Below are 225,342 nucleotides of genomic sequence, written 5' to 3' on the forward strand. Positions count from 1 at the left end.
CGTAGCAGAGCATCACGGCGAGCACGTCATATCGGCCGAAAGTCAGCGCCGACGTGCGGATGCCGATCTTGATGTCGTCGTCGCGATCGACCATCGCGTATTCGGTGTCGTAGGCGACCGACCAGAACACGTTCGCGGCCAACATGATCCACGCGAGCATTGGCACGTGGTCCTGCACGGCGGCGAACGCCATCGGGATGCCGAAGCCGAACGCAATCCCGAGATACGCCTGCGGAATCGCGAAAAAGCGCTTCGTGAACGGATACGTGCCCGCGACGAAGAGCGCGAACACCGAGAGTTCCTTCGTCAGCGTATTGAGCGGCAGGATCAGCAGGAACGCGATGAGCGAGAGCGCCGCTGCCAGCGCGATCGCCTCCCATGCCTGGATCTTGCCTGAGGTCAACGGACGGTTTTCGGTGCGCTTCACGTGACGGTCGAAATCGCGGTCGGCGTAATCGTTGATCGCGCAGCCGGCGGAGCGCATCAGGATCGTGCCGATCACGAAGATGACGAGCAGCATCGGCGACGGACGGCCGTTCGATGCGATCCACAGCGCGTTGAGCGTCGGCCAGAGCAGCAGCAGGCTGCCGATGGGCTTGTCGAGGCGCACGAGGCGCAGGTAGAGCGGAAGGCGGGCGAGCATGGACTGGGATCGATAGGGGCGATGGGGTATTTTAGTGCAGCGCGGCGACAGTCCCGTTGCACGACCGTCCGGGTTTCTTCAACACCATTTGAATGACATCGACTGCGCCCGCTTCCGATGCTTGCGGGGATAGTCAAACGTTCCCTCGACGCGATGGTCGCCGACGGCATGGCCTCCTGTTTCAGACACAAGTCGGAGTTTTTGCAACTTCAATCCCAAACAAAAACCCCCGCACTTTTCAAGCACGGGGGTTTCTCAAATCAATCCGCAAATCCATCAAGCCAGCATCGCCCGCAGCATCCACGCGGTTTTCTCATGCGTCTGCATGCGTTGCGTGAGCAAATCGGCGGTCGGTTCGTCGTTCGCGGCTTCGGTCGCCGGGAAGATTTCGCGGGCCGTGCGCACCACCGCTTCCTGCCCTTCCACCAACTGGCGAATCATCTCTTCCGCGGCCGGCACGCCATCGGCTTCAGGAATCGACGACAGCTTCGAAAACTCGCGATAGCTGCCCGGCGCATGCACGCCGAGCGCGCGAATGCGTTCCGCGATCGAATCGACGGCCAGCGCCAGTTCGTTGTATTGCGTCTCGAACATCAGGTGCAGGGTGTTGAACAACGGCCCCGTGACGTTCCAGTGGAAATTGTGCGTCTTCAGATACAGCGTGTAAGTGTCCGCGAGCAGTCGCGAAAGACCGTCGGCGATCTTCTTGCGGTCCTTGTCGCTGATACCGATGTTGACAGCCGGTGCAGTGCCTTTCTTCGCCATGATGCCCCCTTGAGAGAGTGATACGAACGGAGCGAACGCGCCGCGCTTTCGGGCAACATGCCCCACGCGGCCGTTCGAGCGTTCGACAGTTTATCTTAGAAACGTTGCGCGCTTCGTTGCCTGGCAAGGCCGCGCGGCCTGTCGCGGTGCGCCTTTCGGACGCACCCGCGTCAAGCAAATACGCCCACGCCGCCCGCACGCAATGCCTCGACGACGATCGCCCCATAACCCGCCGCGACCATCCCGAACGCGATCGCGATGCGCACGCCGCGCGACGCCGTGCGGCTCTTCATGTCGATGCTGTTGATGGCCCGTTCGATCGTCGTCATCGTGTTTCTCCCTGGCTTACGCCGTTGCCGCTTCGAGCTGCTGTCCGAGCGCAGCCAAAGCCTTCACGACACCTTCCGCATAAGCCGGATCGGCGCGACGGAAATGCTCGATCTGACGCGCGACGATATCGTCCGGCACGCCATAAATGTGCCGCGCGATGTTGCCGAAAAACCGCTGACGCTGCGCATCGTCGAACAGGCGGAACAGCGCGCCCGGCTGGCTGTAATAGTCGCCGTCTTCACGGTGGTCGTAGCGCGCGATCGCGCCCGCCGCGAGCGGCGGCTCGTTGACGCTCGCGTCCTGCGCGTAGTCGCCGAAACGGTTCGGCTCGTAGTTCACGCGGCCGCCGTGATTGCCGTCGGTACGCATCGCGCCGTCGCGATGAAACGCGTGGCTCACCGGCACGCGCGGCGCGTTCACCGGAATCTGATGGTGATTGATGCCAAGACGATAGCGCTGCGTGTCGCCGTAGGAAAACAACCGCCCCTGCAACAGCCGGTCTGGCGAGAAGCCGATCCCCGGCACCACGTTCGCCGGCGAAAACGCCGCCTGCTCGACATCCGCGAAATAGTTCGCCGCGTTGCGATTCAGTTCGATGGTGCCGACATCGATCAGCGGGTAATCCTTGTGCGGCCACACTTTGGTGATGTCGAACGGGTTGAGGTGATAAGTCGCGGCATCGGCTTCGGACATCACCTGGATGCGGAAATTCCACTTCGGAAAATTCCCACGATCGATGTTATCGACCAGATCGCGCTGCGCGCTTTCGCGATCGCGCGCAACGACGGCGGCGGCTTCCGCGTCGGTGTAGTTTTCGAGCGGCTGCTGGGACTTGAAGTGGAACTTCACGTAGAAGCGCTCGTTGTCCGCGTTGATGAACGAGAACGTGTGCGATCCGAAGCCGTGCATCTGCCGATAACTCTTCGGAATGCCGCGATCGCTCATCAGAATCGTCACCTGATGCAACGACTCCGGGTGACGCGACCAGAAATCCCACGCCGCTACATTGCTGCGCAGGTTCGTATACGGATCGCGCTTTTGCGTGTGGATGAAGTCGGGGAATTTGAGCGGATCGCGGATGAAGAAGATCGGCGTGTTGTTGCCGACCACGTCCCAGTTGCCTTCCTCGGTGTAAAACTTGATCGAGAAGCCGCGCACGTCGCGCTCGGCGTCGGCGGCGCCGCGTTCGCCCGCAACCGTCGAGAAGCGCATGAAGAGCGGCGTTTCCTTGCCGACCTGCGCGAAGACCTTCGCTTTCGTATAGCGCGAGATGTCGTGCGTGACCTTCAGCGTGCCGAACGCGCCCGAGCCCTTCGCGTGAACGCGCCGCTCGGGAATCACTTCGCGATCGAAGTGCGCGAGCTTTTCGATCAGCCAGAAGTCCTGCAGCGTGACGGGCCCGCGCGAGCCAGCGGTTTGCGAGTTCTGATTGTCGCCGACGGGTGCGCCGGCGGCCGTGGTGAGAGTACGTGTGGTCATCGTGGGCTCCAGGTTTTTATCGAAGGAATCGGAACGGAGAGCGCTTCAGCAAACGCCGGCGAAATCCGCCAGCACGCGGGCGAAGACGCAGCGCGTCTCGCACAGAGATCGAGCAGCGATACGGGCGATGTGCGTCACGAGGTCTCTCCGGTTTTGTCCCGGAACCAAGCTTAACAAAACCTATTCGCAATTCTAATTCGATAATTCTTATCTATTCGATAGCGGGAAGAGCAGCGTTGATGGACCGACAAGAAAAAAGGAAGGGACGAGGAACCGCGCCCGGACCGGACGCGGCGTACTGCTTTAGTTAACAGCGACCGGCATGTCGAGCTTGTTGACGCCCGGCAGATCGCAGGCGGCGATGGCGTCGGAGATGGCGTCGATCGCGGGCATCCGCGTGAAGCTCTTGCGCCACGCCAGCACGACGCGGCGATCCGGCACCGGTTCGTCGAAGGGCACATAGCTGAGCAGGCCCGCATCGATGCCGCCAGCGTGCGGCTTCACTTCATGCACCGACATGCGCGGCAGCACCGTAATTCCGACGCCGCTCGCGACCATATGCCGGATCGTCTCCAGCGATGAGCCCTCGAACGTCTTCTGAATGCCGTCGGCGTTCTGCGAAAAGCGCATCAGTTCGGGACACACGCCGAGCACGTGATCGCGGAAACAATGCCCGCTGCCGAGCAACAACATCGTTTCCAGCTTGAGATCCTCGGGATCGATCTTGCTGCGGTTTTCCCACGCATGCCCCGACGGCATCGCGACGACGAACGGCTCGTCGTACAGTGCGCGCACCATCAGCCCGGTTTCGGGAAACGGCAACGCCATGATCGCGACGTCGATTTCGCCCTGCTTCAGCAACTCGATCAGCTTCAGCGTGTAGTTTTCCTGCAGCATCAGCGGCATCTGCGGAACGGCCTTGATCATCTGCTTGACGAGCGTCGGCAGCAGATAGGGCCCGATCGTATAGATCACACCGAGGCGCAGCGGCCCGATCAGCGGGTCCTTGCCCTGCTTGGCGATTTCCTTGATGGCGAGCGTCTGTTCGAGCACGCGCTGCGCCTGCGTGACGATCTGCTCGCCGATCGGCGTGACGCTGACTTCGCTCGTGCCGCGCTCGAAAATCTGCACATTGAGCTCGTCTTCGAGCTTCTTGATTGCAACCGACAGCGTCGGCTGGCTCACGAAACAGGCCTCGGCAGCGCGGCCAAAGTGCCGTTCGCGCGCCACCGCGACGATGTACTTCAGTTCAGTAAGCGTCATTGGGGCCAATGAAAGACGTGAATTCGATAGGTTCGACTTATACACCCGCGACGGAAATTCGCCAACTGAATGCCCGCGCGCGCCGCGTCGCTGAATTAGGGACCGAGGCGCGCGTCCCAAGTTCAAAACCCTTAGGCCTTCAGGTATTGTTCGCGCGCGCCTAGCCAGCGCAACAGATGACGCGTCACGGCGTCCGGAAATTCCCTGAGCATGTGATCGGCGGCCGCGCGCGCGGGCTCGATCAGCCAGGCATCGTTTTCGAGACTCGCGAAGCGCAGCATTGCCTCGCCCGACTGGCGTGCGCCCAGAAACTCGCCGGGACCACGGATTTCGAGATCGCGCCGCGCGATTTCGAAGCCGTCGGTGGTTTCGCGCATCGTTTGCAGGCGCGCGCGCGCCGTCTGCGAGAGCGGCCCCGCGTACATCAGCACGCACACCGACGCCGCGCTCCCCCGCCCGACGCGCCCGCGCAACTGGTGCAACTGCGCGAGCCCGAAGCGCTCGGCATGCTCGATCACCATCAGCGACGCGTTCGGCACGTCCACGCCGACTTCGATCACCGTCGTCGCGACGAGCAGTTGCACTTCGTTGCGCGTGAAAGCGTCCATGACGGCGGCTTTTTCCGCTGGCGGAAGCCGCCCGTGAACCAGTCCGACGCGCAATTCCGGCAGTGTCGTGGCAAGCGTTTCGTAGGTTTCGACGGCCGTTTGCAATTGCAGCGTCTCGCTTTCCTCGATCAGTGGACAGACCCAGTACACCTGCCGCCCGGTCAGCGCCGCTTCGCGCACGCGGCCGATCACCTCCTCGCGGCGGGCGTCGGAGACGAGCTTCGTCAGGATCGGCGTGCGGCCAGGAGGCAGTTCGTCGATGGTGGAGACGTCCAGGTCGGCGTAGTAGGTCATCGCGAGCGTGCGCGGGATCGGCGTCGCGGACATCATCAACTGGTGCGGCTGGAAATCGCGCGCGCCGTCGGCGGCGTTCTGCGCCTTCGCCCGCAGCGCGAGCCGCTGCGCGACGCCGAAGCGATGCTGTTCATCGACGATCACGAGCCCGAGCCGCGCGAATTCCACCGCGTCCTGGATGATCGCGTGCGTGCCGATCACGAGCTGCGCGACGCCCGATGCCGCCGCCTCAAGCGCGGCGCGCTTCTCCCTCGTCTTCAGACTGCCGGCGAGCCACGCGACCGTCACGCCGAGCGGCTCCAGCCAGCCGCGCAACTTGCGGGCGTGCTGCTCGGCGAGAATTTCGGTCGGCGCCATCAGCGCGGCCTGATAGCCGGCGTCGATGGCCTGCGCCGCTGCGAGCGCCGCGACGACCGTCTTGCCGCTGCCGACATCGCCCTGCAAGAGGCGCTGCATCGGATGCGGCAGCGTCAGTTCGGCCGCGATTTCCGCGCAGACGCGCTCCTGCGCGCCCGTCAACCGAAACGGCAGCGTCCCCAAAAACCGCACGACGAGCGAGTCCGGTTCATGCAGAGAGCGGCGCGGCATGACCGGCGCGGCGCGTGTGCGGCGCTCCTCGTGCGCGCGCTTGAGCGACAACTGCTGCGCGAGCAATTCCTCGAACTTGATGCGCGTCCACGCCGGATGCGTACCGTCGACGAGGGCGGGTTCATCGGAATCGGCGCGTGGGTGGTGGAGCGTCTTCACCGCGTCGAGCAGGCCTGGCACGTTGAGCGGCTGCAAATACGTCCGCGCGATCTTCTCCGGCAACAGTTCCGGCAGCGAAACGCGTCCGACCGCGTTGTCGATCGCCTTGCGCAAATACGCCTGCGACACGCCCGCCGTGCTCGGATAAACCGGCGTCAGCGCTTGCGGCAACGGCGTGTCGTCATCGACGGGGCGCAGCGCCGGATGCACCATCTCCAGCCCGAAAAAGCCGCCGCGCACGTCGCCGCGCACGCGCAGCCGCACGCCGACCGCCATCTGCTTGACCTGCGAGCCGTAGAAATTGAGGAATCGCAGCGTGAGTTCGTCGCCGGCGTCGTCACGGATTTTCACGAGCAACTGACGGCGCGGCCGGTACGCGATCTCGTTCTCGAACACGATGCCTTCGGTCTGCGCGTTGTCGCCGGGAATCAGCTCGCCGATTGGCATGAGTGTGGTTTCGTCCTCGTAGCGCATCGGCAGGTGCAGCGCGAGATCAATATCACTTTTCAGGCCGAGTTTCGCGAGTTTGTCGGCGGTTTTCGGCAGCGCGGCGGGCTTTTTTGGCACTTCCGCCGGTTCGACGCCGCCGGTTTTTGTCCGCTTGGCGGGCTTCGGTGCGGGCGTGACGGCGTCGTCCGCCGCGCCGGGAGCGTCGGGAGCATCGGGACTCAAGGCCAGGCGGCGGTCGGACAAGGGCATCTAATCTCTTCGCAAGTACAATATCGGGCTAGTTTGTCGGCTATTCGGCGCACCGGGCGCCGGCTGCGACGCCCGACCCACCGCGCATCGATCCACGCTTCCCATGTTCACGCTTTCCGATTTCGATTTTAATCTGCCGCCCGAGCTGATCGCGCAAACAGCGCTTGCCGAGCGCAGCGCGAGCCGCCTGCTCGAGGTCGACAACCGCACGTCGCCCGCCACGCTCACCGATCGCCAGTTCGCCGAATTGCCGAATCTGATCGACTCGGGCGATCTCCTCGTCTTCAACGATACCAAAGTCCTGAAGGCGCGCTTTCTCGGCCAGAAGGCCAGCGGCGGGCGCATCGAGGTGCTGGTCGAGCGCCTGACCGGCCCGACGACCGCGCTCGCGCAGATCCGCGCGAGCAAAAGCCCGGCGCCGGGCACGGTCCTGAAACTCGCTGACGCGTTCGACGTGACGGTCGGCGAGCGCGTCGAGCCGTTCTACACGCTGCATTTCCCCGCCGATTGCCTCACGCTGATCGAACAGTACGGCCGCCTGCCGCTGCCGCCGTACATCGAGCACGATCCCGACGTCTACGACGAAACGCGCTACCAGACGGTGTACGCGGCCAATCCGGGCGCGGTCGCCGCGCCGACGGCGGGCCTGCATTTCGACGACGCGCTCTTCGCGAAGCTCGACGCGCGCGGTATCGAGCGGGCGACGCTCACGCTGCACGTCGGCGCGGGCACGTTCCAGCCGGTGCGCGTCGAGAAGATCGACGAGCACAAGATGCACAGCGAGTGGTACGCGCTGCCGCAATCGCTTGTCGACAAGATCGCCGCGACGAAAGCGCGGGGAAATCGGGTGATCGCGGTCGGCACGACGTCGATGCGCGCGCTCGAAGCCGCCGCGCGCGACGCTGCGAACGCCGGCCGGCCGCTCGCCGCGGCCAGCGCCGAAACCGACATCTTCATCACGCCGGGTTATGAATTCCGCGTCGTCGACCGGCTGGTGACGAACTTCCACCTGCCGAAATCGACGCTTCTGATGCTCGTGTCCGCGTTCGCGGGCATGGAGACGATCCGCGAGGCGTATCGCCACGCGATCGACCAGCGCTACCGCTTCTTCAGCTACGGCGACGCCATGTTGCTCACGCGGCAAGCGCGCTGACCTTTTATCACCCATTTGCGCCGGACTGTTTTCCGGTGGCACAGGAGCACACTCAATGACCGATGGTCATAATCCGCCCACGAACGGCCTCAAGTTCGACCTTCTCACGACCGACGGCCAGGCGCGTCGCGGACGGCTCACGCTGAATCACGGCGTGGTCGAAACGCCGATCTTCATGCCGGTCGGCACGTACGGCACGGTGAAGGCGATCCAGCCCCGCGAACTCGAGGAAATCAGGGCGCAGATCATCCTCGGCAACACGTTTCATTTGTGGCTGCGTCCCGGTCTGGAGACAATCGGCGCGCACGGCGGGCTGCATCAGTTCATGAACTGGAAGCGTCCGATCCTCACTGATTCCGGCGGTTTTCAGGTCTTTTCGCTGGGCGATCTCCGCAAGATCACCGAAGATGGCGTCACGTTCGCGTCGCCGATCAACGGCGACAAGCTGTTCCTGTCGCCCGAAATCTCGATGCAGATCCAGAAAGTGCTGAACTCCGACATCGTCATGCAGTTCGACGAATGCACGCCCTACGCGACCAACGGCGTGCCGACGTCGCACAAGGACGCCGCCGATTCCATGCGCATGTCGATGCGCTGGGCGAAGCGCTCCGTCGACGAATTCGCGCGCCTCGGCAATCCGAACGCGCTTTTTGGCATCGTGCAGGGCGGCATGTTCGAGGATTTGCGCGACGAATCGCTTGCGGGTTTGGCTGACATCGGCTTCCACGGCCTGGCGATCGGCGGTTTGTCGGTCGGCGAGCCGAAGGAAGACATGATGCGCGTCCTGAACCACATCGGCCCGAAGCTTCCCGCCGACAAGCCGCACTACCTGATGGGCGTCGGCACGCCGGAAGACCTCGTGGCGGGCGTGGCGGCGGGCGTCGACATGTTCGACTGCGTGATGCCGACGCGCAACGCCCGCAACGGCTGGCTGTTTACCCGCTTCGGCGACGTGAAAATCCGGAACGCGACGCACAAGAATTCGCTCAAGCCGCTCGACGAAAGCTGCGGCTGCTACACCTGCGCCAATTTCACGCGCGGCTATCTGCATCATTTGCATCGCGTCGGCGAGATTCTCGGCGCGCAACTGAACACGATCCACAACCTGCACTACTACCTGGAATTGATGAGCGAAGTGCGCGAATCGATCGAAAATCACACGTTCGACACGTTCCGCAAGCAGTTTCACGAGAACCGGGCGCGCGGCATCGACTAGCGAAACCTACAAACGCATTACAATCAGCCGGCACCGCAACGCTGGACCCATTCGCGAAATGGCGTTAACAGCTTGATCGCAAAGCGCTTCCGGCGCTGTCGCGGCCTGGCCCGGTGTAGAATATCGGGCTAATTTTCTGAATCAGTCGTCAATACGGAGAGACCAACGTGTCGTTTATTTCAAATGCCTTTGCACAGGGCACAACAACGGGTGGCATCGAATCCAGCGTCATGCAGTTCCTGCCGCTGATCCTCATGTTCGCGGTGCTGTACTTCATCATGATTCGCCCACAAATGAAGCGCCAGAAGGAACATCGCAACATGCTCGCCGCGATGGCCAAGGGCGATGAAGTGGTGACGAACGGCGGCATCGTCGGCAAGGTGACGAAGGTGACGGACGCATATGTCGGCGTCGAAATCGCCGAAGGCACCGAAATTACCGTGCAAAAGGCATCCGTCACGACGATTCTCCCGAAGGGCACGATCAAGTCGCTGTAAGGCCAGTTTCTTTCGCGTCCGGCGCGGCCTCGCCCCTCCCGAGCCGCCGTCAGCACAGTCAGACGGCTCGTCGCGTTCAACCGCCGGACGCCCCCCGCTCCTCCAAGCCAACTTTCCCGTTCGGCCATCCCCATGAATCGTTACCCCCTCTGGAAATATGTCGTGATGCTGGTGGCGCTCGTCATCGGCCTCGTGTACACGCTGCCCAATTTTTTCGGCGAAGCGCCGGCGGTGCAGGTGTCGAGCGGCAAGGCAACGGTCAAGCTCGATTCGTCCACGCTCGATAAGGTCGAGAGCACGCTCGCCGCCAATCAGGTGAAGCCGGACGAAGTGACGTTCGACAACACGTCGACCAACGCGAACATCCGCGTGCGCCTGAAGGACACCGACACGCAATTGCGCGTGAAAGACCTCCTGCAGAAATCGCTCAACAGCGATCCGACCGACCCCGTCTATATCGTCGCGCTGAACCTGCAGGCCGCGTCGCCGCGCTGGCTCACCGCGCTGCACGCGCTGCCGATGTACCTCGGCCTCGACTTGCGCGGCGGCGTCCACTTCCTCCTGCAAGTGGACATGGCCGGCGCGCTGAACAAGAAGCTCGACTCCGACGCCGCCGACGCCCGCGCCCTCCTGCGCGACAAGAACATCCGCGATGGCGGCGTGAATCGCACGGGGCAATCTGTCGTCGTCAATTTCTCCGATCAGGCTGTCGCGGACAACGCGCGCGGCGTGCTCACGATTGGCGTGAGCGAACTGCAATGGGCGACGCGTCAGGGCGGCGACGGCTATCAGGTGGTCGGCACCTTCACGCCGGCGGCGCAAAAGCTCGTCGAAGACGGCGCGCTCAAGCAGAACATCACCACGCTGCATAACCGCGTGAACGAACTCGGCGTCGCGGAACCGGTGATCCAGCAGCAGGGCAGCGACCGCATCGTCGTGGAACTGCCGGGCGTGCAGGACACGGCGAAGGCGAAGGACATCATCGGCCGCACAGCCACGCTCGAAGCGCGTCTCGCCGACCCGACCAATACGCATCCGAGTCCGAACGACCCAGTGCCGCCGGGCGACGAACTCTTCACGCAAGGCAATTCGACGCCGGTTCTGCTGCGCAAGCAGGTGATCTTCACTGGCGACCGCATCATCGACGCCTCGGCGAGCTTCGACGAGCATCAGCGTCCGTCGGTGAGCATTCGTCTCGACGCGGCGGGCGGGCGGGCGGTCAGCAGCGTCTCGCGCGACAACATCGGCAAGCCGATGGCGATGGTGCTGTTCGAAAAGGGCAAGGGCGAAGTACTGACGGTCGCGACCATCCAGTCGGAACTCGGCGACCGCTTCCAGATCACCGGCCAGCCGACACCGCAAGCCGCCACCGATCTCGCGCTGCTCCTGCGCGCCGGCTCGCTCGCGGCACCGATGGACATCATCGAGGAACGCACGATCGGCCCGAGCCTCGGCGCGGACAATATCCGCAAGGGCTTCGATTCGGTCGTGTACGGTTTCGCCGCGATCGCCGTCTTCATGATCGCGTACTACATGCTGTTCGGCCTGATCTCGATGCTCTCGCTGTCGGTGAACCTGCTCTTGCTCGTCGCGATCCTGTCGATGCTGCAGGCCACGTTGACGCTGCCGGGCATCGCGGCTATCGCGCTCGCGCTCGGTATGGCGATCGACGCGAACGTGCTGATCAACGAACGGATCCGCGAGGAACTGCGCAACGGCGCGCCGCCGCAGCTCGCGATCCAGAACGGCTTCTCGCACGCCTGGGCGACGATTCTCGACTCGAACGTGACCACGCTGATCGCCGGCCTCGCGCTGCTCGCATTCGGCTCCGGGCCGGTGCGCGGTTTCGCGGTCGTGCACTGTATCGGCATCATGACGTCGATGTTCTCGGCCGTGTTCTTCTCGCGCGGTCTCGTGAATCTTTGGTACGGCGGCAAGAAGAAGCTGCAGTCGCTCGCGATCGGTCAGGTGTGGCGTCCGGACGGCGGCGACACCGCTGCCGCAACCGCGAACTACCTCGCGATGCAGCGTGGCGACGATTCCCCCGTCGACGAAATCGTCCAGCCGGCCAGGGCGAAAGCCAAGGCGCCGGTTCCCGCACGTTCGGCGAATCAGGCCGCCGCGCCCGCGCGCACCGGCAAGCCGGTGGCGCGCCGCCGCTCGGGTCCGGGCGTCGACCAAAAGAAACCGGGCTCGTCCCACTGAGCCCCGGAGAATAAATCATGGAATTTTTTCGTATTCGTCGTGATCTGCCGCTGATGCAGCGCGCGTTGATCTTCAACGCGATTTCGCTCATCACCTTTCTCGCGGCCGTGTTCTTCCTCGTGCATCGCGGGCTGCATCTGTCGGTGGAATTCACGGGCGGGACGGTCGTCGAGGTGCAGTATCCGCAAGCCGTACCGCTCGAACCCGTGCGCGCCACGATGGCGAAGCTCGGCTATCCCGACGCGCAAGTGCAGAACTTCGGCACGTCGCGCGATGTGCTGATCCGCCTGCCGCTCAAGCAAGGGCTCACGTCGGCGCAGCAAAGCGAGCAGGTCATCACCGCGCTCAAGGGCGAGGACGCGCAGGCGAAGCTGCAGCGCGTCGAGTTCGTCGGGCCGCAGGTCGGCAAGGAACTCGTGACAAACGGCCTGCTCGCGCTGGCGTGCGTGGTGATCGGTATCGTGATCTACCTGTCGTTCCGCTTCGAGTGGAAGTACGCGGTGGCCGGCGTGATCGCCAACCTGCACGACGTGGTGATCATCCTCGGCTTCTTCGCGTTCTTTCAATGGGAGTTCTCGCTCTCCGTGCTCGCGGCGATTCTCGCGGTGCTCGGCTACTCGGTGAACGAATCGGTCGTTATCTTCGACCGGATTCGCGAGACGTTCCGCAAGCAGCGCAAGATGACGGTCATCGAAGTCATCAACCACGCGATCACGAGCACGATGTCGCGAACCATCATCACCCACGGCTGTACGGAAATGATGGTGCTGTCGATGTTCTTCTTCGGCGGCCCGACGCTGCACTACTTCGCGCTGGCTCTGACGGTCGGTATTCTGTTCGGTATCTATTCGTCGGTGTTCGTGGCCGCCGCGCTCGCGATGTGGCTCGGCGTGAAGCGCGAAGACCTCGTGAAGGACAAGAAGGCGAAGTACGATCCGAACGATCCGAACGCAGGCGCGGAAGTCTGAGCGTCGCAGGTTAGAAACCAAAAGGCCGGTTCGTTCTGAACCGGCCTTTTGCGTAGGTGGGACGACGTGCTCGTGAAAACGAGCCTCAGAACGCCTTCTTGAAAGTCAGATTGCCTTCCAGCCCTTCTGCGCCCGCGGCGCCGAGATTGCCGCGGTAACCGCCGTCGACGGAAAGCGTCGTCGACTTGCCGAAACGCGCGTCGATACCCATGCCTGCGATCCAGCTATTACCCACGCCCGATCCGTTGAAACGGTAGCCCGACAGCATCACCGCCGTGTTGCCGCCCGACACGCCTTCGAGGCCGGCGCGCACATACGGGCGCACGCGCTTTTCGCCGGCACCGAATTCGCGGCCGACACGTGCGTCCGCTCGTCCGATCGCGCTCGTTTGCGAACCGAACTGGACGTCGATGCCATCGGCGTCGGTGGTGTCGGCGAGGCTCACGTTGACCATGCCAAGCGCCAGCCTGCCGTCGACGAACCAGTTGTTCGCCAGCGTGCGCGCATAGCCGGTTTCCGCTGCAAACGTGTAGCCCATACCCCGGGTCGATGCGACGTCGCGGCCGTTCGTGCTGAACGAATCGCTGAGGCGGTCGATTTTCGCGACGCCGTCCAGGTAGGCGCCGTTGCTGAACCGATACGTCGCCGTTACGCCGCCGCCGATGCTGTCGAAGCTGCTGCGGCTCTCGCCGTCCACGGCATTGCTCGACGTGCGGCCCGAGCCGTACGATCCGAACACGCCGAACTGAACCGAGGCGCCATTCCCGAGCTTGCGTTTGTAAACATCGGCACCCACCTGCGCGCCGCCGGATTGCATGTCGAAATCGCTGCCGTATTGCATGAACGAACGGTCTGTGTGCTGCGTATAGTTGCTTCCGAAAGTGCGGGCGTACACGCCGCGCGAAGCTGCCGCATCCGCATCCGACTCTATCGACGGCACGCCGTTGCGCGCATGAAGCATCGGTAACGCGTCGATCAGGTGATGCGTGAGAGACGTCTTGGCGGCGAGATACGACGGTGCCTGCGGCACGAGCAGTGCACGTGTGTCGGGCCTGACGGCCCTATCGATCGGCGCGGGCGTTGCTGCGGCGGCAGCGGCATCGCCGTTGTTCGCGACTGCGTCGCCACTGTTCGCCGTGCCGCCTGTGGCGCCAATCCCAGCCGTGTCCGTACCGTCGCCGCCCGTACCGGCCGAGGCAACCGTGTCCGTACCATTGCCAACCGTACCGGCCGAGGCGACCGTGTTCGTACCGTTGTCGCCCGCGCCGCCGCCGTTTGCATGCACGTCGCCGTCCGGAGGCGCAACGTTGCCCGGCGTTTCCGAGCCATTACCTTCGGGAGCAAGGCCGCCTTCGCTCACCTGCACGGAATTCAGACGATAGTCCCAAAACGCGTCGCCGGAACCCGCGACCAGCCGCTGCTCCGCGCTGGAAGCGCCGGGCGCAAAAGCGCTCAGATGATACTGATAGGGGCCCACCGCCACATACCCGTTCTGCAACTCGAAGCTCTGCGCCGACGCGTTGCCGCCGACCTGCACGAGCGAAATCCCTTCGTTCGAGCCAGGCGTGACTGACGTGCTCGTGAAGGCGCCCGCGCCCTGCGCGCGCACGTTCAGCGTGGTCGAGCCCTTTGCATCGCCCGCAATCAGCAGGCGGTCGGTTTTCTGGTTCGACATTGCGCCGCCTTCGTTCAGCGTCGTGTTCAGCGTGACCGTCGGGTTCCGTCCATTGGATGCGCTCGCGTTCCAGCCGCCAGCAACATTGAGCGTCCTGAACGAGCCGTCGCTCGACGGCGTGAAGTTCACCGAGCCGCCCGCCAGCGACGCGCTCGCCACGTTCGAATCGGCATTCAGGTTCCAGACGGCATCGTCGGAAACCGACAGCGCGCCGACATTGCGCGCCGCGCCCGTCCAGGCCGCGGTGCGATCGAGCGCTACGTCCACCGAGCTTTGCGCGTCGGAGACGATGTCGCCGGTCAGCATAACGGTGTCAGTCGCGCTGAACGACACAGCAACCGCGTCGCCCGCCGCGCCCGTCCTGACGTCGAGCACGTTCGCGCCGCTCAGTTGCGCGTCGCCCTTCGCCTGAACCGCGAGCGATGCGCCTTCGACGCGGATCGCGCTGCCCTGCGTGCTGCGGACAGCGCCGCCCGTCAGCGAGACGGACTCGGGCGTGCCCGGCCCTTGCTGGTCTTCGACGGAAATGCCGTGGGCGTTGTCGCCCGTGGCTGTAAGGGTCGTGCTGGTCATGGTGAGCCCGCCCGAGCGCGACAGCACCGCGCCGTGGCTCGCCGCGCCGGACGTCGTCACGATAGTGTCGTTGAGTGCGAGCGTCCCAGCCGATTTCGCGACGACGCCCGCGCTTTGCGCACCGCTCGTCGCGATGCTGCCGCCGTTCACGCTTGCCGTAGCATTCTGATCCACCGATATGCCGTGCGACTGAGCGCCCGATGTGGCAAGCGTCGTGCCTTGCGTGGCGAGCGTCGTACCTGCGTCGATCGCAGTCATTGCGCTGGCGTTATCGCCAGTCGTCGCGATACTGCCGCCGGTTGTCTCGATGCGGCTGGTGGACGCGGCAGACGCCCCGGTGGCCGACACACCGCTCGTTTGAACCCGCGTATTGTCGAGCACGATGCGCCCCGAGCCCATCGCCGTCGCGCCGATGGCGTTGTCGCCGCTCGTCGTCACCGTGCCGTCGGTCATGGAAATCAGCGAGCCGGGTACGAAGAAGCTGCTGTTTCGCCCATCCGACATCAATCCGTGGCTACCCGTGCCGGATGTCGTGACCGAGCTATCGCCGGTGAGGGCAATCACGCCGCCAGCCTTTGGCGTGGTTGCCGTTCGCACGCCCATTGCGTTGGCACCGCTCGTTTCCGCCCGGACCGCCGTACCATTGATCACTCCGCCCGCGGCCAGCAACGCACTCGCGTCCTCTCCGCTCGTCGTGACCGAGGAGCGGTTGACGTTCATGGACGCGGCTGTCGGGTCCGTCGAGCTCGCGTAGCCCAGCGCCGAGATGGCGCCGCCGCCCGGGCGTGAGCCGGGCGCGAATGCTAGCCCCGTTCCAGTGGTCATCACGACGCTGTCGCTTACTGTCAGGCTCGAGCGGGCATTTTTTGACGCACTCACGCTGGCACCGGTGCCATTCGCGCCGCTGGCCTCGATGCGGCTGTTCGAGATCGAAAGCGAGGTGCTGTTGGTTGCCGCCACCGTCGCGGCGTTTTGCACGCTGGACGTCGCTGTCACGTTGTCCACCGCAAGCGACGTATTCGTGCCCGATGTGCTGATGGCATTGGCCCCTTGGTACGTCGCTGGCCCGGATACCGTGTGCGCCTTGCCGTCGCTGAAATTCAGCGTGGCAGCCGCGGAAGCCGCCGGATATAACGATGCGAGAAACAGTAAGCTCGCGGCTACCACGAGCGGCCGGAGAACCCACGAATCGACGTCGCCGCAAGTTGCCGCCTGTTCCCGCGCACAGGCCGATACCGGCGATGACACTTGCGATGCAATGTTCATGATGCTCCTTGAGTCGAGTCGAACCGGTTCGGCAACTGCCGTTTCCGTGCTATTTCGAGATGACTCAAGGATAAAAATCGGGCGTTTTTTGAGATATAGGATTTATCTCAATCAATCTTGTAGATATTGAAATGTCTTGATCACCAAAAACCCGCCTCGGCGATTCTGAACCGGCCTTTTGCTTCGTTTCGTTTCCGCAGGCGCTCAGCGGAACCCGAGCTTGCCGCGCGCCGCGAGGAGCGCGACGAGACTCACGAGCGCCGCGAAGATCAGATAAAAGCTTGGCGCCGCCTTCGATCCCGTCGCGCCGATCAGCCACGCGATGATGAATGGCCCGAAGCCGCCGAAGATCGTCACCGCGACGTTATAGGCAAGCGACATGCCGGTCGTGCGCGTCGCGACCGGGAACATCTCCGACAAAAGACCGGGCAGCGCCGCGAAATAGCCGGTCATCAAGAGCCCGAACCCTGCCTGAATCACGAGCAGCGTGCCAAAGGTCGGATGACCGACGAGAAACGTGAACGCCGGATAGATCAGCACGAGCAACAAGACCGCCGACACCATCATGATCCGCGTGCGCCCGTGCTGGTCGGAGAGATGCCCGACGATCGGCGAGCACACCATCTGGATGGCGCCCGTCAGCAGGATCGCGGTGAACGCCACCGAGGGCGCGAGGCCCAGTTGCTTGATCGCGTAGGTCGGCATGTACAGCACGAGATACGTCGCGACCGTGCCGAGCACCACCACGCCGATCGCAATCACGAGCCGCAGCTTATGCGTGGCGAAGGTGTCGCGCAGGGGCGTCGTCGTGGTTTCGGCGGCGAGGAACTCGGGCGTCTCGTCGAGCCGCGTGCGGATGTAATACGCCACCGGTCCGATCAGCAAGCCGAAGAAGAACGGCACGCGCCAGCCCCACGCATTCATCTGATCGGGCGAGAGCTTCGTTGTCAGCAAGACGCCGAAGATCGCGGCGAGCAGCGTCGTGAGTCCCTGGCTCGCCACCTGCCAGCTTGCAAAGAACCCGCGTCGCCCCGGCACGTGCTCCGCGAGAAACGCGGTAGCGCTGCCGAACTCGCCGCCTGCCGAGAACCCTTGCATCAGCCGCGCGACGACCAGGATCAGCGGCGCAGCGATGCCGATAGAGTGATACGTCGGCAGCACGGCGATGATGAACGTGCCCACCATCATGAGCAGGATGGAGAGCGTGAGCGCGGCCTTGCGCCCTGCCCGGTCGGCGTAGGCGCCGAGCACAATGGCGCCCAGCGGCCGCATGAAGAACGACACGCCGAAGGTGCCGAGCGTGAGCAGCATCGAGACGGTGTCGTTGCCCGCGGGGAAAAACAGCTTCGAAATGACGACGGCGAAAAAGCCGTAGACGACGAGATCGAACCATTCGAGTGCGTTGCCGATCGATGCCGCGATCACGGCGCGCCATGCCGCCGGGCGGGGTATCGGCCGGGTGGCGGGGATACTGCTCATGCTGTCGTCTCCTTTGTCGACCAGAGTTGGCGCTGTCGGCGAGAGTTAGCGCTTTAGCGCTTACTCTCGTCCCATGCGCTTACTCTGGTCCCACACACAGTAAGTCGACCAGAGTTGGCGCTGTCGGCGAGAGTTAGCGCTTTAGCGCTTACTCTCGCCCCATGCGCCTTACTCTGGTGCCATGTCATCTAGTGGTCGAATCAGCGCGCAAAGTGCGTGCCGACTGTGCCACACCGGGATCGACAAAGACAATCCTTTGCAAAAATACAAACGCAAAAAAACCGCTTCGGCGCCGAGGCGCGCGAAGCGGTTCCTGATACTGCGTGCCAGAAAGGCGGCGCTTACTGCTTGATCCCTTCCGCCTGGATATGCAGCGTCGTCTTCAGGCTGAAGCCATACGCCTTGCCGTAATCCATGCCGTAATCGCCGCGATCGAATGTCGCCGACGCTTCGGTGCCGCACACTTCCTTCTTCAGCATCGGGTTCTGGAAGCACTTGAACGATTCGATCTTCAGGTTCAGCGGCTTCGTCACGCCGTGCAGCGTCAGCGTACCGACCACTTCCGTCGGCGTATCGCCGTCGAACTTGATCGACGTGCCCTTGTAGACGGCCGTCGGGAACTTGGCGACGTCGAAGAATTCTGCCTTCTGCAGATGCTCGTTGAGCTTGTCGTTACCCGTATCGATCGAGGTTGCGTCGATGGTCACGTTCACCGTGCCCGTCTTCGCCGCGCGATCGAGCGTCACCGCGCCGCTCGACTTGTTGAACTTGCCGCGCCACGTCGACACGCCGCCGAAGTGGTCAGCCTCGAAGCTCGGATAGGTGTGGTTCGGGTCGAGCTGGTAAGTATCGGCGGCCATCGCGCCGAACGACATGCTGGCGGCCAAAGCGCCCGCTGCGATCAAAAGTTGCTTCTTCAAGTTCTTCTCCAGGATGAGTGTGCCGCTCACTTCTTCGCGGCGACGATGTGAAATTTGATGACGACGTCGTCCGTCACCACCGAGGTGTCCTTCCATTCGCCCGTGCCGACGTCGAATTGCGTGCGCTTGACCGGCAGCGCGCCGTCGAAGGTTTCGGTTGCGCCCTGCTGCGTGACGGTGACGGGTACCGTGACGGTCTGCGATTTGCCCTTGATGGTCAGCTTGCCCGTGACCTTGTACTGGTTCGTGCCGGCCGGCGCGATCGCCGTGGACGCGAACGTGGCGCTCGGGAAGGTGGCGCTGTCGAACCATTCCTTGCCGCGCACCTGCTTGTTGTATTCGTCGTCGCCTAGGTCGTAGCTGCCGGTGTCGATCGAGATGTTGGCTGTCCCCGCCGCCGGTTTTGCCGGGTCGAAGCTGATCTGCGCGGTGAACTTCTTGAACTTGCCGTCGACGGGCACGTTCATCTGCTTCGACGTCGCAATCACCGTGCTCTTGGCGGCATCGACCTGCGCGTAGGCGGCAACGGCCGCCGCGAGCGACGTAGCGGCGACGCCCGCCAGGACCCAACGATAGAGATTCACTTTCATGTCAGCCTTGTCAAAGATGAGGCAAAAAAATACAACCTGTATTGGATAGCAAAATGCGCCTGGAACAATCCGCCGGCGGGAAATGCGCCGCCAACGCACAGGAAACAGTCGGCGCCGACGACTATTTGACGAACGGAATCATGCGTCCGAGCAAGCCGTCGCGATCGACGAAATGATGCTTCAGCGCCGCCAGCACGTGCATGACGACGAGCACGAGCAGCGTGTAATTGAGCCAGACGTGCACGAGGCGCAGCGTGCCTTTGAGCGCCTGGTCCGGTCCGATGAGGGTCGGCAGCGGCAGAATGCCGAGGTACACCACCTGAATACCCGCCGCCGAGCTGTAGAAATAGCCCGAGATCGGGATCACCAGCATCAGCAGATAGAGCACGAAATGCGTGACGTGCGCTGCGGCTTTCTGCCAGGGCGCGACGCCTTCGGGCATCTCCGGCGCGCGATGCGTGGTGCGCCAGAGCACGCGGATCGCCGCGAGCATGAACACCGTGACGCCGATCCATTTGTGCCACGAGAAGTACTTGAGCTTCGTCGGCGTGAAACCGGGGATGTCGGTCATGATCCAGCCGAGCCAGAAGCCGCCGACGATCAACAACGCGATCAGCCAGTGAAGGCCGATTGCCGTGGCGCTGTAGCGTGTCGTCGGCGCGAGTTGTGCGCTGCTTGCCATAAATGACCCACCGAAAGGATTGCGAAAGAGCCGGTTCGTCGCAACGACCGGCATTCAAGGCCGCCATCGTACCCCAACGGCCGCGTTCAGGCTTGGCGCCGAAAAATCATCGGCCGCGAGCCGTCAAGGCCCGTCGCTATTGAGCTTCAGCGATTCTAGCCGTTCAATTCGCCCGCCGCGTTCTACTGCCGCAACGAACTATCCTAGCGATGCAACAGTCCGATGACACCGTGCGCGCGCGACGGTCCAATCCAGTTAAACGTTCGAACGCGCCGTTTCATTCCAGCGGCGAAGGAGACGCACGGGCGCGCGCTGCGTCGCGGCCACGTCATTTGATACCATGCGCACTGGCCCGCCACTTGCTAGAACCGCCCGCTGCCGTTCATTCGGCGCCCCCGCCACGCACGATCGAGGACCTCGGCATTCCAACCCATGAAAGACGTTGACGAGAAACATTCAGTCGATCTGATCGCATGCCACGAATGCGACGCGCTTCTCGCCAAGCGATATCTGCCCAAACGCACGAGCGCGTCCTGTCCGCGCTGCGGGGCGCTGCTGTATCGCGCCGTGTCGTCAAATGTCGACCGGGTTTGCGCGATGACGCTCGCCGCGCTGATCACGTTTCTCATCGCGCAGGCGTTTCCGATCGTCGAACTGGACGCGAACGGCATCGTCTCGGAGACGACGCTGATCGGCGCGATCGTGGCGCTCTGGAGCGAGAACATGCAGGTCGTCGCGATCCTCGTCTTCTGCTCCACGATTCTGTTCCCGCTCACCGAACTACTCGCGCTCCTCTACGTGCTCGTTCCGCTGCGCGCGGGGTACGTGCCGGCCGGCTTCAATCTCGTGCTGCGCGCGATCCAGCTCGTGCGGCCGTGGGGAATGATCGAAGTGTTCATGCTAGGCATCCTCGTCACGCTCGTGAAGATGGTGAGCCTCGCGCGCGTGATTCCCGAAGCCGCGCTGTTCGCGTTCGGCGCGCTCACGCTGATGATCGCGGTGGTCGTAAGTTTTGATCCCGGCGCGCTGTGGGACATCTCCGAACGCCTGCCGAGGCAGCGCGCCCTGCGCATCCGGGCCATCCGTCAGCGTCGCGGTGAGAGTAGCAGCACCGCTTCCGTCAAGAGACACGAGCCATGAACGAACCCGTAAGCAGCAGCCAGCCGGACGCGCCCGATCTGTATTTCACGACCGCGTCGCGCGAAGGACTCGTTTCGTGCCATTCGTGCGGCCGCGTGCAGCCGCGCGCGTACACGGTCGAGCGGCAACGATGCGCGCGCTGCGACGCCTCGCTGCACCGGCGCTATCCCGACAGCATCGCGCGCACGTGGGCGCTGCTCATCACCGCCGCGATCCTTTACATCCCGGCGAACCTGTATCCGGTGATGCATACGGCGTCGATCGTCGGTTCCGAGGACGACACCATCATGAGCGGCGTCGCGCTTTTCTGGAACGACGGCGACTATCCGCTCGCGATGGTGATCTTCATCGCGAGCATCCTCGTGCCGATGCTCAAACTCGGCACGCTCGCGTTTCTCACGTGGTCCGTGCAGACGCGCTCGGTCTGGCGGCCGCGCCAGCGCACGACGCTCTTTCGCGCGGTCGAGCGCATCGGCCGCTGGTCGATGCTCGATATCTTCGTGATCACGCTCACGGTGGCGCTCGTGCGCTTCCGGTCGCTCGCGGTCATCACGGCAGGACCCGGCGCGCTCGCGTTCGCGTCGGTCGTCGTGCTGACGATGATCGCCTCCATGCAATTCGATCCGCGACTCATGTGGGACAACATCGAACCCTCAGGAAAGAAATATGACTAGTCCACAAGGGCCGAACGAGCCTCGCAACGATTCGCCGAACGGCGGCGCGAAAGGCGCCGGCGGCGGCTTACCGCCCAATCTTCCTGAACCGGTGATCGAGCCGAGAAGCCGCTGGCTGCCGTCGCTCGTCTGGGTCATTCCGCTCGTGGCGGCGCTGGTGGGCGTGCTGCTCGTCGTCAAGACGGTGGCCGGGCGCGGCCCGACCATCACGATCAGTTTCGTCAGCGCCGAAGGGCTGGAGCCGGGCAAGACGCGCCTCAAGTTCAAGGACGTCGATGTCGGCACGGTCAAGACGATCACGCTCTCGAAGGACCATTCGCGCGTGCTCGTCGATGTGCAGCTCACGAAGGAAGCCTCCGATTTCGCCGTGAAAGACACGCGCTTCTGGGTCGTGCGCCCGCGCGTCGCGGCAAGCGGCGTGAGCGGATTGTCGACGCTGCTGTCGGGTGCGTATATCGGCGTCGACGCGGGCAAAGCGGAGGAGGAGCAGACGCACTTCGTCGGGCTGGAGACGCCGCCGGCCGTCACCGGCGACCAGAAAGGCCACAAGTTCACGCTGCGCGGCGACTCGCTCGGCTCCATCGACATCGGCTCGCCGATCTACTACCGGCGCGTGCAGGTGGGGCAAGTGGTGGGCTTCAAGCTCGACAAGGACGGCACCGGCGTCACGATGGACGTGTTCGTCAACGCGCCATACGACCAGTACGTCGGCACGAATTCGCGCTGGTGGCACGCGAGCGGCGTCGATCTGCGGCTCGATTCGAGCGGCCTCAAGCTCAACACGCAGTCGCTGGCGACGATCGTGCTCGGCGGCATCGCGTTCCAGACGCCGCCGAACCAGCAGCCCGGCGCGCAGGCGCAGAACAACATGACATTCCGCCTGGGCTCCGACGAAACCGACGCGATGCGCGACCCGGACGGCACGCCGCTGCGCGTGGTGATGAACTTCAACCAGTCGCTGCGGGGCTTGTCGGTAGGCGCGCCGGTCGATTTCCGGGGCATCGTGCTCGGCAACGTGACGAATATCGGCATCGAATACGATCCGAAGTCGCGCAGTTTCCGGATGCCCGTCACGCTCAACATCTACCCGGACCGCCTCGGCACACGCGCACGCGAGACGCTGCCCGAGCCGCGCAGCCGCGAGAGCGAGGACTTGCTGCACCGCCTCGTCGATCACGGCCTGCGCGCGCAGTTACGCACCGGCAACCTGCTGACCAGCCAGTTGTACATCGCGCTCGATTTCTTCCCGAAAGCAGCGCCGGCGAAGGTCAATGCATCCGCCGATCCGATCGAGTTGCCGACCGTGCCGAACACGCTCGACGAACTGCAGCTACAGGTGGCGAGCATCGCGAGAAAGCTCGACAAGATCCCGTTCGACGAGATCGGCACGAACCTGAACAGTTCGCTCAAGAACGCGAACAGTCTCTTCAAGCAGCTCGACACGCAGGTCGCGCCCGAGGCGCGCGACACGCTGACGGCCGCGCGCAAGACGTTCGCCGATGCGCAGTCGACGCTGCAGCAAGATTCGCCGCTGCAATCGGACGTTCATCAGGCGCTGCAGGAACTCACGCGGACGCTGCAATCGCTCAATGCGCTCTCCGATTACCTGGAACGCCATCCGGAATCGTTGCTGCGCGGCAAATCTGGAGATAAACCATGAGGTCAGGCGCGTTTCTGATGACGGCGGCCGCGCTGTCGATCCTGGCGGGCTGCGCTTCCTCACCGTCGAGCCGCTTCTACACGCTCGGCGGCGAGGCGCCGTCGGTCTCGACGATGCCGGCGTCGTTCTATATCGAAGTGCCGCCCGTCGACATGCCGCAGCAGGTCGCGAAGAACCAGCTCGTCGTGCAGACAAGCGCCGCGCAGGTGCAGGTGCTCGAGGAGGAGCGCTGGGCATCGCTTCCGGCCGACGAGGTGCGGCGCGCGCTGTCGTCGGATTTGACGCGACAGCTCGGCGCCATCGACGTGTACGGCACGCCACGCCCCGATTCGGTCGCGGTGTATCGCGTGAAGGTGAACGTGCAGCGCTTCGAGTCGTGGCCGGGCGCGCGGGCCGTGATCGACGCCGTATGGAGCGTGCGCGCCGCCGGATCGCAGACCGTGCTGACATGTCGCACGGTCGCGCAGCAGCCGGTCGGCGCGGGCTACGACGCGCTCGTCGCGGGGCATCGGAAGGCAGTCGATCAGCTCGCGGCCGAAATTTCGGCGGGCGTGCGCGCCGTCAGTTCGGTGCCGGTGGCGGCTGTTTCGGCATCGAAAACGGCGGATGGCGCGAAGGCAAGGCCGGCCGCCGTGCTGCCGTGTCCGGTCGGGAAGGCTGCGGCGAGTTGAGGATCGGCGCGGTGCGCGAGCGCGCTGAAACTGTTGTCGTCCAACCACAACGGCGCCACCTCCAAATCACCTTGGCGCCTTGGCGGCCGGTTAAGATCGATCTCCATGACCAATCTTGCTGAAAACCCGCAAAGAAGATGATGAAACTGATCGGTTCGCTAAGCAGCCCGTTCGTCCGCAAGGCGCGGATCGTGATGGCGGAGAAGAAAATCGACTGCGAACTGGTGCTCGAAAACGTCTGGGCGCCCGATTCGAAGATTCACAATTACAACCCGATCGGCAAGGTGCCGTGCCTGGTTCTCGACGACGGCGAAGCCGTGTTCGATTCGCGCGTGATCTGCGAATACGTCGATACGCTGACGCCCGTCGGCAAGCTGTTGCCGCAAGAGCGGCGCGAGCGCACGGAAGTGCGCTGCTGGGAGGCGCTCGCGGACGGCATGCTCGACGCGGCGGTGCTGATCCGGCTCGAAACCGTGCTGCGCGAGGAAGAGCATCGCAGTGCGGCGTGGGTTGCGCGCCAGCAACGCAAGGTCGACGACGGCCTGAAGGCGATGGCGAAAGGGCTCGGCTCGAAGCCGTGGTGCTCGGCGAATCATTTCACCCTCGCCGATATCGCTTGCGGATGCGCGCTCGGATATCTCGACTTCCGCATGCCGGAGAGGAACTGGCGCGAGGACTATCCGAATCTGGAGAAGCATTTCCAGCGACTCTCGCAACGGCAGTCGTTCATCGATACGATGCCGAGCTGATTCAGCTCCGTAATCAAAGAGAGCCACCCGACCGGTGGCTTTTTTTTCGCCGCTACAATCGACTTCATCTACTGATAGATAGATTGGCGGATAAAACTGGCGAAAACGCCGGTACGGTGGCGTACAAATACTGAATTTCACCGGCGACCGCGTGGAAGGCGACCTATATTCGTCCACTCGGCAAAATCCGCCAAAATCTATCTATCTAAAGATAGACAAATGAGCCTGAATGGAACCGAGTTATCCACATTTTTCAACGCTTTGCGACCTGCATAATTTCATCCAGCCGCGCGGGCGTCTGGAAAAGCCGCGCCGCGAGCAGGCTTCCCTGAAACGCTGCAAATAACGCGCGGGCAGCGGCTTCGGGCTGATTGTTTGCGTGCAGCGTCTCCTGGATTTCGCCTTCGGCCAGCACCTTTGCGAGCCAGTTCTCATTGGCCCTGAAAAACGCCTGTACTGCTTGCCGCACATTGTCGGGCAAGGAAGCGATGTCCGCCGCGAGCATGCCGCACAGACAAACGCGATCGCCCTCCTCGCCGATCACTCTCACCAGCACCTTCACATACCGGTCGAGTTTTTTATCGGCGGGGGCGGAGCTGTCGATCGCGTAGATCGACGACATGACGTCCGCGCTATAAGCATTGACCGCTTCGAAGGCCAGATCTTCCTTCGACGGAAAGTAGTAATGGATGCTCGACGTCTTCACCCCGACCCGTTCCGACAGATCGCGATAACTAAATGCGTTGTAGCCGCGCGTCATCAAAAGAGTGCGGGCGTGGTCGAGCACTTGGTCGCGTACGGTATTTTTGTCCATTCGCCGATGATTATCTACTACTAGGTAGACAGTCAAGCGCTTGTATCAAAAAAGGTTTCGCGCGCAGACGGGCAAAAATCTGCGCGAAGAAACGGTCAGCGCGCGCTCAGTAGCGCCGCCTCATTCGCCGGCACTGGCGACGACTCCGTCACAGCCTGCTCGATGATGCCGCCGCCCAGACACACGTCGCCCTGGTAAAGCACCGCCGATTGCCCCGGGGTCACGGCCCATTGCGCCTCGTCGAAACTTAGCTCGAAACGCCCATCCGACGCCGCACCGAAGCTGCACGCAGCATCCGCCTGCCGATAGCGCGTCTTCGCGCCACATGACGCGCCTTCCTCGGGCGCCGATCCGGCGACCCAGCTCGTATTCCCCGCGACGAGCGTGCGCGCGAGCAGCCACGGATGATCGTGCCCCTGCACGACGTAGAGCGTATTGCTCGCCATGTCCTTGCCCGCGACGAACCACGGCTCACCGCTGCCGTCCTTCGCCCCGCCGATGCCGATGCCCTTGCGCTGCCCGAACGTGTAGAACGCGAGCCCGATATGCTCGCCGATGGTCTTGCCATCGGGCGTCTTCATCGGGCCGGGTTGGGTGGGCAGGTAGCGATTCAGGAATTCGCGGAACGGCCGTTCGCCGATGAAGCAGATGCCGGTCGAATCCTTCTTCTTCGCGTTCGGCAGGCCGATCTGCGCGGCGATCTCGCGCACGCGCGTCTTCGGCATCTCGCCGAGCGGAAACAGCGTCTTCGACAACTGCTGCTGATTCAGCCGATGCAAAAAGTACGACTGATCTTTGGTCCAATCCGTGGCCTTGAGCAACTGGAACAGGCCGTCGTGCTCGCGAACGCGGGCATAGTGGCCCGTCGCGATGGTCTCGGCGCCGAGCGACATCGCGTGGTCGAGGAACGCCTTGAACTTGATCTCGGCGTTGCAGAGCACGTCCGGGTTCGGCGTGCGGCCCGCCGAATATTCGCGCAGGAACTCGGCGAACACGCGGTCCTTGTACTCGGCGGCGAAGTTGACGGCTTCCACGTCGATGCCTATCAGATCCGCAACCGACACCACGTCGATCCAGTCCTGGCGCGTCGAGCAGTATTCGCCGTCGTCGTCGTCTTCCCAGTTCTTCATGAAGAGACCGACGACGTCGTAGCCCTGCTCTTTCAGCAGCCACGCCGTCACCGACGAATCGACACCGCCCGACATCCCCACCACCACCTTTTGCTTGCTCATGTTGCTACCGATTTGCTGAAGCGGCGCCGTGGCGGGCATCGAAGGGCTCAGGCCCGCACCACTGGCGCTACCGAATGCGTATGAATGAAGTCGAGCGGCACGCGCCGCCCGGCAAGATAATCGTCGACGCAACGCATGACGAGCGGCGTCCGGTGCCGCGCCGTGCAGGCGCGCAGTTCGTCGGCGGTGAGCCACATCGCGCGGACGATGCCATCATCGAGCTTGCGCCCCACTTCCTCGCCCGCCGATGTGCCACAAAACGTGAAGCGCAGGTAAGTGACGTCACGCCCCGGCCGCGCGAAGTGCGTCATGTAGGCGCCGACTAACGCCTCCGGCACGAAGCGATGCGCGGTTTCCTCCAGCGTCTCGCGGACCACCGCTTCAGCGAGCGTCTCGCCCGCCTCCAGATGACCGGCCGGTTGGTTTATCCGAAGTCCCGCCGACGTGTGTTCCTCGATCACGAGAAAACGTCCGTCCCGCTCGACGATGGCCGCCACCGTCACATGCGGTGCCCAATGGTCTGGTTTCATGGGTCGCTATTTTACCGTTTCGCACACTTTCACGCCCGTAGGTCCAAAACGGCCGCGGGCGCAAGCCTGAAAAACCCGTTGCACAAATGCGCCATTCAAGTGCCGGATCACATTTTTACAATGGCGTTCTTCGGTTACAGTTGCGGTAGCCGTTTGCCCCAGCATTTGAATTTCATAACTCAGCCTAAGTCCCGCGCTTCCTGACCGAACGCGCGCGTAGAACCATGGAGGATTCAAAGATGCACATCGGAGTGCCTGCTGAAACGCGGGCGAACGAGGCGCGCGTCGCCGCGACGCCCGAGACGGTCAAGAAACTCGTATCGCAAGGTCACCGGGTCACGGTGCAAAGCGGTGCGGGCTTGCCGGCGAGCTATATCGACGATGCTTACGCCGTTGCGGGCGCCGAGCTGGTCGATGTGAACACTGCTTTTGCCGCTGAGATCGTTCTCAAAGTCCAGTCCCCGAGCGAAGCCGAATTGCCGTTGCTGAAGTCAGGCAGCGTGCTGGCCGGCATGCTCGATCCCTTCAATACCGACAACACCGCCCGCTTGGCTGCGGCAGGCGTCACCGCGTTCGCGCTCGAAGCCGCGCCACGCACGACGCGCGCGCAAAGCCTCGACGTGCTGTCTTCGCAAGCGAACATCGCGGGCTACAAGGCGGTGCTGGTCGCGTGCAATCTGTATCAGCGATTCATGCCGATGCTGATGACCGCCGCGGGCACGGTGAAAGCCGCGCGCGTGCTAATTCTCGGCGCGGGCGTCGCGGGCTTGCAGGCGATCGCGACGGCCAAGCGCTTAGGCGCCGTGGTCGAAGCGTCCGATGTGCGGCCGGCCGTCAAGGAGCAGATCGAGTCGCTGGGTGCGAAGTTCGTCGATGTGCCCTTCGAAACCGATGAGGAACGCGAAGCGGCAGTGGGTGTCGGCGGGTACGCGCGCCCGATGCCGCCAAGCTGGCTCGCGCGGCAAGCGGCTCAGGTGCACGAGCGTGCGAAGCTCGCCGATATCGTGATCTCCACCGCGCTGATTCCGGGCCGCCCCGCGCCGACGTTGCTGTCCGTCGAAACGGTCAAGCACATGAAGCCGGGCTCCGTGATCATCGATCTCGCTGCGGGCCGTGGTCCCGAGTACGAGGGCAAGAAGGGCGGCAATTGTCCGCTGACCGAAGTCGATCAGGCGGTGATGAAGCATGGTGTGCATATCGTCGGTTATACCAATCTCGCATCAATGGTCGCCGCCGATGCCTCCGCGCTCTACGCACGCAACCTGCTCGACTTCCTCAAGCTGATCATCTCGAAGGAAGGCACGCTCAACATCGATCTCGCGGACGATATCGTCGCGGCCACGCTCCAGTGCCGCGACGGACAAGTCACGCGGCCGGCATCGGCGTAAGGGGACATAGACATGGAAGTGGACATCATCAATCACACGGTGATCAACCTGATCATCTTCGTGCTGGCGATCTACGTCGGCTATCACGTGGTGTGGAACGTCACGCCCGCGCTGCACACGCCGCTGATGGCGGTGACGAATGCGATCTCCGCGATCGTGATCGTCGGCGCGATGCTCGCGACCGGCCTCACGGTCAGCGGCACGAGCAAGTTCTTTGGCACGTTGGCTGTCGTGCTGGCAGCCGTGAACGTGTTCGGCGGCTTTCTCGTGACGAGACGCATGCTCGAAATGTTCAAGAAGAAAGAGCCTAAGAAGCTCGCTTCGGGCAAGGAGGGCGCGCGATGAGCCTCAACGTCGTCACGCTGCTTTATCTCGTCGCCTCGGTGTGTTTCATCCAGGCATTGAAGGGCTTGTCCAATCCGAAGACCGCGCGGCTCGGCAACACGTTCGGCATGACCGGCATGGCGATCGCCATCCTCACGACGCTCGCGCTGATCGTGAAGCAGGCGGCGCTGCTCGGGTCCAATCTTGGCTTCGGCCTCGGGCTCTTGTTTGCTGCGCTGATCATCGGCGGTGCGGCGGGCTCGTACATCGCGGCGAAAGTCGAGATGACGAAGATGCCCGAACTCGTCGCCGCGATGCACTCGCTGATCGGTCTCGCTGCGGTCGCGATTGCGTACGCGGTGGTTGCCGAACCGTCGGCGTTCGGGCTCGCGCCTCCCGGCTATCTGATCCCTTACGGCAATCGCGTCGAGTTGTTCATCGGCACGTTCGTCGGGGCGATCACGTTCTCCGGGTCGGTCATCGCGTTCGGCAAGCTCTCGGGCAAATACAAGTTCCGCTTGTTCAAGGGCGCGCCGGTCGTGTATCCGGGCCAGCACATGATCAACCTGCTGCTCGCGATCGCAATGCTCGGCTTCGGCATCATCTTCATGCTGACGCAATCGTGGCTGCCGTTCGTCGTGATGACGCTGATCGCGTTCGGGCTCGGCGTGCTGATCATCATCCCGATCGGCGGCGCGGATATGCCGGTGGTCGTGTCGATGCTCAACTCGTATTCGGGGTGGGCGGCGGCGGGTATCGGCTTCTCGCTGAACAATCCGATGCTGATCATCGCGGGGTCGCTCGTGGGGTCGTCGGGTGCGATTCTGTCGTACATCATGTGCAAGGCGATGAACCGGTCGTTCTTCAACGTGCTGCTCGGCGGGTTCGGTAATGAAGGCGGTGCGGCGGCTACCGGCGGTTCGACGGAGCAACGCCCGGTCAAATCCGGTTCGGCCGATGATGCCGCGTTCATGCTCGGTAACGCGGAAAGCGTGGTGATCGTGCCGGGGTATGGGCTGGCGGTCGCTCGCGCCCAGCACGCGCTGAAGGAGCTGACCGACAAGCTTGTCGAGAAAGGCATCGACGTGCGTTACGCGATTCACCCGGTCGCCGGACGGATGCCGGGGCATATGAACGTGCTGCTGGCGGAGGCGGAAGTGCCGTACGAACTGGTCCACGAGATGGAGGACATCAACAGCGAGTTCGGTCAGACCGACGTGGTGCTCGTGCTCGGCGCCAACGACGTGGTGAACCCGGCGGCGAAAACCGATCCGACTTCTCCGATCGCAGGGATGCCGATTCTGGAAGCGTACAAGGCGAGGACGATCATCGTGAACAAGCGGTCGATGGCGGCGGGTTATGCCGGTCTCGACAACGAGCTGTTCTATATGGACAAGACGATGATGGTTTTTGGCGATGCGAAGAAGGTCGTGGAGGATATGATGAAGGCAGTGGATTAACCTTCTTCCCACGCCGTCGTATTGAAGCCGAGGCCCCGCAAGTTTAGTTTGCGGGGCCTCGGCGTTTCTGTGTCAGGCCACGACCTCGATAATCGCCCCCGCGTACAATGTCACCTCCCAAGACATCAACGACGCACCTCCCGCCATGCCCCCTGCCCTGTTCGACTGGTTTGTCCCCTGCCCGCGCGGCCTCGAAGTGCCACTCGCGGCCGAGCTTGCCGAAATCGGGCAGCGCCATCTTGGCGGCGCATCCTTCAAGGCAGGCGCGCAAGTCCCGGGCGGCGTGCATTTCAAAGGCGGCTGGACAGCCGGCATGGCGGCGAACCTGCATTCGCGCATCGCGAGCCGCGTGCTCCTGAAAATCGCCCACGGCCCGTATCGCAGCGAAAACGACATCTACGAACTCGCCTACCAGCAGCAATGGGAGCAGTGGTTCACACCGAACCAGACGATGCGCGTCGACATCACCGCGATCAAATCGCCGCTGCGCAGCCTCGAATTCGCGACGCTGCGGGTGAAGGACGCCGTCTGCGACCGTCTGCGCGAACTGAGCGGCTCACGTCCGAGCGTCGATACGCAGCAACCCGACGTGCGCGTCTTCGCGTTCCTCACGATCAACGAATGCACGCTCTACCTCGACACCTCCGGCGACCCGCTCTTCAAGCGCGGCTGGCGGCTCGACAAGGGCGCGGCGCCCCTGCGCGAAAATCTCGCGGCCGGCATCCTGCGCCTGACCGGCTGGACGCCCGGCACGCCGCTCTACGATCCGATGTGCGGCAGCGGTACGTTCCTCGCCGAAGCCGCGCAAGTGGCGCTGAACATCGCGCCGGGCGTCGAGCGCCGGTTCGGCTTCGAGAAGCTGAAGCAATACGACGTCAACGCGTGGCAGAAGCTGAAAGTCGCCGCCGTCGATGCCAAGCGCGCCGCGCGCACCTCGCGCGCCGATCTGCAAATCTTCGGCAGCGACATCTCCGGCGACATGCTCGACAAGGCGCGCGCCAACCTGGACCGCGCGGGGTTGCCGGATTTGTCGCTGAAACAGGTCGACGCCCGCAACATGACGCCGCCCACCGATGCCCCCGGCATCCTGGTCGCGAACCCGCCGTATGGCGAGCGGATCGAAGTGCGAGGCCGCGGCCCGCGCGGCGAAATCCGCGACACGGGACGCGGCCGCCGTGATCGCGACGAAGACGACGAAGCCTTCACCCGCGCCCAGCCCGATCCCGCCGATACCGAGTTCTTCATCTCGTTCGGCAATGCGCTCAAGCAGCGCTTTCCCGGCTGGCGCGCTTACGTGCTCACATCCGACCGCAAGCTGCCGGGCCTCATGCGCCTGCGCGAATCGACGAAAACGCCGCTTTTCAACGGCGCGCTCGAATGCCGCCTGTTCCGCTTCGACCTGATCGCGGGCAGCGTGCGCAATCGTCCGGCGAGCCAGGACGCGCCTCGCGAAGAATGACGCGGCGGCGCCCGCCATTTATACGCGGGCGCTACAATCTGTGGATGAACTCACAGACCGAATCCGCCATCGACGTCTACCGCGCCCGCCGCGAACGCGTGCTCGCGGCGCTCAAGCTTGCGGGCGGCGGCGTCGCCATCGTGCCGACCGCGCCGGAAGTCATGCGCAATCGCGACACCGACTATCCGTATCGCCACGACAGCTACTTCTATTACCTGACGGGCTTCGCCGAACCCGAAGCGACGCTCGTGCTCGACGCGAGCGCCGAGGAAGGCGAACCGTCGTCGATCCTCTTCTGCCGCGAGAAAAACGCCGAACGCGAGACGTGGGAAGGCATCCGCTTCGGCCCGGAAGGCACACGCGACGCGTTCGGTCTCGACGCGGCCTTCGCCATCGATTCGATCGACGAACACATGCCGCGCCTCATCGCCGATTCGCCCGCGCTGCACTATGCGCTCGGCACATCGGCGGAACTCGACGCGAAGGTGCGCGGCTGGCTGTCCACTGTGCGCGCGCAGAGCCGCAGTGGAATCGAAGCCCCGTCGAAGGCGCAGAACCTGCTGCCGCTTCTCGACGAAATGCGTTTGGTCAAGGACGCCCACGAGATCGCGATCATGCGCCGCGCCGGATCGATTTCGGCCGAAGCGCATCGACGCGCGATGCAGGCGTGCCGTCCCGGCCTGCATGAATACGAGCTCGAAGCGGAGTTGCTCTACACGTTCCGCCGCCACGGCGCCCAGGCGCCTGCGTACGGTTCGATCGTCGCGACGGGCGCGAACGCCTGCGTGCTGCACTACCCGGCGGGCAACGCGATCATCCAGGAAAACGACCTGATCCTGATCGACGCCGCGTGCGAGCTCGACGGCTACGCCTCCGACATCACCCGCACCTTCCCCGCGAGCGGCCGATTCACGTCCGCGCAGCGCGAGCTGTACGACATCGTCCTGGCCGCGCAATCGGCTGCGGTCGATGCGACGCGCGCCGGGGTCAGCTTCGACGCCCCGCATCAGGCGGCATTGCGCGTGTTGTCGCAAGGGCTGCTGGATACCGGCATCGTCGATAAAACCAAATTCGCCACCGCCGAGGACGTGATCGCCCAGCGCGCCTATTCGCGTTTTTACATGCATCGGACGGGCCACTGGATCGGCATGGACGTGCACGACGCGGGCGATTACCGCGACCATGAAGGTCCGCTCGACGACCAGGGCGCGCGTCCGTGGCGCACGCTCAAGCCGGGCATGGCGCTGACGATCGAGCCTGGCCTGTACGTGCGCCCCGCCGACGACGTGCCCGAACGCTTCTGGAACACCGGCATCCGCATCGAGGACGACGCCATCGTCACGGCCACCGGCTGCGAGCTGATCACGCGCGAAATTCCCGTCGATGCCGCCGAAATCGAAGCGTTGATGCGCGCGTCGAGGTGAATCCGTAATGACCGAAGCCATTCCCTTCGACTTCGATATCGCGATCGTCGGCGCGGGGCCGGTCGGGCTCGCGCTCGCCGGCTGGCTCGCGCGGCGCAGCGCGACTTCGCGCCTGTCGGTCGCGTTGATCGACGCGCGCACGCCCGAGGCGGCATCTGCCGATCCGCGTTCGCTCGCGCTCTCGCACGGCAGCCGCGTGATGCTGGAGACGCTCGGCTTTCCCGCCGACGCCACGCCGATCCGCCGCATCCACGTCTCGCAGCGCGGGCACTTCGGCCGCACGCTGATCGAGCACGACGAGCACGAACTGCCCGCGCTCGGCTACGTCGCGCGTTACGGGTCGCTCGTGAGCGCGCTCGCGAAGGCGGTGCGCGAGAGCGGCGTCCACTGGCTCACCGAAACGCACGCCCTCCCGCCGATGCAGGACCACGACGGCGTCACGCTGCCGGTGCAATCCGCGAGCGGCGAGCGCACGATCCGCGCGCGCGTTCTCGTAAATGCGGAAGGCGGCTTGTACGAGGATTCGCGCGAACACGCCCGCGATTACGGGCAGACGGCGATCGTCGGGACGGTGAGCGTTGCAGCGCCGCAGCCGAACGTCGCGTGGGAGCGCTTCACGCGCGAGGGCCCGATCGCGCTCCTGCCATGCGGAGGCGCGCGTCACGCCGATTATTCGCTCGTCTGGTGCTGCACGCCTGACGAAGCCGCGCGCCGCGCCGAGCTTCCCGACGAGGCGTTCCTCGCCGAACTCGGCGCCGCGTTCGGCGAGCGCATGGGCCGCTTCACGCAGATCAAGGGCCGCGCCACCTTTCCGCTCGGGCTGAACGCGCTGCATGCGCTCGTCGAGCGGCGCACGGTCGCGATCGGCAACGCGGCGCAGACGCTGCATCCGGTCGCCGGGCAGGGCCTGAACCTCGGCCTGCGCGACGCCCACGCACTCTGCGACGCGCTCTCCATCGACGGCGCTACGCCGCTTGCGCTTGCGCACTTCGCGCAGCGCCGGGCGCTCGACCGGCGCCTGACGATCGGCGCGACCGATACGCTCGCGCGCGTGTTCACCATCGATTTTCCGCCGCTCGCCGCGCTGCGCGGGCTCGCGTTGACGGCGCTGGAATTCCTGCCGCCGGTGAAGACGGCGCTCGCCAGGCAGATGATGTTCGGGCAGCGGCGCTGAACGGCAACGCCGAATCTGCGAATCATCGAAAGGCTCGGCCAGCGGGGCGCCGAGCGCTCGCCGGTGTGCACCGCCCCACGCCATCCACCCCGACTTATCCCCCTCCCGACCCCCGACTTTCATAGAAGATTTAAAGACTTGCATGCGATTGCACTTAAATTCAGCAACGCGTTCGCGTTAAAATAGCTGTTTTCCTAACGCATTATCGTGTCCGCCGTGTCATGCGGACGCCGCCCGCCTTCATGCCCAGCATCGGTTCACACGTTCTTCGCAACAATCTTTTCGTCGCGCCGATGGCGGGCGTCACCGACCGCCCGTTCCGGCAGTTGTGCAAGCGCATGGGCGCGGGATACGCAGTGTCGGAGATGGTCGCGTCGAACGCGCAGCTCTGGAAAAGCGAGAAGACGATGCGCCGCGCGAACCACGCCGGCGAAGTCGAGCCGATCTCCGTGCAGATCGCCGGCGCCGATCCGCAGATGCTGGCTGAAGCCGCGCGTCACAACGTCGCGAACGGCGCGCAGATCATCGACATCAACATGGGCTGTCCCGCGAAGAAGGTCTGCAATGTCGCGGCGGGTTCCGCGCTCTTGCAAAACGAGGCGCTCGTCGCGCGGATCGTCGAGGCGGTGGTGCAGGCGGTCGGCGTCGGGCCGGATGCCGTGCCCGTCACGCTGAAAATCCGCACCGGCTGGAATCGCGAGAACAAGAACGCGCTGAACATCGCGCGGATCGCCGAGAACGCGGGCATCGCTATGCTCACCGTCCACGGCCGCACCCGCGCCGACCTCTACAAGGGCGACGCGGAATACGAAACCATCGCGGCGGTGAAGGCGTCGGTGAAAATTCCCGTGGTCGCGAACGGCGACATCGCCACGCCGGAAAAAGCGCGCGACGTGCTCGCCGCCACCGGCGCCGACGCCATCATGATCGGCCGCGCGGCGCAGGGCCGGCCGTGGCTGTTCCGCGAGATCGAGCACTTCCTTTTGACCGGCGAGCGCATGCTGCCGCCGCGCATCGACGAGATCCAGCAGGTGATGAACGAGCACCTCGAAGACCACTACGCCTTCTACGGGGAATTCACGGGCGTACGCACTGCGCGCAAGCACATCGGCTGGTACACTCGCGGCCTTTCTGGCGCCAATACGTTCAGGCATCGCATGAACACGCTGGATACCACACGAGAACAATTGCTCGCCGTCAACGAATTCTTCGACGCTCAAAAAGCGTTGTCCGACCGTCTCGTCTATGTTGACGAAGCGCTCGGGCCGGAGGAAGCCGGGGATGAAGAATCGTGCGACGGGCAGAACACCACAGACCGAATTGCCGCATGAGCAGACATAACATCGAACAATGCGTCCGCCAGAGCCTGGACAACTATTTTCAGGATCTCGACGGCTCCAATCCGCACGACGTCTACGACATGGTGATTTCGTGCGTCGAAAAACCGTTGCTCGAGGTGGTCCTCGAGCAGGCGGGCGGCAACCAGTCGCTCGCGGCTGAATATCTCGGCATCAACCGCAACACGCTGCGCAAGAAGCTGCAACAGCACGGACTGATTTGATCCGCAGGGCCACGGCTCAAGGCCCGTTCCGCATCCCTACTTCGGTTTCAGCCTTCATCATGATCAAGCAAGCGCTCATTTCCGTTTCCGACAAGTCCGGCATCGTCGATTTTGCGAAATCGCTGTCGGACCTCGGCGTCAAGCTCCTGTCGACCGGCGGCACGGCGAAACTGCTCGCCGACTCGGGTCTGCCCGTCACCGAAGTCGCCGATTACACCGGCTTCCCGGAAATGCTCGATGGCCGCGTGAAGACGCTGCATCCGAAAGTGCACGGCGGCATCCTCGCGCGCCGCGACCTGCCGGAACACATGGCCGCGCTCGAACAACACGAGATCCCGACGATCGACCTGCTCGTCGTGAACCTGTATCCGTTCGTGCAGACGGTGGCGAAGGAAGAGTGCTCGCTGGAAGACGCGATCGAGAACATCGACATCGGCGGTCCGACGATGCTGCGCTCGGCGGCGAAGAATCATCGCGACGTGACGGTCGTCGTCGACCCGGCGGACTACAAGACCGTCCTCGACGAAATGCGCACGAACGGCAATTCGGTCGGTTACGCGACGAATTTCAAGCTCGCGACGAAGGTTTTCGCGCACACCGCGCAGTACGACGGCGCGATCACGAATTACCTGACGAGCCTTACCGACGAACTGCGCCACGCCGACCGCAACACGTATCCGTCGACGTTCAACCTCGCGTTCGAGAAGGTGCAGGACCTGCGCTACGGCGAAAATCCGCATCAAAGCGCGGCGTTTTACCGCGATTTGACGACGCCCGCTGGCGCGCTGGCGAACTACAAGCAGTTGCAGGGCAAGGAACTGTCCTACAACAACATCGCCGACTCCGACGCCGCGTGGGAATGCGTGAAAACCTTCGACACGCCCGCCTGCGTCATCATCAAGCACGCGAATCCGTGCGGCGTGGCGATCGGCGCGAACGCTCACGATGCGTACGCGAAGGCTTTCCAGACCGATCCGACGTCGGCGTTCGGCGGGATCATCGCGTTCAATCGCGAAGTCGACGAAGCGGCGGCGCAGGCGGTCGCGAAGCAGTTCGTCGAAGTGCTGATCGCGCCCTCGTTCAGCGACGCCGCGAAGCAGGTGTTCGCCGCGAAGCAGAACGTGCGCTTGCTGCAAATCGCGCTCGGCGACGGCCACAACGCGTTCGACCTGAAGCGCGTCGGCGGCGGGCTGCTCGTACAGTCGCTCGACTCGAAGAACGTGCAGCCGCATGAGCTGCGCGTCGTAACGAAGCGCCATCCGACGCCGAAAGAAATGGACGACCTGATGTTCGCGTGGCGCGTGGCGAAGTATGTGAAATCGAACGCGATCGTGTTCTGCGGTGGCGGCATGACGCTCGGCGTCGGCGCGGGGCAAATGAGCCGCGTGGATTCGGCGCGCATCGCGAGTATCAAGGCGCAGAACGCGGGGCTCACGCTGACGGGCTCGGCGGTGGCTTCGGATGCGTTCTTCCCGTTCCGCGACGGCCTCGACGTCGTCGTGAACGCGGGCGCGACCTGCGTGATCCAGCCCGGCGGCTCGATGCGCGACGACGAAGTCGTCGCCGCCGCCGACGAGCACAACGTCGCGATGATCCTCACCGGCACGCGCCACTTCCGGCACTGACCGTCGCGCACGCCGGCCGCCTCGCGCGCGCCGGCGTTGCCGCAATCGCGCGCGGCGCCGACAATAGGGCCTGTCCATTTCCCACCGAGGCCACTTCTCCGATCCCATGCGAATCCTCGGCATAGACCCGGGCCTGCGCGTCACCGGCTTCGGCGTCATCGACAAGACCGGCCACACGCTGACCTACGTGACGAGCGGCGTCATCAAGACCGCCGATGCCGACCTCCCGTCGCGCCTGAATACGATCTTCGAAGGCATTTCGACGCTCGTCGCGCAGCACGCGCCCGACCAGTCGGCGATCGAAAAGGTGTTCGTCAACGTGAATCCGCAATCGACGCTGCTCCTCGGCCAGGCGCGCGGCGCCGCGATCTGCGGTCTGGTTGCCAGCGGCGTGCCGGTCGCGGAATATACGGCGTTGCAGTTGAAGCAGGCGGTCGTCGGATACGGGCGCGCCACCAAGGAACAAATGCAGCAGATGGTCGTGCGCCTGCTCAACCTCACGGGCGTGCCCAGCACCGACGCCGCTGACGCCCTCGGCATGGCGATCTGCCACGCGCACGGCGGCGGCGCGCTCGCGACGCTCGGCGGCATCGCGCCATCGCTCGCGAAGAAAGGCCTGCGCGTGCGGCGCGGGCGGCTCATCGGTTAAATCGCGGTTAATCCACTTTTTCACGAAGCTCACCATGATCGGTCGCATCGCCGGCGTTCTGCTGGAAAAAAATCCGCCGCATCTGCTCGTCGATTGCGGCGGCGTCGGGTATGAAATCGCCGTGCCGATGAGCACGTTCTACAACCTGCCGCACAACGGCGAGAAGGTCGTGTTGCTCACGCAACTGATCGTGCGCGAGGATGCGCATCTGCTTTACGGTTTCGGCACCGCGCAGGAACGCACGACGTTTCGCGAACTGCTCAAGATCAGCGGGATCGGCGCGCGGATGGCGCTCGCGGTGCTGTCGGGTATGAGCGTCCAGGAACTCGCGCAGGCTGTGACGCTGCAGGACGCCGCGCGCCTCACGCGCACGCCGGGCATCGGCAAGAAGACGGCCGAGCGGTTGCTGCTCGAACTGAAGGGGAAACTCGGCGCGGATCTCGGTGCCGTGGCAGGCGCGATAGCGGTCTCGGATCACGCGAGCGATATTCTGAATGCGTTGCTCGCGCTCGGGTATTCGGAGAAGGAAGCGCTCGCGGCGGTGAAGAACATGCCAGCGGGAACGGGGGTGTCCGAGGGGATCAAGCTGGCGTTGAAGGCGTTGTCGAAGAGTTGACCTTACGACGCCCGCGCGGACTATCGCTCGCGCGGGCGTTGTAGCTTTTAGGCGTCGAGATCGCTCAGCTTCGCGCCGAAGTTGATGTGAAACGGCGCGCCGTCGAGCACCAGCGCAGGCACGGACACCACGCCGGCGCGCTTCGCGTCGCCGAGGCGATCCGGTTGAGTACCGAGATGCACGACTTCGACGTCGAACTGTTTCGGGTCGAGCGCCGTGACGAATTGCTGTTCAGCGGACACGCAGACCGGACATCCCGCGTGATAGAAGACTGCTTTCGATTTCATGATTGTTCCTTTTTTATGGATGGACTCGCTGAGTCCTGAAATGCGCGAGGCCGCGTTCAGCGGGCCAGCGCCTGGTCGAGGAGCCGCGCCAGTTCGACGCGCGACTCCATGGATGCCGCCACGAGAGGCAGGCGCGGTGCGCCCGCATCGAAGCCGCGTAAAGAGAGTCCCGCTTTGACCGTCGTCGGCAGGCCGCCCTTCAGGATGAATTGCAGCACCGGCAACTGCTGGTAAAACACGCGTCGCGCCGTATCGAAATCGCCGGCGCGCGCCGCCTGGTAGAGCTCCAGCACCTGCGCGGGAATCAGGTTCGCGGCGGCCGTGCACCAGCCCGTCGCGCCCGCGGCGAACGCCTCCAGCGCCAGCGGATTGCAGCCGTTGTAGAACCGGATGCGGTGATCCGAAAGCTGCGCGATGCGATGCATGCGCTGGATGTCGCCGGTGCTTTCCTTCACCATGGTGACGTTGTCGATCGCGTTCACCATGCGCACGATGAATTCCGGCTGCATGTCCACGCCGCTCGTCGCGGGATTGTTGTAGAGCATGATCGGCGTGTCGGTTGCGCGTGCGACCGCGCTGACGTGCTCGAAAATCTCCGCCTCGCTCAGTTTCCAGTACGACACCGGGAGCAACATCACGGCATCGCTGCCGCGCTGCGCAGCGAAACGCGCGCGCTGCACGGCGCCCGCTGTCGTCAAGTCGGACACACCGACGATCACCGGCACGCGTCTGTTCGCCTGCTCGATTGAAATCGCCGCGACGCGTTGCCACTCGGCCTCCGTCAGATACGCGCTTTCGCCCGTGCTGCCGAGCGGCGCAATCGCGTGCGCGCCGTCGTCGATCAGGCGGTCGATCAGGCGCCGCAGCGCGGTTTCGTCGACGGAGCCGTCGGCGGCGAAGGGCGTCACGGGGTACGCGATGATGCCGTGGAATTGCGAAGGGCTTTCGGTCATGGTCGGGTTCTTCGTAGTGTTGAGGAGGTTCACGCGAGACAGTCCGCGTGCGTGCGCAGCGCCCGGCGCGCGTAATACGCGAACGCGGCGGCGTGGCGCTTGTCGGTCGTGATCCAGTTGCGCGCCTCGATCGCGAGTTCCGGCGGCATCGGCTTGATGTCGCCCGCGCTCATCGCGAGCAGTTGCAGGCGCGCGGCGCGCTCGATGAGCATTGCGAGCACGCACGCCTCCTCGATCGTCCGGCCGGTGACGACGTGCCCGTGGTGCGCAAGCAGCACCGCCCGTTTGTCGCCGAGGGCGCGCGTGATCATCTCGCCCTCCTCGTTGCCGACGGGAATGCCCGGCCACTTCGGCAGGAACGCGCAGTCGTCGTAGAGCGGACAGGTGTCCATGTGCGAGACGACGAGCGGCGTCTCCAGCATCGACAGCGCGGCAACGTGCGCCGGATGCGTGTGAACGATGCAGTTCACGTCGCTGCGATGCCGGTAGATCCACGTATGAAAGCGGTTCGCGGGATTCGCCATGCCGGCGCCCTCGATCACGTTCAGGTCCTCGTCGACTTCGAGCAGATTGCGTTCGCTGATCTCGTCGAAACCGAGGCCGAGCTGCTGCGTGTAATAGCGCCCGGGCGTGCCGGTGCGGCACGTGATCTGTCCGGCGAGGCCGGAATCGTGTCCGCCGTCGAACAGGATGCGACACGTCAGCGCGAGTCTTTGCCGATCGCTCCACGCGTTATCGGCGATTGCGTGTTGCATCCGCCGATGCGCCAGTTCGACGAGTTCGGATTTCGCTGCTTCAAGACTGTTTGCCATCTATGACTCCGTGCCAGAATTGCGGCTTCACTTCACCGCGCGTTTGATCGATAGGACACAGAGTAAACTACATGACACTTGGTGTCATAGCCAATCAATGATTTCTATGCGATTCCATCGAAAAGCCCTATGAGCGTCCGATTGAAGATGTTGCGCAAGCAAAGCGGCATGACGCTCGACACGCTCGGCCAGCTCACCGGCCTGACGAAGAGCTATCTGTCGAAGGTGGAGCGCGGCTTGAGCACGCCGTCGATTTCGGTCGCGCTCAAGCTCGCTGAGGCGTTGCGGGTGGACGTCGAGAGCCTGTTCGCCGGCCGCGCCGCGCGCGAACCCGTGACGATCGTGCGCAAGACCGAACGCATCGCGCTGTCGGGCGGCGCCGAGGGCGGCGAGCCACGCGTGCAGATGATCGGCGGCGGCCCGGACGAACGCGCGCTGCTGCCGTTCGTGCTGCGTCCGCCCGCGGATTTCGCGGCATCGACGTTCAAGGAGCATGCGGGTGACGAGTTCCTGTTCGTGCATCGCGGCGCGATCGAAGTGGAAGTCGGCGGAGAGACGATCGCCCTCAAGACCGGCGACGCCATGCATTTCAACGCCGCGCTGCCGCACCGCATCCGCACGCTCGGCGCGGTGCAGGCGGAAGTGCTGGTGGTCGTCGCGGGTAATGGGGACGGCGCGCACGAGTCCGACGAAACGTAGCCTCTACGTCGCAAAACTACGCCTGTACAATCGAAAACATGATCGAAACCGACAAACTCGCCGCCGAACGCATCATCTCGGCCACGCCCGTCTCGCCGAACGAAGAAGCGTTCGAGCGCGCGCTGCGCCCGCGCCAACTGGATGAATACGTCGGCCAGGAGAAGGTGCGCGGCCAGCTCGAAATCTTCATCGAGGCGGCGAAGCGTCGCTCCGAAGCGCTCGACCACGTGCTGCTGTTCGGCCCGCCGGGGCTCGGCAAGACGACGCTCGCGCATATCATCGCGCGCGAAATGGGCGTGAATCTGCGGCAGACGTCGGGGCCAGTTTTGGAGCGCGCGGGCGATCTCGCCGCGCTTCTCACGAATCTCGAAGCCAACGACGTGCTGTTCATCGACGAGATTCACCGGCTCTCACCGGTCGTCGAGGAAATCCTGTACCCGGCGCTCGAGGATTATCAGATCGACATCATGATCGGCGAGGGGCCCGCTGCGCGCAGCGTCAAGCTCGATTTGCAGCCGTTCACGCTTGTTGGCGCCACGACGCGCGCGGGCATGCTGACGAATCCGCTGCGCGATCGCTTCGGGATCGTGTCGCGGCTCGAGTTCTATAACGCGAGCGAATTGGCGCGGATCGTGACGCGCTCGGCGTCGCTATTGAAGGCGGAAATCGTTCCGGAAGGCGCGCTGGAGATCGCGAAACGCGCGCGCGGCACGCCGCGGATCGCGAACCGGCTGCTGCGGCGCGTGCGCGATTTCGCCGAGGTGAAGGCCGACGGCAACATCACGGCGTCCGTCGCCGATGCCGCGCTGAAAATGCTCGACGTCGATGCAGTCGGCTTCGATCTGATGGACCGCAAGCTGCTCGAAGCGATTCTGCACAAGTTCGACGGGGGTCCGGTCGGCGTGGACAACCTGGCGGCGGCGATCGGTGAAGAGCGCGACACGATCGAAGACGTGCTCGAGCCTTACCTGATCCAGCAGGGTTATTTGCAGCGCACGCCGCGCGGGCGTGTCGCTACGTTGCTGACGTATCGCCACTTCGGCCTGGCCGCACCTGACGCGGGCCCGATCCGCGATCTGTGGGACGCGAAGGGGCGCTGAATCAGGCGGTTTTGCGCAGTTCGTCGTCGCTGCTACCCGTCGACAGATGCGCAATATCGCCCCAAGCGACGACCTTCGCCGCGCCGCTCTCAAACTCCACGACATTCACGCTGCCATTGAGCAGCGGCCACTTGCGCGGGTCCCTCAGCGGAATCTGCATCGCGAACCGGTAGACGCAATCGAGCACGCCGCCGTGCGCCACCAGCGCGATGCGCCCGCCCGGATGTGCCGCCACGATCGGCTCGACCGCATGAAGCACGCGATGATAGAACACGCGCTGCGACTCGCCGCCGGGCGGCGCGAAGCCCGGATCGCGGGTCTGCCATTCGACGTATTCCTCGGGAAACTTGTCGTTGATTTCGTCGCTGTCGTGGCCCTGGAATGCGCCGTACCAGCGCTCGCGCAAGCCTTCGCTCAGTTGCAGCGGGAGGCCGAGCGCATCGGCGAAAGGACGCGCCGTCTGCTGCGCGCGCTGCAAATCGCTCGAATAGACCGCGTCGAGCCGCGCGCCCGCCGCTCTTTCCCGCTCGAAACGCGCCGCCAGTTGCGCGGCCTGCGCGAGCCCGGTCGCGTTGAGCGGGATATCAATGTGGCCCTGGATGCGCTTGATGCGGTTCCAGTCGGTTTCGCCGTGGCGGATGAAGAGAATCTGCGTGGTCATTTGCGCGTTGTCTTGATGTCGGGATGGATCGCGCGCGTCGCCACGATCACGGTTGGACTTGCAGCCAGAAGGTGACCGGCCCGTCGTTGACGAGCGACACCTGCATGTCGGCGCCGAATTCGCCGGTCTCGACGATCGGATGTTTCGCCCGCGCCTCTGCGACGAAGTAGTCAAAGAGACGCTTGCCCTCGTCCGGCGGCGCGGCAGGCGTGAAGCTCGGGCGCAGGCCGCTCGACGTATCGGCGGCGAGCGTGAATTGCGAGACGAGCAGCACGCCGCCCGCGCGCCCATTCCCGTCGATGTTCTGCACCGGCAGGTTCATCTTGCCGGCGGCATCGCTGAACACGCGGTACGCGAGCATCTTCGTGAGGAGCTTGTCGGCGGCGGCTTCGGTGTCGTTGCGTTCGGCGCAGACGAACGCGAGCAAGCCCGCGTCGATCGCGCCGGTTACGCGATCCGCGACGCGCACTTCCGCGCGCCGCACCCGCTGGATGAGCGCGATCACCTTAAGCGGTGAGCGTGACGCGCGCGAAGCGGCGCTTGCCGACCTGCACGACGAATTCGCCCGCTTCGACTTTCAGACCGCGATCTGAAATAACCTCGCCGTCGATCTTCACACCGTTCTGGTCGATGTTGCGCAGCGCCTCGCTCGTCGACGGCACGAGCCCCGCCTGCTTCAGCAACTGCCCGATTGCAAGCGGCGCGCCGGACAGCTTCACGCTCGGAATATCGTCCGGCACGCCGCCCTTCGCGCGGTGGTTGAAGTCTTCGAGCGCGCGCCCGGCATCGGCCGCCGAATGGAACCGCGCGACGATTTCCTGCCCGAGCAGCACCTTGAAATCGCGCGGATTGCGCCCTTCGCCGGCTTCCTTCTTGAACTGCGCGATCTCCTCGATGCTGCGGAACGACAGCAGTTCGAAATAGCGCCACATCAGCGTGTCGGAGATGCTCATCAGCTTGCCGAACATGTCGGTCGGTTTTTCGCTGATGCCGATGTAATTGTTCTTCGACTTCGACATCTTCTCGATGCCGTCGAGCCCTTCGAGCAGCGGCATCGTGAGAATGCACTGTTGTTCCTGCCCGTACTGCTTCTGTAGTTCGCGGCCGACGAGCAGGTTGAACTTCTGGTCCGTGCCGCCGAGTTCGAGGTCCGAATTCAGCGCGACCGAGTCGTAGCCCTGCATCAGCGGGTACAGGAACTCGTGGATCGAGATCGGCACGCCGCCCTGAAAGCGCTTCGTGAAGTCCTCACGTTCGAGAATGCGCGCGACGGTGTAACGCGACGCGAGCTTGATCATGCCGTCGGCGCCGAGCGGCATGCACCACTCGCTGTTGTAGCGGATCTCGGTCTTCTCGCGGTCGAGCACGAGCGAAGCCTGCTCGAAATACGTCTTCGCGTTCGATTCGATCTGCTCGCGCGTGAGCGGCGGGCGCGTCGCATTGCGGCCCGACGGATCACCGATCAGCGACGTGAAATCGCCGATCAGGAAAATCACGTGATGGCCGAGATCCTGCAATTGCCGCATCTTGTTCAGCACGACCGTGTGGCCGATGTGAATGTCCGGCGCGGTCGGATCGAGGCCGAGCTTGATGCGCAGCGGCTTCTTCGTCGCGGCGCTCCTTGCGAGCTTCTGCGCGAATTCGTCTTCGATCAGCAGTTCGTCGGCGCCGCGCCTGGCGATTGCGAGCGCGGCGCGTACTTCGTCGGTGATGGGGAAAGCGGGCGCGGCGGGCGCGTTGGATTCAGTGGTCATGCTTGCGGCTTCTGGATTGAATGTGATTCGATGGCCGGCGCAACTGGCGGCGGCGCGAAAGTCGACGGGCCGGCGAAAACGCTAGCGCAAACGGCTGGGGCAGGCACGCGGCGAAAGGCGCGCGATGCGCTGCAATCCCTTGTTCAGGCACAGGATTTTACGCGATGACGCCTCGCTTCGCCCCGCTTTCGACCGCGCGCGCCGATTCTGAAGCGACTTACCGATTTCACCCGATGCGCGGATAATCGCGCTTTATTGGCGAAATCGGCATCGACAGGAGACGAGCGTGGGACGAAAAACCGAGGCAATCGAAACCGGCAAGGCGGACGGCGTGTACTTCGGTTTGATGTCGGGGACGAGCATGGACGGCGTCGACGGCGTCGCGGTTCAGTTCACGACCGGCAAGCCGCCCGTCGTGATCGGCGAGGCGCACGTGAGCTTTTCGCAGGGCATGCGCGACGCGCTCTTCGCCTTGCAGACGCCCGGCGAGAACGAAATCGAGCGCGCGGCGCTCGCGGCGAACGCGCTCGCGACGCGCTACGCCGTCTGCTGCCACGAACTGCAGAGCATGAGCAACTGCTCGGCCACGAAGGTGCGCGCGATCGGCGTGCACGGGCAGACGGTGCGGCATCGGCCGGAAAAGGGGTACACGACCCAGATCAACAACCCGGCGCTGCTCGCGGAAATGACGAACATCGACGTGATCTCCGATTTCCGCAGCCGCGACGTCGCCGCCGGCGGCCAGGGCGCGCCGCTCGTGCCGGCGTTCCACGCGACCGTGTTCGGTGCGCCGGGCGAGACGCGCGTCGTCTGCAATCTGGGCGGGATCAGCAATATCACGGTGTTGTCGGCGAACGGCGCGGTGCGCGGTTTCGATTGCGGCCCGGCGAACGCACTGCTCGACGAGTGGGCGCACCGGCATCTGAAACGTCCCTACGACGAGGGCGGGCAGTTTGCGGCGCAGGGACAGGTGCATCGGCCGCTTTTGAACGCGCTCCTCGACGAACCGTTTTTCGAGCAGGCGCCGCCCAAAAGCACCGGCCGCGACCTGTTCAACCCGGCGTGGCTCGACGCGAAACTCGCGGCATTCGCCAACGTCCCGCCCGCCGACGTGCAGGCGACGCTCGTCGCACTGACGGCGGTGAGCGTCGCGCGCGAGATCGAACGCCATGCCTCCGATGTGCGCGCGGTGTACGTCTGCGGCGGCGGCGCACGCAATCCGGTGCTGATGAGCGCGATCCAGCAGGCGCTGGAGGAAAGCGGCGTGTCGGGCGTCCCCGTGATGACAACCGAAGCGCTTGGCGTTCCGCCGCAGCAGGTCGAGGCGTTGGCGTTCGCGTGGCTCGCGATGCGCTGTATAGCGCGCGAACCGGGAAATATCGCGGCGGTGACGGGCGCGGCGGGCGAGCGGGTTCTGGGCGCGATTTATCCGCATTGAGCTTGAAATAAAAAACGGAGCCCGCAGGCTCCGCTTTTTCATACCGCTTTGGTGCTAAAGAATCACACCGAGAACGACGATCCGCAACCGCAAGTCGTCGACGCATTCGGGTTCTTGATCACGAACTGCGCGCCGTTGAGGTCGTCCTTATAGTCGATCTCCGCGCCGACCAGATACTGATAGCTCATCGAGTCGATTAGCAACTGGACACCGGCCTTGTCCATCACGGTGTCGTCTTCATTGACGGCTTCGTCGAACGTGAAGCCGTACTGGAAACCCGAACACCCGCCGCCCTGCACGAACACGCGCAGCTTCAGGTCCGGATTGCCTTCCTCGTCGATCAGTTGCTTGACCTTGTCAGCGGCCGCGTCGGTGAAGACGAACGGCATCGGCATTTCGGTCGTGGGGGTGTCGGTGACAGCGTTCATTCGAACTCTCCAAAAAAGCTTCTATCCGTCATTGTAGGGCCGATCTCAATATCGTGCTGGAAGCCCATGAAATCAATGGGCTATATCGATATAGATGGCGCTTGCGGACGAATCCGTGTCGCAAAAAATAAAAAGCCGCCGGCGCATGACGCCAGCGGCTTTTCGCAGCGATTCGCCCAGCGGACGAAAAGCGCGATACGGCTTAACGCTTCGAGAATTGCTTCCTGCGGCGTGCCTTGTGGAAACCGACCTTCTTACGTTCCACTTCACGCGCGTCACGCGTCACGAAGCCAGCGCTCGACAGCGTCGGCTTGAGCGTTGCGTCGTAGTCCATCAGTGCGCGCGTGATGCCGTGGCGAACCGCGCCGGCTTGACCCGTTTCGCCGCCGCCCGCCACGTTGACCTTGATGTCGAACGTGGTGGCGTGGCTCGTCAGTTCGAGCGGCTGGCGCACGATCATCAGCGACGTTTCGCGCGAGAAGTAGTCGGCGATGGGCTTGCCGTTGACGATGATGTCGCCCTTGCCTGCCTTGATGAAGACACGAGCGACGGCGCTCTTGCGGCGGCCCGTACCGTAGTTCCAGTTACCGATCATGTGGGCTCCCCTTAGATCTCGAGCGCTTTAGGCTGTTGAGCCGTATGCGGATGCGTTGCGTCGGCGTAGACCTTCAGCTTCTTGATCATCGCGTAGCCGAGCGGACCCTTCGGCAGCATGCCTTTGACCGCCTTCTCGAGCGCGCGGCCCGGGAAACGCTCTTGCATCTTGCCAAACGTCGTTTCGTAGATGCCGCCCGGGTAGCCCGAGTGACGATAGTACTTCTTGTCGGTTGCCTTGTTGCCCGTGACCTTCAGCTTGCCGGCGTTAATGATGACGATGAAATCACCAGTGTCGACGTGCGGGGTGAACTCGGGTTTGTGCTTGCCGCGAAGACGGCGTGCCACTTCGCTGGCGACACGGCCGAGAACCTTATCCGTCGCGTCAATCACGTACCATTCACGCGTCACCTCATGGGCTTTTGCGGAAAACGTTTTCATGATCGATCCAAAAAATTAACTGTGCCCTTGCTGTCCCGCTTGTATATAAGTTGCGCATCGAGGCGCGTGCAGGCTCTCCCTGATTCCCCTTCGCGGGCATTGTGCGAAGAGAACTTTGAATTATAAGGGGATTTTGCATGCTGCGTCAAAAGTTGCGCGATCTGTGACGTGACGAACGAGGACCGGACGAAAAAAAGCCCGAGCATCTGAGGCTCGGGCTGAATCCACCAGGAGGAGGTGGAGGAGACGCGGTAGATTCGTCTAACTGCGACAACCAATGAGCAGAGTATAGGTAGCAGTCTTCTGTCAAGCAATAAAATTCGCATCATGAGATTGTTTTCCGTAATGTGATATCGACGAACGTCCGCACACCTCCGCGTAATTCCTCTCTAAAACAATGACTTGTGTTAGCCATGCAAGCAAATCTGAAATTCGCGAGCGGTCTAGAGGTTCTCTTCGGATTTCATTACGGTCCACGTGGTCCCCGGCACTATTTCGCTAATCAGCATCCGTCAACCCGGAGTTGCGCGGAGCGTGGGCATCTTGCGAAACGACAAACAGCTACAATAATCCGCTTGAAAAACAACGTAGCAAGCGCGCTGGAGCCTGAGATGGAATGCAAAGTTAGCTGGATGGGACAGGATGGCATGGCGTTCGCCGCCGAAACCGGTAGCGGCCACCTTGTCACGATGGATGGCGCCCCCGACGGCGGCGGCCGCAACCTCGCGCCGCGTCCGATGGAAATGGTGCTGCTCGGCACCGGCGGCTGCACAGCCTACGACGTCGTGATGATCCTGAAAAAGAGCCGCCAGGAAGTCGCGGGCTGCTCGGTGACGCTCAAGGCCGAGCGCGCCAGTGAAGACCCCAAGGTGTTCACGAAGATCCACTTCCACTTCACGGTAACGGGCAAAAACCTGAATCCGTCGACGGTCGAGCGCGCGATCAACCTGTCACACGACAAGTACTGCTCGGCGTCGATCATGATCGCGAAAACCGCCGAACTGACCCATTCTTTCGACATCGTGCCGACCTGAACGCGCGATTCAGCAGAACAGAATGCAAAAAGCCGGCGTCATCACTGACGCCGGCTTTTTGACTTTGAATGACGACAAAGCAGGCCGATAAGCCGGATTCTGTGCACGCACCGCATCCGAAGACGCGAAGCGCGTGGCAGTCATTCCTCTAGGCGCGCCATTGCTGACGCGCTCAAGCTTCCTACCCGCAGACGAGACGGGGGCCCCGTCCTGCATCGTGACGATGCGCGCCTGCCTATTTGGAATTGCTCCGGGTGGAGGTTACCGTGCCGGTCTGTCTCGCGACAGCCGCGGTGCGCTCTTACCGCACCGTTTCACCCTTACCTGATCCCGATTTGCACCGGGCCATCGGCGGTTTGCTCTCTGTTGCCCTGTTCCGCGTGTTGCCACGGATGGCCGTTAGCCATCACCCTGCCCTGTGGAGTCCGGACTTTCCTCGCCTTTTCCAGCCGAAACCGGAAAAGCCGCGACTGCCTGGCCTGCTTTGCGAGATGAATTTTAACATGCCGGGTTGGGCGGATTGCGGCGATTACTCGCGCCGGCGGAGCCTTATCCGCGATGGCGGCGGCCGGGGCGGAAGACGCTCGTGTCGTCGTAGAATGGGGGAAATTCGTTCGCCGGAAACCACCCCGGCACACCCAAAACAGGCAACGGAGCGAAATCGCGGCTCGTCGGGGGGTGGTCCAGCAGCGTTTTTGCGACTCGTTCGTCAAGCAGGACGCGGCGTTTTGAATCGTCGAGGGAGAAATAACCGGGCGGGACGGCGACGATCCATGCGTGCCCCGTGCACGCCTTGTACGGCGCGACGAGCTTTTCCAGAAGCGCGTGGCCGAAGATTTGCGCTTCGCAGCGCACGCCCCAATCCGCACGCCGCGTCACGAAAAGCGTGCGCCAGTCGAAATCGCGCAATGCGTCCGACAGCGCCGGATCGGCGCAGACGAACAGCACGGCGTTTTCATCGAAAAGGGTGAGCGCGTCGCGCAGAACGCCGCGCGTCGGGCCGATGCCGAGCGCATCGATTTGCGCCGCCTGCCGTGCGTTCAGCGCCGCCTTGATGCGCGGAAACTGGAACCAGATCGACGCGTTGAAGAAATCGTGGAGATTGTGGCGCGTCGGCACGCAACCGGTAGCGGCGATGTGCGCCTCGTAGGACGCACCCGCCGGTAAATCGTCCTGCGCGATAAAAGAAAGCGGTTTGCCGCGGCCGGTCGTGATGTCCATCGAACGGGCGTCGGCGTTGAGCGTTTCGAGATATATCGAGTAGCCGTCGATCGCCGCCGATTGCCAGCGCACGCCGCGTTCGGCGAGCGGCGCGAGCCACGGCTGCGTCCAATCGATACGCTTGAACGGCAGGGTCATACACTCAGCGCACGAAAAGGCGCTTAAACCTGCCGCCAGCCGATCGTTTCCCCGCCCCGCAACGGCACGACTTCGGCGTCGCCGGCCATGAATTCGGCGGGCAGCGTCCACGATTCGCGGCGCAGCGTCACCGTTTCCTTGCTGCGCGGCAAACTGTAGAAATCCGGGCCGAAGAAGCTCGCGAATCCTTCGAGCATGTCGAGCGCGCCGGCTTTGTCGAAGGCTTCGGTGTAGAGCTCGAGCGCGTGCAGCGCCGTGTAACAACCCGCGCAGCCGCACGCGTGCTCCTTCAAACCCTTCGGATGCGGCGCGCTGTCCGTGCCGAGGAAAAAGCGCGAATTGCCCGAAGTCGCCGCCTCGACCAGCGCCACGCGATGCGTCTCGCGCTTCAACACCGGCAGGCAGTAGTAATGCGGCCGAATTCCGCCGAGAAAAATCGCGTTGCGGTTGTACAGCAAGTGGTGCGCGGTGATTGTCGCGCCGATCGGGCCGCTCGCCTCGCGCACGTAATCGGCGGCATCCTTCGTCGTGATGTGTTCAAACACCACCTTCAGCGCGGGAAAATCGCGCCGCAGCGGCGTCATCACGCGGTCGATGAACACCTTTTCGCGATCGAACAAATCGATCGACGAATCAGTCACTTCGCCGTGCACCAGCAGCGGCATGCCGCTTTCCTGCATCGCTTCGAGCGTAGCCGCGCATTTCTGGAGATCGGTGACGCCGGCGTCCGAATTCGTCGTCGCGCCCGCCGGATACAGCTTCACACCGTGCACGAACCCGCTCGCGCGTGCACGGCGGATTTCGTCGGGCGGCGTGTTGTCGGTGAGATAGAGCGTCATCAGCGGCTCGAACGTGGCGTCCGTGCCCTCTTTCGGCAGCGCGGCAAGGATGCGCTCGCGATACGCGGCGGCCATCGCGGTCGTCGTGACCGGCGGGCGCAGGTTCGGCATGATGATCGCGCGGCCGAACTGGCGCGCGGTGTGCGGCAGGACGGCGGCGAGCATGGCGCCGTCGCGCACGTGCAGGTGCCAGTCGTCGGGGCGCGCGATCGTGAGCGTGGCGGGAGACTGCGTCGATTCTGAAGCGGCGGACGAGAGAGCTGACATGGCGAGAACGGTCGGAGGACGGAGGGACGAATCAAAAATCCGGCAACGGATGGCGATCGAAGCAAAAAGCGGCAAAAACCGCCGTGGAAAATCAACAACGATGCCCGCACGCGCTGGATGATCGATTTTTTGGCGATTGGCTCGGTGCTATGCTTGTGAGACACCATTGTAACAATTCGCCCTAACACCCAAGCCTGCCAGCCTCTGCAACATGTGCCAACTTCTCGGAATGAACTGCGCGGAACCGACGGACGTGACGTTCTCGTTCACCGGCTTCGCGGCGCGCGGCGGCGTCACCGATCACCACGCCGACGGCTGGGGCATCGCCTTCTTCGAAGACAAAGCGTGCCGGTTGTTCATCGACCATCAGTCGTCGGCCAGTTCGCCGCTCGCCGAGATGGTGAAGCGTTATCCGATCAAGTCGAAGAACACGATCGCGCACATTCGCAAGGCGACGCAGGGGCACATCCTGCTCGAAAACTGCCATCCGTTTTTGCGCGAACTGTGGGGCCGGCACTGGATCTTCGCGCACAACGGCGACCTGAAAGGCCACGATCCTGAATTCACCGGCGTCTACCAGCCAGTTGGCACGACGGACAGCGAACTCGCGTTCTGCGCGCTGCTGCAAGGCCTGCGCGAAGCGTTTCCCGGCTCGCAGCCGCCGCTCGACGAACTCTTCGATGCGCTCGCCACGCTCACGCGCGACATCACGCAACACGGCGTGTTCAATTTCCTGATGTCGAACGGACAGGCGCTGTTCTCACATTGTTCGACGCATTTGTACTATCTCGTACGCAGCTGGCCGTTTTCGACGGCGCATCTGATCGACGCGGACATGTCGATCGATTTCGCGAAGTACACGACGCCGGAAGACCGCGTCGCCGTGATCGCGACGTCGCCGCTCACCGACAATGAAATCTGGACGCGCTTCGCCCCCGGCGATCTCGCGATGTTTCAGAAAGGCGCGCTGCAACGGACGGTGAACATTCCCGTGCCGGACGAAGTAGCGAAGAAAGCCGCCGAACCGCTGTGCAAGGTGTGCGTTGAATCGGCGCTGAAGATCGATTCGACGGCGGCAGTGGAAACGGCATTGGGCATTGAATAACGCATCGTTAACAATTGTCACCTCGACGCCGTAGCATGCGGTGACACCCTAGACTCAGGCTTCACTCACCTCAAAAAGGAAGGGCCATGTCAGGAAAATTCGTCATCGATAAAGCGAAGAACGGCCAGTTCTACTTCAACTTGCGCGCGGGCAACGGGGAGCCGATCCTGCAAAGCGAGTTGTATGTGACGCGGGCATCGGCGGAACACGGGATCGAATCGGTGCGCAAGAACGCGCCGCTCGACGAGCGCTACGACCGCAAGGAAAACGCGAAGGGCGAGCCGATGTTCACGCTCAAAGCCGGCAATCACGAAGTGATCGGCGTGAGCGAGGGATACAGCAGCACGTCGGCGATGGAGAACGGCATCGTTTCGGTGAAGAAGAACGCGCCGGACGCAACGGTTCAGGACAATACGAAGTAATTCGCGCGGTTTATACAAAAACGCGGCTTCTCGCAAAAGAAACCGCGTTTTTTCTCGCCTGGGCAAAACCGAAGCTCAGTGCAGAATCTTCGCCAGAAAATCCTTCGCGCGATCCGACTTCGGATTCGCGAAGAACTCTTCCTTCTTGTCGTCTTCCACGATCAAGCCCTTGTCCATGAAGACCACGCGATGCGCGACCTTCTTGGCAAAGCCCATTTCGTGCGTGACGCACATCATCGTCATGCCTTCCTGCGCCAGTTCGACCATCACATCGAGCACTTCGTTGATCATCTCAGGGTCGAGCGCCGAAGTAGGTTCGTCGAAGAGCATCGCGATCGGGTCCATCGACAGCGCCCGCGCGATCGCCACGCGCTGCTGCTGTCCGCCTGACAACTGACCCGGATATTTGTCGGCGTGAGCGCGCAGGCCCACGCGATCGAGCAGCTTCAGGCCCTTCGCGGTGGCTTCGTCGTTCGAACGGCCGAGTACCTTGACCTGCGCTAGCGTCAGGTTCTGCACGATCGAAAGATGCGGAAACAGTTCGAAGTGCTGGAACACCATGCCGACCTTCGCGCGCAGCTTCGACAAGTTGGTCTTCTTGTCGCCGACAGACTGCCCGTTGATCGTGATCTCGCCCTTCTGGAACGGCTCAAGGCCGTTCACGGTCTTGATGAGCGTCGACTTGCCCGAACCCGACGGGCCGCAAACCACCACCACTTCACCCTTTTTCACTTCGGTCGTGCAGTCGGTCAGCACCTGGAACGGACCGTACCACTTGGAAACATTTTTCAAGGAGATCATCTTGCGACCTTTTTCTGAAGACTTTTGACGAGGGCCGAGGCCGCCACGCAAACCACGAAATAACACGCGCCGGCGAACAGGACCATTTCGACGGTCGTACCGTCACGGTCACCGACGTTCGTCGCCGTGCGGAAGAAGTCCGCGAGGCTGATCACGTAGACGAGCGACGTATCCTGAAACAGCACGATGGCCTGCGTGAGCAATAGTGGCACCATCGCGCGAAACGCCTGCGGCAGCACGACGAGCTTCATCGACTGCGAGTACGTCATGCCGAGCGCGAACGCCGCGTTCACCTGTCCGCGCGAGACCGACTGGATGCCGGCGCGGATGATTTCCGAATAGTACGCGGCCTCGAAAAGCGAGAACGCGACCATCGCGGAGGCGAGGCGAATGTCGATATCCGCCGACAACCCGAGCACATTCTGCAGCAACTGCGGCACGATCAGGAAGAACCACAGCAGCACCATGACGAGCGGGATCGAGCGGAACAGCGTGACGTAGATGTTCGCGAACCACACGAGCGGCTTGATGCCCGACAGGCGCATCAGCGCGATCACCGTGCCCCAGACGATACCGACGACAATCGCCAGCACCGTGATCTGCAGCGTGATGATCGCGCCGGTCCAGAGAGTCGGCAGCGCGCCGATGACGCCGCTCCAATTGAAATGATGCATCACTTGCCTCCGATGTAGCCGGGCAGCCGGGTCTTCGCTTCGACCCAGCGCATCAGCAGCATGACGACCAGGTTGATCAGCATGTACGCGATCGTCACGGCGATGAACGACTCATACGTCTGCGCGGTGTAGTCGACGAGCTGGCGCGCCTGCGCCGACAAGTCGAGCAAGCCGATCGTCGAGGCGACTGCGGAGTTCTTGAACACGTTCAAAAACTCCGACGTGAGCGGTGGCACGATGATCCGGTACGCGACCGGCATCAGCACGTAGCGGTACGTCTGCCATTGCGTGAGGCCCATTGCGAGGCCCGCTGCGCGCTGGCCGCGCGGCAGCGCGTTGATGCCCGAGCGCACCTGCTCGCAGACGCGCGCACCGGTGAAGAGCCCGAGACAGATGATCGACGACGAGAAGAACTGCGCGCCCGGCGGCAATTGCTTGAACCAGTTTCCGATCGATGGCGGCAACAGTTCCGGTATCACGAGATACCAGATGAAGAACTGCACGATCAGCGGAATATTGCGGAAGATCGCCACGTAGACCGTGCCGATGCCTGCGAGAAAGCGATTCGGGACCGTGCGCAAGATGCCGAACAGCGAGCCGACCACGAGCGCGATCACCCACGCGGCGAGCGACACGGTGACGGTCACCCAGAAGCCGGAAATCAGCCAGCCGAGGTAGGTAGTGGGCTCGCCGGTCGAAACCGGACTCAGCAGAACGCCCCAGTTCCAGTGATAAGACATGGACTCAACTCCAAAAGAAAACGGAAGAAGCGGGACGCTCCTTCCGTTTCGTTTATCGATACCCGGACAGGTTAGTCGATTGCCTTGTCATTCGGGCTCTTGAAGAGGGCCTTGATGTCATCGCTTTCCGGGAAGTTCAGGTTCAAACCCTTCGGCGGAATCGGGCTTTCGAACCACTTCTTGTAGATCGCGGCGCCTTCGCCCGAGGTTTCGACCTTCGCGATTGCGTCGTCGACGACCTTCTTGAACTCCGGATCGTTCTTGCGAATCATGCAGCCGTACGCTTCATGCGACTGCGGGTCGCCGACGATCACGAAATCGCCCGGATTGTTCGACTTCGCGCGCTCGCCCGCGAGCAGTGCGTCGTCCATCATGAACGCAACGGCGCGGCCGGTCGACAGCGTCAGGAACGACTCGCCGTGATCCTTCGCGCTGATGATGTTCATGCCCATGCTCTTGTCCTGGTTCATCTTGCGAAGCAGGCGCTCGGACGTGGTGCCCGCGGTCGTCACGACGGTCTTGCCCTTCAGGTCGTCCCATGTCTTCACGCCCGAATCCTTCTTGGTCATGAGGCGCGTGCCGATCACGAAGATCGTGTTGGAGAACGAGACCTGCTGCTGACGCTCGGCGTTGTTCGTGGTCGAGCCGCACTCGATGTCGACCGTGCCGTTCTGCACGAGCGGAATGCGGTTTTGCGACGTGATCGGCGTGAGCTTCACCTTCAGGTTCGGCATGTTGAGCTTCTGCTTGACGGCTTCCACCACCTTCAGCGCGAACTCATGCGAATAGCCGACGACGTTCTGCTTGTCGTCGTAATACGAGAACGGGATCGACGACTCGCGGTGACCCAGCGAGATCACTCCCGTGTCCTTGATCTTCTTGAGCGTGCCTGCATCCTGAGCGTATGCGCTCGTTGCGAGAAAACCCAGAGCGGCGAGCACCAGCGCGGCTTTTTTAATCTTCATTTGTTCGATCTCCTGTGGCGAAAACGGGGCAAGTTTAGCAGGGTAATTATTCTGAAAGAATGATTGTTAACCACACGTCCCGAAATTTACCCGGAAGCCGCGCAAGCCCCGCGCGACGCGCATTCTAACTGTAGTTTGCATGCAAAAACAGGCGCCATCCGAAGCGGATGGCGCCTGTTTTTTAAAGGGCGCGAACGCGGCATAAAACCGGGCGAGCGCCGTGTGAAGCGAAGCCGGCGATCACGGATAGAGACCGCGCATTTCACGCGCCATCAGAATGCGCGAACAAGCGACGATGAACGCGGCCGTCCGCACAGACACCTTGTGCTCGCTTGCTACAGCCCACACCGCCGCGAACGCTTCGCGCATCACGCGTTCGAGGCGCTGGTTGATCTCGTCCTCGGTCCAGAAGAAGCTCGAGAAGTCCTGCACCCACTCGAAGTACGAGACCGTCACGCCGCCCGCGTTCGCCACGACGTCGGGGATCACGAGGATGCCCTTGTCGTGAAGGATGTCGTCGGCGGCGGTGGTCGTCGGGCCGTTCGCGCCTTCCACCACGATCTTCGTCTTGATCTTCGCTGCGTTCTTTTCCGTGATCTGACCTTCGAGCGCAGCCGGGATCAGGATGTCGCTTTCGATGGTCCAGAACTCGTCGGCGGAAACCGGGTCCGCGCCCTTGAAGCCGCCCACGCCGCCGTTCTGCGCGACGTGATCGAGCAGCGCGACCGCATCGATGCCCTTCGAGTTATGGATCGTGCCCGTGTGATCCTGCACGGCGACGACCCGCGCGCCGGCTTCCTGGAACAACCGCGCCGCGATCCCGCCGACGTTGCCGAAGCCCTGCACCGCGATGCGCGCGCCTTCGATGTCGAAGCCGATGCGCCGCGCCGCTTCCGTGCCGACGACGAACACGCCGCGTCCGGTCGCTTCCTTGCGGCCGAGCGAGCCGCCGAGCGAGATCGGCTTGCCGGTCACCACACCCGTCGCCGTTTGCCCCTGGTTCATCGAGTACGTGTCCATCATCCACGCCATGATCTGCTCGTTCGTGTTCACGTCCGGCGCGGGGATGTCGGTGTTCGGCCCGATGATGATGCCGATTTCGCTGGTATAGCGGCGCGTCAGGCGTTCGAGCTCGCCGCGCGAGAGCGTGCGCGGATCGACGCGGATGCCGCCCTTCGCGCCGCCATACGGCACGTTCACGGCCGCGTTCTTCACCGACATCCACGCGGAGAGCGCCATCACTTCCGAGAGCGTCACGTCCTGGTGGTAACGCACGCCGCCCTTGCCCGGGCCGCGCGACGTGTTGTGCTGCACGCGATAGCCCTCGAAGTGCGCGACGGTGCCGTTATCGAGTTCGATCGGGCAATCGACGATCAGGATGCGCTTCGGGCGCTTGAGGGTTTCGAGCCAGCGCGAGAGCGAGCCGAGATAAGGCGCGACGCGATCGACCTGCTTCAGATAGTTGCCCCAGGGGCCGAGATCGTCGGCGTGGAGATACGACGGAATGGCGTGTTGGGCGGCGGGTGACGGCAGGTCGTGCTTCGGAGATGACATTTACGCTCCAGCGTTTTTGGCAATGCGCACATTGTCGAAAAAGGCTGTCGCGAAATCCAATGCCGTTTCCTTATCCGATTATGCGTTTCGCGCATAGCGCAGGAGAAGCTTATCCCGTCTGGGTTTCGGCGGCACGCTCGGCGAGTTCGTCGATGACGGCGTCCCACAGGCTACGGGTGAGTGCCTGGCGCGGATCGTCGCCTTGCGAAGCCAGCTTGTCGCGATAGAGGCGGATTTCCATCGTCAGCGTGAACTGGCCGGCGGGCGTGCCGCGCGTGCCCCGGTCGAGGCGGATCAGGCGCCCTTCCTCCACCGCGTCCTCCACCGCGCTGTGCGGCAGGAACGCGACGCCGTGGCCCGCGAGCGCCATCGCCTTGAGGCCCTCGGCCATGTCGGTTTCGTAGACCTTGTCAAGATGAAGACGCGTCGGCGCCGTCGCGATGATGACTTCCGTCATGCGGCCGAGGTAGGCGTTCGGCGTGTACGACAGATACGGCACCGGAGCCTCGGCGCTTGCAGGCAGCGTGTAGCGCGCGCGGCCGCCCTTGGTCACCGCCGAGAACGGGCTGATCGGCTCGGTGCCGAGCGCGAGCATGTCGTAGCGCGCGGGATCGAGCGCGACGGGGTGACTCGGATGGTGATAGCCCATCACGAGGTCGCACCCGCCTTCGACGAGCGACAGCACCGCGTCATGCACGTTCAGCGCGCGCAGCCGCGTATGGATGCGCCCGAGCCGCGCTTCGATGCGATGCAGCCAGCGCGGGAAATATGTCAGCGACAACGTGTGCGGGACGGCGAATTCGATCGTCGCGGTGGGCGCGCCGCCTTGTCCGCGCAGGAGCGTGCGCGCCTCGTGGAATTGCGAGAGCATCGCGAGCGCCTGCTCGTAGAAGACCTGACCCGCTTGCGTGAGACGCGTCGGATAGACCGAACGGTCGATGAGTTCCGTGCAGAGCCACGCTTCCAGCGCCTGGATGCGCCGCGAAAATGCGGGCTGCGTGATGTGCCGCATCTCGGCCGAGCGGCTGAAGCTGCGCGTCTCCGCGAGCGAGACGAAGTCTTCGAGCCATTTGAGTTCCATGCGTTGTCGCTCCTCTCGCGCGGGTCGGCGATGAAGCCCGCATTTTAGCGGGGCGATGGGTTGCCGCACCAATCGCGAGCAGGTCGCACTCGTGCGGTGCTGCGGTGCAGCGACTCCTCGCAGCGTTTCATGCTTCGAACGCAGGTGAAACCCGCGTCGGCGCTGGCAACAAGCAAACATGCACATAATTGGCATGATGCTTGCAGTCTCCTGGGTTCTCCCGCGCGCGCGTCAATGCGCCGCGCGCCGCCCATCCAAGGACTCTGCATGAAGAACCTGACGACGTCGCTGAAAAGCGGCAACTGGCGCTCGCTCCTTGCGTGCTTCCTCTATTTCGATACCGGCTTCACCGTCTGGGTGCTCTATGGCCCGCTCGCGCCGTTCATCAGCAAGGACATCGCGATGACGGCCGCCCAGCAGGGCTTCCTCGTCGCCGTGCCGGTGCTCGCCGCCGCGATCCTGCGCGTGACGCTCGGCAACCTCTATCAATCGACGGACGGACGGCGCGTCGCGCTGATGGGCGTCGCGCTCTCCTCGATCCCGACGATCGTCCTGCCGCTCCTTCCGGGCGTGCCCTCTTATTCGCTGATGCTCGTGCTCGGCGTGTTCCTCGGCATGGGCGGCGCGAGCTTCGCCGTCGCGCTGCCGATGGCGGGCAGCACGTACGCGCCGAAGGTCCAGGGCCTCGTGCTGGGCTTGGCAGCAGCGGGCAACATCGGCGCGGTGCTCGACGGCTTCCTTTTCCCCCACCTCGCCGATGCCTTCGGCTGGAAGCTATCGACGGCCGCCGCGCTGCCCCTCCTCGCTATCACGGCGGTGGCGCTCTACGCGTGGGCCTCGGACGCAGGCGAGAAGACCGGCAGCACGCTGCGCGCGCTGGTGAGCTTCGCGGTGACGCTGGGTGGCCTGATCGTGCTCGTGCTCGCGGTTCACAGCGGCGTGTTCGGCGGCGGACGCACTGGCGTGCTCGTGCTGCCCGTGATCGGCGCGCTGCTCGCGATCGCGGTGCTGCCAAGCCGCTATCGCGCGGTGCTCGCCGAGCGTGATACGTGGGTCATCATGCTGATCTACAGCATCACGTTTGGCGGGTTCGTCGGGATGTCGTCGTATGTGACGCTCTTGCTGACGACGCTCTATCAGATGCCGAAGCTCGAAGCGGGGCTCTTCATGTCGCTGCTCGCGTTTCTCGGAGCGATCGTGCGGCCGTTCGGCGGCTATCTCGCGGATCGCGTGACGGGCGTGCGGGCGCTCATCGTGCTGCTCGCGGTGATCGCCGCCGCCGACTTCGCGTTCGCGATCTGGATGCCGCCGGTGGCGGGCGGGATCGCTCTGCTGATTTGCCTCTATGTCGCGTTCGGGCTCGGCAACGGTTCGACGTTTCAACTCGTGCCGCAGCGCTGGAAAGGCAAGACGGGGCTGCTGTCGGGGATCGTCGGGGCGGCGGGCGGGATCGGCGGGTTCTATCTGCCGGTGATCATGGGCATGGCAAAGGAAAGCACCGGCAGCTATCAGATGGGTTTCGCGACCTTCGGCGTGCTCGCAACCTGCGCGTTCGGCCTGCTCGTCGCGCTGCGTTCGCAGTGGCTGCGCTGGGCGGTGGTGACGATGTCGGGCGCTACGCACGGCGGCGCGAGAATCGCGGCGGTGCACGCGACGGAGTGATCGCGTTGCTCTGACCAAAAGCGCCGACGCCGCGAGGCATCGGCGCTTTTTTTCATGCACGCGCGATGGCGTCGTCCGTCGTCGTGGACGGCTCCGCGGCCCGCTGCTGCTGCAGCGCCCACATCTGCGAAAAGAGCCCGCCCGCGCCCAGCAGGTCGGCATGCGTGCCCCGCTCGACGATGCGCCCGTGATCCATCACGATGATCTGCTCTGCATGCACGACCGTCGACAGCCGATGCGCGATGATGAGCGTCGTCCGCTCGCGGGCGATCGAATCGAGCTCGTGCTGGATCGCGCGCTCGGATTTCGAGTCCAGCGCCGACGTGGCTTCGTCGAAGATCAAAAGCGGCGGGTCCTTGAGCAAGGTCCGCGCGATCGCCACGCGCTGCTTCTCGCCGCCTGACAGCTTCAGCCCGCGCTCGCCGACCGGCGTGTCGTAACCCGCCGGCAAGCCCTCGATGAAATCGTGAATATGCGCCGCGCGCGCTGCCGCGATCACTTCATCGCGCGTCGCTGTCGGGCGCCCATACGCGATGTTGTAGTAAATCGAATCGTTGAAGAGCACCGTGTCCTGCGGCACGATGCCGATCGCCGCGCGCAACGAATCCTGCGTGACGTCGCGGATATCCTGTCCGTCGATGAGGATGCGTCCGCCGTGCGCGCGGTCGAGGTCGTAGAAGCGAAAGAGCAGCCGCCCGAGCGTCGACTTGCCCGAGCCGCTATGGCCGACGACGGCCGTCGTCGTGCCCGCGGGAATGGTGAAATCGACGTGATGGAGAATCGGCCGCGCGCTTTCGTAGGCGAAGCTCACGCTCTCGAAACGCACCGCCGCGCCACGCACCGCGAGCGGCTGCGCGTTCGGCGCGTCGGGCACTTCGCGGCCGGCGGCGAGCAGCGTGAACATGCGGTCCATGTCGGTGAGGCTTTGCTTCAGCTCGCGATACACCACGCCCAGGAAATTCAGCGGGATATAGAGCTGCAGCATGAACGTGTTGATCAAGACGAGATCGCCGAGCGTGAGGCGCCCCGCCATCACGCCTTGAGTGGCGCGCCAGAGGATAAACACGAGCCCCGTCCCGATGATCGCTTGCTGGCCGAAGTTCAGCATCGAGAGCGAGCGCTGCGACTGGATCGCCGCGCTCCGGTAGCGCCTCAGGTTTTCGTCGTAGCGCTGCGTTTCCCACTCCTCGTTGCCGAAATACTTCACCGTCTCGTAGTTCAGCAGCGAATCGATCGCGCGCGAGTTCGCCTTCGAATCGAGATCGTTCATCGTGCGGCGAAAATGCGTGCGCCACTCCGTCACTTTCACCGTGAACACGATGTACGTGACGAGCGCGATCAGCGTGACGATCGCGTAATACGCCTCGTACTTCGCGACGAAGAAGCCGAGCACGAGCCCCACTTCGACGAGCGTCGGCAGGATGCTGTAGAGCGAATACGACACCAGTTGCTGGATGCCGCGCGTGCCGCGTTCGATATCGCGCGACATGCCGCCCGTCTGCCGTTCGAGATGAAAGCGCAGCGACAGCGAATGCAGATGCCGGAACACGCGCAGCGCGAGCGTGCGCACGGCGCTCTCGGTGACTTTCGCGAAGAGCAGTTCGCGCAATTCGGTGAAGAGCGAGGTCGAGAGCCGCACGACCGCATACGCGACGACCAGCAATCCAATGCCACCGATCAGCACGATGCCCGGCGAATCCTGCGCGCGTCCGAGCGCGGTCAGATGCTGCACGGACGCCAGGCCGTCGACGATCTTCTTCATCACGACCGGCACGCCCAGGTTCGCGACCTTCGCGCCGATGAGGCAAGTGAGCGCGAATGCGACGCGCCATTTGTAGGTGGTGAGGTAAGGCAGCAGCGAGCGGATGGTTTGCCAGTCGTTGCGCGGTCCTTTGGAGAGCGGGGCCGGCTCGGTAGTCGGATTGCGGCGCATGAAATCGGGACCTGCATGGGGTCGCGGCGCCCCGTGAAACCGGGCGCGCGTGAGCTGTATCGCGGGGCGGGAGCACGTCGTCGGCGCGTGCTTTCCCGTACAATTCGATGACCCGGGCGGGCTTGAAAACGCGTACAGACACGCCCGGCACCATCGTCATGCATTCATTGTCGCAGATGGCACGGCACCCCGCTCAAGCGCTTCTAACTGGAATCCATCGATGACCGACTCCCTGCAACTCCCCGACAAGCCGGTCGCGCTGCGCGTGATGCCGCAGCCCGCCGATTCGAACGTCCACGGCGACGTCTTCGGCGGCTGGATCATGGCGCAAGTCGATATCGCCGGCTCGATTCCGGCGAGCCGCCGCGCGAACGGACGCGTCGCGACCATCTCGGTGAACTCGTTCATCTTCAAGCAGCCGGTGTTCGTCGGCGACCTGCTGAGTTTCTATGCCGAAGTCGTGAAGACGGGCAATACGTCGGTGACGGTGTCGGTCGAGGTGTATGCGCAGCGCATGCGCCTGAACGGCGAAGTGGTGAAGGTGACGGAGGCGATGCTCACCTACGTCGCCACCGATCGCGACCGCCGGCCGCGCGCGCTGCCATCGCTCGATTGAGCAGCCTCAGTTGAGCACGATCCCGCGCTGCAAAAGCCCGGGAATATCGTCGTGCGGCATCGGGCGCGAGAACAGGTAGCCCTGCATTTCGTCGCAGTCGCGTGCGCGCAGGAAGTCGTGCTGCGCGGAGGTTTCGACGCCCTCCGCGATCACCTGCAACTCCAGCGAATGCGCGAGCGCGATGATCGCGGCGGTGATGGTTTCGTCGTCGCCGGACGAGCCGATGTCCGCGACGAACGAGCGGTCGATCTTCAGCCGGTGCACCGGAAAGCGCTTCAGATACGCGAGGCTCGAATAGCCGGTGCCGAAGTCGTCGATGGCGATACCAATGCCGAGCGCCGACAGTTCCGCGAGCATCGTGATCGCTTCTTCGGCGTTGCGCATGATGGTGCTCTCGGTGAGTTCGAGTTCGAGATACTTCGGCTCGAGCCCGGTTTCCTCCAGCACCGACATGACGAGCGTCGCGATGTCGCGCTGCTGGAACTGCCGCGCCGACAAATTCACCGACACCCGCGCCGGCGGCAATCCGGCATCCTGCCACGCCTTGTTCTGGCGGCACGCCTCGCGCAGCACCCACTCCGAGAGCGGCCCGATCAGCCCGCTCTCTTCCGCGACCGGAATGAACGACGCCGGCGACACGAGCCCGTGCTCCGGGTCCATCCAGCGCACGAGCGCCTCGATCCCGACGATGCCGCCCGTCGCCATGTCGATCTGCGGCTGGTAATGGAGGATGAACTCGCCGTCGCGCAGCGCGCGCCGCAGACGCCGCTCGACGTTCATCCGCGCGCCGACGCTCGCGTTCATCTCAGGCAGATAGAACTGGAACGTGTTGCGCCCCATGTCCTTTGCGCGGTACATCGCGAGATCGGCTTTCTTCAGCACGGTCTCGGCGTCGTCGCCATCTTGCGGGAACAGGCTCGCGCCCATGCTGCAGCCGACGTACAGCTCCGTGCCGTCGAGCCACACCGGCTCGGAGATCGCTGCCCGTACGCGCTCCATCCACGCGATCAGCAGCGCTTCGTCGGTGAGATCGGGCAGCACGATCACGAACTCGTCGCCGCCGTGGCGCGCGACCGTATCAGAAGAGCGCGCGCAGCGCTGCAACCGCTCGCCGACCACCGCGAGCAAACGATCGCCGACACTGTGACCCAGGCTGTCGTTGACGTTCTTGAAGCCGTCGAGATCGATGAACACGACGGAGAGCCGCGTATCGTGCCGCCGCGCATGATCGATCGCGTGTTGCAGACGCTCGCGCAGCAGCTTGCGGTTCGGCAGGCGCGTGAGCGCGTCGTAGTTCGCCTGGTATTCGAGCTGCTCCTGATAGCGGATCAGGTCGGTGACGTCGTTGATCACGCCGATGTGATGCGTCGTGTGACCGTGCGCGTCCGGCACGGGCGCGACGAACAACTGGTTCCAGAAAGGCGCGCCGTCCTTGCGATAGTTGCGCAGCACCGCGCTCGCCTCGTTGTTCGCGCCAAGCCCGCGACGGATCGTGTTCAGCCCTTCCTGATCCTGGTCGGTGCCTTGCAGGAAGCGGCAATCGCGGCCGGTCACCTCGGCCGGATCGTAGCCCGTGATGCGCTTGAACGCAGGATTCGCGTACTCGATGATGTTGCCGCCGTCCCCCGGCGCGGTGATCAGAATCGCGTTCACGCTCGCGTCGAGCGCGCGGCTTTGCAGACGCAGCGCGAGTTCCGAACGCTTCCTTTCGGTGACGTCGTGATACGAACCGAGCACGCCGATGGTCTGCCCTTCGCCGTCCATCAGCGGCAGCTTGCTCGCGACCACCGTACGCAGCGTGTCGCCGACCATGATCTCGCGCTCGAAGTGCATCTTCGGCACGCTCGACATGATCACCTCCTCGTCGTCGGCGCGCAGGATGTGCGCGAAGCGGCCCCACGGAAGCTCGTCGTCGGTCTTGCCGATCACCTGTTCGTTGTACGCGAGCCCGGCGTCGCGCGCGAACGCGTGATTGCAGCCGAGATAGCGCGACTCGCGATCCTTCCAGAAGATGCGCTGCGGAATGTTGTCGATGATCGATTCGAGCATCTGGTTCGAGCGCCGCGCCTCGGCTTCCGCGTTGATGCGGCCGGTGACGTCGTTGGCGAGCATGAAAATACCCTGCCGCCCTGAGTATTTGAGCGCGTGATGCGAGACGTCGGCGCTGATCGTCGAGCCGTTCTTGTGACGATGCCGCCAGACGCCCGCCGAGCGTTGCGCCGATGCGTCCTCGCCCGCGCTGCGTGCAAGCCGTGCGGCGAAGCGCTCGAAGTCGTCGCCGCCGTGCAGGTCGCGCAGTGTCAGGTTCATGAACTCCGGCTCGTTGTAGCCGTAGTGACGCATCGCAGCCGGATTCACGGCGACGAAGCGCATCGTCTCGCTGTCGACGATCCACATCGGCACCGGATGCGCGTCGAAGAGGCCGCGAAAGCGCTCGTTGTTGCGCTGCATCGCCCGCGCGATGCGCAGCTTGGCGCGGGCCGAGCGCTCGTGGCTCGCGAACGTGTAGATGAGCACGCCGCTGCCCGCGAGCACGGTGACGATCAAAAGCAGCATCGCCTGCCCCGACGACTGCGCCGACAGATTCAGCGCCGCGGTCAGCGCGGTGTCTTCGCGCGCGCGCAGGATTGCAAGTTCCTCATCGACGGCTTGCTGGTCTTCGCTCAGCTTCACGAACGCGGCATCGGCCCAGTTGCGCGGTGCACCCGCTTTCGCCGACGCCGCCCGCTCGAACGTGGCCGCTGCGTCGTGCCTCATGATGGCGGCGAACGTAGCCAGGCGATCGAAGGCGCCGGCCATGCCCGGCTCCATCGCGAACTGCGCGCGCAGGCTGCTTTCCAGCGCGTCGAGATGCGCGGCGCGCGCCTCGCGGACGTCGGCGGAATCGAGCGTGCCGGTCGCCTCGTAGCGGCCGAGTGCAGTCAGGTTGTCGCCGAGCGCGGTGCGAAAGGCGTCGAGGTCGCGCATCAGACTCATCGAGCGCAGCGTGCGGGCATCGGCTTCGTTCTGCGCGCGGATCTGCTCGTAAGCGACGAACGCGTTCGCGCCGAGTGCAAGCAGCACCACGGCGATATTGACGAGCAGGCGACTCGAAAGCCGCCTCGTAAAGAATTGGATCATTGGGCTACGCGCGTCATCCATGAGAGCACGCGCGGACTCACCGTCCACGGCGCGGTCACTGAATAACGGCCGCCAGCCACCGGAATTTAGGGCGCGGCGAGCTGAAACCGCGTGAAACGCTTAATACGCGGTGCGGCGGATTCTCAGTCGGCGAGGCCGAATTCGCGCATAGCAGGCAGGAAATCGTGATTCAGTTCGCCCGTCCTGCGCGCGAGCTTGGCGAGCGCATAGCGTTGAAACCGGTCGAGTTCGCCCCAGCGCGAAAGACTCGGCGAACTCACGCCGGCCAGGCTGCTCTGCCGGATGACTGTTTCGGGGACGGCATCGGCGTGTGCCCAGACGGGGTCCGTATCGGGGGCGAACTTTTCGGGCACGGCGTTCGCATGCGTGCGCAGCATTTCGTCAACGGCGTGGTCGAAGTTCGGCTCGATCTCGCTGCCGTCTTCGACCGGAAAGCGCGCGAGCAACACGCGATCGTCGTAAGGCAGCATCTGCCATTGATCGAGCGATATCCGCAGACCAAAGCGATCGAGGTTGAATCGCACGGCAAGGGGAATGAAGCGCAAGTTCTCCGACGACTCGACTTCGAAGTTGAACAGGCGCGCAGCGTCGTAAAGTCCCATGACAGTTGCCTCGTTGGCGTGAAAGGCGCGCATCGGCATGCATCGCCGGCTTAAGTTATTGTAGGGCCTCGGACGACAACTATACCCACAGTCGCGGCGCTCGTGCATGCGCATTCGCACGGTGTTCATAACGACTCATTTTCGTTTCAGGCAGCAAACGTTATGCCCGTATTTGCGCGCCGGGCCTGGCACAAGGAATCATCAAAGTGAACGATCTCGACACGGACGATCAACCGGGTTTCATCGAGCGGCAAGTGCGCCGCCATCGCGCCGGTGACACGGCAATAGCAGCGGACAACGTCGGCCAGGAGTGGCCTGTCGCGCTCGTCTTCAACGGCATCTCGCACGCGGTCATGATGTGTACGCCGCGCGATCTCGAAGCGTTCGCCGTGGGCTTCTCGATCACGGAAGGCATCGTGGAGCGCGGCAGCGATATCCACGACATCGAGGTCTTCTTTCGCAACGACGGCCAAGCATTGCCGCATGCGGAAGTGCATCTGCAGGTGGTGCAACAGGCGTTCGTCGCGCTGAAGGACAAGCGGCGGGCGCTCGCCGGACGCACGGGCTGCGGCGTGTGCGGTATCGAAAGTATCGAGCTGCTCGACTTGCAGCCCGAACAGGTGCCCGATACCGGCTTCCTCGCGCGTCTCGCGGACGATGCCATCGCCCGCGCTTCCCGCGAGCTGCCCGCGCATCAGCAGTTGACGAAGCTGACCGGCGGCCTGCACGCGGCGGCATGGTGCGACGAAACCGGCGCGGTGCGCCACGCGTTCGAGGACGTCGGGCGGCACAACGCGCTCGACAAGCTCATCGGCCACCTGATCCTCGAACGTCAGGACACAACGCAAGGCTTCGTGTTCCTGTCGAGCCGCGCGAGCTATGAACTCGTGCGCAAGTCGGCGCGCGTCGGCGTGCCGATGGTCGTGACGATTTCCGCGCCGACTTCGCTTGCGATCTCCATCGCGAAGCAGGCGGGCTTGCGGCTCGTCAGCTTCGCGCGGGAGAGCAGCTTCGTCGAATACGACACGGAATGAAGTTCAATCGAAGCGGCTGAAGTCCGGCTTGCGCTTCTCGAAGAACGCCTGGAACGCCTCGCGCGCTTCCGGCGCCTTCAGCATCCTGGCGAAGTGCTCCGCTTCCTCGTCGATGCGCGCGGCAACTTCACGGGCGGCTGCGCTCTTCATCAGCGACTTGCTCACCCGCAGCGACGACGCAGGCAACGCCGCGAGCTTCTTCGCCTGCTTGAGCGCGAAGGCATCGACTTCTTCGGCGTCCATTGCGCGATTCACGAAGCCCATGCCGAGCGCTTCGTGCACATCGAACGCTTCGCCCAGCAGCAGCTTCTCCGCCGCGCGCTGATACCCCGCGACACGCGGCAGCAACAAGCTCGACGCCGCTTCCGGCACGAGCCCGAGCTGGACGAAAGGCAGCGAAAACTTCGCCGTCGATGCCGCGTAGACGAGGTCGCAATGCAGCAGCATCGTCGTGCCGACGCCGACCGCCGCGCCCGCCACCGCGGCCACCACGGGCTTGTGCGCCGTGCTGATGCGGCGCAGGAACTGGAGCACGGGCGCGTCGTGGTCCAATGAGGGCGCGTTCATGAAGTCTTCGAGATCGTTGCCCGCGGAAAACGTGCCGCCGTTGCCGCGGATCAGCACGGCGCGCACGGTGGCGTCCTTCTCGGCTTCGAAGAACGCGTCGGCCATTTCCTGGTACATCGCTGCCGTGATTGCGTTCTTCTTGTCGGGCCGGTTAAGCGCGATGGTCAGCACGCCGTCCGCTCGTTCGATGAGTATGTCCATCTCGTCTCCTATGTGAAAACGGTTCGCAAGCACCGAGGCTTGCGAACCGTCGTTTCGAGTGATGCCGCGTGCCCGCTTACAGCCGTTCGATGATGCCCGCCGCGCCCATGCCCGTGCCGACGCACATCGTCACCATGCCGTACTTCAGGTTGCGCCGGCGCAGGCCGTGCACGACCGTCGATGCGCGAATCGCACCCGTCGCGCCGAGCGGATGCCCGAGCGCGATCGCGCCGCCGAGCGGGTTGATCTTCGACGGATCGAGGCCGAGGTCCTGCGTCACCGCCAGCGCCTGCGCGGCGAACGCTTCGTTGAGTTCGATCCAGTCGATGTCGTCCTGCTTGAGGCCGGCGGCCTTCAGCGCAGCCGGAATTGCTTCCTTCGGACCGATGCCCATGATCTCCGGCGGCACGCCGCGCACCGCGAAGCTCACGAAGCGCGCGAGCGGCGTGAGGTTGAACTGCTTCAAGATCTTCTCCGACACGACGATCAGCGCGCCCGCGCCGTCGGAGGTCTGCGAGCTGTTGCCCGCCGTCACGGAACCCTTGTTCGCGAACACCGGGCGCAGCTTGGCGAGGCCTTCGAGCGTCGTGCCGGCGCGCGGACCTTCGTCCAGACGAATCTCGCGCGAATTCACGCGCACGTCGCCGGTCGCGAGATCGGGGAAGCGCTCGTTCAGCGTGAACGCCGCGATTTCATCGTCGAATTCGCCCGACTCTTGCGCCGCCAAAGCCTTTCGATGCGACTCCACCGCGAACGCATCCTGCGCCTCGCGGCTGATCTTCCAGCGCTCGGCCACGCGCTCGGCGGTCAGCCCCATGCCGTATGCGATGCCGACGTTCTCGTCGCGATCGAAGATATGTGGCGGCAGCGATGGCTTGTTGCCCATCATCGGCACCATGCTCATCGATTCGCAGCCGCCCGCGATCATCACATCCGACTCGCCGACGCGAATGCGGTCCGCCGCCATCGCGAGCGCCGTCACGCCCGACGCGCAGAAGCGGTTCACCGTCACGCCGCCGACCGAATTCGGCAAGCCAGCGAGCAACGCGCCGATGCGCGCGACGTTCAAGCCTTGCTCCGCTTCGGGAATCGCGCAGCCGATGATCGCGTCTTCGATCAGCTTCGTGTCCAGCCCCGGCACTTGCGCCACGGCTGAGCGAATCGCGTGGACGAGCAGTTCGTCCGGGCGCGTGTTCCTGAAAACGCCGCGCGGCGCCTTGCCGATCGGCGTGCGGCTCGCGGCGACGATGTATGCGTCCTGCAATTGTTTGCTCATATCCAGCTCCTGTGTGCGCTCAGTTGCGAACCGGCTTGCCGGTCTGCAACATGCCCATGATCCGTTCCTGCGTCTTCTGCGTGCCGAGCAAGTCGATGAACGCCTGACGTTCGAGCTTCAGCAGCCACTCTTCATCGACGAGGCTGCCCGCTTCGACATCGCCGCCGCACACCGCTTCGGCGATGCGGCTCGCGATCAGGAAATCGTGCTCGCTGATGAAGCGGCCGTCGCGCATGTTGACGAGCGACGCCTTGATGGTCGAGATCGCCGAGCGGCCCGCGACCGGCACCTGCTTCGCGCGGAGCGGCGGACGGTAGCCCGCGGCACTCAACGCACGCGCTTCCTTCTTCGCGATGTCGAGCAGTTCGTGCACGTTGAAGACGATCGTGTCCGACGGCTTCAGGTAACCCATCGCGCGGGCATCGAGCGCGGAGGCCGAGACCTTCGCCATCGCCGCGTTTTCGAACGGCTTTTGCAGGAATTTGAGGAGATCGCTGGTCGCGTTGACCGCGCTTGCCGCTTCCGCAGCACGCAGCGCGGCTTCCTTCAGCCCGCCGCCCGCCGGCACGAGACCGACGCCCACTTCCACCAGCCCGATGTAGCTTTCGATATGCGCGACGCGTTTAGCCGAATGCAGCACGAGTTCGCAGCCGCCGCCGAGCGCGATGCCCGACACCGCCGCCACGACCGGCACGTTCGCGTACTTCACGCGCAACATGCCCTGCTGGAACTTCTTCACGAACGGCTCGATGCCCTTCGCGCCGCCCATCATGAAGGCCGGCATCGCTTCTTCGAGATTCGCGCCCGCCGAGAATGCGCCGCCCGGATTGCCGAGCTTGAGCGAGGTCGGCTGCCAGATCACGACGCCCTTGTAGTCCTTCTCGGCGAGGTCGATCGCTTGCGTCAGGCCGTCGAGCACCGACGGTCCAATCGTGTTCATCTTGCTCTTGAACGACACGATCACGACGTCGTCCTCGCCCGCGCGGTCATCGACCCACGCGCGCACCGTATCCGTTTCAAACAGCGTCTTGCCGTAGGACTTCGGATCGGTGCCGGTTTCGCCCGCGAGCGGCGCGCGGAACACTTGTTTGCTGTAGACCGGCAGTCCGGAGCGCGGCACGAACTTGCGCGCCGCTGGCGACCACGAGCCTTCCGGCGTGTGCACGCCGCCCTTCTCGGCAACCGGACCGTCGAACACCCACGACGGCAGCGGCGCGTTCGAAAGCGCTTTCCCCGCGTCGATGTCTTCCTTCACCCACGTCGCGATCTGCTGCCAGCCGGCCGTTTGCCAGCCTTCGAACGGACCCTCGTTCCAGCCGAAGCCCCAGCGGATCGCGAGATCGACGTCGCGCGCGTTATCGGCGATCGATTCCAGATGCACGCCGATGTAGTGGAACACGTCGCGGAAGATCGCCCACAGGAACTGCGCCTGGGGATGCTCCGATTCGCGCAGGAGCTTCAGACGCTCGGCAGGCGGCCGCTTCAGAATCCGGCCGATGAGTTCGTCGGCCTTCGCGCCGCCATCGACATAGCCGCCCGACTTCGGATCGAGCACCTTGATCGCTTTACCTTCCTTCTTGTAGAAGCCCGCACCCGTCTTCTGGCCGAGCGCGCCCTGCTGTACGAGCGCGGCGAGCACGGCGGGCGTTTCGTAGACCGGGAAGAACGGATCGTCGGCGAGGTTGTCCTGCATCGTCTTGATGACGTGCGCCATCGTGTCGAGGCCGACCACGTCCGCCGTGCGGAACGTCGCGGACTTCGCGCGGCCCAGGCGCGCGCCGGTGAGGTCATCGACTTCGTCGAAGCGCAGGCCGAACTTCTGCGCCTCGGCGATCACCGCCAGAATCGAGAAGATGCCGACGCGATTCGCGATGAAATTCGGCGTGTCCTTCGCGCGCACGACGCCCTTTCCGACGACGCTCGTCAGAAATGTTTCAAGCTGATCGAGGATTTCCGGACGCGTCGATGCCGTCGGAATCAACTCGACGAGATGCATGTAGCGCGGCGGGTTGAAAAAATGCACGCCGCAGAAACGCGCCTTCAACTCGCCGGAGAATCCGTTCGACAGTTCCGTGATCGACAGCCCCGACGTGTTCGTCGCGAAAATCGCATGATCGGCGATGAACGGCGACACCTTCTTGTAGAGGTCGTGCTTCCAGTCCATGCGCTCGGCGATCGCTTCGATCACGAGATCGCATTCCTTCAGCTTCTCGATGTCGTCGTCGTAGTTCGCGGGCTCGATGTATTGCGCGTCGTCCTTCACGCCGAACGGCGCCGGCGACAGCTTCTTCAGGTTCTCGATCGCCTTGATCGCGATGCCGTTCTTCGGGCCTTCCTTCGCGGGCAGGTCGAACAGCAGGACCGGCACACGGGCGTTGACGAGGTGCGCGGCGATCTGCGCGCCCATCACGCCGGCGCCGAGCACGGCGACCTTGGCGATATTCAGGTTGCTCACGTTTTATCTCCGGGAGGTTTGATTCGATGCGCTTCGTGCGAAGCGACTTTAAGAGGCCGGCGCGCGCCGCTTTTTTTCTTGCAGACAAGCGGCGCACCCCTCGCGAAAAGACGCTTAGAACAGCGCTTCGTCGTAGTCCATCAGCGTCTTCGATCCGGCGCGCGCGGCGCGGATCGTCGATGCCGTTTCAGGCAGGAGCTTCGCGAAGTAGAAGCGCGCGGTCCCGAGCTTCGCCTTGTAGAACGGATCGCCTTCGGCTTGCTTGTCCAGCGCGACGCGCGCCATGCGCGCCCAGAAGTACGAGAACACGAGATGCCCGACGGTGCGCATGTACGGCACGGCGGCGGCGCCGACTTCGTCCGGGTTCTGCATCGCCTTCATGCCGATTTCCATCGTCAGCTTCTGGACCTTGTCGCCGATGTCCGCGAGCGGGTTGATGAACTCCTGCATCTCAGGCTTCACGCCCTCCTCTTCCACGAAATCCGACACGAGCTTGCCGAACTTCTTCAGCTTCGCGCCCATGTCGCCGAGAATCTTGCGGCCGAGCAGGTCGAGCGCCTGAATCGAGTTCGTGCCTTCGTAGATCATGTTGATGCGCGCGTCGCGCACGTACTGCTCCATGCCCCACTCGGCGATAAAGCCGTGGCCGCCGTAGATCTGCATGCCCATATTCGTGCCTTCGAACGCGTTGTCCGTCAGGAACGCCTTGATGACGGGCGTGAGCAGCGCGACGAAATCGGCGGAATCGCGGCGTACGGATTCGTCCGCGTGCGAGAGTTCCTTGTCGATGTTAAGCGCCGCCCAGTACGTGAACGCGCGGCCGGCTTCCGCATAGGCCTTCTGCGTGAGCAGCATGCGGCGCACGTCCGGATGCACGATGATCGGATCGGCTGCCTTTTCCGGCGCTTTCGGACCGGTCAGCGAGCGCATCTGCAGGCGCTCCTTCGCGTACACGAGCGAATTCTGATAAGCGACTTCGGTAAGCCCGAGGCCCTGCATGCCGACGCCGAGACGCGCCGCGTTCATCATCACGAACATCGCGTTGAGGCCCTTGTTCGCCTCGCCGACAAGCCAGCCCTTCGCGTTATCGAGATTGATCACGCAAGTGGAATTGCCGTGAATCCCCATCTTGTGTTCGATGGAACCGCACTTCACGCCGTTGCGCTCGCCGGGTTCGCCGGTATCGGTCGGGACGAATTTCGGCACGATGAAAAGCGAAATGCCCTTCGTGCCGATCGGCGCGCCCGGCAGGCGCGCGAGCACGAGATGGACGATGTTCTCGGTGAGATCGTGTTCGCCGCTGGAGATGAATATCTTCGTGCCGGAGATCGAATACGAACCGTCGCTGTTGGGCTCGGCTTTCGTGCGGAGGATGCCGAGGTCGGTGCCGCAATGCGGTTCGGTCAGGCACATCGTGCCGGTCCACACACCGGAAACCAGCTTCGGCAGATACACCGACTTCTGTTCCGGCGTGCCGTGCTCATGCAGGCATTCGTACGCGCCATGCGACAGGCCGGGGTACATCGCCCAGGCCTGGTTCGACGAGTTCAGCATCTCGTACATCGCGTTATTCACGAACGCGGGCAGGCCCTGGCCGCCGAATTCGGGATCGCAGCCGAGCGCCGGCCAGCCGGCTTCTACATACTGCCGGTACGCTTCCTTGAAGCCCGTCGGCGTGCGCACGACGCCGTCGCCTTCGTAGGTGCAGCCTTCGCGATCACCGATCTGGTTCAGCGGAAAAACGACTTCGGAGCAGAACTTGCCGGCTTCCTCGAGCACCTGATTGATGGTGTCGGCGTCGAGGTCGGCATGCTTCGGCATGTTCTTGAGTTCGGCTTCGACATTAAGCACTTCGTGCAATACGAATTGCATGTCACGCAGCGGCGCGGCGTACTGTCCCATGAGTTTCTCCAGATGTTCACTCTGATGCCGCGCGCCGCCGCCGAACTCGTTTGTCGTCGACGCCGCTAACGGCTGTTATCGCTTTGATACGAAACAATCGTTTTTTCCAGCGCGTCCCGCGTCAGTTGCACGGCTTCCGGCAAGTGCAGGAAACGTGCGTCGTGATGCAGGCCGAGCGTGAAGCTATACAGTTCGAAAAGCATCAGCGCCGGATCGGTCTCGGCCTTCAGATGCCCCTCGTCTTTCGCCTGACGAATCGCGCGAAGTAGCGCTTCGCGCCACATCGTCACGCTGTGCACGAGCTGTTCGCGCACCGCGCTCGCCGCGCGATCGTCGTATTCGACCGCGCCGCTGATGTAGATACAGCCCGTCGTCACTTCCTGAATGCGTCTTTCCATCCAGCGGTTCATCATCGAGCGCAGACGCGGCAGACCGCGCGCCTCGCGCAGGCTCGGGAAAAACACCTCGTCCTCGAAACGACGGTGGTACTCCCGCACGACTTCCACCTGCAAATCTTCGCGCGAACCGAAATGCGCGAAGACGCCGCTTTTGCTCATCTGCATCCGTTCGGCTAGTAGGCCGATGGTCAGGCCTTCGAGCCCATCGCGGCTTGCGAGGTCCAGTGCCGCATCAAGAATCGCGACCCGCGTCTGTTCGCCTTTTCGCATGATTTGCCTGCCGTTCTTATGTGACCGATTAAAAATCGAACGGCCGTACTATTATTGTAGGCGACCGTTCGCGAAACAAGCTAATTATTAGAAAGCCGTGTCTAACCGTCTCGCTGCCCGTCAATAGGAAAGCGCTGAGTAACACGCCGGCGCTCATTGTCCCTTTTTATTTTATGCCTGCCTCTCAGTGCCTGCCCGAGTTCCCAATTGGTGGGATTCAGTCGTATTGGCCGATTGTGAGCAGCTTCATCATCATTCGATAAGAGTTATAGGCCAGCCAGCTCAGCATGCGCTCGCCGATCGGGCGCGCAGCGTAGTGTTTTTCGTCGATGCGGCGGCCTTCGTCGAACGCGGCGAGGATGCCGTCGTGCAACCGGGCAATTTCCGGATGATTCACGAGCACCATGTTCGCCTCGTTGTTGAGCACGAGGCTCAGCGCATCGAGATTCGACGATCCGACCGTCCCCCAGTCAGCATCGACGACGGCGACCTTGCCGTGAAGCATCGTTTTCTCGTATTCCGCAATCCGCACGCCGTGTTTGAGGAGGTTCGCGTAGAGAAACGGCGTTGCGTGGTCGAGCGCGACGAACTCCTTGCGGCCGATCACGAGACTCACGCGCACGCCGCGTTGCGCCGCCTGCACGAGCGCGCGGCGGAGCTTGCGGCCCGGCATGAAGTAGGGATTCGCGAGCAGGACTTCGTGCTCGGCGTGTGCAATCGCGCGCAGGTACGCCTTTTCGATCGCCCGACGGTTCAGCAGATTGTCGCGGGCGACGAACGCGACGCACGGCTGATCGACGGCGTGGATCTCGCCAAGACGCGCGCGGCGTTTTGCGCGAATTGCGCGCCACGTGGCGCCGCGCGGCACTCTATGCGAGCCCGTGTCGGCAGTTTCCTGCTGCTCGCAGCTTGGCTGGCGCGGCTGCGTCGGCTTGACGCCCAGGCGAATCCGCAGCCATTGCATATTGAAAGCTTCATGCACATCGGCGACGACCGGCCCCTTCACTTCGACCGCGAAATCCCAGCGCGCGAATTCGAGACGCGCGCCGTCCTGATCGAAATCGTCGACGATATTGATGCCGCCGCAAAACGCAACCGTATCGTCGATTACGGCGAGCTTGCGATGCGTGCGCGAAAACCCGAGCGGCCCGAACAGATGCGGGTTGTAGATCCGGTGCTCGACGTTCGCGTGCTCCCACTCGGTGAACATCGGCAGGTTCTTCTGCGTGCCGATGCCGTCCGTGATCACGCGCACGCGCACGCCGCGAACGGACGCGCGCACGAGCGCTTCGGAAACCGCGCGGCCAGTGTCGTCGTTGGCGAAGATGTAGGTTTCGAGCGTGATGTCGTGACGAGCGTTATCGATGCGTTCGAGCAGCGCCGGAAACAACTCGACGCCCGACTTGAGCAGCCGCACCTCGTTGCCGACGGTGAAGCACAGACGCGGCGGACGTCGCCCGGAGAACAATGCGGCCCGCAAGCGCGCGAATCGGCGCCGCTGACCGATCATCGATTGTGCTCCGCGCGCCGCTCGGGCAACTGCAGGATCGCCTCACGATTCGACGAGGAGAAGCAACGGTCGGCGGCCTCGCGAAACGGCAGCCACACATGCGATGTGTGCTCGCGCGGCGCGAGCGTCACTTCGAGGCAATGCGGCACGAGCAGGCTGAACTGATGCTCGGTGTTGCGCGTGACGCCCTCGGCGTAGCGGTAACGCCACTCGGGATAGATGCTGTATTCGATGCTGTGATGCCAGTCGAGCAGGCAATGCTCGGGCACGAGTTCACTGCCGATGACGATGCCCGTCTCCTCGGCGACTTCGCGCGCGGCGGTCTCGGTGAGCGGTTCATCGGCATGATCTTTGGAACCCGTCACCGATTGCCAATACCCTTTGTGATCGGCACGCTCGATGATCAGCACGTCGAGCTCCGGCGTATGGATGACGACGAGGACGGATTCGGGGATTTTCGGCGGCTTGGGCATGGCGGCGGCGCGCTCATCTTTTGAATACGGCCAACGACTTTAACCCAAAAAACGAAAAAGGCGCACTCGGCGCCCTTTTCGTACGACTTGCTTACTTCAACTTCACTGCACCTTCGGCTCCGGCTGACGCAAGCGGATGTGCAATTCGCGCAACTGACGCTCGTCGACTTCGCTCGGCGCCTGCGTGAGCAGACACTGCGCGCGCTGCGTTTTCGGGAACGCGATCACGTCGCGGATCGAATCGGCGCCGGCCATCATCGTGACGATGCGGTCGAGACCGAACGCAATACCGCCGTGCGGCGGCGCGCCGTACTGCAGCGCGTCGAGCAGGAAGCCGAACTTCGCGCGCGCTTCTTCCGCGCCGATCTTGAGCGCGCGGAACACCTTGCTCTGCACGTCTTCCTGGAAAATCCGCACCGATCCGCCACCGATTTCCCAGCCGTTCAGGACCATGTCGTACGCCTTCGCGAGACAACGGCCCGGATCGGTTTCGAGATATTCGAGATGCTCATCCTTCGGGCTCGTGAACGGGTGGTGCGCCGCCACGTAGCGGTTTTCTTCCTCGTCGTACTCGAACATCGGGAAGTCGGTCACCCACAGCGGCTTCCAACCCGGCTCGAACAGATTGTTCGCGCGGCCGAATTCCGAGTGCCCGATCTTCAGACGCAACGCGCCGAGGCTGTCGTTCACAACCTTTGCGCGGTCGGCGGCGAAGAACACGATGTCGCCGTTCTGCGCGCCGGTGCGCTCGAGGATTGCCGCGATCGACGCGTCGTGCAGGTTCTTGACGATCGGGCTTTGCAGGCCGTCACGGCCTTTCGACACGTCGTTGACCTTGATCCACGCGAGGCCCTTCGCGCCGTAGATGCGCACGAATTCCGTGTATCCATCGATGTCGCCGCGCGACAGCTCACTGCCCTTCGGCACGCGCAACGCCGCGACGCGGCCGTCCTTCGAGTTCGCCGGCGTGCTGAACACCTTGAAATCAACGTCGCGCACAGCGTCCGTCAAGTCGGCGAATTCGAGTTTCACGCGCAGGTCGGGCTTGTCCGAGCCAAAACGGCGCATCGCTTCCGAGTACAGCATTACCGGGAATTTCTCGGCGAGCGACACGTTCATGGTTTCCTTGAAAACGTGACGGATCATCGCTTCGAACAGATCGCGGATTTCCTGTTCGTTCAGGAACGACGTTTCGCAGTCGATCTGCGTAAATTCCGGCTGACGGTCGGCGCGCAGGTCTTCGTCGCGGAAGCACTTGACGATCTGGTAGTAACGATCGAAGTTCGCGACCATCAGAAGCTGCTTGAACAACTGCGGCGACTGCGGCAACGCGAAGAACTGGCCGGCGTTCACACGCGACGGCACGAGGTAATCGCGCGCGCCTTCCGGCGTGCTCTTGGTGAGCATCGGCGTTTCGATGTCGATGAAACCCTGCGCGTCCAGATACTTGCGCACTTCCATCGCGACGCGATAGCGCAGACGCAGGTTCTGCTGCATCTGAGGGCGGCGCAGGTCGAGCACGCGATGCGTGAGTCGCGTGGTTTCGGAGAGGTTGTCGTCGTCGAGCTGGAACGGCGGCGTGACCGATGCGTTCAGCACGGTCAGTTCGTGGCACAGCACTTCGATCTTGCCGCTCGTGAGGCCCGCGTTCGCCGTGCCTTCCGGACGGCTGCGCACGACGCCTTTCACCTGCACGCAAAACTCGTTGCGCACGCCTTCGGCGACCTTGAACATGTCAGCGCGATCCGGATCGCAGACGACCTGGACAAGCCCTTCGCGATCGCGCAGGTCGATGAAGATAACGCCGCCGTGATCGCGGCGGCGGTGTACCCAGCCGCACAGCGAGACGTTTTGGCCCAGCAGGGCTTCGGTCACCAGACCGCAGTATTCAGATCGCATCAACATGGTGTTGTGTCTATCGTTGTTTCATTAATCAACGGCACGCGCGCGAAATGGCAGATCTTCGCAACGCGTGCCGGCATTACAGCGGCGGCTCGGTGGGGCGGCGCGCGGGGGCCACCGGCGCAGGCGGCGCGTTCGGCGCCACCACACCCATCGAGACGATGTACTTCAGGGCGGCATCGACGGACATGTCGAGCTCGATCACTTCGCTTTTCGGCATCATCAGGAAGAAGCCCGACGTGGGATTCGGCGTGGTCGGCACGTAGACGCTCACGTGCTCTTCCTTCAGGTGGTTGAGCACGTCACCGCCGGGAATGCCGGTCAAAAAACCGATGGTGTACGAACCCTTTCTCGGATATTCGATCAGGAGCGCCTTGCGAAAGGCGTTGCCGCTGCTCGAGAGCAGCGTGTCCGATACCTGCTTCACGCTCGTATAAAGCGGGCCGACGACCGGGATATGGCGCACGACTACGTCCCACCAACCGACGAGCTTCTGCCCGATGAAGTTCTGCGTCAGCAACCCGACGATGAAGATGAACGCCAGCGTCAGCACCGCGCCCAGGCCCGGCAGATGGAAGCCGAACGCCCGCTCGGGCTGCCACGACAACGGCAGCAGCAAGAGCGTCTGATCCATGGTCCCGATTACGAGCCCCAGCACCCACAAGGTGATGGCGAGCGGCACCAGCACGAGCAGGCCGGTGAGGAACACGGATTTCAACGTAGTCTTTTTGGTCGTCATTTACACAGCCGGAAGGCCGCCCCGGCTTTCGAAGCGCGGTTTGGCAGGGTTGCCGCCCGTGCCTTGGCATGAGCGGTCGTCTTCTTGCGTGCGATCGGACAGATCGGATTCGGCGGGTCGTGCGCGTTTGCAACGTTACGCGTTGCCGGACGATGGCGTGCTCGCGGGAGCCGCAGTCGTGCTGGCGGCTGGAGTCGACTTCACATCCGCCTTGGACGCCTCGGCCGGTGCGCTCGCTGTGTCCGGCTTTGAAGCGGCTTCGTCGGGCTTGGACGTCTCGGCCGCGGCCGGCTTGCCGCCAGTATTTCCGCCGCGGAAGTCCGTAACGTACCAGCCGGAGCCTTTCAGTTGAAAGCCGGCGGCGGTCACCTGCTTGGCGAACGTTTCCTTCCCGCACTCGGGACACTGGGTAAGCGGCGCGTCGCTCAGCTTCCGGAGCACGTCTTTTCCGAAGCCGCAGGACTCGCAGCGGTACGCGTAGATCGGCATGGCACTCTTCCTACAATTATCTGTCGACGCTTGCAAAGCCTTGAATTATAGCCGCAAACCATTTCCGGCCCGCGATTTTCGGGTCGATGGCCCCAGCGGGCGAACTCCTAAATGAGGGCCGTTAGCGCGCAATTCAAGGCAACAATTCAGGCGCGTCGGCGCCAGGTCAGCCAATGTTCGCGCCCCGCGAAGACGGGGATCGAATCGGTCACCGCGTGTTCGTCGATCAATTCGAAGTGCGGGGTCAGAAAGGCGTCGAGCGCGTCGCGTTCGATTCCGAACGGCGGGCCTTTCGGAGTCGCGCCGAGGAAGAAGAAACCAGCGAGGAGCGCCCCGGGGCGCAGAAGCGCAGCCATACGCGCGGCGTAGTCCGGCCAGCGATCCGGCGGCAACGCGCAGAAAAACGCACGCTCGTAGATCCAGTCGATGGCGAACGGTGGCTCGTAAGTGAAGAAATCCGCCTGTTCGACGATATTTGCCTGCGCGCCGAGTTCCACCCGCGCCACCGCCACCGCGCTCGGCGAAAAATCGATCGCGCGGACCGGCCAGCCGGCGTTCGCAAGCCAAAGCGCTTCATACGCGCTGCCGCAGCCCGGGATCAGCACGTTGCGCGGCGTGAGTGCCGCTGCGAACGCGCGGAACGCTTCGGGCACGCCCGCCTGGTCCCAGGGCGTGAACTGGTGATCGAAGCGCTCGTCCCAGAAATCGGGCGAGTTGGGATCGCGGGATTCAAACGACGGCGTCGACGGATCACTCATCTCGTTCACCCGCCGTACGCGACCGTCAGCCAGACCTGCGCGATCAGCACGCCCGCCCCCACCGCCAGTCCGAAAATGAGCAGCGCCTGAAGCAGTCGGTTCGTCTTCTTTTGCTCGACGAGGATCATCCGCATCAGATCGTCGTTGCCGGGACGCGGCAGATCGTGGCGTTCGGCGAGAAGGTGATGAATCAGCCGCGGCATCTGCGGCAGGGTCTTGCTCCACTGCGGCGCTTCCATCTGAAGACGCTCGAACCAGCCGCGCCAGCCGATCTGCTCGTTCATCCAGCGTTCCAGATACGGCTTCGCGGTCTTCCACAGATCGAGTTCCGGATCGAGCGAGCGGCCGAGCCCTTCCACATTCAGCATCGTCTTTTGCAGCAGCACGAGTTGTGGCTGGATTTCGACGTTGAAGCGGCGCGACGTCGAAAAGAGCCGCAGCAGCACTTGTCCAAGCGAAATATCCTTCAACGCGCGATCGAAATACGGTTCGCAGACAGCGCGTATCGCGCTCTCCAGTTCCTCGACGCGAGTATTCGACGGCACCCATCCCGATTCCAGGTGAAGCGTCGCGACCCGGTGATAGTCGCGCTTGAAGAACGCGAGGAAGTTCTGCGCCAGATAATTCTTATCGAAGTCCGACAACGCGCCGACAATTCCGAAGTCAAGCGCGATATAGCGGCCGAAATGCGCCGGATCGAGGCTTACCTGAATGTTGCCCGGGTGCATGTCGGCGTGGAAGAAACCGTCGCGAAACACCTGCGTAAAGAAAATTTCAACGCCTTCGCGCGCCAGCTTCGGAATATCCACGCCGGCGCCGCGCAGCGTTTCGATCTGACTGATCGGCACGCCGATCATCCGTTCCATGACGAGCACTGTCGGCGCGGAAAAATCCCAGTACATCTCGGGCACGAGCAGCAGGTCGAGGCCCGCGAAGTTGCGGCGCAACTGGCTGCCATTCGCCGCCTCGCGCATCAGGTCGAGCTCGTCGTGCAGATACTTGTCGAATTCCGCGACGACTTCGCGCGGCTTCAGGCGCCGGCCGTCCGCCCACAGACGCTCGGCCCAGATCGCGATATCGCGCAGGAGCGCCAGGTCCGAATCGATGACGGGCAGCATGCCGGGCCGCAGCACCTTCACCGCGACGTCCTTGCCGGCGTGCACGCCGGTACGAATTTTCGCGAAGTGAACCTGCGCGATCGATGCGCTCGCCACCGGAACGCGCTCGAAATCATCGAAAAGGACGTCGATCGGCGCGCCCAGCGACTTCTCGACGATTTCCACAGCCAGCGCCGAATCGAACGGTGGCACCTGGTCTTGCAGCTTCGCGAGTTCGTCGGCGATATCGACGGGTAGCAAGTCGCGCCGCGTCGACAGCACCTGCCCGAACTTCACGAAAATCGGCCCGAGGCTTTCCAGCGCGAGACGCAGCCGAATGCCGCGCGGAATCTCGAACTTGCGGCCAAACGTGGTGATGCGCATCAGGAAGCGCACGCGCCGATCGTCGATGCCGCTCAGCACCAGTTCGTCGAGTCCGAAGCGAACAATCGTGAAGAATATTTTCAGGAAACGCAGAAAACGCATGGTTCAGCCCATTACTTGCGCATGCCGCGCGGGAGTGCGGCGGCGCCGGGCGCGAGCGCGCCACGGGCTTCGGCTGTTTGTTCGACTCGCTCGACGCGTTTTTCCACGCGCGCGAGCGCATCGCGGACGCGCGACAGTTCTGTGTTGAATGCGTCGAGCGCGCTGCGTCGCACCAACTGCGGCTTTTCATCGAGCAGATATTCGGCGACGGAATCGAGCAGATTGCGCCCCGTCCGCAGCGCCTGCTCGTGCACCGTGCGCGCGACCGCGCCGATCCGGTGGGCGGGCGCATCGCCGATCAGCCGCGACAGGTCTTCTTCCGGCTCCCAGCGCAAATGCTCGGCAAGTTTCGCGATGGTCGTGGCGAATTCCGCGTCGCCTTCGATCCTGACGTGCTTCATCACCGCCGCCTGACCGCCTTGCAGAAAGGCCGGCAGCGCGTCGGGCGGCACGGATATGGTGACGTCGAATTGCCCGGCCTCCGTTTCGTCGATGGCGGCGATCAGTCCGTCCGGCTGCACGACGAGCGAGAGCGCGAACGGCGCGCAAACGAGCCGGGCGGTCCTGCCGGCGTAGGGCTTGAAGCGCTCGCGGGCCCAGGACTCACGAGCGAGCAGATGATTCACGGCGGCCGCGAACGCTTTCGACGCGGTCTTGACGGCGGGACTTGCAACAGTTCGGGCGGATTCGTCTGCGTTCGTCATCGGCTGTGAGATGAAAAAACCCGCGCAAGCGGTGGCTTGCGCGGGTTTCTATTCTACCTTCGCAACCGGCCTCGCCGCCGGCCGGTCTCGCCGGCCTGGCCATTCGGCCGATGCGCAGGATCAGGCTTTAGTTCACCTGCTGGATGCCGGCGAGAAGCCAGCCTTCGTTGCCCGTCTTCTGCTTCGACAGGTTCCAGATCTCGACGAAGGGTTCCGCCGCCGCCCCTTCCGACTCGCGGATCAGGCCGTGGAAGCGCACGCTCGCCAGATACTCGGACGTGCGATCCTCGACGCCCAGGATATCGGCGTTGAGTTGCACGACGTCGGTGCGATTCGGCTGGCTGCCGCGCGCGTCGATGTCGGTTTTCACTTCGGCGAACATTTCGGGCGTCGTAAATTCACGGATGTCGTTCGTGTTGCCGCGATCCCACGCGTCCTGCAGACGCACGAAGTAGACCTTCGCGTTACGGATGAAGGCGTCGGTATCGAAACCGGCCGGCACGACTGGTTGCGGCGCAACATCCTGCGTGCTTGCAGCGTTTTGCGGCAGATAACCACCCGAGGTCGGCGCTGTATAAGCCGGCTCCTGATTCAGCCCCGTGCGAGCCGTGCCGCCGAACGGCGACGCGCCCGCGCCCGCATTCGCGTACGCCGGCTGATTGGCAGCCGCGCGCTTCCTCATGATGAAGCGGAACAGCATAACGGCGGCCAGCACGATCAAACCGATGATGATCATGTTCGCCATCGCGCCGGCGAACGCTTCGCCAAGGCCGAAGTGCGACAGGAGCGCCGCGATGCCGAGACCAGCGGCCAGACCGGCGATCGGCCCGAGCCAGCGATTGCGCGCGGGTTGCGCCGCGGCGGCGGCTGCGGGCGCCGGCTGGGCGCGCTGAGCCTGCGCGGCCTGACCTTGCTGCATCGATTGGGAAGGCGGCGTCGCCTGGTTCTGCTGAGTCGCCGTGGCTGACTGACGGCCCATGCTGCGGCCGCCGCCCATGCGTTTTGCTTCTGCGTCTTCAGCAATGATGGCGCCGGCCATGATTACGCCAGCCAGCGCCAGGAGCCCGGCTTTCCTGAAAATCGACTTCAGGAAACCCCGAGACTGGGGTGAGCGCGAATCGGACATTTCGAATCCTTTAAAAAGAGTGGAACACTAAAATTTGGTCCCGACGTGTAAAGCTACCACGCCACCTGACAAATTGTAATATTCGACTCGATCCAGGCCCGCTTGTTCCATCATTGTTTTGAGCGTCTCCTGGTCCGGATGCATGCGGATGGATTCCGCAAGATACCGGTAACTATCAGCATCTTTCGCAAACTTGTCGCCAAGCCACGGCAAAACCTTGAAACTGTAGACGTCGTAAGCCTTTTTCAGCGGGTCCCACACCTTGGAAAACTCTAATACGAGAAGACGACCCCCCGGCTTCAAAACCCGCTGCATCTCCGTTAATGCACCATCTTTGTGCGTCATATTACGAAGACCAAACGCCACGGTGACCACGTCGAAGTAGTTGTTCGGGAACGGGATCTTCTCGGCATCGCAAAGAAGCGCGGGCGTGATCACGCCTTTGTTCAACAGCCGGTCGCGCCCGACGCGCAGCATCGATTCGTTGATATCGGTGTGCCAGACCTCGCCCGACGGCCCCGCCTGTTTCGCGAACGCCATCGCCAGATCGCCCGTCCCGCCTGCCAGATCGAGCACCTTGTAGCCGGGCCGTATCTTTGCCTGACCGATCGTGAAGAACTTCCACACGCGATGCAGCCCGCCCGACATCAGATCGTTCATCAAGTCGTAGTTGCTCGCGACCGAGTGAAACACGCCCGCCACTTTTTTTGCTTTTTCCTGCTCGTCGACCGTTTCGAAACCGAAGTGGGTCTTGCTCATCGCGCTCGTCCTCGCCTGTTATTTGTTCTCTGTCCGCGCTCGGAACGCGGCTTCGTGCGGCAAAACGCCGCGCCAGCTACGCTGATCAATGACAGTGGCCGCCGGATGCCTTGGTCGCCATCGGCGCATCGCGGTCGACGCCCGCCGCTTCAAGTTTGGCCAGGTATGCGCGCCAGAGTTCGTCCTGGCGCACGGCCAGGTCGTACAGGATGTCCCACGAGTAGATGCCCGTGTTGTGGCCATCGGAGAAATTGAGTTGCAACGCATAGTGGCCAACCGGATCGACGCCAATCAGCGACACGTCGCGCTTGCCGGTCTGCAGCGTTTCCTGGCCCGGGCCGTGGCCCTGCACTTCCGCCGACGGCGAATACACGCGCAGCAGTTCGAACGGAACGCGATAGCTTTCATTGTTCGCGTACTGCAGTTCCAGCGCGCGCGATTTGGAATGCACGACGATCCCGGTGGGGATCGGCGTCTCTTTTGTCAGTCCGCTCATGATGAGCCTTGATGGTAGATGTCTAGTTCTGCCCGAACGCCTGGTTCAGTTCAGTGCGGATAGCCTCGCGCAGGAGCGTGGCCTGCGCGCGCCACTTCGATAGTTGCGCCTCGGGCACCGAACGCTGGCGCGGCGCCCAGATCGGCAGGGGAAAGCGCGAATCGTTCGAGCGGCGCGGGATGACGTGCCAATGGACGTGCGGCACCTGATTGCCGAGGCTCGCGAGATTCACCTTCGCCGGCGAAAGGATGCGCCGCATCGCGCGCTCGACGCCGTTCACGGCCGTCATGATGCGCAGACGCGCCTGATCGGAGAGATCGGACATCTCTCCGACGTGCGAATTCCAGATCACGCGGCACAGGCCCGGCCAGTCGGCCTCATCGGCGAGGACGACACGCAGCGTGTCGTCCGACCATAAAACCTCACCGCCGTCTTCACGGCAAAACACACAATCCATCATCAACCTCTGGCGAAACGAACCTCGATCTCGCTATTACACCAGCACGCGCTCGATACCGCCATCGTTCGCGCGCGCGACGTAGTCCGCCATCCAGTTTTCGCCGAGCACCTTCCGCGCGATTTCGACGACGATGTAATCCGCTTCGATGTTCGCGTCCTCGTTGTAGCGCGAAAGACCTTGCAGGCACGACGGGCAGCTCGTGAGGATCTTGACCTCAGTGCCATTCGACTGCGCGCCGTCGCCGGCCTTCAACACTGATCCCGCCGGATCGATCCCGCTCGCGCCGGCAGCAGCGACCAGCGGGATGTCGCGCAACTTCGCCGCGCCCTTGCGGATCTCCTCTTCCTTGCGAAAGCGCACCTGCGTCGAAATATCCGGTCGCGTGACGGCGAGCGTGCCCGATTCGCCGCAGCATCGATCGTTCTTCTCGATCTTGTAGCCGTCGTTCTTCGAGCCCATCAGTTCGTTGACGAGCTTGACCGGGTCCATCGTCTTGATCGGCGAGTGGCACGGGTCGTGATACATGTAGCGCGTGCCCTTCACGCCTTCCAGCCGAATGTTCTTTTCAAGTAAAAATTCGTGGATGTCGATGATCCGGCAGCCCGGAAAGATCTTCTCGAATTCGTAGCCGGCGAGTTGGTCGTAGCACGTCCCGCACGACACGACCACCGTCTTGATATCGAGATAGTTCAGCGTATTCGCGACGCGGTGGAACAGCACGCGGTTGTCGGTGACGATCTGCTCGGCCTTGTCGAACTGGCCAGAGCCGCGCTGCGGATAGCCGCAGCACAAGTAACCCGGCGGCAGCACGGTCTGCACGCCCGCTTCCCAGAGCATCGCTTGGGTGGCGAGGCCGACCTGCGAGAACAGCCGCTCCGAACCACAGCCTGGGAAATAAAACACCGCTTCGGAATCGACGGTCGTCGCCTTCGGATTGCGAATGATCGGGACGATCTTGTTGTCCTCGATGTCGAGCAGCGCGCGCGCCGTCTTCTTCGGCAGGTTGCCCGGCATCTTCTTGTTCATGAAGTGGATCACCTGCTGCACGACCGGCGGCTTGCCGACCGTCGCCGGCGGATGCGCCGTCTGCTTCTTCGCGAACTTCTTCAGCAGGTCGTTGCCGAGCCGCTGCGCCTTGTAGCCGACGCCCATCATCGCGGTGCGGGCGACGTTGATCGTCTGCGGATTGGTCGCGTTGAGGAAGAACATGCCGGCCGCGTTGCCCGGATTGAACTTCTTCTTGCCCATCTTGCGCAGCAGGTTGCGCATGTTCATCGTGACATCGCCGAAGTCGATCTTCACGGGGCACGGCGTCACGCATTTATGACAAACCGTGCAGTGATCGGCGACATCGTTGAATTCGTCCCAGTGCTTGATCGACACGCCGCGGCGCGTCTGTTCTTCGTACAGGAACGCCTCGACCAGCAGCGACGTCGCGAGAATCTTGTTGCGCGGGCTGTAGAGCAGGTTCGCGCGCGGCACGTGCGTCGCGCACACCGGCTTGCACTTGCCGCAGCGCAGGCAATCCTTGATCGAATCGGAGATTGCGCCGATATCCGACTGCTGCATGATCAGCGATTCGTAACCCATCAGGCCGAAGCTCGGCGTGTAGGCGTTGCGCAGATCCGCGCCCGGGAGCAGCTTGCCCGCATTGAAGCGCCCGTTCGGATCGACGCGCTGCTTGTACGCGCGGAAATCGCCGATTTCCTCTTCCGTCAGGAACTCCAGCTTCGTGATTCCGATGCCGTGCTCGCCGGAAATCACGCCGTCGAGCGCGCGCGCGAGCTTCATGATCCGCGCGACCGCGTGATGCGCGTCCTGCAGCATCTCGTAATTGTCGGAATTGACGGGGATGTTCGTATGAACATTGCCGTCGCCCGCGTGCATATGGAGCGCGACGAACACGCGTCCGCGCAGCACCTGCTTGTGGATGTTCTGCGCTTCGTCGAGGATCGGCTTGAACTCGCCGCCGTTGAAAATCTGGCGCAGTTCCGCGCGGATTTCCTGCTTCCACGAAATGCGCACCGTGCGATCCTGCGCAACGTTGAAGACGGTCGCGCCCGGCTGCGCATCGACGCGATCGGCGAGTTTTTCCGCCAGCGCCTCGTAGCCGAGCCCGACCATGTAGTGCTGCGCCTCGCGCAACGGCAGATCGAGCTTGTCGCCGACGAAGGTCCAGCGCGCCTTCACGCGCTTTAGCAGATCGAGCGCCTGCTGCACGCGGTCTTCGAGCAGTTCGGCGCTCGGGATTTCGTTCGCGTCGTCGCTTTTGCCGAGCGGCAGCTTGCCGGTGCGGAAAAACGCCTCCAACGCGTCGACGAGTTGCAGCTTGTTCTTGATCGACAGCTCGATGTTGATGCGCTCGATGCCGTCCGTGTACTCACCCATGCGGTTGAGCGGGATGACGACGTCTTCGTTGATCTTGAACGCGTTCGTATGCTTCGCGATCGCGGCCGTGCGCGAGCGGTCGAGCCAGAAGCGCTTGCGTGCTTCGGCGTTCACCGCGACGAAACCTTCGCCGCTCTTGCCATTCGCCATGCGCACGACTTCGGACGTGGCGATGGCGACCGCATCGGCATCGTCGCCGACGATATCGCCGATCAGCACCATCTTCGGGAACGCGTTGCGCTTGCTCTTGGTCGCGTAGCCGACCGCGCGCAGATAGCGTTCGTCGAGGTGTTCGAGGCCCGCGAGGATCGCGCCGCCCTGCTTCGACGTCTCGAAAAGATAATCCTTGATCTCGACGATGCTCGGAATCGCGTCGCGTGCCTGGCCGAAGAATTCGAGACAGACAGTGCGCGTGTGCGCGGGCATCTTGTGCAAAATCCAGCGCGCGGACGTGATGAGCCCGTCGCAACCTTCCTTCTGCACGCCCGGCAGGCCTGAGAGGAATTTATCCGTCACGTCCTTGCCGAGCCCTTCCTTGCGGAACGTCTTGCCCGCGATATCGAGCGATTCCGTGCGCAGAAGCTTTTCGCCCGGCGCGCGCGCGCCGTCGAACCAGTCGAGGCGAAAGCGTGCCACTTCGATGTCGTGAATCTTCCCGCAGTTGTGATCGAGCCGCGTGACTTCGAGCCAGTTGCCCTCCGGGTCGACCATGCGCCACCAGGCGAGGTTGTCGAGCGCCGTGCCCCACAGCACGGCCTTCTTGCCGCCCGCGTTCATCGCGACGTTGCCGCCGACGCACGAGGCATCGAGCGAAGTCGGATCGACGGCGAAGACGAAGCCCGCCTGCTCGGCCGCCTCGGTCACGCGCCGGGTGACGACGCCCGCGCCCGAGAAAATCGTCGCGACCTTGGCGCTGACGCCGGGAAGATCGGTCATTTCGACCGGACCGAGCTGTTCGAGCTTTTCCGTATTGATGACGGCCGAGAACGGTGTTAGCGGGATCGCGCCGCCGGTGTAGCCGGTGCCGCCGCCGCGCGGGATCACGGTGAGACCGAGTTCAAAACACGCCTTGATGAGCCCGGCGATTTCCGCTTCGCTGTCCGGCGTCAGCACGACGAACGGATATTCGACGCGCCAGTCGGTGGCATCGGTAACGTGCGAGACGCGCGAGAGGCCGTCGAACTTGATGTTGTCCTTCTGCGTGCGCTTGCCGAGCGCCTTCGCGGCCTTGCGGCGCAACTCTGCCATCTTGCCGAACTCGGAGGCGAAATCATCGACTGCGCGGCGCGCCGCCGACACCAGCACTTCGACGCGCGCGGCGCGGTCGTGACCCGCCGTATCTCCGTGCAGCGACAAATCGTCCTTCCTGCGCTTCTCGATCTCGTGCAGCCGGTGATTCAGCGCCTCGACGAGCAGCGCGCGGCGCTTCGGGTTGTCGAGCAAATCGTCCTGCAGGTACGGATTGCGGCGCACGACCCAGATATCGCCGAGCACTTCGTACAGCATGCGCGCCGAGCGGCCCGTGCGGCGTTCGCTGCGCAGCACGTCGAGAGCGGCCCAGGCTTCGTCACCGAGCAGCCGGATCACGATTTCGCGGTCGGAAAACGACGTGTAGTTATAGGGAATTTCGCGCAGGCGCGGTTCGAGATCGAGCGCCACGACGGCGGCGCCGCCATTCGGATCGAAGGCTTGGGGTGCGTTCATGTTCGACGGTTCGGTAGGCCGGCGCATGCGTCAAGGAAGGCGCAATGCCCGGCGATGCGCGTGGGGGCGCAAATTTTCGAGTGAGACTTTCTTTTGGGAAGGCAGCCGGTCATTGGACTGATAAGCGGCTTCATCAACCGCGCGGCGAGCCGCGCCGTGCCTTCGAGGTGCCCGGAATCAGCGCCACGATCGCGCATGACGCGCGTGCCGCTCGGCCGCGGGATGAGACTCGCGGGGGACATGCGTCAAAAAATCGATCCGAGGCTGCGCTTGCATCTTCCGATCCAGATTCGAAAAGACAATTCTAACCCATCGCGAAACCCCTCGTTCGCGGCAGCTAGCGCGTCGAAGGGGCTTTCGCCAGCCGGTTTTCGCCGTATTTCTGCGGTTTTTCGCCTGTGTTAAGGCGACCGTCCGGTCGGTAAAAGCGACTTCACGGCCGAGCCGAAGGTGGTTGGCGCTATCATTGACGTTTTCGCTCTCAAAAATAGCGCGCAGTCGCTCTGCGTGACTTTCCCGCATGGCACACCCCGATTACCTGAAAAAAGTCCTGACCGCGCGCGTCTACGATGTTGCCCGCGAAAGCGAGCTCGAGCCCGCGCGCAATCTGTCGGCGCGTCTCTCCAACGCGGTTTTCCTCAAGCGCGAGGACAACCAGCCGGTGTTCTCGTTCAAGATTCGCGGCGCCTATAACAAGATGGCGCAGCTTCCCGCCGACGTCCTCGCGCGCGGCGTGATCACGGCATCGGCGGGCAATCATGCGCAGGGCGTCGCGTTTTCGGCCGCGCGGCTCGGCTGCCGCGCGGTCATCGCTATTCCGACCACCACGCCGCAGGTCAAGATCGACGCGGTGCGCGCGCACGGCGGCCCGACGGTCGAAGTGGTGCTCGCGGGCGAGTCGTACAGCGACGCTTACGCACACGCGCTCAAGTTGCAGCAAGAACGCGGCCTCACCTTCGTCCATCCGTTCGACGACCCCGACGTCATCGCCGGCCAAGGCACCGTCGCTATGGAAATCCTGCGCCAGCATCAGGGGCCGATCCACGCGATCTTCGTGCCGATCGGCGGCGGCGGGCTCGCGGCGGGCGTCGCGGCATATGTAAAAGCGGTGCGGCCGGAGATCAAGGTGATCGGCGTGCAGACCGACGATTCCTGCGCGATGGCGCAGTCGATCAAGGCGGGCGAGCGCGTCACGCTGGCGGAAGTCGGCCTGTTTTCGGACGGCACGGCGGTGAAACTGGTCGGCGAGGAAACGTTCAGGCTGTGCCGCGAACTGCTCGACGAAGTGCTCACCGTCGATACCGACGCGCTCTGCGCCGCGATCAAGGACGTGTTTCAGGACACCCGCAGCGTGCTCGAACCGGCCGGATCGCTCGCCGTCGCGGGCGCGAAGCTGTATGCAGAACGCGAGGGCATCGAAGGCAAGACGCTCGTCGCCGTGACCTCCGGCGCGAACATGAACTTCGACCGGATGCGCTTCGTGGCGGAACGCGCGGAAGTCGGCGAGGCGCGCGAAGCCGTGTTCGCCGTGACGATCCCCGAGGAGCGCGGCAGCTTCAAACGCTTCTGCGAGCTCGTCGGCACGCGCAGCGTCACCGAATTCAACTACCGCATCGCCGATGCCAGCGCCGCGCACATCTTCGTCGGCGTGCAGATCAAGACGCGCAGCGAATCGGCGCAGATGATGAACGCGTTCGTCGAGCACGGATTCGCGACCGTCGACCTGTCGCACGACGAGCTTTCGAAGCAGCACATCCGCTATATGGTCGGCGGCCGGTCGCCGCTCGCCCGGGACGAACGGCTGCTGCGGTTCGAATTCCCCGAACGGCCGGGCGCGCTGATGAAGTTCCTCTCGTCGATGGCGCCGAACTGGAATATCAGCCTCTTCCACTACCGCAATCAGGGCGCGGACTACAGCTCGATTCTCGTCGGCATTCAGGTGCCGTCGGCGGAAAACGCCGAGTTCGAGCGTTTTCTCGCGACGCTCGGCTATCCGTGGTGGGACGAAGGCGCGAATCCGGTCTACAAGCTCTTCCTGGCGTAAGCGATGGCGGCGTTCACGCTCGAAGACAAGCTCGTCGTCGCGATTTCGTCGCGCGCGCTCTTCGACTTTGAAGAAGAAAACGAGGTCTACGAGACGGGCGACCTCGCAGAATATGAAGCGCTGCAGCGGTCGCGGCTGAACGTGCCGGCGAAGCCCGGCGTCGCGTTTCCGCTGATTGGTAAACTGCTCAAGCTCAACGCGGGCGGGCATCACGTCGAAGTGGTGATCCTCTCGCGCAGCGATCCGATCAGCGGCCTGCGCGCGTTCAGTTCGTGCAAGGCGCACGGGCTCGCGATCGAACGCGGCGTGTTTACGCGCGGGCGTCCGCCGTTTGGTTATCTGAAGCCGCTGCGGGCGTCGCTGTTTCTGTCGGCGAATCCGGACGACGTGCGCGCCGCGCTCGACGCCGGTTTTCCCGCCGCGCGCGTGCTGCCCGAGACGCCGCAGGCCGCGAGCCAGTATTCTGACGAAATCCGCATCGCTTTCGACGGCGACGCCGTGCTCTTCTCCGATGAAGCCGAACGCGTGTTTCAGTCGGCGGGGTTGTCGGCGTTTGTCGGGCACGAGACGACGAAGAAGGATTCGCCGCTCGCAGGCGGGCCGCTGAAGCCTTTGTTGGCGGCGCTGCACAAGCTGCAAAAAATCGCCGGTGACGCCGCGCCGATGCACATCCGCACCGCGCTCGTCACCGCGCGTTCCGCTCCCGCGCACGAGCGCGCGATCCGGACGCTGATGGCCTGGAACATCGAAATCGACGAAGCGATGTTCCTCGGCGGGCTCGACAAAGGCGCGTTTTTGCGCGAGTTCGAGCCCGATTTCTTCTTCGACGACCAAATCGGCCACTGCGAATCGGCCCGCGTCGTGACCGCGACCGGGCACGTGCTGAGTGGCATATCGAACGCATCATGACACCCGACCAATCTCCGCTCGGCAAGGAAGTCGTCTACACCGAACAGTACGATCCGCTGCTGCTGTTTCCGATCGACCGCAAGACGGCGCGCGATGCGATCGGCATTGGCGCGCGGCTGCCGTTTTTCGGGACGGACATCTGGAATGCGTATGAATTGTCCTGGCTGAACCGGCGCGGCAAGCCGCAGATCGCCGTCGCGACGTTCTTCGTGCCGGCGGAATCGCCGAATATCGTCGAATCGAAGTCGTTCAAGCTGTATTTGGGATCGTTCGCGCAGACGGCTTTCGATTCCATCGATGATGTGCGCGCCGCGATCAAGCGCGATGTGTCGGCGATTTGCGGAGTGAATGTGTCGGTGCAGCTTGCGGCACCGGGGGATTTTGGCAAATTGCAGATGGAGGAATTCGACGGGTTGTCGCTGGATCGGCTGGATCTGGATACGGATGTCTATTCGCCTGATCCGTCATTGCTTAAAGCGACACATGATGAAGCGCCGGTCGATGAGACGCTTTTTTCGAATCTTTTGAAATCGAATTGTCCGGTTACTGGGCAGCCGGATTGGGGCAGCGTTCAGATTCGCTATTACGGCGGACAGATCGATCACGCGGGATTGCTGAGGTATGTCATTTCTTATCGCGGACATACCGGGTTTCATGAGCAATGCGTCGAGCGCATTTTCATGGATATCATGCGGGAGTGTCAGCCGGAAAGGCTGGCGGTTTATGCGAGATATACGCGGAGAGGCGGGCTGGATATTAATCCGTTCCGGACGAATTTCAATTTGCCGATGCCTGATAATGCCCGGTTGGCGCGGCAGTAAAGAATCGAGCGTTGCCCTCTGCGGCAACGCTCTTTTTTAAGCAATTCAGGCGCCCGGCGCCTTATAAGCCACGCAATCCACCTCGACCTTGCAATCGATCACCATCGACGAAACCACACAAGCGCGCGCCGGCGGATTTTCCCCGAAATACTCCTTGAACACCTTATTGAACGAAGCAAAATCCCGCGGATCGTCGAGCCATACGCCGCATCGAACCACATGCTCCGCGCCATACCCCGCTTCTTTCAAAATCGCGAAAACATTCTGAATGCATTTATGCGATTGATCGACGATTCCGCCGTTGATCACTTCGCCATTTTCCATCGGCGTCTGCCCCGAAACAAACAGCCATCCATTCGCTTCAACCGCCCGCGCAAACGGCATATGCGCGCCGCCCTGACCTTTACCGCCTTCCACGCCATATCGTTTCATCTTCAACTCCTTTAAAACTCAGAAAGCGCCGTGTGCGTCCAGCTTGGAAGCCGAACCACGCGACACGAAATGTCCCGCACGCTCGCTAGTCACCGCCCGCTCGCTGTACGACAAAACCCCATTCACCCAGACCGCGTCGATGCCATCCGCCGGCTGCTGCGGATCGGCGAACGTCGCAGCATCGCGGACCTTTTCCGCATCGAACATCACCAGATCGGCGTGATAGCCCACCTTCACCTCGCCGCGCTCGGGCAGCCCGAAGCGCCGCGCCGACAAGCTCGTCATCTTGCGCACGGCCTCTTCCAGCGGCAGCAGCGCCGTGTCGCGCGCGTAGTGGCCGAGCACGCGTGGAAACGCGCCCCACAGACGCGGATGCGGCAGCGGATCGTTCGGCAGGCCGTCGGAGCCGACCATCGTCGCGGGATGCGAGAGGATGCGCCGCACGTCGTCCTCCGACATGTTGTGATACACCGCGCCCGCTGGCTGCAAGCGCTTGCCCGCCTCCTGCTGGCTCACGCTCCACTCCGCCGCGACCTCCCTGATCAGCTTGCCCGCCATTTCGGGATGCGGTTCCGACCACGTGATCGTGATATCAATGTCGCCGGTCACCTGCTTCAAATCGAGCGTCGACGAACTGCGGTTGTACGGATAACAGTCGCAGCCGACCGGCTGTCCGTCGCGCGTGTTTTCAAGCGACTTCAGCACCTCGACGCTGCGTCCCCAATTCGACGGCCCCGCGCACTTCAGATGCGAAATCACCACCGGCACGCGCGCATGGCGGCCGACCTGATACGCCTCGTCCATCGCGTCGAGGATCGCGTCGAATTCGGTGCGCATGTGCGTCGTGTAGAGCGCGCCCGCCTTCGAGAGCGGCTCGGCCAGCGCCTTCACCTCTTCCGGCGGCGCACTGAACGCCGATCCGTACGCGAGTCCGCTGCTCAAACCGAGCGCGCCGTTCTCCAGCGCTTCTTCGAGCTGCGCGCGCATGCCCTCGATTTCCGTCGAAGTCGCCGCCCGGTCGAGGCGGTCCATGTGATTGTTGCGCAACGCCGTATGCCCGATCAGCGCGCCGACGTTCACCGCCGGCCGCGCCTCGTTGACCGCTTCGACGTAATCGGCGAACGTCGGATAGAGGAATGCGCCTTCGTCGCCGAGCAGGTTCATCGGGTCGGGCGGCGCGCCCTTCAACGTCACCGGCGACACGCTGATCCCGCAATTGCCGACGATCACCGTCGTCACGCCTTGCGTCAGCTTCGGCAGCATCTGCGGCGAGCGGATCACGTGCGTGTCGTCGTGCGTGTGGACATCGATGAAACCGGGCGCCAGCACGCGCCCTTCCGCTTCGACGATTTCGTCCGCCGTCCAGCCGGCGAGGCCGCCCGGCGCCGTGATCGCGACGATCCGGCCGTCGCGCAGCGCCACGTCGCGTTCGACGGCGGGCGCGCCCGTGCCGTCGATCACGCGCGCGCCGACGATCAGCGTGTCGGCCTTCTCGGTTTCCGCTTGCGAATCCATTTCAGTCTCCCAGGGGTTGACGCTCGCCGCCGCCCCGATGGGCATCGAGTGCGTGTTTCATGCGGCGCAGCAGTTCGCGGCTGTGGCTCGCCTGCTTGACGGCCAGTTCAGTGACGAGCAGGTCGAGCGCCATCATCATCGCGTAACGTGACGATGATGGCTTGTAGATGAAATCGGTCTCGATCGCGATGATCGGGATCAGCCAGTCGGCCAGTTGCGCGAGCGGCGACGCGGGCGCGGTCAGCGCGATCACGCGCGCGCCGTATTCACGCGCGAGGCGGCAGCTTTCGACCATCTCCGGCGTCTGGCCCGTGACCGACAGCGCCACGACGACGTGTTCCTTCGACAGCGTCGCCGCGACCATGCGCTGCAACAAGCCGTCCTGGTACGACGCCACCGGCCGGCCGAGCCGCACGAGCCGAAAGCGCATTTCGTCGGAGAGCGCCGTCGAGCCGCCGCCCATGCCGAACACGTAGATCATCGAGGCCGCGCCGAGCGCATCGGCCGCCGCTTCGATCGGCGCGGCGCGCAGCGCGCCCTGGTTGTGCGCGAGCGTCGTCTGCACTTCCTCGAAGATGCGCGTGGCGAGGGAATCGGGCAGGTCGTCGGGTTCGCGCTTGAGAAAGCGCTGGCCGACCGCTGCCGCCTGCGCGAGCCGCAACTTCAGTTCACGCACGTCCGCGCAGCCGACCGCCTTCGCGAACCGCGTGACGGTCGCGATGCTCACGTCGGCCTTCTCCGCGAGCGCGCCGATGCTCGCGCGCGACGCACCCGTCAGGTCGTCGAGGATCAGCGCCGCGACCTTGCGTTCCGCCGAGCGCAACTCGGGCGCGCGCTCGGCAATCCGGGCGACGATATCGAAAGCAAGCGGTTCCGACGATGCATTCATCAGGGTAAATCCGGGTTCAGAAATCGGCGTCAACGCCGTGGTACTAAATAACAATTTATCCCGCATCCTACTTTCGGTAACATGTTGTCGTCAACCTTGGCGCCAGTTAAGTATCGACAGAAGTCTATATAAACGGACGATGGAGTAGCAGGACATGAAAGTTACAAACTATCAGAACGCCACGATCGACCCGTTCGGCAAGGGTCTTGGCATGGTGCCGGGCACGGGCATCCAGCTAAGCGACGCGGGGCGGCTCGACTGGAATCTGCTCGACGAGGATGTGAGCCTGCCGGCCGCCGTGCTGTACGCGGATCGCATCGAGTACAACCTGAAGTGGATGCAGGCGTTCGTCGCGGAATACGGCGTAAAACTCGCGCCGCACGGCAAGACGACGATGGCGCCGCAGTTGTTCCGCCGCCAGCTCGAAACCGGCGCGTGGGGCATCACGCTCGCGACCGCGCATCAGGTGCGCGCGGCGTATCGCGGCGGCGTGCATCGCGTGCTGCTCGCGAACCAGCTCGTCGGCAAGCGCAACATGGGCATGATCGCGGAACTGCTGACCGATCCCAATTTCGAGTTCTTTTGTCTGGTGGATTCGGCGGATGGCGTTGATCAGCTGGGCACGTTCTTCAGCGACGTGAAGAAAAAGCTGAACGTGCTGATCGAGCTCGGCGTGCCGGGCGGCCGAACTGGCGTGCGCGACGACGCGCAGCGCGAAGCCGTGCTGGCCGCCATCGCGCGCTGGCCGGACACCATCCAGCTCGCGGGCATCGAGTTATACGAGGGCGTGCTGCAGGACGAGTCGAAAGTACGCGAATTCCTGCAAAGCGCGGTGGCCATCACGCGCGCGCTCGTCGCCGAAGGAAGGATCACGCGCAAGCCGGCGATTTTGTCGGGCGCGGGTTCGGCGTGGTACGACGTCGTCGCCGATGAATTCGCGAAGGCGCACAGCGACGTGATCGAAGTCGTCCTGCGGCCGGGCTGCTATCTGACGCACGACGTCGGCATCTACAAAAAGGCGCAGAGCGAGATTTTCGCGCGCAATCCGATCGCACAGAAGATGGGGCAAGGGCTGAAGCCAGCGCTGCAGTTGTGGGCGTACGTGCAGTCGATTCCGGAGCCGGATCGCGCGATCATCGGCTTGGGCAAGCGCGATTCGGCGTTCGATGCCGGCATGCCGGAGCCCGCGCGCCACTATCGGCCGGGTGATGAGGCGCCGCGCGACGTCGGTCCCGACGACGGCTGGGAAATCTTCGGCCTGATGGACCAGCACGCGTATCTGCGCATCAAGCCGGGCGATGACGTGAAGGTCGGCGACATGATCGCGTTCGACATCTCGCACCCCTGCCTCACGTTCGACAAATGGCGCCAGGTGCTCGTCGTCGATCGTAAATTCCGTGTGACGGAAGTGATCGAGACGTTCTTTTAAGCGTCTTCGCTCGGGGCGGCGCCCGACGCCGCCACTTCCTGGATGCGCTGTTCCAGCATGCGCAACGCGTCTGAAAGTGCTGCGATGGCGTCGTCCGGGAGCGACGCCATCGTGTCGTGCAGGAACGCGTTCCTGCGCGGCAAACCGGCTTCGATCACGGCGCGCCCGTCCGGCGTCAGCACGACATTCGAGATGCGGTTGTCACGCGGATCGACACTGCGCGCGATCCAGCCGAGCGCTTCGAGCGCCTTCAGTTGCCGCGTGAGCGCGCCCGGATCGACGCGCAGCCGCTCCACCAGCTTCTTCTGCGACGATTCCCCCGACTGCTCGTGCAGCGCGAGCAAGATGCGCCAGCGTGGCATCGGCTGGCCGACCTGCGATTCGAACGCTGACATGAATGCGCGATACGTGCGCCCGAACTGTTGCACCACGGCGATTCGATCCTGTTCTTCCATGCTGTTGTCTTCCCGCAAAATCATTCGGCGACGATCGTCGGATCGACTGGGCCTTTCAGGCGTATCGGCGGCACGCGGCGCGACTGCCAGAGCGAAATCACCGCGACGATCGCCGCCAGCGCGAGCCCTATATGGATCGCGGCGACCAGCGCCTCGCGCGCCGCTTCCAGCAGCAGCGCGCCATTGTGACCTGCCGCGCCGAGTTGCGACAGCAGCGTGTCCTGCGCCTCCCGGTTGATCAAAATCTGCGGATCGGAGAGATCGGGGTACCAGTGTGAGGCGTGGTCCTTGTCCAGCGCGAGCTTCACGCCGCTCGCGTACAAATGCGTCACGAGCGTGCCGGTCAGCGCCGTCCCGATCATGCCGCCGATCATCCGCAACGATTGCAAAAGCGCCGTCGCGATGCCGAGATGCTGGCGCCCAGCCGTCTGCTGCGCGAAAACGGTCAGGTTCGGCATGACGAAACCGAGCCCCAGGCCGCCGATCAGCATGAACGTCATCAGGACGGGACGCGGCATCGCGCGCGTCGCGATCACCACACCGAGACACGCCACGACCAGCAGCGCGAAACCGACGTAGAGCATCGAATTCGGGTTTTTCACGCGCGTGACGATCCGCCCGTTCGCGATACTGCCGATCGTGATGAACACGACGAGCGGCGTAATCATCAGCCCGGCATCTTTCGGCGACATCCCGAAACCGCCCTGGAACAGCAGCGGCGCGTAGAACAGCAGCGAAAACATCGTGAAGCCGCCAAGAATGCCGAGCGTGAAGAGCGCCGCGAGGCTTTTGTTGCGAAACATGTCGATCGGCAGGATCGCGTGCGGGCAGCGCTTTTCCCAGAACCACAGCGCGATCGCGCTCGCGACGCTCATCGCAATGAGTGCAACCGTTTCCGCCGTGACGCCCTGCTTCGGCACGGTTTCGACGAACACCTGCAGCGAACCGAGCGCAATCGCGATCAGCGCGGCGCCAGGCCAGTCGAGCCGCATCTTGCCCTCGTGCGCGACGTGCCGGAGATGCGGCAGATAACGCCAGACGAAAACCAGCGACAGCGCGCCGACCGGCAGATTCACGTAGAACACCGACCGCCAGCCGTAATACTCGGTGAGAAAGCCGCCGAGCGACGGCCCGACCGCGTTCGCGATGCCGAACGCCGAACTCATCAGCACCTGCCAGCGCAGGCGCACGACGTTGTCGGGAAACAGATCAGCAATGCACGCGAACGCCGTGCCGACCAGCATCCCGCCCCCGATGCCTTGCAGACCGCGCGCGAGCACGAGAAAGAGCATGCTGTTGGCGAGCCCGCAGAGCACGGACGCCACGGTGAAGACGACGATCGACGCGATCACGAACGGCTTGCGTCCGTAGTAATCGCCAAGGCGGCCAAAAATGGGTACGGTAATGACGGAAAGCAGCAGATACGACGTGGCGACCCACGCGTAGAGATCGAAGCCCTTCAATTCGGAGACGATGGTGGGCAGCGCCGTCCCGACGACCGTCTGATCCAGCGCGACGAGCATCGTTACGAACGAGATGCCGATCATCGCCATCAGCGATTCGCGGAACGGCAGGACCTGCGAACTGGAATGTTGCGCGGCTGTATGAACGGCCATTTTTTGGCTGTCGCAATAGTTGACGAGTCAACGGAAATCGAATCTTAGCACGCGAAAACGCTCTAATCTGCTCCCGGACGCACTCTCTTACTATTTCAAGAAGCCAAAAATGGAACCCACGCCGATCGCCAGCACGCCCCTTTCAACCGACGACCTGGAGGCGCTGCGCCACGCGAAGGAGGCACTCGAAAGCCCGTCGCTGACGATGAAGCTCGCGAGCGTCGTCGGCTCGCCAATCGAGAAGCTGATGGCGAAGATGCCGAACATCGCGCAGGAAAAGATCGACGAAGCGACGCAACTCGCGCTGAAAAAGTGCCTGCAACTCGCGCTGCGCACGCTCGGCAAGTCGTCACCGTTCGATTCGCTGATGGCGCCGACGCCCGACAAGCCGCACAACCTGATGCACAAGCTCGCGGTCGCGACGACCGGCGCCGCGGGTGGGGCTTTCGGCATGTTCGCGCTGCCGGTCGAGCTGCCCGTCACGACGACGCTGATGTTCCGCTCGATCTGCGACATCGCGCGCAGTGAAGGCGAGGACATCCATCGGATCGACACGCAACTGCAATGCATGATGGTGCTCGGCATGGGCGGGCCGAGCAAGAGCGACGACAACGCCGACCTCGGCTATTTCATCGTGCGCGGCGCGCTGGCGCAGTCGGTCTCGCGAGCGACCAATGAGATCGCGGCGAAGGGCCTGAGCAGCCACGGATCGACCGCGCTCATCAAGTTTTTGCACACGGTGGCGTCGCGATTCTCGGTGCAGGTGAGCGAACAGGTCGCGGCCAAGTCGATTCCGGCGATCGGCGCGGTGCTCGGCGCGATGGTGAACACCGTGTTCATCGACCACTTCCAGCAAATGGCGCACGGCCATTTCACCGTGCGGCGGCTTGAACGGCAATACGGCCAGGTGGCCATCGAGCGCGCCTATCAGACGATCGACGTTTCCGGCAGCCGTTGAGCGGCGGCGCGTTGCGGCGGCGGCGTCGCTTCGCGGATGAAGCGGGCGGCGCGTTCAAGCGCGCGATTCGCCTCCGGCATGAACGGCGCGAACAACTGGAAGCCGTGCGGCACTTTTGGCCAGATCTCGAAATCGACCGTCACGCCTGCCCCGCGCGCCTTTTCCGCGACTCTTGTTGAGTCGTCGAGGAGCACTTCCGTGTCGCCGGCTTGAATCAACAGCGGCGGGAGACCTTCGAAGCGGCCGTATAGCGGGGAAGCGCAGGGATTTGTCGCGTCGGCATCGCCGAGATAGACCTTCGCCGCGCGAGCGAGCGCCGCGCCGTGGAACATCGGGTCGCGGCCGTCGTTCGTCACGATCGACGCACCGGTCGACGCGAGGTCCGTCCACGGCGAAAACAGGACGCCGCATGCGGGCAAGGGATCGGCTGCGTCGCGTAGTTTGAGCAGCGTTGCCAGCGCGAGGCCGCCGCCAGCGGAATCGCCCGCGATGGCGATCGACCGCGCGGGAACGCCATCGGCGAGTAATCGGCGATAGGCGGCGACGGCGTCGTCGAGTGCGCACGGAAAGCGGTGCTCTGGAGCCAGGCGATAGTCGAGCGAAAAAATGCGCGCATCGGTGCGCGTGGCGAGCGCAAACACCAGCGAACGATGACTGCGCGGCGAACAGAAGTAATAACCGCCGCCATGCAGATAAAGAATCGTGATGTGCTGCGGCGCGGCCGAAGCGAGCCATTCGCCACGCAGAGGGGCGGCATGTATGTCGTAGTGTTCGGTCAGACGCCAGCCGGGCGGCACCTTCGGCGACCAGACGCGCCGCGCGGTATAAGCCCGCGCGCGCGCGACATCAATGACCGGTTTCGCGGTCTCGGGGCGCATGCGCCGGCGCACGATCCAGCAGGCCAACGCGCTTTGCCAGCTCATCGGGCGCGATCCATGGGCTTCAATTTGCCGGCACGACCTGTCCGCGAATCTCGCCGGATGGGTTTTCCGCCGTGTGGATGTTGAAGTACCACTGGCCGGCCATCAGGTCAGTGATCTGCTGATCCGTCAGCGTGGCCTGCCCTTTCATCGGGCTGGCGAGCGCGCCTTTATCGACCGGGATTTGCGGCTTTGCATTCTGCCCGACCGGCGCGGGGCCATGGAAGTGCGCCATCGTGACCGGGCCGGACAGTTCCGAATAGGTCGCGGTCCAGGTCAGCGTCTTGCTGGTCGTATCGAAATTCGCCTCGACGACGCCGTGCCCCTTGCTCACACGCGGCGGCACTTCGCTCGACGGCTGGAGATTCGCCTTCAACGCAACGGTATCGGCGAAAGCGCCCGCCGATGTCAACGCCGACAACACGAGGACAGTCGCCAAGCAGATACGCGGCCTGAATATCGAATTCATTTTTATGCTCTCCTGTGACGGATGACCGCGTGCATCACAACGCCCCGGCGCTCATCTCATAATCCATGTTAGTGCATTTGGAATCACCTCGTTTGATTGGTGTTTTGGGAAGAGGCAATGCAAAAGGGCACCTTGCGGTGCCCTTTTGCTACTGCTTACCGATCAATTCGCTTTAGAAGCGGTGACGGATACCCGTTGTCACGACGACCTGATTGCCGCTGCTCGACGGAGCAGTGCCGTAGACGTTGGCGTAGCGGCCATCACTGTTCGTAAATTGCGCGACGCCTTCCGCGTAGATGTCAGTGCGCTTCGACAGCGCATAGTCTGCCTGGAGGCCAATCTGGTGATACTGCGTGTGGTCACTGTTACGCGAACCCGGCACGGAACCCTTCACGTCCGTGTACGTGTATGCGCCGCCGAGTGCCAATGCGGGCGTGAGGTTGTAGCGTGCGTTCACCTCATAGTTGTTGAAGCGGAGAGCCGAATCGCCCAGGTCGTACTGGAAACGCGACTGCGTCCACAGTCCGCCGAACGTCAGGGCGCCGACCGAGTAGTTCGCGCCCACGCCGTAGGTACGCTGCGACTGGCTCGGAACGAGACCGACGCTAAGGTGATTCGCATCCAGCGTATCGGTGATCGCACCGCCCGCGTTACCCGAGTTCGTGTTCTGCGTTTGCAGGTAGGCGGCGGCGATCTTGAACGGGCCGTTCGCGTACTGCATGCCGGCGCTGTAAGCACGGTTCGAAGCAAATCCGCCGGCGGCGTTCGAGAAGCCATAGAGGCCGCCGAACGAGAAGCCGCCGTAGTTCGCGCTTTGGTACTTCACCGAATTGTTCACGCGCACCGTGTGGTACGTGTTGTCATTGTCGAACGGATGCGCGAAGAACGTACCACCCCAAGAGCCACTCGCCGTCATCGGCCCCAGATAGTCGACCACGGAGTCGTATTGGCGACCGAGCGTCACGGTGCCGAAGTCGTTGCTCGTGACGCCGACGAATGCCTGACGGCCGAAAATTCGGCCATCTTGTTGCGACCGGCCGTTGGTGACGTCGAAACCGCTTTCCAACGTGAAGATCGCCTTCATGCCACGACCGAGGTCTTCCTGACCCTTCAGGCCCCAGCGGCTATCCTCTACGTTGCCGCCGGACAGACGTACGGTGGCGTTGTGGCTATTGGCATCACCTTGCGCCGTGGCTTCGTTGTTCACATAGGTAAAGCCCGCATCGACAATCCCGTACAGCGTCACGCTGCTCTGCGCGCTCGCGGCAGTCGCGAAAGAAGCGGATACGGCCGCCACAATCAGAGTCTTTTTCATGTGTGATCCTTTGAATGAGTCTTGCGACTCGATTGGTTGCTAAACGCGGCGCTGCACTCTTCGATTGAGCGGGACCACCACGCCTCCGGTTTTCCGGACACCGTTATTCGGCAGACCAAAGTTTAGGACGCGTCCAATTCCATCAACCACCAAAGAAAACACAAAAATCATTTCGAATAAGTCGAAAAATGCAATTTTGATACGGGAAAACACTTACGTTCCATAGGTTTGCCGGTATCTCAAATTTAGATCTGGATTCCGAAATATTCACCGAAGTTGCGCACACACGACAGTGCACTTGTAGCGACGTCCTTGAGATCTAGGAAATTTCGTATCTCATCGTGATGGGCAAGGAATTAATATCGCGCGCGTAGCCGGCGCCTCGACTGTCCCGAGCGCTGCCGATCATCCGCCGCGCCTTCCTGCCAGCGCGCATTTTCATCGGGCAGGACCATGAATCATTTGCAAGCCATGCGCGTTTTTCTGAAAGTCGCGGAAGCGGGATCGTTCGGACGGGCCGCGGCCGGGCTCGAACTGTCGAACGCTGTCGTGACCCGTTATGTCGCGCTCCTCGAAGCCCATCTCAATACGCGTCTCTTGAACCGCACCACGCGCAGCGTCTCGCTGACCGAAGCCGGGCGCACCTACGCGCTCGGCTGCAAGGCGGTGCTCGAACAGGTCGAGGAGGTCGAGGCGTCGATCACGAGCAGTTCCACCGATCCCTCCGGCACGCTCAAGCTCGTCGCGTCGGCGTCGTTTTCCTTGCTCGGGCTCACGCCGCTCCTGAGCGCCTTTCGGGATGGCTTCCCCAACGTGAAACTCCGCCTGACCCTGCTGCACCGGCCTGTCGATCTCGTCGACGAAGGTTTCGATGTCGGTATTGTCGTGCCGCGGCTCGTCAACAGCGGAACGCTGATCAATCGACCGCTGTTCAGGGTGATGCCGGTCGTCGTCGCCGCGCCCGGCTATCTCGCGCTCTACGGCACGCCAGCGCGCCCCGCCGCGCTCACGAAGCACGCGTTCCTCGCGCCATCGTCCGATATTCACGGCTCGACGTGGTCGTTCACCAGCCCCTCCGGTGATGACGAGGACGTCACGCTCGATCCCGCGTACACGGTCAACAACTCGCCGATGCTGCGGCAAGCGGCGATCTGCGGGATGGGCGTGACCGTGCTGCCCGAGAGCCACGTCGCGCGCGACATCGAAAGCGGCGCGCTCGTGCGTCTCTTGCCGGGTTTCGCGATCAAGGGCGCGGACAAGGAAGTGTCGCTGGTCTATCCTGGGCGCCGGCATGTGTCGGCGAAGACGCGCGCGTTCGTCGACTTCACGCTCGCCTTTTTCCGCGAGGATGTGTCGGCGGCGCATTTTCAGTCGCCGGCCGCATAAAAAACGCGGCCGGGGCCGCGTTCGGTATCACTTTCGACGTAAGCCGAATTGCGTTAAGCGATCGCCGCGCATTGCGATTCGATTCGCTCGAGCAGAATCTCGCAGCGCGCTATCAGCGCCATACCGTCGTCACGGCGCTGAACGCGCGATTTCTCCGAGAGATCGCTTCGGAACGCTTCGAGCGCGGCGAGCAACGGCCGATACTGCAACACGCTCGCCGCCCCAAACACGCGATGATGCCATTCCCTCAGTCGTTCGACCGAGCCGTTTTCGAGCAGCGGCTTGAGCGTCGCGAGGTCGTCGAGGAAGGAAGACACGAACGAGTCCAGCAGCGCTTTCACCGTCGTTTCGCTGCCCCATAACTGGGTCATATACGTCAGATCGAGTTCGTCATCGGACGTAGGCCACATGGGCGCCATCGATGCAGGCGGCTTCCGTTCGATCTTCTGCTCGACCGGTTCGGGCGCATCGACGGTGCGCCAGCGGTGCAAATGCTCGCGCAACGTGGCGAGACGGGTCGGCTTGACGAAACAGTCGTCCATGCCGGCCTCGCGACACATCCGCGGTTCTTCCGGCGCGGTACTCGCCGTGATGCCGAGAATCGGAAGACGCCGCGACGTGCCCAGTTCACTCGTCCGCACGCGCCGCGCAAGCTCGTAGCCCGTCATGTTGGGCATATGACAATCGGTGATCAGGAAGCCGTAGCGCGTGTTCTTGAGTGCCGCGAGCGCCTCGACGCCATCGTGCGCGACGTCGCAGGCGAAGCCGAGCAGCGAAAGCTGATGCCGGATCAGCTCCTGATTCACCGGATGATCCTCGGCGACGAGCACGAGTCGGCCGCTCTTCAACGCCTTGTCGCGATCGGGCGCCTGCATGCTCGTCTCGACGCCGCCGGTTGCGCGCGACACGATCTGCGGCAGTCCGGTCAGCGCGGCGACGCATGCAGCGCCGAGACCGCGCCACGAGATCGGATTGACGCTCACGCGGATGTCGTCGTCGAGGATGCGATAGCCGGTGGGCTTCGGCTTCTCCGTGACGTGGATCACGCGCGATTTCACAGGCAGCGCGTCCTTGTGCGCATCGCTCAGGAAAACGAGCTCGACGCCGTCGAACGTGCGCGCGCGCTTCAATGCGTCGTCGGTGCGCGACAGCACGCGCAGTTCGAGGCCGAGCGCCTGCCCGTAGTCGACCAGCGCCCGCGCGACGCACGCATCGTCGATCGCGATGATGCCCTTCTTGCCGCGCAGGCCGTCGATCTGGTAGTTCACGGTGTCGACCAGCATCGCGAGCCGCACGGTCATGCGCGTGCCGATGCCCACTTCGCTTTGCAGATGAAGCGTGCCGCCCATCAGTTCGACGAGCTTGTGACAAATCGTGAGGCCGAGCCCCGTCCCGCCGAAGCGCCGCGTCGTCGATGTCTCCGCCTGCACGAACGGCTCGAAGAGGCCCGCCTGAGCGTCCGCCGCGATGCCGATGCCGGTATCCTCGACGCACAATTCGATGATCTGCTCGGCGCCGCGCGTCTTGGCCACCTGCACACGCAGCGCGACCTCGCCCTTCATCGTGAACTTGATCGCGTTGCTCATCAGGTTGAAGAGCACCTGACGCAGCCGAACGCTGTCGCCGCACACGCTCGCCGCCACTTCCGGCGCGACGTCGACGCGCACCCGCAAGCCCTTCTCGTGCGCGCGGCCCGCGAGCAAGCCGACGGCGCTATCGACGAGTTCGCGCAAGTCGATCGGCGTCGATTCGATACTGAGGCGCCCCGCTTCGATCTTCGAATAGTCGAGCAGGTCGTCGAGGATTTGCAGGAGCGCGCTCGCCGAGTCCTGAATCATGCCGAGCATCTGCGCCTGGTCCGGATTGAGCGGCGTGTTCTCGAACACTTCGACGAGCCCCAGCACGCCGTTCATCGGCGTGCGGATTTCGTGGCTCATCATCGCGAGGAAGTCATCCTTCGCGCGCGATGCGGCTTCGGCGGTGTCGCGCGCCCGCGCCAGTTCGTCGGCGCGCGCGCGCTCGATGCTCGCGTCGACCCAGTAGCCGCTCCACACGACCGAGCCGTCGTCTTCGCGACGCGCCGCCAGCACGGCGCGAACCCAGCGCTTGCCGCCGTCGGCGGTCGAGCGGAACTCGGCGTGCACCGGCTCGAGCGTCAGCGCGGAGCGTTCGATCACGTCGCGAAGCGTGCCTTTGTCCTCGTGATGAATCTGCGAGAGGCAGGCCAATTGGTCCGCGCCGAGCTCCAGCAGGTCGACGCCGAACAGCGGCCGCGTGTCGCCTCCGATATACGGGAAACTGAGACTGCCGTCGGGTGCGCGGCGCAGTTGGAACACCACGGCCGGCAGCGAGCGCGTGACGTCGTGCAGACGCCGCTCGTTTTCACGCGCGCGCATTTCGGCGTCGCGGATGTCGGTGATATCGATCATCGTGCCGACGATGCCCGCCATCGCTCCGTCGGCGGCGTTGAACGTGCCGGTCCAGAAGAGGCCGTGGCGCTGCTGGCCGTGCCGGTCGCAAAACTCGAGTTCGACTTGCTGGCGCGTCCCGGTCGCGATGCTGAGCGCGGACAATTGGTGAATCTGCTCGCTATATGTCGAGCCCCACGGCATCACGTCGACGGTCGAACGCCCGATGATTTCCTCGCGGCGCACGCCGAGCGCCTCCTCGAACGCGCGATTCACCGCGATATAGCGATTGTCGAGATCCTTCGCGACAAGCGGATACGGCACCACCTCCATCATCGTGCGTTGGAAGCTTAGTTGCGTCGCGAGCGCCTCCTCGGTTTCGATGCGCCGGCTCATCTCGCGTTGCAGGAGGATGAACGCGCGCAGCGTCACGGCGAGCACGACGCCGATCGCGATCAGCGCCGGCAAGAGACGCAGCGCGTTCACGCTCCAGCCGCTTTGCGGCTGCGAAAGCGCAGCCTGGCGCGCGACGTTGATCTTCTGCTTCTCGACCTCGGGCATCGCCTTCAGCGCCCGGTCGACGAGCGGCACCAACCCGGCCAGTTCAGGACGCAGCGCGAATCCGATGCTCTCCGACTTGCCCGCCGGCCCGAGAATTTTCAGTTGATCGTCGAATCGGGAAGACAAAGCGAGATCGACTGCGGCGAGATTGCCGACCGCCACATCGGCTTCTCCGCTCGCCACGCGATCGAGCGCTTCGTTCAGGTTTCGCACCACGACGAATTTCGCCTTCGGCGCCAGGTTGACAAGGCTGCCGTCCGCCGCGAGACGCTCGCTGACCGAAACGCGCCGCACGGGCAGATCGTCGAGGTTCTTCACGGCGGCCTGACCGTGCCGTCCGACGATGACGAGCGGGAAGCGGTCGTGCGGCTCCGTCGCGATGCCGCCTGCCAGTTTGTCCGGGTCCTGCTCGGCGGTGAGGATCATGTCGGCGTCGCGGCGCGCGAACGCCCGCGAAACCGCCGATGAATCCGCGTACGCGCGACGATCGAACGTCACGCCGAGCACGTTCGACAGATACGCAAGGTACGCCGCAGCGATGCCGCGCGCGCGCCCGTCGGAATCGACGTAGCTGAACGGTGCCCAGTCGGCATCGAAGGCGACCGTGATCGGTTGCAAGGCGTGCAGATAACGCCGCTCGTTCGCGCTCAGCACAAGCGGCTTGCCAGCGTCCGCGCCAGATTGAAGTTTGTCGCTCGAAGCGGAACGGATGTTGTGCAGGCGGTCGGAATCGAGCTTGAGCAGGCGCTCGTTCAAGTCGTTGCGCAGCGCCACGCGGCCCGCGGGAACCGCAAAGCGCGATTCGTTCAGCTCGCCATTCTGAGTGCGCACGACGCCGAGCGTATCGAATTCGGCGGCGTCGAGCAGCTGGCTTGCACCGGGCGCGACGCCGAAATACACGTCGGCCGAATGGTCCGCGACGGCCTGCAACGCCTGCCGGCCCTGGCGATAAGCGCGGATCTTCGCTTCGGGGAATCGTTCGCGGATGAGTCTTTCGAGCGAATATCCCTCCTCGATCGCGACAATCGCCTGACGCATGCCCTCGCGCGAGATCGTCGCGAAATCGGCGGTGCGCGCGATCATGATCGACTGATCGAAGGAGTAAGGGACGGTGAAGGTCAGGCAGCCGTTGCGATCGGCGGCGCGCGAGACGTTCGCGAGAATGTCGACGTCGCCCGAGCATGCCGCGGCGATCATCTCGGCCATCGTGGAATAGGTGCGCGCGTCGAATCGAACGGCCGGGCCGGTGAGTTCACGCAGTACGTCGATGCTCAGGCCGGCGGGCTCGCCGCGTACAACCGTCGCCGATGGGTCCGCCGCTGCCGACAGCACGCCGACCGTCAGGACCGGGTAGTCCTTCAACGGCCGGCCGGCCGCGATCGCGCGGGCCGGATCGGCGTGCGCGCCTGGCGCCGACGCGAACAGCATCGAACAAAGCAGCAGGCGAGCACAAAGCAGCGTCACACTCGATGCAAAAAAAATTTTACTGAGGTTTGCCATGGCGGCGGTTCCCGTCGATGCGCGCTATCGCTGCGGCAAGTCGCTGAACTTTCGATCGGCGGTCTTCGTGCCTTCCCGCGCGCCTCGTCCGAAAAGCAATGGAAAGGACACGCCGGCGAGTATTCCTCCAGCGAGCGGAGCGGCCCAGAAGAGCCACAATTCGTCGAGCGCCCAACCGCCCACGACGAGCGCCGGCCCGGTCGAGCGCGCCGGATTCACCGACGCACCCGTCACCGGCATCGTCACGACGTAAATCAGCGCGAGCGTCAATCCGACGATCAACGGGCCGCCGACGCGAAATGCGCGACCAGCCGACGTCGCGAGCTTCACGATTACGAAGGCGAAAGTCATCACGGCTTCGATCACGAATGCCGCATGCAATTGGTAATTTCCGGGCGAATGGCTGTCGTAGCCATTCACGCCGAAACTGGGCGCGTAGAGTTCGAAACCGGGCCGCGCGCGTGCGAGGAAATACAGCAAGGCCGCGCCCGATGTAGCACCGGCCAACTGCGCAAGAATGTAGGGAACCAGATCACGGACCGGAAACCGATTCGCGACCGCGAGGCCGACGGTCACGGCCGGGTTGAAGTGAGCACCGGAGATGGGCCCAAGAAGATAGGAGGCAGCGGTCATCGCAAGACCGAACGCGATCGATTGCGCGAGAACGCCCGGGTCCGCCACGAAGCTGCCCGCGGCCAATGCACTGCAACCGCATCCCATCAGAACGAGCCAGAAGGTTCCCGCGCATTCGGCAGTCAGTCTTCTAATCACGTTGCTCCTTGAATTTGGAATGAAATTCGCGCGACTACGGACACCAACGGCGTCCGTGCAGACATTTCGATACGGGGAAACGAAGAGTCTGACGGGCAGAACGTTTTACCGACATCAGATAGGTCCCAAAGCGGTCTTTGCACGCATTGTCGAAAGGGGCTGTTTACGTCAGCCCGATCTGCTGCGCATAGGCAATCAACTCGGATTCGGAATCGAGGCCAAGTTTGCGCATCGCGCTACGTCGCTGGGTAGCGACGGTCTTGCTGCTGCGATTGAAGTAATCCGCGATTTCTGGAATGGGCATGCCGCTCGCGTACATCCGAAAGACGTCCCACTCGCGCGCGCTCAACGTACCCGCGCGGGCCGGCACGTCGGGCAAAGTTGCGGACAACAATTCATATGCGTGCAGCGATGCAAAACGCCGTCCGCGAGTAATTGCGTTGATCGCCTCGGTCAACGATTCCAGCGCGTCGCGCTTGTCGACGATGCCCTCCACGCCCAAGTTCATCAGCCCGGCCAACATTTGGGCATGCGCGATCATCGTGACCGCAACGATGTGTGGCCGCGGCGCCTCCCGCGCGAGGCGCCTCAGGAACGAGATGGAATTACTCTCGCCATTCATTCCCTGCATGCCGATATCGGAAAACACGAAGTCGCAAGAGTGGTCTGAGAGCAGGGATGCGAGTGAATTCGCGTCGCTGGCCATGCCCACCAAATCGATTCGCCGGTCCCGCCTCAGGTAGGCGCCAATGCCTTCGCGCGCTACCGGATGGTCGTCCGCGACGATGACCCTTATTTTTCTCTGCATCGTTCTTCTTTTTCTGTTTTGAGGTTACGAGTCTCTCTCCGGACAGCCTCGACCCTCTCCGGCTCGCAACACGAATGTTGGCATCTCGAGGTGTTGAATCAGCCCCGCTTCACGCCCGGCGCGCCTGAACGAGTCCGCTGTCGAATGCGAAACGGTATAGCTCCGCGTCGGTCGACAGATCGAGCTTTCGCATCGCTGCGCACTTCTGGGCGCTGATCGTTTTGACGCTGCGTCCGAGTTCCTTGGCTATCTCCGTGACGTTTCCGCCCCGTGCATAGCGCGCGATGACATCGAGTTCGCGACGTGTCAGCTTCTTGCGAATCAGGTCCACGCGGTTCGCCACATTGGCGTCCGCGAGTAACGCTCGCACTGACGGCCCGAGATAATCCTCCTGCGCGAGAACGGTCACAATCGCCACATAGATCAGTTCGAGCCGGTCCTGCTTACTCACCATCGCTTTCGCGCCCGACTCGAGTGCCTGCGCGATCAGCTCCGCGTCGGTCATCATCGATAAAACGACGATCGCTGCTTTCGGATGGCGGCTCGCGACATATCTGATCAAATCTATGCCGTCGCCATACTTGCCACCGGGCATGAAAAAATCCATGACCACGACGTCGCATTCCTGCGTCGCAAGCACTTCGACTAATTCAGTCGAATCCTGAGCCCGGCAAACGATTTCGATATTCGGGATATTAGCAATCAGTTTCTCGATAGCGAGAATAACCAAGGGATGGTCATCGGCGACTGCCAGCCGTATTAATTTAGTGAACGCATGCATTTACCCGCTCCTTGTATCGGGCGCAACTCCGGATTAAGGGTCTAATTCGGAACAGCAAAAAGCTTAAACGCCGCCTAAAATAACGCACGTAAGCATCAGTCATCGACGCATTCTTCAACATGAGATACGTCCTAAATCAGTAAAAATTTCCATAATCAAGCCAATCCATGTGCGCGCGCGAACGCGAACAAGCCGGGATCGTTCCGAACTCCGAGTTTGCTCATGGCGTCGCGTTTCTGGCGGCTGATGGTTCGCACGTCGCGATCCAGCGAGCGCGCGATTTCGGTAATTGACATGCCGCTAGCGAACATGCGAACCACCTCGATCTCACGCGGAGAAAGCCGCGGACCGTCCGCGAGCGCGTCAGTTTCCGCGCCGGCGACCGCGAGGGCCGCGACAATCGAAGTACTCAAGTACCGCCGTCCAACCCCGGCGAACCGCACTGCGGCAGCCAGTTCCTCCATTGATTCGACTTTGTTAAGCAAGCTCATCGCGCCAGCATTCAGGATGGAACGCAAGATCGCCACGTTGCTCATGCTCGTCAGCACGACGATGCGTATATGAGGCCAGTCGCGACACACCCGCCGAATTAACCGCAAGCCGTCTTCGGTCTGCGAACCCTGCTCCGGCATGGCGAAATCCGTGACGAGGACGTCACAACGCGTCTTCCCCAACAGCGCAATAAGCGCGCTGGCATTGACCGCCTCTCCTACGATTTCCAGACTTTCATCGGTGCTGAAAGTTGCCCGGATACCCAGCAGCACAAACGGATGATCGTCTGCTAAAACCACACGTAACTTCATAGCGACCCTCCCCGGTTTTTATTTTGTTTATGCTTCGGCCAGAATCCAGGCCGACATACCATGCTTCTTTTCATGACTCACAGACTTCAGCAGCACTACCGGAAATCAGAACGACTTAAATTTCAGAGGTGCTGCATTACGAATGCTTAAAATGAAAACGCTTGCCGCATATTTTCAGCAGCGTAATCGGCGTAAAATCCATTCTCCATACGATTTGTCCTAAATGCTTTTTACCCACTTTTGCGCGATGGCTAGAGACGCGCTAATTTAGGCGGGCACGAATGCATTCCCTATCAGCTAAGGCTTATTCGAGTTGAGTGGCGGAAGTGTCGCTACATTAGAGACAGAAGTGACATTTACTGTCGCTTAAATGTCTTTTTTTGTGGAAGGCGTGCGGCGAGGAAAAGCACGCTATACGAGATTTTTCTCAGATTTACAAGCCAAATTAAGAAGACGCAAAAGCGTGTAAAAACGCAGGCTAAAAAAAACCCCACGACGTTTCAGATCGCGGGGTTTCTTGCCAATCTACTGAAAGATTAAAACGGAATATCGTCATCCATCTCGTCAAACCCGCCGCCGGCCGGCGCGCTTGGGCGACTAGATCCACCGCTCGCCCCGCCACCGCCCGCGGCACGCCCGGCACCCGCCGGCGCGCGGCCACCGCCACCGCCTCCGCCACGCTCCGCAGGCGCGCCACGGCTATACCCGCCGTCATCACCGCCACCGCCCGCGCCGCCGCGACCACCCAGCATCTGCATCTGGTCCGCCACGATCTCGGTCGAATACTTTTCCTGCCCCGCCTGGTCCGTCCATTTGCGCGTACGGATACGCCCCTCGATATACACCGACGAGCCCTTCTTCAGATATTCGTTCACGATCTCCGCGAGCCGTCCGAAAAACGCCACGCGATGCCATTCCGTGAGTTCCTTCATTTCGCCGGACGATTTGTCCTTGTAGCGGTCGGTCGTCGCGAGACGGATGTTCGCCACGGCGTCGCCGCTTGGCAGATAGCGGGTTTCCGGGTCGGCGCCCAGGTTTCCGACGAGAATGACCTTATTGACGGATGCCATGATTTCTCCTGTTGTTCGATACCTTGCCGTCGGACGCGGCGCGCGGCTCACACGGACTCGCAAGTCCCGAACCGTCACCGCCCCCAACTGAATTCGATTGACCTGAAACCTTGCTTAACTCGCGCGCTTAAACCACGCGCTGAACCTTGCGCGGCGGAGCCTTCATATTCGCGGCCACGACGAGCCACGCGAACACCAGCGCAGAACACGCAAAAAAGACGGCGCTCTGCCCGTCCACCTTCAGCAGCCAGCCGCCGATCACGCCACCCAGTGCGAGTCCTATCGACTGCGTCGTGTTGTAGACCCCCGCCGCCGCGCCCTTGCGCGTGCCCGGCGCGAGCTTCGACACGAGCGACGGCTGCGACGCCTCCAGCACGTTGAAACCGAGGAAGTACACGAACAGGATCGCGGCCACAGACCATAGCGTATGGGGAGCCGCGCCCAATAACAACTGGCCGATCAGGATAAGCCCGATCGCGCCCAGCATCACGCTCTTCATTTTTCCACGTTTCTCGGCGGCGATGATGGCGGGCACCATCATCACGAACGCGAGCCCCATCACCGGCAGGTAAATCTTCCAGTGCGCCGCGACCGGCAGGCCGCCCGCCTCCAGAATGCGCGGCACGACGAGAAAGAGCGCCGTCTGCGTGGCGTGCAGCACGAGCACGCCAAAGTTCAGACGCAGCAATTCGACGTTGTGCAGCACTTCGGCGAACGGTGCCTTGACGTGCACGGGCGGCGTCGGCGCATCGGGGACGACCCACAGCACCACGCCCACCGCCAGAATCGACAGGAAGCCGATCACCGTGAAAAGGCCGCTCATCCCGACCCAGTGGAACACGATCGGCGCACCGACGATCGCCACCGCGAACGACACGCCGATGCTCGCGCCCACCATCGCCATCGCCTTCGTGCGGTTTTCCTCGCTCGTGAGATCGGCGATGAACGCGATTACCGCTGACGACACCGCGCCCATCCCCTGAATCACGCGCCCGGCGATGATCCACGTCATCGAGTGGCCGACCGCCGCGACGAAGCTGCCGATCGCGAACACGATCAGCCCAAACACGATCACGGGCTTGCGGCCGAGCTTGTCCGAGATCCAGCCGTAAAAGATATAGAGCATCGACTGCGTGACGCCGTACGCGCCGAGCGCCAGGCCGACGAGAAAGACGTTGTCGCCGCCGGGAATCGTCTTCGCATAGATCGAGAACACCGGCATGATCATGAAGAGGCCGAGCATCCGCAGCGCGAAAATCGCGGCGAGCGACACGGTCGCGCGCAATTCGGGCGCGCTAAGACGTGAAGACATGGCAGACGGATTGGACATCAGAAGCGGGAAATGTTGGAGAGTCGCGTTGGCCGGGGCGCGAGATGAAGCCCCGGCGCGGCCGCCTTGTAGTTACTGGAAACGGCACTATATGAGACGCAGTGCCCGGGCGCGCCACCCGGCTGAAACGCGCCGCGTGACAACCCTTCCGGCGCTTCGCTGACGCTGTCGGGCACGGAAACGGCGCCCTTGAAAAGTCGTTATAGTAGCAGGTTTAGCCCCCTCACTTTCCGCCCGGTTCATGGAAGAAATCCGTATTCGTGGGGCTCGCACCCACAACCTCAAGAACGTCAGTCTCGACCTGCCACGGCACAAGCTGATCGTGATTACGGGCCTGTCCGGGTCGGGCAAGTCGTCGCTCGCGTTCGACACGCTGTATGCGGAAGGCCAGCGCCGTTATGTCGAGAGTCTGTCGGCGTATGCGCGGCAATTCCTGCAGCTGATGGAGAAACCGGACGTCGATCTGATCGAGGGTTTGTCGCCCGCCATTTCGATCGAGCAGAAGGCGACGTCGCACAATCCGCGCTCGACAGTCGGCACCGTCACCGAGATTCACGACTACCTGCGCCTGCTTTTTGCGCGCGTCGGCACGCCGTATTGTCCGGATCACCACCTTCCGCTCGAAGCGCAGAGCGTCTCGCAGATGGTCGATGCCGCGCTCGCCCTGCCAGAGGAAACGAAGCTGATGATCCTCGCGCCCGTCGTGGCGGACCGGAAAGGCGAGCACGTCGAGCTGTTCGAGGAGATGCAGGCGCAGGGCTTCATCCGCTTTCGCATCCGCTCGGGCGGCGGCACGGCGAACGAGGGCGTCGCGAAAATCTATGAAGTCGATACCCTGCCGAAGCTGAAGAAGAACGACAAGCACACGATCGACGTCGTCATCGACCGGCTGAAAGTGCGGCCGGATATGAAGCAGCGGCTCGCGGAATCGTTCGAAACAGCGCTGCGCCTCGCCGATGGCCGCGCGATCGCGCTAGAAATGGACACCGAGGCCGAAAAGCTCTTCAGTTCGAAATTCGCGTGTCCGGTTTGCTCTTACTCGCTGCAGGAGCTCGAGCCGCGCCTTTTCTCGTTCAACAATCCGATGGGCGCGTGTCCCGAATGCGACGGCCTCGGTCAGATTACGTTCTTCGATCCGAAGCGCGTGGTGGCGCATCCGTCTCTGTCGCTGGCGGCGGGCGCCGTGAAAGGCTGGGATCGGCGCAACCAGTTCTACTTCCAGATGCTGCAAAGCCTCGCCGCGTTCTACGAGTTCGACATCGAGCAGGCGTTCGAGGACCTCCCGGAAAAGGTGCGCAAGATCCTCCTGTTCGGCTCCGGAAAGACGCAGATTCCGTTCTCGTACATCAACGAGCGCGGCCGGACGTCGGTGCGCGAGCATGCGTTCGAAGGGATCATCCCGAATCTGGAGCGCCGTTATCGCGAGACCGATTCGACCGCCGTGCGCGAGGAACTCGCGAAATACCAGAACAATCAGCCGTGTCCGGCGTGCGAAGGCACGCGTTTGCGTCGCGAAGCGCGCAACGTCAAAGTTGGTTCGGGCGACGACGCGCGCGGCATCTTCGAAGTGAGCGGCTGGCCGCTGCGCGACACGCTCGGCTATTTCCAGACGCTCACGCTCGAAGGCGCGAAGCGCGAAATCGCCGACAAGGTGGTGAAGGAAATCGTCGCGCGGCTGTCGTTTCTGAATAACGTCGGGCTGGATTACCTGTCGCTGGAACGCAGCGCGGAGACGCTCTCCGGCGGCGAAGCACAGCGCATCCGGCTCGCTTCGCAAATCGGCTCTGGGCTCACCGGCGTGATGTACGTGCTCGACGAGCCGTCGATCGGCCTGCATCAGCGCGACAACGACCGGCTGATCGGCACGCTCAAGCATCTGCGCGACATCGGCAATTCGGTCATCGTCGTCGAACATGATGAGGACATGATCCGCATGGCGGATTACGTCGTCGACATGGGCCCGGGCGCGGGCGAGCACGGCGGCGTGATCGTGGCGCAAGGCACGCCGAAGCAGGTCCAGAACGACCCGAATTCGGTGACTGGCCAGTACTTGTCGGGCAAGCGCTCGATCAGCTATTCCACCGAGCGCACCGCGCCGGACAATCGCTTTCTGCGCATCATCGAGGCGTATGGGAACAATCTGAAGAACGTGTCGCTCGAATTGCCGGTCGGCTTGCTGACCTGCGTGACGGGCGTGTCGGGTTCGGGAAAGTCGACGCTCATCAACGACACGCTCTATCACGCGGTCGCGCAGCATCTATATGGTTCCGCGACCGAGCCGGCGCCTTACGAGGCGATCGAAGGGCTCGAACATTTCGACAAGGTGATCGCCGTCGATCAATCGCCGATCGGCCGCACGCCGCGCTCGAATCCGGCTACCTACACTGGCCTTTTCACGCCGATCCGCGAGCTGTTCGCGGGCGTCCCCGGCTCGAAGGAGCGCGGCTACGATCCCGGCCGCTTCTCGTTCAACGTGAAGGGCGGGCGCTGCGAGTCATGCCAGGGCGACGGCGTGCTGAAGGTGGAAATGCATTTCCTGCCCGATGTCTACGTCCCGTGTGACGTCTGCCACGGCAAGCGCTACAACCGCGAAACGCTCGACATCCAGTACAAGGGCAAGAACATCAGCGAAGTGCTCGACATGACGGTCGAAGCGGCGCACGAGTTCTTCAAGCCGGTGCCGGTGGTCGCGCGCAAGCTGAAGACGCTGCTCGACGTCGGGCTCGGCTATATCCGGCTCGGACAGTCGGCGACGACGCTTTCCGGCGGCGAGGCGCAGCGCGTCAAGCTGTCGCTGGAACTGAGCAAACGCGACACGGGTCGGACGCTATACATTCTCGACGAGCCGACCACCGGCCTGCACTTCCACGACATCGCGCTTTTGCTCGAAGTGATTCACCGGCTGCGCGATCAAGGTAATACTGTCGTAATCATCGAGCATAATCTCGACGTGATCAAAACCGCCGACTGGGTCATCGACCTCGGTCCGGAAGGCGGGGCCGGCGGCGGTCAGATCATCGCCCACGGGACGCCGGAGCAGGTCGCGAAGTCGAAGGCCAGTTTTACCGGCAGGTATCTGGCACCGCTGTTGCAACGGCCGAAATCGGCAGCCTGAACGCACGGGCTGAACCCCGGGCCGTCCGGCGGCGTGAACTCGCCGGGAACACGAGTTGCGCCCGGTAGCGATACCGTGCTGCAACGGTGATGAACCAAGCTGGCGACAGGAGATGGAAGCGGTCATGGCAAAGCGCAACGAAGCGACCGAGGAGCGGCGGGTCCGGGACCTGCCCGCCCGGCCGGTCAGGCTGACGAGCGACATGAGCATGCCGAAGCTGTCGGCGGTGGAGATCGGCAGCTATCTCGCGATGTTCGCCGGCATGTTCCTCGTGCTCGAACTGAAGCTGCTCGGCGGCCTGCTCGCGGGCATGCTCGTGTACCAGCTCGTGCACATGATCTCGCCGTTCATCGAAAAGCGCATGACGAGCGGCCGCGCGCGGCTCGTCGCGGTCGTGCTGCTGTCGGCGGTGATCATCGGCGGGCTGACGGGCGCGACCATCGCCACCATCGAGCATTTCGAGCACGACGTTCCGAGCATGCAGAAACTGCTCGACCAGTTGATGACGATCAGTTCGCACGCGCGCCTGCGCGTGCCGGACTGGGTGGCGAACTATCTTCCCGTCGATGCCGGCCAGATGAAGGACAAGGCGACCGAACTGATGCACCGGCACGCCGAGCAGCTCCAGCAAGGCGGCAAGGAGATGGCGCGCGGCTTCGGCCATATCCTGATCGGCATGATCATCGGCGCGATAATCGCGGTCAGCGTGCCGAAGCATCCGCATCGGCTGCCGCTTTCGACGGCGCTGGTCACGCGCGTGACGCGCTTTGCCGACGCATTCCGCCGCATCGTGTTCGCGCAGATCAAGATCTCGGCGATCAACGCCGTCTTCACCGCGATGTACCTGCTGATCGCGCTGCCGATCTTCCACGAGCGGCTGCCGCTCTCGAAGACGCTCGTGCTCGTCACGTTCATCGTCGGGTTGCTGCCGGTGATCGGCAATTTGATCTCGAACACGATCATCGTCGGGATTTCGCTGTCGGTGTCGTTCGGCACGGCGGTCGCGTCGCTCGTGTTCCTGATCCTGATCCACAAGCTCGAATACTTCCTGAACGCGCGGATCATCGGTGGGCAGATCGAGGCGCGCGCGTGGGAACTGCTCCTCGCGATGCTCGCGATGGAAGCCGCGTTCGGCCTGCCGGGCGTGATCGCCGCGCCGATTTTCTACGCGTATATCAAGCGCGAACTGATTTATTTGCGGCTGGTTTAGCCCCTATCCGATGCTTTGAAACGAACGCCGTCCAGTCGCAAGACTGGCGGCTTTTTTCATCGGCCGATCGATCCGTCGTCCACAATTGTTCACGTTTCCGCTGCGCAAAATTTACGAATTCCGCGCCTTCGTCCGATGTTCACGGCGTATACCAATGCCAGGGCTAATCGCTCGAACACACGTCAAACCATCGAAGGAGGCTTTTCCATGAGCACACGCAAGGCGGTCGATACATCGGCGGGAACCGTCGAATATCGCGAGAGCGGCACCGGTCGTCCGGTCCTGTACGTTCACGGCATCTTCACGAACAGCCACATCTGGGACCCGGTCGTCGAAAAATTGCCGGACGGGCTGCGCCACATCCAGCCGGATTTCCCCTTCGGCGCGCAACACGTTCCGGCCCGCGAGGACGCCGATCTCTCGCCAACCGGCCTCGCCGCCATCCTTCTCGACGTGATCGAAGCGCTCGACCTGAAAGACGTCACGATCGTCGCGAACGACACAGGCGGCGCGGTGACGCAAATCGCCGCGACTGGCGACGATCCGCGTGCCGCGCGCATCGGTCGGCTGGTGCTGACCAATTGCGATGCGTTCGAGGAATATCCGCCGCCCGCGTTCAAGACGGTGCAGGACGCCGCGAAGGCCGATCCCGTGGCGCTCGCCGCGCAGTCGCAAACGCCCGAGGGACGCGCCGCGTTCCTCGCGACGGCCGCGAAAACCAGGTTGCCCGATAGCGAACTTCTGGAAATTCTGGGCGGCGGCGTGACGAATCCGGAAGTCGCCCGCGACGGTCTGAAGGTTCTGCTCGCGATGGCGCCGCACTACACGCTAGACGCCGCGAAGAACTTCTCGAAGTACCAGAAGCCGGTGTCGCTGGTCTGGGGCGAGAACTGCATTTTCTTTCCTCCGGCGCTGGGCGTGCGGCTGAAGGAGTCGTTCCCGAACGCGCGCCTGAAAAGCGTGCCGAACGCGATGCTGCTTGTTTCGATCGATCAGCCGCAGGCCGTGGCGGACGCGATCGTCGAGGCGACACACGCTTAAAAAAAAGCCGCCGGTCATGACGACCGGCGGCTTTCTTGCAAGATTTTCCTAAGAGCGATTCAGCGAAACACCACCGTCTTGCTGCCATTCAGCACGATCCGGTGCTCCACATGCCACTTCACGGCGCGCGCGAGCGTCACGCATTCCACATCTCGGCCGATTGCCGTCAGTTGATCCGGCGTCATGCTGTGATCCACACGCTCCACTTCCTGCTCGATGATCGGGCCTTCGTCGAGGTCGGTCGTCACGTAATGCGCGGTCGCGCCGATCAGCTTCACGCCGCGGTCGAACGCCTGGTAATACGGCTTCGCGCCCTTGAAGCTCGGCAAGAACGAGTGGTGAATATTGATCGCGTGGCCGGCGAGCTTCTCGCACATCTGCGGCGACAGAATCTGCATGTAGCGCGCGAGCACGACGAGATCGACGTCGTGCTGCTCGACGATTTCCAGCACGCGCGCTTCCTGCGCGGCCTTGGCCTGCGGCGTCGACGAAGTCAGCGGCAAGTGGTGAAACGGAATGTCGTAGCTCGCCGCAAGCTGGTAAAAATCCTTGTGATTCGAGACGATCGCCGGAATTTCGATCTGCAACTGGCCGGTGCGATAGCGAAACAGCAGATCGTTCAGGCAGTGCCCGATCTTCGAGACCATGATCACGACGCGCGGCTTCACGGACGCGTCGTGCAACTCCCAGCGCATGCCGAAATCCTCGGCGAGCTCGTTGAACGAAGCCCGCAGCGCCTCCAGCCCCGGATCGCCGCCGACCTGCTGGAAGTGCACGCGCATGAAGAACTCGCCGGTGTGGCTGTCGCCGAACTGCGCCGAATCGAGAATATTGCCGCCGAGGGCGAACAGGAACCCCGACACCGCGTGCACGATGCCGGGCCGGTCCGGGCACGACAACTTCAGAATGAAACTATGTTCGGTCGACATGAACCGGTAACTCCTTCGCTTTAAATTTATGGCGCGGGGCTGTCGTAGACGGCGGCGATGCCCTCGCAGGCTTCCTCGTCGATCCAGCGGCGGCGCAGCAGGCAATCGAGCGTGGCGAGGCTCGCATCGACGGTGAGCGCGCCCTCTTCGATCCAGCGCGCGACTTCGTCGATGCGCGCGAGCCGGTGTTCTCCGACTTCGCCGTCCTGGTTGCGCGGCGCGAAATCGGCGGGGAGCGCGACGTCGAAGACGAAGATCTGCTCCGCCTGCGTGCCTTCGGGCAGCGTCTGCAATACGTGGAACGTGCCGCCGCGCACGGCGCGCGCAGCGAGTTCGGATGACATGCCGGCTTCTTCCCAGCACTCCTTCACGAGCGTCGCCTCGACGCCCATTCCCCAGCCGATGCCGCCCGCGACGACGTTGTCGAGCATGCCCGGATCGGTCGCCTTGCTCTCGCTCCGGCGCGCGATCCACAACTGCGGCGCGCAATCGTCATATTCTACGATGCCGTTCAGATGCACCGCGTACGTCATCGTCCCGAAGAAACGCGACGCGGCGCGCTCGATGAACGCGAGCGGCGCGGCGTCGAAGTGGTTGCGGATCGCGTAGGTTTCGTCGCGCCAGCCGGGGATACGGCCGTCGGCGGCGAGCATGCCGATCACCGCGCCGAGCGCCGCGCTGCGGGCATCGACGGTATCGAACGACGGCGACAGGCGGACCGCGGAGGCATCGATCGCGAAGACGCCCGGCCAGCGCCCAAGCAGCGATACATCGCCGCGACGAATCCAGCCGACACGCTCATTGCCGATGAAAAACGGCAGGTGCGCAGCGGGATCGAAGCGACGAGCGGCGGCGATCGAAGGCAGGGGCATGGAGTCTCCGGCGACGCGTCATAGGCGCCTAGGCAAAGCCGGCAATTGTAACGCGGGGGTTTCTAAAACCCGCCGCGCGAGGCTAGTCGCGCAACGCGACGCGAATCCCCAGCGCGATGAACGTAGCGCCCGCGAGCCGGTCAAGCCACACGCCGACGCGCGGCCGGCGTTTCAGCCACGCGCCGATCATTCCCGCGCCGATCCCGAATATCGAAAACACGACGACCGTCTGCAGCATGAACAGCGCGCCGAGTTCGAACATTTGCAGCATCACGCTCTGGCCGCCGTGCGGATTGACGAATTGCGGCAGGAACACGATGAAGAACAGCGTGACCTTCGGATTCAGCATGTTGCCGATCACGCTTTGACGGAACACCGTCGAGAGCGGCTGGCTCGGACGCTCGTGCGCGGTCGCGAGGCCGCGGCTCGTCAGCGCCTTGATGCCGATCCACACAAGATACGCGGCGCCGGCCAGCTTCACTGCTTCGAACGCCATCGGCGATGAGCGCAGCAACGCGGCGACGCCGAGCGCGGCGAGCGTCGTGTGAAAACTGATGCCGGCAGCAAAGCCGAGCGCCGCGACGAGGCCCGCCGCGCGGCCTTGCGAGATGCCGCGCGCGAGCACTTGCAGGTTGTCGGGACCGGGCGCAACGGTGATCGCAACCGATGCGGCTAAAAAAAGCAGAAAGTTGGGCATGGCGTTGTTATCGGTCGGCGAATTCGCACACGGTGAAAAGCGGGAGGCCGCTGTTGCGCAAAAGCTTCGAGCCGCCGAGGTCCGGCAAATCGATGATCGCCGCGCCTTCCACGACCACCGCGCCCAGGCGCCTGAGCAACTGCGTGCCCGCCATCATCGTGCCGCCGGTCGCGATCAGATCGTCGACGATCACCACGCGCTCGCCCGGCTGGCACGCGTCCTCGTGAATCTCGACGGTCGCGCTCGCATATTCCAGCTCGTACGACTGCGAGAGCGTCTTGTACGGCAGCTTGCCCTTTTTGCGGATCGGCACGAAGCCGATGCTCAGTTCATACGCGAGAATCGGCCCGATGATGAAACCGCGCGCATCGAGCCCGGCGATGGTGTCGAGCTTCGCATCGATATAGCGCTGCACGAACAGGTCGATCAACGTGCGCAACGCGCGGCGATCCGCCAGGACCGGCGTGATGTCGCGGAACTGGACGCCCGGCTGCGGCCAGCCGTCGATCGTGCGCACGCGGTTCTTGATGAATTGCGCGGCGTCGGACGGGGCGGTCGTGGGAAGGCTGGACATGATGTCTCCGGAAATTCAGGCGGCGCGGCGATTGCGCGACAGCCGCTCTTCGGCCACTGCAAGCACTTCGGGCAGGCCGCGCAACACGACGATATCCTTCGCGCGCAGCTTGGTATCGGGGTCCGGCTCGACGCCGCGAATTCCATGGCGCCGGATCGCCGTCACCTCGATCTCCTTGCCCACCAGCCCGAGCGCCTCGAGCGTCTGGCCGACGGCTTCCGAGTTCTCGTCGATCGGCACCGATTGTAGCCGGACCTGCTCGTGGCCATCGTCGTCGTCGAGATCGTCGGCGCCGCGGAAATAGCCGCGCAGCAAGCTATAGCGCTCGTCGCGCATTTCCTCGACACGCCGCACGACGCGCCGCATCGGCACGCCCATCAGCACGAGTGTGTGCGACGCCAGCATCAGGCTGCCCTCGACGATCTCCGGAATCACCTCCGTCGCGCCCGCCGCGATCAGCTTTTCGAGGTCGGCGTCGTCGACGGTGCGCACGATCACCGGCAAGGTCGGTTCGAGCTCGTGGATGTTGTGCAGCACGCGCATCGCCGAGGGCGTGTTCGCGAACGTGATCGCGATCGTCGCCGCGCGATGCAGGCCGGCGGCGAGCAGCGACTCGCGCCGCCCGGCATCGCCGAACACGACCGATTCGCCCGCCGCCGCGGCCGCCGCGACGCGATCCGGGTCCAGGTCGAGCGCCACGTAGGACAAGCCTTCGTGCTCCAGCATGCGCGCGAGGTTTTGCCCGGCGCGGCCGTATCCGCAGATGATCACGTGGCCACTCTGCTTCAGGCTATGCGTGGCGATCTTCGTCATTTGCAGCGATTGCAGCATCCATTCCGTCGACGACAGCCGCAGCACGATCCGGTCCGCGTTCTGGATGATGAACGGCGCGGCGAGCATCGAGAGCAGCATCGCGGAGAGGATCGCCTGCAGCAGCACGGGATTGACGAGGTGCGAATCGAGGATCAGGTTCAGCAGCACGAAGCCGAACTCGCCCGCCTGCGCGAGATTGAGGCCTGTGCGCATCGCGACGCCAGGCGGCGCGCCGAAGAGCCGCGCGAGGCCGGTGATCATCACGGCTTTCAGCAGGATCGGCACGACGAGAAACCCGAGCACGAGCAGCGGGTGTTGCCAGATCACGACCGGATTGAGCAGCATGCCGGTCGTCACGAAGAAGAGACCGAGGAGCACGTCGCGAAACGGCTTGATGTCCTCTTCCACCTGATGCCGGTACGGCGTCTCCGCGATCAACATCCCCGCGATGAACGCGCCGAGCGCGAGCGACAGGCCGAATTTGTCGGTGATGAACGCCGCGCCCAGCGTGACGAGCAGCAGGTTCAGCATGAAAAGCTCTTGCGAACGGCGCCGCGCGACGATGTCGAACCAGCGCGTCATGAACTTCTGGCCGATGAAGAGCAGCACCGTCAGCGCGACGACGATCTTCACCGCCGCGATGCCGAGCCACATAGCGAGTTGCGACGAATTGCCGTTGCCGAACGCCGCGATGATGATGAGCAGCGGCACGACGGCGAGATCCTGGAACAGCAGCACGCCGAAGATGTTGCGGCCGTGCTCCGATTCGAGTTCGAGCCGCTCGGCGAGCAGCTTGCTGACGATCGCCGTCGACGACATCGAGAGCGCCCCGCCGAGCGCGAAGCTTGCCTGCCACGACATATGCATCCAGAAGTTCGCGATCCAGCCGAAGATGAGCGCGAATCCGATCGTCCCCGCGACCTGCAGCGCGCCCAGGCCGAACACGATGCGCCGCATCGAGCGCAATTTGGATAGCGAGAACTCAAGCCCGATCGAAAACATCAGGAACACGACACCGAACTCGGCCAGATGCTGCGCGCCCTCGCTGTCCGGCACGATGCCGGCCGCGTGCGGCCCGACGACGATGCCGACGGCCAGATAGCCGAGCATCGGCGGCAGGTTCAAAAACCGGAACACAACGACTCCCGCCACCGAACACAGCAGCAACAGCAGAGTCATTTCGAGCGGCGATGTCATCCGTCTAGCGTCCTCGTTTTCGTCGGCGGAACGGCTCGCGCGCAAAGCGCTCGCCACTCTCGTGGATGGCCTTGTCACAGCAGGCCTTTCGGGGGGCGGATGAGCGGCCGAGAGCCGCTGGTAGTCCGGCGCGGCGAAGAAACGCCTTTGTTATACTCCGCGAATGATAGCGAAAATCAATGGCGACCGGGCGCTCGCGCTGGCTCGCAACGTAATCGACATCGAAGCCGACGCGGTGCGCGGCCTCTCCGGTCTCCTCGACCACAACTTCACCGGCGCCGTCGAATTCCTGCTCGGCTGCCGGGGACGTGTCGTGGTGTCGGGCATCGGCAAGTCCGGTCATATCGCGCGCAAGTTCGCCGCGACGCTTGCGAGCACCGGCACGCCCGCCTTCTTCGTGCATCCCGCCGAAGCGAGCCACGGCGACCTGGGCATGGTCACCGCCGACGACATCTTCATCGCGATGTCGAACTCCGGCGAAACCGAGGAACTGGTCGCGATCCTGCCGCTAATCAAGCGTCTCGGCGCCAAGCTGATCGCGATCACGGGCCGCCCCGAATCGAGCCTCGCGCAACTCGCCGACGTGCATTTGAACGCGCGCGTCGAAAAGGAAGCGTGCCCGCTGAATCTCGCGCCCACCGCCAGCACGACCGCCGCGATGGCGCTCGGCGATGCGCTCGCGGTCGCCGTGCTCGACGCCCGCGGCTTCGGCCCCGACGATTTCGCGCGCTCGCATCCGGGCGGCGCGCTCGGCCGGCGCCTGCTCACCTATGTACGCGACGTGATGCGCGTAGGCGACGAAGTACCGGTCGTGCCGCTTGAAGCAACCGTCGCCGACGCGCTGTTCCAGATCACCGATAAGCGCATGGGCATGACGGCCGTGATCAATTCGAACCGTCACGTCGAAGGCATTTTCACCGATGGCGACCTGCGCCGCGTGCTGCAGCGCGACGGCGACTTCCGCGCGCTGCGACTCGCCGACGTGATGACGCGCCACCCGCGCACCATCGGCCCCGATCATCTCGCGGTGGAAGCCGTGGAACTGATGGAGCGTCATCGCATCAATCAGATGCTGGTCGTCGACGCCAACGCGACGCTGATCGGCGCCCTGAACATGCACGACCTTTTCTCCAAGAAGGTAATTTGATGGCGCAGAAGCCTTCCGCCGCACAGGGCCCCGCCGACGCCACCGAGCGCGCGAGCCGCATCAAGCTGATGATTTTCGACGTCGACGGCGTGTTCACCGACGGCAGCCTCTTCTTCACCGCCGAAGGCGACACGATGAAGTCGTTCAATTCGCTCGACGGTTACGGCGTGAAGGCGCTCGCCTCGATCGGCGTGCAGACGGCGATCATCACCGGACGACAGTCGGGCATCGTCACGGCGCGCGTGCGCGAGCTCGCGATCACGCATCTGTTCCAGGGCGTCGAGGATAAAACCGTCGCGCTCGCCGAATTGCTGCAAAAGACCGGCGTCGCGGCGTCCGAGTGTGGCTACATGGGCGACGACTGGCCGGATCTCCCCGTCATGCGCCTGTGCGGCTTCGCGGCGGCGCCGGCCAACGCGCATCCCGAAGTGATCCGGCGCGCGCACTGGGTGGCCGAAGCGCGCGGCGGCCACGGCGCCGTGCGCGAAGTGTGCGACGCGATCCTGCGCGCGCAGAATCGTTACGACGACCTGCTCGCCACGGCGATCGGAGGCTGACGATGCCGCGCCCCGCCCGCCTCACTTCGCTCCTGCCGCTCGTCGCGATGGCCGCGCTCGCGGGCGTCACGTACTGGCTGCTGCAGGCGACGCTGCCCTCCGCGCCAGAAGCGCCGGAGCAGGCGAAGCGCCACACGCCCGACTATTTCGCCGACAACTTCTCCGTCTCCGAACTCGACACAACCGGCACGACGCAATATCGTTTGACGGCGAAGTCGATGATCCATTACGAAGACGACGAGAACAGCGACCTCACGCTGCCCGCGATGCGCATGTTCCAGCCGCAGAAGCCGACCGTCACCGCGACGGCCGAGCGCGGCACGGTAAACGGCGACGTCTCCATCGTCGACCTGTACGACAACGCGCGCATCCTGCGCGCCGCCGGGTTCGGCGATCCGCAGATGCAGGCGGATTCGCAGCATTTTCGCGTGCTGGTGAACGACGATGTCATCGAAACGGAAAAGCCGGTTAAACTTCAGCGCGGTCCGTCCGTGATGACGGCCAATGGCATGAACTACAACAACGTGACCCGGGAAATGAAGCTCTTCGGTAGCGTGCGCGGCGCAATCGCCTCGTCCGATATCAACGGCGGCTCTTCCAAGTAATCCCGGCAATCCCATCCCAAGTGTGACTGCATGAACGAAACGTCCCCTCGTCCTGATTCCGGCTGTCCGCGCCAAGCGCTGTCGCGCCGCGCCGCGCGCGCCGTGCAGACCGGGCTCGCGGCCGCGCTCGTCGCGCTGCCGCTCGCGGGCTTCGCTCCGGCAGCCCACGCCGAACGCGCCGACCGCGACAAGCCGCTCAACATCGAAGCGGACAACATGTCCTACGACGACCTGAAGCAGAAGAACATCTTCATCGGCCACGTCGTCGCGACCAAGGGCACGATCGTGATCAAGGCCGATCGCGTCGAAGTGACCCAGGACCCGCAGGGCTACCAGTACGCGACCGGCACGTCCACCGGCAAGAACCTGTCGTACTTCCGCCAGAAGCGCGATGGCGTCGACGAATACATCGAAGGCAACGCGGTTCGCATCGACTACGACGGCAAGCAGGACCTCACCACGCTGACAAACCGCGCGGTCGTGCGCCGCCTGCAGGGCCTGACGAAGGTTCAGGACGAAGTGCGCGGCAGCGTCATCACCTACGACGGCCAGAAGGATTTCTACACCGCGAAGGCGGGTCCGGACGTCGCCGGGCCGGGCAATCCGAGCGGACGCGTGCGCGCGATGCTCTCGCCACGCAACGGCAACGCCGCGCCGCTCAGCGGCGGCTCGGCCACACTCGCTCCGTCCAACACCATTCAAGGAACGCCGCAGCAGTGAATTCGCCCGCCATGCCCCATCGAAAGCCGGTCGGTGAATCGAGTTCGCTCGCCGTCCGCAATCTGAAGAAGCGCTACGGCTCGCGCACGGTCGTGAAGGACGTGTCGCTCGACGTGAAGAGCGGGGAAGTCGTCGGGCTGCTCGGCCCGAACGGCGCGGGCAAGACGACGTCGTTCTATATGATCGTCGGGCTGGTGCCGCTCGATGCAGGCGAAATCGCGCTCGACGGCACCTCGATCTCCCTCATGCCGATTCACCAGCGCGCGAAGCTGGGCTTGTCGTATCTGCCGCAGGAAGCATCGGTATTCCGCAAGCTGACGGTCGAGCAGAACATCCGCGCCGTGCTGGAGCTGCAAACCGACGAATCCGGCAAGCGTCTCTCGAAGGACGCCATCTACGAGCGCGCCGAAGCGCTACTCGATGAACTCCAGATCGCGCATTTGCGCGAAAACCCGGCGCTGTCGCTCTCGGGCGGCGAACGGCGGCGCGTGGAAATCGCCCGCGCGCTCGCGACCAACCCGGCGTTCATCCTGCTCGACGAACCGTTCGCGGGCGTCGATCCGATCGCCGTGCTGGAAATCCAGAAGATCGTCAAGTTCCTGAAGCAGCGCAACATCGGCGTGCTGATCACGGACCACAACGTGCGTGAGACGCTCGGCATCTGCGACCACGCGTATATCATCAGTGACGGCAGCGTGCTCGCGGCCGGCGCGCCGAGCGAGATCATCGAGAACGAGAGCGTGCGGCGCGTCTATCTCGGTGAGCACTTCCGCATGTGACGGATTCACGCCGGATCGCGCGTTTTACTGCGCTGCGTCAAGCCGACGATGCAATTCTTACGTGCCGCCCTCGAGGCGGCACGGCTGTTTTTGTGAATCCCCGCGAGGTTTCGCGCGCGTGGCAAACTCTCTACAATGAATAAAAACTTGCCATGAAAGCCAGCCTCCAACTCCGCCTATCGCAGCATCTTGCGTTGACCCCGCAACTGCAGCAGTCCATCCGGCTGCTGCAGTTGTCGACGCTTGAACTGCAGCAAGAGGTGGCGATGGCGGTCGCCCAGAATCCGCTCCTCGAAAACGAGGACGACTGGATCGCGAGCCCGCTGCGCGTCGCTGCCGACGGCTCGCTGATCACCTCGGCGAATACGTCGAGCGCGCCGCCCGAGCCGCTGATGAACAACGGGTCGACGAGCAGCACGTCGACGTCCGAGCGGTCGGAAAGCGGCGAACCGCAAGGTGTCGACGAATACAACGGCATGGGCTCGGACAGTGGCGCCGATTCCAATTCGTGGAATCTGGAAGACTACGGCCGCTCGAACACCGGCTCCGACGACGACGACCTCCCCCCCCTGCAAATTCACGAATCGACCACGACGCTGCGCGATCACCTGACCGCGCAACTGCGCATGACGCAGGCGAACCAGCGCGACCGCGCGCTGATCACGTTCCTGATCGAGTCGCTCGACGAGGACGGGTATTTGACTTCGTCGCTGGAGGAGGTGCAGGCGGATTTGCCGGACGAACTCGAAGTGGACGTCGACGAACTCAGCGCCGCGCTCGCGCTCTTGCAGAGTTTCGATCCGCCAGGCGTGGGCGGACGCTCGGCGTCGGAATGTCTGAAGCTGCAATTGCTGCGGCTCGATGCATCGGCCACGCGCACGCTCGCGCTCGAAATCGTCACACATCACCTGGAACTGCTCGCCGCACGCGACTTCACGCGTCTGCGCAAACAACTCAAAGCCAGCGATGACGCCCTGCGCGACGCCCACGCGCTCATCAAGTCGCTGGAACCGTTTCCGGGCGCCGCGTACGGCAAGAGCGAAGCAGATTACGTCGTGCCGGACATCCTCGTGCGCAAAAGTGCGGGCGGCTGGACGGCGGAACTGAATCCGGAGATCGTCCCGCGCCTGCGCATCAATCATTTGTACGCGAACATTCTTCGCAACAACCGCGGCGATCCGGGCAGCGGATCACTGCGTCAGCAACTGCAGGAAGCGCGCTGGCTGATCAAGAATATTCAGCAGAGGTTTGAGACAATTCTGCGTGTTGCGCAGGCAATTGTGGAACGTCAGAAGAACTTTTTTGCACATGGCGAAATTGCCATGCGGCCCTTGGTTTTGCGGGAGATTGCTGATACGCTGGGTTTACACGAGTCGACGGTTTCACGTGTGACGACCGGCAAGTACATGCTCACCCCGTTCGGGACGCTTGAATTTAAGTACTTCTTTGGATCGCACGTATCGACTGACACAGGAGGCGCGGCATCGTCCACGGCGATCCGGGCCCTCATCAAGCAACTGATAGGAGCGGAAGACCCCAAATCTCCTCTTTCTGACAGCCGCATCGCCGAACTGCTGGCGGAACAAGGATTCGTGGTCGCGCGGCGCACAGTCGCCAAGTATCGCGAAGCCCTGAAAATCCCCGCGGTGAATCTGCGTAAGTCTCTATGACCCGTCTCTGTAGCCCGTTGCATTTCGCAGCGGGCCTTTACCGGCCGCATCGCGGAAAGCGCGGACGAGCCGGCCGATGCGACCCGTTTTTCACGTACGCCCGGACGGCGTAGCGACGGGAAGCAGAGCCGACCGGTATCAGCCGCGTTGCCGTGCTTGTGCGGCCACTAGCTTGGAGAGCAACTATGAATCTGAAGATCAGTGGACACCACCTCGAATTGACGCCTGCATTGCGAGAGTACGTGATCACCAAACTCGACAGAGTGCTCCGTCATTTCGATCAAGTGATCGACGGCAATGTGGTCCTCTCGGTCGACAATCATAGAGAAAAGGACAAGCGGCAAAAGGTTGAAATCAACCTGCATCTGAAGGGCAAGGACATTTTCATCGAGAGTTGTGACGTTGATATGTACGCGGCGATCGACCTGATGGTGGACAAGCTGGACCGGCAAGTCATCAAGCACAAGGACAAGATCCAGGGTCACGCACACGAAGCCATGAAGTACCGCGCCGAGGCGCAAGAACTGGAAACGCCGTCGCCGTGAGTTGAGCCGGCCGGTGTCGAACGGTCGGTCGTCGCAATATCGTCTTCACGATGGCAATGATTCGAGGAATCATTCAAAATTTGTGAACCGGCCCACGACAAAGTGCAACCCTGGCACGAGCCGCCTGAATTCAGGCGGCTTTTTTGTTGCAAATCGGGGCCAACTCGTTGATTTCGGGAGAGTTTGGTAGCACTCACAAACTGCTGGAAGAGATTGGCGCGCTGCACCATCGCAGGTTGCGCTGTCATATAATGGACCGGTTATTATCGAATTTCACAACGGACTGCGCCGTGGGCGCGTTCCCTTCCAACATCGCCGTGAGCGCTTTTCGACCAATCGCCACGATGAGGAGAATTCAGGCCACGCATCAGCCTGCCAACATGAATCGTTTAGCCAAATTTCTTCCCCTCGAAAACGTCGTCCTCGGACTGGCCGTCACCAGCAAGAAGCGCGTATTCGAGCAAGCGGGGCTGATCTTCGAGAACCAGAACGGCATCGCCCGCAGCACCGTCACCGACAATCTTTTCGCGCGCGAGCGCCTCGGCTCGACCGGTCTCGGCGAAGGCGTCGCCATTCCTCACGGACGAATCAAGGGCCTGAAGCAACCGCTCGCCGCCTTCGTGCGCCTGGCGGAGCCGATCGCGTTCGAATCGCCCGACGGCCAGCCGGTGTCGCTGCTCATCTTCCTGCTCGTGCCCGAGCAAGCGACCCAGCAGCATCTTGAAATTCTGTCGGAGATCGCACAGCTACTCTCCGACACCCAGGCGCGCGAGCGTCTGAACAAGGAAGAAGATCGTGAAGCACTATATAAAGTGCTCACGCAGTGGCAGCCGTAAAAACTAGCCCGGGAAGCCAGGCGTGGCGTGACAGAGCGGCCGGCCGCCGGCTCGCGCGGTCCATGCTTCTGGGGCACAATCGGTTCAATGGAGCGGAACACGTCTGGCTCGGGCGCCGAGCCCGTCACCCCAAGTCCGCTCCCGGCTTCCAACGGAGTTCCGGTTCATGGATACGTCCAGCATCAACGCCCAGAGTATTTTCGATGACAACGCCGCCGCGCTGAAACTGAGCTGGCTCACGGGTCACGAAGGCTGGGAGCGCGGCTTTTCGACCGAGACGGTTGCAAACGCGACATCGAGTGCCGATCTCGTCGGCCACTTGAACCTGATTCACCCCAACCGTATCCAGGTACTCGGCGACGCCGAGATCACCTACTACCAGCGCCAGTCCGACGAAGACCGTTCGCGCAACATGGCCGAACTGATCGCCCTCGAGCCGCCGTTTCTCGTGGTGGCGGGCGAAGTCGGCGCGCCGCCCGAACTCGTCCTGCGCTGCACGCGCTCTTCCACGCCGCTTTTCACGACGCGCATGTCGGCGGCGGCGGTCATCGACAGTCTGCGGCTCTATATGTCGCGCATCCTGGCGCCGCGTGCCACGCTGCACGGCGTTTTTCTCGACATCCTCGGCATGGGCGTGCTGCTCACCGGCGACTCCGGCTTGGGAAAGAGCGAACTCGGCCTGGAACTGATCAGCCGCGGCCACGGCCTGGTCGCCGACGATGCCGTCGATTTCGTGCGGCTCGGTCCTGATTTCGTCGAAGGACGTTGTCCGCCGCTGTTGCAGAATCTGCTTGAAGTGCGCGGTCTGGGCCTCCTTGACATCAAGACGATCTTCGGTGAAACCGCCGTGCGGCGGAAAATGAAGCTGAAGCTGATCGTGCAGCTCGTGCGGCGTCCGGACGGCGAATTCCAGCGCCTGCCGCTCGAGAGCCAGACTGTCGACGTGCTCGGCCTGCCGATCAGCAAGGTCACGATTCAGGTGGCCGCCGGCCGAAATCTCGCCGTGCTGGTCGAAGCCGCGGTGCGCAATACGATCCTGCAACTGCGCGGTATCGATACCTTGCGGGACTTCATGGATCGCCAGCGGCTCGCGATGCAGGACCCCGACAGCCAGTTCCCCGGCAAGCTGATCTGACGCGCCGGGCGCGGCGCGGCGGCGATTCCGTGCACAATCGCAGGTGCTAAGATTAAGCGAACGAGTCGATACCCATGCGCATCATCCTGATCACCGGCATCTCCGGTTCCGGCAAGTCCGTCGCATTGAACGCCCTCGAAGACGGCGGCTACTACTGCGTCGACAACCTGCCGCCGCGCTTTCTGCCCGAGCTCGCGCGATATCTCGAAGGCGAAGGCCAGACGCGCCTCGCCGTCGCGATCGACGCGCGTTCCAGCATCTCGCTCGACGAAGTCCCCGCGATCATCGACGATCTCTCCCGCGCCTTCGACCTGCGCGTCCTGTTTCTCAACGCCAGCACGCAGTCGTTGATCCAGCGTTTTTCCGAGACACGCCGACGCCATCCCCTCTCGGGGTCGCCCGTGCACGACGCCGACGTCGGCCTCTTGACCTCGCTCGCCGAAGCCATCGAGCGCGAACGCGAACTCGTCGCCGGACTTGCTGAATTCGGCCATCAGATCGACACGAGCAATCTGCGCGCGAACGTGCTGCGCGCGTGGGTGAAGAGCTTCATCGAGCAGGAAGCGGCGGGGCTCACGCTGATGTTCGAGTCGTTCGGATTCAAGCGCGGCGTGCCGCTCGACGCTGACTTTGTCTTCGATGTCCGCACGCTGCCGAACCCGTACTACGATCGGGAATTGCGGCCGCTGACGGGGCTCGACCAGCCGGTCATCGAATATTTATCGGCGCAGCCGATGGTGCACCAGATGATCGACGACATCGGCACCTTCATCGCCAAGTGGCTGCCGCAGTTTCGGGACGACAACCGCAGCTATCTCACGGTTGCGATCGGTTGCACGGGCGGGCAGCATCGCTCGGTTTTCATCGCCCAGGCGCTCGCCGCGCGCTTCGGCGACAAGGCGAATGTGATCGTGCGGCATCGCGACGCGCCCATCGCGGTCGATGGCAACGCGGCGCCCACGCCAACCTGATCGCCGGCGCGGCGATCAAAACCGGAGGCGCGCGATGTCTTCCAATCCCATTCTCGCTGACTTGCCGCTGTTCCCGCTGCACACCGTGCTGTTCCCCGGCGGCCTCCTGCCGCTCAAGATCTTCGAAGCGCGCTATCTCGATATGGCGCGCGAGTGCCTGCGCGAAAAGACGCCGTTCGGCGTCTGTCTCCTGAAAAGCGGTAACGAGATTGCGTCGCCGGGCGATCCGTCGGTGCCGGAAAGCGTCGGTTGCCTCGCGGAAATCACAGAATGCGATGTCGATACGTTCGGCCTGCTGCTCGTGCAGGCGCGCGGGACGGAGCGTTTTCGCCTGTTGTCGCATCGGGTCGAGCCGAGCAATCTGATCGTCGGGATGGCGGAAACGATCGGTGAGGATCAGCCGCTACAGGGCGTGGAAGCGCTCGCGAAGTTCGGCGCGTGCGCGGAAGTTCTGGAACGGATCATCGATACGATCAAGGCGCGCGATCCTCAGAATCTTCCGTTCGCAGAGCCCTTTCTCTTCGACGATCCGACGTGGGTCTCAAATCGCCTCTCCGAAATCCTGCCGATTCCGATGCGCGCGCGACAAAAGCTCATGGAATTAGACGACGCGTCGGCGCGTATCGACGTCGTGCATCACTATATGCAGCACCATCAGCTGCTTTAGATCAGCGAGCCTTGCAGGGCGTTGAGCAGCTTGCGCACCGGCGCGGGCAAGCCGAACGAATCGATGTCCGCGAGCGGCGCCCAGACGGTTTCGGCGTCCGCAGCCTGAATCAGCCGGCCCCGCGATTCCCCAAGACGCGGCTCGATATCCAGCTTGAAATGCGTGAAAGTGTGTGTGAGCGGCGAGAGGCGCTGCAACGCATCCGCCCCTCCGAAACTATGCGCGACGGCCACAAGCGCCGCCTCATCGGCCGCTTCGGGCAGGCTCCAGAGGCCGCCCCAGATGCCCGTCGGCGGACGTTTTTCGAGCAGAACGGTGTCGCCTGACTTCAATACGAGCATCCACGTCTTGCGCGTTGGCACCGTTTTTTTGGGACGCGCCGCCGGCAGTTCGCGCTGACGCCCGGTCACGTTCGCCACGCAATCGACTGCAAACGGACAGCGTGCGCAATCCGGCTTCCCGCGCACGCAAAGCGTCGCACCGAGATCCATCAGACCCTGGGTGTACGCGGTGACATCGTCCTTGTGCGCGGCGTCGGGCAATAGCGACTCGGCCAGCGTCCACATCGTGTTCTCCACGCGCTTTTCGCCCGGAAAGCCCTCGATGCCGAACACGCGCGCCAGCACGCGCTTCACATTGCCGTCCAGGATCGTCGCTCGCGCGCCGAACGCGAACGACGCGATTGCCGCCGCCGTTGAGCGCCCGATGCCTGGCAATTCGGCGAGTTCATCGACCGTTTGCGGGAAATGACCGCCGTACTCCGCCGATACGGCCTGCGCGCATCGATGCAGATTGCGCGCGCGCGAGTAGTAGCCGAGGCCGGCCCAGAGCGCCATCACGTCGTCGAGCGGCGCGGCGGCGAGCGCGTTGACATCGGGGAAACGGGCGAGAAAACGCGCGTAGTACGGAATCACCGTCGACACCTGCGTCTGCTGCAGCATGATTTCCGATAGCCAGATCCAGTAGGGATCGCGTGTGTTTTGCCACGGCAGGTCGTGCCGGCCGTGGACGCGTTGCCACGCGATCAGGTGCGTGGAGAAATCGGCGAGAGCGAGCATCGGAGAAATTAGCGTTGGCAGCGCGGACAAAAATACGTCGAGCGCTGGCCTTGAACGATTTGTTTGATCGCCGTGCCGCAGACGTGGCACGGCAGGCCGGCGCGATCATAGACGAAATAGTCGAGCTGGAAATAACCCGACTCGCCGTTGCTGCCGACGAAATCGCGCAACGTGCTGCCGCCCTTCTCGATCGCGGCGGCGAGCGTCGTGCGCACGGCGTCGGCGAGCAGGTCGTAGCGCACGAGCGAGACGCGGCCGGCGGCGGTCGTCGGACGGATGCCGGCGCGAAACAGGCTCTCCGACGCATAAATATTTCCGACGCCGACGACGATTTCCCCCGCGAGCAGCGCCTGCTTGACCGAGACCTTCCGCCCGCGCGTGCGTCGAAACAGCAGCGCGCCTGAGAACTCCGGCGTGAACGGCTCGACGCCGAGACCCGCGAGCAGCGGATGATCGAGCACGTCGCCGTCCTCGCGCGCGTGCCAGAGCACTGCGCCAAAACGTCGCGGATCGCGGAATCGGAGGATGAATTCGTCGAAAATCAGATCGATGTGATCGTGCTTGGCGGCGTCCGGCGGGCGCGGCACGTTGCGCAATACGCGCAGCGTTCCCGTCATGCCGAGATGCACGATCAGCCAGCCTTCGGCCGTCTCGAAAAGCAGATATTTGCCGCGCCGCTCGACCTTTTCGATTCTCAGAGACCCGAGCGTCTTCGCCAGATGCGGCGGAATCGGCCAGCGCAGCGCGGGCGTGCGCACTTCGACGCGTTCGACGCGCCTTCCCGCCACATACGGTTCGATCCCGCGGCGCGTGACTTCTACTTCGGGCAACTCTGGCATTGTTTCGTTGGTCTGCAACTTGCTGGGCGAAGTGCCCGCTTTGTGCCTGTATTGTAGCGACCGCGTTACAATCGACTGAAACATCGACTGGAATTCCATGAACTTGTTCGTCACGAAGCTGTTCTCCAAGCGGACGGCCGCGCTCGCGGATGGCGGGACGCCGTTTACGCGCATCGCAGGCGCCGTCGCGCTCGCGGTTGTTGCCTTCGCTTTCGTGCCCGCCTGCGCGCAAAATCCGCCGCAGCCCCGGGCACAGAATCAAACCCCCGCTCCCGCCCCCGACGATCAGGCCGTCAGCGCCGCCGACCTGCTGACCGCGCCGACGACCGCGAAGGAATCGCAGGACCTCCCCGGCATCGCGCTTTCGAGCCAGATCGTGTTTCAGGTGCTGGCCGCCGAAGTAGCGCTGCAGCGTGGCCAGCCCGCCCCCGCGTACCAGACCTATCTCTCGCTCGCCCGCGACACGCACGACCCGCGTTTCGCCCAGCGCGCAACTGAGATCGCGATCGGCGCGCAGAGCCCGAACGATGCACTGACCGCCGTTCAGTTGTGGCAGCAGTTCGCGCCGCATTCGGATCGCGCGGCGCAGTTGAGCGCGTCGCTTCTGATCGTGTCCGGCAAGCCCGACGATGCCAAGCCGATCCTCGAACGCGAACTCGCGAAGGTGCCCGAAGGGCAGCGCGCCGACGCCATCCTTTCGCTGCAGTCGCTGCTGTCGCGCGGGCCGAACCGCGTTGGCGGGCTGAACGTGCTCAAGGACCTGACAAAGAACGACTTGCAGCGCCCTGAAACGCAGCTCGCAATCGCGCGCCAGCAACTGCTCGCCGACGATCAGCCGGGCGCGAAGGCATCGCTCGAAAAGGCGCTCCAACTGAAGCCGGACTACCTGCCCGCCGCGCTGACGCTCGCGCGCATGGGTCCGGAGGAGCGCAAGGAAGGCATCGCGTCGTTTGAGAAATACGTCGAGAAGAATCCGAAGTCGCACGACGCGCGGCTCGCGCTCGCGCAGTTGTATCTGTCGTCCGATCGGCTCGACGATGCGCAAAAGCAGTTCGAAATCATGCGCAAGAACGATCCGAAGGACCTGACGCCGCTGATGGCGCTCGCCCTGATCAACATCCAGAAAAAGCAATTGGACAAGGCGCAGGACTATCTGAACCAGTACGCGAAGACCGCCGAAAGCACGCCCGGTGCGGATCCCGGACAGGCTTATATTTATCTCGCGCAATTGTCGCTGGAACAGAAGAACGACGCTGCCGCGAGCCAGTGGCTCGACAAGATTCCGCACACGAGCCAGCAGTATCTGCCCGCGCAGATCACGCGCGCGCAGCTGCTCGCGAAGCAGGGCAAGGTCGACGAAGCGCGTCAGTTGCTTGCGAATCTGCAAAGCTCCGATCCGCGCGACATCGCTCAACTTGCACGCACCGACGCCGCGCTGCTCTTCGAAGCAAAGCGCTATCCGGAAGCCGAGGCAAATCTGGCGAAGGCTTCTGCCGCGTTCCCCGACGATCCCGATCTCACCTACGACTACGCGATGGCCGCCGAAAAGAACGGTCATTACGACGTGATGGAAGCGCAGTTGCGCAATCTGATGCGCACGCAGCCAGACAATCCGCAGGCCTACAACGCACTCGGCTATTCGCTAGTGGACCGGAACCAGCGGGTCGAGGAAGCGGTGAAGCTGATCGAGAAGGCGGTCGCGCTCGCGCCGAACGACGCGTTCATCATGGACAGCCTCGGCTGGGCCAAATTCCGCCAGGGCAATTCGGCGGAGGCCGCGAAGATCCTGAGACAGGCGTACGACCTGCAGCCGAACGCCGAAATCGGCGCGCATCTGGGCGAAGTGCAATGGAAGTCGGGCCAGCAGGATCAGGCGCGCGCGACATGGCGACAGGCGCAAAAGCTTGAACCGGACAACGACACGCTCGTCAAAACGCTCAAACGACTTCAGGTGAACGATCTTTGATGGCATTCAATTTTTTCGCCGGCGCGCCGCTTCGCCGCGGCGCGCTCACGCTGGCGGCCGCGTCCGCCGTCCTGCTCTCCGCCTGCGCGACCAAGCCGAACGTCCCGAATACGACGAACGCCGCGACCTCGATCACGGCACAGACGAGCCGCGCGTATCACGGACGTTTCGCCGTCCAGTACAACGACCAGTACGGCAAGCAGCGCAACGCATACGGCAACTTCGACTGGCAGGAAACGGGCGATACGGTCACGTTGCAACTGCGTGATCCGCTTGGGCAGACGCTCGCCATCGTGACGTCGTCGCCTTCATCGGCGACGCTGGAATTGCCGAATCGCCAGCCGGTGAACGCCGAAAATGTCTCCGACTTGATGCAGAGTACGCTCGGGTTCGCGCTGCCGGTCGAGGGGCTGAGGTACTGGCTGCAGCCTTCCGCAGCGCCGACCTCGCGCGCCAAGACCACGATGGACTCATCGTCCGGTAATGGGCATCTGAAGGAAATCAAGCAGGACGGCTGGACGATCGACTATCTGGCCTACGCCGACGCGCCCGCCACGGGCGTCAAGCGCGTGAACCTCACGCGCAACGATCCGCCGCTCGACATCAAGCTCGTGATCGATCAGTAACCTGGTCCTACGCATGTCCTCATCGATCGAATCGCTTCGCGACTGCCTCGCGCCCGCGAAGCTGAATCTCTTCCTGCACATCACCGGCCGTCGTCCGGACGGCTATCACGCGCTGCAGACGGTGTTCCAGCTCCTCGACTGGGGCGACACGCTTCACTTCACGCGTCGCGACGACGGCATGATCACGCGCAAGACGGATGTGCCGGGCGTGCCCGAAGCCAGCGACCTCGTCGTTCGGGCCGCGCGCCTGCTGCAAACGCATACGGGAAGCAAATACGGCGTCGAGATCGAAATCGACAAGCGGCTTCCGATGGGCGCAGGCCTCGGCGGAGGCAGTTCTGACGCGGCAACGACACTTTTGGCGTTGAATCGACTCTGGGGCGTTGACCTGCCGCGCGCGACGCTGCAGAATCTCGCCCTGCAACTCGGCGCGGACGTACCGTTTTTTGTTTTCGGGCAGAATGCATTTGCAGAAGGAGTGGGCGAAACGCTTCAGGCAGTCGAGCTGCCGAAACGCTGGTTCCTGGTGGTGACTCCTGCGGTCCATGTCCCAACCGCTGAGATTTTTTCTGAGAAAGCGTTGACAAGGGACTCAAAAGTCCTCACAATGACGGACTTTCTTGCACAACATAGTTCTGACACAGATTGGCCCGAGAGCTTCGGCCGAAATGACATGCAGGCAGTTGTCGCAGAAAAGTACGCGGAAGTTGCGATGGTGCTCGAGTGGTTTTCGAATCTTGCACCGGCGCGAATGACCGGATCTGGAGCAAGCGTGTTTGCTGCTTTTCGTAGCAGAGCCGAAGCGGAGATGGCACAAGCCAAACTCCCGGCAAGCTGGAAAAGCAAAGTAACCGGCAGCCTGGATTCTCATCCTCTCTTCGCTTTCGCGTCATAAGGTTTTGTTTTGTCGGGTTGTCCTACACTCCCCGGCAAGGCTCAAAGTTAGTGTAGGGGAGTCGCCAAGTTGGTCAAGGCACCGGATTTTGATTCCGGCATGCGAGGGTTCGAGTCCTTCCTCCCCTGCCATAATTTCTCGCGTTTTTCCTCTCGCCCCCAGCCCGAACAGGTGCACGATGAGCAGTGACGGCCTGATGGTTTTTACTGGCAACGCGAATCCCGCGCTTGCACAGGAAGTCGTCAAAATCCTTGGAATTCCTCTCGGCAAAGCGATGGTAAGCCGTTTCTCCGACGGCGAAATCATGGTCGAGATTCAGGAAAACGTCCGAGGCAAGGACGCGTTCGTTTTGCAGTCCACCTGCGCCCCGACGAACGACAACCTGATGGAACTGATGATCATGGTCGATGCGCTCAAGCGCGCATCCGCTGGCCGGATCACCGCAGCCATCCCCTATTTTGGTTATGCGCGTCAGGATCGCCGGCCGCGTTCGGCGCGAGTCGCCATCTCGGCCAAGGTCGTGGCGAACATGCTGGAAATCGCCGGCGTCGATCGCGTCATTACGATGGACCTTCACGCCGACCAGATTCAAGGCTTCTTCGACATCCCGGTCGACAACATCTACGCAACGCCCGTGCTGCTCGGCGACTTGCGCAAGCAGAGTCACGAAGATCTGCTGGTGGTGTCGCCGGACGTGGGCGGCGTGGTTCGCGCCCGAGCACTGGCGAAGCAACTGAACACCGATCTCGCGATCATCGACAAGCGTCGCCCGAAGGCGAACGTCGCTGAAGTGATGAACATCATCGGTGAAGTGGAAGGCCGCACGTGCGTGATCATGGACGACATGGTCGATACCGCCGGCACGCTCTGCAAGGCAGCACAGGTTTTGAAGCAACGCGGAGCGAAGCAGGTTTTTGCGTACGCAACGCACCCCGTTCTCTCGGGTGGCGCGGGCGAACGGATCGCGGCATCGGAACTCGACGAACTCGTCGTCACCGACACGATTCCGCTCTCCGCCGAATCGCTGGCATGCAAGAAAATTCGCCTGCTGTCGAGCGCGGGACTCCTCGCGGAGACCTTCTCGCGTATCCGGCGCGGCGACTCGGTGATGTCGCTCTTCGCCGAAAGTTAAAAGAATTGGCACTGACGCGAAGCTCCAGCTTCGCGTTTTTGCGTGATCGGCGCGAACGGACGAAGGTTCGTGCCGTTGCTCTTGGGGCTGTCACTTAACGAATAGCCTCGTTTTCACTGCCTGGTCGCGGGCAGCTTATGGAGTTGAATCATGAAAGTAGTCGCTTTCGAGCGTAATTTGCAAGGTACGGGTGCGAGCCGCCGCCTGCGTAACTCGGGCAAGACCCCGGGCATCGTATATGGCGCCGACAAAGACACACAACTGGTCGAACTCGACCACAACGCGCTTTGGCACGCGCTGAAGAAAGAAGTGTTCCATTCGTCGATTCTCGACCTGGAAGTGGGCGGCAAGGCGCAGCAGGTTCTCCTGCGCGACGTGCAATACCACCCGTTCAAGCAGATGGTTCTGCACGTGGACTTCCAGCGCGTCGATTCGAAGAAGAAGCTGCACACCAAGGTGCCGCTGCACTTCTTGAATCAGGAAACGAATCCGGCCGTCAAGCTGTCGGGCGCTGTGATCTCGCACGTGATCAACGAACTCGAAGTCGAATGCCTGCCGGGCGACCTGCCGGAATTCATCGAAGTCGATCTGGCGAACATCGAAGCCGGTCAAACGATGCACGCCAAGGACATCACACTGCCGAAGGGCGTCGAGCTCGTCGCTCACCTCGAAGCGGAAAATCCGGTTCTCGCCTCGGCGACGATTCCGGCCGCCGTGGTGTCGGATGCATCGGCTGGCGGTGCTGCAGCAGGCGAAGGCGAAACGCCCGCAGCGTAAGTTTTCGCTGAGAAAAGCCTATCCTCTCGAACCGTTCGCAAGAACGGGACGACGTGACCCGCCGGTGCTCGCGCTCCGGCGGGTTTTTTTTCGCACCATTTCAGGCGGGCGCTTCGCTCGCAACGACTCGACATGATCAAGCTGATCGTCGGCCTCGGCAATCCGGGCGCCGAGTACACCGCCACGCGACACAACGCCGGCTTCTGGTTCGTCGACCAGTTCGCCCGCGACGCCGGCGCAAGCCTGCGCGATGAACGGCGCTTTCACGGTCACTACGGCAAGGGACGTCTGAACGGGCACGAAGTCCATTTGCTCGAACCGCAGACGTTCATGAACCGCTCGGGGCAATCGGTCGTCGCGGTGGCGCAGTTTTTCAAGATTCTGCCCGACGAAATTCTCGTCGCGCACGATGAGCTCGATCTGCCGCCCGGCACCGTCAAGATGAAGCTCGGCGGCGGGAGCGGCGGGCATAACGGGCTGAAGGACATTTCCGCGCATCTGTCGTCGCAGCAGTATTGGCGTCTGCGGATCGGGATCGGGCATCCGCGCGATCTGATTCCCGAAGGTTCGCGCGCGGGCGCGAAGCCCGATGTCGCCAATTTCGTGCTCAAGCCGCCGCGCCGCGAGGAGCAGGAGCCGATCGACCAGTCGATCGAGCGCGCGCTCGCAGTGATGCCGTTCGTCGTCGCTGGCGAGACCGAGCGCGCGGTGATGAACCTGCATCGCAATTCCTGACACCTCTTTCGGAGCCGCCTGTGAGCCGTTTCTGGAGCGATATCGTCCATCGACTGACGCCGTATGTGCCGGGCGAACAGCCCGCGCTGGCGCATCCCATCAAGCTCAATACGAACGAAAATCCGTATCCGCCGTCGCCGCGCGTCGTCGAGGCGATTCGGCGCGAGCTGGGCGACACCGGCGAGACGCTGCGAAAATATCCCGATCCGACCGCCCGCGCGCTGCGCGAGACAGTCGCCGCGCATCATGGGCTGCGTATCGAGCAGGTATTTGCGGGCAACGGTTCTGATGAAGTGCTCGCGCACGTGTTTCAGGCTCTCCTGAAGCACGACAAGCCCATCCGTTTCCCCGATATCACCTACAGCTTCTATCCGGTCTACGCGCAGTTGTACGGCGTGGCGTTCGATGCGATCCCGCTGAACGCGGAGTTCGGCATCGATATCGACGACTATCGGGCGGACGGTGGTGCTGTGCTCTTGCCGAATCCGAACGCGCCGACGGGCCGTGCGTTGTCGCTCGCCGAGATTGAAGCATTGCTAGAGACGAATCCCGATTCACCGGTCGTGATCGACGAGGCGTATGTCGATTTCGGTGCTGAATCGGCGGTCAAGCTGATCGATCAATATCCGAATCTGCTCGTCGTGCAGACGTTGTCGAAAGCGCGCTCGCTCGCCGGAATGCGCGTGGGTTTCGCATTCGGCGATGCCGCGCTGATCGAAGCGCTGACCCGCGTGAAGGACAGCTTCAACTCATATCCGCTCGATCGGCTGGCGCAAGCGGCGGGAATCGCGGCTTATGAAGACGACGTGTGGTTCCGCGAAACCTGCGCGAAAGTGATCGCTTGTCGCGATCGTCTGACGGGCGAGTTGCAGGCGTTAGGCTTCGAGGTCGTGCCGTCGGCGGCAAATTTCCTGTTCGCTCGCCATCCGGCGCACGATGCCTCAACGATTGCTGCGTCGCTGAAAGAGAGGGAGATTTTTGTGCGGCACTTCAAGTTGCCGCGCATCGACCAGCATTTGCGCATTTCCATCGGCACTGATGCCGAATGCGAGGCGCTCATCGGCGCGTTACGTGCGGTGATCGTCGGTTAAGCGCGCGTTATCGGCTCTTGGCAGCCATCAGCGCGTGATACTTCTGCATCAACTGGTCTGGCGACTCGACATGCGCCGGATCGCGCGGAATACATTCGACCGGGCACACCTGCTGGCATTGCGGCTCGTCGAAATGGCCGACGCATTCGGTGCACTTTTTCGGGTCGATAACGTAGATGTCCGTGCCCATCGAAATGGCGTCGTTAGGGCACTCGGGTTCGCAGACGTCGCAGTTGATGCACTCGTCGGTAATGATCAAAGACATGCTTTACTCTCAATAAGCGACAAATGGCCCGCTCCCTTAAAAGCGGGCCCCCGCGCGCTCAAGGCGTCGCGGCGTCGCGCGCGATCGGGCCGACCTTGTCGATCAGGCGCTTCTCGACCGACGGAAATACGAACTTGCTGACATCGCCGCCCAACTGAGCGATTTCACGCACGATCGTGCCCGAAATAAACTGATACTGATCCGACGGCGTCATGAACATCGTTTCCACGTCCGGCAGCAGATAACGGTTCATCCCCGCCATCTGAAACTCGTACTCGAAATCGGAGACGGCCCGCAAGCCGCGCACGATCACGCGCGCGTTATTCTTCCTCACGAAATCCTTCAATAGCCCTTTGAAACTCATCACCTGCACGTTCGGATAGTGTCCGAGCACGTCGTGGGCGATGTCGAGGCGCTCCTGAAGATCGAAAAACGGCTTTTTGGCGCGGCTGTCTGCGACACCTACGACCAGCGTATCGAAAATGCTCGACGCGCGCCGGACGAGGTCTTCATGTCCGCGCGTCAGCGGGTCGAACGTTCCCGGGTACACGGCGACTACCATGGGGCTTCTCCTCTTATGGTGACATTGGGCCGCCCGGCCGCATCGGCTAGCGCAGCCCGGCGGGTCGCCCGGTCAAGAGCCCGGTGCGTTATTTTTGGAACGCGCATTATTCCTCATTTTCGCGCCGCAGCAAATGATAGCGGACCGCGCCCGCCTTGCCTTCCCGGTCTATCCGCCAGCCTTCCAGCGCAGGGTACGCGGCGACCTCGATCGCCTCGCCGGATTCGACGTAAAGCGCGCCGCCGGGCGTGACGAGCGGTGCCGCCAGCGCGATCGCGCGTTCGAGCATCGGCTGGTCGGCGAACGGGGGATCGAGGAAGACGACGTCGAACGAGTTCGGCGCGAGACCAGCAGCGAGTCGCAACGCGTCGGCTTCGACGATTTCGATGTTCTTCGCCGCGAGTCGCGTCTGGTTCGCCTTCAGTTGCGCGACCGCGCGGCCGCTGCGCTCGACCATCAGCACCCGCTCCGCCCCGCGCGATGCCGCCTCGAAGCCGAGCGCCCCGCTGCCGGCGAACAGATCGAGACAGCGCTGGCCGTCGAGTTCCTGGCCGAGCCAGTTGAAGAGCGTTTCGCGCACGCGATCGGGCGTCGGGCGCAGGCCGTCGAGATCGAGCACGGGCAGCGGCGTGCGCTTCCAGTCGCCGCCGATGATGCGGATCGAATGCGGCTTGCCGCCGCGCGAAAGCGTCGGCTCGCGGACTTTGGCGGGCTCGCGGACCTTCGGCGATTCGCGGCCGGGCCGGGCTGACAAAAGCGAACGTGTGATGGACGAACGGGACATGTGAGAGCGATTAGGGATGCGCGAGGGCGCCGGACGCCAACGCGAAAAGTTGAAAGCCAACGTTACCACAGGCGTGCGCCTTGCCACCAACGGGCAGCGACCGCCATAGGCATCGCCTGATAAAATACGCGCCTTCCGTGCTTTCGCTCGCCCGCCCGGCTGTCCCGACGCCGGGAACGCCGCGGTCGAAGAAACGCGCGCATCACCCACCAGTGCAGACCATGTTCAGCTTCTTCAAACGATTCAAGAAACCGACCGAAGGCGACACGCCGGCTGAAGTTCAGGCCGAAGAAGCCGCCGAAGCCGAAGCGCCGGAAGAGCCGCTGCGCCACGCGACGACGCCCGTCACGCCCGCGCAGCCGGTCGAGCCGCCTGTTGCTCCGGTTGAAGCGACGTCGACCGCGCCCGAGCAAAAACCCGCCGAGCCGCAGCCGTACTGGCAGGGCCGCACGCCGTCGCAATGGAAGCGCGAGCCGCTCGCCGAAGAGCTGAACGAGGTGATCCCGCCGCCTGCGCCCGATGCCAGCGCCAAAAAATCGTGGATAACGCGGCTGAAGCACGGTTTGTCGAAGACGAGTACGAGCCTGACCGGGATTTTCGTCGGCGCGAAGATCGACGAGGATCTGTATGAGGAACTCGAAACCGCGCTCCTGATGTCCGACGCGGGCGTCGATGCCACCGAGTTCCTGCTCGAAGCCCTGCGCGAAAAGGTGCGCACCGAGCGTCTAAGCGACGCGATGCAGGTCAAGAACGCGCTGCGCGATCTGCTCGTCGAGTTGCTGGAGCCACTCGAAAAATCGCTGATGCTCGGCCGCGCGCAGCCGCTCGTCATGATGATCACGGGCGTGAACGGCGCGGGCAAGACGACCAGCATCGGCAAGTTGGCCAAGCATCTGCAGCGCTTCGACCAGTCAGTGCTGCTCGCCGCCGGCGACACGTTCCGCGCCGCCGCGCGCGAGCAGCTCACTGTCTGGGGCGAGCGCAACAACGTGACGGTGATGTCGCAGGAAAGCGGCGACGCGGCCGCGGTGATCTTCGATGCCGTCGGCGCGGCGCGCGCGCGCAAGATCGATGTGATGATGGCCGACACCGCCGGCCGCCTGCCGACGCAATTGCACCTGATGGAAGAACTGCGCAAGGTGCGCCGCGTGATCGCGAAAGCGATGCCGGATGCGCCGCACGAAGTCCTGCTCGTGATCGACGCCAATACGGGGCAGAACGCGCTCGCGCAGGTCAAGGCGTTCGACGACGCGCTCGGCCTCACCGGGTTGATCGTGACGAAGCTCGACGGCACGGCGAAGGGCGGCATTCTCGCGGCAATCGCTCGTCAGCGGCCGATTCCGGTGTATTTCATCGGCGTCGGGGAGAAAGTGGAGGACTTGCAACCTTTCAGCGCTGCGGAATTCGCCGACGCGTTGCTTGGCTAGGAACTTGGCTGGGAATCAAGAAGGCGTCCCGTGGGACGCCTTTTTTGCGCGCTGTCGAAGCCGCAACGCTCAGTGCGAAAACACCAGCGCCGCCGCGATCCACCACATCACGCAGCCGACGATCACGTCCAGCACGCGCCACGCGACATCCTTCTCGAACCACGGCTGGAGCAGACGCGCGCCGTAGCCGAGCGTCGTAAACCACACGATCGACGCGCACATCGCCCCCGCCGCAAACCACGCGTTGCGCGGCCATCCGTAACGCGCGCCGATCCCGCCGAGCAGCACGACGGTATCGAGATAAACGTGCGGATTGAGCAGCGACAGCGCGAGCACCGTCGATGCCGCGCCGAGCGCCGTCTGCGTTTCGCCGTCGGAGGCGTCGAGGTGGCCGGGACCGCGCCACGCCGCGAGAAACGCCCGCGCGCCGTACAGGAACACGAAAATCGCGCCGGCCCAGCGGATCACGTCGAGCAGGAACGGCGCCCGCGAGATCAGCGCGCCCATCCCGCCGATGCCGAGGCCGATCAAAAGCACGTCGATCGACGCGCAGATCACGACGACCAGCCCCACGTGCCTGCGCTTCAATCCCTGCTTCAACACAAACGCGTTCTGCGCGCCGATCGCGATGATCAGACTGGCGCCGAGCCCGGCGCCGGACAGGAAGCTCGATAAATAGGGAAGCGTCATTCAGCGTCGGGTTGTTGCGCGGGCGCAGCGCGTTGGAAGGCATCGATCTGTCCGGCGTGATCGGCGATGCGTTCGATCGTCGGGAAGCGGCTCATGTCGATCTTGAAACGCCGCGCGTTGAAAACCTGCGGCACGAGGCAGAGATCGGCGACGGTCGGGGTATCGCCGAAACAAAGCGCGCCGACCCGCCGGTCGGGCGCAAGGCGCTTTTCCAGCGACTCGAAGCCCGCCTCGACCCAGTGCGCATACCAGGCGTCCTTGACATCGTCGGGCGTTTTCACTTGATGCTTCAGGTACTTGAGCACGCGCAGGTTGTCGAGCGGGTGGATTTCGCACGCCACCTGCAGCGCGATCGAGCGCACGAACGCGCGATCGACCGGTGCGCGCGGCAGGAGCGGCGGCTCGGGATGCGTTTCCTCCAGATATTCGATGATCGCAAGCGATTGGTTGAGGACGTTATCGCCATCGATCAGCGTCGGGACGATGCCGTCCGGATTCAGCTCGCGATATTCCGGCTTGAGTTGCTGGCCGCCGTCACGCAGCAGATGAACGGGCGCGTACTCGTAGTCGAGCCCTTTCAGGTTTAGCGCGATGCGCACGCGGTAGGCGGCGGAACTGCGGAAATAGCTGTACAGCTTCAATTTGTGTCTCCTCTTTCGGCCAAACGCGCTGTCAGCCAGAGTTGACGCCTTAGCGCCTTATCTGGCCCCATGCAACGTATTTGCGCCCTTATTCGCCACGCTTAAACCACGCGCACTGCAAACTCCCCGATCCCGTCCACCCCACCCTTCATCAACTCGCCCTTTACAACCGCGCCGACGCCTTCAGGCGTGCCGGTGAAAATCAGATCGCCGGGGAAGAGTTCGAAGAGCGTCGACAGATAAGCGATCGTCTCGCCCACCGACCAGATCAGTTGCGAAATATCCGAGCGCTGCTTTTCCTCACCGTTGACCGTCAGCCAGATTGCGCTCTTTTCGAGATGCCCGACCTTCGCCACCGGATGAATCGGCCCGAGCGGCGCGGAGTGGTCGAAGCCCTTGGCGGTATCCCACGGACGGCCGAGCTTTTTCGCTTCGGCCTGGAGATCGCGGCGCGTCATGTCGAGACCGAGCGCGTAGCCGTACACGTAGTCGAGCGCCGTGTCGGCGGGAATGTCGCGGCCCTGCTTGCCGATCGCCGCGACCAGTTCCATTTCGAAATGCACGTTCTTCGATTGCGACGGGTATTCGAACTCACCGGTCGCGCCGGGTGCGACGTAGAGCACCGCATCGGCGGGCTTGCTGAAGAAAAACGGCGGTTCGCGGTCGGGATCGTGGCCCATTTCGCGCGCGTGCGCTTCGTAGTTGCGGCCAACGCAGTAGATCCGGCGCACAGGAAACCGCTCTTCCGACCCGACGACGGGCACCGCAACCACCGGTGCCGGAGTGAACACGTAACTCATCCCGCTCTCCTTTCATGATTGGTCGTGCGGCCCGCGTGACCAGGCGAAGCCGGCAAGACGAAGAGTGTAACTTGGCCGCGCCGCGCTTGCGTGGCGGGCCTCTGCGGCCGATATCACCGTAAGCGGAATGCAAAGCGGCCCGCCGCGACTTGCCAGCGCTCGGCAAATGCGATACTCAATACAATCCCTTATCGCAAAAAAGCATGGACGCACGCCGCGCGTGCCCACTCACCCGATGACCGACTCCGCTGCTAAAGCCTTCCCCTGCGCGCGCTACATCAAGGAAATCGGCCGCGGCCCGAACGGCGCCCGCGCCCTGAGCCGCGACGACACCTACGCGCTCTACGAAGCGATGCTCGACGCCCGCGTCTCCGACCTCGAACTCGGCGCGGTGCTGCTCGCGTATCGCGTGAAGGGCGAGACCGCCGCCGAACTCGCCGCGATGCTCGCGGCCGCGCACGCATCGTTCGAGCCGTTGCACATCCAGAATGGCCGCGACCACGCGCGGCCGGTAGCGATCCCGAGCTACAACGGCGCGCGCAAGCAGCCGAACCTCACGCCGCTCCTGTCGATGCTGCTCGCCCGCGAAGGCGTGCCGGTGCTGGTGCACGGCGTCGTCGACGATCCGGGCCGCGTCACGAGCGCCGAGATTTTCGCGGAACTGGGGATCGAGCACGCCGCGTCGCATGATGAAATCGAGGACAGCCTCGCGTCGCGCCGGCTGGCGTTCGCGCCGATCGCGTCGCTTGCGCCGAAGCTCGCGCGGCTCCTGTCCCTGCGCCGGATCATGGGCGTGCGCAATTCGACGCACACGCTCGTCAAGATTCTGCAGCCGTTCGCGCAGCCGGGCCTGCGGATCGTGAACTACACGCATCCACAGTATCGCGACAGCCTGACGGGCCTCTTCATCGACCACCCCGATGCCGCGACCGGCGGCGCTTTGCTCGCGCGCGGCACTGAAGGCGAAGCGGTCGCGGATACGCGTCGGCAAGTGCAGGTCGACTGGTTCCACGACGGGCATTCGGAGACGCTGCTGTCGGCGGAACGCTCGTCCGCCGATGCGCCCGCCGCCGCGTTGCCCGAATCGCTCGACGCGGCGACCACCGCGCGCTGGATCGAAACCGTGTTGCGCGGCGAGGTGCCGGTGCCCCCAGCGGTCGCGCGGCAGGTGGAACTGATCACCGAGGTGGTGCGCAGGCCCCAATAAACCGGAAAGCTCCGATTGCACCCGTCGGTTGACAGTTCAGCCGACGCTGACATACAGTAGCCTCATGCGCTACACCCAATTCTCCTCCCTCCGAATTATTTCGGGCCGCCTAGCGCGGCCCCTATCACTACGTCTAGCGTAAATCGCCAGGCGTAGTGCTGCGCGTTCGTCTCTTCAACGCGCGGTCCTCCCAGCAGTTCCCGTAGTGCTCTCTTTTCACCACCTGTAGTCGTCAGCTTTTCGTTCGCGCATCCCGCGATACGGAAACGCGAGGGTCACATGCACGCTGCTTCGCGCACGTTCACGCTGGTCGCAGGCGTCACCATCGCCGTGATGCAACGTGACCGCGCGCGCGGACAAGCCTCTCAGCGCGCATCGGGCAGTAGCCGGCCAGCCGCCGGCGTCGGCCTCTCTCGCAGGCGCTACGCAACCGCCGATAAACGAGGTCGACGATCATGATGCCCAGCCCCTCCGAGAAATACCGTCCGTTTCCGCAAGTCCGCCTGACCGGCCGCCGCTGGCCGACGCGCACGATCGAGAAAGCGCCGATCTGGATGAGCACCGACTTGCGCGACGGCAACCAGTCGCTGATCGAGCCGATGAGCATCGCGGCGAAGCTCGAATTCTTCGAGCTGCTGGTGGCGACGGGTTTCAAGGAGATCGAGGTGGGCTTTCCATCGGCCTCGCAGACGGATTTCGACTTCGTGCGCAAGTTGATCGTCGAAAAGCGCATCCCCGATGACGTCACCATCGAAGTGCTCGTGCAGTCGCGTCGCGAATTGATCGAGCGGACGTTCGAGGCGGTGGAAGGGGCGTCGAAGGTGATCGTGCACTTGTACAACGCGATCGCGCCCTCGTTCCGGCGCATCGTGTTCAATCAATCGAAGGATGAGGTGAAGGCGCTGGCCGTCGAGGGTACGCGCATCATCAAGGAATGCGCGGCCGCGCGGCCCGGCACGCACTGGACCTATCAGTACTCGCCGGAGACGTTCAGCATGACCGAGCTCTCCTTCGCGCGCGAAGTCTGCGACGCCGTCGCGCAAATGTGGCGCCCGACGCCCGAGCACAAGATGATCGTGAACCTGCCCGCGACCGTCGAAGCGGCGATGCCGAACGTATTCGCCGACCAGGTCGAGTGGATGGACCGCAACATGGGGTATCGCGACAGCATCGTGCTGTCGGTGCATCCGCATAACGATCGCGGCACGGCGGTCGCGGCAGCCGAACTCGCGCTGCTCGCGGGGGCGGATCGCGTCGAAGGGTGTCTCTTCGGCAACGGCGAGCGCACCGGCAACGTCGATCTCGTGACGCTCGCGATGAATCTCTATACGCAGGGTATCGACCCGGGCCTCGATTTCTCGGATATCGACGGCGTGCGGCGCGTCGTCGAGCGCTGCAATCAGATTCCCGTGCACCCGCGCCATCCGTACGCGGGCGATCTCGTGTTCACGGCGTTTTCGGGTTCGCACCAGGACGCGATCAGGAAGGGCTTCGCACAGCGCCAGCCGGGCACGGTGTGGGACGTGCCCTATTTGCCAATCGATCCCGCCGATCTCGGCCGCAGCTACGACGCCGTGATCCGCGTGAACAGCCAGTCGGGTAAAGGCGGCGCGACGTTCCTGCTGGAGCGCGGATTGGGGTTCACGCCGCCACGGCGCGTGCAGATCGAGTTCAGCCACGCGGTGCAGGCGGTCGCGGATCAATCGGGCGAGGAAGTTTGCGGCGATGCCATCTGCGCGCTGTTCCGGCGCGAATATTTCGATGTCACGGGGCCGGTGTTGCGCGTGAATGCGGCGACGCTGCGTGTCCAGGGGCGGAGTGTCGCGATGCCGGCGGCGTCCGGTGCGGCTTCGGGCGATGTGTACGCGGAAGCGGTCGCGGTCGCGCTGGGGATGGCAGCGCAGGTGTCATCGTTTGAAACGGCCAATACCGCGAATGGCGAGACGGCGGTGTTCGTCGGGTGCCGCGTCGGTGAGCAGGCCGTGCGTTACGGCGTCGCGGTAAATGCTAACGCGGCGCTGGCAGTCGTCGATGCGGTCGTCAGCGCGGTGAATCGTGCGCAATGGGCGGGAGTTGCACAGGTTGAAAGCGAAGCGGTCGCGGCTTGAATCGCGCTGTGACGCAGACGCAGGCGTCATGGCTTGCGGCGCGTTGGCGAGGAGCGCAGGCGTCGCAACTTGAGAAACACCGCAGCGAGCGAATCACTCTTGCCGCCTGAAAAGCAAAAGCGCCTCGCCGCAACACGCGACGAGGCGCCGATGTTTTCCCAAGCCCATCGCGAAAGCTCACTCCAGCGCCACGCGCGTCGCCTGCAGCGCGAGCAACTGCCACTGCCCGTCGATATGAACATGCACCGCCGTGTACGCGATCGGAAACAGCAGCGCGCCGTTTTTCGATTCCATCTCGATCAGCGCGCGGCCCGACACGAGACACGTATCGCGTCCGGCAGGCATCACGTCCTGCGACTGGATTTCGATCTGGCGATACCGTCGCCGCCCGGCCGTGATCGCGTCGATGAACTGGCGTTTCGTCTCGCGCTTGCCGTTCGTGTGCACGTAACTGACGTTCTCTGCCAGCAACGCGTCCAGCAGGGCACCGTCGCCGTCCACCATCGCCCGGAAGCGGTCGCGCTCGAGGCCGCGGATCGCCTCAATAGTATTTGCCGGCATCTGTCGATTCCTCTTGCACCGAGGAACCGATGCACGCGTTCCCCGTCAGAAGTTGTATTGCAGATATAGCTGGCTGAAATTTATACCAGGATTCGGCTCTTTGATACCGCCGTTCGACAAATGCTGAAAGCGGAAGCCGGCCTGGTAGTTCTGATGCGAGCCGAAGATCGCACCCACGCCGACCATGTCGGCAAACTGGAACGCGCTGCCCACCGAGAACGTATCGGTGATGCGCGTGTGCGAAAGCAGCCGTATTCCGACACCCGCCTCGATGAACGGCCGGATCGTGCCTGAACTCCTGACGAAGCGGATGACCGGCGTGAGGCCGACCTCGAAGATATTTGGATGGACGGCATTGTCCTCGGTCGAATGCCAGTAGGAGACGTGCGCTTCGCCGACCATAGTGAAGTGAAAGCCGCCGATTTCCCACCAGGTCCAGTTGGGGTCCCACACGACGCCGATATCCGCTTTCTTGATGTCGTGATCCGCGACGCCGCCGGCAACTTGCACGCCGAACTGGTCGGCGCTCGCGACGGCCGGAAGGCACGCCCAAGCCGCAAAGACGGCGCATTGCAGGAATAGATCTAGCCAGGCGCTTTTTTTCTTCTTCACGAACACCCCGACACTAGTTTCGATACCGACCGCTCGGACGGCCACCGCGGTATTTTAGAGATGGCTGCGAAATCTTGCTTGGATCGTGTCCGGTTTCCGCGAAAAGATGAATAAAGTTTCGAGGACGGATCGAAACGAGGTAATTCATGCGAATTAATCGGACCTTGCACGGCGTCCACGGTAAAAATGACTGTTTAATTATCTGTAATATGTCTCCTATCATCCCCCGATTTTCGATAGTTTTTGTGGGAACTCCCACACTAGGCAGCGCTCTAATTCTTAGCACTCAATGGACTGGAGTGCTAATATCGTGGTGACTCGATGCGCTGTTGCACCGGGTTTTTTGTTGATAAGGAGCTTATGAGCGTGACCAATGCGATGACCCTTCCGAATGTTGTGCGCCCGGCGCCGGCCAAGGCTTCGGCAGGCGCGCTGACGTACGCACAGTCGTCCATGCTGACCGGCCAGATCGGCAACATCGACGCCTATATTTCGGCTGTGAACCGGATTCCGATGCTGTCGCAGTCGGAGGAACGTCAGTACGCCACCGAATTCCGCGAGCACGGCAACCTCGACGCGGCGCGCCAGCTCGTGCTGTCGCACCTGCGGCTCGTCGTGTCCATCGCCCGCAATTATCTGGGTTACGGCCTGCCGCACGCCGACCTGATCCAGGAAGGCAACATCGGCTTGATGAAGGCGGTGAAGCGCTTCGACCCCGCGCAGAACGTGCGCCTCGTGTCGTATGCGATGCACTGGATCAAGGCAGAGATTCACGAATACATCCTGCGCAACTGGCGCACGGTGAAGGTGGCGACCACGAAGGCGCAGCGCAAGCTGTTCTTCAACCTGCGCAGCCACAAGACCGGTCTCGGCGCATTCACGCCGGGCGAGATCGAAGGTCTCGCGAAAGAGCTGAACGTGAAGCGCGAGGAAGTCGCCGAGATGGAAACGCGTTTGTCGGGCGGTGATATCGCGCTCGAAGGTCAGGTCGAGGACGGCGAGGAAGCGTTTGCGCCGATCGCGTATCTGGCCGACTCGCACAACGAGCCGACCAACGTGATCGCCTCGCGCCAGTTCGACAAACTGCAAAGCGACGGTTTGTCGAGCGCGCTCGAATCGCTCGACGAACGCAGCCGCCGCATCATTCAGGCGCGCTGGCTCGAAGTGCAGGACGACGGCTCGGGCGGCAAGACGCTGCATGAACTCGCCGACGAGTTCGGCGTGTCGGCGGAGCGCATTCGCCAGATCGAAGCGAGCGCGATGAAGAAGATGCGCTCGGCGTTGCACGACTACGCGTAAGGGTTGAATCAGGCAGTCGAAGCCCGCCGCTGCAAGACGGCGGGCTTTTTTTGCCTCTGCTGCGCGCCTTTCCGCCCTGCCGATCCGCGCACGACGCGCGAGAGTACGCTCGCGCATGCCCCGGTACGCATCGTCAGCATCGCGTGCGGAATCCGGAGCGGTGTCTCTCGCTCAAACTCGTCCCACATCAGTAGGCGCCGCAATCGCCTGAAAGCGAAAACGGCGCCCGAGGGCGCCGTTTCTCATGCTAAACGAGCTGGGCGACCAGTCAGGCCGGCAAAGGCGCCGCCCCGCCGCCATTCGACGACAAGCGCGCACCCAACTGACGCGCATAGCGCTCCGCCGCCGAGCCCACGACGATGTGGAACGTATCCGCCGATACCCACGCCACGTCGAGCGACGACAGCCGCTGGCGATCCACCGCCGACGGATCGCGCACGACCACACGCAGACGCGTCGCGGCGATCGCATCGAGCGAAGCGACGTTGGTCGCGCCGCCGAACACGGCGAGCCAGCGGAGCGGGTCCGGATCGAGCGGGCCTTGCTCGCTGGCGCCAACCGCTGCCGCAACAGCCGGAGCCACAACGGGAGCCGCAGCCGCCACTGCGCCACGCGCCGGCGAATGCTCGATTTCCGTGCGGATTTCGTCGGCGATCAGGTCCGCTTCCGGCCCGATGATCACCTGCACGGTCGTCGCGCCGCGCTTCAGCACGCCGCGCGCACCGGCCGTCTTCAGTTGCGCTTCCGACACTTTCTCCGTATCCACCACCGACAGACGCAGACGCGTCGTGCAGGCATCGACGAGCGTCAGATTCGACGCGCCGCCCAGCGCCGCGATGTACTGCGATGCGCGCGATTTCGCCAGGCCCGGCACCGGTGCAACAGCACCGCCCGCGCTTTCAGACGTCGATTCGGCTTGCGTATCGGCGGTTTCGGGTTCGCGGCCCGGCGTCGCCATGTTGAACTTGCGGATGAAGAAGCGGAACAGGCCGTAGTAGATGAACCCGTAGACGATGCCGATCGGAATCGCCATCCAGCCGCGCGTCGAGAGACCGTAGTTCAGCACGTAGTCGATCGCGCCCGCCGAGAACGTAAAGCCCAGGTGAACGCCGAGCAGCGAGCAGATCGCGAGCGCGAGGCCCGTCAAGAGCGCGTGGATCGCATACAGAAGCGGCGCAAGGAACATGAACGTGTATTCGATCGGCTCGGTGACACCCGTCAGGAACGAGGTCAGCGCCATCGAGAACAGCAAGCCGCCCACGATCGCGCGACGATGCTTCGGCGCCTCGTGGAACATCGCGAGACACGCTGCCGGAAGGCCGAACATCATGATCGGGAAGAACCCGGTCATGAAGCCGCCTGCGGTCGGGTCGCCTGCGAAGAAGCGGTGCAGGTCGCCCGTAACCGCCGCGCCGCCGCCCGGCGGCGTGAACGTGCCGAACACGAACCACGCGAGCGAGTTGATGATGTGGTGCAGGCCCGTGACCAGCAGGATCCGGTTCAGCACGCCGAACACGAAAGTGCCGAGCGCGCCCGCCGTGGTCAGCCAGAGACCGGCCGCGTCGATCGCGTGCTGCACCGGCTGCCAGATGTAGCCGAACACGATCCCGAGCACGAGACACGCCACGCCCGTGACAATCGGCACGAAGCGCTTCCCTCCGAAGAACGCGAGGTATTCGGGGAGCTTGATGTCCTTGTAGCGGTTATAGAGATACCCGGCGACGCCACCCGCGACGATCCCCGAGAGCACGCCCATGTTCAGCTTCGGGTCGATGTCCTTCATCACCGCGATTTCGATCAGGTAACCGATCGCGCCCGCGAGACCCGCCGTGCCGTTGTTGTCCTTCGCGAAACCCACCGCCACGCCGATCGCGAACAGGAGCGGCAAATTCGTGAAGATCGCGTCGCCGGCGTCGGCGATCATCTTGATATTGAAAACGTCCGGCTGGCCTAGCCGCAACAGCAGCCCGGCCACGGGTAAAACGGCAATCGGCAGCATCAGCGCGCGGCCTAGGCGCTGCATTTTTGCAAACGGGTTAGCGTCCATCGGGTTCTCCAATATATATGTAGGTCTTGTCGTTGCTGGGGTTATATAAGGCCGCGAAGGGCCGGCGCCGGACGGACGATTAGTCCAGCGGCCAGATTTCGCGGCTTGCTGCTCTTACTGCCTGAGCCGATTCGAGCGCGAGGGCATCCTCGGCGCGCTGACGGCAAAGCGGGTAATCGAGATTGCGAACGCGCGCCTTGATGCCGGGCACCGACACCGGATCGACCGACAATTCCGTCACGCCGAGGCCGACCAGCAGTGGCACCGCGACCGGATCGCCGCCGAGCGCACCGCACACGCCGACCCACTTGCCGTGCTTCGCCGCACCCTGCACCGCCGCCTTGATGAGGCGCAACACGGCCGGGTGCAGGCCGTCGGACTGGGCGGCGAGGTCGGGCTGGCAGCGGTCCATCGCGAGCGTGTACTGCGTCAGATCGTTCGTGCCGATCGAGAGGAAATCGGCGTGTTGCGCCAGTTGGTCCGCGAGCAGCGCCGCTGACGGCACTTCGATCATCACGCCGACTTCGATCGCATCCGTCCGGCCGATTTCGCGAGCCAGTTCGTCGATACGCTTTCTGAGACGCACGAGTTCGCCCGAATCCGTGACCATCGGCAGGAGAATGCGCACCGTGCCGAACGGCTGCACGGCGATCAGGCCGCGCAACTGGTCGTCGAGGAGATCGGGGCGCACTTGCGCGAGACGAATGCCGCGCAAACCGAGCGCCGGGTTCGTCTCGGGCGGCAGCGTCAGGTAATCGACTTCCTTGTCCGCGCCCACGTCGAGCGTGCGGATGATCGCCGTGCGGCCCTTCAGTGCATCGACGATGCCCTGGTAGCTGTCCTTGTGCTCGTCCTTCGTCGGCGCCGAGGCGCGGTGGATGAAGAGCAGCTCCGTCCGCAGCAAGCCGACCGAATCGGCCCCGTTTTCGACGGCGGTCCGCGCGTCGTCGAGCGTCGCGATGTTCGCGGCGACCTCGATCGCGCGGCCATCGCTCGTCGTCGCCGCTTGTTGCGACGTGCGGCGGTTCGCCTCCCGCACGCCCGCGAGACGCTGGCGTTCGAACCGCGCGCGTTCGACATCGAGCGCGGTCGGCGCGTGTTCGAGCCGTCCCGCCGATGCATCGACCACCACTTGCGTGCCTTCCGGCACGGCATGCAGCGCATCGCCGACGGCGACAAGCGCGGGAATGCCGATCTGGCGCGCGATGATCGCCGCGTGCGAGGTCGCGCCGCCGCGCGCCATGACGAGCGCGGTGACGCGCGTGCGGTCGAGCGACGAGAGATCGGACGGCGTGAATTCGTCGGCGGCGAGGACGGCTTCGTCCGGCAGCTCGCGCGCCGACGTGTTCTTGTAGCCGAGCGCGCGCAGCACGCGCTTTTCGATGTCGCGCAAGTCGGCGGCGCGTTCAGCGAGCAGCGCGTCCTCGATTTTCGACAACAACGCGATCTGCGCGCGGATCGCCTCGCGCCACGCGAAACCGGCGCTCTTGCCGAGGCTGATCAGGTCGCGTGCGGCATCGACGAGCGTCGGGTCTTCCAGCAGCACGCGATGCACCGCGAAAATCCCCGCCTCGCCGACCGCGCCGCGTTGCGACGCGGTGCGCACGGTTTCGTCGAGTTCGGCATCGATGGCGGTGATCGCGCGGTCGAGCGCATGGCTTTCCGCCGACGACGAGCCGCTCGCCTGCTCGGGCGGTGTGATCTCCTGGTCGTCCCAGCGCACGAGCGTGCCGACCGCGATGCCGGGCGACGCGCACACGCCCGCGAGCGTGTTCGGGTCGAGCGGCCGGCCGGACGGCGGCGTCGCGGGAACTGGCGCGGGCGACTTGGCGCGCGCCGGCGTCTCTTCGACTTCGCCGTGCGCCGCGCGCAGCAATTCGTTCGCGACGGCTTCAACCGCCTGCGACGCCTGCGCGCCGATACCGAGCAACTCGATCGTCGCGCCTTCTCCCGCGCCGAGGCTGAGCAATCCGACGACGCTTTCGATCGGCGCCTTGCGGCCTTCGAAGCGCACTTCCACTTTGGCGTCGAAGCCGCGCGCAGCTTCGCGAGCGCGGGCCGCCGGCCGCGCATGCAGGCCGCCCGCATGGGCGAGCGTCACGTTGCGGCGGGCTTCATCGGTGAAATTGGCGTCGCTGCGGGCGGCATCGGCTTTTGCGCCGTCTTTCGCGCGCAGCACGAGCAGACGTCCTTCACCCGCTCTCAGCACGCCGCGCCCCGCCCGCTCGACGACTTCGAACGCGTCGCTGTTCGCCACCGCGATCACCGAGACGAGGCTCGGCGCATGGCGCGCGACAAAATCCGCGTCGAATTCGATCAGCGCCTGACCCGCGCGCACCGTCGCGCCCTGCTCGATCTTCGGCGTGAAGCCCTTGCCGCCCAGCTCGACCGTGTCGATACCGATATGCAACAGGATTTCCGCACCTTCGGCCGTGCGCAGCGTGACGGCGTGATTGGTGCGCGCGAGATGCGTGATCGTGCCGTCGCACGGCGCAACGAGCACGCCATCGAGCGGATCGATGCCGATGCCGTCGCCGAACATGCCCTCGGCGAACACGGGATCGGGCACGTCGGCGAGCGGCACGACGGGACCGGTGAACGGCGCGAGCAGGACGAAGCTGCTGGCGGTTTGGCTGGAATGATTCAACAGGGACTCCTCGGCACGGCGCATCGGATGACTCGCTCAGTGAGTTTCGGTGACTTTGTTCAGGTGGCGCGGCGCGTCGGGATTGCGCCCGCGCGCGGCGGCCAGACCTGCGGCCATCACGTAGAAGGAAAGAATGGCGGCGATCGGATCGAGCGCCGGGTGGTCGGTCGGGGCCAGCGGCAGGTCGGCTTCGGCGATATCTTCTGGCGCCGCGAGCAGCACGCGCGCGCCGCGAGCGCGCATGTCGCGCGCAAGCTGGATCAGGCCCTCTTGCTCGGGTCCGCGCGGCGCGAACACGAGCAGCGGATAGTCACGGTCGATGATTTCCATCGGGCCGTGACGCACTTCGGCGCTCGAAAACGCTTCGGCCTGGATACCCGAGGTTTCCTTGAGCTTCAACGCCGCTTCCTGCGCGATCGCGAGCCCGAGTCCGCGTCCGATCACGATCATGCGATCGACGCCCTTCAGTTCATCGACGGCTTTCGACCAGTCGAGCTTGCCCGCCCGGCGCAGCGCGTCGGGCAGCGTTTTGAGCGCATTGAGCAGTTCGGCGTCGCGCTGGACGTGCGCGATGACGATCGCCGAGAGCGACAGCATCGCGATATAGCTTTTCGTTGCGGCGACGCTCAGTTCGGCGCCCGCGAGCAGCGGCAGGTGCCATTCGCAGGCATCGGCGAGCGGCGAATTCGGCGCGTTGACGGCGGCGACAGTGAACGCGCCCGCCTGGCGCAGCGCCTGCATCGTGCCTACGAGATCGGGGCTCTTGCCCGACTGCGAGAACGCGACGGCCAGTTGCCCGGCGACGCGCAGCGGCGCCTGCTGGAGCGTCGCGACCGACATCGGCAGCGACGCGACCGGCACACCGATGCGGCTCATCGTGAGGCTCGCGAAGTAGCTCGCGGCGTGATCGGAACTGCCACGCGCGACCGTCAGTGCGACGTGGCGCGGGACTTCGGCGAGCTTGACGGCGAGCGCCTCGATGGACGCGGTATCGGCGAGCTGGGCGGCGACCACATCGGCGGACGCCAGCGCCTCGTTAAGCATATTCGACAATCGATTCTCCTTCGACGTAAGTGGCCGTCAGCGCGAGGTCGCGATCGATGACGACAAGGTCGGCCCACGCGCCGCGTGCGATGCGCCCGCGGTCTTCGAGTCCGAGGTAATCGGCGGCGAAACGCGACAGCCGGTTCGAGACGTCCGCCATCGGCAAGCCGAGCGAGACGAGGTTGCGCAACGCCTGATCCATCGTGAGGGTGCTGCCGGCGAGCGTGCCGTCGGCGAGACGCACGCCGCCCATGCACTTCGTGACGTGCTGGCTGCCGAGGCGGTATTCGCCGTCGGGCATGCCGGACGCCGACGTGCTGTCGGTGACGACGTAGAGATGCGGGATCGCGCGCAACGCCGCGCGAATCGCGCCCGGATGAACGTGCAGCAGGTCGGGGATCAGCTCCGCGTACTCGGCGTGCGCGAGCGCGGCGCCGACCATGCCGGGATCGCGGTGATGCAGCGGCGACATCGCGTTGAACAGATGCGTGAAGCCGCACGCGCCGTGCTTGAGCGCGGCGACGGCGTCGTCGTAGGTGCCGAGCGAGTGGCCCAGTTGCACGCGCACGCCGCGCGCCGCCATCTCCGCGATGATGTCGAGATGCCCGGCGATTTCCGGCGCGATCGTGACGACGCGGATCGGCGCGAGTGACAGGTACTTCAGGACTTCATCGCGCACGGCGACGGCGGCGGCGTCCGGCTGCGCGCCGAGCTTGCCGGGATTGATGTACGGGCCTTCGAGATGCACGCCGAGCATGCGCGCGCCACCCGTCGCGCGGGTTTTGGCTTGCTCGCCCAAGCCCGCGACGACGTCCATCAGTTCGTCGCGCGGCGCGGTCATCGTTGTGGCGAGGAGACTCGTCGTGCCGTGCTGGGCGTGAAGGCGCGCGACGGTCTGCGCGGCGTCGCCGCCTTCCATGATGTCGCGCCCGCCGCCGCCGTGCACGTGCAGGTCGATGAAACCCGGCAGGATGTACGGCGCATCGTTCATCGATGGATCGGCGCGCTCGCCTTCGAGCGCCGTCACGCGGCCGTTCTCGAAGCGGATCGAGCCGAGGATCCAGCCGGCGGTGGTAAGTATGTTTCCTTTGAGCATGAAGTTCTCTGTGAAACGGGATGCATGGTGAGGCTGAAAACCGGTCGCGCCTTGCTGCGAGCAGGCTGACCAACTGCGTCCGGCGTCTTTGTCCTCTCGTTTTTCTTGGCTGGTGTTGCGCGCCTGTACCGGCGCTATCGATGAAGCTCCGCGACGAAGTCGTAGTAGTCGTCGCGGCAATAGGTGTCCGTCAGTTCGATCGCGCGCTGGTCCGACGAATAGCCGATACGCGTAATCACGAGCAGCGCGGCGCGCGGCGCGATGCCCATCAGCCGCGCGATCTCGGCGCCCGCATTGACCGCGCGAAAGTGCTGGAGCGCGCGTACTACCGACGTGCCGCGCTCCTCCAGATAGCGATACAGCGACGCGCCGATCGCAAGCGGCTGCGGCACAACCGACGCCGGCAATGTGGAATGCTCGACCGCCATGACAATGCCGTCCGCGCGGCGCAACCGTCGCAAACTCGCGACGCCAGCTCCCGGCGACAAACCCAGTTGCACCATTTCGTCGCGGCTCGCGGTGCGCACTTCGCGCGCGAGCCAGACCGAATCGGGTTTGAAGCCGCGCTGCTCCATCTTCTTCGTGAATCCGGTAAGCCGCGAGAGCGGATCTTCGACGCGCGGCGTGATGAAACTGCCCGCGCCGCGCACCCGGCGAATCAGCCCTTGCTCGACAAGCAGCGCAATCGCGTTGCGCGCCGTGATCCGCGAAACGCCGACGCCCTCCGACAAACTCCGCTCCGACGGCAGCGCTTCACCCGCGGACCAGGCGCCCGCGTGAATCGCGGTGGCGAGACGGGCGGCGAGCTGCAAGTACAGCGGGGTGCTGTTTTGCGCGTCGGGGGCCAAGTCTCGCCAGCGATCGTCCATCAGAAAGCTCCGGTCTTTTTGCGTTAAGGCGAGCCCATTATATAACCAAAATAATACCAGTCAATTTTGTGATTTTTAGTCTTTATGACGACGTTTTTATCATAATAATCAATATCTTATAAGATATTCTTAGGTGCTGACATACGTTCTTTGCGGATCAGGATTTACCCCAATCCGTAGCCCAGTCGTTAGCGAGTGGTCCGCCTCAATCGCAACAATATGCAAATCGGCCGTCAAGACGCACGATCGTGCATTTCATGGGGCACAATGCGTGGAGTTACTTAGGATCGGGAAATGAAAATCCCAGACCGATCAACGAGAGAACGAGGGAATGATGACTGGTCCAGATCTCATTCGGACGGCCGAAGCAATTCGGAACTTCAATCACTTCTACGCGCGCCACGCGGGTGGACTTCAGGAACGTATTCGCAGCAGCAAATTCTCGACGAACGAGGTGCGCCTGCTTCACGCGCTCGCGATCGGCGGCGCGCAGACATCGGCGACGGTCGCGCGTCAGCTCAATCTCGACACCGGCTATTTGAGCCGGCTGCTCACGCGCTTCGAAAGCCGCGGCTATATCACGCGCCGGGTCGACACCCGGGATTCGCGTCGGCACTTCATCATCCTGACGTCGGCAGGACGCGCCACGTTCGACGCGATCGATTCGAATGGAATCGGCGAGATGTCGGTGGCGTTGCGTGGCTTCACACGCTGCGAACGCGCGCAGCTCACGTCGTCGATGGCGGATATCGCGCGGCTGCTCTCGCCGCCCGTCGATTGCGCGCGGCTGCATCTGCGAGGCGCGCGGCGCGGCGACTTCGGGTGGATCGTCGAGCGTTGCGCGCAGCTCGATCCCGCCGATCACGCTCGATCACCTTACGAGGCGCATGCGGTCGAAATCGTCGCGCGGGTGTTCGGCATGGGTCAGGCCAGCGCGCCGCGCGCGTCGTGCTGGATCGCCGAGCAGGAGAACGGAGCGCGGGTCGGTGCGGCGGTCGTCATCGCGGCGTCGGGCAGCGAGGCGCGTATCGAACTGCTGTTCGTCGAGCCGGGGGCGAGGCGGCGCGGGCTCGGGCAAAGACTCGTCGATGCGTGCTCGGCCTTTGCGTCGGAGGCGGGATTCGAGCGGCTGACGTGCTGCATCGAGGAATCGCGGGGGGATCTGCATCGGCTCGCCGAGCAGACGTGCTTCGCCTTGCGTGAGCGCGTGGCGGCGGGAAGTGTGTGGCAGCGGTCGGTGGCTGCGCAATATGCTTGATGGCGCCTCGTGAATCTCCAACGGTAAAAAGCCATTGCACGCAAATTGGAATGGCTTTTGTCTTCGAAGGCGGGAACGTGTTCTTCGTTGGTTCGGAAATGCTGCCGGGCTTCACGGAACGGTAGTCTAAGGCGCAGGCGGCGTTCACGATCCGCCGCGCTCTTTAACGCTAGCCGTCCGGCTGACTGCAACCGCGCGGCGACGCGCTTAGAATCGGCAAGCCAGCCAAGCACCGTGCCGCTGCCGCGCCGTTGCGCGCCGAGCATCGCGCAGCCGAACGTGATGCTGCTTACAAGCAGCACAGCGGTTCGCGGTGGCGTTAGGGATTGGCTTGGGAAGAAGAGAGAAAAGTCTGCTACAGGCTCAGTCGAGCAGCAGCTTCAGATCGTGAACCCACGTCTGGACGCCTTGACCGTCGCGGGCGAAAAGGCGTAGCTTGCCTTGCGGATCGAAGACATAGCTCGCGGCGGTGTGGTCCATCGTGTAGTCGCCGGGGGTTTTGCCGGGCGCCTTCGCGTAGTACACGCGCAGCTCCTTCGAGAGCTTGGCGAGTTGCGCATCGTCGGCGGGACGCAAGCCGATGAACGACGGATTGAACGCAGTCACGTATTGCGCGAGCAGTTCGGGTGTGTCGCGCGCGGGATCGACGGTGACCATCAGCACCCGCACGCGCTTGCCGTCGGGGCCGAGTTGCTGCACGGCTTGTGAGAGCTCGGCGAGCGTCGTCGGGCAGACGTCCGGGCAGTGCGTATAGCCGAAGAAAAGGACGACCGCGCGGCCTTTGAAATCGTCGAGCGTGCGGGTCTTGCCCGACGTATCCGGCAGCGAGAAGTTGCTGCCGAACTGCGTGTTGCCAGTGATGTCGAGGTTCTTGAACTCGGGCGCCTTGTTGCACCCGGCGACGAGCGCGACGAGGGCACCACCCGCCAGCGCGAGCGCGAGCCGCGCGAAAGTCCTGCGAGCGGGATTGATCATGCGCCGATCACCGTGCGCACGTAATGATCGACGAGCAGCGCGCCGAACAGCAGCGACAAATACACGATCGAATAGCGGAAGGTCTTGCGGGCGAGTGCATCGGAATAGTCGCGATAGATCTTCCACGCGTAGCCGAGGAAGATCGCGCCGAGCACGATCGCCGACGCCAGGTAGATCACGCCGCTCATGCCGGAGATGAACGGCATCATCGTGACGGCGAAGAGGATTACTGTGTAGAGGAAGATGTGCAGCCGCGTGTATTGCTCGCCGTGGGTGTTTGGCAGCATTGGCAGGCCGGCGTTCTCGTAATCCTTGCGGCGGTAAAGTGCGAGCGCCCAGAAATGCGGCGGCGTCCACACGAAGATGATCAGCACGAGAATCCACGCGTCGCCGGGCACCGCGCCCGTGACGGCCGCCCAGCCGAGCGCCGGCGGCATCGCGCCCGACGCCCCGCCGATCACGATGTTCTGCGGCGTGTAGGGTTTGAGGAGCAACGTATAGACCACCGCATAGCCGACGAAGGTCGCGACGGTGAGCCACATCGTCAGCGGATTGGTGAACGTGTAGAGCGTCGCCATGCCGGCGCCGCCGAGCACCGCCGAGAACAGCAGGATCTGCGTAGTCGTGATCTCGCCGCGCGCCGACGGACGCCACGACGTGCGCCGCATCATCGCATCGACTTTTTGCTCGACGAGACAGTTGATCGCGAAGGCCGCGCCCGCCAGCAGCCAGATGCCGACCGTGCCGCCGATCAGCACCTTCCACGGGACCATGCCGGGCGTCGAAAGGAACATGCCGATGACCGCGCAGAACACCGCGAGTTGCGTCACACGCGGTTTCGTCAGCGCGAGATATTGCGAGACGCGGTTACCGGAGGGGGAAGTTATTGTCGTGCTTTCCATGATTTGGATTCACGCTGAAACGACGTCGCGCGCGGGAAGCAAGGCGCGGCCGGGACGGCTGGAAGAGAGTCGAAAGTTTAGCATAACGAGCAGCAATATCAGGATGGCTGCACCACCGTTGTGCGCCACTGCAATGGGCAGCGGCCATTGCAGGACGATGTTCGAAAGCCCCGTCAGGAACTGGATGACGATCAGCAGCAGCACGCCGTTCGCGGGCGTGCGCAGCGATTCGAAGCGGCGCAGCTTGAGCGCGAGCCACAGCATGTAAAGCACGACGACGACCGCGAATGTCCGGTGCGTCCAGTGGATCGCGACGAGCGCATCCTGCGAGATCACCTCGCCATCGCCCGTCATGCCGAGCGCGCGCCACAGGTGAAAGCCGTGCTCGAAGTTCATCGGCGGAACCCATTGGCCGTTGCAGAGCGGAAAGTCCGTGCACGCGAGCACCGCGTAGTTCGTGCTGACCCAGCCGCCGAGCGCGATCTGCACGACGAGCAGCGCGAGCCCGAACACCGCTGCGGGCAGCCAGCGCGCGGCCGCGGGTTCGTGGACCGGAATCGGCGTCTGGCGCGCGGCGAGCCAGCCGAGCGCGCCGAGCAGCGCGAGCCCGAGCAACAGATGCAGCGTGACGATCACCGGCTGCAGCTTCATCGTGACGGTCCACGCGCCGAACGCGCCCTGCACGCAGATCAGGAGCAGGATGCCGGTCGGCCACCACGGCGACACATGCAGCGGCCGCCGCTTCCAGCGCGCCGTCCACGCGATCACGACCTGCGCGATGATCAGCACGCCGATCGCCATCGCGAAATAGCGGTGCAGCATCTCGATCCACGCCTTCACCATGCTGACGGGGCCGCTTGGCATCGCCTGATGTGCGGCCGTGATCGCCGCGTGCGCGATAAACGGCGACGACGTGCCATAGCAGCCCGGCCAGTCCGGACAGCCGAGGCCGGAATCGGTGAGACGCGTAAATCCGCCGAACATGATGAGATCGAGCGTCAGAAACGTCGTCAGCCAGACGAGTTTGCGGAATTTGTTGTCGTCGGCCTTGACCCAGACATACGACAGCGGTAATAGCGCGACACAGAGCCCGATCAGGCCGAGTTGCAGAACGAACATTCTTCAGAATCCTCAACCGATCCGCGACCACTTCAGCAGCTTCGCCAAATCGGCCTTGATCTTCGACGGTTCGGGATTCTTAGGGAAGCGCATCATCAGGTTGCCGTTCGGATCGACGAGAAAGATGTGGTCGGTGAGTTGCGTGTCGTCGGAGGTTGGCAGCCATTTCGAGACTGCGCCCTGATTTGCGACAAGCATTCGCGTATCAGGCTGCGGATAAGCCGTTTTGATCACGTCCGAGACGGGTTTGTCGTCCGTGCGCAGCCAGACGTTCACCACGCGCTCGCGCTCGGGCCCCTGCAACGCGCGCACCTGACGCATGAAGTAGAGACGCGTCGCGCATGCCTCGTTGCAGTCGCTGCCGTTGACGATCACCATCAGCCACTTGCCGCGCATCGCGGTGAGCGGCATCGGCTGGCCTTTTTCGTCGGTGACCATCAGTTCGCCGGGAATCGGGCGCTGCGGTTCGACCAGCACGCCATAGCTCGACGTGCCACCGGCCGGCTTGAAGACGTAGTACATCAGGTAGGAAGCGATCACCGGCGCCGCGCAGACGAGCGCCAGAAACAGGAGCATCCAGCGGCCCTTGTTCCACGAACCTTTCGGCGTGGTCTGCTGGTGCTGCGCGCGTGCCTTGCTGATGGCGGACGGCGAAGGGCGTGGGGTTTGCATCGACAAAACGTGACCTCTATTCGATTGCGCCGCGCGGTCTTCGCTCGTCGAAGACGCGTGGCTCGGATTCATGCTCAGACGTGACTCGTACGGTTGTCCGGGTCTTCAGGATTCGAGTCCGGGTCAGCGTCTTTTTTTGCGGCGCGGCGCGCGGCGTACAGTCCGAACGCGAGCGCGGCGGCCGCCATGCCCCACCACTGGAACATGTAGCCGTAATTGCGCTCGACGCCGAGCGTCGGTGCCGGCCAGTCGCGCACGAGTTTGTCGCCGGTGTCGTTCAGTTGCTGGATCACGAACGGCTGCAGCGGCAAGCCGGTTTCAGCCGCGTAGGCCGAAACGTCGAGATTCTGCCGAATCTGCTGACGCGCCGCCGATCCGCCGCTGCCCAACTCGTAAGCCTGCGACGGATTCGCGCGCGCCACGCCTTCGATTTCTATCTCGCCTTTCGGCGTCTCGTACGGCTCGATGCCGGTACGATCCGCCAGATTGCGCGGCAGCCATCCGCGATTCACGAGCACATAGCCACCATTGACGAGTTTAAACGGCATTACGACGTAAAAGCCCGGCTGGTCGTTATAAGGCCGATTATCGAGATAAACGACCCGTTCCGGCAAAAATTCCCCCCGCGCGAGCACGCGATGAAACTCGATGTCCTTCAGCGGCAGCGGCGCCACGCCGATGCGTCGCGCGGGCGCATTCTCGAACGCGACGATCCGCGCGTTCAGCGCTTCTTTCTGATGCGCGCGGTCGCGCTGCCAGAAGCCGAGCTTCATTGTGACTGCTACCACGATCAGGATCAGCAGCGCGGGCCAGAAACGGACCTTCAGGAACCTCATACCGGCGATCCGCCCCGCGCGACGCGGCACGTTGCCTGCGGTGCGATAATCGATTGATCTAACTTCTTACGCCAATCGCTGGCGGGTTTCATGCATATCTTCGTTGCCATCGCATTCATCCTTATCATCGGCAGCCTCGGCTCGGCGCTGTACTTCATGATGACCGACAAGGGCAAGACCAAACGGATGGTGTGGTCGCTTGCCATGCGCGTCGGTTTGTCCATCTCGCTCTTCCTGTTCATCCTGTTCGCGCACTGGATGGGCTGGATTCAATCGACCGGCATTCCGCTCGGACGCTGACGCGGCAGGAAGGTTCGGTTTGCCTCTGCTCAGGCGACGCTTTGGTGCGGCATAACGGCGCGCTTTCGCGCTCATTCCACGCCTCGGAAAACAAAAACGCCGCCCGTGAAAGTCGAGGGCGGCGCTTCTTGACTCAACTATGCGGGCGGCGCGTATCGCGACCGTCCGCCGGTGCGAACGCTTACAGCCAGTACACGACGATGTACAAGCCCAGCCACACGACGTCCACAAAGTGCCAGTACCACGCGGCGCCTTCGAACGCGAAGTGATGCTCCGCCGTGAAGTGCCCGCGTATTAGCCGTACCATCACCACCGCCAGCATCGTGCCGCCGAGGAACACGTGGAAACCGTGGAAGCCAGTGAGCAGGAAGAACGTCGAGCCGTACACGCCGGATGCGAGCGTCAGGTTCAGTTCGTTATACGCGTGGAAATATTCGTAGCCCTGGCAAAACAGGAAGATCAGGCCGAGCAGCACGGTCGCTGCAAGCCAGATGATCGCCTTGTGACGATGGTTCTCGCGCAGCGCATGGTGCGCCACCGTCAGCGTCGCGCCGGAGCTCAGCAGGAGCGCGGTGTTGATCGTCGGCAGCGGCCAGGGCGTCATCGCACGGAAGTGGCCGACGAGTGCAGCGGGGCCGGTATTCGGCCAGACGGCGGAAAAATCCGGCCAGATCAGCTTGTAGTCGAGGCTCCCGAGCTCGTGCATCGCGATCGCGCGGGCGTAGAACAGCGCGCCGAAGAACGCTGCGAAAAACATCACTTCGGAGAAGATGAACCAGCTCATGCTCCACCGGTACGACGTGTCGACGCGCTTGCCGTACATGCCGCCTTCCGATTCGGAGATCGCGTCGCCGAACCAGTGCCATAGCACGAACAGCACGAACAGGACACCGAGTAACGTCGTGAACGGCGCCCAGCTATGGCCGTTGACCCACTGCGCCAGCGATCCGAGCGCGACCAGCAGGCCGACGGCCGCCATGATCGGATGCCGTGACGGGTGCGGCACAAAGTAGTACGGGCTATCGTTTTGACCGCTCATTTTTCATTCTCCACTTCGATCCAGTTGCTTGATTTCTTCGGCCCCCGACCGCGCTGTGCTCGCTGCCGCGCCGGCCTGCCACTTGATTTGTCTATCCCACCACCGCTCGCACCACCAGCAGCAGCACGCCGATGAACAGCGCCGCGCCAATCACCGCCGCCACGATCAGATGCAGCGGATTCAGCTGCGCTGCATCGCTTTCGAGGTCGGCCCGGCGCCGCACACCGAAAAACGACCAGAACACCGCCTTCAACAACTTCAGGATGCTTGTCTTCTGCACGGGCTTGCCGGGCTTTTGTGCTTCGACCATCGTCTCTTCCTTGCTGTGCCTCACGGCTTACCTTCAAGGCTGTCAGGCCCCGCCGCCGCCCTTCGCCACCGATTTCGGCGCCGCCAGCTCGAAGAACGTGTACGACAGCGTGATCGTCTTCACATCCTTCGGCAGCTTCGGATCGACGACGAACACCACCGGCATGCGCTTCGTCTCGTTCGCGGCGAGCGTCTGCTGCGTGAAGCAAAAGCATTCGATCTTCTTGAAGTACTCGGTGGCCTCTTTCGGCGCGTAGCTCGGAATGGCCTGCGCCTGAACCGTGCGCCCCTGCTCGTTGGTCACTTGGTACATCACCGTCATCACTTCGCCGGGGTGCACATCGAGACTGCTTTGCTCCGGCTTGAACTGCAGCGGGCCGCGCGCGTTCGCATCGAATTCGATCGAAATCGTGCGGCTCGCGTCGACCTGCGTATTCTTCGCCTCGCGCGCGGTTGCGTCGCGCTGCACGAGGTTGTTGATGCCGGTGATCGAACAGATCGCGCGATACATCGGCACCAGCGCGAAACCGAACCCAAACATCAGCCCCGCCACGACGACGAGTTTCACGAGCATCGAGCGGTTAAACGCGCGGTCTGACTGTGCTTCTTGCGGACTGGACACGTCGTTGCTCATCCTCTTGACGCCAGATACTGATTCACAACGGCCGCCGCAAAAAAGACGGCGACGATGACGAGCAGGATCAGGCCGAGCCGCTTGTTGCCCGCGCGAATCTGCTCGGGCGAACGTCTTTCTTGAGGATTGCGCGTCATGCTTCGAACTTCTGCTTCCGTTAGGTGTTGCCTGCAAGGCTCCGGCTGGAGCCCTGCAGCACTGCAACTGTCTTGAAATTACTCGACGGTCGGCGGATTTTCGAACGTATGGAACGGCGCCGGGCTCGGCACGGTCCATTCGAGGCCTTCCGCGCCATCCCACGGCTTGTCGCCGGCCTTTTCGAGCTCGCCGCCACCACGGTACGCCGGCAGCGCAACCGCGAACAGGAAGTACACCTGCGCGAGGCCGAAACCGAACGCGCCGATCGTCGCGACCTGGTTGAAGTCGGTGAACTGCGCCGGGTAGTCAGCATAGCGGCGTGGCATGCCCGCGAGACCCAGAAAGTGCATCGGGAAGAACGTGATGTTGAAGAAGATCATCGACGCCCAGAAGTGGATCTTCCCGCGCGTTTCGTTGTACATCCAGCCCGTCCACTTCGGCGCCCAGTAGTACCAGCCCGAGAACAGCGCGAAGAGCGACCCCGCCACCAGCACATAGTGGAAGTGCGCCACCACGTAATAGGTACCGTGCATCTGGATGTCGAGCGGCGCCATCGACAGGATCAGACCCGTGAAGCCGCCCATCGTGAACACGAACAGGAAGCCGATCGCGAAGATCATCGGCGTTTCGAACGAGAGCGAACCGCGCCACATCGTCGCGACCCAGTTGAACACCTTCACGCCCGTAGGCACTGCGATCAGCATCGTCGCGTACATGAAGAAGAGCTGGCCCGTCACCGGCATGCCGGTCGCGAACATGTGGTGTGCCCACACCATGAACGAGAGAATCGCGATCGATGCGGTGGCGTACACCATCGAGCTATAGCCGAACAGCGGCTTGCGCGCGAACGCGGGAATCACCTGCGACACGATCCCGAACGCCGGCAAGATCATGATGTACACCTCCGGGTGACCGAAGAACCAGAAGATGTGCTGGTACATCACCGGATCGCCGCCGCCCGCCGCGTTGAAGAACGACGTGCCGAAGTGGCGGTCGAACAGCACCATCGTGATGGCGCCGGCGAGAACCGGCATCACCGCGATCAGCAGGTACGCCGTGATCAGCCACGTCCACGCGAACATCGGCATCTTCATGAGCGTCATGCCGGGCGCGCGCATGTTCAGGATCGTCACGACGATGTTGATGCCGCCCATGATCGACGACGCGCCCATGATGTGGACCGCGAAAATCGCGAAGTCCATGCCCGGACCCATCTGCGTGGAGAGCGGTGCGTACAGCGTCCAGCCAGCTGCCGTCGCGCCGCCCGGTGCGAAAAACGATCCGACCAGCAGCACGGCCGCGACCGGCAGCAGCCAGAAGCTGAAGTTGTTCATCCGCGCGAAGGCCATGTCCGACGCGCCGATCTGCAGCGGGATCATCCAGTTCGCGAAGCCGACGAACGCCGGCATGATCGCGCCGAACACCATGATCAGGCCGTGCATGGTGGTCAACTGGTTGAAGAACTCGGGACGCATGATCTGCAGGCCGGGCTCGAACAGCTCGGCGCGAATCATCAGCGCCATCACGCCCCCGGAGAGAAACATGATGAACGAGAACAGCAGGTACAGCGTACCGATGTCCTTGTGGTTGGTGGCGAATAGCCACCGGCGCCAACCATGCGGTGTTGCGTGCGCGTGGTCGTCGTGCGCGTGGTCGTGACCCGCGGCTACATCGTGTCCGATGCTAGACATGACAATCTCCTAAAGCGAATGCTGCGGCACTTGGTGCGGCCCGTCCTTCCCGGACGGACGCGACACGTCAAGCAGCCGGACTGATCTCTACGCGACGGGCTTCTTTCGCATCCGCGCCGCCCGTAATGGTTTCCGGCTTTTTCAAAACGATGCGATCTTCGGCGACGCCCGCTGCCTTCAGCGCATCGCGCACGGCGTGCGCACGATTCTTGGCGAGTTCGGCGTTCTTGTCGGCGGAACCGGTGGCGTCGGTGAAACCCGACAGCGCGAGCTTCGCGTCCGGATGTGCCTTCGCATAAGCGGCGGCCGCTTCAACGGCCGCGGTTGCATCGGCCGGCAGCGTGCTCTTGCCCGTTTCGAAATAGATGCTTGCCGGGAGGCCGCCAGCTTGTGCGGCTTCCGCGCCCGAAGCAGCGGGTGCCGCCGGTGCTGCGCTTGCCGCTTGAGCCGCCGGTGCCGCCGACGCTTCAGCCGCCGGAGCCGCTGCCGCGAGATGGTCGCCGCCGGCCGGCATCTTGCCGTTGCGGGCATCGGCGACCTGCTTCGGCTGCAGGAGATCGGCAGTCTTGTTGCCCCACGAATTGCGTTCGAACGTGACGACCGACGCGATTTCGACGTCGTTCAGCGCCGTGGCCCACGGCGGCATCGCGCCCTTGCCGTGCAGCACGATGTTGACGTGCTCGGCGATCGGACCGTTGGCGATCTTGCTGCCGTCGAGCGCCGGGAACGCCCCCGCGCCCTTGCCGTTCGGCTGGTGGCAGACCGCGCAGTTCGATGCGTAGACCTTCTCGCCGCGCGCCTTCAGTTCGTCCATCGTGTACGTCTTGTTCGGATCGTCCGATGCCGCGGCGAGCTTCTTCTTCTGGTTGTCGACCCATTTCGCGTAGTCGTCGGCGGAGAGCACTTCGACGACCACCGGCATGTACGCATGCTCCTTGCCGCAGAGCTCCGTACAGAAGCCGCGGAACGTGCCGACCTTCTCGGCCTTGAACCACGTATCGCGCACGAAGCCGGGAATCGCGTCCTGCTTCACGCCGAACGCGGGCACGTACCACGAGTGCACGACGTCGTTCGCGGTGGTGATGATGCGGATCTTCTTGTCGACGGGGACCACGAGCGGGTTGTCGACTTCCTGCAGATAGAGATTCGAGATCGGCGTCTGGCCGTTCGTTTCACTGCGCGGCGTGGAAAGCGTCGAGTAGAAGTTGATGCCTTCGCCCGGACCCTTTACGTAGTCATAGGCCCACTTCCACTGATAGCCGGTGACCTTGACGGTGAGATCGGCGTTGGTCGTGTCCTTCATGGCGACGACGGCCTTCGTGGCGGGCAGCGCCATCAGCACGACGATCACGAACGGCGCGATCGTCCAGATGATTTCGACGGTGGTGCTTTCGTGGAAATTCGCCGCCTTGTGGCCGCGCGACTTCCGGTGGACGAACATTGAATAGAACATCACGCCGAACACGCCGAGGAAGATCACCGTGCAGATGATCAGCATGAACGTGTGGAGGCCAAAGAGCTCCTCGGCGATCTTCGTCGCGGGCTGCTGGAAGTTGAGCTCGTTGACACGAGGACCGCCAGGAGCGTCGGTGACCGCAAGGGCTGCACCGGCTGCGAGCATTCCGCCTGCCGCCAGCACACCCGAGAGGGCTCGCTTGATTGTTTTCATAGCTTCCTTACCCAAAATTTCCATTCAAACCCTCGACCCCCGTGTGCATCGGCCGCTTGTGCCGCGCGCCTGGCCGCCCTCCCTCAGGCGCCGCGCCTGAGCCACGATTGCAGCTCAGCGGCAAACTGCTTGCGACGATGCTGTGCAAGGTGTAGCCCGATTTCCACCGACTGTCCGCGCGATACGATCGTAAGCGGATCTCTCGGTGCCGCGCCCGTTTCGACCCGCACCCAGCGCGGGTTGAACTCGAACTGCGTCAATTCTTCGGCATTCATCTGTTCGATCAGCAGCCGGTTCTGAAACAGCCGGATGCGCTCGTAGTCGACTGCGTGCCGCGCGTAGATTCCGAACGCGACGGCGACCGCCAATAATTCGATACCGGTGAACGGCAGCACCAGCCAGGCGCCGTTCACGACCAACAGGATTGCGATAGCCAGCGAAAACAGCGCAAGCGAGACGAAAAAGCCCACGAACTGGCGTGGCGACGCGGAGCAGTTTCGCTTCATGAGCCACTCCTTCACGACTGGCTCGGTGTCCGTCAGCAAGGCACTTTGTTCCATCGCCGTCTCCGTCGATCTGCTCGGACTTTGACCAAAATCGTTACCAGCCGGGCGACAAACTGACGCATTATAGGCGCGTTACCGTGCATCCACAAGCAAGGGGCAGAACAGCGCAAAGCCAAGCGCCACAAGCCTCTGCGCCCAATTGACGCAGGTTTTTGCCCGCATTTCCGACGCAAATTTCAGACATAACAGATGCCCTCTTTACCGCGTCACCGATTCTTCTTTGGGCCGCGTCCTATATCTTCCAGCCGCACGATTGAGTGCCCTTCCGCCGTCATTCTCGGCACCGCTTTCCACGCGTGACCGTAGATGACTTCGAACGTCAAAGGGATCGTGCCGTCGTCGCGGCGAAGGGCTTCGAGCGCCTTGTAAACCGCGCCGCGCAAGGCTTCGGCGTCGATCGGGGCTTCTTCGGTCGCGCGCTCGAACGGATACGCGCCCCAGCCGCGAACGTCCTTTATCAGCGATTCGGGCGAGCGGTAGGTGATCGTCAGCACCTCCTGGTCCATCACCGGAATCTCAAAGCCGCTTTCCACTAGCATGTCGCCGAGATCGTGCATGTCGACGAAATCGATCGTGTGCGGCCGCGGCGCGATGCCAAGCGAGCCTTCCGCCGCACGATATGCGCGGCTCAGTTCGCGCAGCGTGTCCGGGCCGAACGTGCTGAACATCAAGAGGCCGCTAACCTTGAGGACGCGCTGCCATTCGGGAAAGACGAGATCGGGACGCGAATGCCAGTGCAGCGCGAGATTCGACCAGAGCAGTTCGAACGCTTCGCCCGCGAACGGCAGCGCGGAGAAATCGGCCTGCGCGAGTTGCGGGCCGCGCGCGCCGAAAGCCTTGCTGAGCGTGGCGGGAAGGAAGCGCCGCCAGCCGGCGTCGGCTTGCGCGTCGGCGCTTTCGGCGAGGTTCGCGCGCGCGAGCATCGCCGGGGAAATGTCGATGCCGATGACGGAGGCTTCCGCGAACCGCTCGCGCAGGCCGGGCAGGTCGGCGCCGGTGCCGCAGGCGGCGTCGAGGACGCGCGTCGGCGTCACCTTGATGTAGTCGAGCCGCTCGCGCATGCGCTCTGCGATCTCGCGCGTCAGGAACGAGACGTCGTCGAACGCGGCGGCGCGGGCGTCGAAAATCTCGCGCAGACGGCGCGGATCATAGGCCGGTCGGCCAGATTTGGCGGATGTTGGGGACATGGCGGTCTGCTCGCGAAGAGTGCGAAGTATACTCGGTCGTCTTGAAAACAGCCCGCGAAAGCCGTGCCGTGCGGGTTTGGCCTGATTCGACGGAGTGTTTCGCATGGATGTCGCCGCATCGTTCGCTCGGGTCGCGGGAACGCGCTTTTATGTGCGTGCGCGGCGTGCGTTCGCGCGGCTTGGTAACTCAGCGCTGCCGAGTCAGTGTGCCTTGTGTGGCAATTTGTCGCAGAGCGTCGTGTGTCCAGGATGCGACGAATCCTATTGGAACGAGCCGCGTCTGAGATGCAGGACGTGCGCGTTGCCGATGCCCGCGTTTCGTCGCGAGGACGATGCGTCAGCGCGAGATTGTGCGACGTGTCTCGACGAACCGCCGTGGTTCAACGCGACGCTCGCGCTCGCCGACTATCGTGCTCCGCTCGACACCCTCGCGCTCGACCTGAAGTTTCGCGCGCGGCTCGGCACCGGCGATGCGTTCGCGCGTCATCTGCAAGCGCGCTTCGAAGACAACGACCTGCCGATGCCCGATGTGATCGCGCCGGTGCCATTGTCGAGGAAACGTCTGATCGCGCGCGGCTACAACCAGGCGTGGGCGATCGCGAAACCTTTGTCGAAGCGCCTCGGCGTGAGAGCCGATCCGATGCTCCTGAAGCGCACGATCGACACCGCGCCGCAATCGAAGCTCGATCTCGATACGCGGCGCCGCAACGTGGGCAACGCGTTCGAGGTGAACAACATCGTGCGCGGTCTGCATGTCGGCATCGTCGATGACGTGATGACCTCCGGCGCCACGCTCGATGCCCTCGCCCGCACGCTCAAACAATCCGGCGCGCGCCGCGTGACGAATTTCGTCGCGTTGCGCACGCCGAAAGACTAACGAAGCACCTTTGACTTTCTGCACATGTTCAACGTCGTTCTGGTCGAACCCGAAATCCCGCCGAACACCGGCAACGTGATCCGCCTCTGCGCGAATACGGGCGCGCGGTTGCATCTGATCGAGCCGCTCGGCTTCCCGCTCGATGACGCCAAAATGCGCCGTGCCGGCCTCGACTATCACGAATACGCGCAGATGCACGTCCACGCGGACTGGGACGCTTTCCTCGCGCAGGAAGCGCCGGACGCGGCGCGCATGTTCGCGTTCACGACGCGCGGCTCGACGCCGTTCTTCGATCACGCGTTCCAGCCCGGCGACTGGTTCGTGTTCGGCGCGGAAACGCGCGGTCTCGCCGATGCGGTTCTGAGCCGCTTTCCGAACGAACAGCGCGTGCGCCTGCCGATGCGGCCGGGCAACCGGAGTTTGAATCTGTCGAATACGGTGGCCGTGGTGACGTTCGAAGCGTGGCGTCAGGCGGGCTTCGAGGGCGGTGCCTGAGCGCAGAGCGCTTCTGCTTCTCTTACTGGAAGCAGGCGATGATCGGCGTCGCTGTGGCGGTCAAACGCTCTTCGGAGGCGGCGCCTGAGCGGCGAGCGCTTCCATATAGCGGTCGAGCATGTCCTGCTGGAAGCAGGCGAAAATCACGCGCTGGATCGACGGCGTCGAAGGAAGCGTTGAGATCACGGTATGGAGAGCGATGCGCACGGCTTCGTCGACCGGGAATCGGTAGATGCCGCAACTGATGGCCGGAAACGCGATCGACTGGCAACGCGCTTCGTCCGCCAGTTCGAGCGATCGTCGGTAGCAGTGTGCGAGCAGCGCCGGTTCGTTCTTCTTGCCGCCGTTCCACTTCGGTCCGACCGCATGAATCACATGTTTCGCGGGTAACTGATACGCGCCGGTGAGTTTCGCGTCGCCGGTTTCGCAGCCGCCGAGCGTTTCGCATTCGTCCTTCAATCCGCGCCCCGCTTCGCGGTGAATCGCGCCATCGACACCGCCACCGCCCAGCAGCGACTTGTTCGCCGCGTTGACGATAGCGTCGACGTGAAGCGTCGTGATATCGACGAGTTGCGCTTCCAGCGTGCAGTGACCGACGGCGGACATCGCGAATCTCCTTTGGAGAAAACCTCGCGCTATTCGGCCTTCGCGTCCCGGCTGAGCAGCGCCTGCACCGCGTTGCGCGGCGTCACGTCTTCAAAGAGCACGCGGCATACCGCATGCGTGATCGGCATCTCGATATTGCGCGATTGAGCGAGCGCCAGCACCGCTCGCGCGCAACGCACGCCTTCGGCGACATGGCCGAGCGCCGCAAGAATCTCCGTGAGCGTGCGGCCGCTCGCGAGTTGCATGCCGACCGTGCGATTGCGGGACAGGTCGCCCGTCGCGGTCAGGATCAAATCGCCCAAGCCGGTCAAACCGGTAAAGGTTTCCGCGCGGCCGCCGAGGGCGACGCCCAGCCGCGACATTTCCGCGAGACCGCGCGTGATCAAAGCGGCGCGCGCGTTCAGACCGAGGCCGAGGCCGTCTGAAATGCCTGTTGCGATTGCCAGGACGTTTTTCACCGCGCCGCCGACTTCGACGCCGATCACATCGTCGCCTGTATAGATGCGCATCGCGCCGTGGTGAAACGCGGCGACGGTGCGCTCGCCGAGCACGGCCGAGGCGCTCGCGACCGTCAGTGCAACAGGCAAGCCCTGCCCGACTTCGCGCGCGAAGCTCGGGCCGGAAAGCGTGCCGCTGCTCGCGTGATCCGGCAATTCGGCCGCGACGACTTCGTTCGGCAGGCACTGGGTATCGGCTTCGAAACCCTTGCAGAGCCACACGATATGCGCCGGAACGATGCCGATATCGCGCATCGACCGGCATAGCGCACGCAACCCGGCCACCGGCGTCGCGACGACGCACAACGCATCTTCCGCCGCCGCGTGGCCCAACGCCGACGCGAGATCCGCGTCGTAACGCAAGGAAGCGGGCAGCGTCACGCCGCGCAGATAGCGCTCGTTTTCGTGCGAAGTGGAAAGCGATTCGACGAGCGCGCGATCGCGCGCCCAGAGTACTGCGTCATGCCGCGTGGCCAGATGGCCCGCGAGTGCGGTGCCCCAGGCACCGGCGCCGAGAACGGCTACTTTCATGCTCGGCTCCGGGTCCGGCGGGTTTGGCTAAGGCAAGCGCGGCGGCGAACGGCGCTCAGTGCGTCGCGCCGTTCGGGGCGTCGGGCGCGCCGGCGAGTTGCGCGATGCGCTGCTCGTAAAGCGCCTGGAAGTTGATTTCCGCGAGGTGGATCGGCGGGAAACCAGCGCGGGTGATGGCGTCCGCGATATTCGAGCGCAGATACGGGAACAGGATGGTCGGGCAGGCGATGCCGACGAGCGGATCGACCTGGTCGGCCGGGATGTTGCGGATATCGAAAATGCCGGCTTGCTTGGCTTCGATCAGGAACGCGACCTTGTCCGTGACCTTCGCGGTGACGGTGCCCGTGACCAGCACTTCGAAGACGCTTTCCGCGAGGCGCTCGGCCTTCACGTCGACTTCGACTTCCACCGACGGCATTTCCTGTTCGAGGAAGATGCCCGGCGAGTTCGGCTGCTCGAGCGACATATCCTTCAGATAAATGCGCTGGATGTTGAAGAACGGCTGGTTGTTGTCGTCAGACATGGTGGATTCCCTTGATTATTTCGAAATCGGCGCCGCGCTTTTATTTGTTGGGCTGCGGCGCCGCCCGCCGCGTGTTTTGCGCGGCAGAATGCTTTAGGCCGATTCGAGCAGCGGCGTCAAGCCGCCCTTGCGATCGAGCGCGGAGAGATCGTCGTAGCCGCCGACATGCGTATCGCCGATATACACCTGCGGCACGGTTCGACGGCCAGTACGCGTCATCATTTCCTCACGCCGGCCGGGCTCGCGATCGATCAGCACCTTTTCGATGCTCTCGACCCCGCGCGACTTTAAAAGACGTTCGGCCATCTGGCAATACGGACACACTTGCGTGCTGTACATGACAACTTTCTTCACTTGACTGCTCCTTGTTTCACGACCGGCATGCCGGCCTTCTGCCAGGCGTCCAGACCGCCCTGCAGAACATGGACTTCGCTGTAGCCGGCCTCGGAAACGGCCTGGCTCGCCTTCTGCGATTGCTGTCCGGTCTGGCACACGAGAATGACCGGATTGCTCTTATTCTTCGCGATCTGGCCGATTTTTGCTTGGAGCTCGCTCATTTCCAGGTTCCGCGCCGACGGCAGATGACCCGCCGCGAATTGCGCAGCGGGACGCAGGTCGACGACCACGGCGTTGCGCCGGTTGATCAGCGTCGTGGCTTCGGCAGCGGAAACGCCGCCGCGCCCGCGCCGGGTGATCGCCGGCCAGAGGAGCAACCCACCGGAGATGAGGGCGATGGCGATGAGTACAAGGTTCGTGTAATCGGTGAAAAACTTCACGGAAGGGCCGCCGAAAGTGGAGAAAGGGAAGAAAGGGAAATCAGGAGAATCGGGGCATTATAAAATAACCGTTTGCCACGATGGCCTCTGCCGTTCAGCCGATGGCGCACAACGCCCGCAGCGAGCAGAATCGAGCTTTCCTGCTTTTACCCCGCTTCCCAACTAACCGACCTATCAGACATGTACAAGCTAGTGCTCATCCGCCACGGCGAATCGACGTGGAACAAGGAAAACCGGTTCACCGGCTGGGTCGACGTCGACCTGACCGAGCAGGGCAACCGCGAAGCGCGCCAGGCAGGCGTGCTGCTGAAGGAAGCCGGTTTCTCGTTCGACATCGCCTACACATCGGTGCTGAAGCGCGCGATCCGCACGCTGTGGCACGTCCAGGACGAAATGGACGAGATGTATCTGCCGGTCGTCCATTCGTGGCGCCTGAACGAACGTCACTACGGCGCGCTCGCTGGCCTCAACAAGGCCGAAACCGCGAAGAAGTACGGCGACGAGCAGGTGCTGGTCTGGCGCCGCAGCTACGACACGCCGCCGCCGGCGCTCGAACCGGACGACGAGCGCACGTCGTTCAACGATCCGCGCTACGCGAAAGTGCCGCGCGAGCAGTTGCCGCTCACCGAGTGCCTGAAGGACACCGTCGCGCGCGTGCTGCCGATCTGGAACGAATCGATTGCGCCGGCCATCAAGTCGGGCAAGCGCGTCGTGATCTCCGCGCACGGCAACTCCATGCGCGCACTGGTCAAGTACCTCGATAACATCTCGGACGACGACATCGTCGGGCTGAACATTCCAAACGGCGTGCCGCTCGTGTATGAACTCGACGCCGACCTGAAGCCGATCAAGCACTACTATCTCGGCGACCAGGAAGCCATCGCTGCGGCGCAGGCCGCGGTCGCCAAGCAGGGCAAGGCGGGCTGAGCGAGGGTTGCCGGTCGGGAGCCCCGCGGCGCGGGGCTCCTGCAATTCCCGTGCGGCCGCATTCGTGGCGACGCGTGCGAACTGGCATCGGCGTATCGCGATCGCCGCCGAAATGCCGAACGGTGGATCGGTCAGCGCCTGGGTGAGCGCTCCCCAAAGAACCGACTCATTTGCAGATCCCGCCGTCGCACAAATGTCCACGCGCCCCGGCCGGCCGAAACTCCCCGCTCCGCCTTTACCCGCGCGTTTAAGCTGCGTTTAAGTCGCCGCCGGGAACGAGCATGTATACTGACCCGTCACCCACGATCCAGCCTAATCCGCTTCCGACCGCAACACTCTATGCGAAAGAACCTGAAAAACATCGGCCTGATCGCCGCGGGCCTCGCGACCGGCGCGCTCGCAACCCTCCAGATTTCCGCGTCCGCCCAGCAAGCCGCTACCGCCCCGCTGCCGCTCGATCAATTGCGGTTGTTTGCCGAAGTTTTCGGGCAAATCAAGCATGAATACGTCGAACCGGTCGACGACAAGAAACTTCTCACCGCCGCCATCAAGGGCATGGTGTCGAGCCTCGATCCCCATTCGTCCTATCTCGACAAGACCGATTACGAAGAGTTGCAGGAGCAGACCAAAGGCCGTTTCGCGGGGCTGGGTATCGAAATTTCGTCGGAAGACGGGCTAATCAAGGTGATTTCGCCGATCGAAGACACGCCCGCATTTCGCGCAGGCATCCGTCCGGGCGACCTGATCACGCGCATCAACGACAAGCCGGTGCGCGGCATGACGCTGGACAAAGCCGTGAAGCAGATGCGCGGCGAGCCGGGTACGAAAGTCACGCTCACTATTTTCCGAAAGACCGACGACCGCACGTTCCCGATCACCGTCACGCGCGCGCTGATTCGCGTGCAGTCGGTGAAGATGAAGGTGCCGGAGCCGGGCTACGGCTATGTGCGCATCACGAGCTTCCAGGAGCGCACCGTGCCCGATCTCGCTGCGAAGCTGCAGGATCTCGCGCGCCAGCAGCCGGACCTGAAGGGTCTCGTGCTCGATCTGCGCAACAACGGCGGCGGTCTGCTGCAAAGCGCGGTCGGCGTCGCGGGTGCGTTCTTGCCGGATAACGCCGTCGTCGTGTCGACGAACGGGCAGATCGCGGACGCGAAGCAAACTTTCCGCGACACCTACGACAACTACCGCCTCCCGTCCTTCGATTCCGATCCGCTGAAGGACGTGCCGGCGATCTTCAAGAAGGTGCCGATCGTCGTGCTGACGAACGCTTATTCGGCGTCGGCGTCGGAGATCGTCGCGGGTGCGCTGCAGGATCATCATCGCGCGCTGATCGTCGGCAAGACGACGTTCGGCAAGGGCTCGGTGCAGACCGTGCGCCCGATGACCGCCGACACCGCCCTGCGCCTCACGACGGCCTACTACTACACGCCGAGCGGCAAGTCGATCCAGAACCAGGGCGTGCGCCCCGACGTTCCGGTCGACCAGTATGCAGAAGGCGATCCGGACGACGCACTCGTCACGCGCGAAGTCGACTACTCGAATCACCTCGCGAACACGCAGGATCCGAACGAGAAGAAGGAACAGGAAGCGCGCGAGGCCGACCGTCTGGAGCAGCTGCGCATCCTCGAAGAGCAAAACGACAAGAAGACGCCGGAACAGCGTCGCAAGGATCGCGAGCGCAAGCCCGTCGAGTTCGGCAGTTCCGACGACTTCATGCTGCAACAGGCGCTGAACAAACTCGAAGGCAAGCAGGTCGTCGAATCGAAGTCGATCAGCGAACGCAAGCTGGCGCTGAACAAGCCACCGCGTTCGGCTTCGGCGCCCGTCGCCGTGAAGCCTGCGCTGCCGGCCACGCCGGGTTCGGGTGCCACACCGGCTTCCGCGCCGACGGCAGAAAGCAAGTAAGCAGCACTCGCAGCAATCAACGGGCTTCGTGGCATTACGCCACGAAGCCCGTTTTTCATTGGGGCATACGTGGGCGTTGCGCGCTTAAAATGACGAATTCGATCACGTCGCAACGCCAGCCCACCCGCACCGCCCGATGAACGACGACCAACTCCTCCGCTATTCCCGCCATATCCTCGTCGACGAGATCGGCATCGAGGCGCAGCAGCGCTTTCTCGACGCGCACGCGCTCGTGATCGGCGCCGGCGGGCTCGGGTCACCAGCGGCGATGTACCTGGCGGCGTCGGGGGTCGGCGAGATCACGCTGATCGATGCCGATACCGTCGATCTCACCAATCTGCAGCGGCAAATCCTGCACGTGACGGAGTCGGTCGGACGGCCGAAGGTCGAATCGGGCCGCGACACGCTCGCCGCGCTGAATCCCGGCGTCAAGATCAACGCGCTAATGCAGCGTGCCGACGCCGCCTGGCTCGACGAAAACGTGCCGCGCATGAGCGTCGTGCTCGACTGCACAGACAATTTCGCGACGCGCCACGCGATCAACGCGGCCTGCGTCGCGCACGGCGTGCCGCTCGTGTCGGGCGCGGCGCTGCGTTTCGACGGCCAGATCAGCACCTTCGATTTCCGCTCGCCGCAATCGCCCTGCTACGCGTGCGTCTTCCCGCCGGATCAGGCGTTCGAGGAAATCGCGTGCTCGACGATGGGTGTGTTCGCGCCGACCGTCGGCATCATCGGCGCGATGCAGGCGGCCGAGGCGCTACGGGTGATCGGTGGCTTCGGCGAGACGCTCGCCGGGCGGCTGATGATGCTCGACTCGCTGCGCATGGAATGGAACACGATGCGCATCGCGCGCCAGCCGACGTGTCCGGTCTGCGGGTCGCGCCACGCCTGAACGGGCGAACGTGCCGCTGCTATCTCAAATTTAAGAGTTCTCCAGTTTCGACGATGAGTACGCCGCTATAAGGTGGCGCAGCACTTTTTCGCGACAGGGCGGCCGGCTATTTGCACCAGCCAGCGGCATCGAACGGAGTTCACCACATGAGCAGCACCGGCAACAAAGACAGCACCCAGCGCGGCCTCACCGAAAGCACGTTCGCCAAACCCGGCGCGCCCAGCATCGCCGGCCCCGAAGGCATCCGCTACGACTTCAACTACGGCTGCCGCGTGCAGGTGCCAGTCGACGGCTGGCGCGTGCGTATGGTCGATCTGGACACTCACAGCCTGCTGTTCGACGAGCCGGTGGAAGCGGGCGTCGTCGTGACGAGCCGCCGCAAGTATTTCGTGCGCTTCCAGCTTCTGGTGCACGATGGCGAACGGCTCGTGTTCTCGCACAGCTACGACGCGCGCGGGAAAAAAGTCGTGGTGCGCCCATCGACGATGGCGCTCGGCGATTCGCTCGCGTGGGTTCCGATCGTCGATGTGTTTCGCGATGCGCATCAATGTGAGCTGGTCATGTTGCTCGCGCCGCACTTGCAGCCGCTCTTTCGCGCGGGATATCCCGATATTCGTTTCGTGACGAAGGAAGAACTCGACACGCTCGGCGACGATGCGTATGGAACCTACTACCTCGGCCTCTTCTCGCCCTACACCGACCGCGATCACCAGCCGACCGACCCGCGCGTCAGCAGCATGCAGGACACCGTTTCCTACATGCTTGGCGTGCCGTGCGAGGAGCGGCGGCCGCGGCTCGTCATCGCGGATACGGCGCGGCGCATTCCCGAGCGCTATGTCTGCATCGCGACGCAGGCGACCGCGCAATGCAAATACTGGAACAATCCGCGCGGCTGGCCGACCTTGATCGCGCATCTGAAGGAATTAGGCTATCGCGTGCTGTGTATCGACCGCAATCGCGAGTACGGCCTTGGCGATCACATCAACAAGATGCCCGAAGGCTGCGAGGATTTCACCGGCGACCTTCCGCTGCAAGAACGCGCGAGCCTGCTGCTACACGCGGATTTTTTCGTCGGATTGGGGAGCGGGCTGTCGTGGCTCGCGTGGGCGGTCAGGACGCCGGTCGTGATGATCAGCGGCTTTTCGCACCCGCAGACCGAATTCCACACGCGGTATCGCGTGATCAACTTCCACGCGTGCAATAGCTGCTTCAACGATACGACCACCGAATTCGACGCCCGCAATTTCCTCTGGTGTCCGCGCCGCCACGACAAGGCGCAGCCGTTCCAGTGCACGTGGTCGATTTCTCCTGAGCACGTCATTCTTAACGTACACCGGGTCATCGCCGAGCACCGGCTCGCGGAAATCTAGGCTTTTTGCAATTGTGCGAGCGCCGTCGCAAGTTCGGCGGGTTCGTAGGCGGCGAGGACATCGGCGACGGGTTTCTCGAACGCCTTCAGATTCGAGCGCAGGATTTCCTGCTTCACCACGAGCAACTGGCTCGGATGCATCGAAAATTCGGTCAGCCCCAGGCCGAGCAGCAAGCGGGTGGCGGTCGGATCGCCCGCCATTTCACCGCAAATCGATACCGGCACGCCCGCGCGATTCGCTTCGCGCAGCGTGAACGCGATCAGATTCAACACCGCCGGATGCAGCGGATCGTACAGATGCGCGACGGCGTTATCGGCGCGATCGATCGCGAGCGTGTACTGGATCAGATCGTTCGTGCCGATCGACAGGAAATCCAGCCGCTTCAGGAACAGCCGCACGGCGATTGCCGCAGCCGGAATCTCGATCATCGCGCCCACCTGGACGTTCGGATCGTAGGCGATGCCGGCGTCGTCTAGCTGGCGCTTCGCTTCCTGGATCAGGTCGAGCGTCTGATCGATTTCCTGCGCGTGCGCGAGCATCGGAATCAGAATCTTTGTCGGACCGAACGCCGATGCCCGCAGGATCGCTCGCAATTGCGTCATGAACATCTGCGGCTCGGAAAGGCTCCAACGGATCGCGCGCAGGCCGAGCGCGGGATTCGGTGCGGTCTCGTAGCCGTCGCCGCCCATCGAATCGAGCGGTTTGTCGGCGCCGACGTCGATCGTGCGGATCGTCACCGGCCGGCCGTTCATCAGCTCGATCGCACGCTTGTACGCCTCGAACTGCTCCTCTTCCTCCGGCAGCCGGTTCTTGTGATTCATGAACAGGAATTCGGTACGGAACAGCCCGACACCCATCGCGCCAGCTTCCACGGCTGTCTGCGCGTCGTCGGGCAATTCGATATTCGCGCACAATTCGATCTTCGTGCCGTCGAGCGTTTGTGTCGGCGAGAATTTCAGGCGCTGCAGCTTGCGCTGTTCAAGCACCTTTTCGCTTTGCCGATAGGAATACTCTTCGAGCACGATCGGCGCCGGATCGACGATCACGATTCCATGATCGCCGTCGACGATGATCAGATCGTTCTGACGAATCAGCGCGCTCGCCTGCTGCACGCCGACCGACGCCGGAATGCCAAGGCTGCGCGCGACGATCGCCGTATGCGACGTGCGGCCGCCCAAGTCCGTCACGAAGCCCTTGAACGCCTGCGTCTTGAACTGGAGCATGTCGGCGGGCGCGATATCGTGCGCGACGACGATCATCTCGTTATGCCCGTTGCTGGCGGCGTTGTGCGCCACGAGCGACGCCGTCGAAGGCGCGCCCGCCAGCGCCTTCAGCACGCGCTCCACGACCTGCTCGATGTCGGCCTTGCGTTCGCGCAGGTATTCGTCTTCGATGTCGTCGAAATGGCGGCTCAGGATCTGGAGTTGCTCGGTCAGCGCCCATTCGACGTTGTAGCGCCGCGTGCGCACGAGATCGATGGTTTCCTGCACGAGCATGGCGTCGTTCAGGATCATCGAATGGACGTTGATGAAGGCGCCCATTTCGCTCGGGGCGTCGGCGGCAAGGTCTTCGCGCAGGGCGTCGAGTTCCGCGTGCACGGCTTCTTGCGCCGCATGAAAGCGCGCGATTTCCTCGCCGATCTGGTCGGGCTCGATCAGGTAATGGTCGACGTCGAGGGCCGCGGGCGCGATCAGATACGCGCGCCCGATGGCGATGCCGCGTGAGACGGGAATTCCATGCAGCGTGAAGGACACGCGCACCTCCTCTAGTTGTGATTGTCCGCGGTCTCTCATTGCCGCGGCTGGCGCTTGGGAATCGGCGCGATCATTATAAATTCGATCGGCGCCCCGGACCCGTTGTGGCACGCCCAAGGGAGGGTTTTGGAGCGTTTACTGCGGTGGACGAACAAAAGCCGCGTCGATGCGCGGCTTTATCGGTCCTGCTCGACGAGCTTCACGCGGGCTTACTGCCCTTCGCCGAACTTGTCGGCGATCAGCGCGAGGATGGATTTCATCGCCTCGTCTTCATCCGACCCTTCCGTCTCGATCACGACGGTGGCGCCGATGCCCGCCGCCAGCATCATCACGCCCATGATGCTCTTCGCGTTGATCCGGCGGCCGTTGCGGCTCATCCAGATTTCGCACTGATAGCTGCCGGCCATCTGCGTGAGCTTGGCCGACGCGCGCGCGTGGAGCCCCAGCTTGTTCACGATTGTTGTTTCTTGTTGCAGCATGATGCTCCGAAGCGCTGAGTGAAGGGAAAAAGTGCGTCGTCAGGTCGTGGCCTTGGCCGTCACCCGATCCGCGCTCGCCGAGGACGCCGGATCGGCCGTGCCAGGCGCTGCCGTGGCGAGGGCGCAGGGGTTCTGCGGCGTTGTCGAATCGAGTTCCTGGATGCCTTTTGAGCCGCCCTGCAAAATTTTTTCGGTGAGCGTGGCGAGCGGAGTCGTGCGATAGCAGACGGCGCGCACGAGCATCGGCAGATTGACGCCGGCGAGCACGCGCACGTCCTCGGCGGCGAGGCTCTGCGCGATATTCGCGGGCGTCGCGCCGAACACGTCGGTGAGCACGATCGCGCCGTTGCCTTCGCGCAGACGATCGATTTCGGAGCGGGCAAACGCGCGGACCTCGACCGGATCGCAATCCGGCTTGACGTCGATGACGCCGATGCGCGCGGGCAAGCCGCCGTAGATGTGAGCGACACACTCCCGCAGCGCGGAGGCGAACGGTGCGTGCGCGATGATCAGAATGCCAGCCATATCAGAGTTGCTGCCCCAAAACGACGAAAACCGTCGGTGAACATCGAAATGCGCCAGGTTTGGCGGCCGGGATGTCGATTTCGGAGCGATGGACGAAAGCCTTAAGCTTAGCCGCGTTCCGTTCAGACCGCTTGCGACATCCTTTACAAGCGATATCGGCAGCTTAGGTCGCGATCCTTAATCTGGCCTTTAAAAGCGCTCTCGCGCGCCGGATCGCGCCCTGAATACGACATCTCACGGTCGGCAGATTGTAACAGTCTGGTTCGTTCAGCCTGCCGCGCGCTCCAGCGCGTCGATGAACATGCCGGCGACGTCGAAGCCCGTCTGGTCCATGATCTCGCGGAAACACGTCGGGCTCGTGACGTTGACTTCGGTGAGGTAGTCGCCGATCGCGTCCAGCCCGACCAGCAGCAAACCACGCGAATAAAGCTCGGCGCCGAGCGCCTCCGCGATCTCGCGATCCCGCTCCGAAAGTGGCTGCGCACGACCCAGGCCGCCCGCCGCCAGATTGCCACGCACTTCGCTGCCCTGCGGAATCCGCGCGAGCGAATACGGCACCGGCTGGCCGCCGATCAAGAGAATGCGCTTGTCGCCGTCGGTGATCTGCGGGATGAACTTCTGCGCCATCACCGAGCGCGCGCCGTCCTCGCTCAGCATCTCGATGATCGATCCGAGGTTCATGCCGTCCGCCTTCACGCGGAACACGCCCATGCCGCCCATGCCGTCGAGCGGCTTCAGGATCACGTCGCCGTGTTCGGCGTGAAAGCCGCGCAGACGGGCCGGGTCGCGCGTGACGAGCGTCGGCGCGACGTACTGCGGCCATTCGGCGATCGCGAGTTTCTCGGAGTGATCGCGGATCGCCTGTGGCTTGTTGAAGACGCGCGCGCCGGCGCGTTCCGCCATTTCAAGGAGCCACGTCGAGTTGACGTATTCCATGTCGAACGGCGGGTCCTTGCGCATCAGGACCGCATCGAAATGCGTGAGCGGCAGGTGTTCCGGCTGCTCGGCCGCGTACCACGGCGAACGGTCGCTGTTCGCTTCGTCGCCGACGATCGAAATGCGCCGCGCGCTCGCCTCGACGCCGCTGCCCGTCCACGCCAGATGCTGCGGCTCGCACGCGTAGAGCACGTGGCCGCGGCGCGCGGCTTCAGCCATCATCGCGTAGGTCGTGTCCTTGTAAATCTTGAAGCGATCGAGCGGATCGGCGATAAAAAAGATGTCCATAAGGGTCCACAGTGGGTTGTCCGGTGCCCGGCGGCGCCCGTCATACAAGGCGCCCGGCGGGTTGTGTCAGACCTGAATCGCTTCGGGATCGGTCTTCTCGAGTTCCACCGACGCCGCGAGCAGCCCCAGCCGCGCCACGACGCCGTACATGTAGAAGCGGTTCGGCGGCGCCGCGCCGGGTTTCGCGTGCGAGTCGGGCAACGCCGTGTGCTCGAAGCCGAGCGGCACGAAGTGCATACCGGGCGCGTTGAGATTCTGGTCGCGTTCGCGCGAGTCGTGCACGCGATAAAACCCGCCGACCACGTACCGGTCGATCATGTACACGACCGGTTCCGCGACGCTGTTTTCCACGCGCTCGAACGTGTGTACGCCTTCCTGCACGATCACGTCGTGCACTTGCAGGCCGTCCTTCGCGTCGTTCATCTTCGCGCGCTCGCGCTTGGTGAGCGCGGCCACTTCGCTTGCGTCGTGCACGGTCATCACGCCCTTGCCGTACGTGCCTGCATCGGCCTTGATGACGACGTACGGCTTCTCGCTGATGCCGTACTCGCGATACTTCTTCGCAATCTTCTTCAATACGCCGTCGATGGCGTCCGCGAGCGCCTGTTCGCCCGTGCGCGCCTCGTAATCCACGCCTTCGACATGCGCGAAGTACGGATTGATCATCCAAGGATCGATTTCGACGAGCTTCGCGAACTTCTTCGCGACGTCGTCGTAGCAGGAAAAATGCGTCGATTTACGGCGCACGGCCCAGCCGGCATGCAGCGGCGGCAGCAGATACTGCTCGTGCAGGTTTTCGAGCACGGGCGGAATGCCCGCCGACAGATCGTTGTTCAGCAGGATCGAACAGGGATCGAAGTTCTTCAGGCCGAGACGGCGCGGCGTGCGTTCGAGCGGTTCAAGCACGATCTTCTGGCCGTCGGCGAGCGCGATCGTCACCGGGCCGTGGATGTTTTCGTCGAGCGTGCCGAAGCGCACGTGCAGGCCCGCCTGACGCATGATCGTCGCGAGCCGGGCTACGTTTTCGAGGTAGAACGCGTTGCGCGTATGGCGCTCGGGAATCACGAGCAGGTTCTTCGCGTCGGGGCAGATCTTTTCGATCGACGCCATCGCGGCCTGCACGGCGAGCGGCAGCACTTCCTGCGGCAGGTTGTTGAAGCCGCCGGGAAACAGATTGGTATCGACAGGCGCGAGCTTGAACCCCGCATTGCGCAGATCGACCGAGCAATAAAAGGGCGGCGTGTGTTCCTGCCATTCGAGCCGGAACCAGCGTTCGATGGCCGGCGTGGCGTCGAGAATCTTCCGCTCGAGATCGAGCAGCGGGCCGTTTAACGCCGTAACTAAGTGCGGAACCATTGATTTCTCGCGGACTGGAGACGAAAGATTGTAGAGCAATTGCTTTGCCTACTTGGGGATGAACCGCCTTTTCCCAAGGTTTCCCGGGCCCGCCCGCCGGGATTGCACCCTCAATTTTTCTTATCGCGGCGATAGCCCACCGCCGTCCACTTTCTGACTCACCAAAAAAGATGCCCGCCGGTCAAGGCGGGCAAAGTCGCTGCGCTCGTTCTGTTCCGGACCGTCCCCCCTTTCGCGCGGGACGGTTCCTTCCTGAAAACTACTCAAACGTTATTCGACATGCTCGCCGTGCAGCGTGACGTCGAGACCTTCGCGTTCCTGTTCTTCCGTCACGCGCAGGCCCATGACCATGTCGATGACCTTGAGCAGGATGAAGCTGACCACGCCGCTATAAACCAGCGTCACGAGCACGCCCTTCGCCTGGAGCAGCACGCTGCCGTCGAAGCCGCCGATGTCCTTGACCGCGAACACGCCGGTCAGAAGCGCACCGATAATCCCGCCGACGCCGTGCACGCCGAACGCGTCGAGCGAATCGTCGTAGTTGAACTTGTGCTTGAGCCACGTCGCCGACCAGAAGCAGGCCACACCCGCCACGATGCCGATCACGATCGCGCCCGTCACGCCGACGAAGCCCGAAGCCGGCGTGATCGCAACCAGACCCGCCACCGCGCCCGAAATGATGCCGAGCACCGAGGGCTTGCCCTTCGCGATCCACTCCGCGAACATCCAGCCGAATGCGGCGAAGGCGGTGGCGATTTGCGTCGTCATCATGGCGAAGCCGGCACGGCCGTCCGCCGCCACTGCCGAACCCGCGTTGAAGCCGAACCAGCCCACCCACAGCATCGATGCGCCGATCAGCGAGAGCACCAGGTTGTGCGGCGCCATTACTTCACGGCCGTAGCCGACGCGCTTGCCGAGCACCAGACAGCACACCAGACCCGCGATACCGGCGTTGATGTGGACCACCGTGCCGCCGGCGAAGTCGAGCACGCCTGCGGAAGCCAGCCAGCCGGTCGGTTCCCAGACCATGTGCGCGATCGGCGAGTAGACGATCAGCGACCAGAGCGTCATGAACACGAGCATCGCGGAGAACTTCATGCGGTCGGCGAACGCGCCGGTGATGAGCGCCGGGGTGATGATCGCGAACGTCATCTGGTAGACGAAGTAGACCGATTCCGGGATCGTCGAGGCGAGGTGGCTCACGGTGAGCGTCGTCGCCTTGTCGCCCTTGATGTAGTCCATGCCGTGCAGGAAAACGCGGGAGAAGCCGCCGAGGAACGAACTACCGGGCGTGAACGCGAGGCTGTAGCCGACGACGGTCCAGATGATCGTCACGAGACAGCAGATCGCGAAGCTCTGCATCACGGTCGCGAGCACGTTCTTCTTGCGGACCATGCCCGCGTAGAAAAGCGCGAGGCCGGGGACCGTCATGAAGAGCACGAGGGCCGTGGAGGTCAGCATCCAGGCGGTGTCACCGGAACTGATTTTCGACGAATCGACGGAGAAAGGAGCCGTCGGAGCAGCGGGGGCGGCCTCGGCGCCCGACGCGGCCGGGGCCGCCGAAGCAGCTTCAGCCGAGGAGGACATCGCTGTGTTGGCGCTGACGGGTGACGCGGTGTCGGGTGCGCTTGCTGCCGTGGCATTGGACGCCGGGGCTGAAGCCGCAGCCGGAGCGGACGCGTCCTGGGCCAGAGCGGTGCCGACACTGGCGCCGATCAGCGACCCCGCCATCAACAAGGACATCAATAATTTGCGCATTCTTCTGTTTCCTCTTATCGCCGAATTCTTCTTAGAGAGCGTCCGCGCCGGTCTCACCGGTGCGAATACGAATGACCTGTTCGATTGCGGTGACGAAAATCTTGCCGTCGCCGATCTTGCCCGTGCGTGCTGCGCGTTCTACAGCCTCGATCGCCTGGTCGACGATGTCGTCCGAGACGGCCGCTTCGATCTTCACTTTCGGCAGAAAGTCGACGACGTACTCCGCGCCGCGATACAGCTCGGTGTGTCCCTTCTGACGGCCGAAACCCTTCACCTCGGTCACCGTGATGCCCGAGACGCCGATCGCCGACAGCGCTTCGCGCGCTTCGTCGAGCTTGAAAGGCTTGATGATTGCGGTAATAAGCTTCATGTAACCCTCGCAGTGGTGTGTCTGATCCCTCGTTGCCTCGCGCGGCGTCTCGTCGATGCTGCGCCGCGTCGTCCCGCCCGCCAGCCGCTGAAAAGAGCACGCAGGAAAGGCCCGCGCCACTTATGCAACTCGTGTGCCATGCGTGTATCTATGGGGGAAAGCGGGCTTTTTGATTCGGCTCGGCACGAGCCTCGGCCGAATGGCCAACGCTCGGGACGCGTGCTGGCGCCGCATGGAGTTCGTTGCTAGAGTGCGCTCAAGGTCCGGCAAACAGGGGCGCAACGGGGTGTGATGCAGGGTGCCGGTCGATTAGACTTGCGCACCGCGCCGGTGCACCAAAATCGATCATTCAGGAAGCCGGAGCACTGACCTAACGATGGATGCACTGAATTTGTGCATCAAGGGAGAAAAACCATGAAACAACCTAACGACGTGTTCAACGATTTCCAGCAGAAAGTCAGCGAACTTCTGAAGAATTCGCCCGCAAAAGACCTTGAAAGGAACATGAAGGCCATGCTGTCGCAGGGCTTCTCGAAACTCGACCTCGTGACCCGTGAGGAATTCGATACGCAGACGCAAGTGCTTGTGCGCACGCGCGCGCGGCTCGAAGAACTCGAAGCGCGCGTCGCGCAGCTCGAACAGCGGCTGACGGCGGGTGGATCGTCGCAGGACTGAACTCGCTTTTTTGACGCAGCCTCGGCCGAGCGAGCCGTGACGTTTTGAATCGAAAGCATCGGCGCCGGATTGCAAAGGCGCCGGGATCAGAGGGGAAATCATGTCGCTTGCCGTGGTACGCAGCCGCGCGCCCGCGCCTGGGCGCGCGCCCGAGGTGGTCGTCGAAGTCCACCTCGCCAATGGATTGCCATCCTTTTCGATCGTCGGCCTGCCCGACCTCGAAGTCCGCGAAAGCCGCGAGCGCGTACGCGCCGCGCTTCAGAACTGCGGTTTCGACTTTCCCGTTCGCAGAATTACCGTCAACCTCGCGCCCGCCGACCTCCCGAAGGAAACCGGCCGCTTCGACTTGCCTATCGCGCTCGGCATCCTCGCGGCGAGCGGGCAGATTCCCGCTGAATCACTGGAGCGGCGCGAGTTTGCGGGCGAACTCTCGCTGACGGGCGCGCTGCGGCCGATGCGCGGCGCCTTCGCGATGGTCTGCGGCGCAGCGCGCCAATTTTCCGAAGGCCAGCCAGCGCCTGAGGTTTATCTGCCGCTGGCGAGTGCGGCGGAGGCGGCGCTGGTGCCGGGCATCGACGTGTTCGGCGCCGCCGATCTTCCCTCGCTGTGTGCGCATCTCGCCGGCTCCGTCGATGGGCGCCTCACGCCGGTGCGCCCGAGCGCGCTGCCAGATGCCGCCGCAGGTCCGCCGCCGCCCGATCTCGCCGATGTCATCGGTCATCCTGGAGCGCGCCGCGCGCTGGAAGTCGCGGCGGCGGGCGGGCATCACTTGCTGATGGTCGGGCCGCCCGGTGCGGGCAAATCGATGCTCGCCGCGCGCCTGCCCGCCCTCCTTCCGCCGATGACCGACGACGAAGCCCTCATCTCCGCCGCAATCCTGTCGGCGAGTTCGCTCGGGTTCGCCCCGCAAGCGTGGCGGCGGCGGCCGTTCCGGGCGCCACATCATTCGTCGAGTTCGGTGGCGCTGGTCGGCGGGCGCAATCCGCCGCAGCCGGGCGAGATTACGCTCGCGCATCTGGGCGTGCTCTTCCTCGACGAGCTTCCCGAGTTCGATCGAAAGGTTCTTGAGACGCTGCGCGAGCCGCTCGAAGCGGGGCGCATCACGATTTCGCGCGCCGCGCAGCAAGCCGATTTCCCGGCCTCGTGCCAGTTGGTCGCCGCGATGAATCCGTGTCCGTGCGGCTGGCGCGGCGATCCGAACGGACGCTGCCGATGCACGCCCGAAATCGCCGCGCGCTATCTGCGCAAGCTTTCCGGGCCGCTGCTTGATCGCATCGATATCCAGATTGAGTTGCCCGCGCTCACGCCGTCGGAGTTGTCGGCGAGGAGCGCTGTGCGTGGCGAAGCGAGTGCGGGGGTGGCGCGGCGCGTGGCCATCGCGCGCGAGCAGCAGTTGCGGCGGCAAGGGAAGACGAATCGCGAACTGGACGGCCGCGAAGCCGATGCTGTCTGCCAGCCCGATGCCGCTGGCGAGACGCTCTTGCGCGAAGCAGGCGAGCGTTTTGGCTGGTCGGCGCGGGCCTATTACCGCGTGTTGAAGGTGACGCGCACGATCGCCGACTTGGCCGGCGCGGAGATTCCGGGCGCGGCCCACGTCGCTGAGGCCGTTCAGTACCGGCGGGCGCTATCGGTCGCGTGATCGCAAATAGTGCTTGTCAAGACTTGACTTATGCACACCGTGCCGCTCCTGGCCCAATTTTTATCCTACTAAAGCAGGAAATTTGGATGTCTGTTCAGGCCATTGATTTTATTGAATTATTTAAAGTGCTTCGATTGAAGGCAAAGTAACGAATCGCCCGCCGAATGGTCATATCAGCGGCTGCTGACAGTCTTTTCCACAAAGTTATCCACAGCACTTGTGGATAGCTGGAAAAAGCCAGCTAAATCCTATGATTAGCGCAGAAACCTGCTGCGGAACTTTCATTTCGGGATGGACGTCTGAGCACGCTCGTTCCGTTCCGCTATCAGGATTTGGAGGGTTCTCTCTAATAAAGTTTGAAGGACGTGAAGAATTGATCGGCCTGGTCCTGCGGCGGCTCCTTGCCTGACACGATCGCAACCTGATACACGTGCACGCCCCGCGCGACGAAACGCGCGTGGATCGCGTGAGACTCGCGCTTTTCGCCACTCGTACCCTTCACGTCGATTTCGCTTCCGAGCACACGGCCGCCCGCCGCGAGTTCGATCTGCGTCGCGCGCGCGGACGGCGGCGCGTTCACGTTGCGCGCGAGGCCCTGCTGAAGGAAGTCGAGCGCGGCGCGCTGAAGGGCCGGATCGGCGCTCGGCAGGACGACCGTGCCGACAGCAAAAACCGCGTCGCCGGCCTCAGCGGTCTGCATTTTCATTTGCATCGGCTGCCCGGCAATCTGGATTTCCCGCTGATCGGAGCGTGGCTTGGCGGGCAGCGTGATCTCGTAGCCGTCGTCGTTGTTCATGACGGTGCGCCAGTCGTAAGTTGGCGTGCAGGCGAGAATCGTGCCGCAGGCCGCGAAGGCGCCGAAAGCAGCGGAGAGTCGGCGTGAGACATTGAGGCGTTTTGCTCGATTCATAACGGAAAAGCGCTGGAAAACCCTCATTATGGCTGCTTGATACCGGACCTTCCGGGTGCGGCGAGCCTGCGTCCAGGAATAAGGCTAAAATATGGCCTCCTCTGGCGCATCTCTCGCGCAGTCCCCGGTTTCACGAGGTTCACATGTCTCAAGGCACTCAGGAAACGTCCGCGCGCGGCAAAAATCCGCTGCGCTATATCGTGATGGCGGTCGTTGCGGGCGTCATCGCCTGCACCGGCTATTTCGCGTTCGGCGGACAGCAGCGGGCACCCGATGCCACCTTTACGCTGCTCTCGGGGCAGAAGATCACAACGTCCGCCGATCTGAAGGGCAAGGTCTATCTCGTCAACTTCTGGGCGACGAGCTGCGAGACCTGCATGAAGGAAATGCCGGAGATGATCAACACGTATAACCGCTTCAAGGATCGCGGGCTTGAATTCGTCGCCGTGGCAATGAGCTACGACGCGCCGATGTACGTGACGAACTACGCCCAGACGCGGAATCTGCCGTTCAAGGTCGCTATGGACGACGGGAGCGCGGCGAAGCAGTTCGGCAACGTGCAGTTGACGCCGACGACGTTCGTCATCGATAAGGACGGTAAGATTTTGAAGCGGTATGTCGGGGAGCCGACTTTCGCCGAGCTGGATGCGCTGCTGGATAAGGCGTTGAAAGCGGGGTGAGTTTCAGGCGTAGGTGGAGAGACTGTGAGAGGGCTGCTCAGTGACGAGTGGCCCTTTTTTATTGGGAATCGCGTGCCTTAGTTTCGGAATATCGAAACTAACTTGTCATTTCAGTCACGTTGCCTTATTGTTTCGATATATCGAAACAAATCGCATTTAGGGGCTGCCGCCCGCTTTGTTACGGAATCTCGAAACTCTTATGAGATCTTTGCCTAAAGCGGATCGGTCACTCGGTCCGCGTATTGCGTCGCTAAATGCTCTCGGTGAGATGGTGAGATCCCATAGAGCCATGATCAATTTGCGAATCGATGACGCCGCCAGCCTGTGCGGGGTCTCTTCGGATGTATTTTCCCGCCTCGAGAACGGCAGGCCTGTCGGAACTGACAAAGTGCTCAGGGTGCTCGACGGCCTCGGACTGGGTCTTCTGATTCTCGAAAAAGACACGGCACTGCAACTGGAGCGTTCGATCGTCAACGCTCGCCAGAACGAACCGGAAGCCTCTTGAGTACCCATCGTCTCCATTGTTTTACCCACAACACCTTGATCGGCACCGTCTCGTACGAGGCCAACGAAGACGCCTTCGCTTTTGAATACGACGCCGCGTGGCTGCACTCCCCGGATGCCTATCCGCTGTCGCCGCACATCCCGCTCGCCGCCGACGCCTCTGCGAAAGGCGCGGCCGTGCGTCGCTTTCTTGCGAATCTCTTGCCAGAGGGCCGCGCACTCGACATCACGTCGATCGTCGCGCAGGTATCGAAGAACAACGTCTTCGGGCTGATCCGCGAACTCGGAAGCGAACCGGTCGGCGCATTCAGTTTTCGGACCGAGGACCAAGTTCCGGATCAGCTACCTCCGCTGCGTCGCGAAATCACGCCCGAAGAACTCGACGCGCGTATTCGTGATCGCGCGAATGTCCCACTACCGGTGTGGGATGGGCGCGTGCGGCTGTCGGTGGCGGGGTATCAGGACAAGCTACAGGTACTCATCGACAGCGACCGGATGTTTCTCGCCGATGGCTCGCTTGCTTCGACGCATATTCTCAAACCGGAAACGGGAAATCCGAATACGCCGCATATGGTCGCCAACGAGCACTTCTGCATGACGTTCGCGGCGCGTCTTGGCCTGCCCGTGGCGCCGGTGTCCATCCGGCGCCTGCCTGAGCCGATCCTGCTCGTGCGCCGCTTCGACAGGAAAGTGAGCGGCGACGCCATTCGCAGAATCCATGCGATCGATGGCTGCCAGGCGCTCGATCTGCCGGTCGCGTACAAGTACGAGCGCAATCTGGGGAGCGGTCGGGACGTGAGAAATATCCGCGACGGCGTGAGTTTTGAGCTGCTGTCGTCACTGCAAAGCCATTTTGTGAAACATGCGGCCGCGCGACACACACTCATGCAATGGGCGTTGCTGCAATTTTTGATCGGTAACAGCGATGCGCACGGCAAAAATATTTCGTTTTTCGTGACGCCGAGCGGACTTGCGCCCGCGCCCTTCTACGATCTCGTAGCGGTCGGCGTCTACGCGGCGAAGTCCATCGGTCACGATCTGGCGATGGCATTCGGTGACGAATTCAGCCTCACCGACGTCAACGCCTACGCGTTCGCTGATTTTGCTCAGCGCACAGGCGTCGATCGTCGCTTCCTCGCGCGTGAGATGACCCGCATCGGCAAGCTGGCGCCGCAGGTCGCGCGAGCGGTCTCGCTCGAGTCCCACTACACCGACGGCGAACGCGAGATCGTCGAGCGGATTGCAGATTTCATCGCCACGCAGGCTAGTAAGCTGATTGGCCTCGCGCCGCGCGTGCCAGAAATAGACGCCGCTCTGCTCTAGCGAACCCTCACCGCTCCTCCCCCTTCACCGCCAGCCCATACCGCTTGATCTTCTCGTACAGCGTCGCCTTCCCCAGCTGCAACCGATCCGCCGCCGCAGCAACCACCCCACCGCACCGCTCCAGCGCCTCCGCAATCACCGCCCGCTCGAACTGCTCCGTGCGCTCCTTCAGCGATTGCGTTTCCGCATCGAGCGGGACAGCCGTGTCGTCGATCACGCCGAGCACCATCCGGTCCGCCGCGTTGCGCAACTCGCGCACGTTGCCCGGCCAGTCGCGCTGCATCAATTGCGCCCGCTGGCGGTCGGTCAGCATCGGCGCGGGGCGCTCGTAGCGCACGGCGGCATCGAGCAGGAAATGCTCGAACAGCGGCACGATATCCTCACGACGCTCCGCCAGCGGCGGCAACGCAATCGTCACCACGTTCAACCGATACAGCAAATCGCGCCGGAACGTGCCGTCGGCGACGTGCTCCGCCATATCGCCCTTCGCCGCCGCAACCACGCGGCAATTCGCGCGGATCGGCTGGTTGGAGCCGAGCCGCTCCAGCACGCCGTCCTGAAGCACGCGCAACAGCTTCACCTGCAGCGACAACGGCATGCTTTCGATTTCATCGAGGAAAAGCGTTCCGCCTGACGCATGCTCCAGCTTGCCGACCCGCCGCTTCTGCGCACCAGTGAACGCGCCGGCCTCGTAGCCGAACATCTCCGATTCGAACATCTGCTCCGGCAGCGCGCCGCAATTCACCGCGATAAACGGCTTGTCCCGCCGCGGCGACAAATCGTGCAAACTCCGCGCGATCAGTTCCTTGCCCGCGCCGGTATCGCCGTTGATGAGCACGGAGGCGTCCGTCGGCGCGACGTTCGCGATCAGCCGGCGCACCTGCTCGATAGCCGGACTGCGCCCGATGATGCGCGGCGCCACGCTGCTTTGCCCGGCGAGTTCGCGTCGCAGCGCCTGGTTTTCGAGCACCAGCGTGCGGCGTTCGAGCGCGCGGCGCACCGCTTCGATCAGGCGCTCGGAGGCGAACGGCTTTTCGATGAAGTCATAGGCGCCGTCGCGCATCGCCTGCACGGCCATCGAGATATCGCCGTGGCCGGTGACGAGGATGATCGGCACCTCGGGCGCGCGCTCGCGGCATTGCGCGAGCAAATCGAGGCCGCTCGCACCCGGCAGGCGGATATCGCTCACGATCACGCCTGGAAAACTCGCGTCGATCGAACGCGACGCCGCCTCGACGCTGCCGTGCCCCGCAACCTCGAAGCCCGCGAGTTGCAGGCTCTGGACGCTTGCGCGCCGCACGAGTTCGTCGTCTTCGATAAAGATCACCTGCAGGCCAGTCGTCATTGCTTGGTCTCGCTTTTCACAAAGTGTCACGCACGCCGCAGCGTCAACATGAATTCTGCACCTTGAGCACGGTCAGCGTCGGCCTGCGTGCCGCCTTCGGGGCCATCGACCGCGAGCGCCACCGCCCGATTGCGCGCGACGAGCGTGCCGCCGTAGTCACGCGCGATCGCCGATGAAATCGCCAGGCCGAGGCCCAGGCCGTGCCCCATCTCCTTCGTCGTGAAGAATGGCTCGAAGAGGCGCGGCAGGACATCGGCGGGAATGCCGGGACCGTTGTCGCGCACGACGAGCTCGACGGCCTCCTCGCGCCTCTCGATCAATATTGAGATGCGCGGCGAATCGCACGCGCCGACCGCGTCGAGCGCATTGCCGATCAGGTTGATCAGAATCTGCTCCAGCCGCAGGTCCTCGCAGCGCACGAAAACCGGCGCGTTTTCATCGGCGAGTTCGGGCGCGACGTCGAGCGCGACGTTCTGCATCCGCGGTCGCAGCATCGCGAGCACGTTGCGCAGCGCGCGCGTCACATCGGTGCGGGCGTTGCGCGGCCGCGCCTTCGAGACGAACAGCTTCAACTGATTGGTGATCTTGCCCATCCGCTCCGTCAGCGAGGCGATCGCTTCCAGATTCTCCCGCGCCGCCGCCTGATCGCCGCGTTCGATCAGGACGCGTGTGTTGTCGGAGAAACTGCGCAGCGCGGCGAGCGGCTGATTCAGCTCGTGCGTGATGCCGGCCGCCATCTGGCCGAGCGCGGCGAGCTTGCTTGCCTGGATCAGCTCGTCGTGCGCGGCGCGCAAATCCTGCTCGGCGCGCGTGCGCTCGCTCACCTCCTTCGTCAGTTGCGCGTTCGCCTCTGACAGATCGGCAGTGCGCTCGGCCACGCGCTGGTTCAGTTCGGCATAGGCCGTTTGCAGCAATTCGCGGCTGCGGATCATGTCGCGCACGCGCACGCGCCGCATGCGCCAGTAAAACGCCAGCAGGCAGAGCGACACGAACACGAGCCCCGTCACGATCGCGGCCGTGCGCGCGGCGCTCTCGACAGGATCGAGCGGCGCCATCGTGATCAGTTGCCAGTCGGGTTCGCCGATCGAACGGCGCGTCGCAAGGAAGCTCGGCGGATTGCGCCCGCCGCCGATGCGCACGATCTGCGCATCGCCTTCGAGCGTCTTCACAATGGTCATCGGCAGCGGCTCGATCGTCTTTTGCGCGTACTGACGCGCGGCGAACACGGACGCCTCGATGTTCTTCGGCAGCGGCCGCACCGCGTGATATTTCCACGCCGGCACGGAGGAGAGAAAAATCACGCCGTGATCGTCGGTGACGATGAGCGGCTCGACCGCATCCGCACCCTGCAGCCATTCGAGGTTGAGCTTCACCACCGCCACGCCGACGATCGCGCGCGTACCTTCGCGATAAACCGGTTGCGAGATGTAATACCCCGGCTCGCGCGACACCGTGCCGAGCCCGAAGAAACGGCCGGTGTGGCCTTGCGTCGCGTCGATGAAATAAGGGCGAAATTGATATTCCGAGCCGACGAAGCTGTCCGGCTGCAGCCAGTTGCTGGCGGCGACGCACACGCCGTTCGCCCGGATGATGTAGGTGACGGTCGCGCGGGCACGGCCGTTCAGGTCGTCGAGATAGCGGTTCGCGCGTTCCGTGTTGCGCGGCGTTGGATCGGTCAGGACATCCTGCACGATCGGATGGCGCGACAGCAGGTACGGCAGATATTCGTAACGGTCGAGCGTGCTCTTGAGCGTGCCTGTCGTGCGATCGACGCGGGCCGCGGCGTTGCGCCGCAAGTCGTCGATGCCGCGCTGCCATGCGATGTTCCAGGTGAGCGCGCAGGCCGCCACGAGCGCGGCGGCGAGCGCGAGGAACACGAGCAAACGGCGCGTCACGTGTGCGGTTTCCGGGAGAGGGGATTGCGCGATTGTGGCATAGGAGCCGTCCGAAAACGGACGCGGCGAAGCATCCGTGATCTGATGCTTCGCCGCTTTCATTGCCGTGTCGTCCGGTTTTTTAGTGCTGTTTCAGCGGAACGGGTTCCTCTTCCGTATCGGCCACCGGGTTGCCGGACAGCGCGTTACGCATCTTGTTGCGATCGAGTTCCTTCTCCCATGCCGACACGACGACCGTCGCCACGCCGTTACCGACGATGTTCGTCAGCGCGCGGCATTCGCTCATGAAGCGGTCGATGCCGAGAATCAGCACCATGCCGGCGAGCGGGATCGTCGGCACGACGGCGAGCGTTGCGGCGAGCGTGATGAAGCCCGCGCCCGTCACGCCGCTCGCGCCCTTCGACGTCAGCATCGTCACCGCGAGGAGCGTCAACTGCTGCGTCCAGGTGAGATCGGTGTTCGTCGCCTGCGCGATGAAGAGCACGGCCATCGTCATGTAGATGTTCGTGCCGTCGAGGTTGAACGAGTAGCCGGTCGGCACCACGAGACCCACCACCGAGCGCGAGCAGCCGAGCTTTTCGAGTTTCAACATCAGTTGCGGGAGCGCCGCTTCCGACGAGCTCGTGCCGAGCACGATCAGCATCTCTTCCTTGATATACGAGATGAAGCGCAGAATGTTGAAGCCCACCACCTTCGCGATCGAGCCGAGCACGACGACCACGAAGATGATCGACGTCAGATAGAACGTGCCGATCAGCTTCAGCATCGGCACGAGCGAGCCGATGCCGTACTTGCCGATGGTGAACGCCATCGCGCCGAACGCGCCGATCGGCGCAAGCTTCGTGATGATGCCGACCATGCCGAACAGCACGCCCGACAAGCCTTCGATGAACGTCGTCACCACGCGGCCCCGATCGCCCAGGTGCGCGAGCACGGCGCCGAACAGAAGCGCGATCAGCAGGATCTGCAGGATTTCGCCCTGCGCGAACGCCGACACGAGCGTATCCGGGATGATGTGCATCAGGAAATCGACCGTCGACTGGCCGTGCGCCTTCGCGGCGTAGGATGCGACCGCCTTGCCGTCGAGCGTCGCCGGATCGACGTTGAAGCCGGCGCCCGGTTTCAGGATGTGCGTCGCGGCGAGGCCGATCACGAGCGCGAAGCTCGAGACGATCTCGAAGTACAGCAGCGCCTTGCCGCCGACGCGCCCGACCTTCTTCATGTCCTCCATGCCGGCGATACCGGTCACGACGGTACAGAAGATGATCGGCCCGATCACCATCTTGATGAGCTTGATGAACCCGTCGCCGAGCGGCTTCATGTCGGTGGCGAAGGTGGGATAGAAGTGTCCGAGCGCGATACCGACAGCGATGGCGATCAGCACCTGCACGTACAGGACTTTGTAGAAGGGTTTTTTCGTCACGATGGTTCCAGGCAAATTTCAGGCAGTTGGCAAGGGAAGCCGGTGGCGAGCCGCGAGAAGCGCGAGGAGCGTCGGTACTTTGAGAGGAGCACCATGAAACGCGCCGCGAGCAGCAGCCAGGCCGCTACGACGACGGATTCAAGGGCGTTTCGAGGGATTGGGATGCATCGCTTGTCTCCTTTGGCTTTTTATGGAGCGGCCTTGCGGGCCACGCTTATACATTGCAAGGTCGATGCCAGTTTTTGTTTTGGCTAAACGATTGAATCTAATGGGGTTTTTGCGCTCTCCCCTGATCTCCCATCCGGCTTTCCGGAATTCAGGAAATACGCCGTCCGGCGTTCCGGACAGCCTGCGGGTTTTCCCTTAGAGCCTTTGTCTACGGGGTTTCCCGAGGTTTTCAGACAGTTTTAAGATGTGCTGAACCCGATTAGCAATCCAGCGACCCGGAAAACAAAAAACCCACGTTGCCGTGGGTTTTCTTTAGAACCGAAAGCGAGGTTTCTTAAACCACGCCCGCGTCGTGCGCCTGCTGATCCGCGTGATAGCTCGACCGCACCATCGCGCCGACTGCCGCGTGCGTGAAACCCATCTCGTACGCCGCTTCCTCGTACATCTTGAAGGTATCGGGATGCACGTACGAACGCACCGGCAAATGGTGCTCCGACGGCTGCAGATACTGCCCGATCGTCAGCATGTCGACGTTGTGCTCGCGCAGGTCGCGCATCACCTGAAGGATTTCGTCCTCCATTTCTCCAAGACCGACCATCAGCCCGGATTTCGTCGCGACCTCCGGATGCAGCGCTTTGAAGTCCTTCAGCAGCTTCAGCGAATGGTGATAGTCCGACCCCGGACGCGCTTCCTTATAAAGACGCGGCACCGTTTCGAGATTGTGGTTCATCACATCGGGCGGAGCGGCGGTCAGGATGCCGATCGCGCGATCCAGTCGTCCGCGGAAGTCCGGCGTCAGGATTTCGATACGCGTTTGCGGCGAATGCTCGCGGACTTGCCGAATGCATTCGACGAAGTGCGCTGCGCCACCGTCGCGCAGATCGTCGCGATCGACGCTCGTGATCACCACGTACTTCAGCTTCAGCGCACCGATCGTGCGGGCGAGGTTCAGCGGTTCGTCGGCGTCGAGCGGATCGGGACGGCCGTGCCCGACGTCGCAGAACGGGCAGCGGCGCGTGCACTTGTCGCCCATGATCATGAACGTCGCGGTGCCCTTGCCGAAACATTCGCCGATGTTCGGGCAACTCGCTTCCTCGCACACCGTGTGCAGGTTGTGCTCACGCAGGATCTGCTTGATTTCGTAGAAACGCGAGCTGCCGGTCGCGGCTTTCACGCGAATCCACTCGGGCTTCTTCAGTTTTTCGATCGGGACGATCTTGATCGGAATGCGCGCCGTCTTGGCCTGCGCCTTCTGCTTGGCGGTGGCGTCGTAGGCGGCGGGGGCGGGCGTTGCGGGCGTTGCGGGCGTTGCGGAGGTTGCAAGAGCGCCAGCGAGATTTCCGGTTGCGTCATTCATTCGGTCGATCCATTCAGACGGTCAGGCCGTTCTGCGGTTGAGCGGCGCCACTCGGAACGCCGTCGATTTGGTAGGTAAGCCGTTCAGCGAGACGCCCGGCCACTTCATGCCAGTCGGCCGCGACGCCGAGCGTCGCCATGTCGACTGTTTCGAGTCCCGCGTAGCCACATGGATTGATCGCCAGAAACGGCTGCAGATCCATCTTCACGTTCAGGCTCACGCCGTGATAACTGCAGCCATTTCGAATCTTCAGACCCAGCGCGGCGATTTTCGCGCCTTCGTGCAGATGGGCGTCCGGGCTTGTCGCACGGTCGTTTTCGAACGGTCGTGAGACGTAGATGCCGGGCGCGCCAGCCTTACGATCAGTCGCCAGATTATACGCCGCAAGCGTTTCGATCACGGCCTCCTCGATCCGACGCACGAGTTCGCGCACCATCAGCTTGCGGCGGCGCAGGTCCAGCAGCAGGTACGCGACGACCTGTCCCGGGCCGTGGTACGTGATCTGCCCGCCGCGATCCACCTTGACAAGCGGGATGCCGCTATCGGCGACCAGAAGATGCGCGGGATCGCCCGCGAGACCGAGCGTGAACACCTGCGGATGCTCGACGAGCCAGATTTCGTCGGGCGTGTCAGGCGCGCGGGCGTCGGTGAACGCGCGCATGGCGTCGAAGCTTTGGCCGTAGGGTTCGAGGCCGCGCCAGCGCAGCGTCACGGGATGCTCGCCGGAGCCGATGAGGCTCGCGGCGGCGAGATGGGGATGAAGCGGGGAGTCAAGCGTCGTGGCGGGCATGGTCCCGGTAGTTTACCGAAATCGCGTGTTGCCCGCCGCGCCTTGGTATATCGCTCAGACCGTTCTCCAGCCGGAGCGGAAGCGTTCAACGAGCCGGTCGAACGAATGCGCGAGCCAGGTGGCGGCGCGCTGGTCGGGGCGCGGGCAAATCGTGAAGACGACTTGCGCGGCCCTGTCGCCATCGACGCTCAACCACAGCCGCTCGCGCTGGCGAAGCTTGAGCTTGTCGCCGGGGACGAGCCAGTAGTCCTCGATGTCGTTGCTGCGCGTCGCCCAGACGGCGGCGCCCTGGACCTTCAGTTGCGTGCTGCGGCCGATGCGCATCGGCACCGTTTCGCCGGGCTTGATTTCGAACGTGACGCTTGTGGAAATTTCTCGCATGATCGACTCCGCCAAAGTTGGTTTCGATGGCTACAATCGTAGGCGCGGCAAGGGGTTACGCAAAACGAGCAATTTTCACGGCTATGTGAGGTAAATTAGCTAAGCTCCGGTCTTTCAGGTTAGCCAAACTCAACACTCATGGATCTCCGCCAACTCCCCGCCCTCAACGCCTTGCGTGCCTTCGAAGCCGCCGCGCGCCACGAAAGCTTCTCCCGCGCCGCCGACGAACTTTTCGTCACGCACGGCGCTGTGAGCCACCAAGTTCGCGCGCTCGAAGCCGAGCTCGGCGTACCGCTCTTCGCCCGCGATGGCAAGCGCGTGCGTCTCACAGACGGCGGCCGGCAATACGCCGCCGAAGTCCGCGCCGCGCTCGTCACGCTTGCCGAAGCCACGCGTCAGGTGCGCTCAGGCGATCGCGACCGGCGGCTCGTCGTATCGATGCTGTCGTCGTTCTCGGCGCGTTTCGTGACGCCGCGTGTCGGCGGTTTCATCGAAAAACATCCGGAAATCGACCTCGAACTGCTGTCGACGAACGCACTCACCGATTTCACCCGCGACGACGTGGATGTAGCGATTCGCTTCGGCTTCGGCAAATACCCAGGCTTACACGCTGAAAAGCTGCTTGATGAGGTTTTTTTCCCCGCATGTTCGCCGAAGTTCAACGGAGGCAAGCTCCCGCGCGCGCCCGCCGATCTCGCGAACACACCGCTGCTGCGCTCCAACGACGAACTGTGGCGCCCGTGGTTCGACGCCGCCGGACTCACGGAAATGCCCGAGCCGAAACGCGGCGTCTTGTACGAGGATTCGTCGAATTTGCTGCAGGCGGCCATCGACGGCCAGGGGATCGCGCTCGTGCGCCGCTCGCTCGCGATGCATGAAATCGTCGCGGGGCGGCTCGTGCGGCTTTTTGCAATCGACGGGCCGAGCCCGTGGACCTATTTCTTCGTCTGCCCGCCCGCCTTGCTGAAGGCGAAGCGGGTGCAGGATTTTCGCGCGTGGATTTTCGACGAAGCCGAGCAGTTCAAGCGCATCTACGAATGCACACCGGCCGCGTGCGATGCGCCCGTCGCGCAGGTCAGAGCACTACCTTGACCATCGGATGGCCGGTGAGCGCGCGGTAGATGTCGTCGAGATGGGCGCGGCTTTGCGCGCGCACGGTGACGGTGAGGCCGGTGTAGTTGCCGCCGGACGACGGTCGCGTCTCGATGCGCGTCACATCGAATTCGCCGTCGTACTCGCGGATCACGGTGACGATCGCATCCTGAAATTCGGGATGCGACTTGCCCATCACCTTGATCGGGAAATCGCAGGGGAAATTGAACAGGTCGTCGGCGGTTTGGGGGGTGGCTGGTTTCTCGGGGGTCGTCATGGCTTTCTCCTTCACTCGGCGCGTGCGCTGAACTGCCTCAGTTCGCGCGCCTTCGCCCGCTGGTAGGCGTCATACAGAGCAGCATAGACCGCGCCGGGCTGACCGTCGCCGACCGGCGCGCCGTCCAGCACGGTGATCGGCATCACTTCCTTCGTCGCCGAGCTGATCATGATTTCGTCGGCGTCGCGCAGTTCGGCTTCGGTGATCTCGCGCTCCTCGAACGCAATGCCCGCCTCGAGCGCCAGTTCCTCGACCAGCGCATAGCGGATGCCTTCGAGAATCCGCGGCCCGCGCGGCGCGCCGAAGAGCTTGCCGCTCTTCACGATCCACACATTCGACGACGATCCTTCCGTCAGCAGGCCGTCACGCAACTGGATGGTTTCGAGCGCGTCGTTTTCGGCGGCGTGCTGCGCCATCAGCACGTTGCCGAGCAGTGAAATCGATTTGATGTCGCAATGCAGCCAGCGCTTGTCCTCGGCGGTGACGGCGCGCGCGCCCTGCGCGCGGCTTTCGGCGCTCGGAAATGTGAGCGGATTGACCATTACGAAGACGGTCGGCGTGATATCGGCCGGGAACGCATGACCGCGACGCTTCGCCACACCGCGCGTCACGTGGAGATACACCAGCGCGTCGCCTTCGCCCTTGTTCGCGTCGATCGCCTGGTTGATCAGCGCGCGCCAGCCGGCGTCGTCGAAGGGATTGTGGATGCGAATCTTGCCGAGGCTGCGCGTGAGCCGCGCCAGATGCTGCGTAAGGCGGAACGGCGCGCGGCCGTCCGGCGTGGCGTATAGCGGCACGACTTCGTACACGCCGTCACCGAAGATAAAGCCGCGATCGAGCACCGGAATGCGCGCTTCGGAAAGCGGGCCCCACTCGCCGTTCAGATAAACGATGGGGTCGAGTTCATGGCTCATCGCGACGGTTCCTCTTTAAGACTTGCGCTTGTCCCACCACAGCAGCGCCGAATCCCACAGGCGCCCGACGATGCCCGCCTCCGGCACGTCCTGCAACGCGACGAGCGGGAACTGCGCGACTTCCTTGCCGTCCGCCATCATCTTGACAGTGCCGATCTGCTGGCCTTTCTTGACCGGCGCGGTGATCAGCGCGTTATGCGTGACCGACGGCTTCACCTTCTCGCCCATGCCCTTCGGCACGGTGACGTACTGGTCGGTCGTCACGCCCGCCTTCACGGTGTTCTCGGCGCCCTTGTAGATGCGCGGCGACTCGATCACCTGATCCGCCTTGTAGAGCCGCACCGCGTCGTAGGCCGTGTAGCCGTAGTTCAGCATCTTCAGGCTGTCCTGCACGCGGTTGTGCTCTTTCGGCTCGCCCATCATCACCGCGACGAGGCGCCGGCTCGAGTCGGGCACGCCGGTCAGCGGACGCTTCGAGGTCGCGATCAGGCAGTAACCGGCCGCTTTCGTATGGCCGGTCTTCAGGCCGTCGACGGTCGGATCGAGCCACAGCAGGCGGTTGCGGTTCGGCTGCTTGATCTTGTTGTACGTGAAGTCGCGCACCGAGAAGATGTCGTAGTACTCGGGGAAGTCACGGATCAGGCGCGTCGACAGCACGGCGAGGTCGCCCGCGGTCGTGTAGTGCTGCGGATCGGGCATGCCGTTGACGTCGGCGAAGTGGGTGTTCTTCATGCCGATGTTCTTCGCCGCCGCATTCATCAGCGTGACGAAGTTCGTCTCGCTGCCGCCGACGAGTTCCGCGAGCGCGATCGCCGCGTCGTTGCCCGACTGCACGATCATGCCGTAGACGAGATCGTGCACGGTCACCGGCTTGTTCGCCTCGACGAACATGCGCGACTCGTCGGTGCGAACGCGGCGCACGGCCTCGCTCGGCATGACGGTCTGGTCCATGTTGATCTTCTTCGACTTCAGCGCGTCGAATACAAGATATGCGGTCATCAGCTTCGTGAGCGACGCGGGCTCCGAGCGCTCGTCCGGGTTGCCGGAGGCGAGCACCTGGTTGCTCGTGGCATCGACGAGGACCCACGAACGCGCGGTCACGTCGGGCGGCGGCACTTGCGCGAAGGCGCTCGCGGCGGCCAGCGTGGCGGGCAGGACGATGGCGGCGGTGATCGCGCGGGTCAGAGCGCGTTGACGTGATTCAGCTACGGAGAAGGACAGGCCGGAAGGGGAAAAGCGCATAGGATCGGGTCGGCAGAAAAGGCATCGGCGCTTCGTCGGGGTCGATGTCGAACGGCGAAGCGCAGGTTGAACAGGCAGACCGTCGGGCCGGTCGGGCGCGTTGTTTCGTTGGATGCAGCGCGGTCGAAAGCCGCGGGCGCAGCGAAAAGGCGCTCGTTGGACAGACGGCCGCGCGATCGGTTCTCAAGCGGCGCAGCGGCGGCGCCGTGCGCTAAAGCGATCGCTGAACGGTCAGGTTGCAGCGCAAAAGTCTGCGCCATTATACGCGTCGCGCGATGCGCTTTCGCCTCTGAAATGGTCAGTTACCGCGTGTTTCGGCGCTTCGCAGGCCTTCGATTCGCTTGGCGCCGGAAACGCCTCAGCGCCACGCGTCGACGATCACGCGCTTGAGAATATGCAGCTTGCGATGAAAGAAATGCTCGCCGCCCGGAATCACGACGACCGGCAATTCCTGCGGCCGCGCCCAGTCGTAGACCGACGCGATCGGCACGGTTTCGTCGACTTCGCCGTGGATCACGAGCGTGGTGTCGGGCACTTCGGCGACTTCCCAGCGGCTCGCCGCCGTCCCGACGAACACCATCCGCTCGATCGCCTGACCTTCGTCTCGCAGTTTCTTGGCCACATGCGACAGCACGAACGTGCCGAACGAAAAGCCCGCGAGCACGAGCGGCGTATCAGCTTGGCCCGGCTGCGCGCGCATGTGGGCGATCACGGCGAGCAGGTCGTCGCGTTCGCCGATGCCGTTGTCGTGCTCGCCGCCCGTCTGCCCGACGCCGCGAAAATTCGAGCGATACGTCGTGTAGCCGAGCTGCACGAAGGTGCGCGCGAGCGTCTGCGCGACCTTGTTGTCCATCGTGCCGCCGAAGAGCGGATGCGGATGCGCGACGAGCACGATGCCGCGCGGCGTGCCTTCGGCGCGATCAAGCGCGACTTCGATCTTGCCCACCGGGCCGTCGATCAGGAATTTTTCGGTTTGCGCGTTCATCGGTCGGTCGCGTTTTCGGGGTCAGGCAGGTTCAGGCCGGCTGGTCGATCAAAAGGCGCTCGACGATCTTGCCGTTCGCCAGATGCGAATCGACGATCTCGTCGATGTCGGTTTCGTCGACGTAGGTGTACCACGTCCCTTCCGGATACACGACGACGACCGGCCCCAGTTCGCATCGATCCAGACACCCCGCCTTGTTGATGCGCACCTTGCCGTCGCCCGCGAGGCCGAGCTGCTTCACGCGCTTTTTCGCATGCTCCTGCATCGCCTGCGCGTTGCAGTTCGCGCAGCTCTGGCGCGGTGCGTCCGGCTCGCGCTGGTTCAGGCAGAAAAACACGTGGTACTTGTAGAAGGAATCCATGAGGGTCGGCAAAAAAGTGTGTCGGCCGATTATAGCGACCGATGCCGATCGCTGTCGGCGCGCCGCCGGGCGAGCCACGCGCGCTCCGCAACCGACGCGAGCCAGCCGAGCGCCGCATACGGCCAGACCCACGCGAGCCAGTGCGCGAGGCCGTTGAAGTGCAGGTAGCGACCCTGACGCCAGTCGGCCACGACGATGTCGAAGTACGGATTCACCGGCAGCAGGTTCGCCAGCACGAGCGCGACGACCAGCGCCGCGCCCGCGAGCCCGGCGCGCAACGCGCGCGGCAGCGAGAGCGAGAGCATCGCGGCCAGCGTGCCGATCGCGATGCCTTCGAGGGCGCCGTCGGTTGCCCAGTCGAAGGTCAGGCCCGCGCGCGATTGCAGGAACGAAGCGCCCGCCTTCGCGCCGAGCGTCGCGGCGAGCAGGCCGAGCATCAGCCGCACGCGCGGTGCGCGCTCGCGCATGCGCAACGTTGCGAGCACGAGCGCGGCGAACAGGTTGCACGAGGTGATCAGCGCTTCCCAGGAATCGTCGGGAAGGAACTCGGCGAAGTCGTCGATCCAAGTGCCGATGTCCCACGCGGCGGGCGTCCAGGCGAGGATCGCGTCCTGCATCGACGGATCGAGGCCGTCCCACAGGACGCGCGGCAGGTCGCCGGCGCCGAACAGGAACGGCGCGGGGAACATCGTTGCGAACGGCCAGAGCGCGGAGAGGCCGAGCACGTAGGCGGCATCGCGTTCGAACCAGGTGAAGCGGATGCGCCGCAACAGGCCGCGATCGAGCAGCATGCTCGTGGCGGGCGCGGCCAGCACGCCGCCGATCAGCGCGCCGAGCGCGTTCGCCGCAAGATCGAGGTTCGACGCGACACGCGTCGGCAGATAGGTCTGAATCGATTCCATCGCGCCCGACAACAGCGCGCCGCCGATAAACGCCGCCCCCACCGCGAGCGCACCGCGCCAGCGCGGATACAGCGCGAGCACGATCAGCGCGCCGAGCGGCATATAGCCGAGCACGTTCGTGACGACGTCGAACGCCGTCACGTACTGAGGGATCGGATCGGTGAGAAACGCGAACGGCCCGAGGCCGAGCGAGCGCCAGCCGGAGAACGGGTACAGCGACCCGTAGATGACCAGCGCCGCATACACCGCAAGCGCCTGCCGCGCGAACATCGACGGGCGGCGCTGCCACTGCTTGATCGTCATCGGTGGCCCGGCCGCTCCGTGGCGCTGTGCAGCGGCGTCATTGCGACGCGACGAGCGGCTGCACGCCGAGCCAGGTGGTCATCTGCGCGATGAGGTCGTCGGACGCGGCGGCGAGCGCCCGCGCGCCGCCGGCGGCATCGCCCGTGTAGGCCGGCGCGCGCGCCATGAACGTGCGCTGGCCGATCACGCGGCCCTGCTGCGACAAGGTCGCGCGCGCGGAGACAAGCGCGTGGCTCTCGTCGGGCGCGTCGAACACCTGCTCGAAGCCCGTCAGCTCGACTTCGAGCAGCGGCGCGCGCACGGTATCGGCGCCCGTCAGCACTGGGCCGCGCGCCGAAAGCGCCGCGCGCAGGCGTTGCGTGAGCAGTTGGGCGGGCGGCATCGTCCAGTGGCTGTTCGAATAGCTGCCGGTGCGCTGCGCATCGGCGTATTGCAGACGGTAGATGAACGCGTCGGAATCGAGATCGCGCGGGGCGTGCACGCCGATCACCTTCATCGGCGGCATCGCGCCCGGCGTGCCGATCTGCGGCGGCGCGCCGAGGTCGTAGCGGATATTCGAGACGGCGGCCGGCGGCCCCGACGCGCAGCCGGACAGCGCGGCCACGGCAAGCGCGAACATCGCGAAGGGAAGACCGCAGCGCCGCGGCAGCGAGCGCAAGCCGCGCATCGCGTCGAAATTCATGGGTGGCATCACAGTTCCTTGTCTTCGATGCGTGAAACGTCAAACTCCGGCGTGAAAGACAGAATTCGCGAGAGTTTTCAAACTTTAGCGCGCTAAATTTTAAGGCAAACTCACTGAACGCTCTTAATTGCACTAACGAACGGCCTTCGCGCACCTATTGGCCAGCTTTCACCGGCCAGCGGAAGCCCGGCTCGCCTGGGCCCGGCGCCTGCACCGGCGCGCCGAACAGCACGCTGCGCGGGTTTGTGCTGAACGTGTCGGCGGCGCGGTCGATCGAGCGCGCGGCGCTGCTGACGTCGTCGGCGAGCGAATTGACGTGCGGCAGCGTCTCGTAGCCGACGCGCGCCGAAAGCTCCCGCAGCGAGTCGTTCATGTCGGCGAGCGCGACGCCCGCCTGCTGCGCCGCCGCGCCCGCCTTGTTCATATTCGACACGAACGGCCCGTCCGGCCGGTTCAGGCTCTGGATCAGCACGTTGGTGGACGCGAGCGCCTTGTCCAGTTGCGTGAGCGTTGCGGGCAAGCGCGCGGTCGCAGGGCCGACCTGGCTTGCGAGCGTCGCGATGCCGTCGGCCGCGCCGCGCAGGCTCTTCGACGTGCGCATGAGTTCGTCGCGCACGTCGTCGGAGAGGAATTTGTCGGCGTCGTCGGCCAGGCGTTCGAACTTGCGCAAAATGACGTCGCCGCGCTGCTGCAACTGGTCAAAGATACCCGGGCGCATCGGCACTTCCGCCACGTCCTTCGCCGACGAAGGCAAATCGCGCGTGTCCTTGCCGGTGTCGTCGAGCTGCACGAACGCGATGCCCGTCACGCCCTGGAAGCCGAGCGTGGCGTAGGTGGAATGCGTCATCGGCGCGTTTTTGTCGACAAGTATGCGGATGCGGATCTGCCCCGGATGCGACCGGTCGAATCTGATCGACTCCACCTTGCCCACGCCGAGCCCGCGATAACGCACGGCGGCATCGGTGAAGAGGCCCGTCACGTTGGTGCGCGCGATCAGGTCGTACGGCACGCGTACCGTGCGGTCGACGTTGAAGAAAAACACCGTGATCGCGATCGCCGCGACGAGGCCGATGGTGAAGAGGCCAGCCCAGAACGCATGGGATTTGTTTTCCATCGACAGGTTCCTTTTCCTTTTGCGCGTGTTATTTCAACTGCAGCGGCGCTTCTTCCAGCGCCACCGCTGGCAGCCGCGCGCGTCGCTCGAACGGCAGCGCCTGCAGCGCGCGGCGTCCGCGCCGGCCGAGAAAATACTCGCGGATGAACGGATGATCGACCGCCACCGCCTCTTCCACGGGCGCCGCGACCAGCACGCGCCGGTCGGCAAGCACGGCGACGCGCGTCGAGAGCGCGACCATTGTGTCCAGATCGTGCGTGACCATCACGACCGTCAGTCCGAGCGCGCGATGCAGCGTCGCGATCAGGTCGACGAATTCGTCGGAGGCCTTCGGGTCGAGGCCAGCGGTCGGTTCGTCGAGAAAGAGCAGTTCCGGCTCGAGTGCGATCGCCCGCGCGATGCCCACGCGCTTGATCATCCCGCCCGAAAGTGCCGCCGGCATCTTGCTCGCGTGCTTGCACGACAGCCCGACCATTTCGAGCTTGAGCATCACGAATTCGCGGATCAGGTCCTCGGGAATCTTGCCGAGCTCGCGAAACGGCTGCGCGATGTTGTCGTACACCGACAGCGACGAAAAAAGCGCGCCCTGCTGGAACATCATCCCGGAGCGCGTGCGCAGGATGCGCGCGGTTTCTTCGTCCATGTTCGCCCACTCTTCGCCGAGCACGCGGATACGCCCCGACGTCGGCGATTCGAGGCCGAGCATCTGGCGCACGAGCGTCGTCTTGCCGGAGCCCGAGCCGCCGAGCAGCGCGACGATCTCGCCGCGCCGCACCTGCAGGTTCAGATGCTCGTGAATGACGGTGCGCCCGTAGCGCTTCGTCACGTCCTCGCATTCGATCACCGGCTCCGCGATGACGGGCGGCGGCTGGTGGCGAATGGCGGTGGCGAGTGTGGTCGACATCAGAGCCCCACGTTCTGGAAAAGGATCGCGAACACGGCGTCCGCGAGAATCACGATCGTGATCGACGTGACCACCGACGTGGTCGTGCCCTCGCCGAGACTCTGCGAATTCGCCTTGATGCGAAAGCCGAAGTGGCACGCAGCGAGCGCGATCAGCATGCCGAACACCATACCCTTGCCGAGGCCGATCCACAGGTTCGTGATCGGCACGACGCTCGGCAGCGAGCGCACGAAGAACGAAAAGTCGATCTGCAGCACAAACTTCGCCGCGAGCGCGCCGCCCGTCAGCGCGATGACGTTGGTCCACATGACGAGGAGCGGCATCGCGATGCCGAGCGCGATCACGCGCGGCAACACGAGGCGCAGGCCGTGCGGGATGCCCATGACCTGCATCGCGTCGAGTTCCTCGGTCACGCGCATTACGCCGATCTGTGCGGTGATCGCCGATCCCGAACGCCCCGCGACGAGAATCGCCGAGAGCACCGGCCCGAGCTCCCGAATCACCGAGAGCCCCAGAATGTTCACGATGTACTGGTTCGCGCCGAACGTGCGCAGTTGCTGCGCGGAAAGGTAACTCAGCACGATGCCGATCAGGAACGCGACGAGCGCCGTGATCGCGAGCGCCTGGGTGCCGGCGCTATAGATATTGGCGGAGATTTCGGTCCACGGGATGCGTTTCGGACGGCGCACAATGCCGATCAGGTCGAGCATGAAGCCGCCGAACATCGCGATGCCGCCGTACAGGTGCTCGAAGAACGAGAACAACAAGAGGCCGAAGCGCGTGACGAAAGTCGAGCGATCGACGGGTTCGGGTTCTTCGCGCTCGGCGTCGAGCAGCGCGACGCGCTGAAAAATCTCGCGCTGCGTATCAGAGAGCGCGACGACGGCGGGCATCCGGCGGCCCCAGATACGCCACAGCGCCTGCCCGCCGACGTGATCCAGCCGCTCGATCGACAGCAGGTCCCAGTTGGGAATCGCTTCCCGGCCGATTGCGCGGAGCCGCCGCGTCACGCCGCCTTTGGAGCGGTCGCGCGCGAGCGCAAGCGCCGTCCACTGGCCGGAAAGCCGGACCACCTTGCCTTGCTGACCGGATTCCACTCGCAAGCGGGGCGGCGTGTCGAAGTTCAAGGATGGGTTCGCCTAGGGAAAGGGAGAGCCCATTGTAACGAAAGGTTGATGCGTTCAAATGGCTTATGCAGCCGGAATCGCCCGCCAGTGTTGGCGTGCGGCGGCGGCCCGCTACAATGGATCCATGAACTCATCACATTCCACCTTTCCGCTCGACGCCGCCTGGCGTATCGACCGCGAACGGCTCGAAGCGCTCCTCGTGCGGCCGGTGCGCGGCTGGCCGGTCGATATCGTCGATGAGACGGGGTCCACCAACGCCGACCTCATGGCGCAAATGAAGGAACTGCCGCGCGAGCGGTCGTCGCCGACGTTGGCGCCGCTCGTTCGTGCCGCTTATTCGCAGACGGCGGGGCGTGGCCGGCGCGGGCGTCCGTGGGTCGCGCAACCGGGCAACGCGCTCCTGTTTTCGATTGCGTGCGTGCTGCCGCGGCCTATCGAAGGGCTCGCGGGATTGAGCCTCGCGATCGGCACCGGCGTGATCGATGCGCTCGGCCAATTGCCGCTGTCGGCATCGGCGAGACTCGCGCTGAAATGGCCGAACGACGTGCTGATCGACGACGGCAAGCTCGCCGGCATCCTCATCGAGACCGCCTGGAACACACCGCAGGCGACGGCGGTCGTGATCGGCATCGGCATCAACCTGCACGGCGCGGCGGAGCTGGCGGCGCAAGTCGAGGAAGCGAACCGGCTAGGCAGCGGTAATTTGCCCGCGCCGGGCAATCTGCCGGCGTCGCTGTCGCGCGCGTGGCCGGGCGCCAATCTCACCGACACCCTCGCCGCGCTGCTGAACGCGCTAGACGCGACGCTCACGCGCTTCGCCGCCAAGGGTTTTCGGCCGTTCCGGCAGCCTTGGCTCGCGGCGCACGCGTATGCGGGTCGCGAAGTCGTGCTGCTCGAACAGGGCGTGGAGGTGGCGCGCGGCGTCGCGGCGGGCGTCGACGATCAGGGGCAGTTGCAGATCGACACGCCGGAGGGCCTGCGCACGGCCGCGACCGGCGACGTCTCGCTGAGGCTCGGGGAGCCGCGTCCGTGAGCGGCGTCGCGGCGCGCCTTCTGATCGACGCGGGCAACAGCCGGATCAAGTGGTCGCTGATCGCGGACAACGGCGCCGAGTTCGGGCGCGACGCGTTTGAACATGAAGCAGCGCCGGATTGGGCCGTCTTGCCGCAGCCCGATGGCGCCTGGATTTCGAACGTCGCGGGTGCGTCGGCGGCCGGGCGCATCGATGCGCTGATCGACTCGCGCTGGCCTGGCTTGCCGCGCACGATCGTTCGCGCGCAGGCGCGCCAGTGCGGCGTCACCAATTGCTATGAAGAACCGTCGAGCCTGGGCAGCGACCGCTGGTGCGGCCTGATCGGCGCGCGCGCCGCGTTTCCCGGCGAAAACCTGCTGATCGCGACCTTCGGCACGGCGACGACGCTCGAAGCCCTGAGCGCCGACGGCACGTTCACCGGCGGCCTGATCGCGCCGGGCTGGTCGCTGATGATGCATTCGCTCGGCACGCACACCGCCCAGTTGCCGACGCTCGATGCCGCCGCCGCCCGCAGCGCGCTCGGCGCGACGCGCAGCCTGTTCGCGAACAGCACGCGCGCCGCGCTCTCGGCGGGATGCCTGCTCGCGCAGGCGGGACTGATCGAGCGCGCCTGGCAGGATCTGCGCGCCGACTGGCAGGCCGACGTGCGCCTCGTGCTCGGCGGCGGCGCGGCGAACGAAGTCGCCGGCGCGCTCGACGTGCCGCACACGCGCCATGATTCGCTCGTGTTGGCCGGACTCGCGCTGATCGCACGCGATGCCGCCGACCGCAACCTTTCCTGACGGAGCATCACATGCTGCGCTGGCTGATCGCCGTTCTCTTTCTGGCTAACTTGCTGATGTTCACTGTCGCGCGCGGCGTGTTCGGGCCGCTGCCTTCGGCGGGCGGGCGCGAGCCGCATCATCTGCTGCAGCAGGTGCGCCCCGAAACGCTGTCGACGCGGCCGCTGCGCCCCGAAGATTCCGCCGATCAACCAGTGGTCGGCGGTCCGGCGCCTGCAGCGCCGGTTCGCAGCGCACCGCTCTCGCAGTGAGCTTTGGTTCTATCCGAGCGTTCGGACTTTCCTGAGAAGCGCGGTGGTCGAGCGATCGTGCTCGAACGCGATCGCTAGCGCTTTGCCGCCCCAGCCGCGCACGAGCGCGGATTCGGCTAGCTTGTCCATGTCGTAGTCGCCGCCTTTTACGAGCACGTCGGGACGCAGCGCGCCGATCAGTTCGAGCGGCGTCGATTCCTCGAATTTCACCACCCAGTCGACGCTCTCCAGCGCCGCCAGCAACGCCATGCGATCCTCCTCGCGATTGATCGGCCGATCGTCGCCCTTGCCGAGCGTGCGCACGGAAGCATCGCTGTTCACGCCGACGATCAGCGTCGCGCCGAGCGCTTTTGCGTCAGCGAGATAGGTGACGTGACCGCGATGGAGAATATCGAAGACGCCGTTCGTGAAGACGACGGGGCCGGCGAGCGTGGGGCGGAGGGCGGCGAGGGCGTCGCGCGTGGTGAGCTTGCGTTCGAAAATGGCTGGCATCGGGGTTTCGCAGGGAAATATGGATGGGCGGATTTTGCCATGTGGCGGGTCGAGGCTTGCTCTCCGTCGCAGATCGATAATCCGCTCAGAATCTGCTCACCCGGCCGAATCCGCTCATATCCGCTCAAAATATTGAGTATCCGCTCATATTTGCTTATTATCTGCTCACCACAAACCAGTTTTGAGCTGATACATGAGCGGATTGTCTCCTGCGACCGTCCTCGTCGCTATCCAGCGGCTGGCGCACACCGGCCACCCGGAGGTCACCTCAAGCGAGGTCGCCCGCGCGACGCAGGGAAGCTTAGCGACTGTCCGTCGTCATTTGAACGCACTCTGCGACGGTGGACAACTCACGCGTAGCGGTCAGGCGCGGGGCACTCGCTATCGGCTGGCTGGCCGAACCGCTGCCCCGGAACAGCCTTCTGCAAATCAGCACCCGGCATGGTCACCCGCTGCAATTGAACTCGGCCGCAAACTCGACATGCCCTTGGCAGCACGCGATCCGGTTACCTACCGGCGCGACTTCGTCGAGGATTACGTGCCGAATAAGAACTGGTTGATGCCACAGGAACTGGCTGAAGCGCTCTACCGTGACGGTCGCCTGCGCGAACAACAGCCAGCGGGCACCTATGCGCGCAAGGTATTGGAGCAGTTGCTTATCGATTTGTCCTGGTCGTCCTCTCGTTTGGAGGGCAACCGCTATAGCCTGCTCGCGACCGAGGACTTGTTCAAGCGGGGGACGGCCGGCAGCGACGCCGACGCGGTCATGCTGCTCAACCACAAGACTGCGATCGAGTTTCTGGTCGATGCGGTACCGTTGCAGGGTCTCTCGACAGCGATCATCCGCAACCTGCATGCCGTTCTCATGCAGGATCTTCTCGCCGATACCGAGGCGTTGGGCGTGATCCGAAAAAAAATGGTCAACATCAGCGACACCGTCTACGTGCCGACTCAAGTGCCAAGCGTGCTCGAAGAGATGTTGGGGATCATCTTGGCGAAGGCCAGGCTCGTCAAAAATCCGGTCGAGGCCGCGTTCTTCCTGTGGGTAAATCTGGCGTATCTACAGCCATTCGAGGACGGCAACAAGCGCACCAGTCGCCTGGCAGCAAACATTCCGCTGATGCTCTACAACTGCTCGCCGTTGTCGTTTCTCGACGTCGACGCTCACGACTACGCCCAGGCGATGATGGGCGTGTACGAAATCCGGGATGTCGCGCGCGCGGTAGACCTGTTCGCGTGGACCTACCGGCGCTCGATCAAGAAGTATGTCGTCGTGATGGAATCGATGGGCGCCCCGAACCCATTGAGACTGCGGTATCGGGAGCATTTAAGCGAGGCCATCGGATTGGTGGTTCGTGACAGAAAGTCTGCGCGGGCCGCAATGGAGGAATTGGGGCTCACCGCTGATCAGGCTCCGGGCTTCCAGACGATGTTGCTCGAAGAACTGCAAAAACTGGAGGTATTCAACTGCGCAAGGTTTCGGCTGACGATGACCGCTACACAAGCGTGGATCGACGCCAACCGGCCGCACTGAGACCCGCCACCTGACGCCGCCCGGCTCACCAGCAAGCAAAAATGCTTCTATCCAAAAAAACGCCCCGGAGGTCCAAGACTTCCGGGGCGTTTCGCGAAGCAAAGCTCTACATCAACTTCTGAATGGACTTGGCGCCAACCCCTCAAGCCGGCTGTTCCGCCGATCCAGGCGCTGGCGCCGCGGCCTGCAGCCGCTGCACCACTTCCTTCCGATACCGGTTCAACTCCTGCGCCGTAGCGAACGAACGCTCGAACAGAATCGACAGGTTGTGCAGAATCCGCTCGACGACCTTCTTCTCCCAGCTATCGTCGAACCGGATCTGATCATCGAGCCAGCGCTCCAGCCATTCCGGGTCCGGCAGACGCGACTGGATCGTGTCGCGCGGGAACAGCGCCTGATTGACGTGCAGGTTCGTCGGATGCAGCGGCTTTTCCGTGCGCCGCGCCGACGCCATGAGCACGCCGATTTTCGCGAACGCCGCGCGCGCCGTGTCGCCAGCCTGCACCATCGCCTTCTTCATATAGCGCAGATACGCGCCGCCGTGACGGGCTTCGTCGCGCGAAATGGTTTCGTAGATGGCCTTGATCACCGGCTCCGTGTGCCACTCGGCGGCACGGCGATACCAGTGGTTCAGGCGGATCTCGCCGCAGAAATGCAGCATCAGCGTTTCGAGCGGCGGCGCCGGATCGAACTCGAAGCGCACCGCGTGCAACTCCTCTTCCGTCGGCACGAAGTCCGGTTTGAAGCGGCGCAGATACTCCATCAGCACGAGCGAATGCTTCTGTTCCTCGAAAAACCACACGCTCATGAAAGCGGAAAAGTCGCTGTCATGGTGATTGTCGCGCAGGAACATTTCGGTTGCGGGAAGCGCGGACCATTCGGTGATCGCGTTCATCTTGATGGTTTTCGCCTGCTCGTCGGTAAGCAGGGACGCATCGAATTTGTCCCAGGGAATGTCTTTCTCCATGTCCCAACGAACCGATTCCAGCGATTTATACAACTCCGGATACAGCATGGTGTTCATAGTCCACCCCTGATTTGCCACTTAGTGCGACGTTCTGTCTGTAGTTACCTTCGGCCCGGCGCGCACTGGCGAATACGACTTGCCGCCTGCGCGCCGAACAACCAAGCTTTCAATTTTACGCGGGAAACAGGCACCCAGACGCTATAAAACGGCAATAAGCACGCGCTCGATCAAACGACGGCGGCTTGCCCGTTGCAGGAACGCCGCATTTCGACCTCGGCGCTGCGTTATTTCTACCTGGGTGAGGAGCGAAACCTGTGCCTGGGATATGAGGAAGCGGGACCTGCCCCGCTAGTCGCGTCTGGATGGGCCGTTTGGCGCAGCATGCCCGCCTTGCATGACATGCTCGTTATAAGCGCGACGACGACGATGTTCAGGCCCTTGCGGCGAGAGTTTCGAGACCCTTTTCGAAGCCTCCAACCCCCCGCCGGACGGCGCGAAACGCTTATTGACTATAGCACGGCGGCCTGCCGCCAGGACGCGACGGTCTCATCGATCGGGGTGAGTCCGGGCACGTGTTCCACGCCGTCCGGGAGCTTGCGGCGCAGCACCGGACTGCTGCCGCCGACCCAGATTCCCACGCCCGCCGGCAGCAGGGTGCGCAGTTCGGTTAGACCGTTCGTCACGGCCTGCGCGGGCATCGCCGCAGAAAACGACAGCGCCACGACGTCGACCTTGTGCGCGGCGACGGCATCGACGATGTCGTGCAGCGGCGTCTGCGGCCCGAGGCCCAGGCATTCGCATTCCGCCAGCGAAAAAATCGCCTCTGCCATCAGGATGCCCAGCCCGTGACTCTCGCCCGTCAGCGTGGTGAGCAGCATCCGCGGCCGGCCGCCGCGCCCGCGCAGCGCATCGGAGAGCGGCCGCAGCAACGTGCGCAGCGTCACCTGCATCGCCTCGCTGAACAGGTGCTCGTGATAGACCTGCAGCGTCCCTGCCGCCCACGCATTGCCGACGCGCGCCGACAGCGGCGCCGCGACGTCGAGGACGAAGCGCTCCAGCCCGTCGCGCGTCGCGCGCTTGAGCATCTCGAAGCGGAAATCGTCGTAGGCGCCCGAGCGCAGCAGCGACACCAGCCGGTCGAGCTCGGCGTCCGGCGCGTCCTGCCCGACGCCCGACTCCTGCGCGAGTTGCTGCAGCACGTCGATCGACTGCGCGAGTACCTTGCTCGGCCGGTGTCCGGCGTCGAGCAGGCGCTTGACCAGCCGCAGCTTCGTCACCTGCTCCTGCGGATACAGGCGTTCGCCGCCCGGCGAGCGCATCGGCCGGGGGAAACCGTAGCGTCGTTCCCAGACCCGCAGCGTGTCCTTCGTCAGCCCGATCTCGTGGGCAATCGCGCCGATGCCGATGCCCGCGAGCGGCACGACAGCGTCGTCCAGGTCGCCGGCGTCGGACAACGGCTCTCCTCCGTCACTGATTTCTGGTATGTTTGTCATGGACAAAATGATCCATCGTCGAGGTTAGGCAAACTTTCTCCCTTGCCTAAATCCTTCTATTAAAAGGCTGAGACTGAAACACCTGCACTCCCATGATAGACGATTTTTTCAAAACATCATGGACAAATATTGGTCTGATATCCCGGTGCATCCGCACCGGCCGGAACTGCGTAAATCCGGGGACCGAAGCGAGAACGGAGATGCCATGCGAGTTGCAGTGATCGGAGCGGGGATTTCGGGGCTCGCATGCGCGTGGCGCCTGGCGCAAAGCGACGCCGCGATAGAAACGACGCTCTTCGAAGCGAACCGATACTTCGGCGGCCACGCCAACACGGTGGACGTCACGCTCGACGGCATCACGCATCCGGTCGATACGGGTTTTCTCGTGTTCAACGAACGCACGTACCCGAATCTCGTTGCGCTGTTCGAGGAACTCGACATTCCGACCACCGAAACCGACATGTCGTTCTCCGTTTCGCTCGCGGATCGCGCACTTGAGTGGGCGGGCACGAACCTGAACACGGTGTTCGCGCAGCGGCTCAATCTGCTGCGGCCCTCGTTCCTGCGCATGCTCGCGGACATCGTGCGCTTCAACCGCCTTGCGACTTCGATGGCGCTTGCAACGCGCGATGAAGCGTCGCCGGTCGAATCCGTCGGCGGCTTTCTGGAACGCGAGCGCTTCTCGGCTGCATTTCGCGACGGATACCTGCTTCCGATGATAGGCGCGATCTGGTCGTGCCCCGTCGCGCAAATGATGGCCTTCCCGGTCGGGACGCTCGTGCGCTTTTGCCATAACCACGGCTTGCTGCAGGTCGCGGACCGTCCGCGCTGGCGCACCGTGACGGGCGGCAGCCGCGAATACGTCGCGCGGATGCTGGCGCGCATCCCGGATGCGCGTTTGAGCGAGCCCGTTCGGTCGGTACGCCGCGTGGTGCGCGATGCGCGGCCCTCGGTGGAGATTCAAACAACAAGCGGCGTTGAAACGTTCGATCACGCCGTGCTCGCGTGTCACAGCGACGAAGCGCTATCCATGCTCGCGGATGCATCGACCGACGAGCGCGCGGTGCTGCGCACGATCCGCTATCTGCCGAACCGCGCCGTGCTGCACACCGACGCATCGCTGCTGCCCGCGCGGCGCGCCTGGTCCGCGTGGAATTACGAGAGCCGCAGCGCGGCAGGGGAAACGCACGTGTGCGTTCACTACCTGATCAATCGATTGCAGCCGCTGCCGTTCGAAACGCCTGTGATCGTTTCGCTGAATCCGGTGCGCGAGCCGCATCCCGATCGGGTGCTGCGCGAGTTCGCCTACAGCCATCCGCTCTTCGATCAACCCGCCATCGATGCTCAGCGAGCACTCCCCGCGTTGCAAGGCGAGCGAAATACGTGGTTCGCGGGGGCGTGGACAGGCTATGGCTTCCACGAGGATGGCCTGACGTCGGGGCTGGCGGCGGCGTCTCTAATCAGGCGTGCCACCGCGTCCGAACGACCGGAGCTCGTCGCATGAGCGCCTTCGAAGCCCCCGACCTGCTGCTCACCGGCCGCGTGCGGCATCGCCGTCTGCGGCCCGTGGCGAACGCGTTTTCGTATCGCGTGTTCACGGTGCGCCTGCCGCTGCGCGCGCGAGCGGCGCGTCTCGCAAGCGGCGCGGGCGACTCGCGTCTCTTCGCTCACAATCGTTTCGGCTTGTTGGGCTTCCACGACGCCGATCACGGCGACGGCGCGCAACCGGCGCTCGATTACATCGACGCGCTGCTGAAAGCGAACGGCATCGACGATGCATGCGGCGAAATTCATCTGCAGACGTTTCCGCGCGTGCTCGGCTACGTCTTCAATCCGGTGAGTTTCTGGTTCTGCGAGCGCGCGGACGGCTCGCTGCGCGCCGTGCTGTGCGAAGTCAACAACACGTTCGGCGAGCGCCATTGCTATTTGCTCGACACAGGCAGCACGATCAAAAGCGGCAGACCGCTCACGGCGCGCAAGGTGTTCCACGTGTCGCCGTTCTGCAAGGTCGAAGGCACGTACACATTCCGCTTCTTCTTCGATGAAACGCGCGGCCGCTCGCTAGCGCGGATCGATTACGACGACGCCGACGGCCCGCTCCTCGTGACCAGCATCGCGGGGAGGACGCGTGCGCTCGATGCATCGAATGTGCTGCGCGTGTTCTTCAGCTATCCGCTGATGACGATCGGCGTCGTCGCGCGGATTCACTGGCAGGCGCTGAAGTTGTT

At 63.5% G+C, this 225,342-nt stretch carries 215 protein-coding genes, 1 tRNA gene, 1 other RNA gene and 1 pseudogene (2 of these 218 cut by a window edge); 84 read left to right on the plus strand and 134 right to left on the minus strand.

What is annotated here, in order from left to right:
- The 6 genes from ubiA to recG all read right to left on the minus strand — a co-directional run.
- Positions 1-643, minus strand: partial view of a 4-hydroxybenzoate octaprenyltransferase gene (gene ubiA / locus AWB65_RS01615; protein WP_087665462.1) — the 5' portion only. 218 nt of this gene lie to the left of the window's left edge; only the first 643 of its 861 coding nucleotides appear in the window; it begins with the start codon at positions 641-643; its stop codon lies off the left edge, out of view.
- A gap of 276 nt (positions 644-919) precedes the next feature.
- Positions 920-1,408, minus strand: a complete 489-nt coding sequence (locus AWB65_RS01620; RefSeq protein WP_087658320.1) for a Dps family protein — start codon at positions 1,406-1,408, stop codon at positions 920-922.
- A 170-nt stretch (positions 1,409-1,578) separates the two neighbouring features.
- Positions 1,579-1,737 (minus strand): hypothetical protein, encoded by a 159-nt coding sequence (locus tag AWB65_RS36230; RefSeq protein ID WP_159907488.1) that lies wholly within the window; start codon positions 1,735-1,737, stop codon positions 1,579-1,581.
- A gap of 16 nt (positions 1,738-1,753) precedes the next feature.
- Positions 1,754-3,217, minus strand: a complete 1,464-nt coding sequence (locus AWB65_RS01625) for a catalase (protein WP_087665463.1) — start codon at positions 3,215-3,217, stop codon at positions 1,754-1,756.
- Positions 3,218-3,520: 303 nt separating this feature from the next.
- Positions 3,521-4,480 carry a hydrogen peroxide-inducible genes activator gene (locus AWB65_RS01630; protein ID WP_087658318.1) on the minus strand — a complete coding sequence of 320 codons (960 nt, stop codon included), beginning with the start codon at positions 4,478-4,480 and terminating at the stop codon, positions 3,521-3,523.
- Between the two features lie 131 nt (positions 4,481-4,611).
- Positions 4,612-6,828 (minus strand): ATP-dependent DNA helicase RecG, encoded by a 2,217-nt coding sequence (gene recG, locus AWB65_RS01635; protein WP_087665464.1) that lies wholly within the window; start codon positions 6,826-6,828, stop codon positions 4,612-4,614.
- Between the two features lie 103 nt (positions 6,829-6,931).
- On the opposite strand from recG, the gene queA reads away from it, so the two are divergent.
- The 5 genes from queA to secF all read left to right on the plus strand — a co-directional run bounded on the left by queA (position 6,932) and on the right by secF (position 12,867).
- Positions 6,932-7,981: a tRNA preQ1(34) S-adenosylmethionine ribosyltransferase-isomerase QueA gene (gene queA / locus AWB65_RS01640; protein WP_087665465.1), complete on the plus strand. Its 1,050-nt coding sequence runs from the start codon at positions 6,932-6,934 to the stop codon at positions 7,979-7,981.
- A 55-nt stretch (positions 7,982-8,036) separates the two neighbouring features.
- A complete protein-coding gene (gene tgt, locus AWB65_RS01645; RefSeq protein WP_087665466.1) occupies positions 8,037-9,197 on the plus strand; it encodes a tRNA guanosine(34) transglycosylase Tgt in 1,161 nt (386 codons plus the stop codon).
- Positions 9,198-9,364: 167 nt separating this feature from the next.
- The gene (yajC, locus tag AWB65_RS01650; protein ID WP_087658314.1) at positions 9,365-9,694 is read left to right on the plus strand and encodes a preprotein translocase subunit YajC; all 330 of its coding nucleotides are present in this window, start codon (positions 9,365-9,367) and stop codon (positions 9,692-9,694) included.
- A 132-nt stretch (positions 9,695-9,826) separates the two neighbouring features.
- Positions 9,827-11,899, plus strand: a complete 2,073-nt coding sequence (gene secD, locus AWB65_RS01655) for a protein translocase subunit SecD (protein WP_087665467.1) — start codon at positions 9,827-9,829, stop codon at positions 11,897-11,899.
- Between the two features lie 17 nt (positions 11,900-11,916).
- On the plus strand, positions 11,917-12,867 hold the full coding sequence (secF, locus tag AWB65_RS01660) for a protein translocase subunit SecF (RefSeq protein WP_087665468.1): 951 nt from the start codon (positions 11,917-11,919) through the stop codon (positions 12,865-12,867).
- Positions 12,868-12,952: 85 nt separating this feature from the next.
- On the opposite strand, the gene AWB65_RS01665 is transcribed toward secF, so the two are convergent.
- Entirely contained in the window at positions 12,953-15,568 is a 2,616-nt protein-coding gene (locus tag AWB65_RS01665) for an autotransporter outer membrane beta-barrel domain-containing protein (RefSeq protein WP_159907491.1), read from the minus strand.
- Between AWB65_RS01665 and AWB65_RS36235 the strand changes: the two genes are divergently transcribed.
- Positions 15,567-15,869 (plus strand): hypothetical protein, encoded by a 303-nt coding sequence (locus tag AWB65_RS36235; RefSeq protein ID WP_159907494.1) that lies wholly within the window; start codon positions 15,567-15,569, stop codon positions 15,867-15,869. The two genes, AWB65_RS01665 and AWB65_RS36235, sit on opposite strands and share 2 nt — an antisense overlap.
- A 63-nt stretch (positions 15,870-15,932) precedes the next feature.
- Positions 15,933-16,511 carry a hypothetical protein gene (locus AWB65_RS36240; RefSeq protein ID WP_159907497.1) on the plus strand — a complete coding sequence of 193 codons (579 nt, stop codon included), beginning with the start codon at positions 15,933-15,935 and terminating at the stop codon, positions 16,509-16,511.
- Between the two features lie 74 nt (positions 16,512-16,585).
- Here AWB65_RS36240 and AWB65_RS01670 read toward each other — a convergent pair whose 3' ends face one another.
- From AWB65_RS01670 to AWB65_RS01685, 4 genes are all read right to left on the minus strand, one after another.
- Positions 16,586-17,860, minus strand: coding sequence for an MFS transporter (locus tag AWB65_RS01670; RefSeq protein WP_087665470.1), 1,275 nt, complete (start codon positions 17,858-17,860; stop codon positions 16,586-16,588).
- Positions 17,861-18,201: 341 nt separating this feature from the next.
- A complete protein-coding gene (locus AWB65_RS01675; protein ID WP_087665688.1) occupies positions 18,202-18,780 on the minus strand; it encodes a YceI family protein in 579 nt (192 codons plus the stop codon).
- A gap of 26 nt (positions 18,781-18,806) precedes the next feature.
- Positions 18,807-19,370 carry a YceI family protein gene (locus AWB65_RS01680; protein WP_087665471.1) on the minus strand — a complete coding sequence of 188 codons (564 nt, stop codon included), beginning with the start codon at positions 19,368-19,370 and terminating at the stop codon, positions 18,807-18,809.
- Positions 19,371-19,491: 121 nt separating this feature from the next.
- Entirely contained in the window at positions 19,492-20,052 is a 561-nt protein-coding gene (locus AWB65_RS01685) for a cytochrome b (protein WP_087665689.1), read from the minus strand.
- A 432-nt stretch (positions 20,053-20,484) separates the two neighbouring features.
- Between AWB65_RS01685 and AWB65_RS01690 the strand changes: the two genes are divergently transcribed.
- From AWB65_RS01690 to AWB65_RS01710, 5 genes are all read left to right on the plus strand, one after another.
- Entirely contained in the window at positions 20,485-21,192 is a 708-nt protein-coding gene (locus tag AWB65_RS01690; RefSeq protein WP_087665472.1) for a paraquat-inducible protein A, read from the plus strand.
- A 38-nt stretch (positions 21,193-21,230) separates the two neighbouring features.
- Positions 21,231-21,866 (plus strand): paraquat-inducible protein A, encoded by a 636-nt coding sequence (locus tag AWB65_RS01695; protein WP_087665690.1) that lies wholly within the window; start codon positions 21,231-21,233, stop codon positions 21,864-21,866.
- Positions 21,859-23,526, plus strand: a complete 1,668-nt coding sequence (locus tag AWB65_RS01700) for a PqiB family protein (RefSeq protein ID WP_087665473.1) — start codon at positions 21,859-21,861, stop codon at positions 23,524-23,526. Before AWB65_RS01695 ends, AWB65_RS01700 begins: the two co-directional genes overlap by 8 nt.
- Positions 23,523-24,197 (plus strand): PqiC family protein, encoded by a 675-nt coding sequence (locus tag AWB65_RS01705; protein ID WP_087665474.1) that lies wholly within the window; start codon positions 23,523-23,525, stop codon positions 24,195-24,197. The genes AWB65_RS01700 and AWB65_RS01705 overlap by 4 nt, the downstream gene beginning before the upstream one ends.
- Positions 24,198-24,334: 137 nt before the next feature.
- Positions 24,335-24,946 carry a glutathione S-transferase C-terminal domain-containing protein gene (locus tag AWB65_RS01710; RefSeq protein ID WP_087665475.1) on the plus strand — a complete coding sequence of 204 codons (612 nt, stop codon included), beginning with the start codon at positions 24,335-24,337 and terminating at the stop codon, positions 24,944-24,946.
- 253 nt (positions 24,947-25,199) lie between these two features.
- On the opposite strand, the gene AWB65_RS01715 is transcribed toward AWB65_RS01710, so the two are convergent.
- The 3 genes from AWB65_RS01715 to AWB65_RS01725 all read right to left on the minus strand — a co-directional run bounded on the left by AWB65_RS01715 (position 25,200) and on the right by AWB65_RS01725 (position 27,522).
- On the minus strand, positions 25,200-25,760 hold the full coding sequence (locus tag AWB65_RS01715; protein ID WP_087665476.1) for a TetR/AcrR family transcriptional regulator: 561 nt from the start codon (positions 25,758-25,760) through the stop codon (positions 25,200-25,202).
- A 95-nt stretch (positions 25,761-25,855) separates the two neighbouring features.
- Positions 25,856-26,992, minus strand: coding sequence for a tRNA 2-thiouridine(34) synthase MnmA (mnmA, locus tag AWB65_RS01720; RefSeq protein WP_087665691.1), 1,137 nt, complete (start codon positions 26,990-26,992; stop codon positions 25,856-25,858).
- A gap of 47 nt (positions 26,993-27,039) precedes the next feature.
- Complete coding sequence (locus AWB65_RS01725; RefSeq protein WP_087665477.1) at positions 27,040-27,522, minus strand: NUDIX hydrolase; 483 nt, start codon at positions 27,520-27,522, stop codon at positions 27,040-27,042.
- A gap of 239 nt (positions 27,523-27,761) precedes the next feature.
- On the opposite strand from AWB65_RS01725, the gene AWB65_RS01730 reads away from it, so the two are divergent.
- From AWB65_RS01730 to ruvA, 11 genes are all read left to right on the plus strand, one after another.
- Positions 27,762-28,910, plus strand: a complete 1,149-nt coding sequence (locus tag AWB65_RS01730; protein ID WP_087665478.1) for a Re/Si-specific NAD(P)(+) transhydrogenase subunit alpha — start codon at positions 27,762-27,764, stop codon at positions 28,908-28,910.
- Between the two features lie 18 nt (positions 28,911-28,928).
- Complete coding sequence (locus tag AWB65_RS01735; protein WP_087665692.1) at positions 28,929-29,255, plus strand: NAD(P) transhydrogenase subunit alpha part 2; 327 nt, start codon at positions 28,929-28,931, stop codon at positions 29,253-29,255.
- Positions 29,252-30,694: an NAD(P)(+) transhydrogenase (Re/Si-specific) subunit beta gene (locus tag AWB65_RS01740; protein ID WP_087665479.1), complete on the plus strand. Its 1,443-nt coding sequence runs from the start codon at positions 29,252-29,254 to the stop codon at positions 30,692-30,694. The genes AWB65_RS01735 and AWB65_RS01740 overlap by 4 nt, the downstream gene beginning before the upstream one ends.
- A 145-nt stretch (positions 30,695-30,839) precedes the next feature.
- Positions 30,840-32,153 (plus strand): THUMP domain-containing class I SAM-dependent RNA methyltransferase, encoded by a 1,314-nt coding sequence (locus tag AWB65_RS01745; RefSeq protein ID WP_087665480.1) that lies wholly within the window; start codon positions 30,840-30,842, stop codon positions 32,151-32,153.
- A 44-nt stretch (positions 32,154-32,197) separates the two neighbouring features.
- Positions 32,198-33,577 (plus strand): aminopeptidase P N-terminal domain-containing protein, encoded by a 1,380-nt coding sequence (locus tag AWB65_RS01750; RefSeq protein WP_087665693.1) that lies wholly within the window; start codon positions 32,198-32,200, stop codon positions 33,575-33,577.
- A gap of 7 nt (positions 33,578-33,584) precedes the next feature.
- Complete coding sequence (locus AWB65_RS01755; RefSeq protein ID WP_087665481.1) at positions 33,585-34,751, plus strand: UbiH/UbiF/VisC/COQ6 family ubiquinone biosynthesis hydroxylase; 1,167 nt, start codon at positions 33,585-33,587, stop codon at positions 34,749-34,751.
- Between the two features lie 242 nt (positions 34,752-34,993).
- On the plus strand, positions 34,994-36,082 hold the full coding sequence (gene dusB / locus AWB65_RS01760) for a tRNA dihydrouridine synthase DusB (RefSeq protein WP_087665694.1): 1,089 nt from the start codon (positions 34,994-34,996) through the stop codon (positions 36,080-36,082).
- Positions 36,079-36,312, plus strand: a complete 234-nt coding sequence (locus AWB65_RS01765; protein WP_040052966.1) for a Fis family transcriptional regulator — start codon at positions 36,079-36,081, stop codon at positions 36,310-36,312. Before dusB ends, AWB65_RS01765 begins: the two co-directional genes overlap by 4 nt.
- A 59-nt stretch (positions 36,313-36,371) precedes the next feature.
- Positions 36,372-37,937: a bifunctional phosphoribosylaminoimidazolecarboxamide formyltransferase/IMP cyclohydrolase gene (gene purH / locus AWB65_RS01770; protein WP_087665482.1), complete on the plus strand. Its 1,566-nt coding sequence runs from the start codon at positions 36,372-36,374 to the stop codon at positions 37,935-37,937.
- A gap of 106 nt (positions 37,938-38,043) precedes the next feature.
- On the plus strand, positions 38,044-38,586 hold the full coding sequence (ruvC, locus tag AWB65_RS01775; protein ID WP_087655915.1) for a crossover junction endodeoxyribonuclease RuvC: 543 nt from the start codon (positions 38,044-38,046) through the stop codon (positions 38,584-38,586).
- A gap of 34 nt (positions 38,587-38,620) precedes the next feature.
- Complete coding sequence (gene ruvA, locus AWB65_RS01780; protein ID WP_087665483.1) at positions 38,621-39,202, plus strand: Holliday junction branch migration protein RuvA; 582 nt, start codon at positions 38,621-38,623, stop codon at positions 39,200-39,202.
- Between the two features lie 47 nt (positions 39,203-39,249).
- Here ruvA and AWB65_RS01785 read toward each other — a convergent pair whose 3' ends face one another.
- Genes AWB65_RS01785 through AWB65_RS01795 form a run of 3 tightly spaced genes read right to left on the minus strand, consistent with a single transcriptional unit; the run spans position 39,250 to position 41,254 of the window.
- Complete coding sequence (locus AWB65_RS01785; RefSeq protein WP_087665484.1) at positions 39,250-39,489, minus strand: thioredoxin family protein; 240 nt, start codon at positions 39,487-39,489, stop codon at positions 39,250-39,252.
- Between the two features lie 56 nt (positions 39,490-39,545).
- The gene (locus AWB65_RS01790) at positions 39,546-40,442 is read right to left on the minus strand and encodes a dihydrodipicolinate synthase family protein (RefSeq protein ID WP_087665485.1); all 897 of its coding nucleotides are present in this window, start codon (positions 40,440-40,442) and stop codon (positions 39,546-39,548) included.
- Between the two features lie 29 nt (positions 40,443-40,471).
- The gene (locus AWB65_RS01795) at positions 40,472-41,254 is read right to left on the minus strand and encodes an aldolase (RefSeq protein ID WP_087665486.1); all 783 of its coding nucleotides are present in this window, start codon (positions 41,252-41,254) and stop codon (positions 40,472-40,474) included.
- Between the two features lie 129 nt (positions 41,255-41,383).
- Here AWB65_RS01795 and AWB65_RS01800 point away from each other — a divergent pair, with 129 nt between their 5' ends.
- The gene (locus AWB65_RS01800) at positions 41,384-41,953 is read left to right on the plus strand and encodes a helix-turn-helix domain-containing protein (protein WP_087665487.1); all 570 of its coding nucleotides are present in this window, start codon (positions 41,384-41,386) and stop codon (positions 41,951-41,953) included.
- Positions 41,954-41,991: 38 nt separating this feature from the next.
- Entirely contained in the window at positions 41,992-43,053 is a 1,062-nt protein-coding gene (gene ruvB, locus AWB65_RS01805; RefSeq protein ID WP_087665488.1) for a Holliday junction branch migration DNA helicase RuvB, read from the plus strand.
- A 1-nt stretch (position 43,054) separates the two neighbouring features.
- Here the strand turns inward: ruvB and AWB65_RS01810 are convergent, their stop codons facing one another.
- From AWB65_RS01810 to tyrS, 3 genes are read right to left on the minus strand one after another with little or no spacing between them, the layout of a single operon-like run.
- Complete coding sequence (locus AWB65_RS01810; RefSeq protein WP_087665489.1) at positions 43,055-43,714, minus strand: histidine phosphatase family protein; 660 nt, start codon at positions 43,712-43,714, stop codon at positions 43,055-43,057.
- A gap of 46 nt (positions 43,715-43,760) precedes the next feature.
- Positions 43,761-44,219: a D-aminoacyl-tRNA deacylase gene (gene dtd, locus AWB65_RS01815; protein ID WP_087665490.1), complete on the minus strand. Its 459-nt coding sequence runs from the start codon at positions 44,217-44,219 to the stop codon at positions 43,761-43,763.
- A gap of 1 nt (position 44,220) precedes the next feature.
- Positions 44,221-45,468, minus strand: a complete 1,248-nt coding sequence (gene tyrS, locus AWB65_RS01820; RefSeq protein ID WP_087665491.1) for a tyrosine--tRNA ligase — start codon at positions 45,466-45,468, stop codon at positions 44,221-44,223.
- Positions 45,469-45,775: 307 nt separating this feature from the next.
- On the opposite strand from tyrS, the gene AWB65_RS01825 reads away from it, so the two are divergent.
- Complete coding sequence (locus AWB65_RS01825; RefSeq protein WP_087665695.1) at positions 45,776-46,906, plus strand: anhydro-N-acetylmuramic acid kinase; 1,131 nt, start codon at positions 45,776-45,778, stop codon at positions 46,904-46,906.
- Between the two features lie 62 nt (positions 46,907-46,968).
- Here AWB65_RS01825 and erpA read toward each other — a convergent pair whose 3' ends face one another.
- The 3 genes from erpA to rplM form a co-directional block, all read right to left on the minus strand.
- Positions 46,969-47,334, minus strand: a complete 366-nt coding sequence (erpA, locus tag AWB65_RS01830; protein ID WP_087665492.1) for an iron-sulfur cluster insertion protein ErpA — start codon at positions 47,332-47,334, stop codon at positions 46,969-46,971.
- Positions 47,335-47,536: 202 nt separating this feature from the next.
- The gene (gene rpsI, locus AWB65_RS01835; RefSeq protein ID WP_087665493.1) at positions 47,537-47,929 is read right to left on the minus strand and encodes a 30S ribosomal protein S9; all 393 of its coding nucleotides are present in this window, start codon (positions 47,927-47,929) and stop codon (positions 47,537-47,539) included.
- A gap of 11 nt (positions 47,930-47,940) precedes the next feature.
- Positions 47,941-48,369, minus strand: a complete 429-nt coding sequence (rplM, locus tag AWB65_RS01840) for a 50S ribosomal protein L13 (protein ID WP_087665494.1) — start codon at positions 48,367-48,369, stop codon at positions 47,941-47,943.
- 611 nt (positions 48,370-48,980) lie between these two features.
- On the opposite strand from rplM, the gene AWB65_RS01845 reads away from it, so the two are divergent.
- A complete protein-coding gene (locus AWB65_RS01845) occupies positions 48,981-49,403 on the plus strand; it encodes an OsmC family protein (RefSeq protein ID WP_087665495.1) in 423 nt (140 codons plus the stop codon).
- A gap of 72 nt (positions 49,404-49,475) precedes the next feature.
- On the opposite strand, the gene rnpB is transcribed toward AWB65_RS01845, so the two are convergent.
- From rnpB to pyrC, 3 genes are all read right to left on the minus strand, one after another.
- An RNA gene (rnpB, locus tag AWB65_RS01850) (RNase P RNA component class A) lies at positions 49,476-49,889 on the minus strand.
- Between the two features lie 63 nt (positions 49,890-49,952).
- On the minus strand, positions 49,953-50,762 hold the full coding sequence (locus AWB65_RS01855) for a DUF3025 domain-containing protein (RefSeq protein WP_087665496.1): 810 nt from the start codon (positions 50,760-50,762) through the stop codon (positions 49,953-49,955).
- A 23-nt stretch (positions 50,763-50,785) separates the two neighbouring features.
- On the minus strand, positions 50,786-51,868 hold the full coding sequence (pyrC, locus tag AWB65_RS01860; protein WP_087665497.1) for a dihydroorotase: 1,083 nt from the start codon (positions 51,866-51,868) through the stop codon (positions 50,786-50,788).
- A gap of 211 nt (positions 51,869-52,079) precedes the next feature.
- On the opposite strand from pyrC, the gene AWB65_RS01865 reads away from it, so the two are divergent.
- A complete protein-coding gene (locus AWB65_RS01865; RefSeq protein WP_087665498.1) occupies positions 52,080-52,973 on the plus strand; it encodes a class II glutamine amidotransferase in 894 nt (297 codons plus the stop codon).
- 86 nt (positions 52,974-53,059) lie between these two features.
- Complete coding sequence (locus AWB65_RS01870) at positions 53,060-53,395, plus strand: YegP family protein (protein ID WP_087665499.1); 336 nt, start codon at positions 53,060-53,062, stop codon at positions 53,393-53,395.
- Between the two features lie 75 nt (positions 53,396-53,470).
- On the opposite strand, the gene AWB65_RS01875 is transcribed toward AWB65_RS01870, so the two are convergent.
- The 6 genes from AWB65_RS01875 to AWB65_RS01900 all read right to left on the minus strand — a co-directional run bounded on the left by AWB65_RS01875 (position 53,471) and on the right by AWB65_RS01900 (position 59,210).
- A complete protein-coding gene (locus AWB65_RS01875) occupies positions 53,471-54,196 on the minus strand; it encodes an amino acid ABC transporter ATP-binding protein (RefSeq protein WP_087665500.1) in 726 nt (241 codons plus the stop codon).
- Positions 54,193-54,870, minus strand: a complete 678-nt coding sequence (gene gltK / locus AWB65_RS01880; RefSeq protein WP_087665501.1) for a glutamate/aspartate ABC transporter permease GltK — start codon at positions 54,868-54,870, stop codon at positions 54,193-54,195. The genes AWB65_RS01875 and gltK overlap by 4 nt, the downstream gene beginning before the upstream one ends.
- A complete protein-coding gene (locus AWB65_RS01885; protein ID WP_087665502.1) occupies positions 54,870-55,610 on the minus strand; it encodes an amino acid ABC transporter permease in 741 nt (246 codons plus the stop codon). Before AWB65_RS01885 ends, gltK begins: the two co-directional genes overlap by 1 nt.
- 71 nt (positions 55,611-55,681) lie before the next feature.
- Entirely contained in the window at positions 55,682-56,575 is an 894-nt protein-coding gene (locus tag AWB65_RS01890; RefSeq protein WP_087665503.1) for a glutamate/aspartate ABC transporter substrate-binding protein, read from the minus strand.
- A gap of 240 nt (positions 56,576-56,815) precedes the next feature.
- Entirely contained in the window at positions 56,816-58,129 is a 1,314-nt protein-coding gene (locus AWB65_RS01895) for a Glu/Leu/Phe/Val family dehydrogenase (RefSeq protein ID WP_087665504.1), read from the minus strand.
- A 109-nt stretch (positions 58,130-58,238) separates the two neighbouring features.
- Positions 58,239-59,210, minus strand: a complete 972-nt coding sequence (locus tag AWB65_RS01900) for a LysR substrate-binding domain-containing protein (RefSeq protein ID WP_087665505.1) — start codon at positions 59,208-59,210, stop codon at positions 58,239-58,241.
- Between the two features lie 267 nt (positions 59,211-59,477).
- Here AWB65_RS01900 and AWB65_RS01905 point away from each other — a divergent pair, with 267 nt between their 5' ends.
- Positions 59,478-60,872 (plus strand): MFS transporter, encoded by a 1,395-nt coding sequence (locus AWB65_RS01905; protein WP_235007470.1) that lies wholly within the window; start codon positions 59,478-59,480, stop codon positions 60,870-60,872.
- Positions 60,873-60,924: 52 nt separating this feature from the next.
- On the opposite strand, the gene AWB65_RS01910 is transcribed toward AWB65_RS01905, so the two are convergent.
- Positions 60,925-62,805 carry an ABCB family ABC transporter ATP-binding protein/permease gene (locus AWB65_RS01910; RefSeq protein WP_087665506.1) on the minus strand — a complete coding sequence of 627 codons (1,881 nt, stop codon included), beginning with the start codon at positions 62,803-62,805 and terminating at the stop codon, positions 60,925-60,927.
- 220 nt (positions 62,806-63,025) lie between these two features.
- Between AWB65_RS01910 and AWB65_RS01915 the strand changes: the two genes are divergently transcribed.
- Positions 63,026-63,421, plus strand: coding sequence for an acyl-CoA thioesterase (locus AWB65_RS01915; RefSeq protein ID WP_087665507.1), 396 nt, complete (start codon positions 63,026-63,028; stop codon positions 63,419-63,421).
- A 6-nt stretch (positions 63,422-63,427) separates the two neighbouring features.
- On the opposite strand, the gene AWB65_RS01920 is transcribed toward AWB65_RS01915, so the two are convergent.
- Both AWB65_RS01920 and AWB65_RS01925 read right to left on the minus strand, forming a co-directional pair.
- Positions 63,428-66,541, minus strand: a complete 3,114-nt coding sequence (locus AWB65_RS01920) for an EAL domain-containing protein (RefSeq protein WP_087665508.1) — start codon at positions 66,539-66,541, stop codon at positions 63,428-63,430.
- A gap of 143 nt (positions 66,542-66,684) precedes the next feature.
- The gene (locus AWB65_RS01925) at positions 66,685-67,164 is read right to left on the minus strand and encodes a nitrate reductase associated protein (protein ID WP_087665509.1); all 480 of its coding nucleotides are present in this window, start codon (positions 67,162-67,164) and stop codon (positions 66,685-66,687) included.
- 206 nt (positions 67,165-67,370) lie between these two features.
- Between AWB65_RS01925 and fdhD the strand changes: the two genes are divergently transcribed.
- Entirely contained in the window at positions 67,371-68,198 is an 828-nt protein-coding gene (fdhD, locus tag AWB65_RS01930) for a formate dehydrogenase accessory sulfurtransferase FdhD (RefSeq protein ID WP_087665510.1), read from the plus strand.
- Positions 68,199-68,201: 3 nt separating this feature from the next.
- Here the strand turns inward: fdhD and AWB65_RS01935 are convergent, their stop codons facing one another.
- The 18 genes from AWB65_RS01935 to AWB65_RS02020 all read right to left on the minus strand — a co-directional run bounded on the left by AWB65_RS01935 (position 68,202) and on the right by AWB65_RS02020 (position 90,358).
- Positions 68,202-68,966 (minus strand): enoyl-CoA hydratase, encoded by a 765-nt coding sequence (locus AWB65_RS01935; protein ID WP_087665511.1) that lies wholly within the window; start codon positions 68,964-68,966, stop codon positions 68,202-68,204.
- 76 nt (positions 68,967-69,042) lie between these two features.
- Entirely contained in the window at positions 69,043-70,242 is a 1,200-nt protein-coding gene (locus tag AWB65_RS01940; RefSeq protein WP_087665512.1) for an acetyl-CoA C-acyltransferase, read from the minus strand.
- A gap of 19 nt (positions 70,243-70,261) precedes the next feature.
- Entirely contained in the window at positions 70,262-72,697 is a 2,436-nt protein-coding gene (locus tag AWB65_RS01945) for a 3-hydroxyacyl-CoA dehydrogenase/enoyl-CoA hydratase family protein (protein ID WP_087665513.1), read from the minus strand.
- Positions 72,698-72,811: 114 nt separating this feature from the next.
- A complete protein-coding gene (locus tag AWB65_RS01950) occupies positions 72,812-74,599 on the minus strand; it encodes an acyl-CoA dehydrogenase C-terminal domain-containing protein (protein WP_087665514.1) in 1,788 nt (595 codons plus the stop codon).
- A 65-nt stretch (positions 74,600-74,664) separates the two neighbouring features.
- A complete protein-coding gene (locus AWB65_RS01955) occupies positions 74,665-75,267 on the minus strand; it encodes a TetR/AcrR family transcriptional regulator (protein ID WP_087665515.1) in 603 nt (200 codons plus the stop codon).
- A gap of 217 nt (positions 75,268-75,484) precedes the next feature.
- Entirely contained in the window at positions 75,485-76,777 is a 1,293-nt protein-coding gene (locus AWB65_RS01960; protein ID WP_087665516.1) for a phospholipase D-like domain-containing protein, read from the minus strand.
- Positions 76,774-77,250, minus strand: a complete 477-nt coding sequence (gene nudB / locus AWB65_RS01965; RefSeq protein WP_087665517.1) for a dihydroneopterin triphosphate diphosphatase — start codon at positions 77,248-77,250, stop codon at positions 76,774-76,776. The genes AWB65_RS01960 and nudB overlap by 4 nt, the downstream gene beginning before the upstream one ends.
- Positions 77,251-77,352: 102 nt before the next feature.
- Positions 77,353-79,155 carry an aspartate--tRNA ligase gene (aspS, locus tag AWB65_RS01970; protein WP_087665518.1) on the minus strand — a complete coding sequence of 601 codons (1,803 nt, stop codon included), beginning with the start codon at positions 79,153-79,155 and terminating at the stop codon, positions 77,353-77,355.
- Between the two features lie 76 nt (positions 79,156-79,231).
- Entirely contained in the window at positions 79,232-79,891 is a 660-nt protein-coding gene (locus tag AWB65_RS01975) for a DUF502 domain-containing protein (RefSeq protein WP_087665519.1), read from the minus strand.
- A 135-nt stretch (positions 79,892-80,026) separates the two neighbouring features.
- Positions 80,027-80,380 carry an FmdB family zinc ribbon protein gene (locus AWB65_RS01980; protein WP_087665520.1) on the minus strand — a complete coding sequence of 118 codons (354 nt, stop codon included), beginning with the start codon at positions 80,378-80,380 and terminating at the stop codon, positions 80,027-80,029.
- A gap of 146 nt (positions 80,381-80,526) precedes the next feature.
- A complete protein-coding gene (locus AWB65_RS01985; RefSeq protein ID WP_087665521.1) occupies positions 80,527-81,138 on the minus strand; it encodes a methyltransferase domain-containing protein in 612 nt (203 codons plus the stop codon).
- 5 nt (positions 81,139-81,143) lie between these two features.
- A complete protein-coding gene (gene ubiB, locus AWB65_RS01990) occupies positions 81,144-82,721 on the minus strand; it encodes a ubiquinone biosynthesis regulatory protein kinase UbiB (protein WP_087665522.1) in 1,578 nt (525 codons plus the stop codon).
- A gap of 11 nt (positions 82,722-82,732) precedes the next feature.
- The gene (locus AWB65_RS01995; protein WP_087665523.1) at positions 82,733-83,425 is read right to left on the minus strand and encodes a ubiquinone biosynthesis accessory factor UbiJ; all 693 of its coding nucleotides are present in this window, start codon (positions 83,423-83,425) and stop codon (positions 82,733-82,735) included.
- A gap of 127 nt (positions 83,426-83,552) precedes the next feature.
- Positions 83,553-84,551: a Tim44 domain-containing protein gene (locus AWB65_RS02000; protein WP_087665524.1), complete on the minus strand. Its 999-nt coding sequence runs from the start codon at positions 84,549-84,551 to the stop codon at positions 83,553-83,555.
- A 27-nt stretch (positions 84,552-84,578) separates the two neighbouring features.
- Positions 84,579-85,310: a bifunctional demethylmenaquinone methyltransferase/2-methoxy-6-polyprenyl-1,4-benzoquinol methylase UbiE gene (ubiE, locus tag AWB65_RS02005; protein WP_087665525.1), complete on the minus strand. Its 732-nt coding sequence runs from the start codon at positions 85,308-85,310 to the stop codon at positions 84,579-84,581.
- Positions 85,311-85,395: 85 nt separating this feature from the next.
- A complete protein-coding gene (locus AWB65_RS02010; RefSeq protein WP_087665526.1) occupies positions 85,396-85,806 on the minus strand; it encodes a gamma-butyrobetaine hydroxylase family protein in 411 nt (136 codons plus the stop codon).
- Between the two features lie 22 nt (positions 85,807-85,828).
- Entirely contained in the window at positions 85,829-86,263 is a 435-nt protein-coding gene (locus tag AWB65_RS02015; protein WP_087655873.1) for an HIT family protein, read from the minus strand.
- Between the two features lie 36 nt (positions 86,264-86,299).
- Positions 86,300-90,358 carry a DUF3683 domain-containing protein gene (locus AWB65_RS02020; RefSeq protein ID WP_087665527.1) on the minus strand — a complete coding sequence of 1,353 codons (4,059 nt, stop codon included), beginning with the start codon at positions 90,356-90,358 and terminating at the stop codon, positions 86,300-86,302.
- Positions 90,359-90,878: 520 nt separating this feature from the next.
- Between AWB65_RS02020 and ilvA the strand changes: the two genes are divergently transcribed.
- Genes ilvA through queF form a run of 3 tightly spaced genes read left to right on the plus strand, consistent with a single transcriptional unit; the run spans position 90,879 to position 94,132 of the window.
- A complete protein-coding gene (gene ilvA, locus AWB65_RS02025; RefSeq protein ID WP_087665528.1) occupies positions 90,879-92,402 on the plus strand; it encodes a threonine ammonia-lyase, biosynthetic in 1,524 nt (507 codons plus the stop codon).
- 3 nt (positions 92,403-92,405) lie between these two features.
- Positions 92,406-93,311: a 5'-nucleotidase gene (locus AWB65_RS02030; RefSeq protein ID WP_087665529.1), complete on the plus strand. Its 906-nt coding sequence runs from the start codon at positions 92,406-92,408 to the stop codon at positions 93,309-93,311.
- Positions 93,308-94,132 carry an NADPH-dependent 7-cyano-7-deazaguanine reductase QueF gene (queF, locus tag AWB65_RS02035; protein ID WP_087665530.1) on the plus strand — a complete coding sequence of 275 codons (825 nt, stop codon included), beginning with the start codon at positions 93,308-93,310 and terminating at the stop codon, positions 94,130-94,132. Before AWB65_RS02030 ends, queF begins: the two co-directional genes overlap by 4 nt.
- A gap of 45 nt (positions 94,133-94,177) precedes the next feature.
- Here queF and AWB65_RS02040 read toward each other — a convergent pair whose 3' ends face one another.
- Genes AWB65_RS02040 through AWB65_RS02050 form a run of 3 tightly spaced genes read right to left on the minus strand, consistent with a single transcriptional unit; the run spans position 94,178 to position 96,968 of the window.
- Entirely contained in the window at positions 94,178-94,564 is a 387-nt protein-coding gene (locus AWB65_RS02040) for a RidA family protein (protein WP_087665531.1), read from the minus strand.
- Between the two features lie 18 nt (positions 94,565-94,582).
- Positions 94,583-96,079: an N-acyl-D-amino-acid deacylase family protein gene (locus AWB65_RS02045; RefSeq protein ID WP_087665532.1), complete on the minus strand. Its 1,497-nt coding sequence runs from the start codon at positions 96,077-96,079 to the stop codon at positions 94,583-94,585.
- A 1-nt stretch (position 96,080) separates the two neighbouring features.
- A complete protein-coding gene (locus tag AWB65_RS02050) occupies positions 96,081-96,968 on the minus strand; it encodes a MurR/RpiR family transcriptional regulator (RefSeq protein ID WP_087665533.1) in 888 nt (295 codons plus the stop codon).
- 154 nt (positions 96,969-97,122) lie between these two features.
- On the opposite strand from AWB65_RS02050, the gene AWB65_RS02055 reads away from it, so the two are divergent.
- On the plus strand, positions 97,123-98,397 hold the full coding sequence (locus AWB65_RS02055) for an amino acid deaminase (RefSeq protein ID WP_087665534.1): 1,275 nt from the start codon (positions 97,123-97,125) through the stop codon (positions 98,395-98,397).
- On the opposite strand, the gene AWB65_RS02060 is transcribed toward AWB65_RS02055, so the two are convergent.
- Both AWB65_RS02060 and AWB65_RS02065 read right to left on the minus strand, forming a co-directional pair.
- Positions 98,394-98,852: a MarR family winged helix-turn-helix transcriptional regulator gene (locus AWB65_RS02060; RefSeq protein WP_087665696.1), complete on the minus strand. Its 459-nt coding sequence runs from the start codon at positions 98,850-98,852 to the stop codon at positions 98,394-98,396. The genes AWB65_RS02055 and AWB65_RS02060 overlap by 4 nt on opposite strands.
- A 20-nt stretch (positions 98,853-98,872) precedes the next feature.
- Positions 98,873-100,468 carry an MDR family MFS transporter gene (locus AWB65_RS02065; protein WP_087665535.1) on the minus strand — a complete coding sequence of 532 codons (1,596 nt, stop codon included), beginning with the start codon at positions 100,466-100,468 and terminating at the stop codon, positions 98,873-98,875.
- Between the two features lie 109 nt (positions 100,469-100,577).
- Here AWB65_RS02065 and AWB65_RS02070 point away from each other — a divergent pair, with 109 nt between their 5' ends.
- A complete protein-coding gene (locus tag AWB65_RS02070; RefSeq protein ID WP_087665536.1) occupies positions 100,578-101,426 on the plus strand; it encodes an EcsC family protein in 849 nt (282 codons plus the stop codon).
- Here AWB65_RS02070 and AWB65_RS02075 read toward each other — a convergent pair.
- The 3 genes from AWB65_RS02075 to AWB65_RS02085 form a co-directional block, all read right to left on the minus strand.
- Positions 101,396-102,349 carry an alpha/beta hydrolase gene (locus AWB65_RS02075; RefSeq protein ID WP_087665537.1) on the minus strand — a complete coding sequence of 318 codons (954 nt, stop codon included), beginning with the start codon at positions 102,347-102,349 and terminating at the stop codon, positions 101,396-101,398. The two genes, AWB65_RS02070 and AWB65_RS02075, sit on opposite strands and share 31 nt — an antisense overlap.
- Positions 102,350-102,368: 19 nt before the next feature.
- Positions 102,369-102,815, minus strand: coding sequence for a CHRD domain-containing protein (locus tag AWB65_RS02080; protein ID WP_087665538.1), 447 nt, complete (start codon positions 102,813-102,815; stop codon positions 102,369-102,371).
- A 172-nt stretch (positions 102,816-102,987) separates the two neighbouring features.
- Positions 102,988-104,130 carry a porin gene (locus AWB65_RS02085; protein WP_087665539.1) on the minus strand — a complete coding sequence of 381 codons (1,143 nt, stop codon included), beginning with the start codon at positions 104,128-104,130 and terminating at the stop codon, positions 102,988-102,990.
- Between the two features lie 453 nt (positions 104,131-104,583).
- Here AWB65_RS02085 and AWB65_RS02090 point away from each other — a divergent pair, with 453 nt between their 5' ends.
- Complete coding sequence (locus AWB65_RS02090) at positions 104,584-105,516, plus strand: LysR family transcriptional regulator (protein ID WP_087665540.1); 933 nt, start codon at positions 104,584-104,586, stop codon at positions 105,514-105,516.
- A 53-nt stretch (positions 105,517-105,569) separates the two neighbouring features.
- Here AWB65_RS02090 and AWB65_RS02095 read toward each other — a convergent pair whose 3' ends face one another.
- The 7 genes from AWB65_RS02095 to AWB65_RS02125 all read right to left on the minus strand — a co-directional run bounded on the left by AWB65_RS02095 (position 105,570) and on the right by AWB65_RS02125 (position 115,548).
- The gene (locus AWB65_RS02095) at positions 105,570-109,985 is read right to left on the minus strand and encodes an ATP-binding protein (RefSeq protein WP_087665541.1); all 4,416 of its coding nucleotides are present in this window, start codon (positions 109,983-109,985) and stop codon (positions 105,570-105,572) included.
- Positions 109,986-110,009: 24 nt separating this feature from the next.
- Entirely contained in the window at positions 110,010-110,756 is a 747-nt protein-coding gene (locus AWB65_RS02100) for an MIP family channel protein (protein ID WP_268808229.1), read from the minus strand.
- 163 nt (positions 110,757-110,919) lie between these two features.
- Complete coding sequence (locus tag AWB65_RS02105; protein WP_087665543.1) at positions 110,920-111,564, minus strand: response regulator; 645 nt, start codon at positions 111,562-111,564, stop codon at positions 110,920-110,922.
- A 109-nt stretch (positions 111,565-111,673) separates the two neighbouring features.
- Positions 111,674-112,345, minus strand: coding sequence for a response regulator (locus AWB65_RS02110; protein WP_087665544.1), 672 nt, complete (start codon positions 112,343-112,345; stop codon positions 111,674-111,676).
- Between the two features lie 155 nt (positions 112,346-112,500).
- Positions 112,501-113,148 carry a response regulator gene (locus tag AWB65_RS02115; protein WP_087665545.1) on the minus strand — a complete coding sequence of 216 codons (648 nt, stop codon included), beginning with the start codon at positions 113,146-113,148 and terminating at the stop codon, positions 112,501-112,503.
- 536 nt (positions 113,149-113,684) lie between these two features.
- On the minus strand, positions 113,685-114,218 hold the full coding sequence (locus tag AWB65_RS02120; protein WP_087665546.1) for a single-stranded DNA-binding protein: 534 nt from the start codon (positions 114,216-114,218) through the stop codon (positions 113,685-113,687).
- Positions 114,219-114,345: 127 nt separating this feature from the next.
- A complete protein-coding gene (locus AWB65_RS02125; RefSeq protein WP_087665547.1) occupies positions 114,346-115,548 on the minus strand; it encodes an MFS transporter in 1,203 nt (400 codons plus the stop codon).
- A gap of 241 nt (positions 115,549-115,789) precedes the next feature.
- Between AWB65_RS02125 and uvrA the strand changes: the two genes are divergently transcribed.
- The 3 genes from uvrA (at position 115,790) to AWB65_RS02140 (ending at position 120,914) form a co-directional block, all read left to right on the plus strand.
- Positions 115,790-118,663 (plus strand): excinuclease ABC subunit UvrA, encoded by a 2,874-nt coding sequence (gene uvrA, locus AWB65_RS02130; RefSeq protein ID WP_087665548.1) that lies wholly within the window; start codon positions 115,790-115,792, stop codon positions 118,661-118,663.
- Between the two features lie 124 nt (positions 118,664-118,787).
- On the plus strand, positions 118,788-119,873 hold the full coding sequence (locus tag AWB65_RS02135) for an AI-2E family transporter (RefSeq protein ID WP_087655933.1): 1,086 nt from the start codon (positions 118,788-118,790) through the stop codon (positions 119,871-119,873).
- Between the two features lie 207 nt (positions 119,874-120,080).
- Positions 120,081-120,914: an alpha/beta fold hydrolase gene (locus AWB65_RS02140; RefSeq protein WP_159907500.1), complete on the plus strand. Its 834-nt coding sequence runs from the start codon at positions 120,081-120,083 to the stop codon at positions 120,912-120,914.
- A 59-nt stretch (positions 120,915-120,973) separates the two neighbouring features.
- Here AWB65_RS02140 and purU read toward each other — a convergent pair whose 3' ends face one another.
- The 5 genes from purU to AWB65_RS02165 all read right to left on the minus strand — a co-directional run bounded on the left by purU (position 120,974) and on the right by AWB65_RS02165 (position 125,996).
- Positions 120,974-121,843, minus strand: a complete 870-nt coding sequence (gene purU / locus AWB65_RS02145; RefSeq protein ID WP_087665550.1) for a formyltetrahydrofolate deformylase — start codon at positions 121,841-121,843, stop codon at positions 120,974-120,976.
- Between the two features lie 26 nt (positions 121,844-121,869).
- Positions 121,870-122,715, minus strand: a complete 846-nt coding sequence (locus AWB65_RS02150) for an NUDIX hydrolase (protein ID WP_087665551.1) — start codon at positions 122,713-122,715, stop codon at positions 121,870-121,872.
- Between the two features lie 82 nt (positions 122,716-122,797).
- Complete coding sequence (locus AWB65_RS02155; RefSeq protein ID WP_087665552.1) at positions 122,798-123,412, minus strand: LysE family translocator; 615 nt, start codon at positions 123,410-123,412, stop codon at positions 122,798-122,800.
- A gap of 7 nt (positions 123,413-123,419) precedes the next feature.
- Positions 123,420-123,986, minus strand: coding sequence for an adenine phosphoribosyltransferase (locus tag AWB65_RS02160; RefSeq protein WP_087665553.1), 567 nt, complete (start codon positions 123,984-123,986; stop codon positions 123,420-123,422).
- Positions 123,987-124,001: 15 nt separating this feature from the next.
- Positions 124,002-125,996: a monovalent cation:proton antiporter family protein gene (locus AWB65_RS02165; protein ID WP_087665554.1), complete on the minus strand. Its 1,995-nt coding sequence runs from the start codon at positions 125,994-125,996 to the stop codon at positions 124,002-124,004.
- Between the two features lie 163 nt (positions 125,997-126,159).
- Here AWB65_RS02165 and kdsD point away from each other — a divergent pair, with 163 nt between their 5' ends.
- The 11 genes from kdsD to AWB65_RS02220 all read left to right on the plus strand — a co-directional run bounded on the left by kdsD (position 126,160) and on the right by AWB65_RS02220 (position 135,628).
- The gene (gene kdsD / locus AWB65_RS02170) at positions 126,160-127,143 is read left to right on the plus strand and encodes an arabinose 5-phosphate isomerase KdsD (RefSeq protein ID WP_087665555.1); all 984 of its coding nucleotides are present in this window, start codon (positions 126,160-126,162) and stop codon (positions 127,141-127,143) included.
- Positions 127,143-127,700 (plus strand): KdsC family phosphatase, encoded by a 558-nt coding sequence (locus AWB65_RS02175; protein ID WP_087665556.1) that lies wholly within the window; start codon positions 127,143-127,145, stop codon positions 127,698-127,700. The genes kdsD and AWB65_RS02175 overlap by 1 nt, the downstream gene beginning before the upstream one ends.
- 2 nt (positions 127,701-127,702) lie before the next feature.
- On the plus strand, positions 127,703-128,305 hold the full coding sequence (gene lptC / locus AWB65_RS02180; RefSeq protein ID WP_087665557.1) for an LPS export ABC transporter periplasmic protein LptC: 603 nt from the start codon (positions 127,703-127,705) through the stop codon (positions 128,303-128,305).
- 30 nt (positions 128,306-128,335) lie between these two features.
- Positions 128,336-129,025 (plus strand): lipopolysaccharide transport periplasmic protein LptA, encoded by a 690-nt coding sequence (gene lptA / locus AWB65_RS02185; protein ID WP_087665558.1) that lies wholly within the window; start codon positions 128,336-128,338, stop codon positions 129,023-129,025.
- A gap of 11 nt (positions 129,026-129,036) precedes the next feature.
- Positions 129,037-129,804, plus strand: coding sequence for an LPS export ABC transporter ATP-binding protein (lptB, locus tag AWB65_RS02190; protein ID WP_087665697.1), 768 nt, complete (start codon positions 129,037-129,039; stop codon positions 129,802-129,804).
- 152 nt (positions 129,805-129,956) lie between these two features.
- Positions 129,957-131,474 carry an RNA polymerase factor sigma-54 gene (locus tag AWB65_RS02195; RefSeq protein WP_087665559.1) on the plus strand — a complete coding sequence of 506 codons (1,518 nt, stop codon included), beginning with the start codon at positions 129,957-129,959 and terminating at the stop codon, positions 131,472-131,474.
- A gap of 185 nt (positions 131,475-131,659) precedes the next feature.
- A complete protein-coding gene (gene hpf, locus AWB65_RS02200; RefSeq protein ID WP_087665560.1) occupies positions 131,660-132,019 on the plus strand; it encodes a ribosome hibernation-promoting factor, HPF/YfiA family in 360 nt (119 codons plus the stop codon).
- A gap of 380 nt (positions 132,020-132,399) precedes the next feature.
- Positions 132,400-132,855 carry a PTS IIA-like nitrogen regulatory protein PtsN gene (gene ptsN / locus AWB65_RS02205; RefSeq protein WP_087655839.1) on the plus strand — a complete coding sequence of 152 codons (456 nt, stop codon included), beginning with the start codon at positions 132,400-132,402 and terminating at the stop codon, positions 132,853-132,855.
- A gap of 166 nt (positions 132,856-133,021) precedes the next feature.
- Positions 133,022-133,990: an HPr(Ser) kinase/phosphatase gene (gene hprK, locus AWB65_RS02210; protein WP_087655838.1), complete on the plus strand. Its 969-nt coding sequence runs from the start codon at positions 133,022-133,024 to the stop codon at positions 133,988-133,990.
- A gap of 74 nt (positions 133,991-134,064) precedes the next feature.
- Positions 134,065-134,961, plus strand: a complete 897-nt coding sequence (rapZ, locus tag AWB65_RS02215; protein WP_087665561.1) for an RNase adapter RapZ — start codon at positions 134,065-134,067, stop codon at positions 134,959-134,961.
- Positions 134,962-134,995: 34 nt separating this feature from the next.
- A complete protein-coding gene (locus AWB65_RS02220; RefSeq protein ID WP_087655836.1) occupies positions 134,996-135,628 on the plus strand; it encodes an LON peptidase substrate-binding domain-containing protein in 633 nt (210 codons plus the stop codon).
- Here the strand turns inward: AWB65_RS02220 and mutY are convergent.
- Both mutY and mutM read right to left on the minus strand, forming a co-directional pair.
- Positions 135,625-136,686, minus strand: coding sequence for an A/G-specific adenine glycosylase (gene mutY / locus AWB65_RS02225; RefSeq protein ID WP_087665562.1), 1,062 nt, complete (start codon positions 136,684-136,686; stop codon positions 135,625-135,627). The two genes, AWB65_RS02220 and mutY, sit on opposite strands and share 4 nt — an antisense overlap.
- 8 nt (positions 136,687-136,694) lie before the next feature.
- Positions 136,695-137,525, minus strand: coding sequence for a bifunctional DNA-formamidopyrimidine glycosylase/DNA-(apurinic or apyrimidinic site) lyase (gene mutM / locus AWB65_RS02230; protein WP_087665698.1), 831 nt, complete (start codon positions 137,523-137,525; stop codon positions 136,695-136,697).
- A 97-nt stretch (positions 137,526-137,622) separates the two neighbouring features.
- On the opposite strand from mutM, the gene AWB65_RS02235 reads away from it, so the two are divergent.
- The 8 genes from AWB65_RS02235 (at position 137,623) to hisC (ending at position 144,747) form a co-directional block, all read left to right on the plus strand.
- Positions 137,623-139,491 (plus strand): tetratricopeptide repeat protein, encoded by a 1,869-nt coding sequence (locus tag AWB65_RS02235; protein WP_087665563.1) that lies wholly within the window; start codon positions 137,623-137,625, stop codon positions 139,489-139,491.
- A complete protein-coding gene (gene lolB / locus AWB65_RS02240) occupies positions 139,491-140,117 on the plus strand; it encodes a lipoprotein insertase outer membrane protein LolB (RefSeq protein ID WP_087665564.1) in 627 nt (208 codons plus the stop codon). The genes AWB65_RS02235 and lolB overlap by 1 nt, the downstream gene beginning before the upstream one ends.
- Before the next feature lie 13 nt (positions 140,118-140,130).
- A complete protein-coding gene (gene ispE, locus AWB65_RS02245; protein WP_087665565.1) occupies positions 140,131-141,012 on the plus strand; it encodes a 4-(cytidine 5'-diphospho)-2-C-methyl-D-erythritol kinase in 882 nt (293 codons plus the stop codon).
- 54 nt (positions 141,013-141,066) lie between these two features.
- Positions 141,067-141,143, plus strand: a tRNA-Gln gene (locus tag AWB65_RS02250).
- A 47-nt stretch (positions 141,144-141,190) separates the two neighbouring features.
- A complete protein-coding gene (locus AWB65_RS02255) occupies positions 141,191-142,144 on the plus strand; it encodes a ribose-phosphate pyrophosphokinase (protein WP_087655831.1) in 954 nt (317 codons plus the stop codon).
- Positions 142,145-142,294: 150 nt separating this feature from the next.
- A complete protein-coding gene (locus AWB65_RS02260; protein ID WP_087665566.1) occupies positions 142,295-142,921 on the plus strand; it encodes a 50S ribosomal protein L25/general stress protein Ctc in 627 nt (208 codons plus the stop codon).
- A gap of 132 nt (positions 142,922-143,053) precedes the next feature.
- Entirely contained in the window at positions 143,054-143,656 is a 603-nt protein-coding gene (gene pth, locus AWB65_RS02265) for an aminoacyl-tRNA hydrolase (protein ID WP_087665567.1), read from the plus strand.
- A 20-nt stretch (positions 143,657-143,676) separates the two neighbouring features.
- Positions 143,677-144,747, plus strand: coding sequence for a histidinol-phosphate transaminase (gene hisC, locus AWB65_RS02270; protein WP_087665568.1), 1,071 nt, complete (start codon positions 143,677-143,679; stop codon positions 144,745-144,747).
- 7 nt (positions 144,748-144,754) lie between these two features.
- On the opposite strand, the gene AWB65_RS02275 is transcribed toward hisC, so the two are convergent.
- The 3 genes from AWB65_RS02275 to rsmD all read right to left on the minus strand — a co-directional run bounded on the left by AWB65_RS02275 (position 144,755) and on the right by rsmD (position 146,358).
- On the minus strand, positions 144,755-145,012 hold the full coding sequence (locus tag AWB65_RS02275) for a YfhL family 4Fe-4S dicluster ferredoxin (protein ID WP_087665569.1): 258 nt from the start codon (positions 145,010-145,012) through the stop codon (positions 144,755-144,757).
- A 58-nt stretch (positions 145,013-145,070) separates the two neighbouring features.
- Positions 145,071-145,574, minus strand: coding sequence for a pantetheine-phosphate adenylyltransferase (coaD, locus tag AWB65_RS02280; RefSeq protein WP_087665570.1), 504 nt, complete (start codon positions 145,572-145,574; stop codon positions 145,071-145,073).
- Positions 145,575-145,680: 106 nt separating this feature from the next.
- Positions 145,681-146,358 (minus strand): 16S rRNA (guanine(966)-N(2))-methyltransferase RsmD, encoded by a 678-nt coding sequence (gene rsmD, locus AWB65_RS02285; protein ID WP_087665571.1) that lies wholly within the window; start codon positions 146,356-146,358, stop codon positions 145,681-145,683.
- 221 nt (positions 146,359-146,579) lie between these two features.
- Between rsmD and ftsY the strand changes: the two genes are divergently transcribed.
- Positions 146,580-147,785 carry a signal recognition particle-docking protein FtsY gene (gene ftsY / locus AWB65_RS02290; RefSeq protein WP_087665572.1) on the plus strand — a complete coding sequence of 402 codons (1,206 nt, stop codon included), beginning with the start codon at positions 146,580-146,582 and terminating at the stop codon, positions 147,783-147,785.
- 69 nt (positions 147,786-147,854) lie between these two features.
- Here the strand turns inward: ftsY and AWB65_RS02295 are convergent, their stop codons facing one another.
- The 3 genes from AWB65_RS02295 to AWB65_RS02305 form a co-directional block, all read right to left on the minus strand.
- The gene (locus AWB65_RS02295) at positions 147,855-148,475 is read right to left on the minus strand and encodes a LysE/ArgO family amino acid transporter (RefSeq protein WP_087665573.1); all 621 of its coding nucleotides are present in this window, start codon (positions 148,473-148,475) and stop codon (positions 147,855-147,857) included.
- A complete protein-coding gene (gene maiA / locus AWB65_RS02300) occupies positions 148,472-149,116 on the minus strand; it encodes a maleylacetoacetate isomerase (protein ID WP_087665574.1) in 645 nt (214 codons plus the stop codon). Before maiA ends, AWB65_RS02295 begins: the two co-directional genes overlap by 4 nt.
- 101 nt (positions 149,117-149,217) lie before the next feature.
- Positions 149,218-149,916: a fumarylacetoacetate hydrolase family protein gene (locus AWB65_RS02305; protein WP_087665575.1), complete on the minus strand. Its 699-nt coding sequence runs from the start codon at positions 149,914-149,916 to the stop codon at positions 149,218-149,220.
- A gap of 235 nt (positions 149,917-150,151) precedes the next feature.
- Between AWB65_RS02305 and ybiB the strand changes: the two genes are divergently transcribed.
- Together ybiB and leuA are read left to right on the plus strand one after the other, a co-directional pair.
- Complete coding sequence (ybiB, locus tag AWB65_RS02310) at positions 150,152-151,123, plus strand: DNA-binding protein YbiB (RefSeq protein WP_087665576.1); 972 nt, start codon at positions 150,152-150,154, stop codon at positions 151,121-151,123.
- A gap of 455 nt (positions 151,124-151,578) precedes the next feature.
- Entirely contained in the window at positions 151,579-153,231 is a 1,653-nt protein-coding gene (leuA, locus tag AWB65_RS02315) for a 2-isopropylmalate synthase (protein WP_087665577.1), read from the plus strand.
- 177 nt (positions 153,232-153,408) lie between these two features.
- Here the strand turns inward: leuA and AWB65_RS02320 are convergent, their stop codons facing one another.
- Together AWB65_RS02320 and AWB65_RS02325 are read right to left on the minus strand one after the other, a co-directional pair.
- On the minus strand, positions 153,409-153,792 hold the full coding sequence (locus tag AWB65_RS02320) for a nuclear transport factor 2 family protein (RefSeq protein WP_087665578.1): 384 nt from the start codon (positions 153,790-153,792) through the stop codon (positions 153,409-153,411).
- Between the two features lie 45 nt (positions 153,793-153,837).
- A complete protein-coding gene (locus AWB65_RS02325; RefSeq protein ID WP_235007477.1) occupies positions 153,838-154,368 on the minus strand; it encodes an acyloxyacyl hydrolase in 531 nt (176 codons plus the stop codon).
- A gap of 402 nt (positions 154,369-154,770) precedes the next feature.
- Here AWB65_RS02325 and rpoH point away from each other — a divergent pair, with 402 nt between their 5' ends.
- Complete coding sequence (rpoH, locus tag AWB65_RS02330) at positions 154,771-155,703, plus strand: RNA polymerase sigma factor RpoH (RefSeq protein WP_087665700.1); 933 nt, start codon at positions 154,771-154,773, stop codon at positions 155,701-155,703.
- A 268-nt stretch (positions 155,704-155,971) separates the two neighbouring features.
- On the opposite strand, the gene nagE is transcribed toward rpoH, so the two are convergent.
- The 5 genes from nagE to AWB65_RS02355 form a co-directional block, all read right to left on the minus strand.
- Positions 155,972-157,750 carry an N-acetylglucosamine-specific PTS transporter subunit IIBC gene (gene nagE / locus AWB65_RS02335; RefSeq protein WP_200821645.1) on the minus strand — a complete coding sequence of 593 codons (1,779 nt, stop codon included), beginning with the start codon at positions 157,748-157,750 and terminating at the stop codon, positions 155,972-155,974.
- Positions 157,751-157,829: 79 nt separating this feature from the next.
- A complete protein-coding gene (gene ptsP, locus AWB65_RS02340) occupies positions 157,830-160,421 on the minus strand; it encodes a phosphoenolpyruvate--protein phosphotransferase (protein WP_087665580.1) in 2,592 nt (863 codons plus the stop codon).
- Between the two features lie 12 nt (positions 160,422-160,433).
- Complete coding sequence (locus tag AWB65_RS02345; RefSeq protein ID WP_087665581.1) at positions 160,434-161,441, minus strand: SIS domain-containing protein; 1,008 nt, start codon at positions 161,439-161,441, stop codon at positions 160,434-160,436.
- Positions 161,434-162,537, minus strand: coding sequence for an N-acetylglucosamine-6-phosphate deacetylase (gene nagA / locus AWB65_RS02350; protein WP_087665582.1), 1,104 nt, complete (start codon positions 162,535-162,537; stop codon positions 161,434-161,436). The genes AWB65_RS02345 and nagA overlap by 8 nt, the downstream gene beginning before the upstream one ends.
- Positions 162,538-162,671: 134 nt before the next feature.
- Positions 162,672-163,406, minus strand: coding sequence for a GntR family transcriptional regulator (locus AWB65_RS02355; protein ID WP_087665583.1), 735 nt, complete (start codon positions 163,404-163,406; stop codon positions 162,672-162,674).
- 331 nt (positions 163,407-163,737) lie between these two features.
- Between AWB65_RS02355 and AWB65_RS02360 the strand changes: the two genes are divergently transcribed.
- Positions 163,738-164,664 (plus strand): bifunctional helix-turn-helix transcriptional regulator/GNAT family N-acetyltransferase, encoded by a 927-nt coding sequence (locus tag AWB65_RS02360; protein ID WP_087665584.1) that lies wholly within the window; start codon positions 163,738-163,740, stop codon positions 164,662-164,664.
- A gap of 215 nt (positions 164,665-164,879) precedes the next feature.
- On the opposite strand, the pseudogene AWB65_RS36810 reads toward AWB65_RS02360, so the two are convergent.
- The 6 genes and pseudogenes from AWB65_RS36810 to AWB65_RS02385 all read right to left on the minus strand — a co-directional run.
- Positions 164,880-164,972 (minus strand): annotated as a pseudogene (locus tag AWB65_RS36810) (cytochrome o ubiquinol oxidase subunit III); the annotation flags it as partial.
- Between the two features lie 55 nt (positions 164,973-165,027).
- Complete coding sequence (locus tag AWB65_RS02365) at positions 165,028-165,639, minus strand: SCO family protein (RefSeq protein ID WP_087665585.1); 612 nt, start codon at positions 165,637-165,639, stop codon at positions 165,028-165,030.
- Positions 165,636-166,541 (minus strand): heme o synthase, encoded by a 906-nt coding sequence (gene cyoE, locus AWB65_RS02370; protein ID WP_087665586.1) that lies wholly within the window; start codon positions 166,539-166,541, stop codon positions 165,636-165,638. The genes AWB65_RS02365 and cyoE overlap by 4 nt, the downstream gene beginning before the upstream one ends.
- A 9-nt stretch (positions 166,542-166,550) precedes the next feature.
- Positions 166,551-167,660 carry a COX15/CtaA family protein gene (locus tag AWB65_RS02375; RefSeq protein ID WP_087665587.1) on the minus strand — a complete coding sequence of 370 codons (1,110 nt, stop codon included), beginning with the start codon at positions 167,658-167,660 and terminating at the stop codon, positions 166,551-166,553.
- Positions 167,661-167,672: 12 nt separating this feature from the next.
- Positions 167,673-168,338 carry an SCO family protein gene (locus AWB65_RS02380; RefSeq protein ID WP_374729727.1) on the minus strand — a complete coding sequence of 222 codons (666 nt, stop codon included), beginning with the start codon at positions 168,336-168,338 and terminating at the stop codon, positions 167,673-167,675.
- A gap of 68 nt (positions 168,339-168,406) precedes the next feature.
- Positions 168,407-169,159: an SURF1 family protein gene (locus tag AWB65_RS02385; protein WP_087665702.1), complete on the minus strand. Its 753-nt coding sequence runs from the start codon at positions 169,157-169,159 to the stop codon at positions 168,407-168,409.
- Between the two features lie 99 nt (positions 169,160-169,258).
- On the opposite strand from AWB65_RS02385, the gene AWB65_RS02390 reads away from it, so the two are divergent.
- The gene (locus AWB65_RS02390; RefSeq protein ID WP_087655806.1) at positions 169,259-169,468 is read left to right on the plus strand and encodes a twin transmembrane helix small protein; all 210 of its coding nucleotides are present in this window, start codon (positions 169,259-169,261) and stop codon (positions 169,466-169,468) included.
- Positions 169,469-169,649: 181 nt separating this feature from the next.
- Here AWB65_RS02390 and AWB65_RS02395 read toward each other — a convergent pair whose 3' ends face one another.
- The 8 genes from AWB65_RS02395 to AWB65_RS02430 form a co-directional block, all read right to left on the minus strand.
- The gene (locus AWB65_RS02395) at positions 169,650-170,507 is read right to left on the minus strand and encodes a cytochrome c oxidase subunit 3 (protein WP_087665588.1); all 858 of its coding nucleotides are present in this window, start codon (positions 170,505-170,507) and stop codon (positions 169,650-169,652) included.
- A gap of 91 nt (positions 170,508-170,598) precedes the next feature.
- Complete coding sequence (locus AWB65_RS02400; protein WP_087665589.1) at positions 170,599-170,817, minus strand: DUF2970 domain-containing protein; 219 nt, start codon at positions 170,815-170,817, stop codon at positions 170,599-170,601.
- 42 nt (positions 170,818-170,859) lie between these two features.
- Entirely contained in the window at positions 170,860-171,450 is a 591-nt protein-coding gene (locus AWB65_RS02405; RefSeq protein WP_374729725.1) for a cytochrome c oxidase assembly protein, read from the minus strand.
- Positions 171,447-171,587 (minus strand): cytochrome oxidase small assembly protein, encoded by a 141-nt coding sequence (locus AWB65_RS36615; protein WP_087665590.1) that lies wholly within the window; start codon positions 171,585-171,587, stop codon positions 171,447-171,449. Before AWB65_RS36615 ends, AWB65_RS02405 begins: the two co-directional genes overlap by 4 nt.
- 78 nt (positions 171,588-171,665) lie before the next feature.
- The gene (ctaD, locus tag AWB65_RS02415) at positions 171,666-173,279 is read right to left on the minus strand and encodes a cytochrome c oxidase subunit I (protein WP_087665591.1); all 1,614 of its coding nucleotides are present in this window, start codon (positions 173,277-173,279) and stop codon (positions 171,666-171,668) included.
- A gap of 67 nt (positions 173,280-173,346) precedes the next feature.
- The gene (gene coxB, locus AWB65_RS02420; RefSeq protein WP_087665592.1) at positions 173,347-174,972 is read right to left on the minus strand and encodes a cytochrome c oxidase subunit II; all 1,626 of its coding nucleotides are present in this window, start codon (positions 174,970-174,972) and stop codon (positions 173,347-173,349) included.
- 59 nt (positions 174,973-175,031) lie between these two features.
- Positions 175,032-175,508 (minus strand): DUF2244 domain-containing protein, encoded by a 477-nt coding sequence (locus AWB65_RS02425; protein ID WP_087665593.1) that lies wholly within the window; start codon positions 175,506-175,508, stop codon positions 175,032-175,034.
- A gap of 212 nt (positions 175,509-175,720) precedes the next feature.
- Positions 175,721-176,701, minus strand: coding sequence for a methyltransferase domain-containing protein (locus tag AWB65_RS02430; RefSeq protein WP_087665594.1), 981 nt, complete (start codon positions 176,699-176,701; stop codon positions 175,721-175,723).
- A 103-nt stretch (positions 176,702-176,804) separates the two neighbouring features.
- Between AWB65_RS02430 and AWB65_RS02435 the strand changes: the two genes are divergently transcribed.
- Both AWB65_RS02435 and trmL read left to right on the plus strand, forming a co-directional pair.
- Entirely contained in the window at positions 176,805-177,578 is a 774-nt protein-coding gene (locus tag AWB65_RS02435) for a ComF family protein (RefSeq protein WP_125474060.1), read from the plus strand.
- 24 nt (positions 177,579-177,602) lie between these two features.
- Positions 177,603-178,073, plus strand: coding sequence for a tRNA (uridine(34)/cytosine(34)/5-carboxymethylaminomethyluridine(34)-2'-O)-methyltransferase TrmL (trmL, locus tag AWB65_RS02440; protein WP_087665595.1), 471 nt, complete (start codon positions 177,603-177,605; stop codon positions 178,071-178,073).
- Positions 178,074-178,133: 60 nt separating this feature from the next.
- Here the strand turns inward: trmL and AWB65_RS02445 are convergent, their stop codons facing one another.
- From AWB65_RS02445 to AWB65_RS02465, 5 genes are all read right to left on the minus strand, one after another.
- Positions 178,134-178,679, minus strand: a complete 546-nt coding sequence (locus AWB65_RS02445) for an O-acetyl-ADP-ribose deacetylase (protein WP_087665596.1) — start codon at positions 178,677-178,679, stop codon at positions 178,134-178,136.
- 29 nt (positions 178,680-178,708) lie between these two features.
- Positions 178,709-179,707, minus strand: coding sequence for an NAD(P)H-dependent glycerol-3-phosphate dehydrogenase (locus AWB65_RS02450; RefSeq protein ID WP_087665597.1), 999 nt, complete (start codon positions 179,705-179,707; stop codon positions 178,709-178,711).
- Between the two features lie 55 nt (positions 179,708-179,762).
- Entirely contained in the window at positions 179,763-180,230 is a 468-nt protein-coding gene (gene secB, locus AWB65_RS02455; RefSeq protein WP_087655795.1) for a protein-export chaperone SecB, read from the minus strand.
- Positions 180,231-180,323: 93 nt separating this feature from the next.
- Positions 180,324-180,584, minus strand: coding sequence for a glutaredoxin 3 (gene grxC / locus AWB65_RS02460; protein ID WP_087655794.1), 261 nt, complete (start codon positions 180,582-180,584; stop codon positions 180,324-180,326).
- Positions 180,581-181,006: a rhodanese-like domain-containing protein gene (locus AWB65_RS02465; protein ID WP_087665598.1), complete on the minus strand. Its 426-nt coding sequence runs from the start codon at positions 181,004-181,006 to the stop codon at positions 180,581-180,583. The genes grxC and AWB65_RS02465 overlap by 4 nt, the downstream gene beginning before the upstream one ends.
- A 180-nt stretch (positions 181,007-181,186) precedes the next feature.
- On the opposite strand from AWB65_RS02465, the gene gpmA reads away from it, so the two are divergent.
- The 4 genes from gpmA (at position 181,187) to AWB65_RS02485 (ending at position 186,103) form a co-directional block, all read left to right on the plus strand.
- On the plus strand, positions 181,187-181,933 hold the full coding sequence (gene gpmA, locus AWB65_RS02470; RefSeq protein ID WP_087655792.1) for a 2,3-diphosphoglycerate-dependent phosphoglycerate mutase: 747 nt from the start codon (positions 181,187-181,189) through the stop codon (positions 181,931-181,933).
- A gap of 339 nt (positions 181,934-182,272) precedes the next feature.
- Positions 182,273-183,841: a S41 family peptidase gene (locus tag AWB65_RS02475; protein WP_087665599.1), complete on the plus strand. Its 1,569-nt coding sequence runs from the start codon at positions 182,273-182,275 to the stop codon at positions 183,839-183,841.
- Between the two features lie 136 nt (positions 183,842-183,977).
- A complete protein-coding gene (locus tag AWB65_RS02480) occupies positions 183,978-184,733 on the plus strand; it encodes a HesA/MoeB/ThiF family protein (protein ID WP_087665600.1) in 756 nt (251 codons plus the stop codon).
- A gap of 146 nt (positions 184,734-184,879) precedes the next feature.
- Positions 184,880-186,103 carry an autotransporter strand-loop-strand O-heptosyltransferase gene (locus AWB65_RS02485; RefSeq protein WP_087665601.1) on the plus strand — a complete coding sequence of 408 codons (1,224 nt, stop codon included), beginning with the start codon at positions 184,880-184,882 and terminating at the stop codon, positions 186,101-186,103.
- Here the strand turns inward: AWB65_RS02485 and ptsP (AWB65_RS02490) are convergent.
- The 7 genes from ptsP (AWB65_RS02490) to AWB65_RS02520 all read right to left on the minus strand — a co-directional run bounded on the left by ptsP (AWB65_RS02490) (position 186,100) and on the right by AWB65_RS02520 (position 193,569).
- Positions 186,100-187,857, minus strand: coding sequence for a phosphoenolpyruvate--protein phosphotransferase (ptsP, locus tag AWB65_RS02490; RefSeq protein WP_200821646.1), 1,758 nt, complete (start codon positions 187,855-187,857; stop codon positions 186,100-186,102). The genes AWB65_RS02485 and ptsP (AWB65_RS02490) overlap by 4 nt on opposite strands.
- Positions 187,858-188,066: 209 nt before the next feature.
- The gene (locus AWB65_RS02495; RefSeq protein WP_087665603.1) at positions 188,067-188,336 is read right to left on the minus strand and encodes an HPr family phosphocarrier protein; all 270 of its coding nucleotides are present in this window, start codon (positions 188,334-188,336) and stop codon (positions 188,067-188,069) included.
- A gap of 39 nt (positions 188,337-188,375) precedes the next feature.
- A complete protein-coding gene (locus AWB65_RS02500) occupies positions 188,376-188,861 on the minus strand; it encodes a PTS sugar transporter subunit IIA (RefSeq protein ID WP_087665604.1) in 486 nt (161 codons plus the stop codon).
- Positions 188,862-189,128: 267 nt separating this feature from the next.
- Positions 189,129-190,085 carry a glutathione synthase gene (gshB, locus tag AWB65_RS02505; RefSeq protein WP_087665605.1) on the minus strand — a complete coding sequence of 319 codons (957 nt, stop codon included), beginning with the start codon at positions 190,083-190,085 and terminating at the stop codon, positions 189,129-189,131.
- A 66-nt stretch (positions 190,086-190,151) separates the two neighbouring features.
- Positions 190,152-191,441, minus strand: a complete 1,290-nt coding sequence (gshA, locus tag AWB65_RS02510) for a glutamate--cysteine ligase (RefSeq protein ID WP_087665606.1) — start codon at positions 191,439-191,441, stop codon at positions 190,152-190,154.
- Between the two features lie 270 nt (positions 191,442-191,711).
- The gene (locus AWB65_RS02515) at positions 191,712-193,199 is read right to left on the minus strand and encodes an ammonium transporter (RefSeq protein WP_087665607.1); all 1,488 of its coding nucleotides are present in this window, start codon (positions 193,197-193,199) and stop codon (positions 191,712-191,714) included.
- A gap of 31 nt (positions 193,200-193,230) precedes the next feature.
- Positions 193,231-193,569, minus strand: a complete 339-nt coding sequence (locus AWB65_RS02520) for a P-II family nitrogen regulator (RefSeq protein ID WP_014190273.1) — start codon at positions 193,567-193,569, stop codon at positions 193,231-193,233.
- Positions 193,570-193,983: 414 nt separating this feature from the next.
- Here AWB65_RS02520 and AWB65_RS02525 point away from each other — a divergent pair, with 414 nt between their 5' ends.
- Both AWB65_RS02525 and AWB65_RS02530 read left to right on the plus strand, forming a co-directional pair.
- Complete coding sequence (locus AWB65_RS02525) at positions 193,984-194,244, plus strand: accessory factor UbiK family protein (protein ID WP_087655782.1); 261 nt, start codon at positions 193,984-193,986, stop codon at positions 194,242-194,244.
- A 100-nt stretch (positions 194,245-194,344) separates the two neighbouring features.
- Positions 194,345-195,883, plus strand: a complete 1,539-nt coding sequence (locus AWB65_RS02530) for a YifB family Mg chelatase-like AAA ATPase (RefSeq protein ID WP_087665608.1) — start codon at positions 194,345-194,347, stop codon at positions 195,881-195,883.
- A gap of 346 nt (positions 195,884-196,229) precedes the next feature.
- Here the strand turns inward: AWB65_RS02530 and AWB65_RS02535 are convergent, their stop codons facing one another.
- On the minus strand, positions 196,230-196,679 hold the full coding sequence (locus tag AWB65_RS02535; protein ID WP_374729726.1) for a hypothetical protein: 450 nt from the start codon (positions 196,677-196,679) through the stop codon (positions 196,230-196,232).
- A 257-nt stretch (positions 196,680-196,936) separates the two neighbouring features.
- Here AWB65_RS02535 and AWB65_RS02540 point away from each other — a divergent pair, with 257 nt between their 5' ends.
- From AWB65_RS02540 to AWB65_RS02550, 3 genes are all read left to right on the plus strand, one after another.
- On the plus strand, positions 196,937-197,473 hold the full coding sequence (locus tag AWB65_RS02540; protein ID WP_087665609.1) for a peroxiredoxin family protein: 537 nt from the start codon (positions 196,937-196,939) through the stop codon (positions 197,471-197,473).
- 268 nt (positions 197,474-197,741) lie between these two features.
- Complete coding sequence (locus AWB65_RS02545; RefSeq protein WP_327357105.1) at positions 197,742-197,978, plus strand: helix-turn-helix domain-containing protein; 237 nt, start codon at positions 197,742-197,744, stop codon at positions 197,976-197,978.
- On the plus strand, positions 197,975-199,300 hold the full coding sequence (locus AWB65_RS02550; protein WP_087665611.1) for a HipA domain-containing protein: 1,326 nt from the start codon (positions 197,975-197,977) through the stop codon (positions 199,298-199,300). Before AWB65_RS02545 ends, AWB65_RS02550 begins: the two co-directional genes overlap by 4 nt.
- 7 nt (positions 199,301-199,307) lie before the next feature.
- Here the strand turns inward: AWB65_RS02550 and AWB65_RS02555 are convergent, their stop codons facing one another.
- The 6 genes from AWB65_RS02555 to AWB65_RS02580 all read right to left on the minus strand — a co-directional run bounded on the left by AWB65_RS02555 (position 199,308) and on the right by AWB65_RS02580 (position 206,659).
- Positions 199,308-200,645: a sigma-54-dependent transcriptional regulator gene (locus AWB65_RS02555; protein ID WP_087665612.1), complete on the minus strand. Its 1,338-nt coding sequence runs from the start codon at positions 200,643-200,645 to the stop codon at positions 199,308-199,310.
- Positions 200,646-200,671: 26 nt separating this feature from the next.
- A complete protein-coding gene (locus AWB65_RS02560; protein ID WP_087665613.1) occupies positions 200,672-202,642 on the minus strand; it encodes a sensor histidine kinase in 1,971 nt (656 codons plus the stop codon).
- A 19-nt stretch (positions 202,643-202,661) separates the two neighbouring features.
- Positions 202,662-203,963, minus strand: a complete 1,302-nt coding sequence (locus tag AWB65_RS02565; RefSeq protein WP_087665614.1) for a dicarboxylate/amino acid:cation symporter — start codon at positions 203,961-203,963, stop codon at positions 202,662-202,664.
- A gap of 502 nt (positions 203,964-204,465) precedes the next feature.
- Entirely contained in the window at positions 204,466-205,488 is a 1,023-nt protein-coding gene (gene lipA, locus AWB65_RS02570; RefSeq protein ID WP_087665615.1) for a lipoyl synthase, read from the minus strand.
- A gap of 13 nt (positions 205,489-205,501) precedes the next feature.
- On the minus strand, positions 205,502-206,278 hold the full coding sequence (gene lipB, locus AWB65_RS02575) for a lipoyl(octanoyl) transferase LipB (protein WP_087665616.1): 777 nt from the start codon (positions 206,276-206,278) through the stop codon (positions 205,502-205,504).
- Positions 206,279-206,332: 54 nt separating this feature from the next.
- Positions 206,333-206,659 (minus strand): DUF2917 domain-containing protein, encoded by a 327-nt coding sequence (locus AWB65_RS02580; RefSeq protein ID WP_087665706.1) that lies wholly within the window; start codon positions 206,657-206,659, stop codon positions 206,333-206,335.
- Between the two features lie 138 nt (positions 206,660-206,797).
- Between AWB65_RS02580 and AWB65_RS02585 the strand changes: the two genes are divergently transcribed.
- Entirely contained in the window at positions 206,798-207,751 is a 954-nt protein-coding gene (locus AWB65_RS02585) for a transcriptional regulator GcvA (protein WP_087665617.1), read from the plus strand.
- Here the strand turns inward: AWB65_RS02585 and AWB65_RS02590 are convergent.
- From AWB65_RS02590 to AWB65_RS02635, 10 genes are all read right to left on the minus strand, one after another.
- A complete protein-coding gene (locus tag AWB65_RS02590; protein WP_087665618.1) occupies positions 207,735-208,028 on the minus strand; it encodes a DUF493 family protein in 294 nt (97 codons plus the stop codon). The genes AWB65_RS02585 and AWB65_RS02590 overlap by 17 nt on opposite strands.
- A gap of 11 nt (positions 208,029-208,039) precedes the next feature.
- Complete coding sequence (locus AWB65_RS02595; RefSeq protein ID WP_087665619.1) at positions 208,040-208,942, minus strand: D-amino acid aminotransferase; 903 nt, start codon at positions 208,940-208,942, stop codon at positions 208,040-208,042.
- 15 nt (positions 208,943-208,957) lie between these two features.
- On the minus strand, positions 208,958-210,184 hold the full coding sequence (locus AWB65_RS02600; RefSeq protein ID WP_087665620.1) for a D-alanyl-D-alanine carboxypeptidase family protein: 1,227 nt from the start codon (positions 210,182-210,184) through the stop codon (positions 208,958-208,960).
- A 358-nt stretch (positions 210,185-210,542) separates the two neighbouring features.
- Complete coding sequence (locus AWB65_RS02605; RefSeq protein WP_087665621.1) at positions 210,543-211,169, minus strand: alpha/beta hydrolase; 627 nt, start codon at positions 211,167-211,169, stop codon at positions 210,543-210,545.
- A gap of 31 nt (positions 211,170-211,200) precedes the next feature.
- Complete coding sequence (locus AWB65_RS02610) at positions 211,201-211,530, minus strand: (2Fe-2S) ferredoxin domain-containing protein (RefSeq protein ID WP_087655770.1); 330 nt, start codon at positions 211,528-211,530, stop codon at positions 211,201-211,203.
- Positions 211,531-211,559: 29 nt separating this feature from the next.
- Positions 211,560-212,735, minus strand: coding sequence for a VanZ family protein (locus AWB65_RS02615; protein WP_087665622.1), 1,176 nt, complete (start codon positions 212,733-212,735; stop codon positions 211,560-211,562).
- A gap of 37 nt (positions 212,736-212,772) precedes the next feature.
- On the minus strand, positions 212,773-213,417 hold the full coding sequence (locus tag AWB65_RS02620) for an ABC-type transport auxiliary lipoprotein family protein (protein ID WP_374729728.1): 645 nt from the start codon (positions 213,415-213,417) through the stop codon (positions 212,773-212,775).
- A gap of 154 nt (positions 213,418-213,571) precedes the next feature.
- A complete protein-coding gene (locus AWB65_RS02625) occupies positions 213,572-214,531 on the minus strand; it encodes an MlaD family protein (RefSeq protein ID WP_087665623.1) in 960 nt (319 codons plus the stop codon).
- Between the two features lie 28 nt (positions 214,532-214,559).
- Positions 214,560-215,435 (minus strand): ABC transporter ATP-binding protein, encoded by an 876-nt coding sequence (locus AWB65_RS02630; protein WP_087665624.1) that lies wholly within the window; start codon positions 215,433-215,435, stop codon positions 214,560-214,562.
- A complete protein-coding gene (locus AWB65_RS02635; RefSeq protein WP_087665625.1) occupies positions 215,435-216,562 on the minus strand; it encodes an MlaE family ABC transporter permease in 1,128 nt (375 codons plus the stop codon). The genes AWB65_RS02630 and AWB65_RS02635 overlap by 1 nt, the downstream gene beginning before the upstream one ends.
- A 124-nt stretch (positions 216,563-216,686) precedes the next feature.
- Here AWB65_RS02635 and AWB65_RS02640 point away from each other — a divergent pair, with 124 nt between their 5' ends.
- Genes AWB65_RS02640 through AWB65_RS02650 form a run of 3 tightly spaced genes read left to right on the plus strand, consistent with a single transcriptional unit; the run spans position 216,687 to position 218,628 of the window.
- Positions 216,687-217,595, plus strand: coding sequence for a biotin--[acetyl-CoA-carboxylase] ligase (locus tag AWB65_RS02640; RefSeq protein ID WP_087665626.1), 909 nt, complete (start codon positions 216,687-216,689; stop codon positions 217,593-217,595).
- Complete coding sequence (locus tag AWB65_RS02645; protein ID WP_087665627.1) at positions 217,592-218,377, plus strand: type III pantothenate kinase; 786 nt, start codon at positions 217,592-217,594, stop codon at positions 218,375-218,377. Before AWB65_RS02640 ends, AWB65_RS02645 begins: the two co-directional genes overlap by 4 nt.
- An 11-nt stretch (positions 218,378-218,388) precedes the next feature.
- Positions 218,389-218,628, plus strand: a complete 240-nt coding sequence (locus AWB65_RS02650) for a hypothetical protein (RefSeq protein ID WP_087665628.1) — start codon at positions 218,389-218,391, stop codon at positions 218,626-218,628.
- Positions 218,629-218,637: 9 nt separating this feature from the next.
- Here AWB65_RS02650 and rfaE2 read toward each other — a convergent pair whose 3' ends face one another.
- Positions 218,638-219,120 (minus strand): D-glycero-beta-D-manno-heptose 1-phosphate adenylyltransferase, encoded by a 483-nt coding sequence (gene rfaE2, locus AWB65_RS02655; RefSeq protein WP_087665629.1) that lies wholly within the window; start codon positions 219,118-219,120, stop codon positions 218,638-218,640.
- Between the two features lie 193 nt (positions 219,121-219,313).
- Between rfaE2 and AWB65_RS02660 the strand changes: the two genes are divergently transcribed.
- Positions 219,314-220,654 carry a Fic family protein gene (locus AWB65_RS02660; RefSeq protein ID WP_087665630.1) on the plus strand — a complete coding sequence of 447 codons (1,341 nt, stop codon included), beginning with the start codon at positions 219,314-219,316 and terminating at the stop codon, positions 220,652-220,654.
- 142 nt (positions 220,655-220,796) lie between these two features.
- Here AWB65_RS02660 and AWB65_RS02665 read toward each other — a convergent pair whose 3' ends face one another.
- Both AWB65_RS02665 and AWB65_RS02670 read right to left on the minus strand, forming a co-directional pair.
- Complete coding sequence (locus tag AWB65_RS02665; protein WP_087665631.1) at positions 220,797-221,678, minus strand: ferritin family protein; 882 nt, start codon at positions 221,676-221,678, stop codon at positions 220,797-220,799.
- Positions 221,679-222,130: 452 nt separating this feature from the next.
- Positions 222,131-223,114, minus strand: coding sequence for a MerR family transcriptional regulator (locus AWB65_RS02670; protein WP_087665632.1), 984 nt, complete (start codon positions 223,112-223,114; stop codon positions 222,131-222,133).
- A 205-nt stretch (positions 223,115-223,319) separates the two neighbouring features.
- Here AWB65_RS02670 and AWB65_RS02675 point away from each other — a divergent pair, with 205 nt between their 5' ends.
- Together AWB65_RS02675 and AWB65_RS02680 are read left to right on the plus strand one after the other, a co-directional pair.
- Positions 223,320-224,618 carry an NAD(P)/FAD-dependent oxidoreductase gene (locus tag AWB65_RS02675; protein WP_087665633.1) on the plus strand — a complete coding sequence of 433 codons (1,299 nt, stop codon included), beginning with the start codon at positions 223,320-223,322 and terminating at the stop codon, positions 224,616-224,618.
- A protein-coding gene (locus tag AWB65_RS02680; RefSeq protein WP_087665634.1) for a DUF1365 domain-containing protein crosses the window boundary here: on the plus strand, positions 224,615-225,342 show its 5' portion. It continues 85 nt past the right edge of the window; the window shows 728 of its 813 coding nt (coding positions 1-728); the start codon lies at positions 224,615-224,617; the stop codon falls past the right edge of the window. The genes AWB65_RS02675 and AWB65_RS02680 overlap by 4 nt, the downstream gene beginning before the upstream one ends.

This window comes from Caballeronia humi, from assembly GCF_001544475.1.
Taxonomy (GTDB): domain Bacteria; phylum Pseudomonadota; class Gammaproteobacteria; order Burkholderiales; family Burkholderiaceae; genus Caballeronia; species Caballeronia humi.

What these genes read in the sequence shown, in the direction of transcription:
- AWB65_RS01620 (WP_087658320.1), bottom strand. Translation starts at nt 1,408, where the DNA reads ATGGCGAAGAAAGGCACTGCACCGGCTGTCAACATCGGTATCAGCGAC.
- AWB65_RS36230 (WP_159907488.1), bottom strand. Translation starts at nt 1,737, where the DNA reads ATGACGACGATCGAACGGGCCATCAACAGCATCGACATGAAGAGCCGC.
- AWB65_RS01625 (WP_087665463.1), bottom strand. Translation starts at nt 3,217, where the DNA reads ATGACCACACGTACTCTCACCACGGCCGCCGGCGCACCCGTCGGCGAC.
- AWB65_RS01630 (WP_087658318.1), bottom strand. Translation starts at nt 4,480, where the DNA reads ATGACGCTTACTGAACTGAAGTACATCGTCGCGGTGGCGCGCGAACGG.
- recG (WP_087665464.1), bottom strand. Translation starts at nt 6,828, where the DNA reads ATGCCCTTGTCCGACCGCCGCCTGGCCTTGAGTCCCGATGCTCCCGAC.
- queA (WP_087665465.1), top strand. Translation starts at nt 6,932, where the DNA reads ATGTTCACGCTTTCCGATTTCGATTTTAATCTGCCGCCCGAGCTGATC.
- tgt (WP_087665466.1), top strand. Translation starts at nt 8,037, where the DNA reads ATGACCGATGGTCATAATCCGCCCACGAACGGCCTCAAGTTCGACCTT.
- secD (WP_087665467.1), top strand. Translation starts at nt 9,827, where the DNA reads ATGAATCGTTACCCCCTCTGGAAATATGTCGTGATGCTGGTGGCGCTC.
- secF (WP_087665468.1), top strand. Translation starts at nt 11,917, where the DNA reads ATGGAATTTTTTCGTATTCGTCGTGATCTGCCGCTGATGCAGCGCGCG.
- AWB65_RS36235 (WP_159907494.1), top strand. Translation starts at nt 15,567, where the DNA reads ATGGAAATCAGCGAGCCGGGTACGAAGAAGCTGCTGTTTCGCCCATCC.
- AWB65_RS01665 (WP_159907491.1), bottom strand. Translation starts at nt 15,568, where the DNA reads ATGACCGACGGCACGGTGACGACGAGCGGCGACAACGCCATCGGCGCG.
- AWB65_RS01670 (WP_087665470.1), bottom strand. Translation starts at nt 17,860, where the DNA reads ATGAGCAGTATCCCCGCCACCCGGCCGATACCCCGCCCGGCGGCATGG.
- AWB65_RS01680 (WP_087665471.1), bottom strand. Translation starts at nt 19,370, where the DNA reads ATGAAAGTGAATCTCTATCGTTGGGTCCTGGCGGGCGTCGCCGCTACG.
- AWB65_RS01685 (WP_087665689.1), bottom strand. Translation starts at nt 20,052, where the DNA reads ATGGCAAGCAGCGCACAACTCGCGCCGACGACACGCTACAGCGCCACG.
- AWB65_RS01690 (WP_087665472.1), top strand. Translation starts at nt 20,485, where the DNA reads ATGAAAGACGTTGACGAGAAACATTCAGTCGATCTGATCGCATGCCAC.
- AWB65_RS01700 (WP_087665473.1), top strand. Translation starts at nt 21,859, where the DNA reads ATGACTAGTCCACAAGGGCCGAACGAGCCTCGCAACGATTCGCCGAAC.
- AWB65_RS01705 (WP_087665474.1), top strand. Translation starts at nt 23,523, where the DNA reads ATGAGGTCAGGCGCGTTTCTGATGACGGCGGCCGCGCTGTCGATCCTG.
- AWB65_RS01710 (WP_087665475.1), top strand. Translation starts at nt 24,335, where the DNA reads ATGATGAAACTGATCGGTTCGCTAAGCAGCCCGTTCGTCCGCAAGGCG.
- AWB65_RS01715 (WP_087665476.1), bottom strand. Translation starts at nt 25,760, where the DNA reads ATGGACAAAAATACCGTACGCGACCAAGTGCTCGACCACGCCCGCACT.
- mnmA (WP_087665691.1), bottom strand. Translation starts at nt 26,992, where the DNA reads ATGAGCAAGCAAAAGGTGGTGGTGGGGATGTCGGGCGGTGTCGATTCG.
- AWB65_RS01725 (WP_087665477.1), bottom strand. Translation starts at nt 27,522, where the DNA reads ATGAAACCAGACCATTGGGCACCGCATGTGACGGTGGCGGCCATCGTC.
- AWB65_RS01730 (WP_087665478.1), top strand. Translation starts at nt 27,762, where the DNA reads ATGCACATCGGAGTGCCTGCTGAAACGCGGGCGAACGAGGCGCGCGTC.
- AWB65_RS01740 (WP_087665479.1), top strand. Translation starts at nt 29,252, where the DNA reads ATGAGCCTCAACGTCGTCACGCTGCTTTATCTCGTCGCCTCGGTGTGT.
- AWB65_RS01745 (WP_087665480.1), top strand. Translation starts at nt 30,840, where the DNA reads ATGCCCCCTGCCCTGTTCGACTGGTTTGTCCCCTGCCCGCGCGGCCTC.
- AWB65_RS01750 (WP_087665693.1), top strand. Translation starts at nt 32,198, where the DNA reads ATGAACTCACAGACCGAATCCGCCATCGACGTCTACCGCGCCCGCCGC.
- AWB65_RS01755 (WP_087665481.1), top strand. Translation starts at nt 33,585, where the DNA reads ATGACCGAAGCCATTCCCTTCGACTTCGATATCGCGATCGTCGGCGCG.
- dusB (WP_087665694.1), top strand. Translation starts at nt 34,994, where the DNA reads ATGCCCAGCATCGGTTCACACGTTCTTCGCAACAATCTTTTCGTCGCG.
- AWB65_RS01765 (WP_040052966.1), top strand. Translation starts at nt 36,079, where the DNA reads ATGAGCAGACATAACATCGAACAATGCGTCCGCCAGAGCCTGGACAAC.
- purH (WP_087665482.1), top strand. Translation starts at nt 36,372, where the DNA reads ATGATCAAGCAAGCGCTCATTTCCGTTTCCGACAAGTCCGGCATCGTC.
- ruvC (WP_087655915.1), top strand. Translation starts at nt 38,044, where the DNA reads ATGCGAATCCTCGGCATAGACCCGGGCCTGCGCGTCACCGGCTTCGGC.
- ruvA (WP_087665483.1), top strand. Translation starts at nt 38,621, where the DNA reads ATGATCGGTCGCATCGCCGGCGTTCTGCTGGAAAAAAATCCGCCGCAT.
- AWB65_RS01785 (WP_087665484.1), bottom strand. Translation starts at nt 39,489, where the DNA reads ATGAAATCGAAAGCAGTCTTCTATCACGCGGGATGTCCGGTCTGCGTG.
- AWB65_RS01790 (WP_087665485.1), bottom strand. Translation starts at nt 40,442, where the DNA reads ATGACCGAAAGCCCTTCGCAATTCCACGGCATCATCGCGTACCCCGTG.
- AWB65_RS01795 (WP_087665486.1), bottom strand. Translation starts at nt 41,254, where the DNA reads ATGGCAAACAGTCTTGAAGCAGCGAAATCCGAACTCGTCGAACTGGCG.
- AWB65_RS01800 (WP_087665487.1), top strand. Translation starts at nt 41,384, where the DNA reads ATGAGCGTCCGATTGAAGATGTTGCGCAAGCAAAGCGGCATGACGCTC.
- ruvB (WP_087665488.1), top strand. Translation starts at nt 41,992, where the DNA reads ATGATCGAAACCGACAAACTCGCCGCCGAACGCATCATCTCGGCCACG.
- AWB65_RS01810 (WP_087665489.1), bottom strand. Translation starts at nt 43,714, where the DNA reads ATGACCACGCAGATTCTCTTCATCCGCCACGGCGAAACCGACTGGAAC.
- tyrS (WP_087665491.1), bottom strand. Translation starts at nt 45,468, where the DNA reads ATGACCACTGAATCCAACGCGCCCGCCGCGCCCGCTTTCCCCATCACC.
- erpA (WP_087665492.1), bottom strand. Translation starts at nt 47,334, where the DNA reads ATGAACGCTGTCACCGACACCCCCACGACCGAAATGCCGATGCCGTTC.
- rpsI (WP_087665493.1), bottom strand. Translation starts at nt 47,929, where the DNA reads ATGATCGGTAACTGGAACTACGGTACGGGCCGCCGCAAGAGCGCCGTC.
- rplM (WP_087665494.1), bottom strand. Translation starts at nt 48,369, where the DNA reads ATGAAAACGTTTTCCGCAAAAGCCCATGAGGTGACGCGTGAATGGTAC.
- AWB65_RS01845 (WP_087665495.1), top strand. Translation starts at nt 48,981, where the DNA reads ATGGAATGCAAAGTTAGCTGGATGGGACAGGATGGCATGGCGTTCGCC.
- AWB65_RS01855 (WP_087665496.1), bottom strand. Translation starts at nt 50,762, where the DNA reads ATGACCCTGCCGTTCAAGCGTATCGATTGGACGCAGCCGTGGCTCGCG.
- pyrC (WP_087665497.1), bottom strand. Translation starts at nt 51,868, where the DNA reads ATGTCAGCTCTCTCGTCCGCCGCTTCAGAATCGACGCAGTCTCCCGCC.
- AWB65_RS01865 (WP_087665498.1), top strand. Translation starts at nt 52,080, where the DNA reads ATGTGCCAACTTCTCGGAATGAACTGCGCGGAACCGACGGACGTGACG.
- AWB65_RS01870 (WP_087665499.1), top strand. Translation starts at nt 53,060, where the DNA reads ATGTCAGGAAAATTCGTCATCGATAAAGCGAAGAACGGCCAGTTCTAC.
- AWB65_RS01875 (WP_087665500.1), bottom strand. Translation starts at nt 54,196, where the DNA reads ATGATCTCCTTGAAAAATGTTTCCAAGTGGTACGGTCCGTTCCAGGTG.
- gltK (WP_087665501.1), bottom strand. Translation starts at nt 54,870, where the DNA reads ATGCATCATTTCAATTGGAGCGGCGTCATCGGCGCGCTGCCGACTCTC.
- AWB65_RS01885 (WP_087665502.1), bottom strand. Translation starts at nt 55,610, where the DNA reads ATGTCTTATCACTGGAACTGGGGCGTTCTGCTGAGTCCGGTTTCGACC.
- AWB65_RS01890 (WP_087665503.1), bottom strand. Translation starts at nt 56,575, where the DNA reads ATGAAGATTAAAAAAGCCGCGCTGGTGCTCGCCGCTCTGGGTTTTCTC.
- AWB65_RS01895 (WP_087665504.1), bottom strand. Translation starts at nt 58,129, where the DNA reads ATGTCATCTCCGAAGCACGACCTGCCGTCACCCGCCGCCCAACACGCC.
- AWB65_RS01900 (WP_087665505.1), bottom strand. Translation starts at nt 59,210, where the DNA reads ATGGAACTCAAATGGCTCGAAGACTTCGTCTCGCTCGCGGAGACGCGC.
- AWB65_RS01905 (WP_235007470.1), top strand. Translation starts at nt 59,478, where the DNA reads ATGAAGAACCTGACGACGTCGCTGAAAAGCGGCAACTGGCGCTCGCTC.
- AWB65_RS01910 (WP_087665506.1), bottom strand. Translation starts at nt 62,805, where the DNA reads ATGCGCCGCAATCCGACTACCGAGCCGGCCCCGCTCTCCAAAGGACCG.
- AWB65_RS01915 (WP_087665507.1), top strand. Translation starts at nt 63,026, where the DNA reads ATGACCGACTCCCTGCAACTCCCCGACAAGCCGGTCGCGCTGCGCGTG.
- AWB65_RS01920 (WP_087665508.1), bottom strand. Translation starts at nt 66,541, where the DNA reads ATGATCCAATTCTTTACGAGGCGGCTTTCGAGTCGCCTGCTCGTCAAT.
- AWB65_RS01925 (WP_087665509.1), bottom strand. Translation starts at nt 67,164, where the DNA reads ATGGGACTTTACGACGCTGCGCGCCTGTTCAACTTCGAAGTCGAGTCG.
- AWB65_RS01935 (WP_087665511.1), bottom strand. Translation starts at nt 68,966, where the DNA reads ATGGACATACTCATCGAACGAGCGGACGGCGTGCTGACCATCGCGCTT.
- AWB65_RS01940 (WP_087665512.1), bottom strand. Translation starts at nt 70,242, where the DNA reads ATGAGCAAACAATTGCAGGACGCATACATCGTCGCCGCGAGCCGCACG.
- AWB65_RS01950 (WP_087665514.1), bottom strand. Translation starts at nt 74,599, where the DNA reads ATGGGACAGTACGCCGCGCCGCTGCGTGACATGCAATTCGTATTGCAC.
- AWB65_RS01955 (WP_087665515.1), bottom strand. Translation starts at nt 75,267, where the DNA reads ATGCGAAAAGGCGAACAGACGCGGGTCGCGATTCTTGATGCGGCACTG.
- AWB65_RS01960 (WP_087665516.1), bottom strand. Translation starts at nt 76,777, where the DNA reads ATGATCGGTCAGCGGCGCCGATTCGCGCGCTTGCGGGCCGCATTGTTC.
- nudB (WP_087665517.1), bottom strand. Translation starts at nt 77,250, where the DNA reads ATGCCCAAGCCGCCGAAAATCCCCGAATCCGTCCTCGTCGTCATCCAT.
- aspS (WP_087665518.1), bottom strand. Translation starts at nt 79,155, where the DNA reads ATGTTGATGCGATCTGAATACTGCGGTCTGGTGACCGAAGCCCTGCTG.
- AWB65_RS01975 (WP_087665519.1), bottom strand. Translation starts at nt 79,891, where the DNA reads ATGACGACCAAAAAGACTACGTTGAAATCCGTGTTCCTCACCGGCCTG.
- AWB65_RS01980 (WP_087665520.1), bottom strand. Translation starts at nt 80,380, where the DNA reads ATGCCGATCTACGCGTACCGCTGCGAGTCCTGCGGCTTCGGAAAAGAC.
- AWB65_RS01985 (WP_087665521.1), bottom strand. Translation starts at nt 81,138, where the DNA reads ATGAGTGATCCGTCGACGCCGTCGTTTGAATCCCGCGATCCCAACTCG.
- ubiB (WP_087665522.1), bottom strand. Translation starts at nt 82,721, where the DNA reads ATGCGTTTTCTGCGTTTCCTGAAAATATTCTTCACGATTGTTCGCTTC.
- AWB65_RS01995 (WP_087665523.1), bottom strand. Translation starts at nt 83,425, where the DNA reads ATGACGAACGCAGACGAATCCGCCCGAACTGTTGCAAGTCCCGCCGTC.
- AWB65_RS02000 (WP_087665524.1), bottom strand. Translation starts at nt 84,551, where the DNA reads ATGTCCGATTCGCGCTCACCCCAGTCTCGGGGTTTCCTGAAGTCGATT.
- ubiE (WP_087665525.1), bottom strand. Translation starts at nt 85,310, where the DNA reads ATGAGCAAGACCCACTTCGGTTTCGAAACGGTCGACGAGCAGGAAAAA.
- AWB65_RS02010 (WP_087665526.1), bottom strand. Translation starts at nt 85,806, where the DNA reads ATGAGCGGACTGACAAAAGAGACGCCGATCCCCACCGGGATCGTCGTG.
- AWB65_RS02015 (WP_087655873.1), bottom strand. Translation starts at nt 86,263, where the DNA reads ATGGATTGTGTGTTTTGCCGTGAAGACGGCGGTGAGGTTTTATGGTCG.
- AWB65_RS02020 (WP_087665527.1), bottom strand. Translation starts at nt 90,358, where the DNA reads ATGAACGCACCCCAAGCCTTCGATCCGAATGGCGGCGCCGCCGTCGTG.
- ilvA (WP_087665528.1), top strand. Translation starts at nt 90,879, where the DNA reads ATGGCACACCCCGATTACCTGAAAAAAGTCCTGACCGCGCGCGTCTAC.
- AWB65_RS02030 (WP_087665529.1), top strand. Translation starts at nt 92,406, where the DNA reads ATGGCGGCGTTCACGCTCGAAGACAAGCTCGTCGTCGCGATTTCGTCG.
- queF (WP_087665530.1), top strand. Translation starts at nt 93,308, where the DNA reads ATGACACCCGACCAATCTCCGCTCGGCAAGGAAGTCGTCTACACCGAA.
- AWB65_RS02040 (WP_087665531.1), bottom strand. Translation starts at nt 94,564, where the DNA reads ATGAAACGATATGGCGTGGAAGGCGGTAAAGGTCAGGGCGGCGCGCAT.
- AWB65_RS02045 (WP_087665532.1), bottom strand. Translation starts at nt 96,079, where the DNA reads ATGGATTCGCAAGCGGAAACCGAGAAGGCCGACACGCTGATCGTCGGC.
- AWB65_RS02050 (WP_087665533.1), bottom strand. Translation starts at nt 96,968, where the DNA reads ATGAATGCATCGTCGGAACCGCTTGCTTTCGATATCGTCGCCCGGATT.
- AWB65_RS02055 (WP_087665534.1), top strand. Translation starts at nt 97,123, where the DNA reads ATGAAAGTTACAAACTATCAGAACGCCACGATCGACCCGTTCGGCAAG.
- AWB65_RS02060 (WP_087665696.1), bottom strand. Translation starts at nt 98,852, where the DNA reads ATGGAAGAACAGGATCGAATCGCCGTGGTGCAACAGTTCGGGCGCACG.
- AWB65_RS02065 (WP_087665535.1), bottom strand. Translation starts at nt 100,468, where the DNA reads ATGGCCGTTCATACAGCCGCGCAACATTCCAGTTCGCAGGTCCTGCCG.
- AWB65_RS02070 (WP_087665536.1), top strand. Translation starts at nt 100,578, where the DNA reads ATGGAACCCACGCCGATCGCCAGCACGCCCCTTTCAACCGACGACCTG.
- AWB65_RS02075 (WP_087665537.1), bottom strand. Translation starts at nt 102,349, where the DNA reads ATGAGCTGGCAAAGCGCGTTGGCCTGCTGGATCGTGCGCCGGCGCATG.
- AWB65_RS02080 (WP_087665538.1), bottom strand. Translation starts at nt 102,815, where the DNA reads ATGAATTCGATATTCAGGCCGCGTATCTGCTTGGCGACTGTCCTCGTG.
- AWB65_RS02085 (WP_087665539.1), bottom strand. Translation starts at nt 104,130, where the DNA reads ATGAAAAAGACTCTGATTGTGGCGGCCGTATCCGCTTCTTTCGCGACT.
- AWB65_RS02090 (WP_087665540.1), top strand. Translation starts at nt 104,584, where the DNA reads ATGAATCATTTGCAAGCCATGCGCGTTTTTCTGAAAGTCGCGGAAGCG.
- AWB65_RS02095 (WP_087665541.1), bottom strand. Translation starts at nt 109,985, where the DNA reads ATGGCAAACCTCAGTAAAATTTTTTTTGCATCGAGTGTGACGCTGCTT.
- AWB65_RS02105 (WP_087665543.1), bottom strand. Translation starts at nt 111,564, where the DNA reads ATGCAGAGAAAAATAAGGGTCATCGTCGCGGACGACCATCCGGTAGCG.
- AWB65_RS02110 (WP_087665544.1), bottom strand. Translation starts at nt 112,345, where the DNA reads ATGCATGCGTTCACTAAATTAATACGGCTGGCAGTCGCCGATGACCAT.
- AWB65_RS02115 (WP_087665545.1), bottom strand. Translation starts at nt 113,148, where the DNA reads ATGAAGTTACGTGTGGTTTTAGCAGACGATCATCCGTTTGTGCTGCTG.
- AWB65_RS02120 (WP_087665546.1), bottom strand. Translation starts at nt 114,218, where the DNA reads ATGGCATCCGTCAATAAGGTCATTCTCGTCGGAAACCTGGGCGCCGAC.
- AWB65_RS02125 (WP_087665547.1), bottom strand. Translation starts at nt 115,548, where the DNA reads ATGTCCAATCCGTCTGCCATGTCTTCACGTCTTAGCGCGCCCGAATTG.
- uvrA (WP_087665548.1), top strand. Translation starts at nt 115,790, where the DNA reads ATGGAAGAAATCCGTATTCGTGGGGCTCGCACCCACAACCTCAAGAAC.
- AWB65_RS02135 (WP_087655933.1), top strand. Translation starts at nt 118,788, where the DNA reads ATGGCAAAGCGCAACGAAGCGACCGAGGAGCGGCGGGTCCGGGACCTG.
- AWB65_RS02140 (WP_159907500.1), top strand. Translation starts at nt 120,081, where the DNA reads ATGAGCACACGCAAGGCGGTCGATACATCGGCGGGAACCGTCGAATAT.
- purU (WP_087665550.1), bottom strand. Translation starts at nt 121,843, where the DNA reads ATGTCGACCGAACATAGTTTCATTCTGAAGTTGTCGTGCCCGGACCGG.
- AWB65_RS02150 (WP_087665551.1), bottom strand. Translation starts at nt 122,715, where the DNA reads ATGCCCCTGCCTTCGATCGCCGCCGCTCGTCGCTTCGATCCCGCTGCG.
- AWB65_RS02155 (WP_087665552.1), bottom strand. Translation starts at nt 123,412, where the DNA reads ATGCCCAACTTTCTGCTTTTTTTAGCCGCATCGGTTGCGATCACCGTT.
- AWB65_RS02160 (WP_087665553.1), bottom strand. Translation starts at nt 123,986, where the DNA reads ATGTCCAGCCTTCCCACGACCGCCCCGTCCGACGCCGCGCAATTCATC.
- AWB65_RS02165 (WP_087665554.1), bottom strand. Translation starts at nt 125,996, where the DNA reads ATGACATCGCCGCTCGAAATGACTCTGCTGTTGCTGCTGTGTTCGGTG.
- kdsD (WP_087665555.1), top strand. Translation starts at nt 126,160, where the DNA reads ATGATAGCGAAAATCAATGGCGACCGGGCGCTCGCGCTGGCTCGCAAC.
- AWB65_RS02175 (WP_087665556.1), top strand. Translation starts at nt 127,143, where the DNA reads ATGGCGCAGAAGCCTTCCGCCGCACAGGGCCCCGCCGACGCCACCGAG.
- lptC (WP_087665557.1), top strand. Translation starts at nt 127,703, where the DNA reads ATGCCGCGCCCCGCCCGCCTCACTTCGCTCCTGCCGCTCGTCGCGATG.
- lptA (WP_087665558.1), top strand. Translation starts at nt 128,336, where the DNA reads ATGAACGAAACGTCCCCTCGTCCTGATTCCGGCTGTCCGCGCCAAGCG.
- lptB (WP_087665697.1), top strand. Translation starts at nt 129,037, where the DNA reads ATGCCCCATCGAAAGCCGGTCGGTGAATCGAGTTCGCTCGCCGTCCGC.
- AWB65_RS02195 (WP_087665559.1), top strand. Translation starts at nt 129,957, where the DNA reads ATGAAAGCCAGCCTCCAACTCCGCCTATCGCAGCATCTTGCGTTGACC.
- hpf (WP_087665560.1), top strand. Translation starts at nt 131,660, where the DNA reads ATGAATCTGAAGATCAGTGGACACCACCTCGAATTGACGCCTGCATTG.
- ptsN (WP_087655839.1), top strand. Translation starts at nt 132,400, where the DNA reads ATGAATCGTTTAGCCAAATTTCTTCCCCTCGAAAACGTCGTCCTCGGA.
- hprK (WP_087655838.1), top strand. Translation starts at nt 133,022, where the DNA reads ATGGATACGTCCAGCATCAACGCCCAGAGTATTTTCGATGACAACGCC.
- rapZ (WP_087665561.1), top strand. Translation starts at nt 134,065, where the DNA reads ATGCGCATCATCCTGATCACCGGCATCTCCGGTTCCGGCAAGTCCGTC.
- AWB65_RS02220 (WP_087655836.1), top strand. Translation starts at nt 134,996, where the DNA reads ATGTCTTCCAATCCCATTCTCGCTGACTTGCCGCTGTTCCCGCTGCAC.
- mutY (WP_087665562.1), bottom strand. Translation starts at nt 136,686, where the DNA reads ATGCTCGCTCTCGCCGATTTCTCCACGCACCTGATCGCGTGGCAACGC.
- mutM (WP_087665698.1), bottom strand. Translation starts at nt 137,525, where the DNA reads ATGCCAGAGTTGCCCGAAGTAGAAGTCACGCGCCGCGGGATCGAACCG.
- AWB65_RS02235 (WP_087665563.1), top strand. Translation starts at nt 137,623, where the DNA reads ATGAACTTGTTCGTCACGAAGCTGTTCTCCAAGCGGACGGCCGCGCTC.
- lolB (WP_087665564.1), top strand. Translation starts at nt 139,491, where the DNA reads ATGGCATTCAATTTTTTCGCCGGCGCGCCGCTTCGCCGCGGCGCGCTC.
- ispE (WP_087665565.1), top strand. Translation starts at nt 140,131, where the DNA reads ATGTCCTCATCGATCGAATCGCTTCGCGACTGCCTCGCGCCCGCGAAG.
- AWB65_RS02255 (WP_087655831.1), top strand. Translation starts at nt 141,191, where the DNA reads ATGAGCAGTGACGGCCTGATGGTTTTTACTGGCAACGCGAATCCCGCG.
- AWB65_RS02260 (WP_087665566.1), top strand. Translation starts at nt 142,295, where the DNA reads ATGAAAGTAGTCGCTTTCGAGCGTAATTTGCAAGGTACGGGTGCGAGC.
- pth (WP_087665567.1), top strand. Translation starts at nt 143,054, where the DNA reads ATGATCAAGCTGATCGTCGGCCTCGGCAATCCGGGCGCCGAGTACACC.
- AWB65_RS02275 (WP_087665569.1), bottom strand. Translation starts at nt 145,012, where the DNA reads ATGTCTTTGATCATTACCGACGAGTGCATCAACTGCGACGTCTGCGAA.
- coaD (WP_087665570.1), bottom strand. Translation starts at nt 145,574, where the DNA reads ATGGTAGTCGCCGTGTACCCGGGAACGTTCGACCCGCTGACGCGCGGA.
- rsmD (WP_087665571.1), bottom strand. Translation starts at nt 146,358, where the DNA reads ATGTCCCGTTCGTCCATCACACGTTCGCTTTTGTCAGCCCGGCCCGGC.
- ftsY (WP_087665572.1), top strand. Translation starts at nt 146,580, where the DNA reads ATGTTCAGCTTCTTCAAACGATTCAAGAAACCGACCGAAGGCGACACG.
- AWB65_RS02295 (WP_087665573.1), bottom strand. Translation starts at nt 148,475, where the DNA reads ATGACGCTTCCCTATTTATCGAGCTTCCTGTCCGGCGCCGGGCTCGGC.
- AWB65_RS02305 (WP_087665575.1), bottom strand. Translation starts at nt 149,916, where the DNA reads ATGAGTTACGTGTTCACTCCGGCACCGGTGGTTGCGGTGCCCGTCGTC.
- ybiB (WP_087665576.1), top strand. Translation starts at nt 150,152, where the DNA reads ATGACCGACTCCGCTGCTAAAGCCTTCCCCTGCGCGCGCTACATCAAG.
- leuA (WP_087665577.1), top strand. Translation starts at nt 151,579, where the DNA reads ATGATGCCCAGCCCCTCCGAGAAATACCGTCCGTTTCCGCAAGTCCGC.
- AWB65_RS02320 (WP_087665578.1), bottom strand. Translation starts at nt 153,792, where the DNA reads ATGCCGGCAAATACTATTGAGGCGATCCGCGGCCTCGAGCGCGACCGC.
- nagE (WP_200821645.1), bottom strand. Translation starts at nt 157,750, where the DNA reads ATGGACGCTAACCCGTTTGCAAAAATGCAGCGCCTAGGCCGCGCGCTG.
- ptsP (WP_087665580.1), bottom strand. Translation starts at nt 160,421, where the DNA reads ATGCGCCGTGCCGAGGAGTCCCTGTTGAATCATTCCAGCCAAACCGCC.
- AWB65_RS02345 (WP_087665581.1), bottom strand. Translation starts at nt 161,441, where the DNA reads ATGCTTAACGAGGCGCTGGCGTCCGCCGATGTGGTCGCCGCCCAGCTC.
- nagA (WP_087665582.1), bottom strand. Translation starts at nt 162,537, where the DNA reads ATGCTCAAAGGAAACATACTTACCACCGCCGGCTGGATCCTCGGCTCG.
- AWB65_RS02355 (WP_087665583.1), bottom strand. Translation starts at nt 163,406, where the DNA reads ATGGACGATCGCTGGCGAGACTTGGCCCCCGACGCGCAAAACAGCACC.
- AWB65_RS02360 (WP_087665584.1), top strand. Translation starts at nt 163,738, where the DNA reads ATGATGACTGGTCCAGATCTCATTCGGACGGCCGAAGCAATTCGGAAC.
- AWB65_RS02365 (WP_087665585.1), bottom strand. Translation starts at nt 165,639, where the DNA reads ATGATCAATCCCGCTCGCAGGACTTTCGCGCGGCTCGCGCTCGCGCTG.
- cyoE (WP_087665586.1), bottom strand. Translation starts at nt 166,541, where the DNA reads ATGGAAAGCACGACAATAACTTCCCCCTCCGGTAACCGCGTCTCGCAA.
- AWB65_RS02375 (WP_087665587.1), bottom strand. Translation starts at nt 167,660, where the DNA reads ATGTTCGTTCTGCAACTCGGCCTGATCGGGCTCTGTGTCGCGCTATTA.
- AWB65_RS02390 (WP_087655806.1), top strand. Translation starts at nt 169,259, where the DNA reads ATGCATATCTTCGTTGCCATCGCATTCATCCTTATCATCGGCAGCCTC.
- AWB65_RS02395 (WP_087665588.1), bottom strand. Translation starts at nt 170,507, where the DNA reads ATGAGCGGTCAAAACGATAGCCCGTACTACTTTGTGCCGCACCCGTCA.
- AWB65_RS02400 (WP_087665589.1), bottom strand. Translation starts at nt 170,817, where the DNA reads ATGGTCGAAGCACAAAAGCCCGGCAAGCCCGTGCAGAAGACAAGCATC.
- AWB65_RS02405 (WP_374729725.1), bottom strand. Translation starts at nt 171,450, where the DNA reads ATGAGCAACGACGTGTCCAGTCCGCAAGAAGCACAGTCAGACCGCGCG.
- AWB65_RS36615 (WP_087665590.1), bottom strand. Translation starts at nt 171,587, where the DNA reads ATGACGCGCAATCCTCAAGAAAGACGTTCGCCCGAGCAGATTCGCGCG.
- ctaD (WP_087665591.1), bottom strand. Translation starts at nt 173,279, where the DNA reads ATGTCTAGCATCGGACACGATGTAGCCGCGGGTCACGACCACGCGCAC.
- coxB (WP_087665592.1), bottom strand. Translation starts at nt 174,972, where the DNA reads ATGGAAATTTTGGGTAAGGAAGCTATGAAAACAATCAAGCGAGCCCTC.
- AWB65_RS02425 (WP_087665593.1), bottom strand. Translation starts at nt 175,508, where the DNA reads ATGGAACAAAGTGCCTTGCTGACGGACACCGAGCCAGTCGTGAAGGAG.
- AWB65_RS02430 (WP_087665594.1), bottom strand. Translation starts at nt 176,701, where the DNA reads ATGTCCCCAACATCCGCCAAATCTGGCCGACCGGCCTATGATCCGCGC.
- AWB65_RS02435 (WP_125474060.1), top strand. Translation starts at nt 176,805, where the DNA reads ATGGATGTCGCCGCATCGTTCGCTCGGGTCGCGGGAACGCGCTTTTAT.
- trmL (WP_087665595.1), top strand. Translation starts at nt 177,603, where the DNA reads ATGTTCAACGTCGTTCTGGTCGAACCCGAAATCCCGCCGAACACCGGC.
- AWB65_RS02445 (WP_087665596.1), bottom strand. Translation starts at nt 178,679, where the DNA reads ATGTCCGCCGTCGGTCACTGCACGCTGGAAGCGCAACTCGTCGATATC.
- AWB65_RS02450 (WP_087665597.1), bottom strand. Translation starts at nt 179,707, where the DNA reads ATGAAAGTAGCCGTTCTCGGCGCCGGTGCCTGGGGCACCGCACTCGCG.
- secB (WP_087655795.1), bottom strand. Translation starts at nt 180,230, where the DNA reads ATGTCTGACGACAACAACCAGCCGTTCTTCAACATCCAGCGCATTTAT.
- gpmA (WP_087655792.1), top strand. Translation starts at nt 181,187, where the DNA reads ATGTACAAGCTAGTGCTCATCCGCCACGGCGAATCGACGTGGAACAAG.
- AWB65_RS02475 (WP_087665599.1), top strand. Translation starts at nt 182,273, where the DNA reads ATGCGAAAGAACCTGAAAAACATCGGCCTGATCGCCGCGGGCCTCGCG.
- AWB65_RS02480 (WP_087665600.1), top strand. Translation starts at nt 183,978, where the DNA reads ATGAACGACGACCAACTCCTCCGCTATTCCCGCCATATCCTCGTCGAC.
- AWB65_RS02485 (WP_087665601.1), top strand. Translation starts at nt 184,880, where the DNA reads ATGAGCAGCACCGGCAACAAAGACAGCACCCAGCGCGGCCTCACCGAA.
- AWB65_RS02495 (WP_087665603.1), bottom strand. Translation starts at nt 188,336, where the DNA reads ATGCTGCAACAAGAAACAACAATCGTGAACAAGCTGGGGCTCCACGCG.
- AWB65_RS02500 (WP_087665604.1), bottom strand. Translation starts at nt 188,861, where the DNA reads ATGGCTGGCATTCTGATCATCGCGCACGCACCGTTCGCCTCCGCGCTG.
- gshB (WP_087665605.1), bottom strand. Translation starts at nt 190,085, where the DNA reads ATGGACATCTTTTTTATCGCCGATCCGCTCGATCGCTTCAAGATTTAC.
- gshA (WP_087665606.1), bottom strand. Translation starts at nt 191,441, where the DNA reads ATGGTTCCGCACTTAGTTACGGCGTTAAACGGCCCGCTGCTCGATCTC.
- AWB65_RS02515 (WP_087665607.1), bottom strand. Translation starts at nt 193,199, where the DNA reads ATGCGCAAATTATTGATGTCCTTGTTGATGGCGGGGTCGCTGATCGGC.
- AWB65_RS02520 (WP_014190273.1), bottom strand. Translation starts at nt 193,569, where the DNA reads ATGAAGCTTATTACCGCAATCATCAAGCCTTTCAAGCTCGACGAAGCG.
- AWB65_RS02525 (WP_087655782.1), top strand. Translation starts at nt 193,984, where the DNA reads ATGAAACAACCTAACGACGTGTTCAACGATTTCCAGCAGAAAGTCAGC.
- AWB65_RS02530 (WP_087665608.1), top strand. Translation starts at nt 194,345, where the DNA reads ATGTCGCTTGCCGTGGTACGCAGCCGCGCGCCCGCGCCTGGGCGCGCG.
- AWB65_RS02535 (WP_374729726.1), bottom strand. Translation starts at nt 196,679, where the DNA reads ATGAACAACGACGACGGCTACGAGATCACGCTGCCCGCCAAGCCACGC.
- AWB65_RS02540 (WP_087665609.1), top strand. Translation starts at nt 196,937, where the DNA reads ATGTCTCAAGGCACTCAGGAAACGTCCGCGCGCGGCAAAAATCCGCTG.
- AWB65_RS02545 (WP_327357105.1), top strand. Translation starts at nt 197,742, where the DNA reads ATGGTGAGATCCCATAGAGCCATGATCAATTTGCGAATCGATGACGCC.
- AWB65_RS02555 (WP_087665612.1), bottom strand. Translation starts at nt 200,645, where the DNA reads ATGACGACTGGCCTGCAGGTGATCTTTATCGAAGACGACGAACTCGTG.
- AWB65_RS02560 (WP_087665613.1), bottom strand. Translation starts at nt 202,642, where the DNA reads ATGAAAGCGGCGAAGCATCAGATCACGGATGCTTCGCCGCGTCCGTTT.
- lipA (WP_087665615.1), bottom strand. Translation starts at nt 205,488, where the DNA reads ATGAATGACGCAACCGGAAATCTCGCTGGCGCTCTTGCAACCTCCGCA.
- lipB (WP_087665616.1), bottom strand. Translation starts at nt 206,278, where the DNA reads ATGCCCGCCACGACGCTTGACTCCCCGCTTCATCCCCATCTCGCCGCC.
- AWB65_RS02580 (WP_087665706.1), bottom strand. Translation starts at nt 206,659, where the DNA reads ATGCGAGAAATTTCCACAAGCGTCACGTTCGAAATCAAGCCCGGCGAA.
- AWB65_RS02585 (WP_087665617.1), top strand. Translation starts at nt 206,798, where the DNA reads ATGGATCTCCGCCAACTCCCCGCCCTCAACGCCTTGCGTGCCTTCGAA.
- AWB65_RS02590 (WP_087665618.1), bottom strand. Translation starts at nt 208,028, where the DNA reads ATGACGACCCCCGAGAAACCAGCCACCCCCCAAACCGCCGACGACCTG.
- AWB65_RS02595 (WP_087665619.1), bottom strand. Translation starts at nt 208,942, where the DNA reads ATGAGCCATGAACTCGACCCCATCGTTTATCTGAACGGCGAGTGGGGC.
- AWB65_RS02600 (WP_087665620.1), bottom strand. Translation starts at nt 210,184, where the DNA reads ATGCGCTTTTCCCCTTCCGGCCTGTCCTTCTCCGTAGCTGAATCACGT.
- AWB65_RS02605 (WP_087665621.1), bottom strand. Translation starts at nt 211,169, where the DNA reads ATGAACGCGCAAACCGAAAAATTCCTGATCGACGGCCCGGTGGGCAAG.
- AWB65_RS02610 (WP_087655770.1), bottom strand. Translation starts at nt 211,530, where the DNA reads ATGGATTCCTTCTACAAGTACCACGTGTTTTTCTGCCTGAACCAGCGC.
- AWB65_RS02615 (WP_087665622.1), bottom strand. Translation starts at nt 212,735, where the DNA reads ATGACGATCAAGCAGTGGCAGCGCCGCCCGTCGATGTTCGCGCGGCAG.
- AWB65_RS02620 (WP_374729728.1), bottom strand. Translation starts at nt 213,417, where the DNA reads ATGAATTTCGACGCGATGCGCGGCTTGCGCTCGCTGCCGCGGCGCTGC.
- AWB65_RS02625 (WP_087665623.1), bottom strand. Translation starts at nt 214,531, where the DNA reads ATGGAAAACAAATCCCATGCGTTCTGGGCTGGCCTCTTCACCATCGGC.
- AWB65_RS02630 (WP_087665624.1), bottom strand. Translation starts at nt 215,435, where the DNA reads ATGTCGACCACACTCGCCACCGCCATTCGCCACCAGCCGCCGCCCGTC.
- AWB65_RS02640 (WP_087665626.1), top strand. Translation starts at nt 216,687, where the DNA reads ATGAACTCATCACATTCCACCTTTCCGCTCGACGCCGCCTGGCGTATC.
- AWB65_RS02650 (WP_087665628.1), top strand. Translation starts at nt 218,389, where the DNA reads ATGCTGCGCTGGCTGATCGCCGTTCTCTTTCTGGCTAACTTGCTGATG.
- rfaE2 (WP_087665629.1), bottom strand. Translation starts at nt 219,120, where the DNA reads ATGCCAGCCATTTTCGAACGCAAGCTCACCACGCGCGACGCCCTCGCC.
- AWB65_RS02660 (WP_087665630.1), top strand. Translation starts at nt 219,314, where the DNA reads ATGAGCGGATTGTCTCCTGCGACCGTCCTCGTCGCTATCCAGCGGCTG.
- AWB65_RS02665 (WP_087665631.1), bottom strand. Translation starts at nt 221,678, where the DNA reads ATGAACACCATGCTGTATCCGGAGTTGTATAAATCGCTGGAATCGGTT.
- AWB65_RS02670 (WP_087665632.1), bottom strand. Translation starts at nt 223,114, where the DNA reads ATGACAAACATACCAGAAATCAGTGACGGAGGAGAGCCGTTGTCCGAC.
- AWB65_RS02675 (WP_087665633.1), top strand. Translation starts at nt 223,320, where the DNA reads ATGCGAGTTGCAGTGATCGGAGCGGGGATTTCGGGGCTCGCATGCGCG.